This window comes from Pseudomonas poae (assembly GCA_028869255.1).
GTDB classification, from domain to species: domain Bacteria; phylum Pseudomonadota; class Gammaproteobacteria; order Pseudomonadales; family Pseudomonadaceae; genus Aquipseudomonas; species Aquipseudomonas poae_C.
The window spans coordinates 1,845,451-2,076,136 of record CP110972.1 but is presented as its reverse complement, the minus strand read 5'-3'; the positions used below and the strand labels follow the sequence as shown (position 1 = coordinate 2,076,136).

The following is a 230,686-nucleotide window of genomic DNA, read 5'->3' as shown; positions in this document are numbered from 1 at the left end:
AAACCCTGACGCCGGACTACACCATCGGCTGCAAGCGTGTGCTGATTTCCAATGACTACTACCCGGCGCTGTCGCGCAGCAATGTCGCGGTGGTAACCCACCCTGTGGCGCGCATCGAAGCAGACGGGGTGATCACTGCCGACGGCCTCAAGCACCCGGCCGACTGCCTGATCTTCGGCACCGGGTTTCAGGCCAGCGATCCGCTGCCCCGCAACTGCATCATCGGCTGCAACGGCGTGGACCTGATGGACACCTGGCACGACGGCGCCCATGCCTACAAGGGCACGACGGTGCCGGGCTATCCCAATCTGTTCCTGATCATCGGGCCCAACACCGGCCTGGGGCATAACTCGATGATCCTGATGATCGAGGCCCAGGTCACCTACATCCTCGACGCGCTGCGGCAAATGCAGCGGCATCGCATCGCCAGCGTCGACGTCAAACCGGCGGTGGAAAGCGCCTACAACCAACAGCTGCAAGACAAACTCAAACGCACCATCTGGAACACCGGTGGCTGCCAAAGCTGGTACCTCGACCCCCGCACCGGCAAGAACACTACCCTGTGGCCCGGTTCGACCTGGCGTTTCAAGCAAGTGACCCGTCAGTTCGCGCTAAAGGATTACGTGGCCAGCCTGGTGCCGCTTGATGCGCCAGCCCGGCCGGCCCTGGCGCCCCATTCCACTGTAGAAGGGAGCCTGTCATGAAGTCATTCAACGGCCGCGTGGCGGCCATCACCGGCGCGGCGTCCGGCATGGGCCGCGCCTTGGCCCTGGCCTTGGCGCGAGAAGGTTGCCACCTGGCGCTGGCGGACAAGAACAGCCAAGGGCTGGAGCAGACCCAGGCGCTGATCACCGCTTCAACCCTGTCGCCCATCATGATCACCACTCAAGTACTGGATGTGTCCGACCGCCAGGCCATGATCGATTGGGCCGCACGCTGCGTGGCCGAGCACGGCCAAGTCAACCTGGTGTTCAACAATGCCGGGGTCGCCCTGTCGAGTACCGTGGAAGGCGTGGACTACGCCGACCTGGAATGGATTGTCGGAATCAATTTCTGGGGTGTGGTCCACGGCACCAAAGCGTTCCTGCCGTACCTCAAGGCCAGCGGCGAGGGGCATGTAATCAACACCTCCAGCGTGTTCGGCCTGTTTGCCCAGCCCGGCATGAGCGGCTACAACGCCACCAAGTTTGCCGTGCGCGGCTTTACCGAAGCCTTACGCCAGGAACTCGACCTGCAACGCTGCGGGGTCTCGGCCACGTGCGTGCATCCGGGCGGCATTCGCACCGACATCTGCCGCAGCAGCCGGATTGACGCGAACATGACCGGTTTTCTGATCCACAGCGAACAGCAGGCCCGCGCCGACTTCGAAAAACTGTTCATCACCGATGCCGACCAAGCCGCCAAGGTGATCCTGCACGGCGTACGCAACAACAAGCGCCGCGTGCTGATCGGTCGCGACGCGTATTTCCTCGACCTGCTCGCCCGTTGCCTGCCGGCGGCCTATCAGGCCCTGGTGGTGTTTGCCAGCAAACGCATGGCGCCCAAGCCGCGCCCGCCGCTGTTTGAAACCAACGACGAGCCCCGCCTCTGAACAGGAGCACGCAGCATGTTGCCGATCCGCCGCGATATTCATTTCGACCTGCCCGCCGAGCGCATCAAAAACTGGCACGAACAGGGCCCGTTCATCACGCATTTTTTCAATGCGCTGTCGCTGCTATTCCCCCAGGGCGAGCTGTTTTTCATGGACAGCGTGCGCCACTACCGCCAGCGCATCGACGACCCGGAACTGAAAAAACAGGTCCAGGGGTTTATCGGCCAGGAGGCCATGCACAGCCGTGAACACGTGGCCTACAACGACCTGCTGCAAGCCGCCGGGTTGCCGGCGCACACCCTCGATCGCCGGCTGAAATTCATCCTCGACCTGCAAAAAAAACACTTCGCGCCGTCTTTCAACCTGGCCATCACGATTGCCCTTGAGCACTACACGGCGATGCTCGCGGAAATCCTGCTGAGCGACCCCTCGCGCTTCGGCGACTCGCTCAAGGGCTACCAGCAGGTGTGGTACTGGCACGCCCTTGAAGAAACCGAACACAAGGCGGTCGCCTTTGATGTGTGGAACACCGTGATCAAGCCCGGGCCCAAACGCTACCTGCTGCGTACCGGCACCATGCTTACCACCACGGTATTCTTCTGGCTGGTGGTGCTGGACTTTCACCTGCGCCTGCTGATTGCCGACCGCAAGAGCGGTGGGCACTTGAAGGGCTTCTGGCGCATGTTGAAATTTCTGTATGGGCGCAAAGGGGTTTTCCCACGGATGCTGGTGCCCTGGCTGCATTACTTCAAACCCGGCTTCCACCCCTGGGACCACGACAACCGTGCGCGCCTGGCGCAGTTGGACGGCCTGATCGACGACATCGAGCAAACCCGGCGCAGCTATTAAGCCTGCGCCATCGCCGCACGCTCTCGCACAAAGCCTTGCAACTGATCCCCCGGCAGCGCCTTGCTGAAATACCAGCCCTGGATAATCAACTCGGCGCCGGTGTTGAGGAAGGCCAACTGCTCGGCGGTCTCCACCCCCTCCACCACCACGCCCAGGTTCAGCGCCTCGCAAAAGCGCAGGATGCCGGTCATCACCTGAGCGCCTTTGGGGTCGTGCTGGGCCACCACAAAACTGCGGTCGATCTTGATAAAGTCCACCGGAAACTGGTGCAGGTAACTCAAGGCCGAAAACCCGGTGCCAAAATCATCGATATACACCTTGGCGCCGATGGCCTGCAGCTTCTCGATGATCCGGCGCGTGGTCAAGCTGTCGCTCACCAGCGCGTCTTCGGTGATTTCCACCGACACCTGCCCATGGGCCTGCGCCAGAATCTCCACCAGGCGCTCGCCATAGGCGGCGTCGGTGAGGGTGGCGCTGGAAATATTGATCGTCATCGGCAAGGCGAAGCCGAGTTTCTGCCACTTCTGGTATTGGCGCACCGCCTGGGACGCCACCCACACATCCACATCCGGCATCAACCGCGCCTGGGCCAGCCATTGCAAAAACTCCCATGGCGAATGCACCGTGCCCTGGCTATCACGGGCGCGCATCAACGCTTCGCAACCGGTGCACAAGCCGGTACGGGTCGAGACCTGCGGCTGGAATTCGAGGTAAAACTCATAGTCGCTGATCTGCTGGATGCGGCTCAATTCGGTGGCCTGGCGCGCCAGGGTCGTGTGTGACGCCAGCACCGGGTCCAGCTCGCGCAGCCGGCCTTTTTCTTCGAGGCCACGGAACGTCATGTCCAGGGACTTGAGGTAAACCGTGCCGCCTTCGGTGGCCTGGCGATGGATCGCCCGCACATAAGGCGCATACACCAGGGTACCCAGGCCCAGTAACGCCACTTGCAGCGCGACGGCGGCAAGATCGCCGTGGGTACTCAGGTAGGCATTGAGCAACACCGGCGCGGTAAACGGAACGCTGGCCACCGCCGGCGACACCCAACCCATCTGCACCACCGTCAGCGCGAGCATGGCGTTAATCGCCGGCACCAGCAAAAACGGAATGAACAGGCGCGGATTAAGGATGATCGGCAGGCCGAACAGCAGCACTTCGCTGACGTTGAACAGCGACAGCGGCAAACTCGCTATCGCCAGCAGGCGCATGGATTGGCTCCTGGAAAACAACAGGATCGCCAGCAACAGGCACAACGCGCCACCCGAACCGCCAATAAACGCAAAGCTGCCCAACAAGCCGCTGTTCAACATGTATTTGATCGGCTCGCCCGCCGCCAGCGCGGCGCTGTTGAGCACCACCGCCTGGTCCAGCACATCGAACAGCGGCTGCATGGCATATACGCCGTGAATCCCGAAGAACCACAACAGCGAATTCATCAGGGTTACAAACAAGCCACTGCCGTAGGGTGACTCCAGCGCGTCCAGCACCTGCGGCCCCTGTAACTGCGCCACATAGGGCACCTGCAACAGCAACGACAACACCGCCACCAGCGCCAGTGCGGTGATGATGCCGGGCAGCACCATATTGATCGTGCCCCTGAGGTTGTGTCCCACCAGGTCCTCGTTGACCAGCCGGCTCCACCGGTAGCGGTGCAGCCAGGCAATCGCCGGCACATTGAGCAACGGCGAGGCGATGGCGATAAACAGTACGAACGTCGCCGAAGCACGCGGGTATTCACGCAGGATAAACGTCGCCACCACCACATGGGCCAGGCACAGGAACGCCACCGGCAATTGCGGCAGGCGATGCTGGATCGCCAACATATAACCGATGGATGCGGCCACCAGCAGCGGGATCACCGAGCTGATCTGGTTGTGCAACCCTGCCAGGAAGGCCACCACCTGAGGGTCGAAGCCCAGCACCCGGGCAGACTCGGACAAGATCAGAAACCCCGCCGACACCAGCAGGCACGGCAGAATCCACAGCAACCCTTCACGAATGGCGCGCAGCGATTCGGTGCTGGCCAGAGCGGCCAGACGTTGGGTAAAGAAAAGTTTGAACAGCGTTTGCGCCATGACCGTCCCTCTGCCCATCGCACTCTGCCCATGGTCGGCAGGCCCGGAAACCCTGGGTAACGCTACACGTCCTGATACCGGGAGCGAAAGGCTTTTGCCGCAACACCTGCAAGATTGCGTGCTAATTACGACCTTTGAAGCTTGTCGGCTACGGTGAGTTCGACCATCCTTTGCAGGACCCGTCTCGAACGAACTCAAGCCCGAGCCTTGCTCCGTGTGTGTTACACGGCATCAAGGGGCCTGCCCCCAGGAGTAAACCTTTGTCACCACCCGGCGATAACCACCAGCGCGCTCTGGACAGATTCTTGATCGAACACCCCGAGGTCGCCACCGAACTGGACACCCTCAACCCGCTCGCCGCCCAGGCCAAGGGCGAAACCCTGGCGCAGTACCGCGCCGAACGGCTGCATGAAGCCTTCGAAGCCGAGGCCGAACGCCAGGGCCTGTTTGCCTGGGAACTGACGCTCAAGCTGACCGCCGATTCCCCTGAAGCCTTTGAAGCCCAGCGCCTTGAAGTGCACAAGGAAGTGGCGCAGATGGCGGGGTTGAGTTGGGCTGAGTATTGCCAGCTGCATGGCTTGGACTAGGGCAGCCAGCGTCGTCGCTGACTGGCCAAGGCTTCGCGCAGCTCGGCAACGCTCACGCTTCGGCGCTCCGGGTCTGCGGCCAATGCTGAACGCAATGCCGGCCAGCAGTGCCTGGGGAGTCGATTGGGCCGATGCAGTGGCTGGTTAAGCTGACGCTCACCGGGTCTCAGCCCCTGGGCCAGCTCATAAAGTACGCACGCCGCGCCATACAGGTCGGCACTGGCCGACAGCGCCCCTCCCGCTATCAGCTCCGGCGCCGCATACGCCGGTGTCCAGGCGATCAATCGGCTGCGGCTCAAGCCTGGCAGCCCGGCAGCCGTCTGCGCCTCGGCGTGACCCAGGCCGAAATCGAACAAGCGCATCCCCTCGTCACCCAGCATGATATTCGCGGGTTTCACATCGCCATGCAGCACGCCTTGGCCGTGGATGTACGCCACCGCGTCCAACAGCTGCAACGCCAGCGGCTGCAACGCCTGCCAAGGCAACCCCTGCGGGCACTCCATGAGCAGGCGATCCAGGGTCATGCCCTGCATCAACTCCATGGTAAAGAACGCCAGCTGGTGGTCGATGTCGACCTCAAAGGAAAACACCCGCACCACATGGCGGTGGTGCAGGCTGCGGGTCAGGGCAAATTCGCTGTACAGCAACACATGGGCATCGGGGGAGTCTGAGAACGTTTCGCCCAACAGCTTCAATGCCACCTCCGAGTTGGGCTCGCCGAACGCTTCATGCAGCAGGTCCCGTGCGCGATAAACCACGCCCATTCCGCCGGTGCCGAGTATTCGCTCCAGTTGATAGCGCCCTGCGAGTACGTTCGGCGGGCTTGCCGCCGCGTTCATATCGGTGGCCTCATTGCTGAATCACGACAGCCGTCAGGTCGTCCCGCGCCGGCCCTCGCAACACATTGGTAAACAACTGTTCCAGCACCTGGCGTGGCGTTCCCCGGCCCATGGCGCTGCCCAGTTCACCGTGGCTGAGCCCTTGGTACAGGCCATCGCTGCACAGCAAAAATACATCGCCTGGAAGGGTGCTCAGTTCCAGCACCTCCAGGCTCAGCGGCTGCGGCGCACCTATCGCACGGGTCAACGCCCTGGCGCCCGGGTAAGCCTGGGCCTGCTCCAGACTCAACTGCTGCTGATCCATCAGTTGCTGTTGCAGGGAATGGTCACGCGACAGCTGATAGAGGCGCTGTCGGCGCCACAGGTAACAGCGGCTATCCCCCGCCCAAATACAGGCTGCCCGGCGACCCTCAAGCAACAACGCAACCACGGTACTGCCCATGGTGCAACGTTGCGCCAACGCCTGGCCCAGCTGAGTGTCGAGCCCGCGCAAACAGCGCCGAACGGTCTCGATTCGTTGCTCAAAACTGCCAAAGCCCGATAACGCAGCCAAGCTGCTGATCACCCATCGGCTGGCGACATCTCCGGCCTGGTGGCCGCCCATCCCATCCGCAACCGCCCAACAGCCGCGCTGCGGGCAATCCAGGAATGCATCCTCGTTGCGTGAGCGCTGCTTGCCCTGGACCGTACGCCCGGCACTGCGCCAAGTGTGTACCGGGCTCACAGTTGCTCCGGCAAGCGGAAGGTGCGCCACGTCGCCATCTGGAATGGGCTGGGGTTGCGTTGGCTGGTGAGCAGGTAGTTGGCGCGCAAGCCGGCGAGCTCAGCCTTGATCAGGTATGCATCCCGGCCGCTTGCCGACTCGCTCTGCAGCAAGTCGAAGAAGCGGAATAACGACCAGTCACCGCTGTTTTTCTCGATGCCCAGCGGCCGCTGCTCGGCGCCGCGCTCGAGCACCAGGCTGCTGCGACTATTGTTCGTCTCGCTGGGCCAGTTAAACGCCATAGGTACGATCGGACCATGCCGGTATTCCAACTGTTGATCGCCCACTTGCAGGATTGCGCGGCTGACTGCCTGATCCAGGCTGTAGGGCGCCAGCGTGAATCGAACGGCCCACTCGCCCTGCTCTTCGCTGAAAAAACCCTGGCGAATCATCTGCGCCCTGGTCAGTTGCTCCAGCAGCGAACGCGACATCGGCAAGCTGCGACCGTCCATACCTCGCAATCGATACCGGTTGCCCTCAACGCTGACAAATGGCCGCAGGTAGCCCTCATAGAAGCGGGCCATGGCGCCCCGAGGCTTGAAAAACTCCTGGAAATCACCCAAGGCGACATCACTGCCAGCATGGGCATCGAAGGGATAGCGACGCTGGATTGCCTTGGCATAAAAACCATACACCTCGCTTTGATAACGCTGATTCACGTGCCCGTACGCGTCATCGAGCAGTTGGCGCCAAGTGGTGTCGGCAACCCCTTCGAACCAGCCCTTGAGCGGCATCGGCAAACGGGCGGCAGCATTACGCACATTGCTCAATAAAGGCTGCTGCCCCTCCATGCGTTGCTTGACCAGTGTGAACGCTGCTTGCTCAGGCGGACTCTCGCGGTTCAGCGCCAGCAATTGCAGGTGCAGTTCATCCAACAGGCGTAATGCCTGCGTCAACTCGGCGCCAGGGTTTTGCGCCTCATCGAGCAGTTGATGCAACGGTTCGAAGCGACGCTGTAACGCACGTCGCGCCGCGTCCGGCACCGCCTGGCCCGGCAGCAGCGCACTGGCGGCGGCAATCAGTTCGCCGGCTTGCTGGCCCGCTACCTCGATCCGCTCATGGGTCGGCACCAAGCGGGTATTTTCACGCACCTGCTGCAACAGTTGCACCAACGCTGACTGGGCTGACGTCAGGCCGGCAAGCTGGTCAACGCCTTGGCGCAGGCTGTCACTTTCCTGCAAGCGCAGGCGACCGAGGGCGTCACTCCAGACATCGGCATACTCGCTGAAATAACGCTGCTCCAGCTCTAGCATCAACCTGCGTAAATCCATCGCACTGAGGTCGCTGGCTTCGCCCAGCACCCAGTTATCCTGGGCAATCGCATTGACCAGCCGAGGGCCCTGTTTTTCGAAATACTGCAGGTACCTTTTGGTGTAGAAACCGGGGATGGGCGGCTCATTCCTGGCGAACACCTGGCCCTCGGCCAGGCGGTAGGGCTCCAGGCTACGGGCTTGTTCGCGCAGTGTCCGATAGACCACATCCGCCAGCGACTCCCCACGTAATGCCTGGCGAGCCTGGGCCACCAGCCCATCGTTCAAGGGGGCTGCGAACGGCGCCTCAAGCAATCGCGCAACGTGTTTATTCAGCCGCTCCTGCGCCGACGTATCCCCGGCCAAGCGTGCGGACCAAAGGCCCGCCAGATGCTCCGCCAGCCAGGCCGTATCACGACGCTCGCGCAGATTGAGCATCAGGTAGGCACGCAGGGTGTCCAAAAGCCGCTCGCGATCGCCAAGGCTGGAGCGCACCTGTTCTTCGAGCAAGGTCGTTACCTGCGGCAGCAGTTGCTGGCGCAGCGCCGCTTCATAGGCATCGACCAACAGCGGGCGAGTCTTCTCGCCCTGATACACGCCCGCCCGATCCACCCAGCGCACCTCTGCCTGCGGTGCAAATACCTGCGTGGCCGCCAGGCGGCTGTCCAGCAGCGTCAGCCTGGCCAGAACCTCGTCCGAACCTGGCTGGGCGGGTGGTTGCGGTTTTGTCAGCGCCTGCAGTTCTACCAGGCGCTGATGATTGAACGAATAACTGTTGGCCCACAGCGCAGCCGCTGCACCGATGACCAGCGATGCGGCCAGCGCCAATAGACCTTGGCGCCGACGCAGGCGTTGGCGCTCGGGGGTATGCAAGCCGGCGAGATCGGCCTCGGCAAAGATCACCCGACTGAACAGACCTTGTACGAAGTGCGAGCGTGTATCACCCGCCTTCGCGCACGTCAGGTAGAACCCTCGTAAAGCATGGATGCGCTGATAGCGATGGGCGGAAAACGCAGACTCGACAAACAGGCACAAGCGGTCTGCGAGGCGTGCGGCTTGCTGCGGAAAATCCAGCATGCGGCCACGGCGTTCAACGTTTCGCTCCTGGTGCAAGCGTGGGATCAGTTCTGCCCCCAGGCGTTGCAGCAGTGCTTCGAAGGCTTCACGCACATGGGCAATCTCGGTTTCACCCTGACCTGTCGCCAGGCACCCGCCGAGTATGTCTTCGGTGCCGTCGCCCTGCGGCGAATCAAAGAACTCGGCAAACCCGGCCAGGCGGTCAGCCTGGGTCAACACCAGATAAACCGGCACATCCACATGCAGCGTCTGCTGGATGTCCTGCAAACGGCTATGTACATGACGGGCGTGAAGCTCCAGGTCGTGCTCATTGCTCGCCAACAGCGTATCCACCGACAACGTCACCACCACGCCATTGAGCGGGCGCGTCCTGCGCCGCAACCTGAGTAGGCCGAGCAACGTCGACCATCCCGCAGCGTCCACCGAACGGTCTGGCTGGGTCAGGTAGCGCCCTGCGGTCTCGACCAGTACGGCCTGGTCGGCAAAATACCAATCACAGTGGGACGTGCCGCCCGAGGGCCCCGCCTCGACTCGATCGAGCGGAAATTGCAGCCCGGTGGCCGCCAGGAGCCGGGTCTTGCCGCTGCCCGGTTGCCCGATCAACAGGTACCAGGGCAACTCGCTGCGCCAACGCTGGCTGCGCTCACCGTAGCGCCGTGTGGTTCTCAGCGTCTGCAGCGCCTCCTTGAACCGCCCCCGCACCTGCTTTTGTTCGTCGCCGACCAGCCCCTCACGCTGATGGCGAGTCTGATGTTCAGGCTGGCTGAGCCGTGCAGTGCGGCCCGCGCCCACCACGACCATCGCCAACCCCCACAACAGGAACAAGCCACACACGGTCAGCAAGCGCGCTGTCGCGCTGTGCCAGAACCGATAGTCATCCACCGCCAGCAACGGCCCGAAAAACCACACCAACAGTGCGCCGGACAGCACCAATAACAGGCTCCAGACCCAACTTTTGCGCAGGATCGTGCCCGCGCCCTTGAAGAATGCGTTCATTGATTGCTCCCAGCGTTACAAGGGCGTCTGAGCCTGGTCCGACGCCGAAGGTTGAAAAAGTTGCATGACCGTCATGCGCTCTTGGCCCAGCACCCATGCACACCCTGAGTACATCGCCAGCACGCAGGCCAGCCCACCGATCACCACCCATGTCGCGGAAAGACTGCGCAATCGTGCGTGACGCTTCCTGGCAGCGCCTGGCGCGGCAGTCATCGAGAGCCGGTCCCCGCGCACATGCCTGATCTGTCGGTACAAGGCATCGCGTATCCCTTCAAGCTGAGCCCCGCCCCGCGCCATGACGCGGTATTTACCTTCGAACCCCAGCGCCAGGCACAGGTACAACAACTCCAGGATGGCCACATGCTTGACGGGGTCGCGGGACAGCCGCTCCAGCAGCTGGAACACCTTTTCACCACCAAAGGTTTCGTTGTGAAAACGACTCAACAGGCTGCTCGTGGACCAGTCACTGCGACTGCCCCACGCCGTGGTCACCACGGCCTCGTCAATCACGCTGCACAGCACATAACGCGCAGACATCACCTGCCCAACCTCGCCGCCCAGGTGCAGGGCGCGGGCCTCAAACGTGGTGATGCCGGAAGACAATCGGTCGTTGAGCGTCTGCAGGTTTTCCCGGCCCGTACTGGTCTTGATCTGCACAACCTGCGACAAGAGTTCCCAGGCCGCGGTCACCAGGCTATTGGGGCCCATATTGAAGCTCTGTGCGCCCTGCAGTCGGGCGCTGTAGATCATGCGGTCCTCCAGTTGCTCGAACCTTGGCGGCGATGGGAAATCGGTCACCGCCCCCTGCGCCGGGCTGAGCCCCTCGCGGTCAAGCAATACGGTCTTCTCGTCCTGCGCGTGTTCACTGTCCATCGTCATGGCGTTCAGTTCCTGATAGCCCAGAAGTTGAGTTCCAGCTCGGCAAACCCACCACTGGCGTGAAAGGCAAACCCACCCGATTGCTCCAGTTGCGTGATGTCCTGAGCACCGAGCTCGAGCATGAAATAGGTCTTGCCGGCATGGAATGGAATCTGCCTCGGCGCCACCGGCAGCGGTTTGATGCTGATACCTGCAAGATGCAGGTTGACCAGTTCGCGGATACGCTCCACGGTGCCGATCTTCAGATGCGCCGGCAGTCGATGGCGCAGCTCTTCCGAATCGCACTGGGCGGTGGCCGCCAGAATGAACGTGGCCGTACCCAACAATTTGAGATCACTCACCGGGCAAACCAGTACGCCGTACTGGCGATGCTGCAGCGTCAACTCGAGGGCATGCTGTTCGAGCACCAACGACAGCACCGTGCGGATGCTGCCCATCAACCCGCGAAAGCTGGCGCCCTGGTCGCCATGCCAGTAATGCACGTCCAAGTGCGCACGCTTGTTGTCGGTGGCGAACGTCGACAGCTCACCGAGTATCGACAGCAACTCCCGATACATGGCCTCCGGGCGAACCTGGGCCTGGCTCAAATAATGACGCAACAGCAATTCGGCGCGGTTGATCAATTGCAGCATCAGCAGGTCGCCGACCTGCGCGCCCGCCGATGTGCCGTTGCCCTGGATGCGCACGGCAATCGCATCACCACGGGTGGCCAACAGGCTGACTACTTCCTTGATGCAAGACGACACGTACCCGGAGGCCTGCAGATAGATAAACGTCGGTACAAAATCCGTATCCAGCCTCACGCCGCCTTCACGGGTCGAATCCAGCACCTGGGCGACCTGGAGTTTCACGTAGAACGGGTCACTGGGCTGCTCCCCAGGATCAGGCGCAGGTCCGGGCGTGCACAGTTGACCTGGCAACGGGACTCGGCGCCGGCGTTCGAATCAGCAATTTCCGTTTCGCAGGCGACATAGCGCGCCAGAACATCGCTTTGCTCGGGCCGGCGCGCTTCAATCTGATTGCCGGTCGCCAGCGGCAACGCCAGGTAGACGGCCTGCGGGCCGCAATTGGCGGGCACCTGTAATATCAGAGGCTGCATCGTACCGCTCAGCTCGAACAGACTGCCGTCCGGCAATACCCCGCTGGCCTGGTTGACCACCAGCTTGCCGAGATTGAGGTACTGCACATCGACCTCAAGGGACAGGAACCCCCAGGCATCGCGGCCCAGCAGGCGAGTACGGTTGAGTTGCTGATGGTAGTAGCGGTCGTTGTGCTGCAAGTGTTGAGGCCGCAGCAGCATGCCTTCCTGCCAGATGACGTTATGGACCTGCATCTCAATCTTCCGCCTTGCGGGTATCAGGGGCATCGATGCGGATACCTGTATGGTCCAGCACCAGATCAGCGCGCGTCAGTTGTGCAGGGGCGACCGGCAGCACCAACCGCCATTGCACGTGGGGCAAATCGCGATACGCCACCAGTACGCCGACATAACGGCTTTGCGGCTCGAGACTGAGTTTGAGCGCCTGCCGCTCACCGGGCCGCATCTCGAGTTCTTCGCTACTGACCCAATCTTTGGGGAGTGTCTGTTCCGCCCGCGCATAGAGGCTGAAAAAATCCGCATTCTCAAAGGCCACGGGGTGGCGCAGTTCAATCAAGCGCAGCACCACTGGAGAGGGACGGCCATGCAGGTCCGGGTTGACCGCATCGCCGGCCGTCAATGTAAGGTCCAGTTTGGTCAATGTCGAAAAAGGTGAAATGCTGCTGCAGCCAGCCAACAGGCCCAGCGCTATCAGCATTGCTGCGACGGTGGTTCGATACATGAACATCATCCTGGATAAGCGGCGTGCAGGGTCGAGACGAGGCGCACCTGTTCCTCATAGGCTTGGGTAAAGTCACTGCGCAATAGCTGCTCGCCCAAGGCACCCTCCTCCCTCTGCCGTCGGTAATGGCGCTGGTACGCCCGCCAATGGGCAGCGTCCGAGAAGAACCGGCGCGGCTTGCCCTCGCGCTCGAAGCACGACAGCAGATGATCGGGTGCAAACGCTGCCAGCGCGCCGCGTACTGCGGCCCGGCAAGCCACGACCAAGGCCAGTTGATGAACTTGCAGGTCCCGACACACCTGGGCGACCGCTTGCTCGGTAGAAGGCTGGCCCAACTCGCCGGCACTCAACAGCGACGTCACGGCCGCATGGGCGTCGACGCAATCTCTCAAGGGGTTCTGGCTCTTGAGCACGGGCGTGCTCCAGCCCAGATTCATCTCACGGTTCAACTCGTCGCGGGTTCGAAGGTTTTGCTGCAACCCTTCGACGGTTTGCCTGAACAAGCCCGCCACCTTGATCGCCAGCGCCTCGCGACCCGGCGTATCGAGCGTATCCAAACCCATACCCAATGCTTCGCCAAACTGCGACCAGAACCCCTCCGGGGCCACAACTGCCGGGGGGACCGCGAGTGAAGCCGCCACTTCCCCGGCAGGCTCAGCCCACCGAGGCACAACCAGATGATCGCGGTCCACAGCCCCCTCACAAAACGATTGCGCAGGCGATTGTGTTGGCGTGTTCAACGCGTCCAACTCTTGCGACAGTTCTGCGCGCCGCTGTTCGCACTCCAATGCGTGAACAGGGTCAAGTCCCAGAAAGGCATCGTCGGGGATCGTGTCAGTGCGGGCCGATCCAGGCCGGTCCACGCCCAACAATCGGGCGCGAATTTCCATTGATCCCAAGCGGTATACATCACCTTCACTGATCAGCCGCGCCTGCCCTTTGCGCAAGCTTTCCAGACTGCCCGACACAGCAATCCCGTTACTGCTGATATCCGTCAGGAAGTAGCGCCCATCCCGGTAACTGACCAAGCCATGGTGGCTGGAAATCAAGCGCGTGGTGTCGGGAATGATCCAGTCACACCCCGCACCACGGCCGATCACGCCGCCGACCCCGTCAAATACCTTGCGGGCCGGCGGTTCCCCGCTCACGGCGTCACACACTTCAAACATTAATTGCATCGCAGGGCTCCCCTGTTCAATGGCCGCGACGGGCCGCCTGGGGATCACCCAACGGTCGGTAGTCAGCGTCGTCAAAGACATAATTGGCGTTACAGCCACCCAGCAAACACAGCACAAGCATCACGGCTTGCCACGGACGAAAAGACATCAGGTATCTCCCAGAGAAAAAGGTGTGCGCACGTACGCCATTCAGCCGCCCTCGCGAACATTGGCCACGGGAATCTTCAAGTGCGCCAGGCGGTAGAGCAGCGTGCGGCGTGCGACGCCCAGCTCGCGAGCGGTTCGGGTTCGATTGCCACGATTTTTGTGCAGGCAGTCGATCAGGAATACCCGCTCCACTCGCTCCAGGCGTTGGCGCAAGGTTGCATCGACCGCTTCATTGACAGGTGCCGCCGACAGGGAAAGGTGCGCAGGCAGGATCACAGCGTCGTCACACAACAGCACCGCGCGCTCTACCAGGCACTTGAGCTCTCGTACGTTGCCGGGAAAACCATGACTCGACAGTTGATCCAATGCCGCGCTTGACCACCCCACCGCGGTACGGCCCAGCGCCGCGCAGGCTTTTTGCGCAAAATGCCGCGCCAACAGCAACACATCACCGTCGCGCTCACGCAGGGCCGGAAGCTCAATCGGGAACTGCGCCAGCCGGTAATACAGGTCTTCGCGAAAACTGCCCTGGGCCACCATCGCGGCGAGGTCACGGTGAGTCGCGGCGATAATGCGCACATCGACCTTGTGCGCCGCACTGGCACCCAGTGGGCGAATTTCACCTTCCTGTAAAACCCGCAACAGCTTGGCCTGCAGCGACAGCGGCATATCGCCGATTTCGTCCAGGAGCAACGTGCCGCCATGCGCTGCATCGAATAACCCTGCATGGTTACGCTCGGCACCCGTGAAGGCGCCTTTGCGATAGCCGAACAGTTCACTTTCCAGCAGCCCCTCGGGAAACGCCGCACAGTTTTGCACCACGAACGCTTTGTCACGGCGCGGCCCGGCGCAATGGATAGCCCGCGCCACCACTTCCTTGCCGGTACCGGTCTCACCGCGCAGCAGCACGGTGTAGGGTGCATTCAGCACCTTGCCGATCAGACGGTACGTCTCATCCATGGCCGTGCTATGGCCGATCAAACCAAATGCCGCCCGTGTGACCTGGGCTGCGCACTTGGGCGGGATAACACTTTGCGCAGGCCGCAAACGCCGCAGCAATGCCACCTGCATCAAGGCAAAGCTACCCAGCTGGCCCAATGAGACAGCGTAGTCCTGTAAGGAGATCGGGCGCTGGCTGGCATACAGCAACACACCGGTAAGGGTTTGGTGGCGACTGAACAACGGCACACACGACAACGCGCACCAAGGCTTCGCCATGGCAGGCAAAAAGCCGCTTTCGTACACACTGTTTGCCAGGTCTTGCAGGCTAAGGGCGCAGCGATGACTGAGCACATAGTGCAGCACCTGCTCATGCTGAAAATCCGCGCCGGAAACCAGGTTGCCGGGAGGCGGCACTCCAGGCAAATGCTGGGCGATCAGGTCAAGCCGACCTGTCGCCTCGTCGCGCCAATACAGTTGGCTGAGTTCACACTGACTCAATTGGGCAGCCGCCGCGACACACAGGTCCGGCAAGCTGGTCTCGTCGTCATCAGTGCCCAGGCGGGTGAACCAGCCCAGTAATGCATCAGCGTAGGCCAGTGGATGGGGCAACTGGGCAAACCGGTTATCCATCATTGGCTGAACTCACAGGTTGGGTTGCCGTTACCATCCAGGCCGGCATGCACCTGCGACAGGCGCTCACCCCTGGCCATCGCCTCCAGCAGACGGTCCACCACCTGGGGCAGCAAGTGCATCTCAACCCATTGGTCGATGTACCGGGCGCCGCTGTCACCGTGAGCACAACGCTGGGCCATGTGGGCCACCAATTCAGGCGCGTAGCTGAAGGCAAGCTTGCGCAGATGCAACCTTTGCCCGAGGCGTTCCAGCTTGAGCCTTGCCATGTCATGCAGGATCTCACCGGTGATCGGGTAATACGGCACCACCCGCATTCGGGCCAGCAGCGCAGGCTTGAAGTGGTCGCGCAGCAGCGGGCGGATCGCCTCTTGCAACACCTGAACATCCGGGCGTCGGCCGCCGGCGCATAATTCACCGATGCATTCGCTGCCCAGGTTGGAGGTCATCAGGATCAGCGTATTGCGAAAGTCGATTTCCCGGCCTTCCCCATCATTGGCCAGGCCTTTGTCGAAAATCTGATAGAACAGGTTCAACACTTCCGGGTCGGCCTTCTCAACCTCGTCGAGCAGCACCACCGAATAGGGGCGTTGGCGGACGGCCTCCGTCAGCACCCCGCCCTCGCCATAACCGATATACCCAGGTGGCGCGCCGATCAGCCGGGACACCGCGTGTTTTTCCTGGAACTCCGACATGTTCAAGAGGGTGACAAAGCGCTCACCGCCGTACAGCAGGTCACCCAGGGCCATGGCCGTTTCGGTCTTGCCTACGCCACTTGGGCCCACCAGCAGGAATACGCCGACCGGGGCATCGGCCTTGTTCAGCCCGGAAGCCACGGCGCGCAGGTTACGATCCAGGGCCTGGACCGCTTGCTCCTGGCCGAGGATGCGCGAGCGCAGGGCCTGGGCAAAACCCAGGGCCTTTTCACTGCTCTCCAGCGTCAGTTGCTCAACAGGAATACCGGTCCAGGCGCTAATGACCTGGGCCACCAGGCGCGGGCACACCTGAGGATCCACTATGCGCTGCTCGAGCCAGCGCGCCTCCAGAAGCTCACGCTCGCATTCCACCGCCTCCATCCGCAGGTTCAATGCCTGCAAGGCCGGTTCATCCACTGGCAGCCCTGCCTCCCGGTCCCGGGTCAACGCCTGCGCCTGGCGCGCACCCTCTGCCTGCTCGGCGTACAGTCGCTGCAATGCCTCGGGCGCCGAGTCACGACTGGTGCGTACACGGGCGCAGGCGGTATCCAGCACATCCACCGCCTTGTCGGGCAACTGGCGCCCGGCCAGATAGCGTGCACTCATCTGCGCCGCCGCGACGACGGCGTCGTCACGCACATACACACCGTGGCTACGCTCGTACACCGGCACCAGCCCACGCAGGATCGACACCGCCTGCTCGACGCTGGGTTCGTTGACCAGCACCGGCTGAAAACGCCGCGCCAATGCCGGGTCTTTTTCGAAATATTTCTTGTACTCCGACCACGTGGTGGCGGCGATGGTACGCAGTTCACCCCGGGCCAAGGCCGGCTTGAGCAGGTTGGCAGCATCGGACGCGCCCGCCTGGGCGCCCGCCCCTACCAACGTATGGGCTTCGTCGATAAACAGGATCACCGGCTTTGCCGAAGCGTTGACCTCGTCGATCACACCTTTGAGGCGTCGTTCGAACTCACCCTTGATGCTGGCCCCAGCCTGTAGCAAGCCCATATCCAAGGTCAGCACCCGCACGTCCTTGAGCGGTTCCGGTACCTGCGAGCTGGCGACACGCAAGGCAAGGCCCTCGACAACCGCGGTTTTACCCACACCGGCTTCTCCAACCAGAATCGGGTTGTTTTTGCGTCGGCGCACGAGGATGTCGATCAGTTGGCGGATCTCCGCATCGCGACACAGCACCGGGTCGATGCGCCCTTCATGGGCCTGGCGGGTCAGGTCATGGGTAAAACGCTCAAGCAAGGAATCCCGATTGGGTGCAGGGGCGTTTTCAGGCGCCTGGCTCAACAGGAATTCGTGCACGCGCTGTGGGTCCAACCGGCTCAATAACCGCTGATAAGCACTGCCGGCGTGATCTAACGGGTGGCGCAACAGCGCCAGCAACAGGGCGCCGTGATCCACCTGCGTCTGATGCAGCTCCAGATGAGCAACCATCAAGGCTTGTTGCAGCCACTGCACGAGGGCCTGGGAAAATACCGGATTGCGCGACGCACTCGTCTCCCCCTTGGGTTGCAATATTGCTTGCAGCCCTCCGGGCTCGACACCCGCATCCGCCAACGCCCGCACCAGAAGGCCGTCGCGATGCTCAAGCAGGGTCAGCAGCAGGTCTTCCACCAATACTTCTCGACCGCCGCGTGTCACACAGCGCTCGGCCGAGCGTTCAAGGTCTCGACGGGCCCGGGCAGTCAAGGTCTGGATAAGTTGTTGCAGGTCCACATTCATCATAATGATTCATCCCTCATGAGCATTGCTGGCCACTACGACCACACCGTCCGCGCACTCATGCGCCAGCCAACTGGTCCAGCCGAGGCGACAGACGTTGCGCTCGCCAATGTGCAACGGCCTGATTTCCTCCCTGGCCAGAACCAGGCGCAGGTCGTACTCCAAAGGGTCGCGTGCCGTCAGCCGCACCAGTGAACACAGCCGCGGGTAGTCCGCGCCGGTGGGTAAAAACCCATGAAATTTCTGCCAGTCGAGGCCCTGGACATGCACCCTGAATTTGCCGCTGCGGTCGGCGACACGGGTTCCCAGTACCTGGTCCTGGCCGAGCACGCTGTTCGCAACACCCAGCCGATTGCGCTGGGGGTCGGTAATGGCCACCGTGCGCTCGACCCACTGCTCGATAAACAGGTGGTTGTGCTTGAAGTAGTAACGCAGCACCGTCTCGATCAAGGCTGCCGAATGCGCACGCAGGCTAAGCAACCCCAGATACGGCAACAGCCGCTTGCAGTTCAATTGCGCAGCAGTGCGGATCTGTCGGCCTTTCAATCCGATCAACGCAAACATCTGTTCGGAGAAGGCATCCCGCGCCCCGGCCTGGAAACACGCCCGATAACGGTATTTGCGCCAGATCGGCAACATCAGCCGCTGCAATCGGTGGTGAAACAGGTCCAGGAAGTCACGCGTGGTATTACCGCCCACCCCATCGACAAAAGCCTGTTCGCCATAAAACGCAGGCAGCGGTGATCCCGCACCACACAGGCCCAAAACGTTAAGGCGCAGACGCGCGCGCAATTGGCCGCGCTCAACAAAAAACTCCACCCGGTCAATATCGTGACCAGGAAAACCAGGGTTGGCGTGAAACTCCAACTGGTCATACAACGCGTCGTCATCCAGTGTCGGGTGGGCGTCGCGCAGACGCTTGATCACCTGCAAAACCGCCTGGAACAGCGAATACTCGCGGATGACACGGGACAGATGCGTCAAAGCAGGGGCTGCTGGCCCATCCTGGGTGGCCATAGGTACACGTCTCCTTGTGTGCTGGTGACTCGTAGTTCGTGGTAGGCATTGAGGCTGGCGTAGAGCGCGAAGAATTCGTTGAGCACCGAGGCGAACACGAAGACTCCGCCCTGCCCGAGGAAGCCTTCGGGATCAACCGTCAGGTCGATGCGTAAACCCCGAAACGGCAGGCCGCGGTGCAATCGGTCTACGGCCGTATGCCGCACAGAACGCACTGCACCCAGGCGCCTCTCGCTGACCTTCTGCGCCTGGCGGTCGTGGTAGCGTGGCAAGTCATAGGTTTCGAGGATCATTCTCAAAGCATTGATGTCGCTCAATGACAGGTAGTTGAGCGACATGTTGCTGATCAGCCGCCAGAGAAAGTCATGGTCCAGCGGCGGTAAAAAACTCGCGGTCGGGGCGCAGATATTGCGAAACGACAACCCTTGCGGTGTCTGCTCGCAAGGCTGGTTGATCGCCCCGATCGGCAGCTGCCGAGGCAGGTTGTGGTTGGTGCACGTCAGCTCGATCGACAATGTTTGCAGATCGGCTTCCAGGCCGTTGTTAAATCCCAGCCAGGTATCAAGCCCGCCTTGCTGCGCCGACGAACGTTGACGAATGCTGTAGCTGGGGATGCCTGTGGACACATCGGTATCGCCTTCATGCTCGAAGGACTCAAACGGTACGTACGCCTGATATCCCCTACCGCCCGGATGCCAACCCACGACGCTGTCCACGGAAAATACACAGGCGTTTTCCCGCGAATACTCGCCAGGTATCAGCAGGTATTCATCCTGTTTGCCGTCCAGGCGAATCGGTACCGCATCATGTTTGAACAGGTTGACGATCGGCGTGCAGTAGAGCTTCACGTTATCCAGGGTGGGTCGCTGGGTTTCACGCAACGGGTTACGCAGTTCGAAACGCAGCACCATCGCGCACACCTGCTTGAGCTGCTCATGGGGCAAGCGGTGCAGCACATCCAGCCCACACACATCGACAAACAGGTATTTTTCCGCAAAGGCGAAGTACTCCTGCAGGTGGCGATAACCGCGAAAGGTGTTCATCGGATAGGGAATCAAGGCCTGCTCCTCGCTAAACCCCACCGGGCGCACCTGATCGGCGCCAAGTCGCAGCGAAAGCGCATGCCCATCAGTGCCCTCGATCGGCACGCCATCGTGGCCGAAGGGCAGCAACTCAATGCCTTCCAGGTGGCGCAACAGGCTCAGGTACAACCCTTGGCCGATGTCCTCATCACCCGCCAGGTGCAGGCGCAGTTGATCGAACGTCAGCTCACTGAAATTGCCGTCTGCACTCATGTCCAGGCGCAGGCTTAACACGGCCCGCTCGCCCTGCACGCTGTATTCCAGGGTGCTCAGTCGCAGTGGCAAGACCTGCGTGGCATAACAGGTACGAAAGCGGCAACGCTCACCCTTGATAGCGGAACTTTCGACCGGCGTATCCCGCGGTACCTGCACGCCGGGGCCCGCGTGCTTCAACGGATCAAACTGCAGGATGCTGAACGCGGGCATCGGCCGCATGTAGTTGGGCCACAGCAAATGCATCAAGGAATGAGTCAGCTCAGGCAGCTCATCATCGAGTTTCTGGCGCAGGCGGCCGGTGAGAAAGGCAAAGCCCTCCAGCAACCTCTCCACATCCGGATCCTGGCCGGGCTCTCCCAGAAAAGGTGCGAGCGCCGGGTTACGTTCCGAGAAACGCCGCCCAAGCTGGCGCAACGCACCAAGCTCGCTTTGGTAATAACGATTAAAGGACATCCGGCACGACCTCGACCTGCCCGCCACCACACAGGCGCGCAGTGAACATCACAGGCTGCTTGACACCTTCCACCATCAGCGTGGCCTCGATGACGAACGCCAGCGCCAATGGGTCATGATCCCGAGGCAGCGCCCGAACCCGCACGTGCTTCAAGCGCGGCTCGTAGGCGCGGATAAATCGCTCGATCAGCAACCGCGACTGGCTCAGTGATTCATGCAGGCTGCGATTCATATCATTGAGGTCGGGCAAGCCGTAATCCGGCAATGTCTGAACGCTGCCCGCACGGATGCTGAGCATCTTCCCCAGGTGGGTGGCGACGGACCTCACACCAGATGCGGGGACAGTTGCCGGGCATTCAAGGCGCTCGAACAGGCTTTGGTGGTGGGGCATGCCCTGACCTTTGCTCATTCTTTATCGAGCTTGCCAACGAGGGACAGGGTGAAATCCGCCCCCATGTACTTGAAGTGCGGGCGCACGCTCAGGTTGACGCGGTACCAGCCAGGCTCGCCTTCGACGTCACTGACAACAATGCGCGCCGCCCGCAACGGACGCCGCCCACGCACTTCGGCACTGGGGTTTTCCTGATCGGCGACGTACTGGCGAATCCACTTGTTAAGCTCCAACTCCAGGTCGGTACGTTCCTTCCACGACCCCAGTTGCTCACGCTGCAATACCTTGAGGTAATGCGCCAGCCGGTTGACCACCATCATGTAGGGCAACTGGGTGCCCAGGCGATAATTCAACTCGGCTTCCTTGCCCTCTGCGCTGATGCCGAACTGTTTGGGTTTTTGCACCGAGCTGGCGGAAAAGAATGCGGCATTGTCACTGCCCTTGCGCATCGTCAAGGCAATGAAGCCCTCTTGTGCCAGCTCATATTCACGACGGTCGGAAACCAGTACTTCGGTTGGAATCTTGGTTTCGATTTCGCCCATGCTGTGAAAATGGTGCAACGGCAAATCTTCCACCGCCCCTCCGCTTTGCGGGCCGATGATATTCGGGCACCAGCGAAACCGTGCAAAGCTGTCGGTCAGGCGCGTGGCAAATGCATAGGCGGTATTACCCCACAGGTAGTGCTCATGGCTGTTCACCACGTTTTCCTGGTAAGCAAAGGTCTTGACCGGGCATTCAAGGGGGTCGTAGGGCGTGCGCAGCAGGAAACGCGGCACCGTCAGCCCGATATAGCGGGCGTCCTCGCTCTGGCGAAAGCTTTGCCATTTGGCAAACTGCGGGCCTTCGAAATGGTCCTTGAGGTCTTTGAGATCCGGCAGGCCGGTGAAGCTCTCCAGCCCGAAAAACCCCGGCCCGGCGGCGGCGATAAACGGCGCGTGCGCCATGCAGGCCACACTGGAAGCGTATTGCATCAGCTTCACATCCGGCGCGCTCGGGGAAAGAAAGTAGTTTGCGATGATCGCGCCCACGGGCTGGCCACCAAACTGACCGTATTCTGCACTGTAGATATGTTTGTACAGCCCCGACTGGGTCACTTCCGGCGAATCTTCGAAGTCATCCAGCAGGTCTTGCCGGGAAACATTCAGCAGCTCGATCTTGATGTTTTCCCGGAAATTGGTGCGATCGACCAACAACTGCAGGCCTTTCCAGGCGGCTTCCAGGGCCTGGAAATCCGGGTGGTGCAAAATCTCATCCATTTGCCGGCTGAGCTTGGTGTCGATCTCGGCAATCATCCGGTCAACCAGCCGCTTCTTCACCGGTTCTCCGCTGTTCTGCGGTTTGATCAGCTCCTCGATAAATGCCGAGACGCCACGTTTGGCAATGCCGTACGCCTCGTCGTCGGCGCTCAGTAACGTCTGGGCGATGATGTTGTCGAGAATGCTGTATTCAGCCGCAATTTGCGCGGGCATCGAGTTCTGTTGGGTGGTCATGGTACCAGTGTCCTTTTACTGAAAATGTCAGGCGGCGGGGCCGCTCAGTCCTAACTCCGCCAGCACCCGCGCACGGGAGTCGTCATCGGCCAGGGCCTGCTCGATGGCTTTGCGAAAACTTGGCGTGTTGCCCAACGGCCCCTTGAGCGCCATGAGCGCCTCGCGAAGCGCCATCAGCTTGTGCAGCTCGGGAATCTGCTCCACCAGGTTCGCGGGGTTGAAATCCTTCATGGCGTTGATGCGCACCCGAATGGCCAGCTCTTCAACGTCGGCGTCGTCCTGCAGGCGGTTGGGAACGCTCAGCGTCAGGCTTAACGCCTGCTTGGCCAGCACGTCATCAAGGGTGTTCTTGTCGAGCGCGATAGGCTTGCGATCCTCAAGCTTGCGCACGTCCTCACGCTGGGTGAAATCGCCCAGCACCAATAGTTTCAACGGCAGCTCGACTTCTTCCTGCGCCCCACCGATAGCGGGTTTGAAGGTGATGTTGATGCGTTCCTTGGGTGCTACCGAACCTTCTTTGGCCATGGTTTTTCTCCTTTTTTCAGTGGCTCGAAAGCCTATTCAAGTACCGCTTCAAGATCGAAGAGGCACAGCCTGCGATGGGACTCTTCCTTGCGCTCGCGCACGGCGTGATTTTGTGGCAACAGGTCGCAGCAACGGTGCAGGAGCTGGGTCACTTGAAGGGCCAGCTCCGGCTCCCAGCGCTCCAGCCCCGTGCGTTGCAGCTCGTGGTCCAGGTGTTCGAGCTGGATCTTCGCCAACTCATGTTTGCCCGCCTGCACACACAATCGCGCCTGTGCGAGACGCCAATGAAAACGCGCACGGTCGCCGCGGGCGGCGTGCATGCCTTGCGTTAGGCTCTGCACCGCAGCCTTGAGCCCGTCCTTTCGCAGACGCGCCACTGCATCCTGCAAGGCAACCCCCCAAGGCTCGGCGTCCGCATCCAGCACCACTGCCAGTGATTCAGGCCTGTGCAGGTGACGGGCGACCTGCAACGCGATCCAGTCCCGAGTGTTCACGTCGGCAAATGGAGTGCCGTCATGAAAGCGAAACTCCGGCAGGTCTGGCAGGCGCTGCAGCAACAAGGCGAGGCTCACCTCAAGCTCGGTCATGGCCAGGTCGGCCTGCAGGGCTTCGAGGCATTGCCAGACTCTGTGCAGCCCGTCGAACCAGAACAACGCCCCCGCGAGACTGGCCTCAAGCTCAAGTAACAAGTCGGCGTATTGGCCCTGGGCAAAGCGCTCCTGGTAACGCTTGAGCTTGTCGGGTGCAGGCCCGCGCAAAGTGGTGACGCGCTCGTTGTCGGCGTCCGGGTAGCTGATGAGGGCCAGCCATGCCAGCGTGCGGTTCAGACGCAGTGCACGCAGGTCGGTTGCGTTCTGACGCAGCCACCATGCACACAGGGGGCGAGCCTGCTCCTGCAATGCGCGTAGCAATTTGTGGGCATCTTTTTCGCTGTCCACTACCGCCTCAGGTTTCAGCAGCTGGGTGGTCGCCTGCTTGACCTGAGCGATGACGCCGCTCACCACCGAGAGCGCGGGATCGCCTTGCGCGGCACGCTCCAGTCGCCCCGCCAATTGCCTGCGAATCGGCAGCAGCATTGGCGCCTCATCCATCAGGTGCTCAGCCCACAGCTCATCGAGACACACCAGGTGTTCAAGCACGGATTGAAACAGGGGTTGCTGGCTCTGCAGCGATAGGTTTTGGGTAAACAGCGGTTCAAGGCGCAATACCAGCCAACTGAACGCTGCGCCACGGGTGCGTGTTTTTTCCGGGTAGAGCGCAGGCCAATGCTGCTCGCAGAGACTGCGCAGCAAACCCAGGCCGGCCAGCAGACCGGGGAAGGACTCACGCTGATGCAACGCCCAGGTCAACCAGACCGCCACCCGCAAATCCTTGGACTGCTGGCGCAACACCGACTCACTGATCTGCAGCACCTTGTACCAATCGGGCTGGCCGGTACCATGCATCGATTGCGCCTTGCCGATCTCTGACTCCAGGACTTCATATTCGCCCGAAAAGCGCATATCGCTGCCCGCAAAACTGCTTTGCGAGCAGGGCAACCGTGCAAGTTCAAGATAATAATCATACAGTTTGTCCGAATAAGACATCTGGCACCGCGCACAACTAACCTAGGCAAGAAAAGGCTAACTAAGCGCAGTTGATCTGCACATTCGAACGCCCTCTGAACTTCGCTCTACTTTCCACGAAGTTCGCAAACCTTAGCCACACATAAAACATTCAGCAAGCAATGGAAGGAAACTTAGGAATTATCCTACAACCCCTGAAAATAAAGGTGTGCGCAGCAACCTGCGCACTTAAATACGGGTAATAAACCAAATCCTGCCGCGACTCCCTGCGCAATGCACAAAACCTCATGAGCAACTAAATGCGCACTTATGCGCAAACAATTTCGCTTGAACGCAACCCACTCACACTTATTCGCTTGGTAAAACACCCTACTACACCTTCAGCCCATTGATTTTATTGACCCGGCCATTTTCAGGCACGCTTCTTGTTATAGGCATTCAACCAACCGGTATCTGTGCTGGTTGGAACTACCTCATCATTCAGGCAAGGAAACCACTTATGCCAACACCCGCCTATCTTTCCATCACCGGCGTCAAACAGGGTTTGATTACGGCAGGCACATTTACCCAGGACTCGGTAGGTAACATTTACCAGGAGGGCCATGAAGACCAGATTCTGGTTCAGGCGTTTTCCCATCAGGTGATCATCCCCCGTGACCCGCAGTCCGGTCAGCCGACGGGCCAAAGGGTCCATAAGCCCCTGATGATCAGCAAGGTCTTCGATAAGTCTTCGCCCTTGCTGTTCAGTGCGCTGACCAGCGGCGAAGAGGTCAAGTGCCGGCTGGAATGGTTCCGCACCTCCTCGGCAGGCACCCAGGAACACTACTTCACCATTGAACTGGAGGGCGCGACCATCGTGGATATCCAGTCACGCATGCCCAATTGCCAGGACCCGGACAATGCCCATTTCACGCACCTGGAGGATGTGCACTTCACCTATCGCAAGATCGTGTGGACCCACGAGGTATCCGGCACTTCCGGCTCGGACGACTGGCGGAGCCCGGTAGCGGGCTAATTCGCGCGCGGGCGGGACGGCGGCCAGAGACGGTCGCCGTTTGCGCCACCGCGCTACACCATCGACAACGGGTGCTTGCGCTTGGGTGCGCCAAACACGCGGTCGACGGCGTCCAGGTCGTGTTCATCCAGCGTCAGCCTGGCAGCGCCGGCATTGAGCCGCACATGCTCGGGGTTTACCGCTTTGGGGATGGCGATCACACCGTCCTGGCGCAACACCCAGGCCAGGGCAACCTGGGCGGGCGTGACGTCGTGGCGGCGGGCGATCTGCTTGAGGGTCTGGCTGGACAACAACTCGCCACCCTGGGCAATCGGGCAGTACGCCATCAACGGCAAATGGTGCTGTTGCCACCAGGGCAGCAGGTCGAATTCGATGCCGCGCTCTTCGATGTTGTAGAGCACTTGATTGGTCGCACAGGCCGGGGACGCGAGTTCCTGCAGGTCGGCCACGTCGAAATTGGAGACGCCCCAACGCCCGATCTTGCCTGCCTCACGCAAGCGCTCGAAGGCTTCGACGGTTTCTTCCAGGGGGTATTGGCCGCGCCAGTGCAACAGGTACAGGTCGATGTAGTCGGTACCCAGGCGCTGGAGGCTGGCTTCGCAGGCACGCGGCACACCTTTGTGGCTGGCGTTGTGCGGGTAGACCTTGCTGACCAGAAACACCCGGTCGCGCCTGCCGCGAATGGCTTCGCCGACCACCGTTTCGGCGCCGCCATCGCCATACATTTCGGCGGTATCGATCAGGGTCATGCCCTCGTCGATCCCCAGTTGCAACGCCGCGACTTCGGCGCGGTGCTGGTCCGGGTTTTCGCCCATGCGCCAGGTTCCCTGGCCGATAACTGGGACGGGCACGCCGGCCAGATCAATAGTTCGCATGACAACCTCCTGGTGAGTTCGCGGATTAACAGTGTGGCATTGACCGGACAAAAGGGTTCAATCGAAGTATGGTTGGCCTCTGCCAAGTCGCCAGGAAGGACCTGCAATGCTGTTTGTCGTGATGCTCGGGGGCGCGCACCCCAGGGCCAAAATTGAAGTGCATGATGTGGTGTTCGCGGCGGCGGATACGCTGCAAGACACCTACCCGCAATTGCGCGACGGTTGGTTCGGCAGCCCCAAGGGCGTGCATATCGACTCGTGGATGGCGGTGGATGGCGTCGATGGCTGGAAAGTCGAACTCAGCCACCTCGCGCCACAGGCCGGCGCGCAGCACTTGTACTTCCTCAACCTGGGCGGTTATGAAGCCAACAGTTTTGGTGAGGCCCATCATTACCTGCTGGTGGTGGCCCGCACTAAACAGGAGGCGATGAGCAAGGGCAAACAGCAGATGCTGAGCCACTGGTCTCAGGCCCATACCGATGGCGTGCTGGATATCGACGACTGCCTGCCCATTGACCTGGTGGACGGTCGCTACCTGCACCTGGTCCAGGCCCCCCACCAGCCAATCCGGCAACGTAACGACTATATCGTGCTGCCGTGAGCCCACCCGATCAAATACCGGGAACTTTGCCAGGAAATAACCGCCTGAATCCGGTACGCTCACCCTTTTTACTCAAGGAGTTACTCCCCATGGCCAAAGCCACCGCCCGTCACATCCTCGTTGCCACCGAAGACAAGTGCAACGAACTCAAGGCCCAAATCGAAGGCGGCGCCGATTTCGCAGAAATCGCCAAAACCAACTCCACCTGCCCTTCCAGCCGTAGCGGCGGCGACCTGGGTTCGTTCGGTCCAGGCCAGATGGTTAAAGAATTCGACACCGTCGTATTCAGCGCCCCGGTCAACACCGTGCAAGGTCCGGTAAAAACCCAGTTCGGCTACCACCTGCTGGAAGTGACCAGCCGCCAGGACTGATCCAGTCTGTGCTGATGCTATAAACAACGGCCCGCCTTTTGGTGGGCCGTTGTGCATGTGATGACTGGCGACGCGGATGCCGTTAGCGTACAAATCCTTATTCTTCTTTACCCGGCGTTCAAGGCTGACAATGCGATTGGCTTTTACCTACCTATTTAGCTCCACATTGGCCGTGCTGCTGGCCAGCACTGCCGTGATCGCGGCGCCTCAACCGTCACTGACGGTGTACGGCGAACCGGCCAAGTACCCCGCCGGTTTTACTCATTTCGACTACGCCAACCCCAACGCCCCCAAGGGCGGTAGCCTACGACGCTCAGCGCTGGAAATTGGGCGTTTTGACCATGTGCTGCCATATATCGACAAAGGCATCGGCGTGTCCCAGGTCGACGGCTGGTTGTATGCGCCCCTGGCCCAGCGTTCGCTGGACGAGCCCTACACGGTCTATGGCCTGGTGGCCGAGAAGATGGAGCGCGCCGACGACGGCCTGTCCCTGCGCTTCTACCTCAACCCCAAAGCGCGCTTCGCCGATGGCAAACCGATCACGGCCGAAGACGTGCGCTACAGCTTCGATCTGCTGATGACCCAGGGCAGCCTGCGCTTTCGTACCTTGTTCGCCGACGTCAAGCACGTCGAAGTCGAAGGCCCGCGTCAGGTGCGCTTCGATTTTTCCAGCAATGAAAACCGTACCCTGCCCCTGGATATCGCCACCCTGCCGGTGTTCCCCGAGCACTGGTGGAAAACCCGCGACTTCGCCAACGGCGGCGGCTACGAAGCCCCACTCGGCAGCGGCCCGTACAAAGTCAGCAAGATCGACTCCGGCAGCACCATCACCTTTACCCGTGACCCGGACTGGTGGGGCAAGGACTTACCCGTCAGCCGTGGCCTGTACAACTTCAACCATTTGAGCCTGGAATATTTCGGCGATACCGAAGTGGCACGCCAGGTCCTGCGCGGCGGTGCCTACGACTTCAATCGCGAGTTTTCCGCCACCGGTTACTCCATCGGCTACAACGGCCCGGCGCTGGACGACGGTCGCCTGCAACGTGCGCACCTGGCCAAGGAAATGCCGCAGCCGGCCCAGGGTTATGTGTTCAACGTGCAAAAGCCGATGTTCAAGGACCGCCGCGTGCGCCAGGCGCTGGCGATGCTGTGGGATTTCGAATGGGCCAACCGGCAGATGATGCGCAATATGTACATCCGCCAGCAGAGTTTCTTCTCCAATAGCCCGCTGGCGGCCACTCAACTGCCGACCAAGGAGGAACTGGCGATCCTCGAACCCTTGCGCGGCCAGATACCCGACGAGGTGTTCACCCAGGTGTTCAAGGCGCCGGTCACCGATGGCAGCGGGATGATTCGCGACAAGCAATTGCAAGCCTTGGCCCTGCTGGAGCAAGCGGGCTGGAAACCCGAGGGCGACAAGCTGGTGAATGCCGACGGCGAGCCGCTGGAGTTCACCTTCCTGAATGCGCAGAACGGCCTTGAACGTCTGTTATTGCCGTACAAACGCAACCTGGCGCAGATCGGCATTACCCTGAATATTCGCCGTATCGACTCTTCCCAGTATGTGAACCGCTTGATGGCCCGCGACTACGACATGATCGTGACGGGTTTCCCGGTGACCACCTCCCCCGGGATGGAGCTGTATAACTACTTCGGTTCCGCCGCCGCGTTCGATGCAGGTGCCAACAACTACATGGTGCTCAAGGACCCGGCCGTCGACAGCCTGATCAAGGGCCTGGTCAAGGCCGACACCCAGGCCCAGATGCTCACCTACGCCCACGCCCTGGACCGGGTGCTGCAATGGAATTACCTGTGGATCCCCAATTACTACCCGCCCGGCACGTCTGCCGCGTGGTGGAACCGCTTCGGCCGCCCGGCCATCGAGGCCAAGAACGACGAAGCACTGGAAACCTGGTGGGAAATCAGCCCCACGCCACTGACGAATGAACAAATGACCGCCGAGTTGAAAAAACGCGCAGGTACCCACTGATGTTTGCCTATATCGTGCGGCGCCTGCTGCTGATCATCCCGACGCTGGTGATCATCCTGTTGGTCAATTTCGTGATCGTCCAGGCCGCGCCCGGTGGGCCGGTGGAACAGGCCATCGCACACCTGCAAGGCATCGGTGGGGGCGCGGTCGGCGGCTCGTCCGGCGAAGGCATCAGCAGCGGTTCCCGCGCCAGCCGAGGGCTGGACCCGAAGCTGATCAAGGACATCGAAAAACAGTACGGCTTCGACAAACCCGCGCCGGAACGCCTGTGGCTGATGCTCAAAAGCTACGCCCAGCTGGATTTCGGCAACAGCTTCTTTCGCGGCGCCACGGTGATCGACCTGATCCTGGAAAAAATGCCGGTGACCATTTCCCTCGGCTTGTGGGCCACGTTAATCACCTACCTGGTCTCGATCCCCCTGGGGATTCGCAAGGCGGTGCGCCATGGCAGCAGCTTTGATGTGTGGAGCAGCACCGCCATCGTGATCGGCTATGCGATGCCGGCGTTTCTGTTTGCGATGTTCCTGATCGTGGTCTTCGCCGGCGGCACCTCGTTGAACTGGTTCCCGGTGCGCGGCCTGGTCTCGGAAAACTTCGAAGAGCTGAGCACCGTCGGCAAGATCGCCGACTATTTCTGGCACCTGGTGTTGCCGGTCACGGCCTTGGTGATCGGCGGGTTTGCCACGCTGACCATCCTCACCAAGAACTCGTTCCTGAATGAAATCACCCGCCAATACGTGGTGACGGCGCGGGCCAAGGGCTTGAGCGAACGCCGCGTGCTGTACGGCCACGTGTTCCGCAATGCGATGCTGCTGGTGATCTCGGGGATTCCCCAGGCGTTTATCAGTGTGTTCTTCGCCGGTTCGCTGCTGATCGAGGTGATTTTCTCCCTCGATGGCCTGGGGCGCATGAGCTACGAAGCCGCGGTATCCCGAGACTACCCGGTGGTGTTTGGTTCGCTGTTTATCTTCACCTTGTTCGGCCTGCTGATAAAACTCATCGGCGACCTTTGCTACACCCTGGTGGACCCGCGTATCGACTTCGCCGCGAGGAACGCCTGATGCTTAATCTGTCTCCCGTGGCCCGTCGGCGCTTTGAGCGCTTCAAGAAAAACCGTCGTGGCTGGTGGTCGCTGTGGCTGTTTATCGGCCTGTTTATCCTGACCCTGGGCGGCGAGCTGATCGCCAACGACAAGCCCTTGGTGCTCAGCTACAAAAACGAGCTGTATTTCCCGGTGTTCAAGCGCTACACCGAGCAACAGTTCGGCGGCCAACTACCTTTCCAGGCCGACTACCGCAGTGACTACGTGCAAAAGCTGATCAAGCAGGACGGCGGCTGGATGCTGTTCCCGCCGATCCCGTTCAGCGACGACACGCCCAATTACGAACTGACCCGCCCTGCCCCCAGCCCGCCCTCGGCGGTGAACTGGCTGGGCACCGACGATCAGTCGCGGGATGTGTTGGCGCGAGTGATTTTTGGTGCCCGCGTGTCGATATTGTTCGCCCTGGCGCTCACCGCGATCAGTGCCGCCATCGGCATCGCGGCCGGTGCCTTGCAGGGCTATTACGGTGGCTGGGTGGATTTGCTCGGCCAGCGCATTCTGGAAGTGTGGTCCGGGCTGCCGGTGCTGTACTTGCTGATTATCCTGTCGGGGTTTGTCGAACCGAATTTCTGGTGGCTGCTGGGGATCATGGCGTTGTTTTCCTGGCTGGCCCTGGTGGATGTGGTGCGCGCCGAGTTCCTGCGCGGGCGCAACCTGGAGTACGTCAAGGCCGCACGGGCCCTGGGGTTGGGCGACGCGAAGATTATTCGTCGGCATATCCTGCCCAATGCGATGACCGCCACGTTGAGCTACCTGCCGTTTATTTTGACCGGGGCGATTTCCACCTTGAGCGCCCTGGACTTCCTCGGCTTCGGCATGCCGGCCGGCAGCGCGTCGCTGGGTGAACTGATCGCCCAGGGCAAGCAGAACCTGCAGGCGCCATGGCTGGGCCTGACCGCGTTTTTCACCTTGGCGCTGATTCTGTCACTGCTGGTATTTATCGGCGAGGCGTTGCGTGACGCCTTCGACCCACGCTCATGAGTAATTGCGTATGAACCTGATCGAGATCCGCGACCTCAGTGTCGCCTTCAGCGGCCAGACCGTGGTGAGCAAGCTGTGCCTGGATGTGCGCCCCGGCGAGTGCCTGGCGCTGGTGGGCGAATCCGGCTCGGGCAAGTCGGTGACCGCCCATTCGATTCTGCAATTGCTGCCCGAAGCCGGCACGCAAACCACCGGTTCGGTGAAGTATCGCGGCCAGGAGCTGATCGGCGCGTCGACGGCCACCCTGCAAACGTTGCGCGGTAACCGCATCGCCATGATCTTCCAGGAGCCGATGACCTCCCTTAACCCGCTGCACAGCATTGAAAAACAGATCGGCGAAACCCTGCTGCTGCACAAGGGCCTGGGCGGCAAGGCGGCGCAGGCGCGCATCCTCGAATTGCTCGACCTGGTGGGCATCCAGAACCCGCGGGAGCGGCTCAAGGCCTATCCGCACCAATTGTCCGGCGGCCAGCGCCAACGGGTGATGATCGCCATGGCCCTGGCCTGCGAGCCGGAACTGCTGATCGCCGACGAGCCCACCACCGCCCTCGACGTGACGGTGCAGCGCAAGATCCTGCTGCTGCTCAAGTCGCTGCAACAACGTTTGGGCATGTCGCTGCTGCTGATCAGCCATGACCTTAATCTGGTGCGCAGCATCGCCCAGCGGGTGTGTGTGATGCGGGCCGGGGAGATTGTCGAGCAGGCCGACTGCCAGACCTTGTTCACTGCACCGCAGCACCCCTACAGCCGGTTGCTGCTGGACGCTGAGCCGGCTGGCGATGCACTGTGCAGCGATGAGCGCGAGACCGTGTTGCAGGTCGATGACCTGAGCGTGCAATTCCCCCTCGGCGGCGGGCTGCTACGGCGCAAGACCTACCTGCGTGCAGTGGACGGCATCAGCCTGAGCGTGCAGCGCGGCAAGACCTTGGGGATTGTCGGCGAGTCCGGCTCGGGCAAATCCACCCTGGGCCAGGCGATCCTGCGCCTGCTGGATTCCACCGGCAGCATCCGCTTCCAGGGTGAGGCGCTCGACCCACTCAACCACAAGCAGATGCGCCCGTGGCGCAAGCAGATGCAGGTGGTGTTCCAGGACCCTTATGGCAGCCTCAGCCCGCGCATGTCGGTAGAGCAGATCATCAGCGAAGGGCTGGAAGTGCATGCGCCGTGCAGCCTCGCCGACCGCGGTGCGCAGGTGATCCAGGTGCTCAAGGACGTGGGCCTCGACCCCGCCGCCCGCCATCGTTACCCCCATGAGTTTTCCGGTGGCCAGCGCCAGCGCATCGCCATCGCCCGCGCTCTGGTGCTCAAACCGGCGTTGATGTTGCTGGACGAACCCACCTCCGCCCTCGACCGCACCGTGCAGAAGCAAGTGGTGGCGCTGCTGCGCGAACTGCAGGAGAAATACGGCCTGACCTACCTGTTCATCAGCCATGACCTGGCCGTGGTGCGCGCCATGGCCCATGACATGATCGTGATCAAGGACGGCAAGGTGGTGGAGCGCGGCGCGAGCCATGATGTATTCGAGTCGCCGCAGCATCCGTACACCAAGGAGCTGCTGGCGGCGGCGCACATCCCCTTGTAAACGCCGCCCCCTGTGGGAGCGGGCTTGCTCGCGAAGGCGGCGTGTCAGACAGTATATCCGGCACTGATACACCCCTTTCGCGAGCAAGCCCGCTCCCACAGGATCGCGCGCCCACCCTCAATGTGTGTTGACGACATAAATATGAACATCACCGATAACCTCAAGGATTACCAGCAGGTTCGCGGCCTGGCCATTCAGTCGCTGTTCGAGATTATCGAGCAGTCCAGTGAAGGCACGGTGATTGTCGACCGCGATGCGAATATCGTCTGGATGAACGAGCGCTACGCCAAGCGTTTCGGCCTCAAAAGCGCCGACGAAGCCATCGGCCAGCCCTGCGAGCAAGTGATCTCCAACAGCCTGTTGCGCCAAGTGGTGCGCAATGATCAGCCGATTTTGCTGGATATCCAGGACACGCCCAAAGGCCCGTTGGTGGTGATGCGCCTGCCGATCCACAATGACGCCGGTGCGGTGATCGGGGCGATTGGTTTTGCGCTGTTTGATGAGCTGCGCAACCTGTCGCCATTGATCGAACGCTACCTGAGCATGCAGCAGGAGCTGGCCTCCACCCGTTCGCTGCTGCGCAAACGCCAGAGCAAGTACAACTTTGCGCACTTTATCGGCACCAGCGGCGCCAGCCTGGAAGTAAAACGCCGTGCGCGGCGCAGTGCTAGCGCCGAATCGCCGGTGTTGCTGTTGGGTGAAACCGGCACCGGCAAGGAGCTGCTGGCCCAGGCCATTCATGGCGCATCACCGCGAGCGCACAACGCCTTTGTCAGCATCAACAGCGCCGCCATTCCGCATGATTTGCTGGAGGCCGAGTTTTTCGGCACCGCGCCCGGCGCGTTTACCGGTGCTGATCGCAAAGGCCGCCCCGGCAAATTCCAGATCGCCCAGGGCGGCACACTCTTTCTGGATGAAATCGGCGACATGCCGTTGCCGCTGCAAAGCAAGCTGCTACGTGTGCTGCAGGAAAAGGAATTCGAACCCGTAGGCTCCAACGAGATGCTGCACAGCGACGTGCGGGTCATTGCCGCCACCTCCACGGACCTGGAAGCGGCGATCAAGCGTGGCGAGTTCCGGGCGGATTTGTATTACCGGCTGAATGTGCTGCCGATCCAGGTGCCGCCGTTGCGTGAGCGGCTGGAGGATATCCCGGCGCTGAGCGAGGCGATTCTTGAAGAGCTGCGCAGTCAGCATGAACTGGATCGCGAAGCCCTCGCACTGTTGGCGCAGCATGCGTGGCCGGGAAATATCCGTGAGCTGCGCAATGTGCTGGAGCGTGCGGCCTTGCTCAGTGATGACCTGGTATTGAACGCCGCGCAGATTCGCGCCGCAATCGGTACGTTCAGCCCAGTGGCACAGGGCACGCTGGAAACGGTTGAGGGCGAGACATTCACGGCGGCGCGGGAGCGCTTTGATCGGCAGGTGATTGCTGCGGCGCTCAAGGCGTGTGAGGGCAATGTGGTGGAGGCAGCCAGGCGGTTGGGGCTTGGGCGGTCGACGCTGTACAAGAAGATGGTGGCGTTGGGCATCGCCTAATCTCTATAAAGAGACAAAATTCTCCATTAAAAGACAATCCAATGTGGGAGCGGGCTTGCTCGCGAATGCGGTGTTTCAGCAAAGAATGTTTGAGCTGACACACCGCATTCGCGAGCAAGCCCGCTCCACAGGGGGGTTGTACGTCTCGAAATAGAGATAATTTTTTAATTTCCTCTCGAGAATCATAAATTATTCATATTTTTCAACAAGTTATTATGTTGGCACACATCTCGCTATAGCCCCCTCCTACAGCAACACCCCACAAAAATAACAATCCGATGGAGACACACCATGAGTGTGATCATTGCCCTGGCAGCCCTCGCGCTGCTGATGCTGGCTGCTTACCGTGGCTATAGCGTTATCCTGTTTGCCCCCATCGCCGCCCTCGGCGCTGTCCTGCTCACCGACCCGTCCGCCGTGGCCCCTGCGTTTACCGGGGTGTTCATGGAAAAAATGGTCGGCTTTATCAAACTGTATTTCCCGGTGTTTCTGCTCGGCGCGGTGTTTGGCAAGCTGATCGAGCTGTCGGGCTTCTCGCGCTCGATTGTGGCCGCCGCAATCCGCTTGCTCGGCACCCGCCAGGCGATGTTGGTGATCGTGCTGGTCTGCGCCCTGCTCACTTACGGCGGCGTGTCGCTGTTTGTGGTGGTGTTCGCGGTGTACCCGTTCGCGGCCGAGATGTTCCGCCAAAGCAATATCCCCAAGCGCCTGATCCCGGCGACCATCGCCCTCGGCGCGTTCTCGTTCACCATGGACGCCCTGCCAGGCACGCCGCAGATCCAGAACATCATCCCCAGCACCTTCTTCAACACCACCGCCTGGGCTGCGCCGTGGCTGGGGTTGATCGGCACGATTTTCGTGTTCTGCACCGGCATGCTGTACCTGGCGCGCCAGCGCAACAAAGCCCAGCGCGCCGGTGAAGGCTATGGCACCGAGCTGCGCAACGAGCCGGAAACTGCGGAAAACATCGCCCTGCCCAACCCGTGGATCGCGCTGTCGCCGCTGATCCTGGTGGGCGTGATGAACCTGCTGTTCACCCACTGGATTCCGCAGTGGTACGGCAAGACCCACAGCCTCAGCCTGCCGGGCATGAGCGCGCCGGTGACCACCGAAATCGCCAAGCTCACCGCGATCTGGGCGGTGCAGGCTGCGTTGCTGGTGGGCATTCTCATGGTTCTGGCATTCGGTTGGTCGGCGATCAAAAGCAAGCTGGCCGAAGGCAGTAAAAGTGCGGTCAGCGGTGCACTGTTGGCGGCGATGAACACCGCCTCGGAATACGGCTTTGGTGCGGTGATCGCGTCCTTGCCGGGCTTTCTGGTACTGGCGGACTGGCTCAAGGGCATCCCCAACCCATTGGTCAACGAAGCGATCACCGTGACCCTGTTGGCCGGTATCACCGGTTCGGCGTCCGGCGGCATGAGCATCGCCCTGGCGGCCATGTCCGAGAGCTTTATTTCGGCGGCCCATGCGGCCAATATCCCCCTTGAAGTGCTGCACCGGGTCGCAGCCATGGCCAGCGGCGGCATTGACACCCTGCCCCACAACGGCGCGGTGATCACGCTGCTGGCGGTTACCGGGCTGACCCACCGCGAAGCCTACAAGGACATTTTCGGCATCACGATCATCAAGACCCTCGCGGTGTTCGTGGTGATCGGTACTTTCTACGCCACCGGCATTGTGTGAGGTTTTCATGACGACTTTGAACGGCAAGACCGCCCTGGTTACCGGCTCCACCAGCGGCATCGGTTTGGGGATTGCGCTGAGCCTGGCCAAGGCCGGCGCCAACCTGATCCTCAACGGCTTCGGCGACGCCAGCGCGGTGATCGCCCAGGTGCAGGCGTTCGGCGGCAAGGTCGGCCATCACCCGGCCGACGTCAGCGACCCGGCGCAGATCGCCGACATGATCGCCTACGCCGAGCGCGAATTCGGCGGCGTGGATATTCTCGTGAACAACGCCGGCATCCAGCATGTGGCGGCGGTCGAGGACTTCCCGGCCGAGCGCTGGGACTCGATCATCGCGATCAACCTGTCCTCGGTGTTCCACAGCACGCGCTTGAGCCTGCCGGGGATGCAGGCCAAGGGCTGGGGGCGTATCGTCAATATCGCCTCGGTGCATGGCCTGGTCGGTTCGGTGGGCAAGGCCGCGTATGTGGCGGCCAAGCACGGGGTGATCGGCCTGACCAAAGTGGTGGGCCTGGAGACCGCCACCAGCAATGTGACCTGCAACGCCATCTGCCCGGGCTGGGTGCTGACGCCGCTGGTGCAGAAGCAGATTGATGATCGCGCCGCCAACGGGGTTGACCCGCAGCAGGCGCAGCATGATTTGCTGGCGGAGAAACAGCCGTCGCTGGCGTTCGTGACACCGCCGCAGCTCGGGGAGCTGGTGTTGTTCTTGTGCAGCGAGGCCGGCGCCCAGGTGCGCGGCGCCGCGTGGAATATCGACGGTGGCTGGCTGGCCCAGTAACCTCAGCCCGCCTCGATCAAACTGGAGGAGCCGGCTGGCCGGCGATGGCGTACTCATTCTTGGCGCATGCCTCGAGACTGCCATCGCCGGCAAGCCGCGCTCCTACAGGTGATATGCACAAAAACAAGAGACTTTGCTGATGTCCGACATCCTCTGGCAACCCTCCCCCGAACGCATCGCCCACACGCGGATGGACCAGTTCCGGCGCTTCATCAACCAACGCTACAGCGTGCAGCTTGGCGACTACGCTGCCCTGCACCAGTGGAGCATCGACCAGCGGCCCGATTTCTGGCAGTCCATCGTCGCGTTTTTCGACGTGCAGTTTCGCAGCCCACCCACCGCGACGCTGATCGAAGACAGCGAAATGCCCAGCGCCCAGTGGTTTCCCGGCGCCACGCTGAACTTTGCCGAGCACCTGCTGCGCCGTCGCGACGAGCACCCGGCAGTAGTCGCCGTCGGCGAGGACGGCCAGCGCGAACAACTGAGCCACGCCGAATTGGCCGCACACGTTGCCGGCCTGCAAAAGAGCCTGCGGGCTGCAGGTGTCGGCGTGGGTGATCGGGTGGCCGCGTGCATGCCCAATACCTGGCAAACCCTGGTGGGCATGCTGGCGACCACCAGCCTGGGCGCGATCTGGTCGTGCTCCTCGCCGGACTTCGGCACCCAGGGCGTGATCGACCGTTTCGGCCAGATCGAGCCCAAGGTGCTGATCACCTGCGCGGGCTATTGCTACGCCGGCAAAACCATCGACCAAAGCGCCAAGCTGAATGAGATCCTCGAACGCCTGCCGTCCCTGGAACAGTTGATTATCGTGCCCTACGCACGCCCTCAAGCACGCGTCGAGGACTACCAGACCCAGGCTCAAGTCGCCCTCTGGAACGACTTCTACCAGCCTGGCGGCGAGCCTGAATTTGTCGCGGTGCCGTTCGATCACCCGCTGTACATCCTCTACTCCAGCGGCACCACCGGCGTGCCAAAATGCATCATCCACGGCACCGGCGGCGTGCTGCTCACCCACCTCAAAGAGCACGGCCTGCATGCCGACCTGTCCAGGGAGGACTGCCTGTTCTACTACACCACCTGCGGCTGGATGATGTGGAACTGGCTGGTATCGGTGCTGGCCCTGGGCGCCACGGCGGTGCTGTATGACGGCTCGCCCTTTCACCCCGGCCCCGAACGCTTGATCGACCTGATCGATGCGGAAAAAATCAGCGTGTTCGGCACCAGCCCCAAGTTCCTCGCCACCCTGGAAAAGGCCGGGCTGCAACCCCGCCTGAGCCATGATTTGGGCAGCCTCAAAGGGCTGATCTCCACCGGCTCACCGCTGTCACCCCAGAGCTACGACTACGTGTACCGCGAGATCAAGCGCGAGCTGTGCCTGTCGTCGATGTCGGGCGGCACCGATATCGTCTCGTGCTTTGTGATCGGCAACCCGGTATTGCCGGTGCGCCGTGGTGAGATGCAGTGCAAGAGCCTGGCGATGGCGATTGAGGTGTGGGACGACCAGGGGCGGCCGCTGATCGGTGAAAAAGGCGAACTGGTGTGCACCCGGCATTTTCCGGCCATGCCCATCGGGCTGTGGAATGACCCGGACCAGCGCAAACTGCGCGCCTCGTATTTCAGTCAGTTTCCCGGCGTGTGGGCCCAGGGCGACTACGCCGAACAGCGCCCGAATGGCAGCCTGCTGATTCACGGGCGCTCCGACGCCGTGCTCAACCCCGGCGGCGTGCGCATTGGCACGGCGGAGATTTATCGCCAAGTGGAAAAGGTCCCGCAAGTCCTCGAAAGCCTGGCCATCGGCCAGCGCTGGCAGGACGATGTGCGCGTGGTGCTGTTTGTGCGACTCAACGACGGCATCGCGCTGGATGAAGCCCTGGAGCAGCAGATTCGCCAGGTGATCCGCGCCAACACCACGCCACGGCATGTGCCGGCGAAGATCGTGGCGGTCACTGATATCCCGCGCACCATCAGCGGCAAGATCGTCGAACTGGCAGTGCGCAATGTGGTGCATGGCGAGCCGGTGAAAAACACCGACGCACTGGCAAACCCGGAGGCCCTGGCGCAGTTTCGCGACCGCCCTGAACTGGCGTAAAGATGAAAGGTTTCAGCCCTGCTGCACTCATTTGAAGACAAAAACCCAATGCATGCTATTTTTCGAGGGGTAGTCAGCCGTTCCCAACTCACGGGATAATCGGCTTTTGTCATTTTCAAAGCGTGATGCTCAGGGCTTTTTCATGAATGGAACATCCACCGGTAGCGAAGCTGCTGCATTGATTGCACAGCTGGACTGGGCGCAAAGCCCCCTCGGTGAGGCCAATGACTGGCCGCAAAGCCTGCGCACGGCCGTGGATATCGTCGTCAACTCGCCGATGCCGATGCTGCTGCTGTGGGGCAGCCAACTGACCCAGCTCTACAACGATGGCTTCGCACGCCTGGCGGGCAACAAGCACCCCGGCGCCCTGGGCCAGCCGGCGCATGAGACCTGGCCGGAGCTGGCAAGCTTTACCGCACCGGTCTACGACGCGGTGCTGGCCGGCGAGGTGCGCACTTTCAGCGAGCAGCGCTTCGTACTGCAACGCAATCACCGCGACACCGAAATCTGGCTGGACCTGACCTACAGCCCGATCCGCGATGAAAGCGCCACCGTGGCCGGGATCCTGGTCACCGCCATCGAAACCAACGAGCGCCGCAGCAAAACCCTCGAACTGCAACAACGCTCCGAAGACAGCCTCAAGGCCCAGCACAATACCGAACAACGCCTGCAACTGGCCCTGGCCGCCACGGACGCGGTGGGCACCTGGGACTGGGATATCGGCGAAGACCGCTTTATCGCCGACGCGCATTTCGCCTACCTGCACGGCGTCGACCCAAATGACGCCGGGCTGCTGCCGATCAGCGACTACCTGCAAGGCGTGCACCCCGAAGACCGCGGCATGGTGGCGCGCAGCATCAAGCATTGCATTACGTTCGGCACCGAATACGCCGAGGAGTACCGCCTGCAGCAAGCCGACGGCGAGGTACGCTGGGTGTTTGCGCGTGGCCGCTGCTACAAGGATCATCAGGGTCGCCCGGCACGTTTCCTCGGCGCCGCGCTGGACCTGACCGAGCGCAAGCACACCGAGCAAGCCCTGCGCCAGAGCCAGACCGAGCTGCAACTGATCATCAACGCGATGCCGGTGCTGATTGGCTATGTCGACCACGAGCAACGCTTTCGTCTGAACAACAGCGCCTACCTGGACTGGTACGGCATGACGCCCCAGGAACTGTACGGCAAGAGCATCCGCGAAGTGCTCGGCGACGAGGTGTATGCCGGACGCGAAGACAAGATCGCCGCCGCGCTCAAGGGCAAGGCGTGCAGCTTCATGACCATCACGCCGCACCATGACGGCCGCCCGCGCCATGCGCTGATGAAGTACTTGCCGCGCTTCAGCAATGACGGTTCGGTGAACGGTTTTTACATCTTTGTGATCGACGAGACCGAACGCAAACTCACCGAAGAAGCCCTGCGCCACCTCAACGAAAACCTTGAAGAACGCGTGGCCCAGCGCACCCAGGCGCTGGCCGAAGCCAATCAGCGTTTGCAGAACGAGATGTTCGAACGCGAGCGCGCCGAAGATGCGCTGCGCCATGCGCAAAAAATGGAAGCGGTGGGCCAGCTCACCGGCGGCATCGCGCATGATTTCAATAATATGCTTACCGGCATCATCGGCAGCCTGGACTTGATGCAGCGCTATATCGCCGCCGGGCGCAGCGAGGAGATCGGCCGATTTACCGATGCGGCGGTGTCCTCCGCCCATCGCGCCGCCGCTCTCACCCACCGGCTACTGGCGTTTTCGCGGCGCCAGTCGCTGGACCGTCGCCCGCTCGACCCCAACCAACTGGTGGCGTCCCTGGAAGATCTGTTCCGGCGCACCAAGGGCGCGCATATCGCGCTCAAGGTGCAACTGGGCCAGGACATCTGGCCGGTCAACACCGACGCCAGCCAACTGGAAAACGCCCTGCTCAACCTGGTGATCAACGCCCGCGACGCCATGCCCGACGGCGGTGAACTGCTGATCGAAACCGCCAACAGCTACCTGGACGGCACCGACATCACCACCCTTGAACCGGTTCGGGCCGGCGATTACGTGATGCTCGGCGTGTGCGACAACGGCACTGGTATGGCGCCGAAGATTCTGGCCAAGGCGTTCGACCCGTTCTTCACCACCAAACCCATCGGCCAGGGCACCGGCCTTGGGCTGTCGATGATCTATGGGTTTGCCCAGCAGTCCGGTGGCCATCGTGACGATTCAAAGCGAACCCGGCCAGGGCACCTGCGTGCGCCTGTACCTGCCGCGCCTGCACGGCACCGCGTTGGAAAGCAGCCTGCCGGCGCACTCGACTGAAGCGCCGCTGGCGCTGGCCGGTGAGGCGGTAGTGGTGGTCGAGGACGACCCGGCGGTGCGCATGCTGGTGGTCAACGTGCTGGATGAGTTGGGCTACACCGCCCACCAGGCCGCCGATTCACGCACTGCGTTGCCGCTGCTGGAGTCGGACCTGCGTGTGGACCTGCTGGTGACCGACGTCGGCCTGCCCGGCATGAACGGCCGGCAACTGGCGGAAATCGCCCGTCAGCATCGGCCGGGCCTCAAGGTGTTGTTCATGACCGGGTACGCCGAAAAAGCCGCCGAGCGCCAGGGGTTTCTGGAGGACGGCATGGACATGGTCGCCAAGCCATTTTCCATCGATCTGCTGGCGACGAAAATCCGCAGCATGATCAGCGTCGATGAATGAGTTCAGGCATAATCGCGCGCCCTTACGTTTGACCGTTGCCAGGTAACAACATGAAAGCCCAAGCCCGTCACATCCTGGTGAAAACCAGCGAAGAAGCCGAACAGCTCAAGCAGCGCATTGCCAAGGGCGAAGCGTTTGATGTGCTGGCCAAGAAGTACTCCACCTGCCCGTCCGGCAAGCGCGGCGGTGATCTGGGTGAAGTGCGGCCGGGGCAGATGGTGGGGGCAATTGACACGGTGATCTTCAAGAAGCCGGTGAAGGTGGTTCACGGGCCGATCAAGAGCAAGTTCGGGTATCACCTGGTGCAGGTGTTTTACCGCGACTAAGTGTTTGGCTTGAGACCGCTATCGCAGGCAAGCCAGCTCCCACATTGGCGTTGTGAACATATTCCAATGTGGGCCGCAGGCGGCCATCCACGGCCTATCTTGGAATCAACGCCCCAGGCACCTGAATCACCCGACTCGCCAACCGATGCCCGGCCAAGCCCGCCTCTTGCGGCGAATCACCCTTGAGCCGAGCGGCCAAATACGCCGCACTGAACGAATCCCCCGCCGCCGTCGTATCCACCACCTTCACCACCTTTAACGCCGGCACGGCAAAACGCTGGCCGTCACAGCGGATCAAACACGCATCCGCACCACGCTTGAGTACCACTTCTTCAATCGCCGTGTATGCCGCAAACACCTGCTCGCTGTCGGTGTAACCGAACAGCGCACATTCGTCGTCTTCGGTCAGCAAGGCGATATCCACTTCGGCCAGTACCTTGCGATACGCCTCGCGGGCCGCCTCCACATTGGCCCACAGGCGCGGCCGGTAGTTGTTGTCGAACACCACCCGGCCACCGCGACGGCGGGTTTCGATCAGGGCTTGCAGCAAGCGCTCACGCCCGATTTCGCCCAGCACCGCCAGGGTGATGCCGCTGAAATACACCACGTCGTAGTCCGGCAACGCCGCCAGAATCGGCTCGGCCGTCGGCGTGGTGAAGCAGTCGCGGGCGGCCGCTTCATTGCGCCAATAGAGGAATTTGCGTTCGCCATTGGCATCCGTCTGGATGCAATACAGCCCAGGTAAACGTCCGGGCAGGCGCTGGACCATGGCCAGGCCAAGCCTCTCTTGCGCCCATTGCGCGCACATGGCATCGCTGAAACTGTCATCGCCCAGGGCGGTGACGTAGTCGACCGTGCCGATATCGCCCAGCTCGCGACGCAGGTACACCGCGGCGTTCAGGGTATCGCCGCCGAAGCTCTGTTGCAGGCTGCCATCGGCGCGGTGTTGCAGTTCGATCATGCATTCGCCGATCAGGGCGATGCGCGGTTGTGTGTTCATGCCTTGTAATCTCTGGGGTGGCTGATGGCCTCATCGCAGGCAAGCCAGCTCCCACATTTGGATTTGTGAACACCTTCCAATGTGGGAGCTGGCTTGCCTGCGATGGCGCGACTCGGTCTAGAAGCAGGTCTGCAGAGACTCGACCACCTGCAACTGCTCATCCACCAGGCAGCCGACCTGCCACTTGTCGAACGTCAGGCAAGGGTGCGAAGTGCCGAACGAGAGGATGTCGCCGATGCGCAGCTCAACCCCGGGCGCGATGCTCATGAACGCATGCTGGTCCATCACGGCGGTGACCTTGCACGCGCTCACGTCATCGCCTTCGGCGGGCAGAATCCCGGCCTTGTAGCGCTTGAGCGGCACCGGCAAACCCGCGTCGTACGCCACGTCCCGTTTGCCCAGGGCAATCACCGCAAAGCCAGGCTCTGGCAGCGACTGCACATGGGCCCAGACTTCCAGCGCCGGGCGCAGGCCCTCATTGAGGTCGCTGCGGCGGTCGAGCACGCAGCACTGCGCCTCTTTGTAGATCCCATGGTCATGGGCCACGTAGCTGCCGGGGCGCAGCACGCTGAGGAAGCGGCCGGCGGCGTTCTGCTGCTCAAACGACTCGGCGATCAGGTCATACCAGGCCGAACCCGAGGCGGTAACGATGGGCTTGGGCAAATCGAAAGAGCCGTTGTTTTGCAGGTCGACGGCCAGGCGCACCAGGCTGGCGGCGAAGTCGCGGATGCCGCTGATGGCATGCTCGCCGTGGATCACGCCTTCATAACCTTCGATGCCGGTCAGGGCCAGGGCAGGCTGGGCCTTGATCGCCTTGGCCAGATCACGCACCTCCTGCTCGCTGCGGCAACCGCAACGGCCGCCGACCACGCCGTACTCGATCATCACGTTCAGGCGCAGTCCACGGGCGGCGAAGAACAGGCCCAGGTCGGCGACGTTATCCGGGTGGTCGACCATGCAATGGAAGTCGAAATCCTGGTCCGCCAGCAGGTCGGCGATCAGCGCCATGTTCGGCGCGCCCACCAATTGGTTGGCCATCAACACACGACGCACACCACCGGCGTAGGCCGCGCGGGTCTGCACGGCATTGGCCAGGGTGATGCCCCAGGCGCCTTGGGCGATCTGGCGCTGGAACAGCGCTGGCATCATGCTGGTTTTGCCATGGGGCGCGAGTTCGGCGCCGCTCTGGCTGACAAAGTCCTGCATCCAGCGAATATTGTGCTCCAGGGCGTCGCGGTGCAGCACCAGGGCCGGCAGGCTGACGTCGCGGACCAGATGGGCACCGACGGCGGCGGCACCCTTTTCAACGGCATTGAGGGCAGACATAAAAACTCCTATTCGTTGATGCGACGGGCCAGGTTGTTGGCGCTGTCGATCAACACCCGGCGATAGTCGTTGTAATTTTTGATCGCGTCGGCCCGTGGGGCGACGATGCACAGAGTCGCAATGCTGATGCCCTGCGCATCCCGCACCGGAGCGGCAAAGCAATGGGTAAAGGTGTCGGCCACACTGTCGAAGGAAAAGAACCCATCGAGGGTGGCCTGACGGATTTGCGCCAGGAAGGTCTCCAGCGCCAAGCGCTGGCCGTCCGGCAGGATGAAGTCGTCGTGGTCGATCAGGTCGATGATCTGCTGGTCGCTCAAGTGCCCCAGCAGCAGGCGCCCGGAGGCGGTCCACGGGATCGGCGCGTTTTCGCCGATGTCCGAGGAAATCCGGAAATGCCGCTCGCCCTCACGCATCAGCGCCACCGTGTATTTGCGCCCGTTGAGCAGGCACATCTGCGCGGTTTCGTGGGTTTGGCTGACGATTTCCTGCAAGGCGTGGTCGGCCTCGCGGGTCAGATCGAAGTGACGCAAGTGTGCCTGGCCGAGAAAGTACAGCTGGCGGCCGAGGTAGACGTGGCCGTCCTTGCCGACTGTTTCGAGGATGCGTCGCTCCAGCAGCGAAGCGACCAATTCGTAGACCGTGGATTTGGGGCTGCCGATGCCGCTGGCAATATCATTCGGGCGCAGGGGCTGGCCGATTTCCTTGAGAAAATCGAGGATATCGAATGCACGGTCCAATCCTTTGGCGCGGCGTTTGATGGTGTCTTCGGTCATGGCAGTGTCGGTCCGGTCAAAGGTGTGTGCTGCACAGTAATCCCCCGTGGGAGCGGGCTTGCTCGCGAATGCGGTGGGTCAGTTACAGGTGCGTTTAATGACACACCGCATTCGCGAGCAAGCCCGCTCCCACATTGGATTTTCAGTGGTCTCAAGAGTGGGGCATTTAGCCTTTTTTCTTGTACGCCACGCAATCGATCTCCACCTTGCAATCGACCATCATATTGGCCTGCACACAGGCCCGCGCCGGGGCGTGTTCCGGGGTGAAGTATTCGCCGAAGACTTTGTTGAAACTCCAGAAGTCCCGCGGGTCTTCCAGCCATACGCCAACGCGCACTACGTCTTTGAGCTCGTAGCCGGCTTCTTCGAGGATCGCCACCACATTGCGCATAGTCTGCCGGGTTTGCTCGATGATCCCGCCGGTGATGATTTCGCCGTCCACCGCCGGCACTTGGCCTGAAACGTACAGCCAACCGTCCGCTTCCACGGCGCGGGCAAAGGGACGGGGCTGGCCACCGCCGGCGGTGCTGCCGGTGCCGTAACGAGTAATGCTCATAAAAATGCTCCTGATTAAAAACGAATGTTCTTCAAAAATTCCGCCAGGCGCGGCGATTGCGGGCGTTCGAAAATGTCCTTCGAGGTGCCCTGCTCTTCAATCCGCCCCTGGTTCATGAAGACGATCTTGTCCGAGACTTCATAGGCAAAGCGCATTTCGTGGGTGACCAGCAACATGGTCATGCCCTCTTCCGCCAAGCCCTTGATCACGCTGAGCACCTCACCCACCAGCTCGGGGTCGAGGGCCGAGGTCACTTCGTCGAACAGCATCAGGCTGGGGTTCATCGCAATGGCGCGGGCAATCGCCACGCGCTGCTGCTGGCCGCCGGATAACTGGCCGGGAAAGTGATTGCGCCGCTCCAGCAGGCCGACGCGCTCCAGCCATTTTTCGGCCAGGGCCACGGCTTCGTCCTTGCCCATCTTCTTGACCTTGAGCAAGCCAAGGGTGACGTTTTGCAAAGCGGTGAGGTGCGGGAACAGGTTGAATTGCTGGAATGCCATACCGGTCATTGCGCGATGCTGGGCGATCACCCGCTCGGGGTGGCGCACGCGCTTGCCGGCGATCTCGCTGTAGCCGATGGACTCGCCGTCCAGGGTGATCTGCCCGCCCTGGAACTCTTCCAGCAGGTTGACGCAGCGCAACAGCGTGGTCTTGCCCGAGCCGCTTGAGCCGATCAACGTCACCACGTTGCCGCGCTGCATGGACAGGTCGACGCCCTTGAGCACTTCGACCTGGCCGTATTGTTTACGCAGGCCGCGAATGTTCAGCAGCGGTTGGTTGGTTTGAGGTTGGTTCATGGCAAGGCCACCCGCTTTTCAATGTAGCGCCCGAATAACTCGATGGCGTAGTTGATGACAAAGAACAGAAACCCGGCGAACAGGTAGAACTCCAGGGTCATGAAGGTACGTGCGATGACTTGCTGGGTGCTCAGCAGCAACTCGGCCACGCCGATCACCGAGAGCAAAGTCGAGGCCTTGACGATTTCCGTGGAGGAGTTGACCCAGGTCGGCAGAATCTGGCGCAGCGCCTGCGGCAACAGCACGTAGCCCAGGGACTGGTAGAACGTCAGGCCAATCGCCTTGCCCGCTTCCAGTTGCCCACGGGGGATGGCTTGCAGCGCGCCGCGCACGATTTCCGACACGTGGGAGCCGCAGAACAACGTGAGCCCGACCGCACCGGCCTGGAACGCGGTGATCTGCCAACCCAGCGCCGGCAGCATGTAGAAACACGCCAGTACCAGCACAAACACCGGGGTGCCACGGATCAGGTCGACGTACAACCGGAACGGCGCACGCATCCAGAACTTGCCGTACGTCAGGATCAACCCGGCGACGATACCGATCAGCGTGCCAAAGATAATCGCCAGGGCCGACACATAGACACTGGCCTGAAACCCCGCCCAGAGGGTGTCCCGGGCGATCCACAACTCATGCAGCCAGCTGGGGGATTCGTACATGGAAACCTTCCTTAACGACGGATCGCCAAACGCTGTTCCAGGTAACGGAGCAGCATGGCAATGAGGTAACAGGCAGCCACATAGAGCGCAGTCGTGACCAACCAGGTTTCAATCACCCGGTAGCTTTCGACGTTGATCTTGCGGGCGTAATAGGTCAGCTCCGGCACGGCAATCGCCGCCGCCAACGAGGTGTCCTTGAACAGCGAAATAAAATTGTTCGACAGCGCAGGCAACACGTTACGCAGCATCACCGGCACGGTGATGTAGGCGCGGATACGCCACTCGCCAAGGCCGATGGCCAACCCGGCTTCGCGCAAACCCTTGGGAATATTCAGCAGCCCCGCGCGGAACACTTCGGTCAGGTAGGCACCGGCGTACAGCGACAAGGTGATGATGAACGAGGGGATCTTGTCCAGGCGGATGCCCAGGCTGGGCAACGCAAAGTAGATCAACAGGATCAGCACCAGGATCGGCGTATTGCGCACAACCGTCACATATACCGACGCCAGAATGCGCAACGCACGGTGCCTGGACAGCATGGCAAAGGCCATCAGCAGGCCGATCACGCAGCCGATGGCGATCGACAGCAGCGCCAGCTCAAGGCCCAGGCCGAGCCCCGCCAGCAAACTGGGGAAGTCGCGCCAGACGGCGGCAAAGTTCAACTGATAGTTCATGGTCAGCAGTACCTAAATGGGGCGCCTTGGCGGCGCCCCCGGTTTTTCCGAATCACTTGAATTCAACAGGGAAACCAATCGCAGGCTCTGGCAGATCCACACCGAACCACTGTTTGAACGAGGCCTTGTAGGTCGGGAACTCCACACCGGTCATGGCTTCATGCAGCGCGGTGTTGACGAAGTTCAGCCAGTCCTGGTCGCCACGCTTGACGGCGCAGGCATAGGTTTGCGGGCTCCAGGCGTAGGCCGGGCTGCGGTAGCGGCCTGGGTTCTGCACCATCAGGTACTTGACCGAGGACTGGTCGGTGGCGGCGGCATCGGCACGCCCTGAGTTCACGGCCTGGTACATCAGGTCGACGCTGTCGTACTGGTCGACCTTGGCCTTGGGCAGCGCCTGGTGCACCAGCTCTTCGGCGTAGACGTTTTGCAGCACGGCCACGGTGACGCCGTCGCCGGCGGCTTGCAGGTCTTCAATCTCTTTGTACTTGCTGTTGTTCGGCAACAGCAGGCCCACGCCTTCGCGGTAGTACGGCAGGGTAAAGGCGACTTGCTGTGCGCGGCTGGCGGTGACGGTGATGAACTGGCAACTCATGTCGACCTTGTCGGTCAGCAGGTTGGGAATACGTGCGTCGGACGACTGCACCACAAACTCGACCTTGCTGGGGTCGTTGAACAAGCCCTTGGCCACAATGCGGCCGATGTCGATATCAAAACCCTGCAACTTGCCATCCGCTCCCTGGAAGTGCCACGGCGCATTGGTACTGCCTGTACCCACGATCAGGTGCCCACGCTTGAGCACATCATCGAGCTTGCTGTCCGCCGCCTGCACGATGCTGGCGAGGGAAGCCGATGCGGCGAAGAGAAAAACACACGCTTTAAACACGGAAGGTCGGTGATGCATGACAAGCACTCCAGGAGTTGTGTATTCCGCTATACCGGAACTTAGTATGTAACAACGGAATAGACAGCAGAAAGTGTGCCACACGCAGTAACAGAACACTACGACAGGGATAAAGCTGTTTTAAATCAGATAGATAAAATCTTAATGGGATAAGGCGCTGTGCCAGCAGCTGAAATCACTTTGCTACTTAGCGCCTCATACGCCGTTACCGCGCACTACCGGAGTGCGTGGGTACACCCTCCCCGTGGCGAGCGGGCTTGCCCGCGTTGGACTGCGTAGCAGGCCCATTTTTGGGGCGCTACGCGACCCAACGCGGGCAAGCCCGCTCGCCACATAAGCGTTGGGGTGTGTGGATTGGCTTTGGCAGAATGTCGAGGGTGGACTAGCCTTGGCAGATCCCTGCAGACAAGGACCTTGCCCTGATGAAATTCAGTCTTACCCTTATGTTGCTCGGCCTACTGGCGGCCGGCAGTGCCTCGGCCAGTAATGATCGCCGCGAATGCAAAGAGGAACTGCAAAAGCTCAAGGAAGCCTTCAGCACCAACTACACGAGCGAAAATCACCATGGCTATCGCCGGGCCAAGGCGGCCCGGGACAATGAGGAATACAAGAAATGCGCGAGTCAGGCGCGCAAGGCCCGCGAACGTGTGGAGCGAAAGGACGACGTGTAAGCCTGACTACCTGTGAAGGTTGACAGTAGACGGTGAGGATCTCGCCATTTAGCGTACCCAGCAGAACCCATTGGCCTAATGTTCAAGGAGATCATCATGGGCGCTGCAAACACCGTTATTCATGACGTGACCGAATATCAACGGATCCTGAACGAGTATCCGCTGGTCATCGCGTTGTTTACTTCCCCTTACTGTGAGGCGTGCCTGAGGGCCGGCCCACGCTTTAATCGCATTGCCGAAAAGTATGCCGGTCGCGTGAAAACCCTGCTTGTGGATACCACCCAAACCCCCAAGATCCAAGGGGTAGACGGAACGCCTACACTGGTGGTGTACAAAAATGCCCTGGAGGTTGAAAACCTCAAGGGCATTGGTTCACCGCAAGAACAGGAAGAGCTCCTGGAGGATGTATTCAGCGAGTATGCGCTGACGGCTCCAACACCACCTGCGTCACCCGCCGCTCCTCCACTACCGCCACGCTAAGGCGCCAGCCTTCATGCTCAAGGCTGTCGCCGACCACCGGCAAGCGATCCAACAGGCTCATCACCAGGCCCGCCAGGGTCTGGTAGTCCTCGGTCGCGGCAGCCTTGAAGCCGGTACGCTGGCGAACCAGGTTCAGGTTCAGCGCACCATTGGCGCGAAAGCCCCGGCCCTGCTCGACAATATCCGGCCCTTCGATCTCGCTGGCATCCGGCAATTCACCGGCGATGGATTCGAGGATATCGGTCATGCTCAACACGCCCATGAAATCGCCAAACTCGTTGATCACGAACGCGATATGGGTCGACTCCTGGCGCATTTGCTCCAGGGCGTTGAGGATCGAAAAACTCTCCAGCAGGTTGATCGCTCGGCGCGCCAGGTGTTCCAGGTTCGGCTCGTTGCCGGACAGGTACTCCTTGAGCAGCTCTTTCTTGTGCACAAAGCCTAATGGCTCATCCACAGCACCGTTGCGGATCAACGGCAGCCGTGAGTAGGACGAATGCATCAACTTCAGGCGGATAGTGTCGGGATCGTCCGCCAGATCAATGCAGTCCACCTTGGCCCGCGGGGTCATCAAGCTGCGAATCGGCCGCTCGGCCAATTGCAGCACACCACTGATCATCACGCGTTCGCGCCGGTCGAACAGCGGGCCTTGCGCGGCATCCGGCTCACCCAGCAGGTCCGCCACCTCCTCATCCACTTCTTCCACCGCCAGGCTGCGACCGCCGAGCAAACGCATCACCGCATGGGCAGTACGCTCACGCACCGGCAACACGCCTTGCGCGGATTTCTTGCGACGGGAGCGGGCAATCTGGTTAAACACTTCGATCAGGATCGAGAAACCAATCGCCGCATACAGGTAACCCTTCGGAATATGGAAACCCAGGCCTTCGGCGGTCAGGGCAAAACCGATCATCATCAAAAAGCCCAGGCACAGCATGATCACCGTCGGGTGCGCATTGACGAAGCGGGTCAGCGGCTTGCTCGCCACGATCATCAGGCCGATGGACACGATCACCGCGATCATCATCACAGCCAACTCATCCACCATGCCCACGGCGGTAATCACCGCGTCGAGGGAAAACACCGCGTCGAGCACCACGATTTGCGCCACGATTGGCCAGAACATCGCATACGCCACATTGCCGGTGCGCTGAGCCACATGCCCCTCAAGGCGCTCATGCAATTCCATGGTGGCCTTGAACAGCAGGAACACACCACCAAACAGCATGATCAGATCACGGCCGGAGAAGCTCTTGTCGAACACCTCGAACAGCGGCTGCGTGAGCGTTACGAGCCATGAAATACTCGCCAGCAAGCCAAGGCGCATCAGCAGCGCCAGGGACAAACCGATCAACCGCGCCCGGTCGCGCTGCTCCGGCGGCAGCTTGTCCGCCAGGATCGCGATAAACACCAGGTTATCGATGCCCAGCACCAGTTCCAGCACAATCAAGGTCAACAGGCCGAGCCAGGCCGTTGGATCCGCTAACCATTCCATTTAAAAAGTCTCTTTATAGATTTCAGAATGCCGGACACGGCACAGCGCGATCAGTGGACCGGGTCAAGGTTAGCAGTCGGAATACGGGGTGCTTAAGCGGGAACAGCGGCAGCGGATGTCTTGGGGAAAGACGACTGGGAGGCTCCGAGAGGGCGTTCATGCAAGTCCTGCACTTAGAAAAGGACTTGAATCGTACAATCGAAACCTAAATTTCCTACAACGCAAAACTATTACAAGATCTGTCCCCGGACCAACACAACACTCATTTGAAAAAGGCAACGCCTGTAGGGGACGCCAACCCCCCTACAAGAATCACCTCCCTTCTGCAGACCGGCTTACCAAAACCGCTGCTGGGTCAACCGGCTCCACCAAGTCAGCAACACTCGGTCCACCGAACCGCTGGCCGCCAGGCCCACGCGCTCTTGCAGGCTTTTACGCTCGGCATAGTGCAGGTGGAACACCTCGGCAGTCTTGGCCTTGGTGGCGAGGTATTCGTCGCTGGTTTGCAGCTCGTCGACCAGTTGCTTGTCGAGCGCGGCAACACCCAGCCACACTTCCCCGGTCGCCACATCATCGATTGCCAGTTGTGGGCGATAGCGCGACACAAAGTTCTTGAACAGCTGATGGGTGATATCCAGGTCCTCCTGGAACTTCTCGCGGCCCTTCTCGGTGTTTTCGCCAAACACCGTGAGGGTGCGTTTGTATTCACCGGCGGTCAGCACTTCAAAGTCGATATCGTGCTTTTTCAGCAGACGGTTGACGTTGGGCAACTGCGCCACCACGCCAATCGAACCCAGGATGGCAAACGGTGCGCTGATAATTTTCTCGCCGATGCACGCCATCATGTAGCCGCCGCTGGCCGCCACCTTGTCGATGCATACGGTCAACGGCACGCCCGCCTGACGGATACGCGCCAGTTGCGACGAGGCCAGGCCATAGCTGTGCACCATGCCGCCGCCGCTTTCCAGGCGCAGCACCACTTCATCCTTGGGTGTGGCCAGGCTCAGCAAGGCGGTGATTTCATGACGCAGGCTCTCGGTGGCCGAGGCTTTGATGTCGCCATCGAAGTCCAGCACAAACACCCGCGGCTTGGCCTCCGGCTTCTTTTTTGCCGTTCTTTTTCTCGGTCTTGCTTTCGGATTTGCGCAGGGCCTTGAGCTGGTCCTTGTCGAGCAAACTCGACTCGAGGCGCTCACGCAGCCCCTTGTAGAAATCATTGAGCTTGCTGACCTGCAACTGCCCGGCGGATTTGCGACGGCCTTTGCTGCGCAATGCGGCGAAACTGATCAACACCACCAGGATGGCGACCACCAGGGTCACGGTCTTCGCCAAAAAGCTTGCGTATTCAGCCAGAAAATCCATGTTGCTCCTTACAAGTGCAGTGCGCCACGCGCGGATTGCCCCAGCATACCGGCGGCACTGCGTTCGGGCCAGTGATCAAACCGCCAGCAGCGCGTCTCCAACGCGCTTTTAAAACAAGCGTATGTTTTTTCATTGACAGCTCTTCGGCATCCTCATAACCTCGCCAGACCTTCAACGTACCGGGAAACGGACGTGGGCAGCATTTATCTGATTCGACATGGCCAGGCCTCCTTCGGTGCAGACGACTATGACGTCCTGTCGCCCATCGGTGTGGAACAGGCGCAAGTGCTCGGCCGCCACCTGGCGGACATGGGCCTCTCGTTCGACCGCTGTGTCTCGGGCGATTTGCGTCGCCAGCAGCACACCGCCACGACCACGTTCGATCAGTACAGCGCCCTCGGGCTAGCAGTTCCGCCATTGGAAATCGACACAGCGTTCAACGAATTCGACGCCGAAGCGATCATCCGCGCCCTGCTCCCCGACCTGCTCACCACCGAGCCGCATGCCCTGGATATCCTGCGCAACGCCGCGCAAAACCGCAGCGAGTTCCAGCGCATCTTCGCGTTGATCATCGAACGCTGGCTGGCGGGCACTTATGACCCGCCGGGGCTGGAAAGCTGGCTGGGGTTCGTGGAACGGGTCCAGGGCGGCCTGCAACGTATTCTTGAAGCGGCGGACAACGCGCAGAAAATCGCCGTATTCACCTCCGGCGGCACCATCACCGCCCTGCTCCACCTGATTACCCGGATGCCTGCCGCGCAGGCTTTCGAACTGAACTGGCAAATTGTTAACACCTCGCTCAACCAGCTGAAATTCCGCGGTCGCGAGGTGGCACTGGCTTCCTTCAACAGCCATACCCACTTGCAACTGTTGAAGGCGCCGCAGCTCATCACGTTCCGATGAGCTGCGGCCAACCGTGACCCAAAGGTCACTGGACTCAACCCTAAAGGATCGAAACCATGACTGAAGTAGCCAAAGCTGTAGAAGCAATGAAAGCCAAATTCAACCCAGCCGCTGCCGACGGTCTGGACCTGGTATTCGGTTTCCGTATCGACGACACCCAGAATTTCTCGCTGGTGGTCAAGAACAACACCTGCGAACTGCTGGAAGGCGAAAACCCGGACGCCCAAGTGACCCTGGTCACCGACGGCGAAACCATGGAAGGCATCGTCAGCGGCGAGACCGACGGCATGCAGGCTTTCATGAGCGGCAAGCTGCGCACCGAAGGCGACATGATGCTGGCCATGAAGCTGAGCGAGCTGTTCCCTTCCTGATTCACGGGTAACCCTGAATTCCGATCCCGCCTTTTCAGGCGGGATTTTTTTGCCGACAATTTCGAAATCAACGCAGCATCAATGTGGGAGCTGGCTTGCCTGCGATGACGTCGGCCCTGCCTGCATCAAAGTTGGCTGATCGACCCCTATCGCCGGCAAGCAAGCGCCCACATCAGGTGATTGTGCTTAGGTTTTGGGCTGCAGCAGCAACGCCACCAACGCACTCCACCCCGTCTGGTGCGAAGCCCCCAGCCCTCGCCCGGTCTCGCCATGGAAATACTCATGGAACAACACTAAATCGCGGCTGGCCGGGTCGGCCTCCAACTGCGCATACCCCGCCATCGAAGGCCGCACTCCATTTTCATCACGCAGGAACAAACCGGTCAGGCGCTGGCTCAGGCTGTCGGCCACTTCCTGCAGGGATGACAGGTATCCACTGCCAGTCGGGTACTCCACCGAGAAGTTGTCCGCGTAGTAGCGGTGAAATTCGCGCAGGGACTCGATCAGCATGTAGTTCACCGGCATCCACAATGGCCCGCGCCAATTGGAGTTGCCGCCGTACAAGCGCGAGTCGGATTCGCCGGGCTGGTAGCGTGCGCACAAGGTGTCGCCGTTCATCTTCAGCGCCAGTGGCTCCTCGGCGAAGGCTTTGGACAAGGAGCGCACGCCAAACGCCGAGAGAAACTCGCTGTCATCGAGCATGCGCCGCAGCAAGTCCTTGGTGCGCTCACCGCGCAGCAACGCCAGCAGCAGGCGGTTGCCCTGCCCGGGTTCGTTCCAGCGCGACACCAACTTGGCCAGGTCCGGCCGGTGGTGCATGAACCCCAGCAGGCGCTCACGCAACCCCTCCAGGCCCTCATGCTCGCGCTGTTCCAGCACCAGCACCGCAAACAGCGGCATCAGCCCGACGATGGAGCGCAGGCGCACCGGTTCGTTCTGGCCGTCGGGACGGTGCAGTACATCGTAGAAAAACAGGTCCTGCTCATCCCACAAGCCTTCGGCACTCTCATCGACACGGTTGATTGCGCCGGCGATATACAGGAAGTGCTCGAAAAATTTCACGGCAATATCAACGTAGACCGCATTACGTTTGGCCAACTCCAGCCCGATACGCATCAGGTCCAGCGCATACGCCGCGACCCACGCGGTGCCGTCGGCCTGATCCAGTTGATAACCCGGCGGCAGGGTGGCCGAGCGGTCGAACAAGGCAATATTGTCCAGGCCCAGGAAGCCGCCCTGGAACAGGTTGCGCCCTTCGGCATCCTTGCGGTTGACCCACCAGGAAAAATTCAGCAGCAGCTTATGGAAGATTCTCTCAAGAAAATCCATATCGCCTACACCGGTCAGTGCCTTGTCCTGCTGATACACCCGCCAGCTGGCCCAGGCATGCACCGGTGGGTTGGCGTCGTCGAAACGCCACTCATAGGCCGGCAACTGGCCGTTGGGGTGCATGAATCGGTCCTTCACCAGCAGCAACAACTGTTGCTTGGCATACCCGGGGTCGATCAACGCGAAGGCCACGGCCTGAAAGCCCTGGTCCCAAGAGGCGTACCACGGGTATTCCCAGGTGTCGGGCATGGAGAGGATGTCGAAGTTGGACAAATGCCGCCAATGGGTATTGCGGATGTGCAGGCGTTCAGGCGGCGGCGCGGGTTGGGCCGGGTCGCCGTCGAGCCACTGGTTCACGTCAAAATAGTAGAGCTGCTTGGACCACAGCAACCCGGCCAACGCCTGACGCTGCACATTGCGCGCATCCTCGTCTTTCAAGCCATGTTGCAGGGCGGCGTAAAAGTCATCCGCCTCCTGGCGACGTTGCTCGAACACCTTGCGCGCATTGACTTCGGGCGCCGTCACGGGCGCAAAACGCACATACACGGTTTGGCTTTCGAGGCCCGCCAGGTCGAGGATGAAACGCGCAGCGACCTTGGTGCCGGCGTCGCGGCGAATCGCAGTATCCGCGCCTTGCACCAGGTAATCGTTGATCCCATCCTTGAACGGCCCCGGCGCCGGGTTGCCGTCCAGCAACGGAAAGTTGCTTTCGTTCTCGCAGAACAGCCATTCCACGCCATCTTGGCCCCAGGCGCTGAGATGCCGATCGTCCAGCTCATGATGCCGCGCCAGCACCCGCCCGCCCTCCAGCGTCAACTGCGGCTTGGGCGCGTCATGGGTCCAGCTCCAGTCATTGCGCGCCCACAGCTGCGGCAACAGCTGCAGACGCGTCGGCTGATCCGAGCGATTGTGCACGGTCACGCGCATAAAGATCTCGTCGGGCTGGTGCTTGGCATATTCGACAGTGACATCGCAATAGCGGTTGTCTTCAAACACACCGGTGTCGAGGATTTCATACTCGGCATCGCCCAGCCCGCGTCGCGCATTTTCGGCGATCAGGTCGGTGTAGGGAAAAGCCGCGTGCGGGTATTTGTAGAGCATGCGCATGTAGGCATGGCTCGGTACGCCGTCGACGAAAAAGTACAGTTCCTTGACGTCCTCACCGTGGTTGCCCTCGGCGTTGTTCAGGCCGAACAGGCGTTCCTTGATGATTGCATCGCGCTCGTTCCACAGGGCCAGGCCCAGGCACCAGCGTTGCGCCTTGTCGCTGAAACCGGCCAGACCGTCTTCGCCCCAGCGGTAGGCGCGGCTGCGCGCATGTTCATGCGGGAAGTAAGCCCAGGCATCGCCATCGGCGCTGTAGTCTTCGCGCACCGTGCCCCATTGGCGTTCACTTAAATAGGGGCCCCACTCGCGCCAGCGCTCGGCACCTTGGGTCGCCAGGCGCTGGCCTTCGATTGTTTCAAGAATTCGGTTGTCGGGCGTGGCCGTCATTGGGTCCTCCATCGCCTGTCAGGTGACGAGCAGTGTAGAACCCAATGGCGCCCCGTTGCACATGAAGACTTAGAAGATGGCGTACGTGTAGTTGAAGATCAGGCGGGTTTGATCCTGATCGGCAGTGCCGGTGTTTTTGCCGTGGTAGGTACCGGTACGCAAGGTGGTACCGAAGCCCTTCAGAGGGCCGGCCTGTACTACATAGTCCAGACGGAAGTCGGTTTCGTTTTCTTTCTGGTCAGGGCCGCCGGCCACCTTCGACTTGATGTCCGAACCATCCAGGTACGCCACGGATGCCTTCAGGCCAGGGACGTAGGCCTTGAAGTCATACGAATACTGGCCAAAATTGACCTGCTCGCCCGCGCGGGAGAACTGGCCGACCACGGCGTCGGTGAACAGGTAGAAGTCGCTGCCGCCGGCGCCTTGTGCATGCGGGTCGGCCAGGCTGCCCTGATTCACCCATACAAAGCCGCCGTCGTCACCCACGCCGATGTGGCCGAGCATCAGGCTACTGCCACCCAACTGATAGGTGAAGGCCGCACTGTAGGTCTTGTTGTCCACTTCGTTGGCGTGCTTGGCGTAGCCGCCGTTGTTGTTGAACTGGTAGCCGCTCTCACCGTTCTTGCCGTCGCTGGAGCTGTCGAAGTAGCGCAGATCAGTCTTGAACGACTGGTCATTACCCAGCGGCAGCACGTGGACCAGGCCGAAGTAGTTCTGTTTGTAGAAGTCTTGCAGTTGGGCGTAGTAGTACTGCAACGTCAGGTTTTTCGCGATCACGTTGTCGGAAGAACCAAACGGTTTGTAGTCCACACCACCAAACTTGAAGCTGTCACTGTCACGCAGGCCACCGGCCACGCTCAACCCTGTGGAGTTGCTGGAGGCACGGCCTTCGGCGCGGTTCAGCTCACCCCCGGTGAAGGTGACGTTGGGAATGTCGTTCGAGGTGAGGATACCACCGTCAAAGGTCTGCGGCGCCACGCGGCTGTCGTTGGACACCAGGATCGGCAACACCGGCGCCAAGCCACCGCCCACGTGCAACTCGGTCTGGGAAATACGGAATTTCACGTTGCCCGCTGCACGCCCGAAGGAGTCGGCAGGTTCGGTGCCGTTGTTCTTGGTCGGAAAGAAGCTGTTGCCGTTGCCCGACAGGCCAGGGCCCGCGGCGTGGCCATCGCCACCGTCCAGGCGCAGGGCGCCGAAGGCCATGACATCGAAACCGACGCCCAGAGTGCCCTGGGTGTAGCCGGACTTGTAGTCAAAACGCAGCGCTGTGGCGGCTTCGCGCAGATCGTTGTTGGTCCCCGAGCGGTTATCCGCGCTGTAGTACATGGTCCGCGAGCTGATAGCCGCATGGCTGTCTTCAAGGAAACCGCTGTGACCATTGCCCGTGCCCAGAGCGCCGAGCCCAAAATCATCCGCGTAAACCTGTTGTGCAAGAACGGCGGCGGTGATTGACAACGCCAGTGTAGAAATTTTCATTAACGACGGCCCCTAAACATATTTTTATGTGTGCGATCTGCGAAACGACGTTTTCATCCTTGCGAACGTGACGATTCTTTCATGCCGACCGGGGCTTGCTCCGTGAAGAATTAGTTAGGAAAAACCCCGAAAAATGAAATTTCCAGATGGCTGATTTTTGTCATATTCAGGTCATCTCATTCATTTGCAGAATGAAGTCCAGAGGAATCTTCGTTTGCAAGCTGGCCTGGCGCTCAACAAAATCCGCAAAGAGGCCACCATCACCGCCCCAGCCATCAGGAATTTTTCTATGCACACCACCGCACATGTCAGCCCCGATGAGATCCGCAAGGGCTTTTCCAAGGCCATGTCCGACATGTACCGAGATGAAGTTCCGTTGTATGGCGCGCTGATGGAGTTGGTGGCCGAGACCAACACCCGCGTACTCGAGGCTGAACCTGCCCTGGCGCGACAGCTGCAGCGCACCGGCGAAATCCAGCGCCTGGACATGGAACGCCATGGCGCCATCCGCCTGGGCACGGCTGCAGAACTGTCGACCATCAGCCGCCTGTTTGCGGTGATGGGCATGCAACCAGTGGGCTACTACGACCTGACCCCGGCCGGTGTGCCGGTGCATTCCACCGCCTTTCGCGCCGTGCATGAGCGCTCGCTGCAAACCAGCCCGTTTCGCGTGTTCACCTCATTGCTGCGTCTGGAACTGATCGAAAACCCGGAGCTACGCGCCTTCGCCGAAACCGCCTTGGCCAAGCGCTCGATCTTCACCCCGGGCGCGCTTGCACTGATCGAAAAAGCGGAAAAGGACCACGGCCTTGACGCCCAGGATGCCGAGGAATTTATCCGCCAGGCCCTGGAAACCTTTCGCTGGCATCACACCGCCACCGTCACCGGCGCGCAGTACCAGCAGCTCAGCGACCAGCACCGCCTGATCGCCGACGTGGTGGCCTTCAAGGGCCCGCATATCAACCACCTGACGCCACGCACCCTGGACATCGACCAGGTGCAGGCCGCCATGCCCGGCAAAGGCATCACCCCCAAGGCCGTAATCGAGGGGCCACCCCGCCGCCATTGCCCGATCCTGCTGCGCCAGACCAGCTTCAAGGCCCTCGACGAGCCCATCGCCTTCACCGACGCCCAGGGCAGCCACAGTGCGCGCTTCGGCGAAATCGAACAACGCGGCGTCGCCCTCACCCCCAAGGGCCGCGCCCTCTACGACCAACTGCTGAACGCCGCTCGCGATGCACTGGGCGCCTTCCCCAATGAAGGCAACGCCACGCGCTATATGCAATTGATGGAGCATCACTTCCAGGCCTTCCCGGATAACCACACGCAGATGCGCGAACAGGGCCTGGCCTACTTCCGCTACTTCACCACGCAAAAGGGCCTGGCGGCACGCGGCCAGACCGATCAGCCACGCACACTGCAGGCACTGATCGCAGCCGGCCACGTGGACGTGGAACCCTTGGTGTATGAAGATTTTCTGCCGGTAAGCGCAGCGGGGATTTTTCAGTCGAACCTGGGGGATGCGGCGCAGAGTCACTACGCGGCCAATTCGAACCAGGCCGAATTCGAGCAAGCGCTGGGGCGCCAGACGATTGATGAGCTGAAGCTGTATGACGAGACGCAGCAGCGCTCAATGGATGAGTGCATCAAAACGCTGCTGGTGTAAAAACCTGGCCTAAAAACCGAGTGCCCGCCCCGGCTCACCGGCGCAATCCTTGCGCCAGAGACAAAGCGGGTGATGGCTTCTTTCAACTTCCAAAAACAAGCTGCGGCGTGATCAGTTACCCCACTGAATAAACCAACAGAAATGGACTACGTGGTTTTCAGAAACCAATGGTTTGAAATAAATCCAATTCGACACGAAGCTGATGCACATCCGACGCGCAACGACATTGTTGTCGAACTGGAGGTGCTATGACAGTAATAAAGAGTGCCGTGATTATTGGTGCAGGCCCAATGGGCAGTGCTATTGCCATGGGACTAAAAGCATCCAGCCCAACGATAGCGTTACAGATGGTGGATCCGGACATTACTCGCCGGAATGTATTAATCAATGCAGGCATATCAACGACAGAACACCTACCCAACCCATTAACCTCAGAAGCCATAATAATAGCAATCCCACCCCAAGCTTTTGGGCGATTTTCAAAAGACAACCCGCAGCTTGAATATTACACGGGGATAATTATCTCTGTCATGGCAGGAATAAACCTGTCAGAACTGATAAGCCGACTGAAGGTATCACAAGTATGCCGAGCAATGCCGAACCTGCCCTGCGCCGTTAGCCAAGGCGTGACCGTTTTGATCTTCGCACCTGAGGCCACCCAGAAAAACAACATTCTAGTTCGAGACTTGTTTTCGAGACTCGGCCTGTTTATCAGCATAGAAAATGAGCGACTTATTGATGATGCCACCGCGCTGATTGGCGGAGGTCCTGCTTATATTTCATATTTTGCGGCCGCCCTCATAGAGTACGCTCTACTTTCCGGCTTTGATAAAACAGACGCCACGTTAATGGTCACTCAACTATTGCGAGGGACGGCTGCCCTGTTAGATAAAAACCGTGAGCCCCCCATGAGACTTTGCGAACACGTGATGACGGCTAAAGGAACCACGGAGCAGGCAATTAATTTCTTTAATCGCAAACAGGTGCGGGCCACTATTGTGATCGGTCTCAAACACGCTCGCCTACGTGCGGAAGAATTGGGAAGGAGGTCTTAGACATGCGCGGATTACTCGACCACGGAATGGCTGGAAAACATCATCTAACGAATGAATACGCGAACAGCGCGGACGACACCTACAAAGTCTACTTTGGGCTAGGCCATAGCCTGAAACTGATCAACATACCCAATGTATTCAAAGTCAGTCTTGCAGGCCTTAGGCTTGGCAATTATCTGGTGCAATCAGCCACCCGTGAAACTTTAAATAAAAGTTTTTTGGATATTGGAACGGGCAGCGGTGTCCATGCGTTGTTAATGCGTAGGCTTGGCAATAGTGACGTGAATGCCAGCGACATCTCCCAAGAGTCTATTGCACAGGCAAAAATCCACGAACGTATAAATTTCGAACAAGGCACCATTAATTTTTCTGTCAGCGACTTGTTCGAAAGTTTCACTGATAGACAATTTCAAACAATCACCTTCAACCCACCTGGTTGGCGGACCCCCTCAAGCGCGCTTATTCAAAAGTTGGAAATGCCCTCTCAGTCTGGGCAAATGCCTATTTCTTCGATGTTCTATGGCGAGGAGGTAGTTAGTCGCTTTCTGGAAGACCTTCCAAAATATCTCGCGCCCAGAGGACGGGCAATCGTAGGACTCAACTCCCTGATAGGAATACATGACCTATTGAACAGATACAATCAAAAACACAAAAACACCCCACCATTAATATATAAACTAGTGGAGCGCCATACCTTTCCACTTCTTTACTATACACACGATTGGCACCGGCTAAGCAACTCCTTAAAAAACGAGTTCGAAAATCTAGCAAAGCAAGATCTAGCTGATTACGCCACCGATCAATGCGGAAATATTTATTGGTCATATGAAATCATTGAATTTTCCCATAGCACACTGTGGCACCGCACATGAGATCGCTGCAAAACAGTTTTCTCCCCGACTATTTTTCAATCATCCTGTCCGGATTGGCAAACGTTCTTCTGGGGATTTCATCGCTTTATTGGCGTACACTGGGTGAAATCTCATCCACAACACTGGTCGCTTATCGAGTTGTACTTTCCGCGCTTATACTGACCTTTTTTATTCTCATTTTTCGACGTGCAAACCAGATAAAGCATTACACAATAAAGCTCATCTGCCTGCACTCCATTGCGTCCATCCTCATCGCTATCAACTGGGGAGCCTTTATCTGGGCGTCAATTAACGGATACCTATTGGAGAGTGGGCTTGGATACCTGCTAGCGCCGTTCATCTCGGTCGTACTTGGCGCGGTGGTTTACCGCGAGCCCATGGTCGCAAGAAAAACAGTATCGACCGCCGTTGCCTTTGGCGCCATTGCCGTATTGATAATATCTACAAAACACCTGAACCACCTGACCTATCTACTCATTGCCTCGACGTGGGGCGCCTACACTTATATAAAAAAATCAACCTCTTTAGATGCGATAAACGGCTTACTTATAGAAACACTATTTCTGACCGCGTGCCTGGCATTGGCGATGACCCTATTTGAACTCCCTGTTGCCTGGCCTTCCGAACTGCCTACCCAATCAAGTTATTTGATTTGGCTCGCGGGCGGGGTGTCCATCGTCCCTTTACTGATGTTTTCATACGCCACCGGAAAAATACCGCTTTCTTTAACCGGCTTTATACAGTTCATGCTGCCCCTCACACTATTTACTTTGGCGCTATTGCTACGCACACAAGAAATATCCAATACTTCATTAACTTTAATTATTTCAACAGCCGGCCTATTGATTACCCTTATTATTTACGACCTCATAAATCCACAACGGCCAACAAGAAAAAAATACAATGAAAAACATCTATGACATTGTTGTGATTGGGCTTGGAATTATGGGCTCAGCAGCCTTATGGAGAGCCGCCCCCCTCTGTTCTCGCGTTTTGGGCATTGATGCCTCAGGCCCCTCTCATAGCTATGGGTCCTCACAGGGAAACTCAAGAATCTTTCGACGTGCATATTGGGAAGGCGAAAAATATCTCCCGTTGCTCAACCACGCAGACCGATTATGGAATGAATTAGAACACGTGACGCACGAACAGCTGCTAATGCGCACGGGAGGGATTTTCATCGGGCCGGAGTCAAGCCGCATGGTCGCAGGAAGCATTGAAACCGCCAGGACAGGCAACATTGAACACAAGGTATGGACTTCATCAACCCTCCGGAAAACGTTCCCGGTGTTCAACGTGCCAGATGGAATGCAAGCCGTATACGAGCCTGGTGCCTATGCGTTATCGGCTCGAGACGCAAGATTGAGCATGCTGAATGAGGCCGTTCGATCTGGAGCCATTACGGAGTTTGGCGACACGGTCGTCAGCCTCGAAAACCATACAGAGGGAGTGTGCGTGACCACACAAAGCGGGCGTATTCATTTTGCGAGATCGGTGATAGTTACAGCAGGCCCCTGGATAACCACCCGCCTCATGCCAGAGCTTTCAGACTATCTGGAGCCACGACGGGTGCCCGTATACTGGTTCACGCCAAAAATCGCTTCAGGAGTTTTATTCTCAATGGAGCGCTTTCCCGTATTTCTGTACGAGTGCGAAGGCGGGGGCCTCCTTTATGGCGTTCCCTCAATTGTCAGCAATGAACCCGGCGTCAAAATAGGTTTTCATAATCGCCAGCAAACACCCACTGCTCCTGACTGGGACAGCGTTCCCGTCGAAAAAAGGTATTTGAGCGAAATAGTCGCGACGGTTGGGTCACTATTTCCGGAGCTTGAGCATTCACCTACTCAAGCTAAGAACTGTCTCTATACCATGAGCAAGGACGAGTCATTCCTGATCGGAAAATCCAACAACCTGCACTCAGTTTATTTCGCATCGGCATGCTCAGGCCACGGTTTCAAATTCGCGCCAGCTATAGGTGATGCTTTAGCCAGGCTTGCAACTGGACAGCGCCCAAACGTTCCGCTTTCAGCGTTTTCAGTCGGGCGCTTTAATCATGCTCGGCCCACTTGAGTAGCGAGAGCGCCCGCCCCGGCTCACCGGCGCAATCCTTGCGCCGCAACAGTCCCCAGAGCCGGGTGGGCGGGTCGCATCATAAGCATTGAAGTAAATGCTGTCCCTCAGGCAATTCTGAATAAATATTACCGCGGCCAGGCTACTGGCCGCCCTACCCCAGCCGCGCCACAATCTCGTCTTTGACCAACAAGCGCTTCTTCTTCAGCTTCTCCACATCCTCATCGCTGGCTTTGGCCGACTCCGCCTCCAGCACCTCCCCATCGGCAGCGTCGTATCGGGTGAGCAGCGAGTCCAGACGTTTGTCGCTCGCCCTGCGTTCGTGAACGACTTCCTTGCTCAACCCCAAATCCTGATACAGGTCGTGTTTCACCGGCATGACGTACCTCCGCAAGTTGATCAATGGCTACACCCCTGAAGCTAGCCCATTCCAAGGGGTCTTGTCATGTTTGAGGTCAAACCATCCCCGTTCGTCGCACGGCAGGGGATGGGATCAAACCTTTGCCGCCCCCTGCCCTCCACTGTAGATCGCACCCTGAGGGAGACCGGTTTCATGACTCACGCGGCCACTGCTGTCGACACCCAATGCATCAACACCATTCGCACCCTGGCCATGGACGCCGTGCAGAAGGCCAATTCCGGCCACCCAGGTACGCCCATGGGCCTGGCGCCGGTGGGGTATACGCTGTGGAGCCGCTTTTTGCGCTACCACCCGGAGCACCCAGACTGGCCCAACCGTGACCGCTTTGTGTTGTCGGTGGGGCATGCGTCGATGCTGCTGTATTCGCTGTTGCACCTGGCGGGTGTGATCGAGATCGATGCCCACGGCAAACGCTCCGGGCAGCCGGCGATCAGCCTGGACGATATCAAGCAGTTCCGGCAGATGGGCTCCAAGACGCCGGGCCATCCCGAGTACCGCATGACCACCGGCGTGGAAACCACCACCGGCCCGCTGGGCCAGGGCTGCGCCAACAGTGTGGGCATGGCCATGGCTGAGCGCTGGCTGGGCAAGCGCTTCAACCGTGAGGGCAAGGTGCTGTTCGACTACAACGTCTATACCCTGTGCGGCGATGGCGACATGATGGAAGGCATCAGCAGCGAAGCGGCGTCGATGGCCGGGCACTTGAAGCTGGATAACCTGTGCTGGATCTACGACAACAACACCATCAGCATCGAGGGCCACACCGAGCTGGCGTTCAGTGAGGACGTGATCAAGCGCTTTGAGGCGTATGGCTGGCATACCTTGCACGTCACCGATGCAAATGACTTGCAAGCCCTGAGCGCAGCGCTGGAAACCTTCAAGACCAACACCGGCGCGCCGACCCTGATCGTGGTCGACAGCGTGATCGGCTACGGTTCGCCGCACAAGCACAACACTGCCTCCGCCCATGGCGAGCCGTTGGGCGATGAAGAAATTCGCCTGACCAAAGCCGCGTACGGCTGGCCGGAAGATTCCAGTTTCCTGGTGCCCGATGAGGCGCGCACGGTACTGCGGGACGCGCTGCTGGAACGCAGCCGACCGTTGTATGAGGCATGGAACCAACACCTGTCGCAGCTGGAACAATACGAGCCGGAACTGGCCGACGAGTTGCAGCGCATGCGCGCCGGGGAAATGCCGGAGCATTGGCAGGATGACCTGCCCAGCTTCAACACCGATGCCAAGGGCGTCGCCAGCCGTGCTGCCGGGGGGAAGTACTGAACGCGTTTGCCCAGCAAATCCCCTGGCTGCTCGGCGGCTCGGCGGACTTGTCGCCCTCGACCAAAACCAACCTCACCTTTGACGGCGCCGGGCGTTTCAGCGCCGACGACTACAGTGGGCGCAATCTGCATTTCGGCATTCGTGAACACGCCATGGGCGCGATTGCCAATGGCATGGCACTGTCCTACCTGCGGCCCTACACCTCGACATTCCTGGTGTTCAGCGACTATATGAAACCGCCGATCCGCCTGGCGGCCATCATGGAGTTGCCGGTGATATTCGTGTTTACCCACGATTCAATCGGCGTAGGTGAAGATGGCCCGACACACCAGCCCATCGAGCATCTAACCCAACTGCGCGCCACACCGGGGCTGCTGACCCTGCGCCCAGGCGATGCCAATGAGACGCTGGAGCTGTGGAAAGTCGCCCTGGCACAAACCCATCGGCCAAGTTGCGTGGTGTTGTCGCGCCAGCCGTTGCCGACACTGGATCGTACGCAGTATGCAGCGGCGTCCGGTGCGGCCAAGGGTGCGTACGTGTTGGCCAGTGCTGACGCACCCAAGGTGTTGCTGTTGGCAACCGGCAGTGAAGTCAGCCTCGCCGTTGCCGCCTATGAACAATTGAAAGCCGAGGGGATTGCCGCGCAGGTCGTGTCCATGCCCAGCTGGGAATTGTTTGAAGACCAGGACCCGGCTTACCGCGACAGCGTATTGCCGTCGGCCGTGAAGGCCCGGGTGGTGGTGGAACAGGCATGCCCCCTGGGCTGGGACCGCTATGTCGGCCAGACCGGCGCCAAAGTGGTGATGAGCAGTTTTGGCGCATCGGCACCGCTGGCCAAGCTGCAGGCGCAATTCGGGTTTACGCTGGAGAATGTGGTGAAGCAAGCCAAGGCGCAAATCGACCTGAATAAACACGGATAAAACGGTAGGCGCTGGCTTGCCTGCGATGGCGGACTGTCAGTCAAAACTACGTTGACTGATGTACCGCCATCGCAGGCAAGCCAGCTCCCACAGTTGATGGGTGTTGGTCGTCAGGTCAGCTCTCGGGCAAGGAACGGCGCCGTGCGGCTTGCCTTGCTCTTGGCCACCTTTTGCGGCGTTCCGCTGGCCACCACTTTCCCACCCAGGTCCCCCGCGCCCGGCCCGATATCGATCACCCAGTCACTCTGGGCCACTACGCGCATTTCATGCTCCACCACAACCACCGTATGCCCCGCGTCCACCAAGTGATTGAGCTGGCTGAGCAAGCGGTCGACATCCCGTGGGTGCAGCCCGGTCGTCGGCTCGTCCAGCACGTACAGGGTGGCGCCTCGGGCATTGCGTTGCAGCTCGGTGGCGAGTTTGATGCGCTGCGCCTCGCCGCCGGACAGTTCGGTCGCCGGCTGGCCCAGCCGCAGGTAACCCAGGCCGATATCGCGCAGCACCTGCAACGAACGCAACACGCCCGGCTGCTCGGCGAACACCGCTACCGCTTGCTCCACGGTAAGCCCCAGCACCTGCGCGATACTCAGGCCCTGCCATTTGATCGCCAGGGTCTCGGGGTTGTAACGCGCGCCGTGGCAGGTCGGGCATGGCGCGTACACGCTAGGCATAAACAGCAATTCCACGCTGACAAAGCCCTCGCCTTCGCAGTTCGGACAGCGGCCCTTGGCGACATTGAAGGAGAACTGCCCGGCATCGTAATGATGTTTCTTCGCTGCCGGCGTGGCCGCGAACAGTTTGCGCACGTTGTCGAACAGGCCGGTGTAAGTCGCGAGATTGGAACGCGGGGTGCGGCCGATGGGTTTCTGGTCCACCTGCACCAGGCGACGGATGTGTTCCAGCCCGCCGCTGATCCGCCCGCCACTGGTTTGCGGGGCGTCGTCTTCCAGGCTGGGTTCTTCGTCACTGTCTACCCGGCTGCCGAGGCCGCCGGCCACCAGCTCCAGCAGCGCCTGGCTGACCAGGCTGGATTTGCCCGAACCGGAAATACCGGTCACCGCCGTAAAGCAACCCAGCGGGAAATCCACATTCAAGCCCTTGAGGTTATTGCGCGTCACACCTTCCAGTGTCAGCCAGGCGCTGGGCTGGCGTTGCGCCGGGTTCGCCGGGCGCCGCTCGGCAAACAGGTATTCGCGTGTCTGCGACGCCTCGACCTTGGCCAGACCCGCCGGCGGCCCGCTGTACAGCACTTGCCCGCCATGCTCGCCAGCGGCCGGCCCCACGTCGATCAGCCAGTCGGCGCGGCGCATGGTTTCCAGGTCGTGCTCCACCACAAACAACGAATTGCCTGCCGCCTTCAAGCGCCCGAGCGCGGTGAACAATGCTTCGCCGTCTGCCGGGTGCAGGCCCGCCGATGGTTCATCCAGCACATAGATCACCCCGAACAACTGCGAGCCCAACTGCGTGGCCAGGCGCAGGCGCTGTAACTCACCGGACGATAACGTCGGCGTGCTGCGCTCCAGGGACAGATAACCCAGGCCCAACTCGGTCAAGGTACTGACCCGTTCAAGCAAATCCTGGGCGATGCGTTGCGCGGCCAGGCGCTTTTCCACGGACAGCTTCATCCGGTCCTCCCCCGCCGCCACCGGCCGCAACACCTCGGCCAGTTGGGTCAGCGACAGCTGCGACAACTCACCGATATCCAGCCCGGCGAATTTTACCGACAACGCCGCCCGGGTCAGGCGCTTGCCCTCGCATAACGGGCAGGCGCTGCCTTGCATAAACTGCGAAACACGCTTTTTCATCAGCGCGCTTTGAGTGTGGGTGAAGGTGTGCAGGATATAGCGCCGTGCGCCGCTGAACGTGCCCTGGTAGCTCGGCTCCAGCTTGCGTTTCAGGGCATCACGGGTCTGCGCCGGGGTGAAGCCTGCGTACACCGGCACGGTGGGGGTTTCTTCGGTGAACAGAATCCAGTCGCGTTGCTTTTTCGGCAGGTCGCGCCAAGGTATGTCCACGTCATAGCCCAGGGTCACCAGGATGTCGCGCAGGTTCTGCCCTTGCCAGGCCAGGGGCCAGGACGCCACGGCGCGCTGGCGGATGGTCAGCGAAGGGTCCGGCACCATCAGGGCCTCGGTCACTTCATACACACGGCCCAGGCCATGGCAGTGCGGGCACGCGCCTTGAGGCAGGTTCGGTGAAAAATCCTCGGCATACAGCATCGCCTGCCCACGCGGATAGCTGCCGGCACGCGAATACAGCATGCGAATCAGGCTCGACAAGGTGGTCACGCTGCCCACCGAGGAGCGTGCACTCGGCGTCCCGCGCTGCTGTTGCAAGGCCACGGCGGGCGGCAGACCTTCGATGGAGTCCACGTCCGGCACGCCCACCTGGTCGATCAGCCGCCGTGCATAGGGCGCCACAGACTCGAAATAGCGCCGCTGGGCCTCGGCATACACCGTGGAAAACGCCAGCGACGATTTACCCGAACCGGACACGCCGGTGAACACCACCAGGGCATCCCGGGGAATGTCCACATCGACGTTACGCAGGTTATGTTCGCGAGCGCCGCGCACTTGGACAAAACCTGGGCGCTGCGCAGTGATCGGGGGGATGTTGCGCTGTGAAGTCATGGGCAACCTTGTTGGGCGATAAGCACGCTGCGCACCCGTTGCGTAAGGGCTTCGGGGCTGTAGGGCTTGCTCAGCAGATGAATGTCGGGGCTCAGCAGGTGATTGCTGGAAAGGATGTCGCGGGTGTGGCCGGAGGTGAACAGTACTGCCACCGGCGGCACCTGCGCGCGGGCCCAGTTGGCCAGGTCGGTGCTTTTGACGCGCCCGGGCATCACCACGTCGGTGAAAATCAGGTCCGGCTGCACACCGCTCTGCAAGGTTTGCATGGCGCGGTCGCCGTCTTCGGCGGTCAGTACGGTGTAGCCGGACTGTTCAAGCAAATCCACCACCGTCACGCGCACGTCTTCGTTGTCCTCAACCACCAGGATCGTCTCGCGGCCACCCGTTTCAAGCACGGCGGCGTCGTGGGTTTCCGGGTGCTCCTCACCGAGGCTGCGCGGGAAATACATTTGCACCACCGTGCCCTTGCCCTCCTCGCTCCACAGCTCAACGTGCCCGCCGCTTTGCCGAACAAAACCGAACACCATGCTCAAGCCCAGGCCGGTGCCATGCCCCTCGCGCTTGGTGGTGAAAAACGGCTCGAATACCCGCGACAGGACGGCCGCTGGCATACCCACGCCGATATCCGTGACAGCCAGGCGCACGTACTCGCCAGGCTTGATACTTTTGCCCGCGCATTCCTTGGGGTTGAGGATGATATTTTCACCGGTTATGCGAATTACGCCTTCGCCCTTCATGGCGTCACGGGCGTTGATCGCCAGGTTGAGCAGCGCGTTTTCCAGCTGGTTGCGGTCGACGTTGATGCACCAGGAGTCCTGGGGTAGTTGCACGTCGATATGAATGGTTTCCCCCAGCGCACGCTGCAGCAGCTCGCCAAGGCCGGCGTAGATGCGTTGCGGGTTATAGACAGCCGGAGACAACGGTTGGCGGCGCGCGAAAGCCAACAGTTGCGAGGACAATTTGGCGCCGCGATCCACTGCGGCGATGGCCGCCGTGATACGCCGCTGAACCTGAGGGTTGTCGGGCTCATGCCGGGCCAGCAGGTACAGGTTGCCGGCGATCACTTGCAGCAGATTATTGAAGTCGTGGGCTACGCCGCCGGTCAGGCCACCAATGGCTTCAAGCTTCTGTGATTGGCGCAATTGCTCTTCGGCGGCGGAGCGCGCCTGCACCTCAGCGGCCACGCGTTGCTCCAGGTTGTGGGTCAGCTCCTGGCGCAGGCGCTCGGACTTTACATGCTCGGTGGTCTCGGTGACGATCACCAAAACCCCGGCCGGTTGCTGGTGATCATCCGCCACAGGGCTGTAGGTAAGATCCATCCAGACTTCCTCCGGCTGACCATGACGCAGCAATTCCAGCGGAAAGTTGCGATAGGACAAGGTGCCACCGGCCAGGCACGTGTCCAGCACATGCCGATTGAAATCGGCCACTTCCGGCCAGCCCAGCTCTACAGGCGTGCCCAGCAGGTAAGGGTGCCGGCCACCGGCAAACACCGAATAGCTGTCGTTGTAAATCATGCGCCCCAGCGGCCCCCAGAGCATCACCATGGGCATGGGCGAAGCCAGCAGCATCTGCACGGTACTGCTGAGGCTGCAAGGCCACTTGTCGATCGGGCCCAGTTCGGTCGATGACCAGTCGAAGGCGCGAATCCGCTGGGCCATTTCACCGCCCCAGCCTTCGCAACCGTGGGTATTGGATAAAAATTGCATGGTCGGCTCTTGGCGAACAGTAGCGTGGGTGGACGGCGCTATAGCACTGATAAAACGTTGGAGCCCGGCGCGCATGAAACGTTTCATTGCATATTGCTTATCCGCAGCCCCTTGGGCAACTCCCCCTCAGTGAAAATCCCGGCTGCGCACGTTGATCCCATCCAACAGCGCCGTCAGGTCGGTCAAACGCCCGGCGATCAAGTGCCGCACCTCGCCCACCGCCTCCCAGCGCCCATCCACTTTGAGCAGTCGCGAACCCACCAGCGCCTGGCGTTGGCGCTCGGCCAGGTCACGCCAGACCACCACATTGAGGTTGCCGAATTCATCCTCCAGGGTGACGAAGGTCACCCCGCTGGCGGTGCCTGGGCGCTGGCGGCCGGTGACCAGCCCCGCAACGCTGACGTTGCGCCCATGCTCCACCACCTGCAGTTCTTCAGAGCTGCGGCAGCGTCGCCTGCGCAACTCGGCGCGTAACAACGCCAGCGGATGCGGCCCCAGCGTGGTGCCGAGCATGGCGTAATCGGCCTGCAAATCCTCGCCGACCGTGGGCGACGGCAGCGCCACCACGGCTTCATCAGGGCTGGGCAAGCCGGCAAATAAGCCCAACTGTTTATGCACCCCCGCCACCTCCCAGCGTGCGGCGTGCCGGTTGCCGGCCAGGGCGCGCAAGGCCCCGGCATCCGCCAGCTGCGCTTGGGCGCGGGCATCCAGCCCGGCGCGCTGGTCGAGGTCGGCGATGTCGCTGAATGTGCGGCAGTGGCGCGCCGCTTCGATGCGGCGCCCATCCTCTTCGCGAAACCCCGAGATCATGCGCAAACCCAGGCGGATCGCCGGTTGCTGCCCGTCGATGGGTTCCAGGCTGCAATCCCAGTCACTGGCCAGCACATCCACCGGGCGGATCTGCAAGCGATGGCGCCGCGCATCCTGCAGGATCTGGTCCGGGCTGTAGAAACCCATGGGCCAGCTGTTGATCAGCGCACAGGCGAAGGCTGCCGGCTCATGGCATTTGAGCCAGCAACTGGCGTAGGTCAGCAAGGCAAAACTGGCGGCGTGAGACTCGGGGAAGCCATAGCTGCCAAAGCCTTTGATCTGCTCGAAGATCTGCGCGGCAAATTCTTGCGTATAGCCGTTTTTGAGCATGCCGGTACGCAAGCGTTCTTGATGCGGTTCAAGGCCGCCATGGCGTTTCCAGGCGGCCATGGACCGGCGCAACTGGTCCGCTTCGCCGGGGCCGTAGTCGGCGGCGACCATGGCGATCTGCATCACTTGCTCCTGGAACAGCGGCACACCCAAGGTGCGCTTGAGCACCGCCTCAAGCTCCGGCGACGGATAGGTGGTGGGCTCTTCCTTGTTACGCCGCCGCAAGTACGGATGCACCATGCCGCCCTGGATCGGTCCGGGGCGCACAATCGCCACCTCAATCACCAGGTCATAAAATGTTTGCGGCTTGAGCCTGGGCAACATCGACATCTGCGCCCGCGACTCGATCTGGAACACACCGATGGTGTCGGCCTTGCTGATCATCGCGTAGGTGGCCGGGTCTTCCTTGGGGATCGTCGCCAGGGCCAGGTCCAGGTTGCGATGGCGGCGCAGCAAATCGAAGCAGCGGCGGATCGCGCTGAGCATGCCCAACGCCAGAATATCCACTTTGAGCAGGCCAACCGCGTCGAGGTCGTCCTTGTCCCACTGGATGATGGTGCGCTCGGCCATGGCGGCGTTCTCAACCGGCACCAGGGTGTCCAGCGGGTATTCGGAAATCACAAAGCCGCCGGGGTGCTGGGACAGGTGCCGAGGGAAGCCGATCAGTTGCTGGGTCAGCGCCAGCACACGGCGCAGGATCGGGCTTTGCGGGTCGAAGCCACCTTCGCGCAGGCGCTCCAGCGGCGGCGCGTCATCACTCCAGCGCCCGCAACACTCAGCCAGGGCGTTGATCTGGTCCGGCGGCAAGCCGAGGGCCTTGGCCACATCGCGCACCGCGCCGGCCGCGTGGTAAGTGCTGACCACTGCCGTCAATGCCGCACGGGTGCGGCCATAGCGCTGGAACACGTACTGCAGCACTTCTTCGCGGCGCTCGTGTTCAAAATCCACATCGATGTCCGGCGGCTCATTGCGCTCCCTGGACAGGAAGCGTTCGAACAGCATGTTCATCAGGCTCGGGTTGATCTCGGTAATCCCCAGGGCAAAACACACCGCCGAGTTGGCCGCCGAGCCCCGGCCCTGGCACAGGATCGAACGGCTGCGGGCAAAGCGCACGATGTCGTGCACGGTGAGGAAATAGCTTTCGTATCCGAGGTCGCTGATCAGCGCCAGCTCATGGTTGATCTGCTGCAAGGTCTTGGCGTCGACCCCCTGCGGCCAGCGCTGGGCGATGCCTTCTTCGGTCACGGCGCGCAGCCAGGATTTGGCATTATGGCCTTCGGGCACCAGCTCGCGTGGGTAGTGGTAGCGCAACTGGCTCAAGTCAAATGTGCAGCGTCGGGCGATGCTCAGGGTTTCATCGAGCAAGCCTGGCGGGTACAGCGCGGCCAATGCCTCAAGGCTGCGTAAATGCCGCTCGCCATTGGGGTGCAGCCGCGTGCCGGCTTCGGCCACCGGCACGTGATGGCGGATGGCGGTCATGGTGTCTTGCAAGGCACGGCGCCCGCGAATATGCATATGCACATCGCCACAGGCCACCGCCGGGATCTGCAGGCTGGCGGCCAATTGCAGGCGCTGCTCCAGATGACGCGCATCGTCCTGGCCACAGTGCAGGTGCACCGCCAGCCACAGGCGTTCGGCGAAGGTGCGGCGCAGCCACTGGACCTCGGCTTGGGTGTCGCGGTCTTCGGCGACCCAGAGCGCCAGCAGGCCGGGCAGCGGTTGTTCGAAGTCCTCGTGCAACAGGCGATAGCTGCCCTTCTCGGCACGTCGCCGGGCCAGGGTGATCAGGCGACACAGGTGCTGATAGCCGCTGAGGTCCTGCACCAGCAACACCAGTTTCGGGCCGTTTTCGATGCGCATTTCGCTGCCGATAATCAGCGGTAAATCCACCGCCTTCGCCGCCTGCCAGGCCCGCACGATACCCGACAGCGTGCATTCATCGGTGATCGCCAAAGCGCTGTAACCCTGGCGCTTGGCCCGTTCGAACAACTCCAGTGCACTCGAGGCGCCGCGCTGGAAGCTGAAGTTGGACAGGCAATGCAGCTCGGCATAGCTCATGCAAACCAGCCTTGCAGCCATAGCCCGTCGTTTTGCCCCACGCTGCGGTAAGCCCAGCCTTGCTGGCCGGCGCGGGTCTGGATCAGGTAGTAGTCGCGGCGAATATCGGCGCCATCCCACCAGCCGGATTCGATGCGCTCCGGGCCCATCAAAATTTGCACGCCCTGCTCGGCCAGCAAGGCCGGCTCGTCAAGCAACCAGCCGGGGCGTTGCACCTTGTTCAAGGTCGGGCATGCGCGGCTGTCGGTCACAGCTTGCCAGGCACATTCGGGGCGGTGGTCGGCGTGAAAACGCAGGCCCTGCACCGCCTCATCACCCAGCCGGGCGCGCAGGCGCTCGCGCAGTTGCTCCCAAGGCAAGGTCTGTTGCGGGCGGTCGTCGAACAGGTCCTGGCGTTGCGGCACGAACACCGGCAGGTCCTGGGCCACCAGACGAAAGCCGCGTACCGGTGCGCTGACTTGCACCTGCTCCAGGCGCCCCCGGGCCAGCTCGAACAGCATCGCCGGTTCGCGTTCGGCGCTGAGCAGGCCGACTTTGATCACACTGTCGGGCGCCTGGGCGTGTTCCAGATGCAGGTCGAAGCGCTGCACGCCACTGTCGCGGCCACAAAGGAAGGCAGACAAATCGCCGGTCAAGCGGCGCAAGGGGAACAGCAGCGCCTGGTGGGATTGCACATCGAAATTCAACTCGATGCGCACATCGAACTGATCCGGCGGCAGATAGAACGCCAGGGCCAATGGCCGCTGCCCGCTCAGGGCATCCAGGTGCTTGAGCAAGCTCGCATCAAACCGCCGCGCCAGCGTGTGCCGGGGCAACGCCTGCACCTGAGCCAGGGTGCGCAGGCCCATGCGCGATAACGCGGTGGCGGCCTGCGGCTCAAGGCCGGCGCGGTCGATGGGCAGCGGCGCCAGGGCCTGCGTCAAGGCGTCATCGCCGATCGCCAGGCCATCGTAGATATTCGCCAGCACTCGCGCCGCCGCCGGGTTCGGCGCGGCGACGATACGGTGGCGAAACCCCAGCTCAGTCAGCTCCTTGCGCAACCGCGCCTCGAACTGCGGCCACGGCCCGAACAGCCCCAGGCTGGATTCGATCTCGAACAGCAAGGCACGCGGGTAATGCACACTGACCTGCGAGCTGAAACGGTAGGCCCAGGCCGCGAGAAACTGCTGCCAGCGTTCGATTTCCACGGGGTCGTATTCGGCGCTGGCAAATGTCTTGGCCAGCGCATGCGCGGCCGTCAGGGACTGACCGGGGCGCAGGCCCACTGCGCGGGCAGCGTCATTGACCGTTTGCAGCACACGTCGCTGCGGCGTGCCGGCCAGCAACGCCAACGGTTGATCCGGCTCGGGATGCACACGCTGCACCCCGTCCAGCGCCAATTGCGGGAACACAATACACACCCAGCGCATGGCAACCTCAGTGCCCCGCCAGTGCAATCGGCGCCGGATGGGCCAGCCCACCCCGGCACTTGAGCACCCGCACCTGGGCAGGCCGGGCCTCAACGGCCAGGCGCAAGGCGGCGGGCGATGCGTTGATCGCTTCGCTCAAGGCGCGCCAGGCAAACGCCAGGGTCTGCCCGGTTTCAGCCGCTACCTGCAAGCGACGCAAGGCGCGGTCATCGGCCTTGCGCGGCCAGCACAGCACCGCGCCGCAACTGCCGGAGCGCAAGCATTGCTCCACGGCCCACAGTGCATCGCGTTCTTCGGCCTGGATCACCGAGAGCTGGCGCAGATCCACCCCGGCGTTCTGCCAGGCATGGGGGTACGGCGTGTAAGGCGGCGCCACCAGCACAATGCGCTCCCCGCCGCCGACAATCGCGCCAACGTCGGCAGCACCAATTGCAACTCGCCCACGCCTTCCTTCGCCATCAGAATTTCGCTCAACGCCGACTCCGGCCAGCCGCCGGCAGGCAACACCGCATCCAGCGCCGCGAGCCCCGTGGGGTGCACACTGGCCGGGGGCGCGGCAGGCCGGCCCTTCCAGACGCGGCCGCCATTGAACAGTGTATCCAGCGCAACCACGGCACCCATCAGCCTTGCCTCACCAGGCCGCAGAACACCCCTTCGATGGCCAGGTCCTGGTCGGGGCCCACCACGATGGGTTGATACGCGGGGTTGCGCGGCAGCAGGCGCACATGCTCGCCGTGCCGCTCAAAACGCTTGATGGTGACTTCGCCGTCCAGGCGCGCCACTACAATTTGCCCATTCAAGGCTTCGGCACTGCGGCGAACGCCCACCAGGTCGCCGTCGAGGATGCCGTCTTCGATCATTGAATCGCCCTGCACGCGCAGCAGATAGTCCGGGGTTTTGGCGAAGGTGGCGGGGTCGAGTTGCAAACGGCTGTGGACCTCGGCGTCGGCGCCGATGGGTAAACCGGCAGCCACGCGGCCGAGCACGGGGATGTCCAGCCATTCGGGGCGTGCCGGCTGGTTGAGCAGGCGAATGCCTCGGGCCTGGTTGGGGTTGACCTCGATGAAGCCGGCTTCGGTGAGCGCCACCACGTGCTTGCGGGCGACGCTGCGGGACGCGAAGCCGAACGCCTCGGCGATTTCGGCGAGGCTTGGGGGTTGGCCTTGTTGCGCGATGCGGTCGCGGATGAAGGTCAGGATTTGGGTACGGCGGGGGGTTAGGGTTGTCATGGAGTACATTTGTACTCTTGTGGGATATTTCTGACAATAGCCGGTAGTCGGGGGGGTATGGAGTACATATCCGTTGGTGCGGTAACGGCGGCCTAGGGTTCCGCCCTTACGGCGGGTCACTTTGGAAAAGAGCCCCAAAGTAACCAAAGGGCTCTTGCCCCACCACTCGGCACCTCGCCTCCGGCTCGGTGTGCCCGCACGCAGACTTGAATCCGTGGGCCGCCGCGATGGGCCATCCTTGGCCCAACGCGGCTAACCCGGCGTCCTGCCGGGTTACCCACGGATTCAAGCCCGCGTGCGGCCAGCGTGGTTAATGGGGCGCCTAGATCAAGATCAAAAGCAGAGCACGGCGGCCTAGTAGCCGACCTGAGTGGTGTAGATCAAGAGCGGGCCCACAGTGGATTGGCTTTTCTGTGGGAGCTGGCTTGTCGGGTCGCCGCATCGCTGCGATGCAGGCACCTCGGGATATCAGGCAAACCCAGTTGATGCCATCGCAGGCAAGCCAGCTCCCACATTTGAACCGAGGAAGGCTTTAATGATTAGGTCGGCTGTCAGGCCGCCTCGCTTTGTTTTTGATCTGGCCCTTACATCCTTACCGCTGACGAAGTCAGCGATCTTTTGATCTGCGCTTTTGATCTGAGGCGCCCCGTCAATCACGATGGCCGAACGCAGGCTTGAATCCGTGGGCAACCCGGCAGGACGCCGGGTTAGCCGCGCTGGGCCAAGGATGGCCCATCGCGGCGGCCCACGGATTCAAGCCGGAGTGAGGGCACACCGAGCCAGAGCGAGGTGCCGAGTGATGGGGCACAGACCTTTTGGTTACTTTTGGGGCGTTTGCCAAAAGTGACCCGCTGTAAGAGCGGAACCCTAGGTGGCCGTTACCGCAGAAATGGATATGCACGCAATCAAACACCCCCCGCCATATGCTCCGAAATCCTGGCCCTCAACCACCGCTCCGCCGGATCATTGTCATGCACCCCACTCCACACCATCGACAACTCCGCAGCATCAATCCCAAACGGCGGATCCTCAGCCCGTAACGCCGTCCCCTCAGTCAACGCACACGCCGCATAATCCGGCACCGTCGCAATAATCTGCGTCCCCGCCAACAACGCCCGCAACCCACTGAACTGCGGCACCGCCAGCACCACCCGCCGCGCTCGGCCAATCCGCGCCAGGTCCAGATCGATGTTGCCACTCAAATCCCCCGAAAACGACACCATCGCATGCGGCCTATCGCAATAGTCATCCAACGTCAGCGGCTCAACCCCATCATCCCCACGCAAAACCTTGCACGGAATATCCCGCAGTTTCTTGCGCTTGGCATTCGCCGGCAATTCAGTGGTATAGCTCACCCCAACGGTGATCTCACCACTGGCCAGCAACGACGACATCAGCAAGTAATTGGCCCGCCGCACCACCACGATAATCCCCGGAGCCTCCTCGCGCAGTCGGCTGAGTAACGGAGGAAACAGCCCGAACTCGGCGTCGTCCGATAGCCCGATACGAAACACCGCACAACTGGTGGAAGGGTCAAAATCCTTGGCACGGCTGACCGCACCGGAAATGGTGTCCATCGCCGGTTGCAACTCCTTGAGTATCGCCACGGCGCGTGGCGTGGGCTCCATGCCCCGCCCGTTGCGCAGCAGCAACGGGTCGTCGAACAGATCACGCAAGCGCCCCAGTGCCGCGCTTACCGCCGGTTGGCCCATAAAGAGCTTTTCGGCAACCCGAGTCAGGTTCTTCTCGAACATCAATGCCTCGAAAATCACCAGCAGGTTCATGTCGACGCGACGCAGGTCGTTGCGGTTCATGGCGCTATCCAAACGGTTGGCAAGCCGACAGATAACCATAAAAAAGGCAATTCGGGTTGCACACCTGTGCTGTCTTTTCCAACGATATCAACCGCCATACCTGGCAAAATTAACAACGATTAACTCGTCAGCCAGACGGTCCGACGCCAAGAATGGAGCGGTCTACACTGCATCCATTCACCGGGAACGCTCCCATCGACTGCGGATACCTGTCATGGCCCGACTTGAGTTCTGTACCCCCCGTGTGTCCGCTACCGGCGGTCTATGCCCCCGGCGCGAGCGTATCGCCAAGCAACTGATCCTCGCCAACCTCGGCGAAAGCCTGGCCATTGCCGACCTGGCCCAGGCATGCGCGCTGTCGCGCAGCCATTTTTCCCGTGCATTCAAGTGCACCACCGGGCTGTCCCCCAGGAATGGATACGCCAGCAGCGCATCCAGCGGGCCAAGGAGCTGATCACCGGTTCGTCCTTGAGCCTGACGCAAATCAGCCTGGAATGCGGCTTCTGCGACCAGGCGCATTTTTGCCACATGTTCACCCGCAGCGAAGGGGTCAACCCGATGACCTGGCGAAATCACCAATTGCGTCACAAGCCGCAAGTGATTGCGGCCTAGTGGTACCTGCGCACCTGGCCTATGCTGGCCGCTTCCTTATCCCCGAGCATGGGCACCCATGAGCGAGCTCAGCGACCAGGCCGTGCATTTCGGCCCCTACCGCATCCACCCGCGCCAACGCGTGGTGCTGGAGGCCGGCCGCCCGTTGCGCCTGGGGCGGCGCGCCGTGGATATCCTGCTGATTCTGCTGGAGCAGGCCGGCAATGTGGTGAGCAAGCAGGAATTGATCGCCCGGGTCTGGCCGAAAAGCGTAGTGGAAGACGGCAACCTGCGGGTGCATATGGCCGCGTTGCGCAAGGCCTTGGGCGATGGCCAGGCCGGGCAGCGGTACATCGTGACCGTGGCCCAGCGCGGCTACAGTTTTGTTGCGCCACTGAGCATCGAACCGATGACGCCACCCAACGAAGGTGCCCCACAGCGCCCGGGCCACAACCTGCCCCTGCGCCGTACCCGGATGATCGGCCGCCAGGCGCTGATCGACAGCCTGGTGCAACTGCTGCCCGAGCAACGCTTTATCACCCTGACCGGCGCCGGGGGCATCGGCAAGACCACCGTCGCGCTGCGCGTGGCGGAATTACTGATCGGGCATTACCGCGACGGCATTCACCTGCTCGACCTGGCGCCCCTCAGCGCGCCGTCGCTGATCCTGCCCAACCTCGCAGCCTTGCTCGACCTGACCCACGCCGAGCATGAGCCGCTGGCGACGTTTGCACGCCGCGTGCAGGAGCGCCAATTACTGCTAGTGATCGACAACTGCGAGCACCTGCTGGACGACATTGCCCTGATCAGCGAAACCCTGCTGCGTCACGCGCCAAGGCTGCACATCCTGGCCACCAGCCGCGAAGCCTTGCGCGCCGAGGGCGAGTCCGTGCAGCGCCTGGAGCCGCTGGCCTGCCCGCCCACCACCGGCAACCGCGCCCAGGCCATGGGCTATCCGGCCCTGCAGCTGCTGATCGAACGGGCCATGTCGCATCAAGACAGCTTCGAACTGAGCGAAGCCGAACTGCCGCTGGCGATTGATATTTGCCAACGCGTGGACGGCATTCCCCTGGCGATCGAGCTGGTGGCGGCGCAGATCGAACGTTTCGGCCTGCCTGGGCTGCTGGTGCAAATGGAAGACAACTTCCGCCTGCTCACCCGCGGCCAGCGTAGCGCCCTGCCCCGCCATCAAACCTTGCGCGCCACGCTGGATTGGAGTTTCGAGCTGCTGACCGAGTGCGAGCGCATCTGCCTGCGCCGCCTGGCGGTGTTTCGTGGCGGCTTCAGCTTGGCCAGCGCGGCGGCGGTGATTGCCGGGGAGCGGATCGCGCCCGCCGAGGTGCTGGGTTCGATCACCCAACTGGTGGCCAAATCCTTGCTCAATGTGGAGCCCGGCGACGATGAGGTGGTCTATCGCCTGCTGGACATCACTCGCACCTACGCCCTGGAAAAACTCAGCCTCGCCCAAGAGCTGGACGCCACCCGCGAGCGCCATGCGGCATGCTGCCTGGCGCTGATGGAACAGGCGCAGGAGGACTGGGAGTTGATCGCCACCCAACCCTGGCTTGACCGCTACGCACCGTTGCGCGAGGACGTGCGTGCCGCGCTGGATTGGGGGCTCGCCGACGGCGGTGAACACGGGCTGGCGATCCGCCTGACAGTCAGTGCGATGCCGCTGTGGCAAGAGTTATCGCTGCTCAGGGAACACGCCCTGTATGTGCACAAGGCCCTGGCCCTGATGGGCAAGGCCAGCGCGCCCTGCAGCCAGTTGACGATGCAACTGCAATTGGCCCTGGGCAGCCTGTCCTATCACACCTTGGGCGGTGCGCCGCGAACCATCGCCGCGTTCGTCAGTGCCAGGCGTCTGGCCGAGGAGCGCCAGGACCTGGCTGGTCAATTGCGGGCGGTCTCCGGGCATATGGCGGTGAATCTGTGCGCCGGCCTGTATCGCCAGGCGCTGGAATTGAGTGTGCAATTCGACCACCTCGACCCGCGCAGCGACCCGCTGCTGGAACTGAGTACCCAGCGCCTGCGCGTGCTGGCGCAGCATTACACCGGCAACCAGGCACTCGCCCGGCACAATGCCGAGCAGGTGATCCAACGCATGGCGCACAGCGCCTCCCTGAACCGCTTCGCGCACCGGGTTGGCGTGCAATATGACCAGGGCGTGGCCTCACTGACGGTACTGGCGCGAATCCTGTGGCTGCAAGGCTTTCCCGAACGCGCGTGGGGCACTGCCAGCCAGGCGTTGGAACTGGCGCTGCAAATCAATCATGGCACCTCGATCTGCTACACCCTGGCCCTGGCGGGCGTGGTGATCGCCCGCTACAACGGTGACGCGCAGGCCGCGCAAAGCCTGCAGGCGTTGCTGCTGGAACAGTCCCACAAGCATTCGGTGCAGCTGTTCCAGACCTGGGCCGGGCACTACGCTGGCATCCCGGAGCGCAAGGACGTGCAAGGTCTGGGGCTGATCACGGACATCTTGATTACCCTGGGCGCCGAGACCGTCGATGACCAGGCGTTCGAACGGGCGCAAACCGGCGCGGCCGGCTGGTGCAGCCCGGAAATTCTAAGGGTGCGCGCTGAGGGCCTGCCCGACGCCCAGGCCGCCGAAGCACTGTTGCTCGAAGCCCTCGGTCTGGCGCACCAGCAAGGTGCCCTGGCCTGGGAGCTGCGCTGCGCGACGTCACTGGCGAAGCTGTGGCACCAACAAGGCCGCGTGCAGGCCGCCTATGATCTGCTGAACTCAGTCTACGGGCGCTTTACCGAAGGCTTCGGCACCCAAGACCTAATCCGCGTACGCTGCCTGCTCGACGAGTTGCAAGACAAACGTCCGGCCTGAAAACGGCCCCAGGTAATGCCCATAACCCTGCTGCAAACGCGCCACCTGCACCGGGTCGCGCAGTTGCGCGAGGGCGTAGCTGCGTGTGCTATTGAGCAAACGATAGCGTTCAGGGCCAAGGCCAGGCTCGACTGTCAGCAATGACGTGCCCACCAGCCGCGACAGCAGGTAGGACAGATCGGCGTGTTCCAGCTCAGTGCCGGCGACCAGCGCGCTCAAGGTCGGCAAGGTCACTGCCATTTTGAACAACCCCAGTTGCAGGAACAGCCAGCGCTCCGGCAGGCTCAGGCGCTCGTAGGTCCAATCGAGGGCGGCCGGCAGCGATTGATGCCGCTCCACCGCCGTGCGACGGCCGCGGGTCAGCACGTGCACGCCGCTGCGCAATTGCGCCTGCACACCGCGCACACCCAGGGCGTCCACCTGCGCGGCCGCCAGTTCAAGGGCCAGGGGGATTCCGTCGAGGCGCCGGCAGATATCCCGCAGCGGCGCCAGGTCCTGCTGGCGCAACACAAACCCCTGCTGACTGGCGCGTACCCGTGCGACAAACAATTGCACCGCCGGATAAACCATTGCCTGCTCAACGCTGCCGAGTGCCAACGGCGCAGGCACTGCCAGGCGTGGCACGCGCAGCACCCATTCGCCGGGGGCCTGCAAGGCTTCACGGCTGCTGACCAGCACACTGACCTGGGGCGCCAGTTCGCGCAGCGCACGCAGCAGATGCCGACAGGCGCCGAGCAGCCGGTCGGCGCCATCAAGTACCAGCAACAACCGGCGGGTGGCCAGTTGGCGGCACAGCTGCGGGGTGCTGGTGCAGGGTTCGAGGTGCAGCGTCGTGGTCAACTGGCGCAGCATCAGCATCGGCTCCTGCACCGTGGCCAGGTCCACCCACCACACACCGTCGGGGTAGCGCGGCAACACCCGCTCGGCCAGCGCCAGAGCCAGGGTGCTCTTGCCCACCCCGGCGCAACCGGTGAGCGTCATCAGGTGCTGCCCGGACAAACGCCGCACAAGTACGCCCAGCAACTCATCGCGACCGGTCAGCGGGCTGAGCCGCGTAGCCAGGTTGTGCCGCGGCATCACCGGCGGTGCTGCGCCGTGCACCTTGGCGCTGAAGCAGTAGCCGCGCTGGGGGTCGTTAAGAATGCAGCGTTGTCCTTCAAGCGCACGGCGCAGTGCGGCGATGTGCACCCGCAGGTTGTTCTCTTCCACCACGCTGCACGGCCAGACCCGTTCGATCAAGGTAGCCTTGCTGATGAATTGCCCTGGGGCCTCAAGCAGCACGGCAAGGATATCCAGCGCCCGACCGCCCAACGGCACCGGCCAACCGGCCTTGCTGACCAACCGCTGCTGCCGGTGAAAAGCATAGGCGCCGAAACGCACCGTGCACTGGGCATCAATCGCTTGAGGGTTGTTCATGTCTGTCACCACGCTGAAACGCCCGGTCTTGGGCGTTTGCGCATCCTTTTCCATGGGCCTGAAGCTATCTTGCCAGCTGGCAATGACAGGACAATGCTGGCACAGGGAGTGACACGGACATTTGGGTGCCAGAGACGGACATTCTGTCGTTAACTGAACTGTTGTCGGTATTGGGTCGGGTTGAGGCCGAGCTTTTCACTGAACAGAAAGCGCATATGCCGCACGCTGCCGAAGCCTGCATGGAAGGCCACGGTCTTGAGCGGCAGGTCGGTGGTTTCCAGCAACTGACGGGCGCGGTCGATGCGCGCTCCCTGCAGGAATGCCATGGGCGTCATCTGCACGTCACGGGCGAACAGGCGAGCAAAGTGGCGAGCGCTCATACCGGCCAATTCGGCCATCGACTCGATAGTGAAAGGCTGTTCCAGGTGCGCCAGCACGTGGGTCTGCACGCGCGTAATCGCTGTTTCCTGGGGCGCCACTGGCGGCGGTCATCGGGCTGAACTGGGCCTGACCACCCTGGCGCTTCATCACCACCAACAGCACCTTGGCCACTTCCACCGCGACTTGCTTGCCATGGTCCTGGGCCACAATCGACAGCGCCAGGTCGATACCGGCGGTGACCCCGCCCGAGGTAATCAACCGCCCATCTTGCAGGTAGATACGATCGGTCTCGACGATGGCCTTGGGGAACGCCTTGATCAAGCGCTCGGTGTAGTGCCAGTGGGTGGTGACACGGTGGTGGTCGAGCAGGCCGGCGTGCCCCAGCACAAACGCACCGGTGCAGATCGAACCGAAACGCCCGGCACGCGGTGCCGCCTCCTTTAACCAGGGCAACAACGCAGGGTGGCATTCGTTATAGGCACCCGGGCCGCCGGGCACCAGTAGCAGGTCATACGCGTCATGCGCCTGGGCCAGCAGCAGGTCAGCCTCCACCATCACCCCATTGGAGGCACGCAACGGGCCGGGCTCGGTGCCGATCGTGAGTATCCGGTAGTGGGCCGCCGCCGGCAGGTAGCGGTTGGCAATCGAAAACACCTCGAGCGGCCCGGCCATGTCGAGCAGGAGGAAGTCCGGAAACAACGCCATGGCCACAGTTTTCATAAAGCAGGAGATCCGTTAGATAAGGAATATGGCGGGTATTATGGCATGCCCGCAACTGTCAACTTGAGCGTGACAGTTATTCAAATTTCACCTCCTTAATGAATATCCCGGTAACCAGTAACCTTCTTCTCAACGCAAGCGCCCTGCATCTCGCAGCCCGCGCTCACTTGAGGACACCACCATGCTGACCCTTCGCAAAGCTTCCGAACGCGGCGCCGCCAATCACGGTTGGTTGAAGTCGTTCCACACCTTCTCGTTCGCCAACTACTGGAACCCCGACGAACAGGGCTTTTCCGACCTGCTGGTGATCAACGATGACCGCGTCGCCGCCGGTAAAGGCTTCGGCCAGCACCCGCACCGCGACATGGAGATTTTCTCCTATGTGCTTGAAGGCGCCCTGGAACACAAGGACACCCTGGGCACCGGCTCGGTGATTCGCCCGGGCGACGTGCAACTGATGAGCGCCGGCAGTGGCGTGGCCCACAGCGAGTTCAACCACAGCCAACGCCTGGGCGTGCACTTCCTGCAAATCTGGATCGTGCCCGCCGTGGCCGGTGCCGAACCGCGCTACCAGCAAGAGCACTTCAGCGAAGCGCAGAAACGTGGGCGCCTGCAGTTGATCATCTCGCCGGACGGCACCGACGGTTCCCTGAGCGTGCGCCAGGATGCGCGAGTGTATGCCGGGCTGTTCAACGGGGACGAGGCCGCGAGCCTGGACCTGCCGCCGGACCGCCATGTGTACATCCACGTGGCCAGGGGCAGCGTTGAAATCAACGGCCAGCGCTTGCAGGAAGGTGACGGCGCCCGGGTGCGGGATGAGCGCCAGATTCGCCTGAGCCAGGGCGAGGATGCCGAGGTGCTGGTGTTTGACCTGCGCCCTCAGGAACGGCCGCAGATGCCATGACCGACTCGGCGATGGTCCGTCAGAACGAGCCATCGCCGGCGTCGATAGTCACCATCAGCGCAATGAAGTTCTCTAAAAAAATGCAACGCGTAACATCCAACCCATACCAGGCAACACCCAACTAAAACACTCGGAGCACACCCTCATGAAACGCCAAATCTTGCTTAGCCTTGCTTTCTCGGTACTCGCTGCAAACGCATTTGCTCACCCTGTAGTTGCTGAAGGCGGTTCGGATCGCCTGATCGAAAGCCGTGTTGCTGAAGGCGGTTCGGACCGCCTGCAAGGCAACCGTTTCGCTGAAGGCGGTGCTGATCGCTTGCAGGAACGTGGTCTGGCCGAAGGCGGTGCTGACCGTCTGCAGGAACGCGGTCTGGCCGAAGGCGGTGCTGAACGTCTGCAGGAACGTGGTCTGGCCGAAGGTGGTGCTGACCGTCTGCAGGAACGCGGTCTGGCCGAAGGCGGTGCTGACCGTCTGCAGGAACGCGGTCTGGCCGAAGGTGGTGCTGACCGTCTGCAAGGTAATAACGCTTAACCCCATGTTGTTTGCGGGGCACCCCAAACCGGCCTGATCAGCCGGTTTTTTTTCGCCCGCGATTAATGCGGGTCGCGGCCCACCTACAGCATCGCTTGCCGATCTGCTGCCGCGCCTGAATACGGCGCTGAATCAATCCGAAAGCCCCCCAACCGGAAAGCCGAGGCGCGATGGGAACCGCTCTCATCCCCTGATTGCTGCGCCCCAAGGGCCTTTGCTGGTTAAGATGGCCCGGGATATCACCCTGCACAATCAAAAAATCGTTTGGGCTAAAATACTTATCGAGCACTAAAAATTTGCACTAGCCTATGTGTAAGTTCGTACAAACGCCCTCGCAACATCCGCCTATTACCCCTTCCTGCTCGTAAAAACAAAGTGGCGAATGTTAAAATTTGTCACGTTTTAGCGTAATCAATTCGATTAGTATCTAAACGCTAGCGGCGATTGAACTGACGGCCTTGCATGCCGGAAAAGGGAGTAGGGTTATGCATTTTTCCAACGTCCTCGCTATTGCGCGGACCCCTTCCAAATCGGAGGACTTTCGGGCGCTTCTAGTTCGCACTGTAGCGAATAATTTAAAAGTCGACACACGTTGCTACGGGCAACTAACCGACACCCAGGAAAGCCACGGATATTACCGTGCCATCATTATAGAAATCGATACACCCTCGGCCAGCCAGCAAACGCTGGACATAATAAGAAAAACCCGAGACGAGCACCCCGGCTCTACGATATTTGTTGTCGTCACCTTCGCTTCCACCCTGAGCAAAACCAAATACTACTTGGCCGGTGCGGATTACTGCGTCAAGGTGGTAGAAACTTCCCCCGAAAAAAAATTAAGCCTGTTCGATGACTTTCTCAGCGAGAACGCACAGCCCCATTGTGGCCTGATACTGGATCAAGACCGCATGTGCATTTATGGCGATGGCAAAAAGCTGGAAATATCCTTTGTCGAAATGAAAGTGCTGGAAGCCCTCATCCAGAACCGACTGCTCAGTCATAATGAGATCGCGGGTGTGATGGGGCTTAATACCAAGTACTACGACTCCCGCGCATTGGAAAAGTCCATCAGCCGCTTGCGCAGCAAGATAAAGGCGCACTACGGCGAAAATATCATCCAGAACATTCGCGGCTACGGTTACAAACTAAGCCGGGGCCTTATAAGTGCCAGCCATTTGCAACCCACCAGGGAGAGGTCGAACGGTGAATAGCGAAAAAATATCCTGTGCAGATACGCCGGACTTAAAGATTGCCCGGCAGGCGATTGTTGATCGCAGCCATCTCTTGTGGGGCAGTGAATTCAGGGTCGTGGGCGAGGAACTGGAAAGTGCCTATAAAGAGGCACTGAAGCATATCCACCCACGGCGCAAACTACCCAAAAGCCTCGGCCATGCGGTCAATCACAAATTTTTGCGCATTGGTCAGTCTGCCGTGATGAACGACGACGTATTCACGGCAATTATTCAGACCGCCCAGTCATTGGAAAAACATAACCAGCCGCTGACCCTCAGTATCGACAACCCCCTGGAGACCCTGCCCGGCCCGGTCGAACGCCGCGCCATGGTGCGCCAGTTGTATAAGTTGAAAGACCAGCGAGGTATCACGCTGGCCTACAACAACTACACACTCGATACAAAGCCGGTAGACCTGCTGATCGATCTGAAGCTCTACGACTACATAAAGATGCCCTTTCCGGATTCCGCCCTCCGGCTGAGCCTCAATACGCGCTCAGGTTTGTTTGATCGCCTCTACGACCGCATGCTGGAGCTGATCAATGCGACAGGGGTGCGCTTCATCGCCGACTCTGTCGAATTCGCCGACAGCGCAATGCTGGCTAAAAACTTGCCGTTCGAATACTTTCAGGGCGGTTATTACTCCCCTGCTGACTGCCTATAACAACTGCACCTTCCTGATATCGGTGGACACTATGAGCTCCCTCAAGAAACACGCCTTCACTGCGACACTTCCGGCGATAGCACTGCAGGACTTCACCCCCAATGCAGAGTTATTCCAGTACGACCTAACTACCTCGGCGGTGCTTCCCTACCTGCAGCCGAGCCGCCCACGTTTAAACACCTACGTCATTACCCACAGCATCAGTCTGCTCTCAAAACCGTCTAGCTCTGCGCGGCAAGAAATGCCCAACGAACAAGACAGCACGCCCAATAACCATACTCGCACTGCGGAAATAAACGCCGACAGAACCGCGCTATATCCTCAGGATTTCTGGCTGCTGACGCAACATGACCGAACACTGGTCAAGGGCGGCTTGCGCATTTCACTGACCACCATTGAGTCGGCCCTTATTAAAAAGATGTTGCACCATGAAGAGCGTGTGGTCAGCAAGGAAGAGTTGATTCGCAATATAGGTCGCGAGCCAGAACTATACCGAGGGCTGGAAATGTGCTTGAGTCGACTGCAGGAAAAATTCAAGCGCGTGAATGATGGCGAACGACTGTTCCGAGCGGTCAGAAACCGCGGCTATTGTTTAACGCAGAAAATCAAAAAGCCGTTAGAGCTGACACAACCACGTCGTTAAAATAAAAACAGCTTGGAACTTTCCGCTCACCCTGCCTATTACCACCCTCTTCTACCTGCCTTTTTATAACACCCTCTTATAATAATATGCCGCTGACCTTGTTATAACTCGTCAGCCATTGCCCCCGTCTGTTCATTACTATCCATGGGTACGCGCTTGCGCGTGCCTGTCGTTTTAGTGCGGCATTGCCGCTTGATGCTTAAACCCTGCCACCACGTGCGTGGTCACCACCGGGAGCAGAACTATGCTGAATAACACTAGAATGCATCGCAACCTGACCCCCAAGGGTTTAACGTTCTGGGGCCAGTGGATGCTCGCATCCAGCCTGGTCGTTGCACTGTTGTTTATGTTGGTCGTGTTAAAAACCGGACAACTTGAATATAACTACCGCGTGTTGGCCGCCTTTACCATATTGGCCTCACTGCCGGCGTATAGCCTGTGTGATGTTTATAGCAAAAAAGATGACTATGCGGTGGGCCTCGGGCGACTGTTCATGGGCTGGTTGCTGACGATGGGTATATTGTTTGCGGTGGGCATTGCGTGTAATGCCGACGCGTTATTCCCCGCGGAAATCCTATTACTGTGGGCCGCTATTAGTTATCCGTTATTGGCACTGTTTTATATACCGTTGCACAGCCTGTCCCGGTATTACCATCGCCAACTTCACGAGCGGCATAAGTCGCTGATCGTGGGCACTGGCAAGCTTGCCGTGGACCTGGCCAAAACCCTTTCCCGGCAAAAACGCTCGCCCCTGGTCGGCCTCGTCGGTAGCCACACCGACGCTGCCCAGAGCGCGCCCTCCCCGGTACTCGGCGAGCTGCCGCAATTGCCGCAATTGATCAGGCAACACGGTATTCGCCGGCTCTACATCACCCATTCACTGCAGGACGCCACGCACATCGAGGCGCTCTACCTCAACCTGCTGGATATCAGCGTGGACGTGATCTGGGTGCCCGACCTCAATAACATGCTGCTGCTCAACCATTGCGTGGCCGAAGTCGACGGGCTGCCGGCGATTTTCCTCAACGAAAGCCCGCTGACCAGCCGCCCCACCGCCGCCCTGAGCAAATCGCTGCTGGACAAGAGCATCGCCCTGCTGGCGATCATCCTACTGAGCCCGGTGTTGCTGCTGTTCGCCCTGCTGATCAAGCTCACCTCCCCCGGCCCGGTGATCTTCAAGCAGGACCGCCACGGCTGGAATGGCCAGGTGATCAAGGTCTGGAAGTTTCGCTCGATGCGTGTGCATGACGACCACGAAGTGCGCCAGGCCAGCCGTAACGATTCGCGTATTACCCCGGTGGGCCGGTTTATCCGCCGTACGTCCATCGATGAATTGCCGCAGTTGTTCAACGTGCTGCAAGGCACGATGGCTTTGGTGGGGCCACGCCCCCATGCGATTGCGCACAACGATTACTACCTGGGTAAAATCCACGCGTACATGGCGCGCCATCGCATCAAGCCCGGCATTACCGGCCTGGCGCAGATCAGTGGCTGCCGAGGCGAAACCGAGACGCTGGAGAAGATGCAGCGGCGTGTCGATATCGACCTGCGCTATATCAACACCTGGTCGCTGTGGCTGGATATCAAGATCCTGATCAAGACGCCGTTTACGCTGCTGTCCAAAGATATCTACTGACCACAAAAGGGGGGCTGCATGCCCCCTTCCCGCCTTACTCGGTGATCTTGTCGAGGTTCTTGTAGAACAGATCACTGTCGCGTCCATCGGTCATCGAATGCAGTGAATAGGCACGGTTCAAGCGCGCCCCGCCATCGCGGGTCAGTGGCGCCCACACCAGGTTGGCGCGGCGCATGGTCGACAGGCTCATCAACTCATCAAAGGGAATGGACAGGTACAGGCCCTTGTCGAAGCTGCCTTCGCCAAAGTCTTCCTTGGACACGTTGGTACGGGTGATCCATGCGCCGATACGCACGCCATTGTTGAACTCCCGCGACAGGTCCAGGGTGGCCCCCAGTCCCTGGCCAGGTAGCGGCCGACGCTCAACGCGCCCTGGATATTGAACGGCAGATCGGTATAGCCGGTGATGTGTCCGGTGACGGTGCGGTAATCGCGCAGACTGAAATCCTGCTCGAACCCGCGTTGGCGCACGTAGTTGAGGTCCGCCCCCAACGCCCAGCGCTGGCCCATGGGGCGGTACAACACTTCACTGCCGACACCGGCGTACATCGACTCCAACAGCCCGCCATAGACCATGCCGTACAGGTCCTGGTCCAGCCGCGCCGCATGGTTGAGCTGGAAGGTGGGCAAGGTCACCTCGGAACTGGTCATGTACTTGCGCAGGTCGGTGCGGACCCGGGGCAGGCCGCTGGGCGCATCGTAGGTGAAGCCGTCGTAGTTGTTCAGCAGGTTGACGCTGAGCAGGCCACTCCACCAGGTGTTGCGGGTAAAACGGTACTCGGCGTCGAGGTCGGCGGAAACCTGATAAAGCAAGCCATCCGGCCCACCGACGTTTTGCTTGTAGCCAAGGCCCAGGCCATAGCTGAAGGGTTTGGGGGGCTGGGTATAAAGCACAGTCTGGGTGTTGCTGCTGGCGCGGTTGACCTCTATCTGCCGGTGCAGGTCCTGCAGGTTTTCGCGGTTGTTGACCACCTCGCGAAAGGTCTGGCGCGGCACGCTGGTTTCCTCGATCGGCATTGCATAGCGCTCGCTCACCAGGGTGAACCAGTCGATCTGGTCATTGACGCTGTTATCCAGGATCCGGCTGGCGCGGCCCACGGCCTTGGCGCTGTAAAAATAGCGCTGCTGTTCGCCATACACCAACAGCTCCGGCCCGCGCTGGGCGATGCGCTGCACGTTATAGCCGGCATTGTCATGCAGGCGCTGGGACACGGCAGCCCAGTCCACTTGGTCCATCGGCGTGGTCGGCACCACCACCGGCAGCTTGGGCGCGGGTGGGTCATAGGTTTTGACCGGCGCCTTGCGGCTGACGAAGTTGGTGTGCAGGGTAATCCCGAACATCGCGGTGTTGCCCCGCTCCCAGGCTGCGCTCACGTCGATGGAGTCGGCGACTTTGTAGACCAGCCCCAGGTTGACCGGCGAGTCCTGGCGAAAGCTGTTATCGCGGGGCTCGTTCTTGTAGTCGTTGCCTTCCACTTCGAGCTTGAGGCTCAGCGGCGCCCAGGGTGTCTGGTAGGCGACACCGCCGAACAACGCAGGTCGCCCACGAAAGTAGCCGTTGGAGAAACTGCCGGAGCCTTCGGCGGTGGGGCGCTCCTTGAAGCGATCATCCAGCGCGCCCAACGGGTTGGCGAAATCACCGCGACTGCCGAGGTAGCCCCAGGCGATGCCGGCACTGAAATCCAGATCACCGTAGCGTTTGTTGGCCACCAGGTACTCGCTGGAAAACAGCCCCGTACCGCCCAAGTCCATAAACCCCAGCGCCACCTCGGGCAGCCAGTGGCTTTCCTGATACAGGCGCACTTTGGCGTCGACGGCCTTGTCCTTGTAGCTCTGGCCACCGCTGAACGACTCGGCGCCGTATGGCCGGTTGGTGATTGCGGTGTAGCGAAAGGTGCCTTCCAGCCAGTCCAGCGGCTGCGCCGAAAAACTGTAGCGGCTGTAGGGCTCGGTGCGGTTGGCATTCACGCTGAGTTCGCCGGTTGGCGCCATACGTGCGGTGGGGGTCTGCAGCAGCCCTACGCCGCCAAAATCACTCTGGGTGTAACGGGGATCGCCATGCACGACGCCGCAAGGCACCAGTAGCACGGCCGCAATACATAATTTCAAGGCGTGACCTCAGCCAGGGGTTGGGTGGCAAGAAACTCGGCCAGTTGTTGATTCAGTTCAGGGGTGGGCGGGTTCAGGTCGTCGCTGCGAATCGGCACCAGCAGCGTGCTGCCGGGCGCGGGTGGCGCGCCCTCTTCGCGGTTCCACGCGGCGATGCCCAGGCGCGTGACACGCCCGTCGGGCTGGATCAGCCACAGGTAGTCGGCATCCGCCTGCGCCATCGGCGGGCAGGCGCGCAGGTAGTCGCGGGCCTTGTGCATCGGTTGGAACGCCAAGGTGCAGGCTGCCGCGACGGCGCCCAGCACGCGTACGCTGTCGGGGCGCGGCGGGTAGATCAGGCGGTCGCCGTCGCTGACCGGGAGGTTGGGCGCAAAGCCGACCTCCACCGCCACCGGGTCCAACACGACCATCTGCCGACCGGTCACCGGCAATGCCTGCACCTGTTGATAGAGCTGCGCCGCCGCCTGCGCCCGGCGCTCGCGCCCGGCGGCCAGGGCGGCCTGGCGCAGGGTGTCCAGGTCAAACAACACGCCGGCCTTGAGCCGCGTCTGGCGCTCCAGCAACGGCGTGTGCAGCCAGGCTGCCGCCAGCCAATAGCCCTGGGCATCCGGTTGTGCTGCGCTGATCGCATCCAGCAAGCGGGCCCCGGCCTGTAACGGCACCGGACCCGCATGCGCCACCTGGCCACTGACGGTCAGGCTGGCGGCCACGCACACTGGGGCGCAGCTGCACAGCAGCGCCAGCGCCGCGAGTTTTCGAACATTCATGGGGCATCCTTGCGAGTGGGCTGCAGTTGGGTGATGGTCAAGGTCAGGCTGGGCGTGAGGTGCTGCTCGCTCTGCACGATAAAACCGTTGGCGGGGTCAACCCAGTAGCGGTTGCGCGCCGTAAAGCCCAGGGCGTCGACCGCGACGTCTTCGTCGACCCGCAGCAAGGCGTAGGGTTTGCCGAGAATCTGCAGCGTCTCCATGCCTTTGCGGCTCATGCGACTGGTCACGCCGATACCCAGCCGATAGCCGCCTACCAGGTCGATCTGCCGGGTGCTGCGATAGCCCTCCGGCACCCGGTGCAGCCCCAGCTGAAACGGCGACTGGCCCTGCCAGCGCGTGCCATCGAGGTCGGCGCCCAGGCCCACGGTGCGCACCACCAGGCCGTCGCGCAGCAACAGTACTTGTTTGCCGGAAGCGACCCAGAACTGCAGGTCTTCACGCCGACGAATCAGCGCCATCACCCCTTCGCTGGACACCGTGGTGACCTTGATCTGGGGAAACGGCACCGCATCCACCTGGGCCTGGGTCAATGCCAGCGGCGCCGGCCCGCCAACGGCCGCCTTGAACGTATCGAGGGAGGCCGTCATCAGCGGATTGCAGCCACTCAACAGCCACGCCAACCCCGCATAAGTAGCGATTTTCAGACTGTTCACAGCGGTTCCACCTTATCGGCTGCTGGCTTCGCTCAGGTTGTTCTGGGTCGATGCGCCAATGCCGATGATCGAAGCGGACGGCACCAATTGGCTGATAAAGCGGTTCCAGCGCGTGATATTCGCCGGGCCGACAAACACCACGTCCTGGGGCTGCACGTCAAAGCGCGTCGCCAGGGCCATGGCCGAGGGCGATTGGGCTTGCAGCTGGAACACCTTGGCCGGTTCCACATCGATGTTCTGTGCACCGCGAATCACGTAGATGGCGTCGGCGTTGGAGGTGTTCTGGTTGACCCCGCCCACCGAGCCCAGCACGTCGGAGAGGTTCATGCTACGGGTCTTGAAACTCAGGGCACGGGGCTGCATGACCTCGCCCATCACATAGATGCGCTTGCGGTCGTTGTAGGCCAGGTACAGCTGGTCGCCGTCCTTGAGGTAAACGTCATTCAAGCGCGACGACGCCAGGTTCAGCGTGTCGAGGTCGAGGGTGTAGCGCTTGCCGCCACGGGTGAGCGTGAGGTTCGATAAATCGGCATTCAGCGGGTCGATGCCGGCGGCACCCAGCGCTTCCGAGACATTCATCGCAATGGTGGTGATCGGCACGGGGCCGGCCTTGATCACCGCGCCGCTGATCACCACTTTCTGGCTGGCAAACCGCAACACGCTGATGTCCACCTGAGGGCTGTCGATGTATTGGCGCAGCTTGTCGGTGATTTCGCTGCGCAACGCTTCAATCGAGCGGCCCTTGGCCACGACCTCGCCCACATAGGGATAAAACAGGTTGCCCTCGGGGCTCACCAGCCGCCCGTTGGCGTCGATCTGTTGCTGCGGGCCCGAAGGCGCGGTGAGTTCCGGGTGATCCCATACGGTGATATACAGCGCATCATTTGCGCCAATCAAGTACGGGCCCGGTTTATAACTCAATAGTTCCGGTGCAATTGAATAAGGTACTTGCGTGGCTGCCTCCATCGCCAATAACTTTGGCGTAATCGGTATTAAATCCACGCGACTACTTTCAGGCCCACCCTCGTCGGTCAGGGTCGCTGTATCCATATATTGACCCGGCGCAAACATGCAACCTTGCAACAATGCAGCGGCCACGGCCGCGACAGAAAAAATACGCATCATAGTGCTAGGACACTCGCGATAATCGACAAGAAAAAAAGACCACTTGGGTGGGGATTCCAAGCGGCCTGAAAAGCGGAAGGTTTACAACTTAGTTGCCGGTACCTGTGGTGCCGGTCGTGCCGGTAGTGCCGGTGGTAGTGCCGCCGTTGGAACTGCCGCCGCTATTGGAGGCAGCGGCCACGCCGGCGATGATCGCGCTGCCGACCAGCAGGGTTTCCCCGACTGTCACAGACCCGACCACGGCGGTGTCGAGCCCCAACGGGTCCTCGGCAGCCAGCACGCACGTACTCAAGAGACTGAGCACCATAATAGCCAGTGGCTTTCTCATAACAGACTCCTTATCGTCAGTGAGTAGTCAGGCCGATAGTGCCATTCAACTAAACAGCGCACCAGACTGAGAACTTTTTGCTGAATAATTGAAAATAACGTTTTTCCGGTGAAGCGCCCGGCCCTCACTACATTGCGACGCGGCCCGTTATTTAAAATGTTATTAATTGTCGGAAAACTTCAGGCCCTGCCGTACTTATCTTCAAAGCGCACAATATCGTCCTCGCCCAAATAAGAGCCCGACTGCACCTCGATCAACTCCAGCGCGATCACCCCGGGATTTTCCAGGGCGTGCACCTGGCCGATGGGGATATAGGTCGACTGGTTTTCCGAGACCAGGTAGGTCTGGTCGCCATTGGTGACCCGCGCCGTGCCGCTGACCACGATCCAATGCTCGGCGCGGTGGTGATGCATCTGCACCGACAACTTGGCCCCCGGTTTCACGGTGATGCGCTTGACCTGGTAGCGCTGGCCGTTGTCAACCGAGTCATACATGCCCCACGGCCGATACACCTCGCGATGGTTGAGGTGTTCCGGGCGCCCGGTCTGCTTGAGCTGGTCGACGATAGTTTTGACCTGCTGCACCTGGTCCTTGTGGGCGACCAGCACCGCGTCCTTGGTCTCGACGATGATCAGGTCCTGCACGCCCACGGTGGCCACCAATCGGCTGTCGGCGTGTACGTAGGTGTTGCGCGTGTCCAGCGCCAACCCGTCACCGCGTATCACGTTACCGCTGGGGTCTTTTGCACTGGCCTCCCACAGCGCCGACCACGAGCCGATATCGCTCCAGCCGGCCTGCAACGGCACCATCACCGCATCGGCGGTTTTCTCCATCACGGCGTAGTCGATGGAATCGTCCGGGCAGGCCGCAAAGGTGGCGGCGTGCACCCGGGTAAACGGCAGGTCCTGGCTGCCGCCCTCCAGCGCCACGCGGCAGGCTTCGAGGATCGCCGGCTGAAAGCGCGCAAGCTCTTGCAGGTAACGGCTGGCGCGGAACATGAACATGCCGCTGTTCCAGTAATACGCACCGCCAGCCACATACGCCGCAGCCGTGGCGGCATCCGGTTTTTCGACAAAGCGCTTGACCCGGTAACCGCCCTCTCCCACTGCCGCGCCCTGCTCGATATAGCCGTAGCCGGTGTGGGCACTGGTGGGGTGGATGCCGAACGTCACCAGCTTGCCGTCACGGGCCAGCGGCAACGCCACTTCAAGGCTGGCATGAAACGCCGGGACATTTTCGATCAGGTGGTCCGCCGCCAGCACCAATAGGATCGGGTCCTGGGCCTCGGCCACCGCCTTGCACGCCGCCAGGGCGATGGCCGGTGCGGTGTTGCGGCCGACCGGCTCCAGCAGGATGCTCGCCTGCTCCATGCCCAACTGGCGCAACTGTTCGGCCACCAAGAAGCGGTGCTGTTCGTTGCAGATCAATTGCGGCAGGGCGACGTTGGCGCCCTCCAGCCGCGTGATGGTCTGCTGCAGCATCGACAGGTTCGCATCGGTCAGACGCAGGAACTGCTTGGGGTTCAACTGCCGCGAAAGCGGCCACAGGCGCGACCCGGAACCGCCCGCCATGATCACCGGTAATAACATCAGAGCATCCTCGGGAGAGAGTCAGAAATAGGCGCGGGTGTGTTCATGCACCCGCGTGCTGAAACGCAGTTCATCCTGGGGCCACCAGCGGTACTGCTGGTGTTGCTCCGTGGGTGGCTGCAAGGGCTGATCGTCAACCAGCTCCAGGCAATAGCTGAGCACCACATAGTGGGTGTCCGGCCCGCACCCGGCGTTGGCGAACACGCTGTCATCGTAAAAGTGCTCGAACACCCCCAGCAGCCGGGCGTTGGCGCGTTCGAAGGGCCGCCCCAGTTCTTCACGGGTGATGCGCCGAAAGGCGTTGTCCAGGCTTTCGTTCTTCTGGATACGCCCACCGGGCACAAACCAGAAACCATAGGCCGGGCGGTTGACCCGCAGCCCCAACAGGGCATCGCCACGGCTATTGCGCACCACCAGGTCGATCGCCACCAGCGGCGTCGACGCCACGACCGTTTGGAAGGTCGGTAAATCAAGCCACATACCGGTCAAACCTGTGCCAGAAAACGTTGCAGAATGCGTTCCTTGTCGAGGAACTCCTTGGCGTAACTCAACGCCACCTCATTGCGCGCGGGCAATGCCAGCACCCGCTCGATGCCGGCATTCAGTGCCGCCACTGACTCCGGTTCGATCAGCACCGCAATGCCCGGGTGCGTCTCGCACAGCCGGCCGAGGGTGGTGTCGGGGTCGGCCGTGATAATCGCGTTGCCGCCTACCGCCAGAATATTGGTGAGCTTGGAGGGCAACACCGCGTCGGCCACCCCGCGTTTCTGGATCACCAGGTGCGCGTCGGCCGAGGCCAACAGTGCCGGCAAGTCTTCATACGCCTGCAAGGGCGCAAACAGCACGTTGCGCAGGCCGTCGCGCTGCACGCGATCGAGCAAGCGCGCCTTGCCCGTGCCCTGGCCGACAATCAGAAACACCAACTCGGCATTCTCGGCATGGACCTGAGCGGCATCGAGGATCAGTTCCAGGCCCTGCTTCTCGCCGATGTTGCCCGAGTACAACAACACTCGCGCACCGGCCGGCACCCCCAAACGCTGCAGCAGCGCACGGTTGCGGGCCACCTTGCGAAAGCGTGCGGTCTCCGACCAGTTGGGAAAGAACAACAGCCGCTTGCTGTGCACCCCTTTGCCACGGGCCTTGTCGAGCATGCCGCTGGAAATCGTCGACACCCGGTCGAACCGCCGCAACAGCCAGCGCTCGATCCCCAGCGCCACACGCCGCATCAGCGAGCCGCCGCCGATGCCCAGGCCGAACATCGCATCCACTTCATAATCCTGGATATGCAGCACCGAGCGCGCGCCGCTGAGCTTGGCCAGCAACAGCGCCTGGGGCGCACAAAACAGGGTGGGCACCACCAGGATCACCAGGTCGGGTTTCCAGCGCAGTTGGCCCAGCACCGCCAGCGACGAGCTGGCGGAAAAGCTCATCAGGTGCAGCAGCCGGGTCAATGCGCCGGGTTGACGCGGCACATACAGCGGGCAGCGAATCACCGTCACGCCCTCATCCTGTTCGCTGCGATAACGCCACGGCGAATAGCCCTCGCCCACCTGCCACTGCGGGTAATACGGCGGCGCCGTCACCACCCGCACCGAGTGCCCCCTGACCTGCCAGCCAGCGTGCCTGCTCCCCGCTGTATTTGCCGATGCCGGTAAGCTCCGGGCTGTAATTGATGCCGTACAGAAGGATCTTCATCACTGGCCCCGAGGCTGTTCGAGGGCCGCGAGATAGGCGTTGTAGGCATCGCGCAGGCCCTCCTCCAGCGGCACGTAGGCTTCCCAGCCCAGGGCGTTGATGCGGCTCACATCCAGCAACTTGCGCGGCGCGCCGTCGGGCTTGTTCGCATCAAAGCGCAAGCGCCCCTTGAAGCCCGTGACGCGCACCAGCGCCTGGGCCAGCTCGGCAATGGTGCAATCCACGCCAGTGCCGACGTTCAGGTGCGAGCACATCGGCTGGGTCTGCTCGCGATAGCGCTCGGGGCTCAGTTCCATCACATGCACGCTGGCCGCGGCCATGTCGTCCACATGCAGAAACTCGCGCCGAGGCCGGCCGCTGCCCCAGATCAGCACCTCTTCATCACCACGCTGCGTGGCTTCATGGAAGCGCCGTAGCAAGGCCGCGATCACGTGGCTGTTTTCGGGATGGTAATTGTCGCCAGGCCCGTACAGGTTAGTGGGCATCACGCTGCGGTAATCACGACCATGCTGACGGTTGTAGCTCTCGCACAACTTGATCCCGGCGATCTTGGCCACGGCGTAGGGTTCGTTGGTGGGCTCCAGCGCACCGTCCAGCAACACCGCCTCGATCATCGGCTGCGGCGCACTCACCGGGTAGATGCAGGATGAGCCGAGGAACAACAGTTTTTCCACGCCATGGCGGTGAGCCGCGTGGATCACATTGGCCTGGATCATCAGGTTCTGGTAGATGAAGTCGGCCGGGTAAGTGGCATTCGCGTGAATCCCACCGACCTTGGCCGCCGCCAGGTACACCTGGGTCACGCGCTGTGCGGTGAAGTACGCGTGCACCGCCGCCGGGTCGAGCAGGTCCAGTTCATCGCGGCCGGCCATGAGGATCTGCGTGTAGCCCAGGGCCCACAGGCGCCGCACGATGGCCGAACCGACCATGCCGCGATGGCCGGCGACAAAGATCCGCGCATCAAGATCACGTGCCATGCTCAGTTCTCCACGGCAATCGGCGCGTCGTGGCCGTGCATGCGCAACAAGGCGTGGCGCTGGGCGATTTTCAGGTCTTCACGGACCATCTCCGCGCACATTTCCTGGGCGCTGATTTCCGGGGTCCAGCCAAGCTTCTGTTTGGCCTTGGACGGGTCACCCAGCAGCGTCTCGACTTCCGCCGGGCGGAAGTAACGCGGGTCCACGCGCACAATCACATCCCCCACCAGAATGCCGGGCGCCAGCTCGCCGTCGATCTGCTCGACCACCGCCACTTCCTCCACGCCCTCGCCGACAAACCGCAGGCGCAGCCCCAGTTCCGCCGCCGACCAGCGAATGAAATCCCGCACCGAATACTGCACGCCGGTGGCGATCACAAAGTCCTCGGGGCTGTCCTGCTGCAGCATCATCCACTGCATGCGCACGTAGTCCTTGGCGTGGCCCCAGTCACGCAGCGCGTCCATGTTGCCCATGTACAGGCACTGCTCCAGGCCCAGGGCGATGTTGGTCAGGGCGCGGGTGATCTTGCGCGTCACGAAGGTTTCACCACGACGTGGCGACTCGTGGTTGAACAGAATGCCGTTGCACGCATACAGCCCGTACGCTTCGCGAAAGTTCACAGTGATCCAGTACGCGTACAGCTTGGCCACCGCGTACGGCGAGCGCGGGTAGAACGGCGTGGTTTCCTTCTGCGGGGTTTCCTGCACCAGGCCGTACAGCTCGGAGGTCGAGGCCTGGTAGAACCGGGTTTTCTTTTCCAGGCCCAGCAGACGGATCGCTTCGAGGATGCGCAAGGTGCCCAGGGCGTCCACATCGGCGGTGTATTCCGGCGAATCAAAGCTCACGGCGACATGGGACTGGGCGCCCAGGTTGTAGATTTCGTCGGGCTGGATCTGCTGGATGATGCGCGTCAGGTTCGACGAATCCGCCAGGTCGCCGTAGTGCAGGATCAGGTTTTTATGCAGGGCTTGCGGGTCCTGGTAAATGTGATCGATGCGCTGGGTGTTGAACGACGATGAACGGCGCTTGAGGCCGTGCACGGTGTAGCCTTTTTCCAGCAGCAGCTCCGCCAGGTACGAGCCGTCCTGACCGGTAATCCCGGTGATAAGCGCAACTTTGTTCATGTCTGTCTCCCAATTGATAGGCGAGCGAGGGCCGACACCCAAACTTGGGTGTTTGTTAAAAACGCTCGGTTACTTCGGTGTGGGCAGGTTCAAGTTATGCCCGGTCAACTTCGAGAGTTCCCGGACAATGGCTTCCTTGTCGTTTAAGTGAGCAATCGCGGTTTCCAGTTCGAGCACTTTGGCGCCCACCAGAAACCGGTACCAATACCCCTGGAGCAGGTGATAGACCAGGCCGCTGCGGCCATCGAGAAACCCCAGCTGGATGATGTAGCGCCACAGGAAATACGCAGTGGAACTCAGGGTGAACGGCACCCGGTTGTACAGGCGGTTCTTGACCAGGCGCTTGGTTCTGGCCTGGAACGAACTCTGCCCGCTGTGCAGTTCGTCGCGGATCGAAAACAGCCCCAGCCGTGCGTTGAGCACTTCAATCGCTTCGCGGGTGGCGTACTGGTTGTGCTTGTGGGTGAAGAAGGTCAGGTCATGCAGGTTATGGTCGGCAAACCCGCCGTCCAGGGTGATGGTGCGGCCCTCGGCGACCGAGATGTGCTCGTCCATCCAGCGGTCTTCCATGCGCCCCAGGCCGGTGCGCCACAATCGCAGCATCTTCAGCGGGTAACGCCCGCCATGGCGCACCCAGCGGCCCATGAAAATATGTTTGCGCTTGAAGTTGATACCGGTGATATCGCGGGCCAATGTCGGCAGCCGGGTATTGATCGCGGCGGCGAGGTCGGCCTCGATGATTTCATCGGCGTCCAGGCGCATCGTCCAATTGCCGGTAATCGGCAGATGGTCCATGGCCCACTGGAACTGCTTGGCCTGGTTGACGAACGCGTGCTGCACCACCAGCGCACCGTGGCGCCGGGCGATGTCGCAGGTGTCGTCGGTGGAAAACGAATCCACCACCAGCACTTCATCACTGAAGGCCCGCACCGAGTCGATCGCCCGGGCGATATGCAGGCTTTCGTTATAGGTCAGGATGATCACACTCACGGTTTCACGCGTCATCTCAGCCACCGTGCAGTTGCAGGACTTCGGTGGTGAGCCTGCGCGGCGAACGCGCGGCCCGGAAATGGCTTTCCAGCGGCAGCCCCACGGCGATCATCATGATCAGCCGCTCGCTGGCCGGGATGGCGCCGAGGGTGCGGATCTTCTTTTCCACCGAATTGAGGATCGCCAGGTTCAGCGGGCACGCCCCCAGGCCATTGGCGTGGCACGCCAGCAGCAGGCCCATGGAAAACAGTGCGCCGTCCACATACAGTTGGTTACGCTGGCCGGCGCCGCCCCAGGCGGTGACTTCGGAGGTGACCACAAACAGGTTGTCCACCGACTGCGCAAAGCCACGCGAGCCGCCTTGCAGGTTGAGCAGCTGCGCGATCACCCTGCGGTCCTGGTACACATGCACCCGCGACGACTGGCGGTTGCACTGCGAGGGTGACGACTGCGCCAGCTCCACCAGTGACGTCAGCAGGCGGCTGTCGATCTTGCCGGCCTGGAACATCCGGCAACTGGAGCGCGACTGCAGGAACGCCTTGGCATCCAGCCCGCCATTGCCCAGCCACGGCGCGGCGCGCTTGATGCCGCCCGTGCCGAGGGTGCCGTCGCGCTTGAGGTGCTCCACATAGGCATCCAGGTAAAACAGGAAATCGTCACTGATGCCGAGGGTGCGATGCAGGTCGAGGTAACCCTGGAAGGCGCCGAGGGCCATCTCCAGCGGCAAGGCCGAATACGTGCGGTCGTACTCGTTGAGCATGTGGATGATGCCGTTGATCTTGTCCTTGCCGAACAACGGCTTGGGCTCCTTGAGGGACAGGCCCTTCTCCACGGTGTGGGTTTCGATCAGGATCTTGTAGAACAGCTTCTTGTTGCGGCTCTCCAGCGGCGAGTAACCGTTGTGGCGAATAAACGTGAGCATGTCGCGAAAGAACTCGCTGACGAAAAACATCAACTTCCATGCCTTATCCATCATGCGTTTCACCTGTTTCATAGTGCGATGTCTCTCGGTTTGAGGGGGCGGCATGGCGCACCGACGCAAATCATCCAGGCCGGCAGGCTGGCGGTGACCACCGACCGCGCGCCCACCACGCAGCCCTCCTCCAGCACGCAGCCGGGGTGGATAAAGGCCTCGGCGGCAACCCATACGTGGTCCTTGATCAGGATCTCGCGGGTTACCAAGGGCCGTAGCAGGCTGCGGGTGTCGTGGGTGCCGGTGCACAGGAAGCTGCGTTGGCTGATGGCGACCTTGGAGCCCAGGGTGATCCTGGCCATGGCGTACACATCCACGCCGTCGGCGATGGCGGTGTAGTCGCCGATTTCCAGGTTCCATGGCGCCCAGATACTGCACGTGGGCGCGATCCGGCAGCCGACGCCGACCTTGGCGCCAAAGCGGCGCAGCAACCAACTGCGCCAGCCGTGCAGCATCCAGCGTGGCGTGGGCCGGAACAGCAGCTGATAGACGATGCCCCACACCAGGCGCCGGGCCTTGTCGCTGCGGGGCAAGGTGTCGACATACTTGAGCTGCGCAAAATCGCTCATGGCTGGACTGCCGCCAGCTGTTCCAACAGGTAGCGCTCGCCCACCTGCTGCAGCGCCTGGCGCCGGGCGCGCACGCCCACCCAGTCGATAGGGGCCGCGATCAGCGCCTGCACCTGGCCCGCGTCGTCGGCCGGCAGAAAGCGCTGGGACAGTTCCAGCTTCTGCAGCAGGTTGCGCACCCGGGCATTCAGCGACGCCTTGGTGCCCGGCAAGCCCACAGCGATAAACGGCTTCTCAAAGATGATTGCGAACACCGTGGCATGGAAAGAATTGGTCACCACGTAGGCGCTCTCCTTGAGCAACTTGAGCCAGTCCTGCGGGCCCACCTGCACGGTCTGCCCGATCTGCCGCCAGCGCCGGTGCGCGTTGTACGGTGAAACAATCGGCCCCGCCACATGCCGCGAGAGTGCCTGCGCCACTTCACGCACGCCCACGCCGGTACGCAGCGCGTAGCAGAACACGTGGCCGGTGCGGGTCTGGGTGGAGGTAGCGAGCAGTGCCGAATAGTCGCGGTGCAACAGCGTCGGGTCGGGCACGCACTGCGCGGCCAGCCCCGACACCTGCTGCACGATGCTCACCCCGCTCTCCTCGCGCACGCTGATCGCCGACAACTGCTTGAGCAGGCCCTCGGCTTCAGCGTGGTACTCAGGCTCCAGGTGTTCCTTGCCGAAACTGGCGGCGTAGGAGATCCGCCGGGTCGCTTTGTCGCAGTCGAACGCCAGGAAATACGCAGGGTCCAGGCCGGTCTGCCCCGAGGGGTTCCAGATCTGGTCACTGCCGGCCACCAACAACTGTTGGCCGGCGACGGCCTGATGCAGTTGGTCGGCGCGGGCATAACGCGGTTCCTGGATATTCAGGAAGCGCGCCTTGAACGCCTGGAACTGCCGCGACTGGGCATTGGGCCCCAGCACCTGGGTTTTCAACGCCAGGGCCTTGAGGTACAGCGCCTTGAGGTTGGCCTTGAGCTGGCGCGGGTCGAACAGTTGCCGAATCTCGCTGCCATCCTCGACATAGGCCGGATGGTAGTTGATCAGGCATACCTGCAAGCCCTGTTGCTGCAACCAGCGCTGCAAGGCATAGGCTTGCAGCACGGCGCCGAAGTTCTCGCTGAAATGGTAGGTCAGTATCCCGGCCCTGATGGGGTGTGCCGCTGCGCTCATGATCCAGCCTGTCTTAACAAAGAGTGTGAGGGAGGTGCCGTCTGGCGTGCAGGCACGGGTTTATTGAGCAGGCCGATAAACATCGACCACACCAGCAAATAACTGCCATCGAAGGTGGTGAAGAACTGGTAGCTGGTCTTGAACGAGAAAATCAGCAGGATCGCGATCACCGCCAGCGAGACCGGGTTGCGCGGCAAGCTGCTGAACAGCAGGCCGAACAGCGCCACCCCGACCACTCCCAGCTTGGCGATCACGCCCCAGTAGCCATTCTCGATATCGAACTTGGAGTTCTCGAACCAGCGCTCGTCATTGGTCGGCACACCGGGGGTCAGCTGCTTGGCCAGGCCATTGCCGAGAAACACCGTGGCCGGGTTCTCCAGAAACGATTCCTTGGCATGCGCGATCTCGAAGGCACGGGTCACGTCCTCGCCCTTTTCCTCGAACAGGTACGTGGCAAAGCGCGACACCGCCAAGGGGCTGGCATAGAACGTCAGGGTGCTCAGCGCGCCCATGGCCACCACCAATACCGCGAGGGATTTGAGCTTGCGCTGGGTGATGGCCGACAACAGGATCATCACGGCCATCGCCGCGAGGATGGTCTTGGACCCCGCCGCCAGCAGCGTGACCGCGAGGATCAGCATCAAGCCGATCTTGCGCTGGCAACACGCGTAGAAAAACAACAGCACCACCGAGCTGGTGGGGAACAACATGATCCGCCCGACCTCGTCGCTGGACTTGGACGCGGCGTTGGTCAGGTCGATCCCCACCCCGTACAGGCTGACTTGCAGCAACTGGCCGAGGGCGAAAATATAGATGACCCGATCGAGGATGCGGCGATAGTTGGGGCTGTGGGCACGAGCGATCTTTTCCACATTCGCCAGCATATAGCTGTAGCCGGCCAGCAGCAGCACAAAATAGAAAAACGGAATGCCGGAACGCAGAAACTGGTACAGCGAGATTTTCGCGCCGCTGGACACCAGCACCTGCAGCACACTCGACGCCACCACCAACGCCAGCAACGGCACCGCCCGGGTAAAACCGCGTGCCGCATACACCACAAACGGCAGCAACAGCAGCAACGCCAAGGGCTGCGACAGGTTGTTGCTGAGCGCCAGGGGCAAGGCGAAAAACGTCAGCGGCAAATAGAGCGTCAGGCGCGCCTGGGACAGCATCATGGGCCCACCTCCCCGGTACGGATCAGCCGCAAATACACCAGCATCACCAGCTCCGGCAGCGCCAACAGCAGCGACGCGCCGAGCAGCGGGTCGATCAGCGTCTTGCACGCCAGCCACAGCAACAACGCCGCCAGGCTGCTCAAGGCGTAGATCAGCGACGCGCCGGTGTGGCGGTTGGTCGAAATCAGCATCGCCGCGAGGATGAACCACGCCACATTCAACACCGTATGTGCACCGATCAACGCCAACGACACACGGTCGACCTGCACCAAGGCATGGCTCCACAGCAGAATGATCTGCGGCCCGGCCCAGATACCGGCGGCATACACCAGCACACACAGGCCCAGCACCAGGGTGCTGGCACGCTGGGTAAAGCGCCGCGCCTGCTCGAACTCGCCGCGCCCGGCCAGCCGCGAAATCTCCGGCGTCAGCGCGTTGCTGCAGGTGATGCCCAACTGGATGATCAGGCGCATCAAGGTGCGCGCCATGGTGTAGCCCACCACCACCGCCGGGCCGGCGATCTGGTTGAGCACCTGCAGGCCGCCTTGCAAGGTAATCGCCTGGGCCAGCGGGATCGCTGCGCTGCCCACCGCCGGTTTCCAGATGGCGCGAAACTCGGCCCACGACGCCGACGCCAGCCCCAGCAACGGCCAAGGCGAAATGCGCCGCACAAACAGAGTCACCAGCACCAAAAACAGCACTTGGCTGAAGAACATGCCCTGGGCCAATTGCAGTTCAGAGCCGCCCAGCAGCAACACGCCGATGGACAGCAGAATATCCAGGGTCCTGCGGTTGGCCATGATAAAGACCCCGCCCACGGTCCTGTCGATGGTGCGAAACCAGGCCTCGATCGGCCCGCCCAGCAACCGGGTGCACAGGTAGCCGGACATGAACACCACCACCAGCCCGGCCTGCTCGTGCGTCAGGGTCTTGAGCCCGAGCAGCCCCACCCAGTCGAGCCACTGGCCCAGGATCAGGGCGAACAGCAGCACCAGCGCGACCACCGCCAGGGTGAACGCCAGCGCGGTCTGCACACTGCGCCGTGCACCGGGCACATCGCCCTGGCTGGCGCGCAAGGTGGCACTGGTGGCCGAGGCCTGCGCCACGCCCAGGTCCAGCAGGCTGAGCATCGACGGGATCCCGGTGAGCACCAGCCAATCGGCATAGCGCCCCGTGCCCCAGGCGTGCAAAAAGAACGGCACCAGCACCAGTTGCGCCGCCAGCGTCACCAGTTGCGTGTAGCCGTAGCTCAGCACGTTGAGGCGAAAACGACGTGCCAACGAACGAGGCATTTCAAGCACCTTGTCCATAGCTCGTCAGGCCTTGTCGGACTGGTAGGCGTAGCTGTAGTAGCCGTAGTCGCCATAGCCGTAGCTGGCGGAACGGCGTTTTTCCACGCCATTGAAGATCGCACCCTTGAGCTCGATGCCGTTTTGATGAAAGCGCCGCAGGGTCAGCTCGATTTCCTTCGCCGAGTTCACGCCAAACCGTGTCACCAAGAGGCTGGTGCCCGCCTGGCGCCCGACAATGGCGGCATCGGTCACGGCCAGCAACGGCGGCGTATCAATGATTACCAGGTCATAACGCCCGCTGACTTCGGCCAGCAATGCCGCAAAATTGGGGTGCATCAGCAGCTCGGACGGGTTGGGCGGGATCTGCCCACGGCCGATAAAATCAAAGCGCTCCACCGCCGTTGGATGAACCGCTTCCTGCAAGTCACAGCGCTTGGCCAGCAGGTCGGAGAGCCCGGCTTCCACCGCCTTGCCCAGCATCTTGTGCAGGTAGCCCTTGCGCATATCGGCATCGATCAGCAGCACGCGCTGGCCCGACTGCGCGACAATTGCCGCCAGGTTGGCCGAGACAAATGTCTTGCCCACCTCGGGGCTCGGGCCGCTGATCATCAACCGATTGTTCTTGGCTTCAAGCATGGCGAAATGCAGGCTGGTGCGCAGGCTGCGCATGGCCTCCATCACCAGGTCATGGGGGTGGTTGATCGCCAACAGCGTCGGCGCGCTGGAGCGCTGCTTGACGGCGGTGATTTCCTCGGCCTTTTGCAACAGGCTGAAGGGAATCGAGGCGTACACCGGCAGGCCCAGTTTCTCGATCTCATCCGGGCTTTCCAGGCCACGGTTCATCAAGTTGCGCACCAGCACCAGGCCCACCGAAAGCATGCCGCCCAGCAACATCGCCAGCAGCACCACAATCAGCTTGCGCGGCGCTACCGGTTTGCTCAGGTTGACGTCGGCGTTGTCGATCAGGCGCACGTTGCCCACCGTGCCGGCGCGCATCACGTCCAGCTCCTGGGAGCGGTTGAGCAACTGGGTGTAGATCTCGGTGCCCACTTGTACGTCGCGGGTCAGGCTGAGCAATTCCTGCTGGGTGCTGGGCAAGCCTTCGACGCGCTTGGTCATCTGCGCCTGCTTGGCGTTGAGCTCGGCGAGCTTGGCGATCAAGGCGCGGTAGGCTGGGTGCTGGGGTGTGAACTTGCGGTCCATCTCGGCTTGCTGCAGCTTGAGTTCGGAAATGCCGGTGTCCAGGGCCACCACTTGGTCAAGCACAGCCTTGGCTTCCAGGCTGATGTCGATGGATTTGCTGCGGGTCTGGAAGCGGTTCAAGGCGTTTTCGGCCTTCTCCAGATCACGCCGTACCTGGGGCAATTGATCATTGAGGAACGACAGGCTTTGCGCCGCCTCGGCCGACGTACGATCGACGTTCTGCTTCACATACAGCTTGGAGATTTCGTTGAGCGTACGCACTGCCAAGGCCGGGCGCGTGCTCTCCAGGGACAGGCTGATGATCCCCGATTCCTTGCCGCGTTCGATCACGGTCAGCAAGTCCTGGTAGTCCGCCACGGTGTCCAGGCGCGGCTTGCGCACGATCTTGAAATGCGCGCCAGGGTTGGCCCGCAGCTCCTTGATCAGCACCTCGACGCCCGCGGCGGCAAACGGCTCACCGACGCGGCCCGCAGCGATCTGCTGGCCGTCTTCATCAAACAACGTATAGGCCTGGCCCTCGCCGGCCACCAGTACCAGCGTGGTGCCGAGCAACGCGGTGGGCAGGTTCAGCGTGGTCAGCGCCAGGCGCTCGCCACCCGCCGAATAACGGCTGAAACCCAACAACGCAGGCGCAATATCGCCCGCCTGTTCGGGCACATAACGCCGCGCCAGAAAGCCGCCGATCAACGGAAAATGCTGGGGCGTGATGGTGATATCCAACGCCAGGGTATCGACGGTCTTGCCGATGATGGTGCGCGACTTGATCAGCTCGATCTCCGTCACCGCCGGCGATTCCTTGCCCAGCAGGCTGCTGACGTCGGAGAAGCCGAGCATGTCGTTCTTTTTCGGCTCCACCTGGATCAACGCATTCGCCTGGTACACCGGCGCCGCCAGGATGGCATAGGCCGCACCGACCAGCATGCACGTGCCGGTAATGCCTGCAATCAGCCATTTGTGATCGATCAAGGTGCCGAGCATGCCGAGCACGTCGATCTCGTCGCGGTGGGGGCTATCCGGGGAAGCGTTCTGGGGTGAATACATAAATCGCGTCTTCGTCCTTGCAATCATTTAAAGAGGGAGCATCAGCGCGCCAGGCGCTGGGCCCAGGCCTGTGCGGCCTGTTCGATCAATGCATAGGCCTGCACAAAGGCAGGCTTGCCCTGGCGATAGGGGTCGGTGATCTCGCGGTCGTGCTGCCACTTGCCCAGCAGGAACACCTTGCCCCGGGCTTCGGGCGCGAGGCTGAGCACACTGTCGATGTGCCGCTGCTCCATCACCAGGATCAGGTCGGCCTCGCTCACGGCCCCAGCATCGAGCTGGCGCGCCTTGTGTGCCGGGGGCACATGCCCGTGTTCCTGCAGCACCTGGCCGGCCGTCGGTTCCAGCGGATGATCACGCAAGGCGGCCAGGCCAGCCGAACTCACCTGGATCCCGGACGGCGCCAGCGCGACACCCAGCAAATGCTCTGCCGTGGGGCTGCGGCAGATGTTGCCGATGCACACAATCAATATCTTTTTGAACAAGGCAACCTCCCATGCACCGCACACTTATTCTTCGGCAAAAGGGACGACCTTATTTAAAAGCCAGCAACTAACTACGGCGCAATTATGAACACAGCGGATAAACATCGACTATCTATCGCGCAAGACAAAAAATAACAATCCGCCACTAACCGACTAAAAATAACATTCGCGCACTTTTTCACTTTCGCATAATAAAGTGCCGACTGAATGCAATAGCGAAGGGACGGCCATGAACACTTCAAAGTTATTGGTAGAGCGTATTGGCCTATTTCCTTCTTCGGGAAATATTCATGTCGAAGTGAATAACTCGACCCGCGTCGTCGAGCGCATGCAGGTGCTGTATGCCGACAACTCGCTGGACAGCGACGAATCCGGCGCCGGCCTGTCCATGGTCTTCGCCGATTGGCGCTTCAAGTTGCAGGTGAGCGATGCACTGTCGGTGTGCCTGTGCGTGGAGAGCCGGGGTGACAGCCAGTTCATGCAGGTCAAGACCGCTGAGTTGCTGGCGAACATCTCCGGCACCGAGGAGCGGCCATGAGCCTGCTGGGGGATTTGCGGCGCGGGCATGCGCTGAGAAAACTCACGGGGCTGTTCGAAGGGTTCGGTGAACCGGCCTCGCCCGCGCAGTACACGCGCAATACGCAGGTGATTGGCCATTGGCTGGACCGCTTGCAAGGCAGCTCGCCGCAGCAAATCACTGACACGCTGTTCAAGCAGATGAGGGGCGCGTGCCGGCGCAATGATGTGCGGCGTTTCAACGCGCAGACGGTGTTGCTGGGGCTGATGGTGGAGAGCCACCTGGCGCTGGACCTGGTGACTTACTCGGCGGGCCTGTGCGCCGCGCCCAGTCGCCAGGAAGGCTCTTGATAAGCCTGCTCGGCACCGGAGAGGCTCACTGCGACGCGGTTAAGCAGCAATTCGGCGTTGTATTTGGGCACCAGCGCGCAGGCCAGCAACACCACCAGGCCGGCACCGATAAACCTGGGCGCCAGCTTGACCTCGGTGGCGTCTATTCGCCATAGAAACGCAATGGCCGCAGCCGCTCCCAACACAGCACCCGCCAACGCCTCGTTACGCGGGTGAATATACGGTGCGACGCAATAGGCACTGAACCAGCCGCCGAGCAATAAACCCGAGAATGCCGCCGGCCAGCGCAAGGCCGGGTTGAACTGGCGCGCCACCAGACTTAGTCCCGCCGTCAGCATTAAACAGGTGTTCATGGCATGGCCACTTAGTACCGCAATGTCCACGTGTTGAAACGATAAGCCCCAGCCTTTGAACAGCAACTTACTGAACGCAACAATCGAATAAGTAATACCGACCGTTATTACCCAGGCCCGCAACGCCGAGGGGTTGGAATATCTTAACCACACGGCAATGATCAGTGCGGCCGGAATCATGACGGTAATGCCGCCATAGTGTGCAAGTTCTGCCCGCATAATTCCCCAGCCGTTGACGTGCCCGTTTCGGCGCCCATCAGACCTCAGCCCCGGGAAAATTACAACGTTATCGATGGTCAGTCTTCAGCCGTGGGCAACGCGCCGCAAATTGACCTCGGCCGGCCGTACCGCCTGCGCTTCAACGTCCACCCCCAGCAGGCTCAACAGGCGTGCACGGATCGCCTGAAAACCTGCCTGGCCGGTGTCCCGCGCACGTGGCAAATCGATGCGCAGTTGCTCGGCGATCTTGCCATCGGCCAGCACAATCACGCGGTCGGCCAGCAGGATCGCTTCATCCACATCATGGGTCACCAGCAGCACCGCCGGGGTGTGCCTGCGCCACAGTTCGATGATCAGGCGGTGCATTTTGATGCGGGTCAGGGCATCGAGGGCGGCGAAGGGTTCATCCAACAACAGCAGCTTGGGTTCACGCACCAGGCCACGGGCCAGGGCCACGCGTTGCGCTTCGCCACCGGAGAGCGTCGCGGGGTAGGCGTCCAGGCGATGCGCCAGGCCGACTTCGGTCAAGGCTTGCACCGCACGCGCCTTGGCGTCGGGAATGCGCAGGCCGAGGATGACGTTTTTCCAGGCACGCTTCCACGGCATCAGGCGCGGCTCCTGAAACACCGCCGCCCGCGCCTTGGGCACGCGCAACTGGCCGCTGTCGATACTGTCCAGCCCGGCCAGGCTGCGCAGCAAGGTAGTTTTGCCCGAACCGCTGGCGCCGAGCAAGGCCACAAACTCGCCGGGGGCGATGTCCAGGTCCAGGCCATCGATGACCCGCTGCTGGCCGAACTGGCGCACCACGTTACGCAGTTGCACCGGCGCTTCTATCGTCGACATGTCAGTTCCTCACAAAGGTTGGGCGCCAGGCCAGGGCAAAGCGTTCGAGGGTGCGGATCAGGCCGTCGATCAACAGGCCGAGCACGCTGTAGATCAGCAGGCAAATCACGATCACGTCGGTGCGCATGAAATCGCGGGCGTCACTGGCCAGGAAGCCGATGCCCGCAGTGGTGTTGATCTGCTCGACAAACACCAGGGCCAGCCACGAGATGCCCAGGGCATAGCGCAGGCCAACAAAAAACGACGGCAACGACCCCGGTAAAATCACATGCCAGATCAGCTCGCGACGGTTGAGGCCCAGGGTGTTGGCGGCCTCGATCAGCTTGGGGTCGATATTGCGGATGCCGGCGAAGAGGTTGAGGTACACCGGGAAGGTGGTGCCGGTGACGATCAGCGCAATTTTGGTGAACTCACCGATGCCGAACCACAGGATAAACAGTGGCACCAGCGCCAGGGACGGGATAGTGCGCAGCATCTGCATCGGCGAATCGAGGATCACCTCGCCGCGCCGCGACAGGCCGGTGATCAACGCCGCCACCACACCGATGCTGACGCCGATGCTCAAGCCGAACAAGGCGCGCTGCAGGGACACCAGCAAATGCTTGCCCAACTCCCCGGAGGCAATCATCGCCCACAACGTGCCGCCGATCTGCGAAGGCGCCGCGATGATGCGCGACGGCAGCCAGCCCAGTTGCGAGGCCAACTCCCACAGCAGCAACAACACGATTGGGCTGATCAGCCGCAGCAAGGCGTCGGGGGTGTGCCATTTACGCGCCGCCTTGGTTTGACCCTCGACTTTATTGAGGATGATCGTCTCGCTCATCAGGCTTCCTTTTCAAAAGACACGGCCGGGAACGCCGCTGCAGATTTATGCTAATCGCATAAAAAACCGCCGTGAAAGTCTTTCTGGGAATAACCTAATGCACTCAACATGCAAATTACTGATACATCAAACAATTTATGATTCTGCTTTTTAATAATTAGGTTAGAACCAATCGGCATTTTACAGGCCCTGCCCCTGCCCCTACTTTGGACGCGAATAACCGACCCCCTGCCCGGTGGAGGTGTTAATCCCGCACTCGACAAGGACAGACCATGAGCATTGAATTCATCGGCTATATTGGCGGCCATCACGCTTCCGAGATCCACCCGCGCAGCGGCCCTACCCTGCAACCGGACTACGTGGAAACGGTGGCCCGCGCCCACGAAGAGGCGGGGTTCGACCGCGCCCTGGTGGCGTTCCACTCCAATAGCCCGGACAGCACGCTGATCGCCTCCCATGCCGCCAGCGTCACCAAAAAGCTGCAATTCCTGATTGCCCACCGCCCAGGCTTTTCCCAGCCCACCCTGGCTGCACGCCAGTTCACCACTTTGGATGTATTCAACGGCGGGCGCACGGCCGTGCATATCATCACCGGCGGCGACGACCGCGAGCTGCGCGCCGATGGCAGCCATATCGGCAAAGACGAACGCTATGCCCGCACCGACGAGTACCTGAGCGTGGTGCGCCAGGAATGGACCAGCGAACAGCCGTTCGACTTTACCGGCACCTACTACCAGGTCGAAGGCGCGCACTCCACGGTGAAGTCGCCGCAGCAGCCGCATATCCCGCTGTATTTTGGCGGCTCCTCCCAGGCGGCAATCGAAGTGGCGGGCAAACATGCCGACGTGTACGCGCTGTGGGGTGAAACCTATGAGCAGGTGCGCGAGATCGTGACCCAGGTGCGCGCCGAAGCGGCCAAGCATGGGCGTACGATTCGCTTCAGTTTGTCGCTGCGCCCTATCCTCGCCGAGACCGAAGAACTGGCATGGGCGCGTGCCGAGAACATCCTGCAGCAGGCCACAGCGCTGGCCGAGAAGAATGGCTTTGTACGGCGTGAACCGCCGAATGAGGGCTCGCGGCGGTTGCTGGCGGCAGCGGCGCAAGGGTCGCGGCTGGATAAGCGCTTGTGGACCGCGATTGCCGGGTTGCTGGGGGCGCAGGGTAACTCGACCTCGCTGGTGGGCACGGCTGAGCAAGTGGCTGAGGCGCTGGTGGATTACTACGACCTGGGGATTACCACGTTCCTGATCCGTGGGTTTGATCCGCTCAATGATGCGATTGATTACGGCAAGCGCTTGATCCCCCTCACCCGCCAGCTGATCGCAGAGCGCGAGCAGGCCAAACAGGTCGCTTGAACGCACCGCCGATACAAATGTGGGAGCGGGCTTGCTCGCGAAAGCGGTGAATCAGTCAATGTACCCGGTGACTGATACTCCGCCTTCGCGAGCAAGCCCGCTCCACAGGGACCCCTATTTCAAATCAGTTTTTGTAGTCGGTATCGCTACGCTCCAACTGCCGAATCAACGCATTCCAATGCCGCGCCACCCCCGGGCCTTCGCCGCTGCTGTGCGCCTTGGCCTGTTCTTCGACTTTCGCCACCACTTGCGCGGGCGGGAAGATCAATTCCGCATTCCCTGCCGCCTGCGCCGCGACCTGGATATTGCAGGCACGCTCCAACTGCTGCAGTTGCTGAAAGGCGTGCTCAACGCTCACTCCCGCCGTCAGCAAGCCATGGTTGCGCAGGATCATCACGCTCTTGTCGCCCAAATCCGCCACCAACCGCTCACGCTCGTCCAGGTCGAGCGCGATGCCTTCATAGCCGTGGTACGCCACGCGCCCGGAAAAACCAATGGCGTGCTGGGAGATCGGCAGCAGGCCGTCTTTCTGCGCCGACACCGCAATGCCGTCGCGGGTGTGCGTGTGCAGCACCGCTTGCAAGTCGTGGCGCGCACCGTGGATGGCGCTGTGGATCACGTAGCCGGCGTAGTTGATGCCAAGGCCGGTGGGGTCATCGACGAGGGTGCCGTCGAGGTCGACCTTGACCAGGTTGGACGCGCTGATTTCATCGAACAACAACCCGAAGGCGTTGATCAGGAAATGCTCCTCCGGCCCCGGCACGCGGGCGGAGAAATGGGTGTAGATATGGTCGGTCCACTTGTACAAGGCCGCCAGGCGATAGGCGGCGGCCAGTTTCACGCGCACTTCCCATTCTTCTGGAGTGACGCGCTGGCGAACATTGCTGGAGACACTGGAGATCGAGGTGACGCTGCTCATGGCAAAACTTCCTGGATGGCCTTAAGGACTTCCAGGCAAGCCTAGGGGATGCAAAAAAATAATAAAAAGCACATTTTAATCTAAGCTAATTATTATATTTTTTATGATCCTCAGGCCGCGTTGCGGATCTTGTGCAGCGACGCCGCCACCAGCTTGCCGAAGGCATCCACCGGCCCCTGCAGGTTGCCGAGGAAGTGTGGGTAGATCAGCCACAGGTCCATCACCGGTTTGAAGTCCTTGAGCGGCATCACCGCCAGTTGTTCACGGTGGGCGCTGCGCTCCAGCAATGGCCGTGGCACCAGGCCCAGACCCAGCCCGTCAGCCACCAGGCCCAACTGCAGCTCGGTACCGAAGGTTTCCAGATTCACCCGCAGCGCCAGGCCCTGGTCGGACAAGGTGCGCTGCAGACCCGCACGGAAACCGCAGCCGTCCGGGTTCAGAATCCAACCGTTCTGGTACACGTCCGCCAGCTTGCAAGGCTTTTTCGGCAACTGGGCCTTGGCGCAGACCACCACCAATTCCATCTTGCCAATGGACTCGCCGACCACGTTATCCGGGAAGATCTTGCCCGCAGGGAACAGCGCCGCCGCCGCATCCAGCTCGCCGCGCTCGATCTTGCCCACCAGCTGGCTGCCCCAGCCGGTGGCGACCTGGGCGCGCAAGTCAGGGTATTCGGTGCGCAGGTGCTTGAGCGCATCCAGCAACACCACATCGCCAATGGTCTGCGGCACGCCCAGGCGCAACAGGCCGGTCGGCGGTGCATCGGTGGCCACCAGTTCGCGCAGGGCGTCCATCTCGCGCAGGATCAGCCGGCATTGCTCATAAACGCGGGTGCCGATCAGCGTAGGTTTGAGGGGCTTGGTGTTACGGTCGAACAACTCCACCCCCAGCGCCTGCTCGAAGTTCTGCACGCGGCGGGTAATCGCCGGCTGGGTCAGTTGCAACGACTCGGCGGCATGGCTGATGGACTGGCAACGAATCACTTCGACAAAGGCATCGATATCGTCAATTTTCATTTGGGCCGCACATAGAGAACAGTCATTAAGATGTGTGCGAAGCATAGTTGCAGGAACGCTGCCTGGATAGCCCGCGCTGCAATCGATAACGTCTAACGCTATGCAGGTCGGTTCTAAATTACCTTCGGCTATAAGCTAATCATTAAAAAATAGCATATTAACTATAAACATTATGCTTAGATAAACCCATCACCACCGAACATTGGAAGTGCCATGACCCAGGCCCGACACCCCGAGAGACTCAGAGCCTTTATAGGCGCCCTGGCGGAATTGATCGACGGCAATCCACGCGAAGGCGACCTGTTGCACCGTGGCGGCAAGCTGCTGGCGCAACTGGTCAGCCATGATGACTGGCTCCCCGACGAATTTGCCCAACCCGACCCCGAGCGCTACCAGCAGTTCCTGTTGCATGCCGATTCGCGCCAGCGCTTCAGCATCGTCAGCTTTGTGTGGGGCCCGGGGCAAAGCACACCGATTCACGACCACCGGGTGTGGGGTTTGATCGGCATGTTGCGCGGGGCGGAATTTTCCCAGGGTTTCGAGCGCGCCCCCGACGGCAGTCTGGTTGCCGAGGGCAAGCCGATTCAATTGGTGCCGGGCCAGGTTGAGGCGGTGTCGCCCAAGGTCGGCGATATCCACCAGGTGAGCAATGCCCACAGCGACCAGGTGTCCATCAGTATTCATGTGTACGGCGCCAATATCGGTGCGGTGCGCCGTGCGGTGTACCAGCCCGACGGCAGCGAGAAACTGTTTATCTCCGGTTATTCCAACGCCTACCTCCCGAATATCTGGGATTTGTCCAAAGAAAAGAGCCCTGCCCTATGAGCACCGTATCGACTACCCGCTTCGCCCTGATTCGCCAGGCCCTGTTGGACTCTGCAGAAGTCGCCCTGGTCGACGTGCGCGAAGAAGCGCCGTTTGCCGAGTCCCACCCGCTGTTCGCGGCAAATATCCCGCTGTCCAAGCTGGAACTGGAGGTGTATTCGCGCATTCCACGGCGCGATACCCAGGTCGTCGTCTACGACAACGGTGAGGGCCTGGCCGCCCGCGCCGCGCACACCCTGATCGCACTGGGCTACACCCAGGTCAGCCTGCTTGAAGGTGGGCTGGAGGGTTGGCGCAAGGCCGGTGGCGAGCTGTTTATCGACGTCAACGTGCCGAGCAAAGCCTTCGGCGAACTGGTGGAAAGCGAGCGCCACACCCCATCGCTGGCGGCTGAAGAAGTGCAAGCGCTGCTCGACAGCCAGGCCGATGTGGTGGTGCTCGACGCCCGCCGTTTCGACGAATACCAGACCATGAGCATCCCCACCGGCATCAGCGTACCCGGTGCCGAACTGGTGTTACGCGCCCGTGAACTGGCGCCGGACCCGGCCACCCGCATCATCGTCAACTGCGCAGGGCGCACCCGCAGCATTATCGGCACCCAATCGCTGATCAATGCCGGCGTGGCCAACCCGGTCTCGGCGCTGCGCAATGGCACCATCGGCTGGACCCTGGCCGGGCAGAAACTCGCCCACGGCCAGTCGCGCCGCTTTGCACCGACCTCGGAGGAACATCGCCAGATCGCCGCCGTCGATGCGCGCCGCGTCGCCGACAAGGCCCGTGTTGGCCGCGCCAGCCTGGCCGACCTGCACGCCTGGCAGCAGCAAACCACGCGCACCACCTACCTGTTCGATGTGCGTACCCCGGAAGAATTCGAAGCCGGCCACCTGCCCGGCGCACGCTCCACGCCGGGCGGTCAACTGGTGCAGGAAACCGACCATGTCGCCAGCGTACGCGGTGCGCGGCTGGTGCTGGCGGATGACGATGGCGTGCGCGCCAATATGTCCGCCTCCTGGCTGGCCCAACTGGGCTGGGAAGTGCATGTACTGGATGATTTGCAAGCGGCTCATTTCAGCGAAAAAGGTGCCTGGGTTGCCCCGGTGCCCACCCCGCCCCAGGCCGAGCTGATCAGCCCGCACACCCTCGCCGACTGGCTGGGCCATGGCGACACCGTGGTGCTGGATTTCACCGCCAGCGCCAACTATGTAAAACGCCATATCCCCGGTGCCTGGTGGGCGCTGCGTGCGCAACTGCCCGCTGCCTTGGCCAAAGTGCCTGCCGCGCAGCGTCATGTGCTGACCTGCGGCAGCAGCCAACTGGCGCGTCTGGCGGTGGCCGAGGTCGAGGCCATCACCGGCAAGCAAGTGTTCCTGCTGCAGGACGGCACGGCCGGCTGGATCAACGCGCAGTTACCGCTGGAAGAAGGTGAAACCCACCTGGCTTCGCCGCGTATCGACCGCTACCGCCGCCCGTACGAAGGCACCGACAACCCCAAGGAAGCCATGCAGGCGTACCTGGATTGGGAATTCGGCCTGGTCGACCAACTGGCCCGCGACGGCACCCATGGTTTCTACGTGATCTGATCCACCCAACCCCGCCTGCATCCACCACGGGTGCAGGCCCTACATCCGACCCCTCTCCAGGCGGAGGCTGAACCCACACACGAGAGGACACCCGCATGACCCTGCATATCACCCGCCTGGAACCCACCATCGGCGCCGAAATCGCCGGTATCGACCTGCGCCGGCCGCTGACCTCGGCCCTGCGCGACGAACTGCGCCAACTGTTGCTCACGCACAAGGTGCTGTTCTTTCGCGACCAGGCCATCAGCACCGAACAGCAGATCGCCTTCGCCAAGGAATTCGGCGAGCTGTACGTGCACCCCACCACCCAGCAAAACGACCCGGCGCGCCCCCAGGCGCACCTGATCGAAGCCCAGGACGAGCGCAAGCTCTATGGCCCGCGCACCAGCGGGCGTTGGCACACCGACACCAGCTGGCTGCTGCAACCCACCCTCGGCGCGGTACTGCGTGCGGTGGATCTGCCGGAAGTCGGCGGCGACACCCTGTGGGCCGACACCGGCGCCGTCTACCGGGCGCTGCCGGATGAACTGCGCGACGAAATCGACAACCTCTACGTGGTGCACGACTTCAAGAAGGCCCTGGACAAGGTCGGCTACGACTACCCGATCCTCGCCCACCCGCTGGTGCGCACCCACCCGGAAACCGGTGAGGACGGCCTGTTCATCAACTTCTCGCAGAACCCCTCGGTGATCGGTTGGACACCCCAGCAAAGCAAGCAACTGATCGACCGCCTGCTGCAAGAATTCAACAAACCGGAACACCAGGTACGCTTCAAATGGCGCCCCGGCTCGGTGGCGTTCTGGGACAACCGCTCCACCCTGCACTACCCGGTCTACAACTACGGCGACTACCCGCGCCGTATGGAACGGGTGCTGATTGCCTATGACGATATTCCGCATCGGGTAAGGGCTGCCAACGCGGCCTGATCATTTTTTCAAAGCCCAACACAGATCCAATGTGGGAGCGGGCTTGCTCGCGAAAGCGGTGGTTCAGCCTGCCCATGTGTAGCTGACACACCGTATTCGCGAGCAAGCCCGCTCCCACAGGGGGTCGGCGGCGTTCTATCGTCTTCAGGAATCTGCTCCATGCCCCCAATTCGCTTTCAATACTGCGCAGCCGCGTTGAGCTTGCTTGCCGTCAGCCTGCCGGCCCACGCCGAAGCCCCCGACAAAACCCTCGGCACCGTGGTCGTTACCGGCAACCGTGGCAACCAGGCCCGCACCATCGCCGACAGCCCCTCGCCGATCGATGTGATCAGTGCCGAACAACTGCAGGCCAGCGGCAAGGTCGGCCTCAAGGAACTGCTGGCGCGTCTGCTGCCGTCGTTCAACCTGCCGGCAATCAACGGCGGCGGCACCTCGTGGTCGGTGCGCGGGGTGACCATGCGCGGGCTATCCGGGGACCAGGTGCTGGTGCTGGTCAACGGCAAACGCCGCCACAACACCGCGCTGATCAACAACCTGGCGCGCATCGGCACGGCGGCGGTGCCGGTCAACCTGGACCTGATCCCGGTGTCGGCCATCGATCATATCGAAGTGCTGCGCGACGGCGCCTCCGCGCAATACGGTTCGGATGCGATTGCCGGGGTGATCAATATCATCCTCAAGGAAAACGACAGCGGCGGCAGCGCCGAAACCTCGTTCGGTCGCTACGGCGCGGGCGACGGCGACACCGTGCACCAAACCGTCAACTACGGCCTGGCCCTGCCCAACGACGGCTTCGCCAACCTGGCGCTGGACAGCAAGGAGCAGGAGCCTTTCAACCGCACCGGCAGCGCCACCGGCCGCCTCTACGGCACCGCCGCCGCGCCCGACAGCCGTGACCAGAGCGTCAGCCGCCACGGCTGGAACCCCAGCTACGGCCTGGGCCGCGAAAAGGTCACCAACGCCAGCTACAACCTCGAATTGCCGCTGCAGGACGACCTCAAGTTCTACTCGTTCTCCACCGCCAGCTATATGGAAACCACCAAGGTCACCGGCAACTACCGCCCCAACGAAATCACCTCGCTGGCCGGCGACCCGAACACGCCCTACCCCGACGGCATCCACGCCCAGCGGCGCAACCGCACCAAGGATTTCCAGGTGGCCGGCGGCTTCAAGGGACTTGTCGGCGGCTGGGATTACGACATCAGCTCCACCTGGGGCGAAGACGATTCCACCCTCAATGCCAACAACACCCTCAACCCGTCGCTGGGGCCGACAAGCCCCACATCCTTTAACCTGGCCTCGCAGATCTTCGACCAGTGGACCAACAACCTGGACCTCAGCCGCACCTTCGATATAGGCCTGAGCCACCCGCTGCAAACCGCGTTCGGCTTTGAGTATCGCTGGGAGAAATACCAGATCGAGGCCGGTGACTATGCGTCGTATACCCCCGGCAATTACGTGCTGCCCAGCGGACCGTTCGCCGGGCAGACGCCCCTGCCGGGCCTGGCGTCGTACAACGGTACCAGCACCGCGGATGCCGGCGAAATCAGCCGCAGCAACGTCGCCAGCTACCTCGACCTGGGGCTGGACGTCACCGACCGCTGGTACATCGGAGCCGCCGCCCGCTACGAGCGCTACACCCAGGACATCGGCAGTACCTGGAGTGGCAAGCTGTCGACACGCTTCAAGCTCACGCCTGAATTTGCCCTGCGCGGCACGATCAACAATGGCTTTCGTGCGCCGTCGTTGGCCCAGACCATTTACGCCTCGTCCACCTTCACCTCCGGCGGCGTGGTCAACGGCCAGCAGGTCTCGGTGCCGGTCAAGGTGCTGCCGGTGGACACCGCCGAAGCCCAGGCCCTGGGTGCGGAAAAACTCAAACCCGAGAAGTCGCTGAACTACAGCCTCGGTTTCACCTACGAGCCGACCCCGAATTACCGCCTGACCACCGACCTGTACCAGATCGGCATTCGTGACCGCATCGTCTCCACCAGCCTGCTCGGCGGCCATGCGGTGTCGCAGATCCTGGTCGCCAACGGCCTGTCGCCGGGCCTGTATGCGCAGTACTACACCAACGCCGTCGACACCCGCACCCGTGGCATCGACATCATCAACGAATACCGCCAGCAACTGGACCAGTACGGCCAGGTGCGCTGGAGCCTGGCCTATAACTGGAACCAGACCAGGATCGAAAAACTCCAGGACACCCCGCCCGCACTTGCCAGCCTGGGCTCCAATTACCAGATCTTCGACCGGCGCCTGCAAAAGGACCTGACCGTCGCCACCCCGCAATCCAAACTGATCCTGGCCGCCAACTGGAAGGTCACCGCCTACACCCTCAACCTGGCCCTGACCCGCTTCGGCAGCTACACCGAGGGCGACAACAACCCCATCAACGATCGCAAGTTCAGCGCCAAATGGATCAGCGATGTCGACGCCGCCTACGACATCAGCAAGCACTTCACCGTGGCCCTGGGCGCCAACAACCTGTTCAACGTGTACCCGGACAAAAAAGGTATCAAGGACTGGGGCGGCGCCTATGAATACGGGCAGTTCTCGCCGTTCGGCTTCGGCGGCGCGTATTACTACACACGCCTGGCGTACAACTTCTGAGGGCTGGGTGATGACTGAATTGAGCTGTGATGTATTGATCGTCGGCGGTGGCCTGGCGGGCACCTGGGCCGCCATCGGCGCCGCCTGCGAAGGCGTCAAGGTGATCCTGGTGGACAAGGGCTACTGCGGCACCAGCGGCGTCACCGCTACCGCCGGCCCCGGCCACTGGTGGGTGGCGCCAGACGCCCGCGAAGCCGCGATCGACAAACGCCTGGCCACCGCCTTCGGCCTGGCCGATGCGCGCTGGATGGCCCGCGCCATCGACACCACCTGGACCAGCCTGCCGGGCCTGCGCGACTACTACGACTTCCCGCAGAACGAACAGGGCGAGACCCAGTACCGTGGCCTGCGCGGCCCGGAATACCTGCGCGGCCTGCGCCGTCGGGTGCTCGACAACGGCGTGACCATTCTCGATCACCACCCCGCCCTGGAACTGCTGCGTGACGACCACGGCGCAGTCGTCGGCGCACGCGGTTGGCGGCGCCAGGCCGGGGGCGACTGGTTGATCCGCGCCGGCGCGGTGGTGCTGGCCACCGGCGGTTGTGCGTTCCTCTCGCGCCTGCTGGGCAGCCATACCAACACCGGCGACGGCTACCTGATGGCGGCCGAAGCCGGCGCCGAGCTGTCGGGCATGGAGTTTTCCAACTACTACTGCATTGCGGCCGCGGGCAGCAGCATGACCCGCTCGATGGTCTACAGCTTCGGCGAATACTTCGATGCAGCGGACCGCCCGCTGGGGATCGCCACCGGCCCAGGCTTCACCGAGGACCTGGCCAAGGCCCTGCTGAATGGCCCGGTGTATTGCCGCCTGAACCAGGTACCGCCGCACATCCGCGCCCAACTGCCGAGCATCCAACCCAACCTGATGTTGCCGTTTGACCGACGCGGGGTTGACCCGTATCGCGAGCGATTTGCCGTGACCCTGCACCCCGAGGGCACCATCCGCGGTGTCGGCGGTTTACGGCTGATCGACGACGATTGCCAGACCACAGTGCCCGGCGTATTCGCCGCCGGTGATGCCGCCAGCCGCGAGCCGATTGCCGGCGCCACCTCCGGCGGCGGCGCACAGAACTCGGCGTGGGCCTTGTCCACCGGGCAATGGGCCGGGCGTGGCGCGGCGCAACTGGCTCGCCTCAGGCTGGCGTATCACGGCGCACTGCGCGGCTTCGACGGCGCTGCGGGTGGCGATGCTGAACTGCTTCGACGCATCCAGGCCGAAGTCCACCCGCTGGACAAAAACCTGTTTCGCTCAGGCGGTCAATTGCAACGCTCACTGCGTGAACTGGACAACATCTGGGACCAGGTCAGCGCAGGCGCTTCCCCCACCGTTAACCCCCTGCGCGCCCGCGAAACCGCCGCCATGGCCGCCACCGCCCGCTGGTGCTACACCGCCGCCGCCCTGCGCAAGGAGAGTCGCGGCATGCATCAACGCAGCGACACTCCTGTGCAGAGCGCCCTGTATGACGCGCATCTGCGGCTGTCCGGCGTGGCGCACGTCCAAGCGCGCTTCGATCCACTTTTATCCAGCCAATGAATGCCCCCTGTGGCGAGGACTCCAACCATGCTCGAACTGATCTACTCCGACCTGTGCAACGGCTGCGGCCAGTGCGTCGCGGTGTGCCCCACCAATGTGCTGGCGCTGAACGCCCAGGGCACGCTGCGCATCGCCGAGCAGCAGGCGTGCCAGACCTGTTTCATGTGCGAGTTGTATTGCAGCAGCGACGCGCTGTACGTCGACCCGGACGTTGAGCAACTGCGCCATCCCGACCCGGTGGCGGTGCGTGAAGCGGGCCTGCTCGGCCAGTACCGACGGGATTCCGGCTGGGATGAATGGGCGGATGACCCACGCCATCGCAATGAACATTGGCGCATGGACGGGATTTTCGCAGTGGCACGCGGCATACCACCAAATGCATTTAGAGAATAATCAGACAATACATAATCAATTATTTTAATAATTAACTTATAACCAAAAAGAACTTCACAGCGAGTTTTTATGGGAATAACGTTAACCCCTCACCGACCCCTTCTCCAGGCGGAGGTAACCAAAGCCCTTTTTAGATCTGCCTGGAGCCTGCATCCCATGGTCTTTAGCACCCCATTCAAACGCCTGCTCCTGGGTACCGCCCTGGCCCTTGGCCTGGCGTCTGCCGCCCACGCTGCCGACCTGCAACCGCTGCGGGTGGCCAATCAGAAATCCACGATCAAGGCGCTGCTGGAGGTCTCCGGCGAAAGCAAAAATGTGCCCTATGAAATCCAGTGGTCGGAATTCCCGTCCGCCTCGCCTCTGGGCGAAGCCCTGAATGCCGGCGCTGTGGATATCGGCGCCTTGGGCGATGCGCCTTACGTGTTCGCCCTCGGCGCCGGCGCGTCGCTCAAGGTGGTCAGCATCATCCACGCCGAAGGGCGTAACACCACCGCCGTGCTGGTGCCCAAGGATTCGCCGATCAAGACGGTGGCCGACCTCAAGGGCAAGAAGATCGTCACCGGGCGTGGGTCCATCGGGCACTACCTGGCAATCAAGGCCCTGGCCAGCGCCGGGCTGACCACCCAGGATGTGCAGTTCATTTTCCTGCTGCCCAGCGAGTCGCGCCTGGTGCTGGATAACGGCACCGCCGACGCCTGGGCCACTTGGGACCCGTACACCACCGTGGTCACCTCGCAAAGCCAGGCGCGCGTGCTGATCAGCGGCAACCAGCTGTTGAGCAATCACCTGTACCTCGCCGCCACCAGCCAGGCCATCGCCGACAAGCGCCCGCAGCTGGACGATTTTGTTGCGCGGCTGGACCGCGCCTACGCCTGGGCCAACACCCATCCCAATGAATACGCCGCCGCCCAGGCCAAGATCACCGGCCTGCCGCTGGCGGTGCATGTGGAAGTGGCCAAGGACACTCGCCTGACCCCGGTGGCCATCGACGATTCAGTTATCCGCGGTTTGCAAGCGACCGCCGACACCTACCAACAAGAAGGCCTGCTGACCAAGCACATCGACGTGTCCCAGGGCTTCGACAAGAGCTTTAACGCCAAGCGTGTCCCACTTTCCCAAGCATCGCGCTGATACAGGAGCAGAACATGAGCAAGCCACGCCATCTGAAATTGGGTGCAATGGTCCACGGAGTCGGCCACGGCTGGGGCGAATGGCGCCACCCGAACGCCCAACCGAATGCCAGCACCAGCTTCGGTTTCTACAAGCAGCAGACTGAACTGGCCGAAGCCGCCAAATTCGACTTCGTGTTTATCGCCGACAGCCTGCATATCCACGCCAAATCCAGCCCGCACTACCTGAACCGCTTCGAGCCGCTGACCATTCTCTCGGCCCTCGCCGCGTTGACCACGAATATCGGCCTGGTGGCCACCGTGACCGTCAGCTACACCGAGCCCTACCAGGTGGCGCGTCAGTTCTCGTCCCTGGACCATATCAGCGGCGGCCGCGCCGGCTGGAACGTGGTCACCTCCTGGCTGAGCGGCACCGCCGACAACTTCGGCAAAGCCGAGCACCCGCCGCACGCCGTGCGCTACCGCATCGCCAAGGAGCACTTGAACGTGGTCAAGGGCCTGTGGGACTCCTGGGAAGACGACGCCTTTGCCTATAACAAGCAAAGCGGCGAGTTTTTTACCCCGAGCAAGCTGCATGCGCTGAATCACAAGGGCGAGTTTTTCTCGGTCAAGGGCCCGCTGAATATCGCGCGTTCGCGCCAGGGCCAACCGGTGATTTTCCAGGCGGGCACTTCGGAAGACGGGCGCAATTTCGCGGCGCAGAACTCCGACGCAATCTTTGTGCATGTGGAAAGCATTGAGGAAGGCCTGGCCTACACCCAGGACCTGAAACGCCGCGCCAAAGGCTTTGGCCGTGACCCCGACAGCCTGTCGATCCTGCCGGGTATCCGCCCGATTGTGGGGCGCGATGAGGCCGAGGTGGAAAGCCGCTATCAGCAGGCGGTGGAGCTGGTCACCGTGGAAGACGCGATCGTTGCGCTCGGCCGTCCATTCAATGACCATGATTTCAGCAAATACCCGCTGGACGAACCCTTCCCGGAGCTCGGCGACCTGGGTTCCAACAGCCAGAAAGGCGGCTCCGACCGCATCAAGCAACTGGCCAGGGACGAGGGCCTGACCCTGCGCGAAGTGGCGCTGCGTTTCTCACGCCCCAAACGTGATTTTGTCGGCACCCCGGAGCAGGTCGCCGATGCGATCCAGACTTGGTTCGAGCGCGGCGCCAGCGATGGGTTCATCATCAATTCGGTGCTGCCGGACGGCTTGCAATACTTCACCGAACTGGTGGTGCCGGTGCTGCAACAGCGCGGTCTGTTCCGCACCGAGTACACCGGCCACACCCTGCGCGACAACCTCGGCCTGGAGGTGCCAGCCAACCGCAACAGCGTCGCCGCCGAGGTTGAAGAAGCACAGGAGGCGCTGGCATGAGCGAATCCCTCAACCGCCAATTGGCCGACCTGCATGCCGAGCGCGTAGCCACCTGGGCACCGGCGGCGTTGCAGATCAATATCGACCAGCGCCAGCGCCTGGTCGATGAAGCACGGCCTGAGGACTACGTGCAGGTCGGCGATGAACTGGACCCGTTCACGTTGCTTAACGTGGAAGGCGGCGAGCTCAGCCGTGACCTGTTGCTGGCCGACGGCCCGGCGGTGCTGATTTTTTTCCGCTTTGCCGGGTGCCCGGCGTGCAACATCGCCCTGCCCTATTACGCGCGCCAACTCTATCCGCGCCTGCGTGAGCTGGGAGTGCCGCTGGTGGCAGTGAGCCCGCAAGTGCCTGAACGCCTGGTGGAGATCAAGACCCGCCACACCTTGCCATTGCTGGTGGCCAGTGACCCCGACAACAACCTCGGGCGCCGCCTGGGCATCCTCTACAGCTTCGACGAGGCTTCACGCAATGCTGCGTTGGCCAAGGGCAACCACATTGGTGAAACCACCGGCACCGGCACCTGGGAGTTGCCGCAACCGACCGTGGTGGTGATCGCCGGGGACGGCACCGTGGCGTACGTGGAAGTGAGCCCGGACTGGTTGGTGCGCACAGAGGCCGAGCCGGTGTTGCAGGTGGTGGAGCGCTTGTTGGGCCAGCAGCCTGTGCGCATCGCTATCTGAGACCACAATCCCCTGTGGGAGCGGGCTTGCTCGCGAATGCGGTATGTCAGAAAACATATTTATTAACTGAACCACCGCATTCGCGAGCAAGCCCGCTCCCACATTTTTACCGAGTACATTCTTATGACCCAACCGTCTCTACGCTCCGTAGAAGTCGCCAACTTCGAAGCCCTGCTCGAACGCCTCAGCGCCGAGCTGGCGAGCACCGCGCACCTGTATGACGAGAGCGGCGCCTTCCCCCACGCCAACTTCAAGCTGCTGCAGGAGCACGGCCTGGTGGCCCTCACCGTGCCCAAGGCCCTGGGCGGCGGTGGTGCCAGCCTGCCCCAGGCGCGCAAGGCGATCAGTGCGATTGCCAAGGGTGAGCCGTCCACCGCGCTGATTCTGGTGATGCAGTACCTGCAGCACACCCGTCTGCAAGACAGCAAAACCTGGCCTCAGCACCTGCGTGTACAGGTCGCCGAGGACGCGGTACGCCATGGCGCTTTGATCAACGCACTGCGCGTCGAACCCGACCTCGGCACTCCGGCGCGAGGCGGGTTGCCGGCGACCACCGCCGTGCGTACGGCCGAAGGCTGGCGCATCAGCGGGCGCAAGATCTACTCCACTGGCAGCCATGGCCTGAGCTGGTTCAGCGTATGGGCGCGCAGCGATGACGCCGACCCGCTGGTGGGCGCCTGGCTGGTGCCCAAGGACAGCCCGGGGGTGAGCATCATCGACACCTGGGACCACTTGGGCATGCGCGCCACCTGCAGCCATGAAGTGGTGCTCGACAATGTGCTGGTACCTCTCGACCACGCCGTCAGCGTGAGCCCCTGGAGCGCGCCGCAGCCGGAGCTGGATGGCGACGGGTTCCTGTGGATGTCGGTATTGCTGTCGTCGGTGTATGACGCAGTGGCCCAGGCTGCACGGGACTGGCTGGTGAATTGGCTGGAGGCGCGCAAGCCGTCCAACCTCGGCGCCGCGCTGTCGACGTTGCCGCGTTTTCAGGAAACCGTCGGCCATATCGACACCCTGCTGTTTGCCAACCGCAGCCTGCTCGACGCCGCCGCCGAAGGCCACACCCCGGCGGCCAACGCCGCGCAGTTGAAGTACCTGGTGACCAACAATGCTATCCGTGCGGTCGAGCTGGCCATCGAGGCCTCCGGCAACCCCGGCCTGTCGCGCCATAGCCCGCTGCAACGGCATTACCGCGACGTGTTGTGCAGCCGCGTGCATACCCCACAGAACGACGCCGTGCTGCAAGGCGTCGGCAAAAGCGTGTTCGCCCAACGCCAGAAGGAACGCACATGAGTCAGGTGATTATTGCCAGCCAGTTGGACGAAGATTACAACGACGTACTTCGCGAGCGCCTAGCCGCGATCCGGCCCGACGCCCAGGTGATCGGCGTACCCGCAGGCGTGCCGAGCGACCTGCCGCCGCAGGCCAATATCCTGTTGCTGCGCCCGATCAACGTGCGCGGCTACACCGCCCCGGACACCCCGCCACCGGGCTGGCCATACGGCGCGCAATGGGTGCATCTGGTCTCGTCGGGCATCGACTTTTACCCGCACTGGCTGTTCAACGGCCCACCGGTGACCACCTCTCGCGGCAGCGCGGCCGATAACCTGGCCGAATTCGCCCTGGCGGCGATCTTTGCCGCGTCCAAGCACTTGCCGGATATCTGGGTGAAGGACGCGCAGTGGAATTTCACCCCCCTGCGCCCGCTCAAGGGCACCACCCTGGGCATCCTCGGGTTTGGCGCGATTGGCGCAAGCCTGGCGCACAAGGCCCTGGCACTCGGGATCAAGGTCGTGGCTTTGCGGCAAAGCCAGGCGCCATTTGGCGTCGAAGGCGTAGAAGCCGCCACGGATATCCACGACCTGTTCGCCCGCGCCGACCACCTGGTGGTGGCCGCCCCGCTGACCGAAGCCACCCGGCATATCATCAACCGTGACGTGCTGGGCAGCGCCAAGCCGGGGTTGCACTTGATCAACATCGCACGGGGCGGCCTGCTGGATCAGGCGGCGCTGTTGGAAGCGCTGGATAACGGGCAGATCGGGCTCGCGTCGCTGGACGTGACCGAGCCGGAGCCACTGCCGGATGGGCATCCGTTGTACACCCACCCAAGGGTGAGGCTGTCGCCGCATACGTCGGCGATTTCGACCAATAGCCGCAACGAGATTGCGGATACCTTTCTGGCGAATCTGGAGCGGTATATCGACGGCCGGACGCTGGCGAACCTGGCGAATTCATAACGCCTGATAAAGGTCAAAATGTGGGAGCGGGCTTGCTCGTGAAAGCGGTGTGTCAGTATCAGATCTGCTGACTGACACCCCGCTTTCGCGAGCAAGCCCGCTCCCACATTGGCTCGTGGGTGAGGCATCACTTGATGCGGTAGTGGAAGGTATTGCGCACCGCCGGCACGGCCACGGGCTTGCCGTCAACGATTCTTGGCTGGTAGCGGAAGGTGTTCGCCGCCGCCAGTGACGGTCGGATAAACAGCGGGTGGCAGCCGTCCAGCACCTTGGGGTTTTCCACGCGGCCTTGTGGGTTCACGGTGTACTCCACCGAGCAGTCGCCTTCGATGTTCTTGTCCAGGGCGCGCTCGGGGTAGTCCGGGGCCTCCTTGCTCAAGGGTTGGTACTGGCGGGTGTCGAAGGCCGGTGTCGGGGCGGGCACGGGTGTGGCGGCGCGGGCTTTTTCCGCTGCCAGGCGTTGTTCGGCCAGGCGCTGTTGCGCAAGCTCACGGTTGCGTTGTTCGGTGGCCAGGCGCTGCTGCTGTTGCTCGACTTGCCTTTCCTCGACCCGCTTGCGCGCCAGGGCGGCCTTCTCGAGTTTTTGCGCCTGGATCTGTGGGTCGACGCTGGGCTTCACCGGAACCGGTATCGCGACCGGTTCCGGCGGTGGCGGCGCAACGGCCACCGGCTCTGGCGCCGGGGCAGGCGCCGGGGGCATCATCACCAGTTGGGTGTGCATCACCCGTGGCGCCTCCACTGCCGGTTCCTGCGGTGCCCAGCCCAGCATCAGCACTGCCAGCACGCCCACGTGCAGGGCCACCGCCAGGCTTGCAGCAACGCTGTTTCTCCAGAACCCGGCGTTGTCCCGGGGCGCCATCGCAAGCGTTGGGCTGTGCATGATCATCGCCGTCATTGCGGGGCCTCGGTCACCAGCCCCAGGTTGCTTACACCGCCTTTTTGCAGCACCGCCATGGCGGCCACCACGCGGCCATAACCGGCGTTATCGTCGGCGCGGATGTACACCTGGGTGTCGCTGCGGGCCGCCACCACTTGCATGACCTTGGCACCCATTTCATCCAGGGTCACGGCGCTGTCGGTCTGGTGCCGGGTGTCGAGTTCAGCGCCCAGGTTCCAGTAGTAACCGCCATCGGCCTTTACCGACAGCGTCAGAATCTGCTGACGGGTGTCGGTGGCCAGTGCCTCGGCGGCGACCTTGGGCAGGTCGATTTTCACCCCCTGGGTCAGCATCGGCGCAGTAACCATAAAGATCACCAGCAGCACCAGCATCACGTCGATATACGGCACCACGTTCATCTCGGCCTTGGGCCCGTGCTTGCGTTGCGGCCTTACTAGCATGGGAGCGCTCCTGTTCAGGCGGCCGCGGCCAGGTTGATCGGCGTACCGCGCAGGGTGCGGTGCAAACGCACTTGCAGCTCGTTGCCGAAGGCGTAGTAGCGGGTCAGCAAGGTCTGGCTGCGCGCCGCAAAACGGTTATAGGCGATCACCGCAGGGATGGCGGCAAACAGGCCGATGGCCGTGGCGATCAGCGCTTCGGCAATGCCCGGCGCGACGGTGGACAAGGTCGCCTGCTGCACCTGGGACAGCCCCAGGAACGAATTCATGATGCCCCACACCGTGCCGAACAGGCCGATGTAGGGGCTGACCGACCCCACCGTCGCAAGAAATTGCAGGCCCTTTTCCAACTCGACTTCCTGCTCGGTGATCGCCACCTGCAAGGCGCGCTCCACGCCTTCCAGCACCGCCGGGTCATGGTTATGCAGGTGCTGGTATTCCTGCACGCCGGCGAGAAAAATCGGCGCGACGCCAGCCTCGCCCGCTTGCACGGTTTCGCGGTACAGCACCTGCAAGTCGGGCGCTGCACGAAAGCGCTGGGTAAAGGCGTTCATCTGGCGCTCCAGGCGGCGCAATACGCCGCCGCGCTGGATGATCAGGTACCAGCTGAGCAATGACGCCAGCAGCAAGGTGACCATCACGGCCTTGACCAACAGGCTGGCGTCGCTGATAAGGCCCCAGATCGTCATATGTTCCATCGTCGCGTGCATGGTGGATCTCCTATTCGAATGAAAACTGATGACCGAGTGATGACGGCTCAGGGCAATTTCAGGCCGCGGGTCACATCGGCCCAAGGCACAAACTTGAAGTTCTGGGTTTGCTCGGGCATGCGCTTGCGGCCGTCCTGCACCACCAGCATGCCCTGGTTCCATGGCCCGCCAAGGTTGATGGCGGTCACTTCCAGGCCGTCGGTTTCCGAGGCACCATCGATGCCGGCGGCGGCGTTCAGGCCAACGCGGAAAGCGCCGTGCGCGGCAAACGGTGGTTCGGCATCCACCACCAGGTAGCTGTCATTGCCTTGGCTGGAGATCACCAGGTAATCGCGTTTGTCGCTCTGATACAGCGCCAGCCCCTCGACGTCCGCATGCAATTGCGCGCCAACCTTGATCACGCTGGTCAGGGTTGCCGGCTGGTCGGCGCGGGCATCCACGGCCCATACGCCCACGTCTTCCTCGCCGATAAACAGGCGCTGGCGCTGGTCGTCGGCCACACAGCCTTCGGGCTGGCTGTCGACCTTGAACTGGCGCACCAGCTCGCCCTGCACACGGCCGTCCGGCGCGCTCAGGCGGTATTGCAAAAAGGTGCCGTCCTTGCCGTTGGCAATCGCGTAGATCTCACCGCTGGTCGGCTGGAACAGGCAGATGCCGTAAATTTCCTTGAGCGGCGTGGAGACTTCACCCGCTTCGCGCAGCTCGCCGCTCTGACGGTCAATGCTGAACAGGCTCAGGCTGTTGTGATCGCGATTGCTCGCCACGGCCAGGTCGACCGTTTGCTGGCCGAGCTTGAAGTTGGGACGTACATCAACGTTGTTGAGCCGGCCCACCGCCAGTTCCTGCAACAGCTTACCATCGAGGTCATAGGTCAGCAGGCCCTGCTTCTTGTTGGTGCCGAGCACGCGGCTATGTGCCGGTTGCGCGGGGTTTATCCAGATCGCCGGGTCATCTGCCGCATCCCCCTGACGGCCGACCGGGTCGCTCTGGCGCAGCGCCGCGACTTCCGGCAGCACCGGCGCCGCCGCGACCGGCTTGGCCTGCCAGCCAAGCGTGGCCTGGTACAGCTTGCCGCTGTCGTCGTCACGCACCAGCAACTGCCGGCCGTTGACCGCCAGTTGTTCTGGCTCTTTCAGGCCGGGCAGGCTCAGGCTCGCTTGCTCCACCCAGCGCTCGCCGGTTTGCTGGAACAGGTGCAGTTGCGCGGTCTTCGGGTCCAGCGTGACCACACCGCCCGGCACCAGCGCCATGGCGCCGGCCTCACGCTTGGGGTTGTCGAACAGGGCCACCGGGGTGCGTTTGACATCGGCTTCCGGGTGCGCCGGGTAGGCCCACCAGCCGACATTCTCTTCATTCACCACCAGTTGATTCGACGCGTCATCCACCTGGCAAAACTGCGCCGACGGCGGCAATGGCACACCGCGTACGCGCTGGGGTTCGGTCAGCAGTGTCGAGCCATTGCCTACCAGCCATTGCTCGCCCTTGCCCTCCTCACCCACCAGAAACACAAACAGGTTGGCCGCCGAGTCGCGGTACAGGCACAGGCCGTTCACCGGGTAATCGCGGGTGGGCAGGTACAGGGGCTTGCCGAAGTTTTTGGTGGCGGTATCCAGGTAGATCAGCAGGGCTTGCTGGCGATCATTGTCGAGGCTGGCCACCAGCACCTGGGCACCGACGGCACGGGTGTCGAGGCTGCTGAAATTGCCGTTGAAACGCGCCAGTTCGGCGCCCTTGTTGTCGAGCAGTTGCAGGCCGTCACGGGTGCCGGCGGCCAGGCGTTCGCTGCCGTTGGGCAGGAAGGCCACCGCCTCGGCATTCAGGCTGGGGGCCCAGGGGCTCAGGGCCAAATCAGCGGCCATGGCGTGGCCACAGGTGGCCAGGGCGATCAGCAGGTACAGCTTGGAAATTCTCATGAACAAACAAGTCCTTCGAAAACAATGGAGATCTAATGTGGGAGCTGGCCTGCCAGCTCCCACATGCTCAGAAATGGGTGAAGGTCAGGCCGAGCTTGTAGGTGGGGCCGTACTCTTCGTATTGGCCGTTGTAGCTGCGGTGGCCGGTGTAGACGAAGTACGACTCGTCGGTGAGGTTCTGGGCCTCGAAGCTGACTTGCAGGTTCTTGGTCAGCGAGTAGCGTGCGCTGAAATCGACGAAGGTCTGCGCGTCGACGTGCAGGTCGTGGGCCTTGTCATTGATCGAGGCCAGCTCGTACAGGTAGGCCGACTTGTAGTTGGCCGACAGGCGCAGGCTCAGCTTGTCGTCTTCCCAGCCGAGCATCAGGTTGCCGACGGTGTCCGACTGGTTGGGCAGGCTGATGTTGCGTTTACGGTTGGTGCCGCTGGCAGCGTCGAAGCCTTCGATATCCGCGCTGGAGCGGCTGAAGGTGCTGTTGGCGCCGATCAGCAGGCCGTTCCAGGGCGCCGGCAGCCAGTCGAATTTCTGCGAGTAAGCCAGTTCCAGGCCATAGAGCTTGGCGCTGTCGCCGTTGGCGTAGGTGTGAGCCTCGGCGAAGTTGGTCCAGGCGCCGGTCCCGGCGAGGTCGGTGTTGTAGACGAAGTTTTTGATGTCTTTGTAGAACACGAACGCCGACACGGTACCGGCGCGACCCATAAAGTGTTCGATGCCCAGGTCCAGGTTGCTCGACTCCAGGGGCTTGAGGTCCGGGTTGCCGAAGGTCGCCTCGTCATCGTCGATCACAAACCCCGGGGCCAGCTGGCCGAAGGTCGGGCGCACCACGGATTTGGTCCAGGCCGCGCGCAACTGGGTGTTCTTGTTGATCTGGTAACGCGCATGCAGGCCCGGCAGCCAGTGGTGATATCGGCGCTTGGTCGCGGTATCAGTGAACACGCCATCGGTGGCGCCGGTGCCCTTGGCTTCGAACTCGGTGCCCTCGTAACGCAGGCCGGCAATAAAGCGCCAGTCGTCGATATCGAGGGTGTTCATCAGGTAGCCGGCGTTGATGTCTTCGCGGATGGTGTAGTCGTTGACCCGCGATTCGGTGGCGTCATAAAAGTCCGCCGGGTTGAGGCTGCCGATCAGCTGCTTGATGGCGCTGGGGCTGATGCCGGGGCCGTAATTGCCGAGGCGATAGTCGACGCTGCCCTTCTGGAACCGCGTGAGGTTGAGTTGGTCGTCGGTAAAGCCCTGGGTGTCGAAGTCTTCGTATACCCAGGCCTCCAGGTCGTTGTCCTTGTGACGGCGGCTGACCTTGCCGCCGAATTTGACCTGGGACGCATAGCCGCTCAGGTCATAGTCACGGGCCAGGTCCAGACGCAGGTTTTTCTCGGTGTCCTTGGTGTTCTGTTTTTCCCAATCGACTTTGTCGAGGGTGAAGTTGCTGGCATCGTAGAAGCCGGCACCGATGATCGGGCGCGGTTTGTCCTGGTCATAAAAGCCGCTGTTGGCGAAATCCCCGCCGTCGAAGGTGGCACCGGCGATATGGGCCGGGCTGTCTTCGCTGGATTGGCTGTAGCCGGCCTGGCCGCTTAAGGTCCACAGGCCGAGCATGCGCTCGCCGCCGAACACGTAGGACTGGATCTTCTGGGTTTCCTCGCGGTTCTTCAGCTTGCGCTTGCCCTCGGCATCGCCCAGCTCGCCGGGGGCTTGGGGGTCGGCAAACTCGATGCTGGTGGAGTTGCGGGTTTCAGTGTCTGTGTAGCGGCTGTAGAGGGTGCGCAGGTAGTAGCTGCTGAGGTCATCGGGCTTGTAGTCGAAGTTCAGGCCACCGCCGGCGCGTTCGCGGCTGATGTCGTAGTCGCGTTGTTCGAACTCGTTGAGTTTGGCGCCGTCGGTGAAGTCCCAGGCGCCGCCGGTTTCGACGTTGTCGGAGCCGAAGTCGCGCTTCTGCCAACTGAGCGCCGCGGCCACGCCGAAGTTATCGATGCCGTCGCCGAGGCTGAAGCGGTTGCTGGCGGCACCGGAGAATTTCGGGCTGGTCTGGTGGGTGTTCTTGTCGTAGCTGGCTTCGGTGCTGCCGGTGTAGAACAGACCCTTGTGATCGAAGGCCGACAGGCTTTGCACATCGACGGTGCCGCCGAGGGAATTGGCGTCCATGTCCGGGGTGAGGGTCTTGATCACCGACAGCGACTGCACCAGCTCCGAGGGCAATACATCAAGGGCCACGGCACGCCGTGCGCTTTCCGGCGCGGGCACCAGGGTGCCGTTGATGGTCACGCTGTTGAGGTCGGGGCCCAGGCCGCGCACGCTGACAAAACGCCCTTCGCCCTGGTCGCGTTCCACGCTGATACCCGGCAGGCGCTGCACCGCTTCGGCGACGTTTTCATCCGGCAACTGGGCCACGCCGTCGGCATGCACCACACTCTTGATGCTGTCGGAGCTGCGCTGTTCTTTGAGCGCCTGGTCGATGGCGGCGGCCTGGCCGACCACTTCGACATGCTCGGTGGCGGCCGCCTCGGCTGCATTGAGCCGCTCGCTGGCCATCGCCAGGGCCAAGGCGGTAAGCGTGAAGCTTAAGAGCCCGGTGCGCTTGTACATGCAATCCTCCCCAAGAATCCGTTGGCGCCAGGCAAGAGGCCCGGCAACTGGGAGGGCAAGCTAGGGGTGGGGGATGACGGTTCTGTGACAGGGGGTGGCGGGAAGCACTGTAAACCGGGGCTTAGAGGGGCTTGAAGCGAACAAATGAGCTGAATTGACTCCAATCCAATGTGGGAGCTGGCTTGCCTGCGATAGCGGTGGATCAGCTAATCCAGCTCTAGCAGACAGAGCGCTTTCGCAGGCAAGCCAGCTCCCACATTGGATCTGTGTTTGTCTGAAAAATGTATTTATGCCATGAGCTGATTCGACCCACCCCCAGCGTCACGCAACCGTCACATGCATCTGCTGTGCTGGCGCCCATCGCTTATTTACCCAAGGACTCGCGGCCATGTTTTGCGTGCTCAAACCTCACCGCTGGAAACTCATCCTGCTGCTGGTCGCCGCCAATCTCGGCCTGATCCTGCACCTGGCCTGCGGCGAGCTGAAAACCGTCAGCGAATGGGTATGGCTGGATATCTTCGGCGAAGGCGGCTCCGCCCTGCTCGCCCTGGTCTGGCTGGGGCTGGTGCTGAAAAGCCGCCCCGCCGGGCGCGTCACCAATTACCTGGCGCTGGGCCTGTCGTGCATCTTTTTCTCGTGGTGGATCGACAGCCTCGACGAATTTATCCGCCTGCCCGACAGCATCACCTGGGACCACTGGCTGGAGTCCGGGCCGATGCCGGTGGGCATGATCCTGCTGACCATCGGCATCTACCACTGGCACCGCGAACAGCTGGCGATCAGCGCGCAAATGGAGAAGCGCGAGCGGCTGTTCCGCGAGCACCGGTTGTTCGACAAACTCACGCCCCTGGCCGGCGCCGATTACCTCAAGCGCCAGCTGGCCGACAGCCTGCAAGACAGCCGCGAGCAGCAGCAACCACTGTCGCTGCTGGCCCTGGACCTGGACAATTTCGCCGCCATCAACCAGGCCTACGGGCATGCCGAGGGCGACGCGGTGTTACAGGCGCTCAGCCATTTGCTGTTGCTCAACCTGCGCCGCCAGGACCTGCTGTGTCGTCTGGCCGGCGACCGTTTTGTGGTGCTGCTGCCCAATACCGGCGAGCGCCAGGCCCAAGGGCTCGCGCTGGAGTTGCAGCAAGCGGTACGCGGCCTGGCCCACAAAACCCGGCTGCACGGTGAGCGCCTGCAATTGGCGGCGACCACCACCGTGGTGATGGCCCTGGATGAACCGCCCCACGACTTGCTCAAGCGCCTGAACCTGGCGCTCGCCAGGGCCAAGCAACCACTGGCGAAAAGTGCCTGAGATGGCCGTGAAAACCAGTTGGTACGAGAGCGACAGCCGCTTTATCCCGGGGCATTACCAACCCGCCACGCTGATCGACCTGGCCTTGTCCCGTGACATCGACAGTCATCGCCTGCTGCGCGGCACCGGGCTGTTCCACGAGGACATCCTGGCCGGCCAGGCGCGCTTGAGCCCGCAGCAATTTTTTGGGTTGATCGGCAACAGCCGTAAATTACTCGACGCCGACGACAGCAGTTTTCTGTTTGGCCAGCGCCTGCTACCCGGCTATTACGGTGCGGCCAGCCATGCCCTGGGCCATGCACAGAACCTGCATCAGGCGCTGGACATCCTGATCCAGCAACAGGTGCTGCTCAGCCCCTTGGTCACCCTGCAGCTGGAGCTGGATGAGCACCATGCCTACCTGTATTGGCTGGACAGTTGCGGTGCCGGCGAGCACTGGCGCTTCCTGCTGGAGGCCAGCATGACCTCGCTGGTTGCCATGAGCCAATGGCTCAGCGGCGAGCGCCTGCCCTGGGCGTGCAGTTTCAGCCATGCCGAACCGCGTTATGTCGAGCAGTACTGGGTGCATCTGGGGGAAGGCACACGCTTCGAACGCCCGCTGGACATGCTGTGCATCCCCCGCGAATACCTTACCCATGCCTGGCCCGGCGCATCGGCCACCGCCGGCCAGGTCGCCCGCCGGCAAGCCTGCGAGCAGATCGAACAGTTGGGCTTTGCCGGCAGTTTTCTCGACTGCCTCTACGACTACTTGCGCGATCAGGTTCGCCAGCCGCCCAGCCTGGAGCAGGCCGCCCAAGCCTTCGCCATGAGCCCGGCGACCCTCAAGCGCAAGCTGCACAAGCACGACACCGGCTATCAGCAACAGGTGGACCGCGTGCGCAAGCAGGTGGCGTTGCACCTGTATCAGGTCAAGGGCTACAGCAATGAGGAAGTGGCCGCATACCTGAACTTCAACGATGCGGCCAACTTCCGACGCTCATTCAAGCGCTGGACCGGCAGCACGCCGAACCTGATCCGTCAGCTGTTCAACAGCCACTAGACAGGCGCTCGCGCAGGAACTCCACCAGTGCCTGCACCGGCCGTGAGCTTTGCCGGTGCTGGGGATACACCGCCGACAGGGTCAGGGCCTCGGGGGCGAAGTCATCCAGTACGGTGACCAGGCGCCCGTCTTTCAAGGCATCGCCGACGATAAACGTCGGCAAATACGTGACCCCTAGACCCGCGATGGCGGTATCGCGCAGCAGATCGCCGTTATTCACCCGCATGCGCCCGCTGACATTCAGTGCCTGCAACTTGCCTTTGAAGCGCCATTGCACCTGGCGGCCATGGCCGTAGGGCAGGCAGTCATGCTCGGCGAGGTCATCGGGTTTTTGCGGGGTGCCACGCAACGCCAGGTACTCCGGGCTCGCGCAATACACCCGTGGAATACTCGCGATACGGCGGGCAATCAAGGTGGAGTCTTCCAGGGTGCCGATGCGCAGCACCAGGTCATAGCCTTCGCCGATCAGGTCCACGGGGCGGTCGCTGAGATCGACTTCCACCGACACCTGCGGGTGGCGCTGCAAAAACAGCGGTAACAGACAGCCCAGGTGCGCCATGGCAAACGACAGCGGCGCACTGAGGCGCAGGGTGCCACGCGGCTCGCTGTTCTGCCCGGCGATGCCCTGCTCCACTTGCTCGACTTCACCGAGCAGGCGCAAGGCCGATTCGTAGTAACTCTGCCCCAGGGGCGTGACATCCAGGCGGCGCGTGGAGCGGTTGAGCAGGCGCACGCCGAGGCGATCCTCCAGCTGGATCAGGCGGCGGCTGACAAATTGCTTGGACAGGCCGAGCTGTTCGGCGGCGGCGGTAAAGCTGCCGGACTCCATGACCTGGCAGAACAGGCGCATGTCTTCGAAGGGGTTCATTGTCGCTTCTCGGTGGACGATCGGCTGATTTATAGCCTGTCAGTGGCCACACCACAAAATAAAATGTGGGAGCGGGCTTGCTCGCGAATGCGCTGGATCAGTCAATTGATCTATCGACTGACACTGCGTATTCGCGAGCAAGCCCGCTCCCACACTTGAGCAGCGGTGTCATGCAGAACCGGTTACTTGGCAGTGAATGCCGAGTAGCTGTTCATCAGGTTGCGGTAGTTGGGGATGCGCTGGGACAGCAGGTTGGCCAGGCCTTCCATGTCGTTGCGCCAGTCGATCTGCAGCTCGCAGGCCACGGAGAACCAGTTCACCAAGTGCGCGCCCGCTGCGCTCATGCGGGCCCAGGAAGCCCGCTGCACCGCTTCGTTGAAGGTACCGGAAGCATCCGTGACCACGAACACTTCGAAGCCTTCGGCCAGGGCGCACAAGGTTGGGAACGCCACGCAAACGTCGGTGACCACACCCGCGATGATCAATTGCTTACGGCCGGTAGCCTTGACTGCCTTGACGAAGTCTTCGTTGTCCCAGGCGTTGATCTGGCCAGGGCGCGGGATGTACGGCGCGTCGGGGAACATCTCTTTCAACTCGGGCACCAGCGGGCCATTCGGGCCGGATTCAAAGCTGGTGGTCAGAATGGTCGGCAGCTTGAAGAACTTCGCCAAGTCGGCCAGGGCCAGTACGTTGTTCTTGAATTCGTTGGGGGAGAAATCCTGCACCAGCGAGATCAAGCCGGTCTGGTGATCCACCAACAGCACCACTGCATCATCTTTGTTCAAGCGCGAGTAAGTCATGGGTTAACTCCTTTGGGGTTTTCAGAAAGCAAAACACGAACAGCCAAACGCGCCCCAGAAACCCTGGAAGTCGCTGACAGGTACGCTGGAAAGCCGGGCCTTTTCATGGCTGTGGGAATGCACGCCGCAAGGGCCGCTGCATTGGTGAACCTGGGCTTGCAAAGGTGAAGTCGGACGCCAGTGCCCCGGCACCTTGACCACCGGCGACCAGTCCGGCAGCACCGGCACACGCGGCGGTGCGTAATCCTCGAAGTCGCCGGCGCCATACACCACCTTGCCGCCGACCACTGTCAGCACCGATTCGATCCACTTGATGGCTTCTTCATCGACACTGAAAAAATCCGCCGAGAGCGCGGCGACGTCCGCCAGTTGCCCGACCTTGATCTGGCCTTTCTTGCCCTGCTCGGACGAGAACCAGGCGCTGCCATGGGTAAACAGTTCCAGCGCAGTCAGGCGCGGCAAGCCTTCGGCGTGCAGCTCCAGGCCACCCACCGTGCGGCCGCTGACCATCCAGTACAGCGAGGTCCACGGGTTGTAGCTCGACACCCGCGTGGCATCGGTGCCCGCCCCCACCGGTACGCCTTCGGCGAGCATGCGCTTGATCGGCGGCGTGGCTTCGGCGGCCTTGGCGCCGTAACGCTCCACAAAGTATTCGCCCTGGAACGCCATGCGGTCCTGGATCGCAATACCACCGCCGAGGGCGCGCACCCGCTCGATGTTTTGCGGGGTGATGGTTTCGGCATGGTCGAAGAACCACGGCAGGCCGTTGAACGGAATGTCGCGGTTGACCTTCTCGAACACGTCGAGCATGCGCGAGATCGATTCGTCATAGGTGGCGTGCAGACGGAACGGCCAGCGCTGCTCCACCAGATGCCGCACCACCGGCTCCAGTTCCTGCTCCATGGTCAGCGGCAGATCGGGGCGCGGCTCCAGGAAGTCCTCGAAGTCGGCGGCCGAAAACACCAGCATTTCGCCGGCGCCGTTGTGGCGCAGGTAGTCATCGCCCTGGTGCAGGGTGACGCTGCCGGTCCAGTTCTTGAAGTCGCTGAGTTCTTCCTTGGGCTTCTGGGTGAACAGGTTGTAGGCGATGCGCACCGTCAGCTGTTCGTCCTTGGCCAGTTGCTCGATCACCGCGTAGTCATCGGGGTAGTTCTGGAAACCACCGCCGGCATCGATGGCGCTGGTAAGGCCGAGGCGGTTGAGCTCGCGCATAAACTGGCGGGTCGAGTTGACCTGATATTCGAGCGGCAGTTTCGGGCCCTTGGCCAGGGTCGAATACAGAATCATTGCGTTGGGCCGCGCCACCAGCATGCCGGTGGGGTTGCCGTTGCTGTCACGCACAATCTCGCCGCCCGGCGGGTTCGGCGTGTCTTTGGTGTAACCGGCCACGCGCAGGGCAGCGCGGTTGAGCAAGGCGCGATCGTACAGATGCAGCACGAACACCGGAGTGTCCGGCGCGGCCTGGTTGAGTTCTTCCAGGGTGGGCATGCGTTTTTCGGCGAACTGGAATTCGTTCCAGCCGCCGACCACGCGCACCCATTGCGGCGTGGGGGTGCGGTCAGCCTGGTCCTTGAGCATGCGCAGGGCATCGGCCAGGGACGGCACGCCTTCCCAGCGCAGTTCGAGGTTGTAGTTCAACCCGCCACGGATCAGGTGCAGGTGCGAGTCGTTAAGGCCGGGAATCACCGTGCGCCCCTTAAGGTCGATCACCTGGGTGGCGCTGCCACGCAGGGCCATGGCCTCACCGTCGGTGCCGACGGCCACGAAGCGCCCTTGGTGGATGGCGACGGCGGTCGCGCGGGGGTTCTCACGGTCCACAGTGTGGAACTGGCCATTGAACAGGATCAGATCGGCGTTCATAGGGTTTCCTTTACAGAGGCTTCGAGCCAGGGAGCGAACAGACGGGTGGCCGCCGGCATCAGCAGGTAGACCACCAGCACCACGATGGTCACCGTCACCAGGAAGGTGGCGACGACGTAGTTGGACAGGAATGGGTGCAGGCGCAGGATCGGGCCCCACACAATCGGTACGAGCAAGGTCAGCGGCAGGATCACGCACAGGGTGACCACGGCCTGCTTCCAGCGCGGCGGCTTGGCGGCGTTTTCGCTCTCGGGGTTGAACCAGAATTCGTTGAGGCCACCGATTTCGGTCTTGTCGCCGTCGGCTAGCATGGGCGTGGCTTCGGTGATCAGGGTTTTGCGCTCGGGCGAGTCGAGCCAGGTTTCCAGGTCATCGGTGGAGCGGTAGCGCAATACGCAGGTGAACAGGGCCAGGCCGTTCTGTTTGCTGCGTACTACATCCACGCCGAGGTGACCTGGGCGGTCGCCGGCGATGCGCACGATACGGCGCAGCCAGGCTTCGTAGTCGGCTTCGCGGCCTTGTTTGATCAGGTGTTTGACGACCAGGGTGACGACTTCGTCGGGCCCGGTTTTGAGTGCTGGGTCCATGGTTTGCCCCTCTGCCTTGAAATTTCAGCGATGAGGGAGTTTGCGGGGGATGGGGTGGGGAAAAATTGGATGTACGTGCTGTTTGGGGGGTGGGTACCTATCCGTTATTTGGGTGATGGCCACTATGGGTTCCGCTCTTACAGCGGGTTACTTTTGGGTCTTTCTGAAAGTAAAAGCGCTCGTGCCCCACCACTCGACACCTCGCTTAGGCTCGGTGTGCCAGCACTCCGACTTGAATCCGTGGGCCGCCGCCATGAGGTGCTTTTCTGTGGGCGCTGGCTTGCCTGCGATGCTGGCAACTCGGTACGTCAGGCAAACCGAGTTGATGCTTTCGCAGGCCAGCTCCCACATTTGAACCGAGTACGGCTTCAAGCATCAGGTCGCCTCGCTTTGCTTTGCCTACATCCTTACCGAGGCTTTTGATCGTGATAATGACCCGCTGTAAGAGCGGAACCCTAGGAGGCCGTTACCGCAGGCACGGATAGACACCCAACCCCGTCACCACCCCTCCCTCAACATCCTCAACTCCAAATGCTGCAACAACATAATGGTCTTCCCATCCACAATCTCCCCACTGCGCACCATCCCCAACGCCTGCTCAAACCCCAACTCAAGCACCTCGATATCCTCCCCCTCCTCCTCCAGCCCCCGCCAGCGCCAACCCGATCCCCCGGCTGATACTCACCCATAAAAAAGTGAACCCGCTCAGTCACCGACCCCGGGCTCATGAACGCCGCATAGATCTTCTCCACATGCCCTACGCGATACCCGGTCTCTTCCTCAGCCTCCAGGCGAATACGCTCTTCAGGGCTCGCATTGTCCAACAACCCCGCCGCCGCTTCGATCAGGTAACCGGGGTAATCATTGACAAACGTAGGCAGACGAAACTGGCGAATCAGCAGCACCGTGCGCTGCTCACGGTTGTACAGCAGCAAAGTCGCGCCATTGCCCCGGTCATACACCTCGCGGGTCTGGGTTTGCCAACTGCCATCGCGGCGGCGCAGGTCAAAGGTGTACTTCTTCAACACATACCAGTTGTCAGAAAGGGTCTGTTCGGCAGTAATACGAACGGGGTTGTTATCCATGGCGGGGGCTTTGCTCAAAGAGGTCATAGGGTTCACGCTTGTTTGATGTGGTGCCACGCAGCGGCAACGGCTTCAGCAGTGCCGGCCCTGACCCGTGCCAGGTCTCGCGGGTAATCCACCCCAGGGTTTTCAGTGAAACGCGTGGCAGTGAATTGCCCATTGCTGGCACGCAGGATGTAGCCCGTGTCCAGGCACTGCGCGGAAGCAAGAAACACCACCCCCGGCGTCACCCACTCCGGCTTGAGCTCATCCGGCGCTTCGGTGACGCCCCACATGCGCGTCTTGGCCACCGGCGAAATCGCATTGACCTTGATGCCGGCCTCGGTGCCCTCATGGCTCAGCGCATTCATGATGCCCAACTGCGCCATCTTGCCGGCACTGTAGGCCACCAGGCCGGTCTGCTCATACTGCGCATACATGGCCCGGTCGGAGGTGGTGAGAATGATGCGCGGCGCAGATGAACGCAGCAGGTGCGGCCAGGCGTGTTTGCACAGCCACAGCGGCGCGTACAGGTTGATGTCCATGGCGCGTTGCAGGAACGCGGCATCCAGGTCTTGAATGTTCTGGTAACCGACCCAGCCGGCGTTATGAATCAGGATATCGAGCTGCCCGTGTGCCTCGATGGCAGAGGCGATCAGTTGCCGGCAGCCCTCATCCGTGGACACGTCGCCGCCGTGCCCGATCACCGCCAGCCCTTCGGCTTGCAGCGCCTGGGCCGCCGCCTGCACCACCGAAGCGTCGCTGCCTGCGCCCACGCTGTCGGCGCCGATGTCGCTGATCACCACTCGGGCACCCGCCTGGGCCAGCGCCCGTGCATAGCTGAGCCCCAACCCGCGTGCGCCGCCGGTGACAATCGCAGTTTTGCCTGTGAAATCCATGTGCTTGCTCTCCTGTTCGGCCGCCCACCCTAACAACCCGGGCGTGGGTTGTTCAATGCTGTAACACTTTGCAAGCAATCCCGGTGGGCGACCGTCGAATTAATTCCTGCCCGCCCAGGCCATCTGGTAAAAACCCTGCTTCACCTTTGCCCATGGAACCTTCATGCACTCTCGTTTTCTGTCTCGCCTGAGCCTGCGCTGGCTGCCCCTGCTGTGCATGGCGTTGCTGATCGTCGGCCTGCCGGTGGGGTGCGCCGCGCTGCAACACAAGGAGCGCGAGCTGGTGTTTCGTATAGAACCCGGCACCGCCAGTTGGTACAGCGGCTTGCCCAAGGCCGTGCAGGAGTTCGAACTCAAGCCCGCCAGTTTCAAATCGGGGCAGAACATTCATGGCTGGTGGTACCCGGCGGCCAAGCCGGACGCGCCGGCGATTCTGTACCTGCATGGCGTGCGCTGGAACCTTACCGGGCAGTTGTTTCGCATCGAGCAATTGCATGCATTGGGTTACTCGGTGCTGGCCATCGACTATCGCGGTTTCGGCCAGAGCCACGGTGATTTGCCGTCGGAAACCAGCGTCTACGAAGACGCGCGCATCGCCTGGGAACGCTTCCAGGTGCTGCAACCCGACCCGGGCAAACGCCTGATCTACGGCCACTCCCTGGGTGGCGCGGTGGCCATCGACCTGGCCGCCGAGCTGGGCAAGCAAACGCCGCTACCGGTGCGCGGGCTGGTAATCGAATCAACCTTCACCTCCCTGGCGGATGTAGCCACGGCGGTAGCCAACACCTCATTGCCGGTGCGCTGGTTGCTGTCGCAGAAGTTCGATTCCATCGACAAAATTGCCGACGTGCATATGCCGCTGCTGGTGGTGCACGGCCTTGCCGATCAGTACGTGCCGCCGCGTTTCAGCCAGCAATTGTTTGAAGCCGCCCAGGAACCCAAACGGTTACTGCTGGTACCCGGCGCCACACATAACAACAGCATGAGCCTGGCCGGTCGCAATTATGCTCAGGCATTGGAAAAGCTGATGCGAGAGAAAATGCCGGCGCAGGTGGTGACGCACTCCACAGGCCACAACGGCGACTCATAAAAACCACTTTTCGGCACTGGGTTCGCGCTTGCCTGTCAAGCGCAAACCCTGCCCATACTGGCCCTCGTCAGAATTTGATCAAATATTAACCGAAGGTTAAATCGCCAACCCTGCCGGGCCTTCGCAAAGTTATCCACAGAGATACCCACGGTTTTCGTGGACAACTCTTTTTAATTTTTTACGATTTTTTTGCTCAAAAACCGTTTTCGGGAAAGGTGCCGGGCAACAAAATCTCCCGATTCACATCGCGTATATCGTTATAGCCACACAGCGCCATCGATACATCGAGCTCGCGGGCGATGATCTCAAGCGCCTTGGTCACCCCTGCCTCACCCATCGCGCCCAAACCATACAAATGCGGCCGCCCGATCATGGTGCCTTTGGCGCCCAACGCCATCGCCTTGAGTACGTCCTGGCCGGAACGAATGCCGCCGTCCAGCCACACTTCGATGCGCTCGCCCACCGCCTCTACAATCGCCGGCAGTTGGCTGATGCTCGACGGTGCGCCATCCAGCTGGCGGCCACCGTGGTTGCTCACCACCAATGCATCGGCGCCGGAGTTCGCCGCCAGGCGTGCGTCCTCTACATCGAGGATGCCCTTGATGATCAGCTTGCCGCCCCAGCACTTCTTGATCCACTCCACATCGTCCCAGCTCAGCCGTGGGTCGAATTGCTGGGCGGTCCATGACGACAGCGAGCTCATGTCCGCCACGCCTTTGACATGCCCGACGATATTGCCGAACCCGTGGCGTTTGGTGCCGAGCATGCCCATCACCCAGCGCGGCTTGGTCATCATGTTGAGGATATTCGGCACGGTCAGCCTGGGTGGCGCCGACAGTCCGTTGATCAGGTCCTTGTGGCGTTGCCCGAGAATCTGCAGGTCCAGGGTCAGCACCAGTGCATCCACACCGGCCGCCTTGGCGCGCTCGATCAATTGCTCGATAAAGGCGCGGTCGCGCATCACATACAGCTGGAACCAGAACGGCTGGCCAACGTGCTCGGCAATGTCTTCCAGCGAACAGATACTCATGGTCGACAAGGTATAGCGCAGGCCAAACGCGGCGGCGGCGCGGGCCGTGAGAATCTCGCCATCGGCATGCTGCATGCCGGCCAGGCCCGTGGGAGCGAGGGCGACCGGCATGGCCATGTCCTGGCCGATCATGCTGGCGCGGATCGAGCGCTCGTCGATATTGCGCGCCACCCGCTGGCGAAACTTGATGCGGGCAAAATCGCTCTCGTTCGCCCGGTAGGTGCTCTCAGTCCAGGAGCCGGAATCGGCGTAGTCGTAAAACATCCGTGGGACACGTTTTTGCGCCAGCTTGCGTAAGTCTTCGATGGTTGTGATCAACGACATCTAGGTCACCTCTCCCTGAACTGAACACTGAGAGTAACCGCCCATCGGCTGCGCAACCAGCCATTGCGTTTATATCGGCCGGCGACTAACCTCGCACAAACCCGCAAAAAAGCGCAAAACCATGCACAGCACTCATCAAGCCATCGACCTGCCTTCACTGCGCAAACAAAAAATCCTGCTGCTACTGGAACGCGACGGCAAAGTCACCGCCGCAGAACTGGTGGAGCATTTTGCCGTGTCCCAGGACACCATCCGCCGCGACCTCGGTGAACTGGCCGCGGCCGGCCTGTTGCAGCGCGTGCACGGCGGCGCCCTGCCCCGGCCCAAAGACACCGGCAAAGACTTCTTCACCCGTGTCGGCGAGACCAACGAGGCCAAGCGCCGCCTGGCACAACTGGCGGCTGAACGCGTTGAAGATGGGCAAATTGTGCTGTTCGATTCCGGCTCCACCACGTTGCAGATCGCCCAGTCATTGCCGCGTTCGATCCGCCTTACCGTGGTTACGCCGTCCCCGATGATTGCCATCGCCCTGGCGGACCATCCCGAGGTAAAAGTAATCCTCGCCGGTGGCCAGCTCAACCCGGCCACCTTGTCCACCAGCGGCCAGGAAGCCGTGCGCCTGATCCAGAGCATCAAGGCCGACCTGCTGTTTACCGGCGTGTGCGCACTGCATCCGCAAGTGGGCATCAGCTCGCTGCATTTTGATGAGGTGGCGGTCAAACAAGCCTTGCTCGACAGTGCCTCGCATGTGATAGCGGTGACCCTGGCGGACAAACTGGGGGCGGTAGAACCCTTTGTGGTCGCGCCCTGCAATCGCATCCACACACTGATCACCGAGTGGCATGTGCCGAGTGTGGAGGCGTATGAGCAGTTAGGCTTGGAAGTACTGCGGGTGGAGGTCGAGTAAGGACGGCGCAGCCTTCAAAACAACACCTTCGCCGCATCGCGCATGAAAATCTCGATGGTCTTGGGCCCCACGCCGTCGAATTCCCCCAGGCGTTTTTCGAACGCCTGGCGGTCTTCGCTGGCGCTGCGGATGTGGGTGATCTTGCCGGCGTACTCGGCGTTGAGCTTGGCGCTCAGGTCCAACAGGCGCTGAGCGGTGGACTCGTCGTAACGCACGTAATGCGCACGCCCCAGCATCGAGACCAGCTCACGCGACGTGCAGTGCTGCAGCTTGCGCGGCGTATCGCGCCCCTGTTCCTCGACAATCACTCTGTACGCCTGCGCCGCAATGGGCGCCTGGATGCGCTTGCCCATCAGGAAGCTGGCGACAAACCACTTGAACAGGCCGGCGTCATCCTCGGGCTTGAGCTCGATGCCCAGTTCAGACGCCGAAATAGCCTTGGCCATGCTCAGTGGCCCAACTTACGCTCGACCTTGGCGGCCTGCTCGTTGATGGCGTCGGTCTGGCGCTCGGTTTGTTTTATCGACGTAGGGGTGAGCACCTTATCGACCGTTTCGGTCTTGGGGTTCGGGTGCTCCAGGGTCTCGCCCTTGGCGGCTTTGTCCGTGCCTTTTTGCGCCTGTTCGGAGCTGATGGGGTCTGGGGTTTTATCGGCAGTCTGGTGATCGGTCACGTTGAATTCTCCTGGTTGTTCAAGCCCTGCAAAAAGCCGCAGGCACCTATGCAGCAGAGGCCTTCAGATGTTGATAGTTCAAGGAAATTGCCGTGACTGACCATTGGAGAAATAAGCGCAAATTAATTTAAACCTTTGCCGCTCGAACTCGATCCACTCCCCATATCGTTTCTGCAATCCACCCATCGGGAGACACTCAATCATGAGTTCGACACTCAACGGCAAGCACATCCTGATCATCACCTCCAACACCGGCATCGAACGCGACGAGCTGCTCAAGCCTCTGGAAGCATTGCGCGGCTACGGCGCGACGGTAACCCACGGTTCCAGCAAAGGCGGCACCACCCAGACCTTTGTCGGCGACACCGAAAAGGACCAAACCGTGGAGTCCGACGTGCAACTGTCGGACGTGGCCAGCAGCGACTTTGACGCGCTGGTGATCCCCGGCGGCACCGTCAACGCCGACACCCTGCGCCAGGACGCTGCCGCGCTGCGGCTGATCAACGACTTCGTCAAGGCCGGCAAAACCGTGGCCGCAATCTGTCACGGGCCGTGGGCGCTGATCGATGCGGGCGTGATCAAGGGCAAGACCCTGACCTCCTACAAAAGCGTGCGCATCGACCTGGAAAACGCCGGTGCCGCCGGTTGGGTAGATGCCGAGGTCAAGCAGTGCAAGGCCAATGGCTGGACGCTGATCACCTCGCGCACGCCGGATGATCTGCCGGCCTTCAGTGAGGCGATTGCCAACGCCGTCGCGGGCTGATTTGCCGCCCACAAAAAAACAGGCGCCCATCGGCGCCTGTTTTTTTTGCGAATACCGCTTAAGTTTTACGCTGGTCCGGCATCTCCCGTTTAGGCCCGAACATGGCCCACGCGATCAGCCCGAACAACGGCACGAAAATCAGGATCACCAGCCACAACCCCTTGGTCTCCCAGCCGCCGGTGCTGCGCAATACGATATTGATCGCCCACAATTCCAACAGCAGCAGAATCACCGCCAATGCGATCCAGATATATTCTATTTGCATGGTTCACCTCCTGAGGTCTATGCATTAGGTCAAGCATCTGGCGCGAGGGTTCCATCCAATTTGCAGCACATCCCGGGCAACGTTCTAGACTCAACCCCAAGTCACCCTCTTGCATTACCTACTGGAGGTTCAGGATGACCGAGCACGTTATCCACTTTCATTGCCAGATCGACCAGGGCACCACCGAACGCTTTCGCGACTGCTGCCTGGATGCGATTGAAGAAGGTGCCAGCTCCCTGCTGCTGAACCTGTCGACCACCGGCGGCAGCACCAATTTCGGCTTCACCCTCTACACCTTCCTCAAGGCCCTGCCGGTGCCGTTGTGCGCGATCAACGCGGGCAATATCGAATCCATGGGCATCATTCTGTTCCTGGCCGCCAACCGCCGCATCACCACGCCGCATTCGCGGTTTTTGATCCACCCGATGAACTGGTATTTCAGCCAGAGTTCGGTGGACCACCAGCGCCTGCGCGAGTACCTGTCCAGCCTGGATAATGACCTGGCGCGCTACGTGAAAATCTATGAGTTGGAGACCGTTCAGGCCGAGACCCAGCTGGATATTTTCAAGTGCCTGTCGGCCGAAGAAAAAGTCATCGCCGCCCATGAATCACTGGCCTACGGGATTGCCCATGAGGTCAAGCAAGTGGTGTTCGCCGAAGACATCAAGCATTGGAAAGTCAGCGGCGGCTAGCGTCGGTGTAATGCAACCTGCAGATTGCCCGACCATGCAAGCTGCACGACGAGCGCCACCGAGGCTGCGAGCCAATCCATTGATTTTTAAGCTATTTATAAAATAATTCAAGTTGGTACAACTGATGCAACACCTACCGGACGAGGCGTGCACTTCGACGCGCCCGCTTGCTATCCGTGAGGTTTCACCATGAATGCCATCGACCTTCTCAAAGCTGACCATGAACGCGTCAAAGCGCTGTTGACCCAACTGAGCGAGTCCACCGAACGCGGCGTGAAAAAACGCACCGAACTGCTGGCCAAACTCGAAATGGAAATCAGCCTGCACACCCAGCTTGAAGAAGAGATTCTTTACCCGGCCTTCCGTAAAGCCGGCGGCAAAGAGCAAGACATCATGTACCACGAAGCCAAGGAAGAGCACCGCACCGTCGACTCCCTAGTACTGCCCGATCTGAAGCAGACCGAGCCGTCCACTACTGAGTTTTCCGGGCGGGTCAAAGTGGTCAAGGAGCTGCTGGAGCACCATATCGAAGAAGAGGAAACCGAGATGTTTCCACAGGCCAGGAAGCTGTTAGGCAAGGCCGTGCTGGAAGAACTTGGCGCAGAAATGGAAGCCATGAAAGCGGCCCACAAAAAAGCCATGGGAGGCAAGCCGCTGGCGGCGTAACGCCCATTCGTCGCATGACCACGAAGTTTTTCAAACTTTGCTTTCGATTGTGCATTCCCAATTAGGCGACACCATTGATTCACTCACTCATTGATGAGGGATTTGAAAATGGCTACCAGCGGAAAAACCACCACAGGCGCAGGCGGAAAAGCCAAGCCTGACATGCCGAAAAAAAGCGGCGGTCAAGGCTCCGGCGGCAACTTTGCCAACGACCGCGAAAAGGCATCTGAAGCCGGTAAAAAAGGCGGGGCGCACAGCTCCGGCGGCGGCAAGAAGTCTTGATTGAAGCACACTGGGGCCCGGATTTTCCGGGCTTCAGCTTTGTTCACTGCAAGGGGATTGCGTCATGAAGACCAGAATTTCCCAAAGGATGTTGCTTATCGTCGGCCTGTCAGCCTTGTTGGCCACGCCTGCCTTCGCCGCCTTCGGCGATGACACCGCGCCGCCACCGAGTTCGCTGAGCGACAGCGGCGCAGCCGGCTCCGCGTTGCCGCCCGGCACCTATCCCAGCAGCCCAGCGGACAGCAACAAAAAAGCCGAACCAGCGCCGAAAGACAAACCCCCGGCCAAGCGCCCCAGCCCCAAGACTGAAAAAAACAAAGCCCCGCGTACCGGCAGCTAGGGCTTCACAGGTGCTAAGGCACCGGCAGCCAGCCGCTGAACTCTCCCCGAACGCTCAACGCGCTCCAGGCGAAATCCCATTCAGGCACGGGCAATACCTGATGTTCGGCGGCCGCTATCGGGGTGCCCTTCCAATCGAACACCGTCGAACCTCGCCAGGCCAGCACTACACCCGGCGCCTGGCTCTGGTCCGTGCCGATCCAACGCGCCGCTGCTGCGGCCATCAGGCTTTCGATGGGTTCCTGGTCGATCTGCAGGCGATACGCCGAGCCCAGCAGCCAGCGGCACACGTTCAGGTGGTAGGTCCAATCCTGCGCCGGCTGGTTGCGGTAGGCCCAGGTCATGAAGCTGCGAAACAGGTTGAGGCCCTCGGGCGGGTCGAGCTTGAGCAGCGCCGGGCAGATATCGAACAAGGTGTGCCAATACGGCAACAGGCGCGCATCCAGGTGCACGAAGCAGCGGCAATTGCTCGGGTACTCAGGCGGCGGGGGCTCGGCGCGCAGGCGACGGGATGCCCTGGCCAGGCGGCTGGCGCCTGCAGGCAACAGGTGATTCATAAAACGCTCTCACAGTCGTGACGATAGAACGCCCCCTGGTCACAGGAGGCCCAAGGCACACGTCAGAAAGCGGGGGAAGCGCGGGGGTTGGCCGACGGCCAGGAATAACGCGGCGGCGCCTTGTTGCGCCGCTCGTGGGCCGGACGCGGGGGTTGCCCAAGGCCCAACAGCCAGGCAAGGCCGATCAGGAACACCAGCGCAACGCTGAGGGCATTGCACACCGGGCAGGCAAAGTAGTTCGAGATGTTGCTGGAAGCTGGGCTGCCCAACCCTTTGTCGGAAAGTGGCGCCTGGCTGCCGTCCACCGAACAGAACTCGCCGCCGATGCCATTGAGCTGCTGGCCCGTCATCTGCCCATGCCCCAAACCGCAGACGAACAGGTTCATCAGCACGCAGAAGTACAGGGCCCAGGCGATCAGCGAACGGTCGGGGTGGCTCAATTTCATGGCGGCGACTCTACCACCAGAGCGGCAGAAGAATGAAGCGTCGCGCCACCTGTGGCAGAACGTCGCAGATTACGCGCACTGGCCAGGGTTGGTAGACTGGGCGCCCTCCTCGTTTCTTCTTTTCAATGCCTGCTTTTCAAAGCCTGATATGTAGATTCAAAGCAATGCAGGCGTTTCACAGGATGCACAGTTGATGAGTACGTTATTCACCCGCCGCAAGGTTCTGACCGGCATGAGCCTGCTGGGTCTGGGCCTGCTGGCCGGTTGTGACAACAGCCCAAAACTGAACTTCAAGTACGGTAAAGACTTGAGTGACAAGATCATGGGCCGCACCTTCAAGCTCAAGAACACCGAGGGTGACACCGTCACCTTGAGTTCATACCGTGGCCTGATGCCGGTGGTGTTCTTCGGCTTCACCCAGTGCCCGGCCGTGTGCCCGACTACCCTCGCCCGCGCCGCCCAGGCCAAGAAACTGATGGGCCGTGACGGCGAAATCATGCAGGTGATCTTTATCACCCTGGACCCGGAGCGTGACACGCCGGAGATTCTCGACAAGTATGTCAAAGCCTTCGACCCCAGCTTCGAAGCACTGTACGGCACCCCGGAAGAAATCGCCGTGGCCGCCAAGGAATTCGGGATCTTTTATGAAAAGATCCCCGCCGGCGACACTTACACCCTGTCGCACACGGCCACCAGCTTCGTGTTCGACACACGCGGCAACCTGCGCCTGGGCCTACAGGCATCCCTTACCGCTAAAGAGTGCGCAGAAGACCTGCTCACCGTCATGGAGGTCTGCTAATGACTGCCGTTCAACACCTCAAGCACACCCTGATCGGCCTCTCCCTGTTGGGCCTCGCCGCGCACGCCAGTGCCCAGGTGCTGGTCACCGATGCATGGGTGCGTGCCTCCGTGCCGGGCCAGCCGTCCAGCGGCGCGTTCATGACCGTGACCGCCGACAGCGACAGCAAGCTGCTGAGCGTGGCCTCGCCGGTCGCTAAAGATGTGCAGATCCATGAAATGAGCATGAAAGACGATGTGATGCGCATGGGCCCCGTGGACTCGGTGGCATTGCCCGCAGGCAAAGCGGTCAAGCTCGACCCGGACGGTTATCACGTGATGCTGATGGGCCTGACCGGCCAGATCAAGGAAGGCGACCAAGTACCGCTGACCCTCACGGTGGAAAACGCCAAGGGCGAGAAGCAAAAAGTTGAAGTGAAAGCCGCAGCCCGTGGCCTGGATGGCATGGACCACAGCAAGATGCACTGACCTGCTACCACTGAACTGCCTATGTGGCGAGCGGGCTTCCCCGCGTTGGGCTGCGTAGCAGCCCCACTAAAGCCACCGAGATTTTTCTGAAAGAACTCAGCGCCAGGTTTTGGGGCTGCTGCGCAACCCAACGCGGGCAAGCCCGCTCGCCACAACAGCCCATTTGCTGTGAGCACAACGACAGCCCGGCGTTTGCCACGTTGCTGGAAGAGTCCGCGAAGGATGGGCCTGAAGCTCCCAACGTGGCGAGCGGGCTTGCCCGCGTTGGGCTGCGTAGCAGCCCCACTAAAGCCACCGAGATTTTTCTGAAAGAACTCAGCGTCAGGTTTTGGGGCTGCTGCGCAACCCAACGCGGGCAAGCCCGCTCGCCACAACAGCCCATTTGCTGTGAGCACAACGACAGCCCGGCGTTTGCCACGTTGCTGGAAGAGTCCGCGAAGGATGGGCCTGAAGCTCCCAACGTGGCGAGCGGGCTTGCCCGCGTTGGGCTGCGTAGCAGCCCCACTAAAGCCACCGAGATTTTTCTGAAAGAACTCAGCGTCAGGTTTTGGGGCTGCTGCGCAGCCCAACGCGGGCAAGCCCGCTCGCCACAACAGCCTCATACTTTAGAGCCCTGCAATCTGCACTTTCTCTTGTTTTCTATCTGAAAACAGACCCGGCAGCCTGGTTGTGCGGCCCTTACCTCCTGCCAATGAATGGGGTGGGGGCGTATCGCAAGCAATCGCTCAATCCACAATAAACAGTTTTGCACCCACCCGCGTCGATGACCGATGCCCTTCCATGTCATTGCCCACCTGGTAACTCATCCCGGCCTCCAGGATGAACTGGCGGCCATCCTCGAGCTCGGTGTGCAGCTCGCCTTCGAGGCACAGCAACACATGCCCACGCCAGCACCAGTGATCAGCCAGGTAGCCCGGCGTGTATTCGACCATGCGCACGCGGGTGGTGCCGAAATGGCAGGTGCGCCACAGGGCGTTTCCGGTAATGCCGGGGTGAACCACGGGGGCGACGGTGGACCAGTCGGTGGTGCAAAAGGGGACAGCTATCAGATCCATGGTCGGCTCGGCAAAGGGTTGATGGGCCTTGAGGCTAACCACCTGGAGCTACCGGCGATAGACACAGATCAAGCGCTTTTGTGGAATACAGGTATTCTGCCCGCACGGCTCTCATGGACACGCCTATGCAAATAGACCCTGCTTACATGCTTCACGAAACCGAACACTGGCGGCTCAACCATCACCTGACGTCAGCATTGCCCGGTTATCTGATGCTGGGGGCGAAGGCGCCGATCCATTCCCTGGCGGATATGCCGCAAGCAGCGCTGGCCGAGCTGGGTGGGTTGCTGGCGAAGACCCAGCGGGTGATGGAGGCGCAGCTCGAGCCGAAATGGCTGTACATCAGCCGCTATGGACACATGCCGAGATTCCCGCTGCACTTTCATTTCATCCCCGTGTACGACTGGGTGGAGGCAGCATTCTGGCGCGATGACCGATACCGGCTGCTGCAGGGTTTTGGCGCACAGACCTCGGCGCACACGTTGACCGATGGCGCCGAGTTAACCCTGTTTGTATGGCGTGAGTTTGGAGAGAGCCTGACACCACCGGACATCCAGGGAGAGGCTCGACAGCACGTCATTGAGCGATTGCGCACAGCTTTCGCCCGTCAGTAACGTGTAGTGTCAAAACACCCAGGGTCTTCGTCCAGGTACTTTTTCATGCGCCGCCACAAGGTGGTGGTGCTGATCTGTAAGTGCCTGGCGGCCTCTTCGCGGTTGCCGCGCACACGGGTGAGCACTTCGTGCAGCAACGCCAGTTCGCTCTTGATCGGCGCGCCCTCTTCAACCGGCACGCTGCTTGAAAGATCCTCCAGCACATCCTCCAACCACGGCTGGGCAAACGGCCGGCCCTGGCTCATCACCGCCAGGCGCTCGACGATATTGCCCAACTGCCGGATATTGCCTGGCCAGGCATAGCTGCTCAGCCGTAGCAGAAGCACTTCATCCGGCTCGGGCGTAGGCATGGCCAGGCTGCGCAATAGGTGGCGCACCAGCTCGGGGATGTCGGTGCGGCGTTCGCGCAGGGCCGGCAAGTGCAGTTTGAGCACGCAGATACGGTAGTAGAAATCCTCGCGAAACAGCCCCTGGGCCACCCTTTGTTCCAGGCTTTTGTTGCTGGCGGTGATGATGCGGATATCGACGGGCGTGACCTTGTCATCGCCGATGCGCACCACCTTGCGCTCCTGCAGCGTGCGCAGCAGTTTTACCTGAATATCGGTAGAAGTTTCGTTGATTTCATCGAGGAAGATAGTGCCGGTGTGCGCCAGTTCGAACACCCCGGCCTTGCCCTCGTTAAGCGCTCCGGTGAAGGCGCCTTTCACGTAGCCGAACAACTCGCTCTCCAGCACGCCAGGGGCGAAGGCCGCGCAGTTGATCGCCACGAATGGACCGTGCTTGCGGCGCGATGCGTTATGGATGCTCTGGGCGAACAGCTCCTTGCCGGTGCCGGTTTCACCTTCGATCATCACGGTGCTGTCCACCGCTGCATAGGTCAGGGCCAGGCGCTTGGCCTTGGCCAGCGCGGGGCTGCTGCCGATGATGTGGTCGAAGGTGTTTTCCGCCAAGTGCTGGCGTGCTAACTGGCGGCGCATCTTGCGTTCAATCGCGGTGATTTCGGTCTGGTTTTGCAGGGTGGCGACGGCACCGATGACCTGGCTGTCCAGGGTGATGGGGGCGATGCTCAAGGTCAGGGACAAACGCCCCAGGCTGATCAGCGCACCGCGCACCGGGCGGCCGCTGCCGAGCACTTGGCTGAAATAGTCCTGGGCCAGCAGGCCGTCGATGCTGTCGCCGCACACCAGGCCGCCCAGGTAGGCGGTGGCCACGCTGTTCATATTGGTGATACAGCGCTGGCTGTCGACACTGAAGATGCCTTCGGACACGCAGTTGAGGATCGACTGGATCATCTCGTAGCGGCTTTGCAGCTCTACGCGCTTGAGCCGCCGCTCTTCCTCCACCTGCAGCAAGTGCAGGGCCTCGTCGATGGCATCGAACGCGGCATCCGGGTCGGCCTCGGACATGATGTAGCGCATGCCCCGCGCCATCACCGCCTCACGCGACGACAGGCCGCCAATCGCCACTTCAATGCCCTCGGCCTGCAAGCGATCCAACTGCGCTTCGGTGGCCTGGTGGCTGCCCAGCGGGTCGATCAGGCAGATCGACACGTGCGGCATAAAAGGCCGGGCTTTCTCGAGGATGGTTGCGTAGCCCTCGGAGGTGGCGAGGAACGCCACCTTGCCCGAGTCCTGCTGCGCCTTGCGATACGCATTGATGCAGTCAAAAAACGTGTGTTTGACCTCGACGATCGGCACGCGCAAGTGCTCACGCAACACGCTGGCGGTGCGGCCCCGGCTGATGATTACACTGACGCCAGTGTCGATCAGCTGCCGCGCTTTGAGCACGGCGTCGTGCTGCGCGGCTTCAATCACCACCAGGGCTAACCCGCGTTGCTCAAGGATGCCGTGCATCACCGAAGTCAGGGTGCTGGACGGCGAAATCACGGCAATGGTGCCTTGCATGGCGAGGTCTCGAAAGCACGGGCAGGGAATGCAGACTATTGCATGCTGAAATGATTTGAAAGGTATCGCTGCTCCAGCATTTCACCTCATTAAGACTATCCGATTGTTTTAAAAGGCTAATTTTATCTGGCACAGCCCTTGCTCTTCCTTCATCAATAACAAAGACAATGAAGGAAACACTGGATGGATATCGTCTTCATCGGGTTTGGCGAAGCCGCCTACCACCTCACCCAGGGCCTGCGCACCACCGGCGATTTGCGGATCGGCGCCTTCGACGCCCACCTGAGCCCGGTGGTCCGGCAACGCGCCGAGCAGTTGCACGTCACCCTCTTCGACTCGCTGAAAAACGCCTGCCACGGCGCGCGCTTTGTGGTGTGCCTGACCAGCGCCAGCAGCGCCTTGGGTATCGCGCAGCAGGCGCTGCCATGGCTGGTGGCGGGGCAAACCTATGTCGACATGAACTCCGCCGCACCCAGCGTCAAACAGGCCATCGACCAATTGCCGCGTGCCGCCGGCGTGGGCTTTTGCGACGCTGCCGTGATGGGCACCGTGCCCGGCAATAACCACCGCGTGCCGATGCTGCTGGCCGGCAGCGGCGCCAGCGCATTTGCCGAAACTTTTACGCCACGCGGCATGCGCTTGAGCGTACTCGACGCCGACGCCGGCGCCGCGTCCGCGATCAAAATGCTCAAGAGTGTAGTGATGAAGGGCCTGCCGCAGTTGCTGCTGGAAGCCTTCCAGGCCGGTGAAAAATTTGGCGTGCTCGACACCCTGGTCGCGTCCCTGGGTGATTCGTTGAACGGCAAGACTGTCGAGCAACTGGCCAATACCTTCACCGCACGCACGCTGATCCATGCCAAGCGCCGCAGCGCGGAAATGGATGATGCAGTCGCCACCCTGGAAGCCGCCGGTGTCGACGCCAGCATGACCCGCGCCACCCAGGGCCAACTCGACAAACTCGCCGCCACCGACTGGGCCAGCCGGCTCGGCCCCGACGGCAGCGACATGGACTTTCGCAGCGCCATCGCGCACCTGACCGCCCACTCGTGAGACCCCGCCATGAACACTGAACATTACTTCCCCCTGCCCGACCTGATCCCCGATGACCTGCTGGCGCGCTTTCGCCAGCTCAGCCCGGCACAACTGTGCGACGGTATGCAAAGCCTGGGCATCCCGCGCAACGGCTGCATGGACGCCGACCTGATGCCACTGGATGAAAGCAAGGTGATGCTCGGCACTGCCTACACCGTCGACACCGAAGACGGCGACAATTTCCCGATCCACGTCGCGGTGTATCAGGGCCAGCCCGGCTACGTGCTGGTAGTGGCCGGCAAGGCTTATCCCGGCCGCGCCTACATCGGCGACCTGATGGCCGGCGCCGCCCAGGCCGTGGGCTTGAGCGGCATGGTCATCGACGGCTGCGTGCGCGACAAAGTGCCGTTGGCGCAACTGGACATCCCGATCTACGCCAAGGGCTTCATGCAACGCAGCCCCGGCAAGCAAGGCCCGGGCAAAATCAACGCCAGCGTGACGTGCGCCGGTGTCGAGGTGGCACCGGGCGACCTGGTGTTCGGCGATTACGACGGCGTAACCGTGGTGCCCCGCGCCCGCCTGCTGGAAGTGCTGGAGGCATCCGAGAAAAAAAGTGCCTATGAAAACCAGCGCCGCGAGGTAATCGACGCATACACTCGCTGCCGCGACAGCGGCCAGCCCTTGCCCGCACTGGCCCCGGCCTGGGTCACCGAACTGCTCGAAGGCCAATAACGCTCACGGCTCTACCCGGGGCGCCCGGCGCCCCACCCTGCTGCGCTCACTATAAAAATAAAATTGTGGAGACGTTCAGATGCTGACAGTTCTGGGCTATGTGTTGATCACCTCGTTTCTGTTGCTGGTCATCAAGCAAAAACTTTCGCCATTCACCGGTTTGATTGTGGTGTCGCTGGCCGTGGGAGTGCTGGTGTGCCTGGTCAACGGCGTGCCGATGGGCACCATCATGACCTGGGTGCGTGAAGGCCTGTTTTACTCGCAGAACGAGGCCGGCAAGGTCTCCCTCGGCACGGTCAACCCCACGGTAATGATCCTGTTCGCCGTGCTGTATTTCAGCCTGATGATGAACGTGGGGCTGTTCGATCCGCTGTGCACCTTCCTGATCCGCAAGGCCAATGGCGACCCGCTGAAAATCATCCTGGTCACCGCCTTCACTTCCGCCGTAGTGACCCTGGACGGCGACGGCACCACCACCATCCTGATCATCACCACCGCGTTCCTGCCGCTGTACAAACAGATGGGCATGAAGCTGTCGAACCTGGCGATGCTGATCATCCTGCCCTGCGGCCTGGGCAACTGCCTGCCGTGGGGTGGGCCATTGGCGCGGGCGGCAGCGGTATTGAACGTGGAGGTGAACACGCTGTTTGTGGCGATCCTGCCAATCCTCGGTGTGTCGTTCCTGTATGTGTTCTTCATGGCGTACTTGATGGGCATCAAGGAGCGCAAACGCCTGGGGTTTGTGCAGGGTGCAAACGGCATCGTGACGCCCGCGCAAATCCTGCAGATGGTCAACGTGATCAAGGATCACGACAAGGAACTCAAACGCCCGCGCCTGTTCCTGTTCAACCTGGCCCTGACCCTGGGCATGCTGGTGATCCTGATCGCCGGCTGGGCCAGCGGCGCGGTGGTGTTCATGCTCGGCACCGCGATCGCGTTGACGGTCAACTACAGCGCCGTTGAACAACGCGAACGGATCACCGCCAACGGTGGCGACGCCGTGGCCGTGGCCTCGATCATCCTCGCCGCCGGCTGCTTCCTGGGCATCTTCAACGGCAGCGGCATGGCCGGCGCCGTGGCTGAACACATGGCCAGCCTGATCCCGGATTCCATGGGCAGCCACACCGCACTGATCTTCGCTTTCCTCGGCGCCCTCGCCTGCTACGCCCTGCCGGTGGACGCCTACTACTTCGGCATCCTGCCGGTGGTGGCGCCCATCGCCTACAAGTTCGGCATCAGCCCTACCGAAATCGGCGTCGCCTCCTTCATGGGCCAGGCACTGCGCTACGCCAGCCCGACGGTGGCGTGGTTGTTCCTGCTGATGAACCGTACGGAGATGACATTCGGGGAGTACCAGAAGGAGTTCTTCAAGTGGTCGATCCCGATGTTTTTCATCTTTTGGTGACGGCGATTGTGACGGGGGAGTTGCCGGTGGGATAAACAGCAGTGGCCACGGGCAAACACGAAATCGATGATAAAACACATTGGTGGCGAGCGGGCTTGCCCGCGTTGGGTCGCGCAGCGGCCCCAGAAAGGTTGACGCAGTATGTCAGCAAGACCCGGGCGTCAGGTTTTGGGGCTGCTTCGCAGCCCAACGCGGGCAAGCCCGCTCGCCACAACTAGCCTGCTAGCCACAACAAGCTAGCTAGCCATAATAAGCCTGCTAGCCACATAGCCACCGCTTGCGCTGCCACGGGTCCAGAGTGGCATTTGCTCAGCGCTGTAGGCACCGATGCATTGGCTGCGAATGGCTTCGCGGCGGATCTCAAAAGCGCTGTGGGCGTCGTGCGGCGTGGCTCGTTTGATCTCGAGCATTGAGTTCTCCTTTCATGCGTTTTCATTACCCTCGCGGGTAAATGAATAACGGTCGGTGGCCTCGCGGGAGTCGGCGTCACGCAGGGAGATGCCGGGGGTGTTTTGCATCAGTTCAAGTACGGCGTCGTAGTCGGCAGGGGTCATCACCCTCCCCCCTAGTTGAAGCCATGCCCGAGCTGAATCCAACTGCATACGCTAGGACAGACACATGACTGTAGCGATAACAAAAACCGACACTCTGGTGGTGGGAGGCCGGACAGGCTGGTGTGGAGCAGTTGGCCGGGCATGAACGGATGCTTCAGCGGATGTTGGCGTCGATAGGTAGCTGAGCCCATTCGAGGCAGTGGAACTCATTTTGTATGCGGAGCCACGTAGCTTTCGGCTCGCAGAGCTGAACGAAAGAGCCAGCTATCGAGTAGTCCTCTGACCATCTCACCTCATCAAAGGTAATTCGCATGCGCATTGACCCCCCGCTGTCTTCATAAGTTTAAGCACAGCAGCAGCAATCCAGGCTGGAGAAAATCCGTTCAACACAGGCAATCTGGAGGAAATGCGCAAAGAGGACATCGCACCTTACACAAACCAGCATTTTTCATTAAATCATAACGTACCGAATCTCGAGGTGGCCCGGCACGCCTCAAATGAACTGCATGGCGGATGGAAAATCAATAACAACGTTGCAAATACACGCTACCCATTTATCACCCTGAAGCGCTCTGCGGCCAGGCAAGAAGAAAAGTCGGTTGGCGACAAGTTTCATATCAGCGTCAATCAAAAGGATGTTCCGAAAGCCTTCGAGGTCATAGGCAAGCTTATTAACTCGCAGGAAAGCCCGATCAATAGTTGGAAAGTCACCGATATAGAGCGTATTGATCCAAGAGACACGCGGCTATCACAAGGTGCCCAGTTCACGCTCTATCCCAAGCCGGACCGCCCCGATGGAAGCTATAGCCCTGAACACATCGGAAAAATAAATGCGTTGGTCAGGACCCTCGAGCAGTCGCTTGCGGCGCAAGGTATTGAAAAGAGCGAGCACAAGCCGGCCTCCGATGTGTCGGCGCCGCAGTGGGAATACGCGTCTTATCGCAACGAATTCAGAAGCGACCGCCAGGGTTCATCCAGCCAGAGCGCAGCATTGAAGGAAGAACCCTTTTTCAAACTGGTCTCTTACGCTCAGTGAGTTTCACAGCTCACCTGTTGAGCCAAACTGATCTTTATCCAATGATCAGGAACCAAACCTGTTGATTTCAACATTTATTGCCGCAGCCACTTCGAGGGCGAAAGCACCCTTCAATTTAGTTGTGAGTAAACCTGCTTTGGCGGGTTTTCTGGTTTTTGGGGATGGCGCGCGGAGCCTGTTTTTTGTGGTGAGCGGGCTTGTCCCGCTTACCACAGCAAGCTCTCAAGCCAAAGCTAAAATAGGCCTGCCCACCACAATCGGTGTCAGTCTGTTGATGTTTCTCTATGATGTGGCCTTTCGCTCAACGCCCCAGGAAATACCCATGCCCGCCCTCACCTTCCGCAACGCCCTCCCCGCCGATGCCGCCCGTTGCTTTGAAATCGAGATCAGCGCCTACGAAGGCGATGAAGCCGCGACCCTGGAGAAGATCGCCACGCGTATTGCGCAGTACCCGGAGGGCTTTTTGATTCTGGAGGCGGATGCCGAAGTGGTGGGTTTTATCAATTGCGGCTGCGCCCATCAGGTGGTGATGTCGGATGAGGCGTTCAAGGAGTTGGTGGGGCATTCGGCCGAGGCGCCGAATGTGGTGATAATGTCGGTGGTGGTCGACCCGGCGCATCAGGGCAAGGGCCATTCCAGGCTGTTGATGACTGAGTTTGTGCAGCGCATGCGGGCGATGGGCAAGCAGACGATTCATTTGATGTGCAAGGAGCACCATGTGCCGCTGTACACGCGTATGGGCTACAGCTATGTGCAGCCTTCGCCTTCGGATCACGGTGGGATGGCGTGGCATGAAATGGTGATGGATATTGCGTGATGACAGCGCATCGGATTGAGGTAGGCGACCAGCCGGATGCCGAGGCGGAGCGCCTGCTCGGCAGTAGCCTTGCCGCCTTTAACGAACACATCACCGGGTCCAATGATCGGCGCCCGCTGACGGTGCTGATCAAGGCCGCCGACACCGGTGAAACACTGGGTGGCATCACTGGCAAGACCAGCCTGGGCATGGCCTTTCTCGACCTGTTTCACCTGCCCGACTCACTGCGCGGCACGGGCCTTGGCAGCCAGTTGCTGCGAGCCTTTGAAGACGAAGCCCGACGCCGAGGTTGCGCGAATGCGGTGTTGTACACCCTCAGTTTTCAGGCGCCGGGGTTTTACGAGAAACACGGGTGGGTAAGGTTTGGCGAGATTGCGTGTGAGCCGGCAGGCAGCAGTCGGGTGTTTCTGTCTAAGACGCTTTGATGGCTTGCCAGTCCAGGCCGACGAAGCTGTGCGTGAACTCAAGCAGCTCTCGGTCGATGTCTGCGACCTGCCCATACACCCCACTGTCCGCCAGGCCATAAGCGTCATCGAAATACCCACAGGCCCCCAACGTGCCGGGCAAGTAGCAGCCACCCCTGACCCATAAGCGGTAGATGCCGACGGCAAGGCACCGCGCAAAACCGGGCTCACGCAGGAGTCGGTGATGCGCGGTCGCGAGTGCGTAAGGAAGCATCTCTGCTTCCACCATCGCGGGCGTGCCGACTTGCAGCAGTTGCCACGCCACCTCTTCGCGGTTTGAGCGGGTCATCAGCGCAAGTTCTATCAGCGCATACGGCGGTTGTTCGAGCATGGCCAATGTCGCATCCGCCCATTGAATAACGGCCGCCACATCAATAGCACCGATGTCCAAAGCAACCCTGAGGTAGGCCACCGGCACACCAAAATCAGTGTTACTCATGCTCTGTCTCCGCGCTCAACGCTTTACCAAACAACCGATTTCCATCGGCTTCGCCCTGAAAGGTAGGTGTAAGAAGGTGCCTCTGGGCGATGTGTCATCCATTTACAAGAACGCTCTGAGTGCTTTGTATTCACGCTTGATAAGGCCGTGAAGCTCAGCCCTGTCGGCGGAAGGCTTCGCCATTCGATGGTCTTTGTTCTCACTGATTTTCAGCAAGGCTTCAGCACAACCATGCTCAGTAAAATAATCCTCGGTACTGACCCGTGGCAACGGAATAAGGCTACCGCGGCGACTGTCAAAAATGACGCCTTTCACTTCATACGCGTTCAATAGCTGTTTCAGGCCACCGTCAAAACTGATGAACATCGGCACAAAAAAATCGCCCTCGCCTTGAGACATCATCAGTGTCTCCATAAAGCGCGGTGCCGCCATGTCCCACGCAATGTTGTCCAGCCGCTTCAATACCCTCTTCTGCTTTTTCTGGCCGGCGGTTTTCTTTATTTTTTCCAACATGCTGATCGAGCGCGGCTCAACAAAATATTTATGCGCAACAACCGCTTCGCGGTCCAGATAAATACCCACCACGTCATTAACATAATCCACAAATTCGATAAACTTGTTCTTCGCCGACTTATTGGATGACAGCTGAATTCTTACCATCCCAATAACATACAACACGATAACACGCTGCATCAGCGCAAAGTTCAGGACGTGCGGCCGGCCCTCTTCAGAGGCATAAAAACTATTCGTATAGTTGACTGCCCTGCGTACAGCCTCTCGATGAGTGAAGCGTGGTTTTGGATTGGAGGTCCTTTTGTACTCCGCGCAATCTATACTTCTGAACAGTTGCAGGCTCACCAGATTTTGCCTGAAGCGCTTGTTAAGTGTCTGCCAGAACATCAGCGGCGATAGCCTGATAGGGTCGTGAATATTGCGTACCTCTTTGACGTTCTCCACCATGTAATAAAAGAAATCAAAGTTCAGATCATCATTCAAGACATCATCAACAAAGGCAATAACTTTTTGCTGCATGCTTTTTAGGGGGCGCCCTCTGACCAAGGCATCCACATAAGTAGCCATATTGGTATCAAACATCAAGCTGTAGTCGATCCTGAAGTCGGCCCGACCTTTCTCATAATACGCCCTCAACACCTCATCGGTTATAAAGTACACTTCCCCACCGGTAAAGTAGTGGGTCAATACTGCATCTTCGCCTTTGGTGTACTTTCGAATAGAGGCCGGAATATTCGACCGTTTGTAATCTTCCAAAGCAATAATCGCCGTCACATCCGCTTTCGGCCCCGTAGACATCCATAGCTGATTCACGGCCGAAGCGCTCTTTGCCTTTGACAAAAAATAGGCAAGTGTTTGTATTTGCGACGAATCAATCACACAGCGACTCCATTAATAATAAATCCTTGATTAAACTACTCAGCCGCTTAAGGCAGGGGGGGCCAACACGCTGCGCTGGCGGCTTTACCAACTCCCCGACGCCCCACCGCCGCCACTGGAGCCGCCGCCCCCCGATGAGCTGCTGCTGGAACTGGAGCTGCTGGAGCTGCTGGAACTCGAAGAACCACCGCCCGAACTTGAGCCCGACCCGCCAGACGTCTTGCCAAAGATGAACAACGCCACAAACGAGGTAATCGGAAACGCCAGCAACCAGCCGTCACGGCCCGCGTCGGCAATAAAGCCTGCCGCCAGGTACACCCCCGCCGCCGCGAACAGGCGCACGATAAAACCGGTCTGGCTGCGTTTCCAGGCATCTTTCATGACCACCCACAGTGCCAGGTACGCGCCCAGCACGGCCAGTGCCCCGAGTGGCATTGCCAACCAATGGATAAAGCTAACGTCGATGTATCGGTCGGCCAGCAGCAGGCCGGCGATGTAGGCCAGCAACCCGATCACGCAGTAAAACACCGTGCGCGCCAGCCACAATGCGCCGAAGGTGGCGCCGCCGATCAGCAGGGTCAGAGGCAATATCAGCAGGTACATCGGCCAGTCCGGGCCACCGGCATAGATCGCCAGCAGTGCCGTGGCCGCCACGGCAGCCAGCAGGGCGCGGCGCCAGGGCAGCTTGCCGGCGGCCATCAGCACACCGCCTGCGCCGCCCACGATAAACGCCAGTAACAGCGCAATGATTTGGGGGTTAACCCCGGGGCCTGCGACCTTGGGCAGGTCGCCGCCGTCCACCAGCAGCACCAGGTCGTTTACGCCCTGGGCCACACCGCCTGCATAGTCGCCCTGGCGAAACGCCGGGGTGATGTGTTCTTCGATGATGCGATGGGCCAACAGGTCGGTCACGGTGCCTTCCAGCCCGTAGCCGACTTCGATGCGCACCTTGCGGTCGTCCTTGGCCACCAGCAGCAGGATACCGTCGTTGACGTCCTTGCGCCCCAGTTGCCAGGCGCGAAACAGCTGGTTGGCGTAGTCCTCGATGCTGGCGCCGGCGGTGGTGGGCACCAGCAGTACGGCCACCTGTGAGCCTTTGCGCTGCTCGAGGGCGGCGAGTTGCTCTTTCAGACGGGAGGTGGTGCTGGCGTCGAGGGTGTTGGTGAGGTCGATCACCCTTTGGTCGAGGGCCACGCCGATAGGCGAAGTGGCGGCCTGGGCGGTGCTGGAGAGGCTGGCGAGCATCAGCACCAGCAGGCTCAAGACGGATTGCTGCAACCACCGCATCATGTTTGTTACCTGAAGTTTCTTCCTGAAGGCGCCGACTTTACCTTATCCGCGCTATTACGCGTGACCCCAGGCGTTTGACTATCTAAACTGCACCCATTCGAACATAGCAAAACGCCACACTTGGGAAGCCCATGAACCTCCGCCACCGCAACCACGTCAATGTCATGGGCCACGGCACCGCGACCCTGGTGTTCTCGCATGGTTTTGGCTGTAACCAAGCCATGTGGAACGACCTGGCGCCGCAGTTCCTGGAGCGTTTTCGGGTAGTGATGTACGACCTGGTGGGCGCGGGCCTCTCCGACCTCAGTGCCTACGACAAGGCCAAGTACAGCAGCCTGGACGGCTATGCCCAGGACTTGAACGAGATCATCGACGCCTTTGCCGAGGGGCCGGTGATTCTCGTGGGCCATTCGGTCAGCGCGATGATCGGCGCCCTCGCCGACCGCCAGGCCCCCGGGCGTATCGCCGCCCACGTGATGATCGGCCCGTCGCCGCGATATATCGACACCGACGGTTATGTGGGTGGTTTCAAGCGCGCGGATATCGAAGACCTGCTCGACACCCTCGACAGCAACTACCTGGGCTGGTCCCGCGCCATGGCCCCGGTGATCATGGGCACGCCTGGGCAACCGGCGCTGGGCGAAACCCTCACCGACAGTTTTTGCCGCACAGAACCGGACATCGCCAAGCAATTTGCGCGGGTCACCTTTATGGCGGACAACCGTCAGGACGTGATCGGCCTGGCCACGAAGGTGTTGATCCTGCAATCGAGTGACGACCTGATCGCCCCCGTGGCCGTGGGTGAATACCTGCACAGCGTGATGCCCAACAGCACCTATTGCCTGGTGGACAACGTCGGCCATTGCCCGCACATGAGCGCGCCACAGGCCTGCGCGGCGGCCATGCATGGCTTCCTGGCGCCATGGGCGGCCGCGCATGCCAGCTGAACTGTTCAACAGTGCCGCCTGCGCCCTGGCCGTCACCGGGGAAGACGGCACGATCCTGCAGGCCAACGCACGCTTCGGCGACTGGCTCGGGCTGCGCAGCGACGAGCTGTGCGGCCGGCGCTTCCAGGACTTGCTGACCATGGGCGGGCGGATCTTCCACCAGACCCACCTGGCGCCGATGTTGCGTATGCATGGCAGTGTCACCGAAGTGAAGCTGGACATGCTGCACCGCGACGGCCACAAGGTGACCGTGCTGCTCAACGGCAACAAGCGTGAGCACGCCAGCGCCGTGGTGTACGACCTGGCGCTGTTCGGCACCACCGACCGTGACAAGTACGAGCGCGAACTGCTCACCGCACGCAACCTGGCCGAAGCGCTGCTGCAGGAAAAAACCACCACCGAATTGGCGCTGCAACAGGCCCAGGCCGAGCTGAATGAGGCGTATGTCATCTCACAGCGCCGCGCATTGTTCGCCGAGCAGATGGTGGCGATTGTCAGCCATGACCTGAAAAACCCGCTCACCGCCATCCGCATGGCCTCGGACATTCTCGGTCGCGGCGAACGCACCGCCAAGGAGCGCCAGTTGCTGGGCCATATCGGCCAGTCATCGGAGCGTGCCGTGCGCATGATCGCCGACCTGCTGGACTTCACCCAGGCCCGCGTTGGCCACGGCATTACCATCAAGCCGACCCGCCTGGACCTGCACAGCGTGATTCATCAGGCAGTAGAAGAACTACGCGTGGCCTTCCCCGCTGCAACGCTGGCGCATCACGCCCAAGGCACTGGCGAGGCGTGCCTGGACGCCGACCGTGTGCAGCAGATCATCGGTAACCTGGTCGCCAACAGCGTGGCCTATGGCGACCTGCAGCGGCCGATCACCGTCACCTCGAGCCTGGGCGCCGGCGCTTGCCAGGTGTCGGTACACAACCACGGCCCGGTGATACCCGAAGCCCTGTTGGAGGGGCTGTTCGAGCCCATGACCCGTGGCACCGCGCAGGGCAGCGATGTGCGCAGCGTCGGCCTGGGCCTGTACATCGTGCGCGAGTTGGCCAGGGTGCACGGTGGCGATGTGGCGGTGAGTTCCTGCGACACCGGCGGCACCACCTTTACCGTGACCTTTCAGGGCAGGTAGACGCTGCCCTGCATCACCGGCTCCACACTCCCGGTCAACACTACCCCGCCCCCGCCCGCCCAATGCACGGTCACCGTGCCGCCGTCGCACTGCACCTGCACCGTGGCGTCCAGCAAGCCGCGCCGAATGCCATTGACCACCGCCGCGCAACAGCACGAACCGGAGCCCAACGGCACGCCGCCGCCGCGCTCCCAGATGCGCAGGCGGATATGCCCGCGGTCCAGCACCTGCACGAAATGCACATTGGTCCTGGCCGGGAACAGCGGGTGAATTTCCAACGCCTGGCCCACGGCCGCCACGTCGACCGTGTCGATATCCTCGACAAAAAACGTGCAATGCGGGTTACCCATGCTGCACGCCGCCGGGCTGCCTTCGATGGGTAAGGTGCGGGTGTCCATCGCGGCGGCCAGCGGCACCGCGGCCCAGTCCAAAGATGGCTCGCCCATGTTCACCGACACCCGCCGCCCCGCCTCGCGCACGCAAGTCAGTAAGCCGCGATCGGTGCGCAGCACAATCGAATCGGCGCCGGTTTCATGCATCAGCCGCTCGGCCACACCCCGGGTGGCGCTGCCGCAGGTGGCCAGAGGCGTGCCGTTGGGGTTCCAGAATTTGATCCGCGCAGCAGCGTCGGCGCAATCGAGGATTACAGCCAGTTGGTTGAAGCCGATCCCGGTGTGGCGGTTGCCCAGGTGGCGAGCGATATCCGGGGTGATGATGTCGCCCAGGCCCCGGCGGTCGATGATGATGAAGTCGTCGCCATGGGCGTGCATTTTTACGAACTGCAAGGGCATGGGCTGTCCTGCGGGAGAGGTGGAGGATACCCTGAGCTTATCAATCTTAACGAGCGCGACCCATGCTTATTGTCTTCAGCGGATTGCCCGGCACCGGCAAGACTACGCTTGCCCAAGACCTGGCACGCCGGACCGGCGCGGCTTACCTGCGTATCGATGTGATCGAACAGGCGCTGCGCGAGGCCGGTGTTGCGGTGGGCGCCAGCGGCTACGGCGTGGCAAACGAACTGGCACTGAGTAATTTACGCTTGGGCCATACGGTGATTGCCGACTGCGTGAACCCGGTCGAGGAAAGCCGTGCAGCCTGGCAGGCAACGGCCGAAACGGCGGGCGTGACGCTGCTCAATATCCAGGTGGTGTGCTCGGATGAGCAGGAGCACCAACGCCGCGTCGAAGCGCGCACGGGGGATATTCCCGGGCTGGTACCCCCGACCTGGCAGTCGGTATTGGCCCACGAATACGAGCCTTGGGAGGACGCCCCACTGACCGTCGATACCGCCCAAATTACCGCTGCGCAGGCCGTCGAAACCATCACCCGACACCTGTGGCGAGCGGGCTTGCCCGCGTTGGGCTGCGCAGCAGCCCCGGTAAAGCCACTGTAGTTTTCCTGAAAGACCTTAGCGCCCGGATTTGGGGCCGCTGCGCAGCCCAGCGCGGGCAAGCCCGCTCGCCACAACAGCCCTGCACACTGGCATCGGTATGAGCTGCGATCGCACACAAAACCACGCAGTTGTTGATAACCATTATCAACTATAGCTAAACTCCGCGCCCTCCCACTTCCCACACTGTGCCCGACGGCACAGTCGCGCGCAGGCAGCTGAATACCTTGGCGGATGAAAAACTCCAGCTTTACCTGACCCACCGGGCCGCGCTGCTGGACTATGCCGCGCCCATCGTGGGCTGCCGCGCCCGTGCCGAAGACGTGGTGCAGGAAGCCTGGCTGCGCTTCAGTGGCCAGGATGAGCAGGCCGATATCCGCCACCCGGCCAGCTACCTGTACCGCATCGTGCGCAATCTTGCCCTGGACCTCACCCGCCGCACCGCCACCGAGCGTGTGCAGCCGGGCGGCGCTGAGTTGCTCAACGAGTTGCCCTCCAGCAGCGCCTCGCCCGAGCGTGAAGTCAGCAGCCAAAACGAGCTGCAGGTCATCTCCCGCGCCCTGGCCCAGTTGCCCGAGCGCACGCGGCGAGCCTTTGAAATGCATCGCCTGGGCGGCTTCACGTTGCAGCAGGTGGCCGCTGAGCTTGGGGTGTCGACGGCACTCGTGCATCAGCTGGTGCACGACGCGTTGCGCCATTGCATGGATTGCCTGGAGCCTGACGATGACTGATCAGGGCTGTTTTCTGAAAAAAACCAACGCTAGTGCGTCTTTTGCAGTGAAGGGCGATTCCGTGGGATCCTGCCCGCCGATTTTTGCCAGCGGAGATGCCCCCTACATGCCCACCGTGGATTGCGCCAACGCCCGCCGCGACGAAGCCCTGGACTGGCTGATGCGCGTGCAACAGGCTCCGCTGGACGCGGACCTGCGTGCGCAGTTGGCCCACTGGTGCGCCAGCGACGAGGCGAATGCCAAGGCGTATCGCAAGGCCGAACGCGTGTGGCACTTGACCGGGCAAGTGACGCCGACCACCACCGCACAATGCCCTCAACCGGTCCGCCCGGTTGCGCGGCCACGGCGTGTTCGGCGCTGGGTCGCGGCGGCCATCGCAGCCTGCCTGGTTGTGGCCCTGGCGCCGAGCCTGCTGCTGCGCTGGCAAGCCGACTACCGCACCGGCGCCGGAGAAACCCGCGACATCACCCTCAGCGACGGCAGCGTGGTGCAACTCGACAGCCACTCGGCCATCGCCGTGGACATCGCCGGTAACCATCGGGATGTGCGGCTGCTGGTCGGCCAGGCGTTTTTCAAGGTGATGCCGGATAAAAGCAAACCCTTTCACGTGTACACCCAGACCTTGCAGGTCACCGTCACCGGCACCGCGTTCAATGTGGACGCCGCGCCCAACCCGAGCGTCGCCGTGCAACAGGGCTCGGTCAATGTCGATGACCTGCAGGACGGCCGCCCCCTCGCCAGCCTGGTGCCCGGCCAACGCCTGAGCTATCGGGCCGGCCGCGCCCAGCTGGGCACTTTTACCCCCAGCCAGGCCGCCGCCTGGCGCCAGGGCCAGTTGATTGCCGATGACCTGCCGATCAGCGAGGTGCTGGAGCAACTGCGCCGCTATACCCCCGGCCTGATCGTACTGCGCGACGCCACGCTCGGCGCGCAGCGGGTCACCGGCGTATACGACCTGCGCAAACCCCAGGCGGCGCTGCAAGCCGTGCTGCAACCTTATGGCGCCAAAGTCCGCGCTTACAGCCCGTGGCTGTTGGTGCTGAGCCGGTAAACAGCCTGCCATTTAAAAATAGTTGATGTTTTTTCTGAAAATCCCCCGCGCTGTCCCGTCTTCTGTCCCGCGCGCAGCAATTGAGATTTATTCGTATTCATTGACTGGCCGGTTTTAGCCGGCGCGGGGATCTTGCATGACTCACACCCTTCACCGCTTGCCTGGGCAGCGCGGGCCCTGGCCGCTGCGCCTGAAAAAAACCGCCGGCGCCGGTTTGCTTGGTTTGTGCTGCGCGTTCAGCTCAGTGCCGCAGGCCCTGGCGCAGGCTCAAACCGCCGATAACGCGGCGCATGGTTTCAGCATCCCGGCACAGCCGCTGGCCGGTGCACTGATCGCCTTCGGCCAACAGAGCGGCCAGCAGGTGAGCGTCGACCCGCAGCTGCTCAAAGGCGTGAATTCGCCGGGTGTGAACGGTGACATGAGCAACGACGCCGCCCTCGCGTACCTGCTGCAAGGCACCGGTATCGGTTGGGGTTATCAGGACGGCGCGCGGGTGTTCCATCGCCTGCAAAGCGCCGACGCCGGGCCGGTGATGCTGGACAACACCGTGGTGCTGGGCTTTACCGAAGAGAACTCGTTCCAGGGCGCCACCGTGATCGATCAACGCGCTATCCAGGCGTTCCCCGGGGCCAACGGCGACATCACCACCCTGCTGCAAATGCACCCTGCCGTGCAGTTCAGCAGCGCCGAAAAAGCTCGAACACCCCGGGTGAAATCGACCCGGCGGACATCAGCATCAACGGCGCCAAGTTCTACCAGAACAACTTCATGATCGACGGCATGTCGATCAACAACGACATCGACCCCAGCGCCCACGGCTACAGTGAAACCCGCCAGTTCGACGCGGCGCCGAGCCGCTCCCACGGCATCGCCCTGGACGCCGACCTGCTGCAGGAAGTGAAGGTCTACGACAGCAACGTGCCCGCCGAATACGGCGGCTTCAACGGCGGCGTGGTCGACGCGATCACCCGTCGTCCCAGCCAGGACCTGCACGGCAAGTTCTCCTATTCCATGACCCGTTCGGCCTGGACCAAATACCACATCACTGCCCAGGACCAGGAAGCGTTCGACAACGCGTCCAACGAGCAATACCAGCCCGACTTCAAGAAAACCACGCTGCGCGGCATGCTCGAAGGCCACCTGACCGAAGACTTCGGCGCCATCCTAAGCTTCTCGCAAAAACGCTCGGTGATCCCGCTGAACCGCTATGCCGACGGTTACACCAGCCCCAATGGCGACAACGAAAAAGACCAGACTCGCCAGCTCGACAACTTCATGCTCAAGACCTACTGGAACGTCAACGACCGCCTCAGCCTCGATGCCTCATTCATCAAGGCGCCGCAGGAAAATACCTATTTTCGCGAGAACTACGTGAACTCCGGCTTCACCAATATCAACGGCGGCTGGCAGGGTTCGCTCAAGGCGGTCTGGGAAGGTGATTCGGCGCGGTGGAGCCATACCCTGGCGTTGACCGATCTCAACAGTTCGCGCGAGTCGGAATCCACCGACATGATCGGCTGGTACTACTCCAGCGTTAAGAACTGGGGCATCCCGCTATCCAATACATCGCGCAGTGGCGAAGGTGCGTATGGCGACCTGGACCAGACCCAGCGCGGCATTGACTACAAACTCAAGGCCGACTGGCAGGCGTTCAACTGGGGCGGTGCCGAGCACCAGTTCACTGGCGGCATGGAGCTGACCCGCAACCAGGCCACCTGGGAGCGCAACACCGCAGCCACCAGCGCACTGGTCGGCCGGCGCGACAACGGCACCACCTGCATCAACAATGACAACCTCTGCTCCATCGGCCTGCTGCTCAACGGCAACACGCGCCAATGGGCCAACACCATCAACGTGTACGACGCCGGCAAGCTGGACCTGACCGAAACCAAATACGCGTTCCACCTGCAAGACGCGATTCAAATCGGCAAGCTCGGCCTGCGCCCCGGCGTGCGCTTTGAAGGCGACGATTACATGGAGGACAAAAACCTCGCACCGCGCTTTGCCGGTGACTATGACTTCTTCGGTGACCGCAGCACCGTGCTGGTCTTCGGCGCCAACCGCTACTACGGCCGCAACCTGTTCAAGTACCGCCTCGCCGATGGCCGCCAGGCCCTCAACACGCGCTACACCCGCACCACCCAGGGCGGCGCCTGGACCACCGTGCAGGGCAAGAACCAGAACAAATTCTCCGACCTCAACGTGCCCTATAACGATGAGTGGACCCTGGGCCTGGATCAGGTGTGGCTCGACACCGATTTTCGCTTGAAGTATGTGCACCGCGAAGGCAAGGACCAGATCGTGCGCGCCTCCAACCGCGTGCTGGGCACGGGCGCCGCCGCCGGTTACGACACCCTCTATTACACCTACACCAATGCGGGCGCCAGCGAGAGCGACAACCTCAGCCTGACCATCACGCCCAAGCACGAATTCAACTGGCAAGGCACCCGCACCAGTGTGCAAGCGGCGTTTGACTGGTCAAAGACCAAGGACGGCTACGGCACCTATGAATCGATCGTCGATGCCGGTGAGTTCGCCGACGACGACGTGATCTACGACGGCAAGCGCATGGCCTACAGCGAACTGCCCGCCGGCGACTTCAACCGCCCCTGGACGGCGCGCCTGACCACTATCACCGAGATCCCGCAATGGAACCTCACAGTCAGCAACTTCCTGCGTTATCGCGGCGCCTACGAACAGATCATCGAAACCGACGCCACCGCAGTGATCGGTGACGAGACCCTGGCGGTGTACGACTCGGCCAAAGTCAAAGCCGCGCCCACCTGGGACATGCGCGTGAGTTGGGAGATCCCCACCGGCAAGGACCAGGCGCTGTTTGCCGCCGTGGATATCACCAACGTCACCGACCATGTCAACGAGATCGTCGGCAAAACCAGCTCGACGGTCACCTATGAAGTCGGCCGCCAATACTGGCTGGAAGTCGGTTACCGCTTCTGACCTGCCCCTGATTAGCCTGGATACCTGAATGAACAAGATACTTGCCGGCCTGCTCGGCCCGCTGCTGCTGTGCGCCTGCGCATCGCCCCCACCCCAGGCACCGTTGCCGTGGGCGCCCCACGTGGTGCGCGGCCAATTGGCCAATGGTCTGGAATACCGCCTGGTGCGCGACAGCACCCAAGCCGGGCGCCTGGACCTGCGCCTGACCGTGCGCGCCGGCTCCGTGGATGAAGACGACGACCAGGTCGGCGTCGCGCATATGCTCGAACACCTGACCTTCCGCAGCCGCGCCGGCCAAGCCAGCGATCTGCGCGCACAGATGACCGCGCTGGGCTGGGTGCAGGGCCGCCACTACAACGCGGTGACCAGCTACGACCGCACCCAGTATTTGCTCAGCCCCACGGCCGGTAGCAAGCAAGCGCCGGTGGCGCTGCAGAAGCTCGCGCAGTTGGTGTTTGCCGGCGACTACAGTGGCGCCGACCTGGAACGCGAGCGCCCTATCGTCATCGAAGAATGGCGCAGCGGCCTTGGTGTGGCGCAACGCATGAATGACCAGCGTGCGGCGTCGCAGCGGGTCGGCTCGCGTTACCCGCAGCACCGCACCATCGGCAACGAAGCGGCGATTCGTGGCGCTTCGCTCGGCGCCTTGCGGCGCTTTCAGCAACGCTGGTACGTGCCCAATAACATGCTGCTGTCGGTGGTCGGTGACTTCGACCCGCAGCAACTGGCACAGCAAATCGAAGTGGCCTTCGGTGCCACCCTCGCCCGTGCGCTGCCCGAGCGCGAGCATCGTGAATTGCCCCTCGACGGCCAGTTGAAAATCTTCCGCCTGCAAGACCCGCAAACCGGAAGCAACCAGGTGTCGCTGCTGTTCCGTCTGCACGAGCCAGGCAGCCGGGGCGCCACCGCCGAGGCCACCCGCGAGCGCTTGATCGACCGTATCAGCCTGTCGGCGCTGCTCGGCCAACTGCGCCGCCAACCCCTGCAACCGGGGGTACGCAGCCTGACCGCGCAAAAGACCCTGATCGGCGAATATTCCAGCGTGCTGGGCGTCGCCGCCGGTGTCGAGGGCGCCCATCACGACGCCGCCCTGCAACACTTGCTGACCGAGCTTGAGCGCTTGCGCCAGCACGGCCTCACCGCGCAAGACCTGAGCGTTGAACAGGCGAAGATTCGGCAACTGGCCAACGGCATGCTGGCCAAGGACGAGTCACGCACCTTTGAACAATGGGTCACCAGCCTCAACGATGCCGCCGTGCAAAACCGCACAGTGATAGCGCCGCACCAGATCGCCCGGCTGACCCTGCAAGCGCTCGACACCATCGACCTCGCCGCCGTGAATGCACGGTTGCTGCGCTGGCTGGACAGCCCCGATCAGGTGCTGCAACTGACCGCGCCGGGCAACAGTGTGGTGCGTTTGCCCACGGTAGACGAGGTACGAAAACTGCGTGCAAGCCTCGCCCAGACCTCCTTGACCGCACCCCAGGCGACCGCGCCCGTGGCGCCGCCGAGCGTCACGTTCACACCAGCGGCTGCAGGGCAACCTGGCAGCGTGACGGGCAAACGTTCGTTTGCCGCCGAACAGGTCGAACACTGGCAACTGAGCAACGGCGATCGTCTGGTCTGGCTGCGACGTAATGCCGAAAACGGCCAGTGGCGCCTGCAAGCCGAGTCGGCCGCCGGTTTCAACCACAGCGACGTACCCGCCTGGCGCCTGCAAATGGCCGCGCAACTGGGCAACCAGAGTGGCGAGCCCGGGCTGCAAGCGTGGCGCAAACAACACCAGGCCACGTTGAGCCTGGAACACAGCGCCACCCGCCTGCAGTTGAGCGCGAGCAGCACGCCGTCGCCCCAGGCCTTGACCACGTTGCTGCAAAGCTACCGCCAGGGGCAGGTCGATGCGGTGATCGATGAGGCGCTGTTCAGTGCCGCTCGGGAAGATCTGCTGTCTCGCGTCAGCACCCGGCCGGATGCCATCGCGCTAGCCCGCCGCGAACTGCGCTACGGCGCCGACACCTGGCAAAGCCCCGATCAAGCGGCGCTGGAACCGTTGCAATCAACGACCCTGACCGAAGACTGGCACCAGTTGGTACAGGCGCCGGTCACCTTCTACCTGATGGCTGACATCGACCCGGCGCAGCTGGAAACCGCCGTGCGCGAACAGTTGGCGAATATCCCACGCGGCGTCGCCCCGGCCACGCGCCCTGCCCTGCAAGTACCCGGTCAACGCCGTACCGACCTGGCGGTGGCGCTGGAGCCACGGGTGGTGCTGGAAGCCAGCAGTTTCAGCGCGCACCCATGGTCGCCCGAGGCCGCCGCCCGGGTCGCCGCCCTGCGCGAACTGGCCAACCAACAGCTCAAGCAGCGCCTGCGGGGCGAGGCCTCCGGCGTGTATCGCCTGCGTTTCGACAGCGAATTGAACCCCGACACGCAGCGCATCGAAAGCCAGTTGAGCTTTACCTGCGACCCCGCACGCGCCGAGGAACTGTGGGCGCTGGCCCAGCAAACCCTGGCACAGCTGGGCCGTGCGGTGGATGCGCAATGGGTGGCCGGCGAACGTGCCGAGCTGCGCCGCCAGGAGCAAAAGCGCCGCGCCGACCCCGCCACCCAATGGCGCCGCCTGCTGCTCAGTGAACGCCAATGGCAGGACCCGCGCTACCTGAGCCGCCAGGCAACGCTGGCGGATGGCATCCGCATCGAGCCGCTCAAATCCTTGGCAAGTCAGCTGTTCCCGGTGAATAACCAAGTGCTGCTGCGCGTACTGCCCAAGGCGGATGCGCTGTGAAGAGCCTGCGTACGTTCTATCGTCTGGCCGCGCCGTTCTGGCGTCGGCGCGCCCAGTGGCTGGGCTGGCTGATGCTGGCCGGGATCATCGGCATGGGCCTGTTGATTGTGCAGATCAACGTGTTGATCAATGCCTGGAGCAAGACCTTCTACGACACCCTGGGCGCATTCGACACGCCGGCCTTGTACGCGCTGATGGGCCGCTACGTGCTGTACCTGGGCGCCTATGTGCTGATCGTGGTGGCGCTGGACTGGGTGCGCAAAGCCCTGGTGCTGCGTTGGCGCCAGGCCATGACCGAGCAGTTCACCCACGCCTGGCTGGCGGACCAGGCGTTCTACCGCCTGGGGCTCGGCGGCGAGCCGGACAACCCCGACCAGCGCATCAGCGAGGACGTGGACATCGTCGCCGACCTGAGCGTGGAGTTGGTGGCGTCGTTCATTATCAATATGGCCCAGGTCGGCGCGTTCATGAGCATTCTGTGGCAGTTGTCCGGGGTGCAGACATTCAGCGTGGGCGAGTACAGCATCACCCTGCCGGGCTACCTGGTGTGGATCGTGCTGATCTATACCCTGGCCGGCAGTTTGATCACCCATTGGGTCGGCCGCCCGCTGCACCGTCTGAACGTGGATCGCCAGCACTACGAGGCGGACTTTCGCGCCAGCCTGTTGCGCAAGCGCGAGCATGCCGAGCAGATCGCCCTGTACCGTGGCGAGGCCGTGGAGCGCCAGCACCTGGCCGAACGCTTCGGCGCGATTGCGCACAATTGGCGCCAACTGATGGGCCGCGAGCGCAACCTCAGCTTGTTTACCGTCAGCTATGAGCGGGTGAGCCTGATTATTCCGGTATTCGCCGCCCTGCCCGCCTTCCTGGCCAAGACCATCACCCTGGGCGGGCTGATGCAGATCCGCAGTGCCTTTGGCGCGGTGCAGGGTTCGTTGAGCTGGTTTATCAAGCTGTACCCGAAGCTGATGCGCTGGAGTTCGGCGGTGGAACGGCTGGGGCAGTTTGAACAGGCGATCGCCGCGAGCCGCTGCCAGGCCAAGGCGCCCGTGGTCGGCGAGTGCCTGTGCGTGGACGGCTTGGATGTGTTGCGCCCGGACGCCGGCGTGCTGCTGGCCGGTGTATCGGTGCAGGTGGCGCAAGGCGAGTGGCTGTTGATGGCCGGGCGCAGCGGCATCGGCAAATCGACCTTGCTGCGCACCTTGCAGGGCATCTGGCCGTATTGCCGTGGCGGCTGGCAATTGCCGCCGGGGCGCAGCCTGTTGCTGCCGCAAAAGCCCTATCTGCCAAGCATGCCGTTGCGCAATTTGCTGGCTTACCCGGCGCTGGAAGTACCGGACGCGGCGCGGCTGATCGCGGTCTTGCAGCAGGTGGGGCTGCCGGCGCTGGCACGGCGCCTGGATGAGCAAACCGAATGGTCACGGCAACTGTCGGGCGGCGAGCAACAGCGCATCGGCCTGGCGCGGGCACTGCTGTATGCACCCGACACCTTGTACCTGGATGAAGCCACCAACCAGTTGGACGAGGCCAGCGCCCATGCCCTGCTGGTGCTGCTGCGCGAGCAACTGCCGGAGTGTACGGTGATCGGCATCAGCCACCAGGCGGGGTTGGCAGTGCTGTTCGACCGGGTCTGGTCCCCACAGCTACCTCATACCCCTGTGGTGAGTACTTCGGCTACAGCACGCTGCCCATAGCCTTCATCAACACCAGATCACGCGCATAGATATCCGGCGCATACACCAGGTCACCCTGGCCATCGACCTGTACCGTCCAGTAGCCCAGCAGCACCGGTACCGGGGTGGCCAGCCGGAACTCATGGGTCACGCCGGTGGCCAGCAGTTCATCGGTACGGGTGCGCTCGGCCGGGCTTACCAGCAAATCGCGTAGCAGCAGCGGCTGCTCAACCCGCACGCACCCTGAACTGAACGCCCGTGGCCCCTTGGTAAACAGCGGCTGGCTGGGCGTGTCGTGCAGGTACACCGAGTAGGGGTTGGGAAAGCGCATCACGATTTTGCCCAGCGGGTTGCGCGGGCCGGCTTCCTGGCGCAGCAAGATATTGCCGGGGCGCGCCCAGTCGATCTGCTCGGGCGCCAGCGGGTGGCCTTCGGCATCCAGCACTTGCAGGTTTTGCTGGCGCAGGTATTCGGGGTTGAGGCGGATGGCCGGCAGTTTGTCCTCGCGCATGATGGTGGGCGGGATGGTCCAGGTGGGGTTGAGGGTCAGCCGGGTAATGCGTGATTTGAGCAGCGGCGTCTGGCGTTCGGCACGGCCGACCTGCAGGCGGGTTTGCCACACCGGAATGCCGCTCTGGTAGACACTCAGTTGCGCGGCGGCGACGTTGACCAGCACGCCTTCGGGCTCCAGGTCCTGGGCCAGCCAGCGGAAACGTTCGAGGTTGATGCGCAGTTGCTCGCGGCGAATCGCCGGGCTGATATTGAGTTCAGTCACCGTGCCGGTGCCGATCACCCCGTCGGATTGCAGCGAGTGGCTGAGCTGGAAGGCTTTGACCGCCTTGACCAACTCGTCACGGTACTGCCGGGTGTTGCCGGTTGGCGCGTTGGCCAGGTAGCCGCCGCGATACAGGCGCTGCGCCAGCTCCGGCACACGCGGGTCTTCCATGCCGGGGCGCAGCAGCGGGCCGGTGGCGACCGGGTCCCAATGCGGCAACGGTTGCTGGCGCACGGCGGCATAGGCATTGCGCAAACTGCGGTAGAGATCGGCGTTGGGGCGCGCCTGGTCGAACGCCTGGGCCATGTCTTGCAGGCCCACGGCGGCAAAGGCCAGCACCTCGGTGTCGGGGTCGTGGGCCGGCGGCTGGGAATGCCACAGCGGCTCGAAACGCGATTGCTGCAGGCGCCCGTAGTGCAGATCCTGCAAGGCTCGCAGGTACGCCTGGCTGCTGGCGATATCGCTGCACAGCACGTTGGCCGTGGCGGGCGCCGCAGACAGGCTATAGTGGGTGGGGTCCAGGCCGTCGTCGGCGAGCAGCAGCAACTGCGCCTGCAACGCTTGCCGGCGCTCGTCGCCCGACCATAGCGGCGCATCGCCTTGCTGCTGGTAGAAGGCTTGCAGGCGAGACTGGGCGGCGGCGTCTATCTGCGGCGCGAGGCTGGGGCAAACACTCGGCAGTTGCGCCAGGGCCTGCTGCACCGGGGCCGTGTTGACCAGAATCGGCGGCGCCACGGGCAGCGCGGCATCGGGCAGCGCTTCGGCTGTCGCGACCAGTGGTGCAACGAGCAGGCAAATGCTCAAGTAACATGCGTGTTTTTTGAACAATACCTTGGCTCCAATCCACAGTGGGGGGATGTACTGTAGATGCTGACTATTATGTGCCGCTTCACGATGCTCACCCTGGGCCTGGCGGTGTTGAGCAATTCTGCGCTCGCCGCCAACGGCAACCCTCCTTCCTTGTATAGCAGCCTGGCGCGCTCGGCTCCAGAACTCAATCCAACTGTACTCAAAAGCGCCCTGAGCGCGGTGCAGTGTGCGGTCAATAATGGCGAGGAACGCTCCGAGCGCCTGGCCGTCATTGACTATTCCCAGCCTTCGACCGCTCGTCGGCTGTGGATCTTCGACTTGCGCAAAAAGACCCTGGTGCTGCGTGACCTGGTGGCCCACGGCGCCAACTCCGGGGAGAACTTCGCCACCCAGTTCTCCAACCTGGAAGGCAGCCACCAATCCAGCCTGGGGCTGTTCCGAACCCAGGAAAGCTACTTGGGCACCCACGGTTACTCGCTGCGCATGGACGGCCTGGAGCCGGGCTTCAACGACCAGGCCCGCGACCGTGCGCTGGTGATTCACGCCGCCGACTACGTCAGCCCCTTGTGGAGCAAACGCGAAGGCCGGATCGGCCGCAGCCAGGGTTGCCCGGCCGTACGCCCACAGGTCGCGCGCCAGGTGGTGGATAAGCTCAAGGATGGGCAGTTCATGTTTTCGTGGTACCCCGACCAGCGCTGGTTGAAGTCCTCGACGTACCTCAATTGCAAACCCCAACAGGTGGCGAGTAGTCGTACAATCCGTGGTGGTTAGCCTGCCCCATAGATAAAAGAGAGCGTCGAATGCTTCTACATAAATCAACCTGGATCGAGATCGGGCAATTCCTGGAGCGCAGTCGCACGGTGGTGATCCCCATCGGCTCCAACGAACAGCACGGCCCCACCGGCCTGCTGGGCACCGACTGGATGTGCCCGGAAATCATCGCCCACGAGGCGCAAAAAAACGCCGACATCCTGATCGGCCCTACTTTCAATATCGGCATGGCCCAGCATCACCTGGGTTTTCCCGGCACCATTTCCCTGCGCCCTTCCACCTTTATTGCCGCGATCGGCGACTGGGTGCGCTCGCTGGCCGGGCATGGTTTCGAGAAGATCCTGTTTTTGAATGGCCACGGCGGCAATATCGCCACGATTGAAGCGGCGTTTTCCGAGCTGTATGCCGAGGCCAGCTTCGGCCGTCGCCCCGCAGGGTTTGCGCTGAAATTAGTCAACTGGTGGGAGCTGGAAGGCGTCAACGAGCTGGCGCATCGCCAATTCCCGGTGGGCCATGGCAGCCATGCCACGCCGTCGGAGATTGCGGTGACGCAATGGGCGTACCCGGATTCGATCAAGTCCGCCGATTACTCGCCGCAGATCGCCAACACCGGGCCGATCCGCGAAGCGCTGGATTTTCGCGCACGCTTCCCCGACGGGCGCATGGGCTCTGACCCGGCACTGGCAACCGTGGAAAAAGGCGCTGAGTTGGTGGCGTTGGCGGCGCAGGGGCTGATAAAGACCGTCGACACGTTCAGCAGCGAAGCCAAACCTTAAGCCGTTCGCGGGTTAAACATGTGGGAGCGGGCTTGCCCGCTCCCACCCTGGGCAATGCGTTATCGGCACTCCTGCGCCGCCAGCTCCAGCCGCGACGGCGTAAGCGCCGACGCCAGCGGCTTGCGCTCATACAAGAACACCTTGCCGCCGTCCTGGGACTTGTAAGCTTCCAGCACGTCATCGGCGGCAATCTTGCTGGTCAACACCACTTTGGCATGACGCGAGTTCTGGGTCACGGTCGAGGTGATCCCGTGCTTCTCAAGCTTGGGCAACACGCATTGCACGTAGGCTTCGGGGCCCTTGCTGGTTTGCAAGGTCAGGGTCGGCGCGTTGGGCGCCGAGACACAACCGGCCAGTAACATTGCCGCGACCGGTACGAAAAAAGAGCGCATGAAAAATTCCTGAATATAAAAATTAAAGTTCACATTAACTGGCGCGAATCAGCGCTTTAAGCGACGCATCAAACTGTTTCAAGGCATCCAGCTGCACATCCCGCTGCTGCTCGATCTGCGCGGCGATCTCCGGCGCGGCCTTGTCACGCACCCACACCGACGGCACCTGCTTGTGCACCGAGCCTTCGGCCTTGGCGATATATTGCAGGTTCGCATCATAGAACCGCGCAATAAAACGCGCCTCGACCTGATCGTTACGCTGGGTCAACAGTTGGTTATGGATGTCGAGCATCACCACCACGTCGGGGTGCGCCTGCACCAGGGCATCCAGGTTGTCGTAGACAGTCACCGACAGGAAGGTGCCTTGCAGCGAACTCATCAACCAATCAATCGCCAGCTCCGGGTCGGAGCTGTTGACGAACGCCTGGCGGATACGCCCATCGAGGGCATCCTTGGCGCCATTCAAGGCCATGTCGTGGTAGCGTTCAAGGTAGCTGAGGTTGTCGCGGGTGTTGTCGCTCAGCAACACACCCACCGACTGCGCATGCTGGAGGGAGTCTACGCTACCGGTGATAGGTAGCAAATGGCCTGCATGCAGTTCATCGGCGATTGCCGCGTTGTTCACGACCACCGTGCCCAGCATCAAAGCCATCAAAGCCAGTTGAATAAACGTCCTCATCGCGCATTTCCTTGAACAGCGTCTCGATGGGGCGATTTTGCGCTTTTGCGCTAAAAACAGAACTTGCGTTACGTGATGGTGACTATTATCTGAACCAATAGTGTCGACATAAAACTTATAAGGACCGCCATGAAGCCCCACCAGAAAACCTTCGACCGCATCCGCGAAGCCGTCCTTCCAGAGTTTCGCGAGCGGGTCGCCGATTACCTGACCGACTATGAACAGGTGCTGCAGAACGACACGGCCGATGCCGAACAGGTGTACGCCAGCGCCCAGCAATTGCGCGGTTACCTGCGCGGGTTGAACACCACGCGAGTGCTGGGCATGGCCGACTGGGAAGACCTCGACCGGCGCGTGGAACAGGCGTGGCTACGGGCGGTGGAAGCCGAATAAGCGGCTGGGCGTGTCGATCAGCAATGCCTGCTCAACCTGCGCCGAACAGCCCAGCGCCTGGCGCTGTTGCACCACATCGGCATAGCCGATGCACGCTTCATGCTGAGTATGCGGCCAGTCACTGCCCCACACCAGGCGGCGCAGGCCGAAGCTCTGCTGCAGCAAGGGCATGGCTTGGCGGGCAAATGCCAGGTTCTGCGCCGGGCTGCCGGCCAAGCGGTAGATGCCCGAGACTTTCAGCCACAGGTGGCCGCTGAGCCCCAACTCCAGCAACTCGGCAAAGCCGGGCTGGTCAACCCCCAGGCGTGCATCGGGGCGCCCGAAGTGATCGATCACCAGTTTGACCCCGAACGGTATCAGCTGGCGCACCAGCTGCGGCAAGTCATCCACCTCGCGATGCAGCTCCACATGCCAGCCCAGCTCGGCGATCTGTGCAAAGAACGCCTTCCAGTCGTGCTCGGCAAAATCCGGCAGCGCCCGGCCCACCAGGTTCAGGCGTACGCCCGCCACACCCGAGCGGGCCATGGCCTGCAGGGTATCGCGAGGAGTATCACGCTCAACCACCACCACACCGCGCAACTGCCCGGGCGCCTGCTGCAAAGCGGCCAGCAAGTAGCGGTTATCGGTGCCCAGGAAGCTGGGCTGCACCAGCACGCCGTGGCTCAGGCCATTGGCGTGCAGGTGCTTGAGGTAGTCCGCCAGCGTGGCGTCGTAACCGGGGGTGTAGCGGCGTTCACCGGCCAGGGTCAGCGCCTGGCTGAACACATGCGCGTGGGCGTCGATGCCGGTGATGGGGGTGGAGCAGTTATCGAGCATGGAAGTCGTCTTTCATCAGTAAAGGGGTATCAAGCCTGTGCGCGGCGGCCGGCCGGGAGGCTGTCGGCGGGCGTCGCTTCGAGCACGCGGCCACGGGTTTCCGGCAGGCACAACGCGGCCAGCACAGCGACGCCGTAGGCAATCCCGGCATCAATGCCGATGGCCGAGCCCAGGGACATCGAGTCGCTCATATGCCCCACCAAAAATGGGAACACCGCCGACAGCACGCGCCCGAAGTTGTAGCAAAAGCCCACACCGGCGCCGCGCACATCCGCCGGGTACAGCTCATTGAACAGCGCCCCCCAGGCTGGCCGGGATACCGGCGGCAAAGAAGCCCAGCGGGAAGCCGAGGAACAGCATCTGCGTATTGCTCAGCGGCAGGAACACATACGCTTGCACGGTGATCACACAGCACAGTGCAAACACCACAATATTCTTGCGCCGGCCGATCCGGTCGATCAGCAGACCACTGACGATGCAGCCGCACCAGAAGGCAAAAATGATCACCGCCAGATAGCCGCCGGAGTTGAGCACCGACAGGTTACGCTCGGTTTTGAGGAAGGTCGGCAACCAGGTCATCACCGCGTGGTAACCCCCGTGAGCCCCCAGGCCGAGCAAGCCGCCGAACAGCGTGACGCGAATCAGCTCGGGGCGAAAAATACCGGCCAGTGATTTGAAAAAACTCTGCGGGATCGCCTGTTCCTTTTGCAGGCGCTGGAAGCTGTCGGGCTCTTCCACATTGCGCCGTACCCAAATGATCAGGAATGACGGCAGCAGCCCCACCACGAACATCACGCGCCAGGCCATGTCCTGCGGTACAAACGAGTAGATCAGCGCAAACACCCCGACTGCCACACCCCAGCCCACCGCCCAGGCACTTTGCACAGTGCCCATGACTTTGCCGCGGTACTTGGGGTTGATGGTCTCGGCCATCAACACCGCGCCCGCCGCCCATTCACCGCCGATGCCGAAGCCTTGCAACGCCTTGACGATCAACAACGGGTGGAAGCCGGTGACGAAGGCCGACAAAAAGGTGAAGAACGAAAACCACAGGATCATCCACTGCAAGGTGCGCACCCGGCCGTAGCGGTCGGACAAGGTGCCGCCGACCCAACCACCGATGGCCGAAGTCACCAGCGTGACACCGCTGATCAACCCGGCGTCGCCCTTGGTCAAGGCGAAAGCGGCGATCAGTGCCGGAATCGCCAGGCCGAACATCTGCACTTCCAGTGCGTCGAGGGACCACCCACCGAAGCAGGCCCAAAACGTTTTGCGCTCCCGAGGAGTGACTTGGCGATACCAGCTGAACATGATTCTTATCCTTATAGGTCAAACGCAAGGCAGCCGAGAGCGAACTGCGCCGCTGCAGGGCCAGTGTTGGCAAACTGGTGCTGGTGCTGCGAACAGGGCTTAGCGAATATCCACGCGGTAGCGGAAGTGCTCGGCATGCCCACGCGAGCGTCGCCACTCCAAGGGTTGCCCGGCGTAATCGCGCGCCAGGCGTTCGATCACCACCACCGGGCTATGGACCGGCACCTGCAACAGGCGCGCATACACCTCGTTGACAGATTCGGCGGTGAGGGTTTCCTCGGCCGAGGCCACGACCTGGCCGCAGACCCGCTCATACACCGGGTAGAGCAACGGGCCTTGCGCCGACAAATCGATGTCGAGCAACGCCTGAAAGCGCGTGCGGGGCAGCCAGATTTCTTCAGCCAGTAGCGGCTGCACGTCCAGCAGACGCGTTCGTACGAGGCGAATCACCTGAGCCTCGGGCGCAAGCCCCAATGCTTCGCTGACCGCCGAGGGCGCCGCCACGGACTCGACCGTGAGGATGCGGCTCTCGGGCACCAAGCGCTCGCCCGAAGGGCCTCGAAAGCGGAAAAATCGAAACAGCGAGGACTGGAATTGCGGGCGGCGCACGAACGTGCCACGCCCCTGCTGGCGCTCCAGAATGCCTTCGCTCACCAGCGCGTCCACGGCCTTGCGCACTGTGCCGGTGGACAGCTCGTATTCGGCGGACAACACCGCTTCGGTGGGAATGGCTTCGCCGGGACGCCAGCGATTGTTGGCGATCTGTTCGACCAAATGGTCGCGCAGGCGTTGATAAAGCGGCAGGCGGGCATCACTGGAGAGCGTATTCATGGGCCACATTCACTTTGTTATTTAGTCATATATATGAATATGGCGAGAGTATTTGCCCGCAAAGTGGCGCCTGTCAAGCGCGCCACCCAATGCGGATGATGAGCGGTGGGCTTACAGCGCTGGGCGTTGCAGGTTGACCCACGCCTGAACGGACGGCCGGGCCCACTGGCGCTGCGCGTATTCCACCAGCTCGGCGGGTACGGGGTCGCCATTGAGGATCAGGCGATTGAGCATCAGCGCCAGGTCCACATCGGCAATCGACCACGCGCCGAACAGGTGCTCAGGGTTACCTGCCAGCAGCGCCTGCGCCGCACTGATCAACTTGCCCGCCGCCGCCTCGGCCGCAGGCGATAACGCCGGCATTTTCTGCGCGTAGAACACCACCAGCGTCGAACGCTCCTGGCGGATCGGCAGCAGGTCACTGCGCAACCACGCCTGCACTTGCCGCGCCCTCGCCCGCAGCTTCGGGTCGGCCGGGTACACCGGCGTCTCGGGGTAGACCTGCTCCAGGTACTCGGTGATCGCCGAGGATTCGGACAGCGCAAAGTCGCCGTCGAGCAAGGTGGGAACACGCTGGGTCAGCGACAGTTGGGCGAAACCCGCCGCATGCTGTTGCGCGGCCTCCAGGTCAGGGTGAGCGTGTCGAAGGCCAGGCCCTTTTCCAGCAGGGTGACAAACACCGACATCGCGTACGGGCTGGTGTAAACCGAATCAACATAGAGGCGCAACGGGGGCTGGTGCATGGCAAGGCTCCTGGGGTGAAAGCCCACGCTACGAGATGTGCGGCCGGAATGACAATGCGCTGTTTTTATGGGGGCATTCCTGGCGGGAATAGTGCCGCGCAATTGTGAGAGGAAAGCTGGCCAAGGTAGACTCGCCAGCCCTGCGCGCACCTGCGTAGCGTTGAAAAGGATCTTCGTCTTGCGCTTGCCCTTCGCCGTATTTCTGTGGTGCTTCAGTGTTCCCTACATGGCACTTGCCAGCGACCTCCCTGCCCTGCCCGGTGAGGCGCAGTATCAGCAAGCCGCCACGCTCTTGAAGCAAAGCGACGCCGAATATGCAGACCTGATGCGCTCGCTGCTGGCCAAGAAACCCCCGGCCGATATGGAGGCGAAGAAAGCCAACCTGGCGCTCATCCAACATTTTTTGGACGAATCGGCGCAGGCCGGGCACCCCGTGGCCGAGTATCGCCTGATGCTGCTGTATCAGGTTTATCTGGTTCCCGGCCAAGAACAGGCGATGTGCCAATTGGCAGTCTCTAGCCTGGAGCATGGCTTTGCGCCTGCCGCGCTGTATGTGGACAACGCCTGCCTCGACTACGTGCTGAGCCCCAAGTACATACCGGCGCTGCAAAACGCCCTGAGCAAAATGAACGACTTTGCGCGTTACTACCCACAGCCCGCCGTGTGGTTGACCTGCGGCGCGCCGCCCAGCGGGGTCGAGTTGCAATCAGGCAGTGAAAACGATTACCGCGCCGAACTCTATAAAGTGCTCGCCACCCGTACCAATCGCCGAACCGCCCTGGCGTTACGCACTGAATACTTCAAGAAAGCGCTGGCAACCAACGGCTGCCCGTACGCAAGCAAACGCCTGGAACCCGACCGAAGCGCTCAGTAACGGGGGGCCAACTGCCCCCCCTCAGAAGTCCACCGTCGCCGACAGCTTGACCGTGCGCGGCTCGCCCTGGGTGAGGTAGTTGTTGGCGGTCGAGGCCGAGGCCCAGTACGCCTTGTTCGCCACGTTCTCGACATTGGCGCGCAGGGTGATGTACTTATCATCGGCTTTGAAGCCATAACGGGCGCCGAGGTCGACGCGGGTCCAGGCCGGGATGCTCAGGCTGTTGCCCGCATCCACGTACTCGCCACCGGTGCGCAGCAGCCGTGCATTGACGGCGGCGCCCTGAATGCCCGGGATATCCCAATCAGCACCCAGGTTGTACTGAAAGCGCGGCACACCGGCAGCGCGGTTGCCGTCGGTGAGGCCATTGGAGGTGCTCTGCAACTCGGTGTGCATCCAGGTGGCACCGGCCAGCACGCGCAGGCCGTCGAGCGGTTCGCCGAAGACGTTCAGCTCCACGCCCTTGTTGATTTGCTCGCCGTCGACACTGAAGGTGTTGGTACTATCCGCGTTACGGTTGGTGGCGCTGTTGGGCTGCTCGATTCGGTACACACCGAGCGTGGCGCCGAAGCTGTCCCAATCAAGCTTGACCCCAGCTTCCGTCTGTTTGCTGCGGTTGGGCGCAAAGGTGACGTTGGGGTTGGTGACCCCGGTCGAGGGCGACGTCGGCCCCTGGGCCAGCCCTTCAATCCGGTTGGCGTAGAACGACACGTGCTCCCACGGCTTGACTACCAGCCCGTAAACCGGGGTGGTGATCGACTCGTCATAGTTGGCATTGCGCACCCCGGTGGTGGTATTCCACGCATCCACTTCAATGGTCTGGCGGCGCACGCCCACGGTCAGTAATACACGATCATCGATAAAGCCCAGGGTGTCGGACACCGCCGCACTCTTGATGCGGTTTTTGCCGACGATGCGCGGGTCATGAATATCGCTGCCGAAGTAGGTCACGCTCGGGCGCGCTATCTGCGTGGGGTTGTACAGGTTGCCCGGCTGGCGGTTGGCCCGCAGGATCGCCTCGAACGCCGAACGCTGCTCGCCCCAGATCCCCGACACGCCGACGTTCATCTGATGGGTCACCGGGCCCGTGCTGAAATGCCCGTTCAAGCCGCCCATCGCGCTTTTGTTGTCCTCATCATGGGGCGAGTACAAAAAGCCGACCTGCCCGGCGCCGTTATTGCCCACATACAGCGACGAATACTGGCCATTCTCCCGCGTGTGCTTGGCGCCGCCGCCCACATAGGCCGTCCAGTTTTCATTCAGGTCGTACTCGGCATTGAACATGCCGTAGGTGTCTTCCAGCTCCGACCAGCTCCAGTCCTGGGCATAGTTGTCCTTGGCCGATGGCGCCTTCGGCACCTTGGTGCCGGTGGGATAGACCACGGAACGGCCGTTGTTGATGCGCTCTTTCTGGTAGCCGAAGTCGGTGGACACCCGCAGCCGGTCGCCGCGGTAGTCGAGGGCCACGGCCACCAGTTGCGAGCTTTTGAATTCATCTTCGACGGCCGTGTCGCCGCCATGCCGGGCCAGGTTGACCCGTGCGCCGAAGCGGTTGTCTTCGCCAAAGCGCTGACCCAGGTCGATATGCCCGCCGGCCTGGCCATCGGTGGTGGTGTCGAGGGTCACGCTGCGGGTGGCGAGGTCTTCGGCACGCTTGGGCACCAGGTTGACGCTGCCGCCAATCCCGCTGCCGGCCGGCGAAACGCCGTTGACGAAGGCGTTGGGCCCTTTGAACAGCTCGACCCGCTCCAGCGCCTCAGTGGTGATGATCTGCCGGGGCAGCACGCCGTACAGGCCGTTGAAGGCAATATCATCGGTGTTCAGCGGCAGGCCGCGAATGGTGAACACCTGGGAAAAATTGCCGAACCCCGAGGACTGGCGCACCGACGCGTCGTTCAGCAGCACATCCCCCACGGTCCGCGCCTGCTGGTCGGCGATGGTCTTGGCGGTATAGCTGACCACGCTGAACGGCACGTCATTGATCGAGCGGTTACCCAGCACCCCGAGCCGCGCCGAGCGTGCCACCTGGCCGCCGCCGTAGGTGTCCGCCTGCGCCCCGCCCTCGCCGCTGATGGTGGTGGCGCCCAGTTCAACCGCATCGCCATTGGCCTGTGGCACTACGGTGTAGCCGTTCGCACCGGTGCTCTGCAGGGTATAACCGCTGCCTTGCAGCAGTTGCATAAACCCCGATTGCGCGGTGTAGCTGCCCTGCAGGCCGGCACTGTGCTGATCATTGAGTAGTTTGGAATCAAACGACAACGGCACGCCGGAGACTGCCGCAAACTGCGCCAGCACATTGCCCAATGGCCCGGGCGCGATGGCGTAGCTGCGCGCTGCACTGCTCGGCGCTTCGGCAGCCACGGCGCTATGCAGCGGTGCGATGGCCGCCAGCGCGACAGCCAGGCTCAATGCCTTCAAAGGGCGGATGGGGTGCGAGGTGAAGGTCATGGGCATTCCTGTCGGCGCGGTGCAAAGTTGAGGGTTCTCCCCTACACCGGGCGACAACGAAAAAGGTATCAGCGAAGGTCAACAATAATTTCAGCGCGGCTCAACGGTGACCCAATAGCCGGTCAGGCTGCTGACTTTCACCGGGAGAGTGTCCTGCAACAGGCGCAGGCTGGCATCGGTGTCGCGCAACGGGAACGCGCCGGACACGCTCAACCCGGCCACACTGGCGTGGCAGCGCAACACGCCCCGCCGGTAGCGGCCCAGTTCATCGAGCAAATCCGCCAGGCGCATCTGCTGGGCCAGCAACATGCCGTTTTCCCAGGTCAGCGCGCTTTGCTCCAGCGGTTCCACCGCCGCCACGCTGTCGCTGCCAAACGCGCTCTGCTCGCCGGCCTTGAGGATCACGCCGTGGGCGGCATGCGCCGGCAGCATTTGCACCGCGCCGTCGATCACCGCCACGCGGCTGCTCTGCTCGCCTACCCGCACACTGAAATGCGTGCCCAGCGCACGGGCGGTGCCGTGGCGGGTCTGCACGATAAACGGGCGATGGCTGGGCGCGGGGTCTTTGGCGGTGGTGATCATCACCTCGCCTTGCAGCAGTTCGATGCGCCGCACCTGGGCGTCGAAGGCGATATTCAACGTGCTGGCCGTGTTGATCAGCAGGCGCGTGCCGTCGGGCAAGGTCAGGTTGCGCTGCTCACCGATGGCGGTGTGTTGGTCGGCGGTCCAGGCTTGCCAGGGTTTGTGCTGCCACGCCAGCCAGCTTGCCGGCCCCGCCAGCAGCAATAACCCGAGGGCCTGGCGGCGGCCGAGGGATTGTTTACGGCCGATGCGCTTGAGCGTGTCGCCGGCGATTGCCCCCGGCACGCTGCTGAAATCACCGAGAATCGCCTCCGCTCGCTGCCAGGCCTGCGCGTGCTGGGCGCTGCGGCTTTGCCACTGGGCGATGGCGCGGCGGTCTTCGTCGGTGGCGCTGCCCGATTGCAACTGCACCATCCAGTCGGCGGCTTCGCCCAGGATCAGCGGGTCAATCGAGGGGTTCATGCCACGCTCAGGCAGGCGAGGAACGCATCGCGCATATAACGTTTGACCGACACCAGCGACACCTTCAGTTCATCGGCGATCTGCGGGTAGGTCAGCCCATCGATCTGCGACATCAGGAACGCCTGGCGGGTTTTCTCCGGCAGATCGCGCAGCATGGCTTCGATGCGGTACAGCGATTCAAGGATCAGCCAGCGGGTTTCCGGCGACGGCACTTCCTGCTCGGGCAGGTGGGCGATGGTGTCCAGGTAGGCGCGCTCGACTTCCTGACGGCGCCAGCTGTCGATCATCAAACCCTTGGCGATATGCGTCAGCAAGGCGCGTGGCTCGCTGCCAAAACCGGCACCGGGCTGGCGGGTGAGCAGGCGCATAAAGGTGTCGTGGGCCAGGTCGGCCGCGTCGCTGGCATTGCCCAGCTTGCGGTCGAGCCAACGGTACAACCATCCGTGGTGCTCGCAGTACAGGTGCTGGATAGGCAGATGGAGTGGGGACGACATGCAGATCACCGGCGCCGGGGCCAAGGAGTAATTAAGAATTGATCGCATTCTAATCGGCACAACGAATCGCGGCAACGCGTTAATTAATGTTATAGGATAACGCCCCTTTTCCGCCCTGCCCTGGGACCTTTACCCATGACCGACGCTGTTCCCCTGCGCCAACGCCTGCTTTGCATCGACGCCCTGCGCGGCCTGGTGATCCTGTTCATGCTGCTCGACCACGTGCGCGAAACCTTCCTGCTGCACCGCCAGGTCAGCGACCCGATGAGCATCGACAGCACCGAACCCGCGCTGTTTGTGAGCCGCACCCTGGCCCACCTGTGTGCGCCGGTATTTGTGTTGCTGACCGGATTGTCCGCGTTTTTGTACGGCCAAAAATACTCGGGCCGCGCTGACGTGTCGGCGTTCCTGTTCAAGCGCGGGCTGTTTCTGGTGGTGCTGGAGTTCACCCTGGTCAACTTCGCCTGGACCTTCCAACTGCCGCCCAGCGTGATCTACCTGCAAGTGATCTGGGCGATTGGTGTGAGCATGCTCGCCCTCGCCGCCCTGGTGTGGCTGCCGCGACAGCTGCTGGTGGTGCTGGCGCTGGCGATCATCGGCGGCCACAACCTGCTGGATGCTGTGCACTTTGCGCCCGGTTCGGCGCTGCAAAACCTGTGGGCGATCCTGCATGAACGCAGCTGGATCGAGTTAAGTGACACCCTGCGCCTGCGCACCACCTACCCGGTGCTGCCGTGGATCGGCGTGATTGCCTTGGGCTACAGCCTCGGCCCGTGGTTTGCCAGCGCCACGCTGCCGGCCGTACGCCAGCGGTATCTGTTGCTGGCAGGTGTCGGGGCATTGGTGGGGTTCGTGGGGTTGCGGCTGGTCAATGGCTATGGCGAGAAGCCGTGGCAGCTGTATGACAGCTCGGTGCCAACGCTGATGAGCATCTTCAACGTCACCAAGTACCCGCCTTCGCTGCTGTTTCTGGCGTTGACCCTGGGCATCGGCTTGCTGTTGCTGCTGGCGTTTGAACGCGCCGGGCATAAACGCTGGATCGGCGTGCTGGCCGTGTTTGGCGCCGCGCCGATGTTCTTTTATCTGCTGCACCTGTATGTGCTCAAAGTGCTGTATGTCGCGTGTGTCGCGCTGTTTGGCCTGAACCACGGCAACTACTTCGGCTTCGACAGTATTGGCGCGGTGTGGCTGGTTGCGCTGGTACTGCCCCTGGCCCTGTACCCGCCGGTGCGGTGGTTCGCCGGGCTCAAGGCCCGGCGCCGCGACCTGGCCTGGCTCAAATACCTGTAGCCACTCGGTTGCTTTGCTGTGGGAGCTGACTTGCCTGCGATGCGGGCACCTCGGTGTTTCAGTGATACCGGGGTGATGCAATCGCCGGCAAGCCAGCTCCCACACTTTTACCGCGTTTAAGCCAACTCGGTCCGCAGTTGACGCGCTGCTGTCACCATATGAATCAGCGCCGCTTCGGTTTCCGGCCAGCCACGGGTTTTCAAACCGCAGTCCGGGTTCACCCACAGACGCTCAGCCGGGATCCGCTTGGCCGCCTTGCGCAGCAGGTTGGCCATCTCCGACGCATCCGGTACGCGTGGCGAGTGGATGTCGTAGACGCCCGGGCCGATCTCGTTCGGGTAAGCGAAGGCTTCGAATGCGTCCAGCAGCTCCATGTCCGAACGCGACGTCTCGATGGTGATCACGTCGGCATCCATCGCCGCGATGGACTCGATCACATCGTTGAACTCGCTGTAGCACATGTGGGTGTGGATCTGGGTTTCGTCACGCACGCCGGAGGCGCACAGGCGGAACACTTCGGTCGCCCAGTCCAGGTAGTGCTGCCACTGCGCCTGGCGCAACGGCAAGCCTTCGCGGAAGGCGGCTTCATCGATCTGTACGATCTTGATGCCGGCGGTTTCCAGGTCCACCACTTCATCGCGAATCGCCAGCGCCAGTTGACGCGCCTGCACTTCGCGGCTCACGTCTTCGCGGGGGAAGGACCACATCAGCATGGTCACCGGGCCGGTCAGCATGCCCTTCATCACCTTGCTGGTGAGACCTTGGGCATAGCGGATCCACTCCACCGTCATAGCGTTGGGGCGGCTCAGGTCGCCGAAGATCACTGCCGGTTTCACGCAGCGCGAACCATAGCTCTGTACCCAGCCGAAGCGCGTGAACACATAGCCGTCCAGTTGCTCGGCGAAGTATTCGACCATGTCGTTACGCTCGGCTTCACCGTGTACCAACACGTCCAGGCCGAGGTTTTCCTGCACCTCGACGGCGTGTTTGATCTCGCTGTGCATCGCTTCGACGTATTCGGCTTCACTCAGCTTGCCGGCTTTGTACGACTGGCGCGCCAAGCGGATCGACGCGGTTTGCGGGAACGAGCCGATGGTGGTGGTCGGGAACAAGGGCAGGTTCAGGCCGGCGCGCTGCTTTTCGATACGCTGGGCAAACAGTGACTGACGCTGGCTGTCCTTGGCCGTGATAGCCGCCACACGCGCTTGCACCGCCGGCTTGTGAATACGCGGCGAAGCAGCGCGGGCAGCTTGTACGGCGCGGCTTTCAGCCAGGGCAGCGAGCACGTTGGGCGCTTGCGGCGCGTTGACGGCCTGGGCCAGCACAGAGACTTCCGAGCATTTTTGCACGGCAAACGCCAGCCAGCTTTTCAGCTCGGCATCCAGCGTGTCTTCGCGGCCGAGGTCAACCGGGCTGTGCAGCAGCGAGCAGGACGGCGCCACCCACAGGCGATCTCCGAGTTTTTCATGGGCGTGTTGCAAGGTCGCCAGGGCTTTCTCCAGGTCGCAACGCCAGACGTTACGGCCGTTGACCACGCCCAGGGACAGCACCTTGTAGGCCGGCAGGCGGTCGAGGATCGTCGGGTACTGGTCCGGTGCACGCACCAGGTCAATGTGCAGGCCGTCCACCGGCAGGTTCGCCGCCAGGCCGAGGTTCTCTTCCAGGCCGCCGAAGTAGGTAGCCACCAGCTTTTTCAGCGGGTCACGCTGGATCAGGTTGTAGGCTCGTTCAAAGGCGTTTTTCCATGCCTGCGGCAGGTCGAGCACCAGGATCGGTTCGTCGATCTGCACCCATTCAACGCCCAGCTCAGCCAGGCGCTGGAAGATCTGGCCGTACAGCGGCAGCAGGCGGTCAAGCAGGTCGAGCTTGTCGAAGTCGCCGCCCTTGGCCTTGCCCAGCCACAAGTAGGTCAGCGGGCCGATCACCACCGGCTTGACGGTGTGGCCCAGGTCGCGGGCCTCCTTCACTTCTTCGAACAGTTGGTCCCACCCCAGGTGGAACTGCTGGTCGGCGCTGAATTCAGGCACCAGGTAGTGGTAGTTGGTGTCGAACCACTTGGTCATTTCTTGGGCGTGGGCACCGCCGCAGCAGCTGTCGCTGACGCCACGCGCCATGCCGAACAGGGTTTGCAGGGTGGCTTTGCCATCGGCTGGGCGGAAACGCTCCGGGATCACGCCGAACATCAGCGAGTGGGTCAGCACCTGGTCGTACCAGGCGAAATCACCCGCGGGCAACAACTCGATGCCGGCCTGTTTCTGCAGGTCCCAGTGGGTCTTGCGCAAGTCACGGCCAACGGCGCGCAGGCCGGCTTCGTCGAGCTCACCCTTCCAGAACGCTTCCTGCGCTTTTTTCAGTTCACGATCGCGTCCAATGCGCGGAAATCCAAGGGAATGAGCGACTGCCATGACTTACAACTCCAATGTCGGTATTTATGGCAGCCATTGTCGACAGACGCTCATCGTGAGACAAACTCATTTTACTCTAGATGATCACAAGATCCACTCATGTTGAGATCAGGTGCACATAGAACGCGTGAAACATGAAATACGCGCAACCCGCCAGCGCCAGGCCCATGCAGCGGTTGAACCAGGTAAACGCCGCCGCCCCGCTGATCCGTCGCCCCAGCAACGCGCCGAGCAAGGCGTAGACCCATGGCGCACCCACGGCGCCCAGCCCCAGCAACGCCGAAACCCCAAAGATCGAGGCCCCGGTAATATGCGCCGCCGGCAACATCACACTGGTGATCGGCAACACCGCCACGATGCCTTTAGGGTTAAGCAACTGGATCACCAGGCCGTTCCAGAACGTGAGGGTTTTGGACGCTGTGCCCGACGCTTCAACCTCGGTGCGGGCGCTGAACACCTGGTACGCGAGGTACAGCGTGTACACGCCGCCGATCAGCGAGATATACGGCAACGCCGCCTGGGAGATGATGGCTTCACCGGTGTAGCCAAACACCACGAACATCAGCAACATCGCGCACCCCACGCCGATATAGAACCCACTGGAACGGCGGAATTTGCCGGTGAGCCCGGCGTTCAAGCCCATCAAGTTGACGGGCCCCGGGCTGTACATGACGCTGAAGGCGTAGAGGAAGATGTCCATGGGAACCTGCAGTAGTGAAAGTAATGCGAGTCTACTGAGGCAATTGCCGGGGAATCTTGAACGTTTGTGGTTGATCGCCCCAGATCCATTACGCGTACTATGCTCAAAACCAAACATTCAAATGAGTCCTCATGATCAAAGCCAGCCTGCGCAGTCACCTGACCCTTTGGTTTGCCGGTTTGTCCTTGCTCACACTGTTGAGCGTGGGCTTCTATGTGGGCCATATCGCCACTGAGCAGATGAAGCAGGCCAGCGGCAACACGCTGTTGAGCACCGCCCGCTCCACGGCGGCGCTGTTGGCCGTGCAACTGCGCGAACGACAGTTGGAAGTGTCGTTGCTGAGCAAGGCGCCGTTGTTTCGCCAGGGCAACCTGGACGCTCCGGATATCCTGACCTTGATGGAGTTGCGCACCCAATCGCGCGCCGAGTACGCGTGGATGGGGGTAGCCGACGCCAATGGCCAAGTGCGTCAGGCGGTCAACGGGCTGCTGGTCAATCAGTCGGTGCAGCAGCGGCCATGGTTTCAGGCGGGCATGCGCGGCGAGTACACCGGTGATCCCCATGAAGCCGTGCTGCTGGCCAAGCTCCTGCTGGGGGCGGCCAATGGCGAGCCGTTGCGCTTTATCGATTTCGCCGCGCCGATTCGTAACGCCCAAGGTGAAACCATCGGCGTACTGGGGGCCCATGCGCATTGGCGTTGGGTGACGCAGATCGTCGATTCTGCGGTAATGCAAAAGGATGCCCTGCCGGAGCTGGAGGCCCTGATCGTCGACTTCGACGGCAAAGTGCTCTACCCGCAGGTGCTGGCGGGTGAGCAGATGCCGCCGGCCAACCTGGGCAAGCTCGCGGGGTGGTCCGCCGGCAACGGCTACGTGACCGCATCGGTAGCAGTGCCCAGCCCCTCGAATGCCAAGGTTTCCTGGTACATCATGGTGCGCCAACCCTTGGAGGTGGCGCTGCAACCGGCACGCGTGCTGCTGTACAAGCTGTTGCTGCTGGGAGTGATCGCTGCGGTCGTGTTCGGCCTCGTCGCCTACTACCTGGCCTCCACCCTCAGCCGGCCCATCGAACGTTTGGCCAAATCCGCCAAGCAGGTGCAGGACCATCAACCTGGCGCGGTTTTCCCCCAGGAGCACCGCGTGCTGGAGATTGCCCAACTGGGGCGCTCACTCACCGGGATGACTCAGTCATTGCTCTCCAAGGAACGCGAGCTGCAGGAAGCCAACGCCTCTCTGGAGGCCACCGTCGCCCAACGCACCGCCGACCTCACCCGAGCCAACGCCGACCTGCTGAAACTGGCCACCCATGACGCCCTGACCGGCGTCTACAACCGCCGGCGTTTCGATGAAAAACTCGCCGAAAACAGCCTGTTGTTCCAACGCACCGGCCGCACCTTTGCCCTGCTGCTGATCGACGCGGACAACTTCAAACGGGTCAACGACACCTACGGCCACGCCATCGGCGATGACGTGCTGTGCCAACTGGCAGCATTGATTGAAAGCACCACCCGCGCCACCGACTTTGTCGCACGCTACGGCGGCGAAGAGTTCGCGGTGCTGCTGCCCGAAGTCGAAGAACCGGACAGCCCAGACGTGGTCGCCGAAAAAATCCGTGCAGCCGTGGAGGCTGCACAGTTTCAGGCGGTGGGCCGGGTAACGGTAAGTATCGGCGTAAGCGTGGCCGAGCCTTCGGATCGGGACTCACTGGCGCTGCTCAAGCGAGCGGATATGCGCTTGTACGAAGCCAAGGGCGCAGGCCGAAACCGAGTGGCCTGAGCACTGGCGCGCAATCGTGGCAAGCGCGCTTGTTGTGGCGAGCGAGCTTGCTCGCGTTGGAGTGCGCAGCGCTCCCGCTTTTCTGGGCCTGCTGCGCAGCCCAACGGGAGCAAGCTCCCTCGCCACAAGGGGTGTTACATCAACGGAATCGAGTAACTCACAAACACCCGGTTCTGATCCTGGTCCCGCGCCACTTCACTGCGCGACATGCCGTTACGCCAGCCAAACCCGACGTTCTTGAACGTGCCGCTCTGCACCACGTAATCCAGGGAAATATCCCGCTCCCACTCACTCGCATCGTTGCCGCTGGCAGTGAGGATATGCTCACCCTTCAAGTACATCACCGACGCCTTCAGGCCCGGTACGCCGAGTGACGCGAAGTCATAGGCGTATTGAGCAAAGGCCGTACGTTCGCCCGCCTGGATAAAGGTCTGCACGGTGCGGTCGGTGTAGAGGTACAGGCTGGAGCCGCCCTCCCCTTTGTTCACCAGGCCACCCTGGTTGAGTTGCGCGAAGTTACTGTCGTCCGATACTTGCTGGTAACCCGCGGTAATCGCGTGCGGGCCCAGGGAGTAGATGAACGCGGCGCTCCAGGTATTGTTGTCGATTTCACCGTTGCCGTTCTTGGTATAGCCGCCCAACTTGTAGCCTTCGGCGCGGCCGGCGACAGTGCTGTTTTTGCCGTCGGAGGTGGTCTTGAAGTAGCGCAGGTCGGTCTTCAATGAGCCATAGTCGCCCAACGGCAATACATGAATCAGGCCGGCAAAGTGTTGCTGGTAATAGTCTTCGAGGTTGGCGTAGTAGTACTGGACCAGCAGGTCCTTGGTCACTTGGTAATCGGCACCGGCGTAGTTGAATTTATTGCTTTCCTGGGTGCCGCCCGCTGCCGCCAGGCCACTGCGGTCGCTGGAGCCACGGCCGGTGGTGTGCTGGAGTTGGCCGCCGATCAGGGTGAGGTTGTCGATGTCCTTGCTGGTGACTTGCCCACCTTCGAAAGACTGCGGCAACAGGCGCCCGTCGTTACTCACCAGAATCGGCAGGTTCGGCCGCAGGTAGCCGTAGCGCAGCTCAGTCTTGGCAAACCGCGCCTTGGCCGTCGCACCGCCACGGGCCCAGTTGTCGGCGGCCTTGCCGTCGTCGTTGGGGATCATCGAGCTGCCCACGTGGCGGCCGCCACCGCTGTCCAGGGTCACGCCAAGCATGCCGACGGCGTCCAGGCCGAAGCCCACGGTACCGTCGGTAAAACCCGATTGATAATTGAGGATAAACGCCTGGCCCCACTCTTCAGTCTTCGACGGAGCGGCGGTGCCGTCACGGTTGTCGTTGTTGAAGTAGAAGTTGCGCATGCTCAAGTTGGCTTTGCTGTCGGCAAGGAAATCAGCCGAGGCCAAGGGGCTCAGGGCAATACCCAGGCCGCCGGTCAATACGCTTAATACATTCAAAGTGGCTTTCATCAGGACGAACTCCGGCACGGAATCCAAGTTCCGGGCGCAAAAAATGGACAGTAGGATGCACGCGGCCAAACGTGAGTTGACCGCTGCGTTAACTAACGACTAGTTGCTTAGTTGACCTCCGTGAAACTTCAGTCAATCAATCCTTGAGCGTCATAAAACGGATACGGCCCCGGGTAGTCCCCGAATACGCCGTTGTGGCTGATCAAGCCGTGTTGCGCATCCCAGCGATGCAACAGATAACCCGCCGGCTCCAGGTTGAAATGCGCGGGCGCGGCGTCTTGCAGGTCGAGCACAATCTGATGCGAGGTGCCGGGGCAAACACAGCTGAGGCTGCCACCGAACCGCCGCTGCATCGGGCGGTGCAGGTGGCCGCACAGCAGGCGCTCCACTTGCGGGTGGCGAGCCACCACCTGCTCCAGCGCAGCGGCGTTGACGAAGGGTTCGCGGTCCATATGGCCGATGCCGCTGATAAACGGCGGGTGATGCAAGATCAGCAGCGTGGGCACTTCGGGGCGTAGCGCCAGTTGCTCATCGAGCCACTGCAACTGGCTGTCCAGCAACTGCCCGCCATGGCCACCGGGGATGGTCGAGTCCAGGCCGATCAGGCGCAGCGGGTGCTCGTCCACCACCCAGTCCAACGGGCCATCGGCCGACAGCGGCAGATACGCGTGATCGCGGAACGCATCCAGCATCGGCCCGCGTGTGTCGTGGTTGCCGGGCACCAGGTAGCACGGCATGTTCAGGCGCGCCAGCTCAGGCTGCAGCACGGCGTATTCGTCGGCGCGGCCGAAGTCCACCAGGTCACCGCTGACCACCACGATATCGGGCCGTGGGTGGCTGGCGTTCAGATGGTCGACGGCACGGCGCAACGCGCCCAGGGTATCCACCACCCCATACGTCAGGCGCTGTCCGGCTTTAAGGTGCAGATCGCTGATCTGCGCAACAACAAACGGACGGTTCAAAAGTCGACTCTCAAGCATTCAAGGTGAACAACATGTGCGGCGCGATGGCCAGGGCCATCGGTGTGCCGACGGCGTACAGCTGGTTGTCGCTGCTGTCTACCAACAGCGGCTGCGGGCCGCCCACATCCACCAGCAGACGGCTTTGCGCGCCCTGGAAAAACTGCGCCAGCAGATGGCCGTGCAAGTGCCCCTCGCCCTCCATCACCCGCAGGTGCTCGGGGCGGCAATACACGGTGCCGGGCAGGTTGGCCTCATGCCACGGCAATTCGCCGCCGCAGACTTTCAGGCCATACGCCGAGGGCTCGATCACCGTGAATGCATTGAGGTTGCCGACAAAACCTGCGACGAAGGCATTGGCCGGTTTCTGGTAGATCTCACGCGGGCTGGCCAGCTGCGCAACGCGGCCGTGTTCCATCACCAGGATGCGATCGCCCAGGGCCATGGCTTCGCCCTGGTCATGGGTGACAAACACCGAGGTGATCCCCAGGCCGCGCAGCAGTTGGTCCAGCTCGCTACGCAAACGCTCACGCAGTTGCGCATCCAGGGCTGCCAGCGGTTCGTCCAGCAACAGCACTTTCGGGCGCGGCGCCAGGGCCCGGGCCAATGCCACGCGCTGGCGCTGACCACCGGACAATTCGTGGATGCTGCGTTTGCCGTGTTGCTGCAAGCCCACCAGCTCCAGCAACTCGTCGCAGCGCTTGGTGCGATCCGATGCAGGCACGCCGCGAATCTTCAGGCCGTAGACGATATTGCCGGCCACATCCAGATTGGGGAACAGCGCGTAGTTCTGGAACACCATGCCCACATCGCGGCGTTCGATGGGCAGGCGGGTCACGTCCTGATCACCGAAAAACACCTGGCCCACATCCGGGCGTTCCAACCCTGCGATCAAGCGCAAGGTGGTGGTTTTGCCACAACCGGACGGGCCGAGAATCGCCAGGGTTTCGCCGCCTTCGACGGTCAGGTTCAAGTCATGCACGGCCACAGTGCCGTCGGCGAACGCCTTGCGACAGCCTTGCAGGCGGATAGTGATAGCGGTCATCGACGCTCTCCACGGGACAAACCAGCGCTGATGGCCTGCAACGCAATCAGCAGCGGCACGATCATCAGCAAAAAGATAAGGGTGTAGGCGCTGGCGATTTCCAGGCGCGCCGAGGCGTAGCTGTCGGCCAGGCCCACCGGCAAGGTTTTGGTCATCGGCGTGTGCAGCATCCAGGTCAGGTTGAACTCACCCAGGCTCAGTGTGACCACCATCAACACACCCGCGAGAATCCCTGCCCGGCAGTTGGGCACCACCACGCTGAAAAAGCGCTTGATCGGCCCGGCGCCCAAGCTCGCCGCCGCCTCTTCCAGCACCGGCAAATGCTGGCGTTGCATCACCGCCATCACCGGCCGCACCAGGAATGGCAAGGTGAACAACACATGGCCGACCAGGATAAACAGCCAACTGCTGCGGAACGTGCCGAACTGGCCGTAGGTCAGCAGCAACGCCAGGGCGCTGGCCAAGCCGGGCATCGCCACCGGCAACACCATCAATTCTTCGAAGGCGCGGCTGAAGCGGTTGTTCATACGCACCAAGGCATAGGCCGCCGGCACACCGATCACGCAGACGCATACCGCGCACGCCACGGCCAGTTGCAACGACAACCACACGGTCGGCGAATAGGCTTGCCACACCTGGATCAACCAGTCGAAGGTCAAACCGCTGGACAGCCCCACAAAGAAATTACGCGTGAGCCCAGCAAGCAATGACATCAGCACCGGCACCAACATAAAGGCGCACACCAGCAGGGTGAACAGCAGTTGAACCACAAACAGCGATGAGCGCTTCACAGGACCGTCCCCGCGTTTTTCACCAGACGCCGCGTGAGCAGCAATACCGCCCACGTCACTGCGCCCAGCACCACCGACAACGCGGCGGCGACGGCAAAGTTGGCGTAGTTGGTGAACACGTTGTAGATCGCCACCGGCGTCACGTTCAGGCGTGTGCCCAAGGTGAACGCGGTGCCGAAAGCACCCATCGACGTGGCGAAGCAGATCGCGCCACAGGACGCCAATGCGGGCGCCAGGCCCGGCACTATCACGTCGCACACCACGCGCCAGTGCCCTGCCCCCAGTGAATGCGCGGCTTCTTCCAGGCTGCGGTCGAGGCTCTCGCACGCCGCCATCACCGTGAGAATGACCCGCGGGATCGAGAAGTACAGGTAGCCCACAAACAACCCGGCCAGCGAGTAGGCAAAGATCCAGCGCTCACCCGCCAGTTGCAGCCCCAGGGAGGCCAGCAGGCCCTGGCGCCCCGCCAACAGGATCACCAAAAAGCCCACCACCACCCCGGGAAACGCCAGGGGAAAAGTCAGCAATGCCACCAAGGCCGAGCGCCCGAAGAACTGCTGGCGGGCGAGAAACACGCCGCTGATGCCGCCGATCAACAGCGCCACCAGCGTCACGAAAATCGCCAGCACGCAGGTTTGCGCCAGGCTGCCCAGGTACTGCGCGCTGCTGAGCACCTGCCAATAACCGCTGCCATTGCTGTCGCGGCTCTCGGCGCCGAGCACCATCAGGTGCGCCAGCGGCAGCAGCCAGAACGCGAGCAGCACGGCAAACGCGGGGGCCAGGGCCCACGCGGCCTGTCGGGATGACGCTGCCACTTACTTGACCTCGTTCAGGTAACGGGCGGCGAAGGCTTCCTGCACAGCGGCCATTTTTTCGTAGTCCACCACGCCGGCACGCGCATAGTCGCTGTCGGGCAGGAACTGCGCGGCGACCTCGGCCGGCATTTTCATCGGGCGTACCGGGCGCAAGTAAGCTTTGGCCCACAGCGCCTGGCCTGCATCGGAAAGCACGAAGTCGAGGACTTGTTCGGCATTGGCGCGGTGCGGCGCGTTGGCCACCAGGCTCATCACATACGGCACGCTGATGCTGCCTTCTTTCGGAATCACGAACGCCACATTCGCGTTGTCTTTGTAGCGTGCGCGGTAGGCGTTGAAGTCGTAGTCCACCAGGATCGGCAACTCACCCGACAGCACCCGCGCATACGCGGTTTGCTTGGGCACGATCGGCGCGTTTTTCGCGAGTTTCTGGAAGTAGTCGATGGCCGGGGCGAAGTTGTCCAGGTCGCCGCCCATGGCGCGGTTGATCGCCACCGCCGACACGTAGCCGACGAACGCGCTGGACGGGTCCAGGTAGCCGACCATGCCTTTGTACTCAGGCTTGAGCAGGTCGGCCCAGCTTTGCGGCACGGGCAAGCCGCCAAGGGCGTCGACGTTGACCATGATGCCCAAGGTGCCGGAGTGGATCGCGAACCAGTGGCCGTCAGGGTCTTTCAAGCCTGCGGGAATCTGGTCCCAGCCCTTGGGTTTGTAGCCCTCGACCACACCGGCCTTTTGCGCCTGCAGCCCGAACGTCACGCCGTAGTACACCACGTCCGCCACCGGGGCGGCCTTTTCGGCCACCAGCTGCGCCAGGGACTGGCCGGAGTTTTTGTTGTCCAGCGGCACCTGCACCCCGGTGCTGGTGGCGATAGCCTTGAGCTGGGTGCCCCAGTCGGCCCAATCCGGCGGGCAGTTGTAGCAAATCGCGGTGTCGGCGGCCTGGGCCAGGCTGGCCATACCGCACAGCAGCACAGCTGCCAGGGTTTTACTGAATGCGCGCATCAGGGGTCTCCTCAAGGGGTTGAGTGCTTTCGCCCGGCCGGATATGGCAAGGCAGGCAATGGGAAATCGGGGCGTTGCCGGCGATCTGCGCCAGCAGTTGGTCAATCACCGTGTTGGCCAGCAGCGTGATAGGTTGCACCACGCTGCACAGGGTCGGGTGCATCTGCGTGCCGAGGGCGATGCCGTCAAAGCCCATCACCGACAGCTGCTGCGGCACGTTCCAGGTATTGCGGCGCAGCTCGGCGATCAAACTGATCGCCAGGAAGTCGTTGGAGCACACCAGCGCAGTGGGCGCCTCGGGGCCCTGCAGGAAGGGTTCGATGGCGTTGAATTCGGCCTGGGTGTGCGCCGGCATTTCGATCACCGGGCGGCTTTTGAGGCCGTATTCCTTCATTGCATCGCAATAACCGGCGTAGCGCAGGCGCGCACGGTCGGACTGCAACGCGGGGCCGGCGACCATACTGATGCGCCGGTGCCCCGCTTCCAGCAGATACCGCGTGGCCAACGCCATGCCCGCACGGTTGTCGACCGACACGGCGCTGTAATTGGGATTGCTCGGTTGGTGATACGCCAGCACAAAGGGGGTTTGTTCGGTGTTCAGGCTGCTGAGCACGCTGTTGCTTTCGGCATCGGTGACCGTCAGCACCAGGCCATCGACGCGCTGGCGCAGCAGTTCTTCCACCACAATGCATTCGCGCTCGCTGCTGTAGTCGGTGGTCGCCAGCAACAGGCTGTAGCCACGCAGCCGCGCCGCACGCTCCATGGCCTGGAACTGTTCGGCGAACACCGGGTTGAGCAGGTTGGGCACTACCACACCGATCAACTGGGTGGTTTGCAGGCGCAGTTGGCGGCCGAGCAAGTTGGGGCGAAAGCCCAACTCACGGGCGGCGGCGAACACCTGTTCACGGGTAGCCTGGCGCACCTGGTCGGGGGAGGCAAAGGTCCGGGCGGCGGTGGCGCGGGACACCCCGGCCAGCCGCGCAACGTCTTTCAAATCAGTCATTGTTACTCGCTTGAGATCGATCTCATTGGCGAGGACAGTAACGGTGGAATGTGGCAGTACAGTGGTGGGCAGATGACGGTTTGATGGCAAAAACCTGATGTATACACATTCAAATGTGGGAGCGGGCTTGCTCGCGAATGCAGTGTGTCAGTCAAATATGTATTCACTGAAATACCGCTTTCGCGAGCAAGCCCGCTCCCACAGGGGCCGGTGTCATGCCTATAGATAGTCACACTCCGGAGCTATCCTTGAAACCAAGCGCGCAAAATCCGCCCGCTAACCTTTCGATCTGTTCCAAGTGCGGGCACAATGCGTGTCCTTTTTTGGCAGGCACCGCCGCAGGCTCTCAAAAATGATCAAAACGCCGTACTACCTCATCGATAAACAGAAGCTTCTGGTCAACATGCAGAAGATTGCTTACGTGCGCGAACAGTCCGGCGCCAAGGCCCTGCTGGCGCTCAAGTGCTTCGCCACGTGGTCGGTGTTCGACCTGATGCAGCAATACATGGACGGCACCACGTCGTCGTCGCTGTATGAGTTGAAGCTCGGCCGCCAGAAGTTCGAAGGCGAGGCGCACGCCTACAGCGTGGCCTGGGCTGACGATGAAATCGAAGAGATGCTGGATAACTGCGACAAGATCATCTTCAACTCCATCAGCCAGTTGCAGCGTTTTGCCGAACGCAGCGAAGGCAAGACCCGCGGCCTGCGCGTGAACCCGCAGGTGAGCAGCTCCGACTACCTGCTGGCCGACCCGGCGCGCCCGTTCAGCCGCTTGGGCGAGTGGGACCCGGTGAAGATCGAAGGCGTGATCGAGCAGATTTCCGGCTTCATGTTCCACAACAACTGCGAGAACGGCGATTTCAGCCTGTTCGACAAAATGCTCGGCACCATCGAAGAACGCTTCGGCGCGCTGCTGCACAAGGTCGAGTGGGTCAGCCTCGGCGGCGGCATCCACTTCACCGGTGAAGACTATGCCGTGGACGCGTTCTGCGCCCGCCTGAAGGCGTTCTCCGAGAAGTACGGCGTGCAGGTGTACCTGGAACCCGGCGAAGCTGCGATCACCAACAGCGCCTCGCTGGAAGTGACCGTGCTCGATACCCTCTACAACGGCAAAAACCTCGCCGTGGTAGACAGCTCCATCGAAGCCCACCTGCTGGACCTGCTGATCTACCGCCTCAACGCCAAGCTGGCGCCGAGCGGCGGTGAACACACCGTCATGGTGTGCGGCAAATCCTGCCTGGCCGGGGACATCTTCGGCGAGTATCAATTTGATCGTCCGCTGGCCATCGGCGATCGGCTGTCGTTCATCGACACCGCAGGCTACACCATGGTCAAGAAAAACTGGTTCAACGGCCTGAAAATGCCGTCCATCGTAGTGAAACAACTCGACGGTACAGTCGAAGTGGTTCGTGAATTTGGTTACGACGACTACCTGTCCAGCCTTTCGTAAGCTGGCGGATAAAGGAGAGATAAAGCAATTGAAAAAGAACGTTCTTATCATTGGTGCAGGAGGTGTCGCCAAGGTGGTGGCCCACAAGTGCGCGCAGCACAACGACGAACTCGGTCGTATTGCTATCGCGTCGCGCAACATCTCCAAATGCCAGGCCATCATCGACAGCGTCAAGGCCAAGGGTAGCCTCAAGGTTCCCGCCGACATCCAGGCCTTTGCGCTGAACGCCCTGGACGTGGAAGCGACCAAGGCCCTGATCCGCGAGACCGAATCGCAGATCGTCATCAACGTGGGTTCCGCGTTCCTCAACATGTCGGTACTGCGTGCGTGCATCGACACCGGCGTTGCGTACCTCGACACCGCCATCCACGAAGAGCCGGGCAAGGTCTGCGAGACCCCGCCGTGGTACGGCAACTACGAATGGAACCACCTGCAAGAGTGCAAAGAGAAGAACATCACCGCCATCCTTGGCGTGGGCTTCGACCCGGGTGTCGTCAACGCGTATGCCGCGCTGGCGCAGCAACAGCATTTCGACCGCATTGATTCGATCGACATTCTCGACGTCAATGCCGGCAGCCACGGCAAATACTTTGCCACCAACTTCGACCCGGAAATCAACTTCCGCGAGTTCACCGGGCAGGTGTGGAGCTGGCAGAACAGCCAGTGGACCAGCAACACCATGTTCGAAGTCAAACGCACCGACGACCTGCCGGTCGTCGGTTCGCAGAACCTCTACCTGACCGGCCACGATGAAGTGCACTCGCTGTCGAAAAACCTCGACGTGCCCAACGTGCGTTTCTGGATGAGCTTCGGCGAACACTACATCAACGTGTTTACCGTGCTGAAAAACCTCGGCCTGCTCTCCGAAAAACCGGTCACCACCGCCGAAGGTCTGGAAGTGGTGCCGTTGAAAGTGGTCAAGGCCGTACTGCCTGACCCGTCGTCGCTGGCACCGGGCTACACCGGCAAGACCTGCATCGGTGACCTGGTCAAAGGCACCAAAGGCGGCCAACCACGTGAGATGTTCATCTACAACGTGGCGTGCCATGAAGAAGCCTTTGCCGAGACCGACAGCCAGGGCATCTCCTACACCGCAGGCGTGCCACCCGTGGCCGCTGCGCTGCTGGTAGCGCGTGGCGAGTGGGATGTGAAGCACATGGCCAACGTCGAGGAACTGCCGGCTGAGCCGTTCCTCAAGGCGCTGGACGTGATGGGCTTGCCGACGCGGATCAAGGATGAGCACGGCGACCGTGCGTGGGATGCAATTGCCTGAATAGGCGGTAGCTGACCGAACAAAAAAATGCGCCCTCAGGGGCGCATTTTTTGTTTGGGCGTACACAGTTTCCAAACCGGATGAAGATCTAAATGTGGGAGCGGGCTTGCTCGCGAAGGCGGTATGTCAGTCAACCCATTCGGTCCTGACCCACCGCTTTCGCGAGCAAGCCCGCTCCCACAGGGATAGCACTTCGCCCAAGACTCTCGGAGTTTTCCCACGACTGTTTCAGGTTGTGGCTCGGAACGCGGCTGACTAACCTCTGTGCCGTCGCTGCCAATTCAGCGACCGGATTTGACCGTCCGACTCCCAAGTACATCTGTGCCATATCGAATCAGGCGTTTTTTTTACGTCTGCTGTATCGTGTCGCGGCAGCTGTACGCGGGATACCTTCGGGTATGCCGGGCTCCTTGGGACCGGTCGGTCAACCCGCGTATAGCTGCCACCCTAATTCGTTTGACCGCGAACAGTGGCAGCTCCATTTCCCTTGGAGTTTCGCCATGATCAAAGACACCCCCAATCCCCCCGAAACACTCTTCACCGTGCGCCCCGATCTCGGCACGGAAACCCTGCTGGTCAACGCCTCCCAAGACCTGGCCTCCATCAGCGAGATCGCCAGCCACCTGGCGTTTGAAATCGACGGCCCTCAACGCAATGTCGCGCTGGGCATCTGCCGAATGCTCGAAAGTGTGCAACTGCTGGTAGACAAGGCCCTGAACGTGGCACATCCGGCCGCCTGAGATGGACGAGATAAAGCGCCTCCGGGGCCTTGCTCCTGATGCTAGATCTGTTCGTAAAGCCGCGTAACGCCTGATCAGCAAGGGGGTTCAGGCGTCTACGCCAACCCCCTCGCCGTCAAAACACCGACCACCCAATCCGCTCACTCAACAACTCCAACGCCTTCATCCCCGCCAGCGAATTCCCCGCCGCGTTCAACTCCGGCGACCACACGCACACCGTGAACTGCCCCGGCACCACCGCAACAATCCCACCGCCTACCCCACTTTTACCCGGCAACCCCACGCGATAGGCAAAATTGCCCGCCTCGTCATACAGCCCGCTGGTGGCCATGATCGAGTTGACTTGCTTGGTCTGGCGCGCGCTCAACACCTGTTCGCCGCTGTGGGCACTCACGCCCTCGTTGGCCAGGAAGCTGAAGGCGCGGGCCAGGTCCAGGCAGCTCATTTGCAGCGCGCAGTAGTTGAAGTAGCTGTGCAGCACCGCGTCCACGTCGTTGTGGAAGTTGCCGAAGGATTTCATCAGGTAGGCCATGGCCGCATTTCGCGCACCGTGTTGCGCCTCGGAGTCGGCGACCACGCTGTTGACCAGGATCTGCGAGTTGCCCGAAAGGCGCCGCACAAAGTCGCGCATCGACAGGATCGGCACGGCAAAGCGCGACTGGTTGATGTCGCAGATCACCAGCGCGCCGGCGTTGATAAACGGGTTGCGCGGGCGGCCGCGTTCGAACTCCAGCTGCACCATGGAATTGAACGGCTGCCCGGAAGGCTCGTGGCCCAGGCGTTCCCAGATGGTTTCGCCGCCGTGGTCGATGGCCTGCACCAGGCTGAAGACCTTGGAGATGCTCTGCACCGAGAACAGGGTCTCGGCGTCCCCGGCGCAATAGGCCGAGCCGTCGTTGCCGTACACCGCGATGCCGAGTTGGTTGGCGGGTACATCGGCCAGTGCGGGAATATAGTCGGCGACTTTGCCTTGGCCGATCAGTGGGCGAACTTCGTCGAGGATCGACTCGAGAAGCGCCTGCATGTCTTGTCCTGTCATCTGTGTTTGAATCGGTAGGAAGCGGGCCGCGGAGGATACTTCAATGCGCCCGAAACCCCCACACTATCTCCACCACGCGCTCGGCAATCACCAGATAAACCAGGATCAACAACAGCTGCAATGCCAGGTGATAGCGCAACTTGGCCAGCCGGCGAATGCCATCGCTGATATTCAACAGCATCAACACCGCCGACAGGATAATCAGGCCCCAGCCCGCGACGTTCGAGGCGAACACGCCGACGAACAGCTCACGTTGCCCCAGCACCGTATTAGTCCCCGCCGCAAACAGCAGCGCGCACACCAGCAGGTTCTTCACGTTGTCGAAGATCTGCGTGCTCAGGTCGTTTTCCAGCAAGGCCATATAGCGTTTCCATAACGTGTGCATGGGTCAGTACCGGGTAGGGATCGCTCGTCAATCAAAGTAGTCCAATAGCCCGTACACTGCACCGCTGCGCTTACTCCATAAGGGATTTCTGCATGAAATTGATAATCGGCCTGGCCGCTTTGCTGTTGGTATCGGCTTGCACCACCACCCCGCCTGCCCAGGACTCCACCGCATCCACTTGCCTGGCGGGCGGCGGCACCATGAAACAAGTGGGCAAGTTACAGCGCTGGAAATGCATCACGCCCTACAAGGATGCGGGCAAGGCGTGCACCGATTCGAGCCAGTGTGAAGGCGAGTGCCAGACCAGTGTCACCACCCAGTCCGGCAACGGCCCCGTGACCGGCGCGTGCCAGGTGGATAACGCGCACTTCGGCTGCTCGGCGCGGGTGGAGAAAGGCCAGTTGGGCCGGGCGATTTGTGTGGACTGAATACATGTGAGAGAAGCATTGCTCCGATTGCCATAGGTATCGACACAACGTTAAAAGCAGACACCTACCCCCTGTGGCGAGCGGGCTTGCCCGCGTTGGGCTGCGCAGCGGCCCCAAAACCCAACACTGAGTTCTTTCAGGAAAACTTGAGTGCCTTTACTGGGGCCGCTTCGCGCCCCAACGCGGGCAAGCCCGCTCGCCACAACGGCTCATCCGCCGCCGGGCACCATTGAGCTTAAAGAGGCAAGCCGGCCTTGAACACCGGCGGCACGAACGCCGTCACGTCCGGCAGCGGCTGATCCCACTTCACCACCTCCACCGTCGCGGTCTGCGCCGAGCAGCCTTGGGACAGGCTGGAGGCGCCGATATCGGCGGTGATCATATTCGGGTTGCCGTGCTTGTCGAGGCTGTTGCGTTGCCCCGGCGTCTGCGGGTCAAACCAGGCACCGGTGGCGATTTGCACCACGCCCGGGCGAATGTCGGCAGACACCCTCACCCCCGCCAGGAACGCGCCGCGGTCGTTGAACACCTTGACCACATCCCCATCGACAATGCCGCGTGCGCGGGCGTCGTGCTCGCTGATGGTCATGGGTTCGCGCTGCTGGATTTTCGAGGCGCGGCTATAGCTGCCATGGTCGTACTGGCTGTGCAGGCGCGTCTTGGGTTGGTTCGACAGCAGGTGCAGCGGGTAGTCGGGCACGGGTTTGTCCAGCCACACCGGGTGGCCGGGGCAGTCGGCATAACCGAAGCCGGCGATGCGCTCGGAGAAGATCTCGATGCGCCCCGAAGGCGTCGGCAAGGGGTGGGCCAGCGGGTCATCGCGAAAGGCCTTGAGCAGCACCGTATCGGTGTCGGGATAGGCCACTTCGAACACCCCGTCACGCCAAAAATCCTCAAAGCCCGGCAGCTCAATGCCGTGTTCCTCGGCGCGCCCACGCGACTCATCGTAGATAAACCGCAGCCATTGCTCGGCATCGCGGCCTTCGGTGAAGGTGTCGGCGAAGCCCAGCCGCTCGGCGATATCGGCAAAGATCGAGTAGTCGTCCCGTGCCTGCCCCACCGGGTCGATGGCTTGCTGCATCGCCAGCATGAAACGGTCCGAGGCGGAGCTGCCGATGTCGTTGCGTTCCAGGGCGGTGGTGGCCGGCAGCACAATGTCCGAGTACTTGGCTTGGGCGGTCCAGTACTGTTCGTGCACGATCAGGGTTCGCGGCTTTTTCCAGGCTTCGAGCAGGCGATTCAAGTCTTGGTGATGGTGAAAAATATTGCCGCCCGCCCAGTACACCAGGTGGATGTCCGGGTACGCCTGGCGCTTGCCGTTGTAGTCGAACGCCGCGCCGGGGTTGAGCAGCATATCGGTGACGCGTGCCACCGGGATAAAGCTCTTCACCGGGTTGAGCCCCTGGGCAAAACGCGGCCCGGAAAACCCCTTGCGACCGCTGCCGGTGTTGTTCATGCAACCGTAGCCCAGGCCAAAACCGCCGCCGGGCAAGCCGATCTGCCCGAGCAGCGCGGCCAGGGTCACGGTCATCCAGAACGGCTGTTCGCCGTGCACGGCGCGTTGCAGCGAATAGGCGATGTTGATCATCGTGCGCTGGCGGCCCATCTGCCGGGCCAGGTCAGCGATCTGCTGCGCAGGAATGTCAGTGAGTGCCTCAGCCCATATCGGGTCTTTCGGCTGGCCATCGAGCGTGCCCAGCACGTACTCGCGAAAGCGTTCAAAGCCGACGGTGTAGCGCTGGATAAACGCCTCGTTGTGCAGCCCCTCGTTCACCAGCACATAGGCCAGCGCCAGCATCAACGCGGTGTCGCTGCCAGGGCGAATCGGCAGCCATTGGTTAAGCGCCGGGCCGCTGAGGTCGTCGCGCAACGGGCTGATATTGACGAACTGCACACCGGCAGCCGACATCGCCGCCAACGCCTCGCTCAACAGGTGGTCGCTGGCGCCACCGGGGCTGGTCTGGGCGTTTTTGGCCGGCAGGCCGCCAAAGGCCACGAACAGTTCGCAATGCTCGGCCAGGTTCTTCCACGAGGTGTGCGCCGCCAGCAGCCAATCCATATTGCCGACAATATGCGGCATCAATACCCGCCCGGCGCCGAGGCTGTAGCTGTCGGTGCTGGCGACATAGCCGCCATAGAGGTTGAGGAAGCGATGCAACTGGCTTTGCGCATGGTGAAAGCGCCCCGCGCTGCCCCAGCCGTAGCTGCCGCCATAGATCGCCTGGTTGCCGTGCTCGGCCTTGACCCGTTTCAGCTCAGCCGCCACCAGATCCAGGGCGACCTCCCAGGACACTTCGACAAATGGCTCCTGGCCGCGCAACTCCGGGTGCGCGCCCGGCTCGGCCAGGTAGCTGCGTCGTACGGCGGGGCGCAGGATACGCGTCGGCGAGGTAATCGCCTCGGGGATCGACGCGCCGATGGGCGACGGGTCTTTATCCCACTCGGCCGGGGCCATCGACACCAGCTTGCCGTCGACCACCTGCGGGCGGTACGCGCCCCAATGCAATGATGTGAACGTCATGACTACCAGCTTTCTCCCAGCCCCAGCAGCCCGAGTATCTGCCGCCGCAGGTCCACCAGATAAGGATCGTCGCGGTGTCGAGGATACGGCCTATCGATGCTCAATTGCGCCTGGATTTTTGCCGGTCGGTCGCTGAACACAATCACCCGGTTGGCCAGCAACAAGGCTTCTTCCACATCGTGGGTCACCAGCAACGCCGTGTAGCCCTGGCGTTGCCACAAATCGATCAGCTCTTTTTGCATGGTGATGCGCGTCAGCGAGTCGAGTTTGCCCAGGGGTTCATCGAGGATCAGCAAGCGCGGCTGGTTGACCAACGCCCGGGCCAGCGCAACCCGTTGCGCCATACCGCCGGAGAGTTGCCGAGGGTAAGCGCGGGCGAAGTGGCTGAGGCCGACTTTTTCCAGGGCCTCATCGACCTTGGCCGCATGGGTCTTGAGCAGGCCCTGGGCTTGGAGGCCAATGGCGACGTTGTCCCACACACGTCGCCACGGATACAGGGTCGGGTCCTGGAACACCACCACGCGGCTCGGGTCCGGACCGAGAATGGGCTCGCCGTCGGCCAGCAACCGGCCGGAGTCAGCCGGCTCCAAACCGGCCACCAAGCGCAGCAAGGTGGACTTGCCGCACCCCGAAGGCCCGAGCAACGCCACAAACTCGCCGGGCGCAACCTCCAGCGATACCTGTTCCAGCACCGGCAGGTGCTGGCCGTCCAGGGCAAAACCATGGCTGAGGTTTTCAATGCGCAGTGCCAATCCCGTTGAAGCCTCTACTGCCTGTGCCAGGGCTACCATTTCATCGTTCCTTTCTGCCAGGCCAACAACCGGTCACGCACCAGAAACAACCCGGTGATCAACCCCGAACACGCCAGCGCCATAATCAGCAAAGCGGCGTACATATTCGCGTAGGCCGCCCAACCCTGGGCCCATTGCAGGTACCAGCCAATGCCGGATTTAACGCCCATCATCTCCGCCACCACCAGCGTGGAAAACGACGCGCCAAGGCCCATGAACAGGCCGACGAACACATGGGGCAACGCGGCGGGAATCGCCACGTTGAAAATCAGAAAACCTTGCTTGGCACCCAGGGTGCGCGCCACGTCGTAATAAGCTTTATCGACGCTGGCCACACCGGACCAGGTCAGCACCGTGACCGGAAACCAGGTGGCCAGGGCGATCAAAAATACGCTGGCACTCCAACTGCTGGGAAACAGGAAAAAGCACAGCGGCAACAATGCCGTCGACGGCACCGGGCCGAGGATGCGCAGCACCGGGTGCAGCCAATAGCCGATGCGCGTGGACCAACCGATGGCCACGCCCGCGACAAACCCGGTGGCCGCCCCCAACGCCACGCCCGACCCCAGCAGCAAGGCCGAATGCAACAGGCTGTCGGCCAGGCGTGCATAGTCTTCGACATACACCGCCAGCAGCGCCTGGGGCGGTGCAAAAAACGGCACCGGCAACAACGCCAGTTTGGCAGTGAGCAACTCCCAGATCGCCAGCAACCCCGGCAAGGCGATCAGCCAGGGCGCGGCATTGTGCAGGCGCCGTCCCAGCGTCGACACCTGGCGGCCCACCAGGCTCAGCACCATGAACAACGCCGCCACACCCACGCACAGGTTGGCCAGACCCTGGGTCATCGGCCAATTGCGCACCGCGTTGGGCCAATAGCTGATCAACAGCGCCACGGCCACCCAGGCCGCGACCACCGCTGCGCCCTGCCAGCCAACCTTGAGCGCCACGGGCGGGTTGAGGGTTGTTGCGTCAGCTGAAGACATCGGCGGTGATCTCCTTGGCAAACTCCAGCGGGTCGGTGCCCTTGCTGATCACTTCCACGGTTTTCAGGTCGGTGACGTAGGTGGTGATTTCCTGGGTCAGCGCCGCGCCGACGGCATGGTGGCCGTGGGTGTGGTCGTGGAGAATCGCCTGCACTTCTTCAGTAGAGGTGTTCAGCGAATACGCCTGGAAGCCCTTGGCAACGGCCTCCGGGTGCTGCACGGAATAGTCGTGGGCTTCCAGAATCGCCTGGGTCAACGCAGCAACTACGCGTTTGTCTTCACGCACCAATTTGCCAGTGACGCCGACCACGCAGCAGCTGAGGTTGGCGTATTCCTCCACCAGGTTGGTGGACAATTCCCGCGCCACACCGGACTTGATCAGGCGGTACATGAACGGGTCGCTGCCGCTCACCGCCTGTACTTCGCCACGCTCCAGCGCAGTGCCCAGCAGGTCGGCCGGGTACAGGCGCCACTCCACGTCGCGCACCGGGTCCACGCCATGCTTTTTCAGCAGGATCGAGAAGAAATTGCGGTCGGGGCTGGCCATGTCGGTCACGCCGATGGCCTTGCCTTTGAGGTCTTCGAGTTTGGTCACGCCACCCTTCACTGCACTGAGCAAACGCAGGCAGCCGCCATGGGTGCCGGCGGTGAGTTTTACGTCAAAACCCTGCTCCAGCGCCTTGAGCCAGCGCAGCGCCATGCCCACGCCGGCATCGGCCTTGCCGGTAGCGATGGCTTCCAGCAGCACCTCGGTGGAGTTGCCGAAGTTGACCAGTTCCACGTCCAGATTGTGCTGGGTGAAGAAGCCCTGCCCGTGGGCGATCACGACCGGGGCCAGGCACACGGCGTTAAGGTTGACCGCCAGTTTCAGTTTGCGCGGCGCGTCGAGGGCGGATGAACTCGCCGGTGCCGGCGGGCTCCTGCGGCATGTTGTGGCCGGCGTGCTCGTCGGCGGCGAAGGCAAAGCGTGGCAGCGACAGGCTGGCCAGGGAGATACCGGCCAGGCCAAGCAGGCGGCGGCGGGTTAAATGATCAAATGTGGCCATGCAAAATATCCTTTTTAATTGAAGTATTGTGGCGTGTGTCGAGCCGCTCTTTTGTGGCGAGCGGGCTTGCCCGCGTTGGGGCGCGAAGCGGCCCTAAAACCTGGTGGGGCTGCTTCGCAGCCCAACGCGGGCAAGCCCGCTCGCCACAGGAAGCCCGCTCGCCACAGCAAGCCCGCTCGCCACAAAAGCCTTAGTTGAGGTCGGCCAGGCCCAAATGCTCGCGCAGGGTCGTGCCTTCGTACGCCTTGCGGAACAAGCCTTTGCGCTGCAGGTGCGGGATCACGCTCTCGACAAATTCGGTGAACGACCCCGGCAAGTACCCCGGAGAAATCACAAACCCGTCGCACCCGCCCTGCTCGAACAGCTCGGCCAGTTGGTCGGCGATCTGTGCCCCGGTGCCCACCAGTTGCGGCACGCGCACGCTGCTGGCGAAGATGCGGCCCAGCTCTTCCAGGGTGGTTTCGGGGCCTTGCATCAGCAGCTTTTCGGCGGCCGCCGGGTGGATCAGCGGCGACTGCACGACCTCAGCCAGGGTCGCGCTCAGCGCGAAGGGCGACAGGTCCACATTCAGCTGTGAGGCCAGCGTCACCAGCCCCAGCTCGGGCCGTGCCAGCGCGTTATGCTGGTCGCGTTTGGCGCGGGCTTGGGCTTCACTGCCGCCAATAAACGGCATCACCGCTGTCAGCACCTTGCAGCTGTCGGCCTCGCGACCTTGCTGCACCACCTGGGCGCGCACGTCATCGCGGAAGGCGCGCATGGCTGCCAGGTGCGGGTGAATGGTGAAAATCGCCTCGGCCCAGCGCGCACCAAAGCGCCGCCCACGCCCGGACGAACCGGCCTGGATCAACACTGGTCGGCCCTGCGGTGTGCGCGGGATATTCAGCGGCCCTTCGACCTTGAACCACTCGCCCTGGTGCTGCACCGAACGGATCAGCTGCGGGTCGGCGAGCACGCCGTTTGCGCGATCCAGCTTGAGCGCGCCCTCGCCCCAGCTGTTCCAGAGCTTGAGTGCGACTTCGACGAACTCATCGGCGCGGTCGTAGCGCAGGTCGTGCTCCAGGTGCTTGTCCTTGCCGAACAGGCGCCCTTCGCTGTCGTTCATTGAGGTCACGATATTCCACGCCGCACGGCCCTTGGACAGATGGTCAAGGGTGGCGAACTCGCGGGCGATATGCGCCGGTTCGTAATAGGTGGTGGACCGGGTGGCGCCCAGGCCCAGCTTGCTGGTCTGGCCCACCAGGTAGGAGAGGATCGGCAGCGGGTCCAGGCGCGTCGCATCCTGGGCGCCGTAGCGCAAGGCGAACTCGCGGGAGCCGCCCATCTGGTCGCCGACGGCCAGGCGGTCGGCGAAGAACAGGAAGTCGAACAGCCCCTCCTCCACCACCTTGGCCACCCGTGAATAGTAGTGCGGGTCCAGGTAATTGCCGACGGTTTCGGGGTGGCGCCACACCGCATGGCTATGCACCACGGGCCCGCTCAACAGGAAGGCCGAGAGATGAATTTGACGGCTCATGGTGCTGGCGTCCACACGGTGATTTCAGACACTTTCAACGGCTTGGGGATCAACTTGGCGGCGTAGTAGAAGTCGGCGATGCGTTGCTGTTCGGCGAGGTGCTCGACCTTGACCGGGATGATGTCGTAGCTGCGTCGGCTATTGGCGCGCTCCACCGTGGCGGGGGCGATATTGCCCCACAGCGGGCCGAGGATTTCAGCCGCTTCCTTGGGGTGGGCTTTGACCCATTGGCCGGTCTCGCGCAGGGTGTCGAAGGTCACTTGCAGCACGTCCGGGTGGGCCTGGGCGAACTTGGTGGTGACCAGGTAGAAGCGGTTGTAGTCGGCCAGGCCGTCGCTGCCGTCGGCGATCACGCGTACGTGGTGATCGAGTTGCTGGGTGGCGTAGAACGGGTCCCAGATCACCCAGGCGTCCACGCTGCCATTGGCGAATGCTGCGCCGCCGTCCGGGGCTTCCAGGTAACGCGGGATGATATCGGCCAGGGTCAGCCCGGCTTTTTTCAGCGCCGAGATCAACAGGAAATTGCTGCCCGAGCCCTTGGACACGGCGACGGTCTTGCCCTTGAGGTCGGCAATGCTGTGGATCGGCGACGTGTCCTGCACGATGATCGCCTGGGCGCCCGGCGAGGCGTTTTCCTGGGCGTAGTAGGTCAGCGGCGCATCGGCGGCCTGAGTGAACAGCGCGAAGGCGTCGGCCACATCCGCGTGCAAATCCACACTGCCGGCATTCAGCGAGCTGAGCAGGCCGGTGCTGAATTCATGCCAATTGACCGTAAACCCCAAGGGCTTGAGACGCTGCTCCAGCTGGCCATTTTGCTTGAGCAGAATCCACAGGGTGGACGAGCGCTGGTAGCTGATATCCAGGGTTTGCTCGGCATGCGCAGCTGCGGCGGCAAACAGCAGGCTGGCGGCGACGATGAGTTTTTTAAGCGTCATGAAAGGCCTTGGCGTGGAAGATGAAAGAAACACGAGCAAGGCATAAGCGCCTGGCATAAAAGCGCTTTTTATTATATTAATGAAGTCTGATTATGAAAGGACCTTATGATTCTATGGTTATGCCCGATTCGTCGGAGCACGCAAAAAGCCTCCTAAGCTCAGATCAAAAAAGTATTTATCGAATGGTTTTTAGAACTTTATGCTCAGCGCTATTTCGTTGAAGATCGAGCGCGCCATGTCCATACGTAGTCCCCTCGCCGCTGTACTCGGGTTGCTGGCCTTTTCTGTCGCCGTGAGCGCACACGCCCAGGAAACCGTCCGCATCGGCTACCAGAAATCCTCGACACTGATCACCCTGCTGAAAACCCAGGGCACCCTGGAAAAAGCCCTCAAGGCCGACAACATCGACGTGTCGTGGCACGAGTTCCCCAGCGGCCTGCCGCTGCTGGAAGCGCTGAACGTGGGCAACGTGGATATCAGCGCCGACGTCGCCGACACGGTGCCGATCTTCGCCCAGGCGGCCCAGGCCAAGCTCACCTACTTCGCCCAGGAAGCGCCCTCGCCTTCGGCCCAGGCGATCGTGGTGCGCAAGGACTCGCCGATCCAGCAACTGGCCGATCTTAAAGGCAAGAAAATCGCGGTGACCAAAGCCGCCGGCACCCACTATTTGCTGATCGCTGCCCTGGCGAAAGCGGGCCTGGCCTTCTCCGATATCGAGCCTGCTTATCTGTCGCCTGCCGATGGTCGTGCGGCGTTCGAGAACAACAAAGTCGACGCGTGGGTCACCTGGGAACCCTTCCTCACCAGCGTGCAGCGTCAACTGCCGACACGCACCCTGGCAGACGGCGCCGGGCTGGCCAGTTACAAGCGCTATTACCTGACCGGCACGCCGTACGCCAAAGCCCATCCAGAGGTGTTGAAGGTGGTGTACGCGCAGTTGGACAAGGCCGGCCAGTGGGTGAAAACCCACCCGCAGGAGGCGGCCAAAGTGCTCGGCCCGTTGTGGGGCAACCTGGATGTAGCCACCGTGGAAGCGGCCAATGCGCACCGCAGTTATCAGGTGCAGCCGGTGACGCCGGACCAGTTGGGTGAGCAGCAGAAGATTGCGGATGCGTTTTTCAAGGCGGGGTTATTGCCAAGAGCGGTGGATGCCAAGGATGTGCAGACCTGGAAGCCCTGAGAACTGCTGTGCTTTAAATGTGGGAGGGGGCTTGCTCCCTCCCACATTTGATCTGCACATGTTTTTAGAGCAGGGTGCGGGCCAACGCCTTTTTCCACTCGGCATAACGCCCCGCCATCGCGGGGTCGTCCTGCGGCTCAAACCGCTCGCGCTGGCGCTCCAACTGGCTCAACGCCTGATCACTCGGCCACACCCCCAACGCCCTACCCGCCAGGTGCGCCGCGCCCAGCGCCGAGACTTCCGGCGACAGGCTGCGCACCACCGGGCGTTGCAGCAGGTTGGCCAGAAACTGCATCAGCCAACGGTTGCGCGTGGCGCCGCCGTCCACCCAAAGTTCCTTGAGCGGGCTGCCGATATCCTGCTGCATGGCCTCGAACACATCGCGAATCTGATAGCCGATGGACTCCAGCGATGCGCGCAGGATATGCGCGCCGGACGTGGCTTCGGTCAGGCCGCAGATCAAACCGCGTGCATCGGCCTGCCAGTGCGGTGCGCCCAGCCCGGACAACGCCGGCACGAAGTACACGCCGCCGTTATCCGGCAGTTGCGCGGCCTGTTCGGTCAGGGCATCCAGGGATTCCCCGGCCACCAGGCGCGATGCCCACTGCACGGCGGCGCCGGTGTGGACGATATTGCCTTCCATGCCGAAGGTCGGCTGGCCGCCGTCGTGCCAGGCCAGCGTGGTCGAAAGCCCATGGGTGGAAGCGATCGGGCCGCTCATCGGGGTCATCAGGGAGGAGCCCGTGCCGAGGGTGGCCTTGACCAGCCCCGGTGCGAAGCCGCCCTGCCCGTACAGCGCGGCGTGGGAGTCGCCGATCATCGACATCACCGGGATGCCGGCGGGCAAGCTGCCCAGCGCGACGGTTGCAGCGAAGAAGCCGGCGCTCGGCTGGATGGGCGCGAGTGCCGCCGCCGGTATCGCGAAAATATCCAATAACTGCGGGTCCCAGGCACAGGTGTGCAGGTTGAACAGTTGGGTGCGGGCGGCGTTGGAATAGTCGGTGGCAAATACCTGGCCGCCGCTGAGTTGCCACAACAGCCAACTGTCGACCGTGCCCAGGCAAATCTCGCCGGCAGCGGCGCGGGCATGGCCGTCGGGCAGGTTATCGAGAATCCAGCGCAATTTGCCCGCCGAAAACATCGGGTCCAGCGCCAGCCCGGTTTTTTCCAGGATCAGCGCTTCATGGCCCTGCTCATGCAATTGAGTGCACAACGCGGTGGAGCGTCGGCACTGCCAACTGATGCATGGCGACAACGGCTCACCCGTGCGCCGGTCCCAGGCCACCACCGACTCGCGCTGGTTGCTGATGGCCAACGCGGTGATCGGGCGATCCACCTGGGCCAGGCACTCTTCAATCGCGGCGAGGGTGTTTTGCCAGATCAGCCGCGGGTCCTGCTCGGAAAACCCAGGCATCGGATGGCTGATGCTCAAGGGCCGCGACCCCCGGGCAATCACCTGCCCCCGCTCGTTGACCAGCACCGCCTTGGCGTTGCTGGTGCCTTCATCTATCGCCAGGATCAGCGGAGTGTTGTTCGTCATCGCATTCACCGCAATCGAGTGGCAGCCGCCACAATCCCAGCCGCGTCGATGTTATGCAAGGCGCGGGTCGGCTCGCGGGCCCCGGCGGCGGCGTATTCCCCATCGCCGATGCCCAGGCGGATCAGCGGGATACCCAACCCGGCTTCGGCCAGCACTTCAGCGACCAGGCTGCCGACGCCGCCATTGATGTTGTGCTCTTCGACGCTGATCACGGCGCGGGTGCCACTCAGGGCACTGAGCAATACCTCACGCTGCAACGGCCGGATCGACGACAGGTTGATCACCTGCGCCTGGATGCCCTGCTCCGCCAGCAACGCGGCGGCCTCCACGGCTTCATGCACCACCGAGCCCAGGGCCACGATGCTCACGTGCGCGCCTTGGCGCAGGATATCCACCTGGCCGGGCACGAACTGATAGTCGGCGCCATGCACGTCGGGCAAGGCTTTACCGTCGAGACGGATATACACCGGGCCTGTGTAGCGCAGCGCGTAGTCCACGATCTGCCGGCATTCAAGCGCATCGGCGGGGGCGAAGATCTGCACATTGCCGAAGCCGCGCATCACCGAAATATCGTCAATGCTGTGGTGAGTGCTGGCCAGCGGGCCGTAGCTGGCACCGGCGTTCAGGCCGAACATCTTCACATTGGCCTGGTTGTAGCAGACGTCGACTTTGATCTGCTCATTGGCCCGCGAGATCAGAAACGGCGCCGCGTTGCAGGTGGCCGCAATCTTGCCGCCCAGCGCCAGGCCAGCTGCGACGCTGACCAGAGACTGTTCGGCAATGCCGACATTGATCAGGCGCTCGGGAAAACGCTGGGCAAACGGGCCGATCTTGGCCGTGGAGGTGGAGTCGCTGACCACCGGCACCACGTCGAGGCCGGCATCGACTGCGGCAATAAAGGCTTCCACCATGACGCTCGCCAGATGTTCACTCGCCATGACTCAACTCCTCCAGTGCCGCGTTGATTTCATCACCCTTGGGCACGCGGTGGTGCCATTCGGGGCGGGCTTCGATAAACGACACGCCCTTGCCTTTGATGGTGTGCGCGATCAGCACCTGCGGCGCGCCGGTTTGGGTGTGCATGCGTTCCAGGGTCTGGATCAACTGGCCCACGTCGTTGCCGTCGCACTCGCTGACGCTGAAGCCGAAGGCGGCCCATTTCACGTCCAGCGGGTCGAGCGGCATGATCTCGGCCGTCAACCCGGCCAGCTGCAGCTTGTTCTTGTCGACAATCACAAACAGGTTATCCAGGCCGTACTTGGCCGCCGCCATCGCCGCTTCCCAGTTGGAGCCTTCGGCCAATTCGCCGTCGCCGGTCAGCACATAGATGCGTTTTTTGCTGCCGGACATCTTCGCCGCCAACGCCAACCCCACCGCCACCGGCAAGCCGTGGCCGAGGGCGCCGGTGTTGAGTTCGATACCGGGGGTCTTCTGGCGCACCGGGTGGCCGGGCAAGTGAGAGTTGAAGTGCTGATAGGTGGGCAGCCAGTCGGTGGGGATGTAGCCCGCCTGCGCCAGGCAGCAATACAAACCGCCAACCCCATGGCCCTTGCTCTGGATATAGATATCGCGCTCGGGGTCTTCGGTGCGTTCCGGACCGGTATTGAGGATGCGAAAGTACAGGGTGGCGAGGATGTCGGTTTCCGACAGATCCGCACCGGTGTGGCCACCGGCCGGTGAGTCGGCATTCAGGCGGATCACATGGCGCCGGATCAGGCGGGCCTGTTCTTTGATCTGGTGGGCGTCGTACTGGAAGGCATTCATGCAGCGGCTCCTGTGGGCTGACCACGTGAGGTAAAAGTGTCCAAAGCTGTCTTTGAATATTTATTCAGCAGTGACAATATATTTCTATTTAGACGCCGATCCACCAGCAGGTCAAGTGAGTGATCCACTGAAAAATGAAATAAAACCTGGAAATAGCCCTCGGACAAACGGCCAAAATCCCACACGCGCTACTCTATCCCGTGGCTTTGCGGCCGACGCAAGCAGCGGTTTAGAGGCATGCATGAAAAATTAAGCGCTTGACTTTGACACGGTGTCACTGGAATCTGAATTAACAGTCAGGCACGCATAAATATTCAAGACGCCTGAAAGCACTCCAAAAAAAATAAATCAGGAGAACACTGTGGACGCCAAAGCTATTGTCCAGCACCCGGCCGAACTCAAGCCGCCACCTCGCCCACGTATTGTGAAACTGCTGCCCAGCAATATCGGCGGCCCGCTGATCGGCCTTGTGCTGCTGGTGCTGGTCTTCTCCTTCAGTTCCGAATTCTTCTTTTCGTTGCGCAATGGCCTGAACATTCTGGATCAGGTCACAGTGCTGGGCATCCTGGCCATCGGCATGACGGCGGTGATCGTGATCGGCGGCATCGACCTGTCGGTCGGCTCGGTACTGGCGTTCTCGATGATGATGCTCGGCTGGCTCTACCAGGACCAGGCGGTGCCGCTGGGCTTCGCGATTCCCATCTCGATTGCCAGCGGCATGCTGGCAGGGCTGGTCTCCGGTGGCTTGATCACCTACGCCAAGCTGCCGCCGTTCATTGCCACGCTGACCATGATGTCGGTAGCCCGTGGCCTGGCGAATATCCTCACCGAAGGCCGGCAGATCGTTGGCTATCCGGACTGGTTCACCAGCCTGGCCACGGTGCGGCATTTCGGTTTCTTGTCCGCGACCGTCGGGCTGTTCCTGGTGATGCTGGTGGTGGCCTGGGTGTTCCTGCGCTTTCGTGCCGGCGGCCGTAATCTATATGCCATGGGCGGCAGCCCGGAAGTGGCGCGCCTGTCGGGCATCAAGGTGCGCGCGATTACCCTGTGGGTGTACGCCATCAGCGGCGCCCTGGCCGGGATCGCCGCCGTGACCCTGGCCGCACGCCTGGACTCATCGCAACCGAGCGCCGGGCTGAGCCTGGAACTGGACGCCATCGCCGCCGTGGTAATCGGCGGCGCCAGCCTCAGCGGCGGCGTCGGCAGCATCGGCGGCACCCTGGTGGGTGTATTGATCATTGGCGTGTTGCGCAATGGCCTCAACCTGCTCGGTGTTTCGCCCTTTATTCAACAAGTGGTGATCGGCGTGGTCATCGCCCTCGCCGTCACCATCGACACCCTGCGACGCCGCTCCAGCACTGCCCGTTAAACCTGTTCGACAGTTGACACCCTCCAACAATAAAACCAGGAGTCACCGACATGTTCAGCCCCAAGAAACTGCTTATCGCCACTGCTCTGGCGGCCGCAACCCTCACCGCCGCCGGCACCACCTGGGCCAAGGACCTGACCATCGGCCTGGCCGTGGCCAACCTGCAGGCCGACTTTTTCAACCAGATCAAGCAATCGGTGGAAGCCGAGGGCAAGGCCAAGGGGATCAAGGTGATCACCGTGGACGCCCAGGGCAACTCCTCCACCCAGGTCAGCCAGATTGAAGACCTGATCACCCGCCAGATCGACGTGCTGATCTACATCCCGGCCGGTGCCACCGCCGCCGGTGTACCGGTCAAAGCCGCCAAGGCTGCCGGCATCCCGGTGATCGCCGTAGACCGCAACGCTCCCGACGCACCAGGTGACACCTTTATCGCCAGCGACAGCGTGGCCGGCGCCAAAACCCTGGCCGAATACGTGGGCAAGATCACCGACGGCAAAGGCCGAGTCGCGGTCCTGCAAGGCCAGCTCGGGACCACACCGGAGAACGATCGCGCCAAAGGTTTTGAAGAAGGTTTGAAAGCCTTCCCCGGCCTGAGCATCGTCGCCCAGCAACCTGCCGAATGGGCTCAGGACAAAGGCTTCGCCGTGGCCCAGGACCTGCTCCAGCGTGACCCGAACATCACCGTGTTCTTCGGCCGTGCGGATGCCATGGCGTTGGGCGCCGCCCAGGCGGTGAAGGTCGGCAACCTCGATCACAAGGTGGTCGTGGTCGGCTTTGACGGCGACGTGGCCGGGCTCAAGGCCGTGGAAAGCGGCGTGCTCAATGCAACCATGACCCAGCAAACGCAAAAAATGGGGCGCCTGGCCGTGGCCTCGGCCATTGACCTGAAAGCCGGCAAGGCCGTGCCTAAGGAGCAACTGCTGCCCACCGTGCTGACCACCAAAGAAAACGTCGCGCCGTTCCTGCAACAGCACCCGTAAGCCTTGGAGGTCGCCATGCAAGCAGCAGCTCTGGACACAGCAGCCAATGCGGTGCTGTGCCTGCGCAATATCAGCAAGGCCTATGGGCCGGTGCAGGTGTTGTCGCAGGTCAACGTGGACATTCGCCCCGGCGAAGTATTGGCCTTGCTCGGTGAGAATGGCGCGGGCAAGTCGACCTTGTCGTCGATCATCGCAGGCCTGGTGCAACCCGAAGCCGGCGGCAGCATGACCTGGCTCGGCGCGCCTTACGCCCCCGCTTCACCGGGGGCGGCGCTGGGTGCCGGGATCGGCCTGATCCACCAGGAAATCCGCCTGCTGCCGCAACTGTCGATCGCCGAGAATATCTTCGTCGGCCGCCTGCCCATGCGTCACGGGCGGGTGGACCGCGAGTACATGGAGGCCCAGGCGCAGATCCAGCTGGAGCGCCTGGGGCTCAACGTGCCGGCGTCGCGCAAGGTCGAAGGCTTGAGCGTGGCGGCCCAGCAACTGGTGGAAATCGCCAAGGCGCTGACGCTCAAGGCCAGCCTGTTGATTCTCGATGAGCCCACCGCCGCCTTGGGCGGCGACGAAACCGAGCTGCTGTTCAAGCAGGTGGAGCGGCTGAAAGCCGAGGGCGTGTCGTTTATCTATATCAGCCATCGCCTGGAAGAAATCGCCCGCATCGCCGACCGGGTGCTGGTACTGCGCGACGGTCGCCAGATCGCCCTGCATGCCACGGCACAGGTGCCGGTGCGTGAGTTGGTGGAGCAGATGGTCGGGCGCAGTCTGGAGCGGATTTTCCCCACGCTGCAGGCGCCCAAAGACCAGGTGATGCTGCAGGTCAAAGACTTGAGCTGCCGTGAGTTTGCCTTGCACGGCATCGACTTCAGCGTGCGCGCCGGTGAGGTATTTGGCATTGCCGGAGTGGTCGGCGCCGGGCGTACCGAACTGGTGCGCACCATTGCCGGCGCGGCCCAGGATATCCGCGGGCATATGGTCTTGGATGGCGAAGTCCGGCAATTGCGCTCGCCGTCCGAGGCGATCCACGCAGGTGTGGTGCTGGTGCCCGAAGACCGCAAGCAGCAAGGCGTGGTGGTGGAACATCGGATCGAGGACAACCTGATTTACGGCAACACCGACCTGCTGGACAAACGCGGCTGGGTGTTCCCTGCCCCGCTGCGCGAGTTCGCCCGCACTGCGGTGGCACGCCTCGGCGTGAAAGGCGCGCCGCAGTCGCGGATTTCGAGTTTGTCCGGCGGTAACCAGCAGAAGGTGATCATCGCCAAATGGCTGGCACGCAACCCCAAGGTGTTCATTCTGGATGAGCCGACGCGGGGTATCGACGTGGGCGCACGGGCGGCGATCTATGAAGTGATCGCGGACCTAGCGGCCAAGGGCATGGCGGTGATTGTGGTGAGTTCGGACCTGGATGAAGTGCTCGGGCTGTCACACCGGGTGATGGTGATGAGCCGGGGGCGGCAGATGGGGATTCTGGAGCGTGGCGAGGCCACCCCGGTGTCGGTGATGGAAATGGCTACGGCCTGACTGCATTGCCCTCACAAACAATCAAGATCAAATGTGGGAGCGGGCTTGCTCGCGAATGCGGTGTATCAGTCACCTGATGTATCTACTGAACCCGCGCATTCGCGAGCAAGCCCGCTCCCACAGTTTAGATTTTCGGTGTATTCAATATTGGGAGTATTCCATGCAACTTTTCAGTCTTCAGGGCCAGGTCGCCTTCGTCACCGGTGCCGGCAGCGGCATCGGGCAAGCCATTGCAGTGGGTTTGGCCGAGGCCGGCGCCGATGTCGCCTGCTTTGACCTGCCCGGCAGCCCCGGCATCAGCAGCACCGTCGAACGCATCCAGGCCCTGGGCCGGCGCGCCCTGGCCTTGAGCGGCACCGTCACCGAACGCGCCGCCCTCGACGCCGCCGTGGCCCGCACCGAAAGCGAACTGGGCGAACTCAGCGTGGCGGTCAACTGCGCCGGTATCGCCAATGCCCAGGCCGCCGAAGACCTGGAACTGCAACGCTGGCAAACCACCCTGGACATCAACCTCACCGGCATCTTCCTCAGTTGCCAGGCCCAGGCCGCCGTGATGTTGCCGCGTGGCAAAGGCGCCATCGTCAATATCGCCTCGATGTCCGGCAGCATCGTCAACCGTGGCCTGTTGCAGGCCCACTACAACACCTCCAAGGCCGGGGTGATCCACCTGAGCAAAAGCCTGGCGATGGAATGGGCCGACAAGGGCCTGCGGGTCAACTGCATCAGCCCCGGCTACACCGCCACGCCGATGAACTCGCGCCCGGAAGTGGCTGACCAGGTGAAGATTTTTGAACAGACCACCCCCATGGGCCGCATGGCCAGCGTGGAAGAAATGGTCGGCCCGGCGATTTTCCTGGTCAGCCAGGCGTCGTCCTTTTGCACTGGCGTCGACCTGTTGGTCGATGGCGGTTTTGTCTGCTGGTAAGGAGTTACGTCATGTCGCAACGTTTCAGCGGTAAAACCGTAGTGATCACCGGCGCCTGCCGTGGCATCGGCGCCGGCATCGCCGAACGCTTCGCCCAGGAAGGCGCCAACCTGGTACTGGCCTCCAATGACCTGGAACGCGTGACCTTCACCGCCGACCAACTGGCCCAGGAATACTCGGTCGATACCTTGGCCATGGGCATCGACGTAACCCGTGAAGACGACATCGAAAAGCTCTACCGCGAAGGCCACGCACGCTTCGGCAGTATCGACGTGTCGGTGCAGAACGCCGGTATCATCACCATCGACCACTACGACAAAATGCCCCGCGCCGACTTCGACAAGGTGCTGCAGGTCAACACCACCGGCGTGTGGCTCGGGTGCCGGGAAGCGGCCAAGTACATGGTCAAGCAAGGCAGCGGGCGGCTGATCAACACCTCGTCCGGCCAGGGTCGCCAGGGTTTCATCTACACCCCGCACTACGCCGCGAGCAAAATGGGCGTGATCGGCATCACCCAGAGCCTGGCGCTGGAACTGGCGCGGCATAACATCACGGTCAACGCGTTTTGCCCCGGCATCATCGAAAGCGAAATGTGGGACTACAACGACCGCGTGTGGGGCGAGATCCTCAGCACCGATGAAAAACGCTACGGCAAAGGCGAGTTGATGGCCGAATGGGTCAAGAACATCCCCCTGCGCCGCGCCGGCAAGCCCTCGGATGTAGCGGGCCTGGTGGCGTTTCTGGCCTCCGACGATGCCGCCTACCTGACCGGCCAGGCGATCAATATCGACGGCGGCCTCATCATGTCGTAAGGGTTTGGTATCCTCACCGCTATTGATTTCATCACTGAGGCTTTCATGAGCCAGATCGAAGAACAGCGCCTGATCACCAAGATCGCGAGCCTCTATTACGAAGAAGGGCTCAAGCAGTCCGAGATTTCCACGCAACTGGACCTGTCCCAATCCTTTATCAGCCGCGCCCTGCGCCGGGCGCTGCAGGAAGGCGTGGTGAAGATCAGCGTGATGCGCCTGCAAGGGCTGCACCTGGAGCTGGAAACCCAGCTGCAGCGCCGCTACGGCGTGCGCCGGGTAATCGTGGTGGAAGCCACCGAGCCCGGCAATGACGAGAGCATCAAGCAGGCCATCGGCTCGGCCGCCGCGCATTACCTGGAGACCAGCCTGTCGCCTCAGGACCATATCGGTATTTCGTCGTGGAGCAGCACCATTCGCGCCATGGTCGGCCATCTGCATGCACAACCGGGCAAACAAGGCGCTCAGGAAGTGGTACAACTGTTGGGTGGCGTCGGCAACAAGGGCGCGTTTGAAGCCACCCTGCTGACCCAGCGCCTGGCCACCCTGCTCAACTGCCCGGCCTTTTTGCTGCCCTCGCAAAGCATCGAGCAATCGGTGGAGAGCAAGCAGCGCATCGTGCAGATGGAAGAGGTCAAGGAAGTGCTGCAACGCTTTGACAGCATCACCCTGGCGATCGTCGGCATCGGCGACCTGGAGCCCTCACAACTGCTGCGCAACAGCGGCAACTACTACACCGAAGACATGCTGCGCCTGTTGGCCGAGCGAGGTGCGGTCGGCGATATCTGCCTGCGCTACTTCGACGCCCAGGGCAAGCCGGTGCTGGAGGAAGACGAAGAATTCGTGGTGTCGGTGGCGCTGCCCAAATTGCGCAACATCCAGCGCGTGCTCGGCCTGGCCGGCGGGCTGAACAAGGTCCAGGCGATTCGCGGCGCGCTCAAGGGCGGCTACCTGGACATCCTGATCACCGACCTGGACACCGCACAGGCCCTCAACCGCTAACCCTATTTCTGGAGACTGCCGCTCATGACGTCCAAGCTCGAACAACTCAAGCAATTCACCACCGTGGTCTGCGACACCGGCGACCTGGAAGCCATCAGCCGCCTGCGCCCGGTCGACGCCACCACCAACCCGTCGCTGCTGCTCAAGGCCGCCGCCATCCCGGAATACGCCGAGCTGCTGCGCAATGCCGTGGACCTCTCCAAGGGCGACGTGGGCCTGGCCTGCGACCACTTTGCGGTGGCGGTGGGTGCGGGCATTCTCAAGGTGATTCCGGGGCGCATCTCCACGGAAGTGGATGCGCGCTTGTCCTTCGACGAAGACGCGCTGTGGGCCAAGGCCAACCAGTTGATCGCCCTGTACGACCAGGCCGGTATCGGCCGCGACCGCGTGCTGATCAAGCTCGCCTCCACCTGGGAAGGCATCCGCACTGCCGAACGCCTGGAAAAAGCCGGTATCCAGACCAACCTCACGCTGCTGTTTTCCTTCGCCCAGGCCGTGGCCTGCGCCGACGCCGGGGTGTTCCTGATCTCACCGTTCGTGGGCCGCATCTACGACTGGTACCGCAAAAGCACCGGCCTGGACTACACCGGTGCCGATGACCCGGGCGTGCAGTCGGTGACGCGCATCTACAACTACTACAAGGCCAACGGGATCAACACCGTGGTCATGGGCGCGAGCTTCCGCACCCTGAGCCAGATCGAGCAGTTGGCGGGTTGTGATCGCTTGACCATCAGCCCGGAGTTGCTGCAAAAACTCGATGAAGACCAGGGCACCCTGGCGCGTAAATTGGTGCCAGGTGCCGAGGGCGAAGCGCGTCAGCGCCTGACCCAGGCGCAGTTCCGCTGGGCGTCGAATGAGGATGCGATGGCCACCGAGAAGCTGGCGGAAGGGATACGGCAGTTTGCGCGGGATCAGGAGAAGTTGGAGGCGGTGTTGGCTGCGCTATAACACAGTCCCTGTAGGGGCGCGCTGGCTCGCGAAGAAC

General features: G+C 61.8%; 197 protein-coding genes and 16 pseudogenes (1 of these 213 cut by a window edge). 94 read left to right on the top strand and 119 right to left on the bottom strand.

Annotation, left to right across the window (positions count from 1 at the left end):
• The 3 genes in view from LRS56_09650 to LRS56_09640 are tightly spaced (at most 15 nt apart) and all read left to right on the top strand, a layout consistent with a single transcriptional unit that may run on beyond the window.
• A protein-coding gene (locus LRS56_09650; protein ID WDU64700.1) for an NAD(P)/FAD-dependent oxidoreductase crosses the window boundary here: on the top strand, positions 1-704 show its 3' end. Its footprint begins 835 nt before the window's first position; the window shows 704 of its 1,539 coding nt (coding positions 836-1,539); its start codon lies off the left edge, out of view; its stop codon occupies positions 702-704.
• On the top strand, positions 701-1,591 hold the full coding sequence (locus LRS56_09645) for an SDR family NAD(P)-dependent oxidoreductase (protein WDU64699.1): 891 nt from the start codon (positions 701-703) through the stop codon (positions 1,589-1,591). The genes LRS56_09650 and LRS56_09645 overlap by 4 nt, the downstream gene beginning before the upstream one ends.
• A 15-nt stretch (positions 1,592-1,606) precedes the next feature.
• Positions 1,607-2,440: a metal-dependent hydrolase gene (locus LRS56_09640; GenBank protein ID WDU64698.1), complete on the top strand. Its 834-nt coding sequence runs from the start codon at positions 1,607-1,609 to the stop codon at positions 2,438-2,440.
• Here the strand turns inward: LRS56_09640 and LRS56_09635 are convergent.
• A complete protein-coding gene (locus tag LRS56_09635) occupies positions 2,437-4,512 on the bottom strand; it encodes an EAL domain-containing protein (protein WDU64697.1) in 2,076 nt (691 codons plus the stop codon). The genes LRS56_09640 and LRS56_09635 overlap by 4 nt on opposite strands.
• 260 nt (positions 4,513-4,772) lie before the next feature.
• On the opposite strand from LRS56_09635, the gene LRS56_09630 reads away from it, so the two are divergent.
• Positions 4,773-5,099, top strand: coding sequence for a DUF6388 family protein (locus LRS56_09630; protein ID WDU64696.1), 327 nt, complete (start codon positions 4,773-4,775; stop codon positions 5,097-5,099).
• Here LRS56_09630 and LRS56_09625 read toward each other — a convergent pair.
• From LRS56_09625 to tssA, 16 genes and pseudogenes are all read right to left on the bottom strand, one after another.
• Positions 5,096-5,938: a serine/threonine-protein kinase gene (locus LRS56_09625; protein WDU64695.1), complete on the bottom strand. Its 843-nt coding sequence runs from the start codon at positions 5,936-5,938 to the stop codon at positions 5,096-5,098. The two genes, LRS56_09630 and LRS56_09625, sit on opposite strands and share 4 nt — an antisense overlap.
• A gap of 10 nt (positions 5,939-5,948) precedes the next feature.
• Positions 5,949-6,662, bottom strand: coding sequence for a serine/threonine-protein phosphatase (locus LRS56_09620; GenBank protein ID WDU64694.1), 714 nt, complete (start codon positions 6,660-6,662; stop codon positions 5,949-5,951).
• Positions 6,659-10,024: a type VI secretion system membrane subunit TssM gene (gene tssM / locus LRS56_09615; GenBank protein ID WDU64693.1), complete on the bottom strand. Its 3,366-nt coding sequence runs from the start codon at positions 10,022-10,024 to the stop codon at positions 6,659-6,661. Before tssM ends, LRS56_09620 begins: the two co-directional genes overlap by 4 nt.
• A 15-nt stretch (positions 10,025-10,039) precedes the next feature.
• Complete coding sequence (gene icmH / locus LRS56_09610; GenBank protein WDU64692.1) at positions 10,040-10,903, bottom strand: type IVB secretion system protein IcmH/DotU; 864 nt, start codon at positions 10,901-10,903, stop codon at positions 10,040-10,042.
• 5 nt (positions 10,904-10,908) lie between these two features.
• A pseudogene (tssK, locus tag LRS56_09605) lies at positions 10,909-12,236 on the bottom strand (type VI secretion system baseplate subunit TssK).
• A 1-nt stretch (position 12,237) separates the two neighbouring features.
• On the bottom strand, positions 12,238-12,723 hold the full coding sequence (gene tssJ, locus LRS56_09600) for a type VI secretion system lipoprotein TssJ (protein ID WDU64691.1): 486 nt from the start codon (positions 12,721-12,723) through the stop codon (positions 12,238-12,240).
• Between the two features lie 5 nt (positions 12,724-12,728).
• Positions 12,729-13,901 carry a type VI secretion system-associated FHA domain protein TagH gene (gene tagH / locus LRS56_09595; GenBank protein ID WDU64690.1) on the bottom strand — a complete coding sequence of 391 codons (1,173 nt, stop codon included), beginning with the start codon at positions 13,899-13,901 and terminating at the stop codon, positions 12,729-12,731.
• Positions 13,902-13,917: 16 nt separating this feature from the next.
• On the bottom strand, positions 13,918-14,049 hold the full coding sequence (locus LRS56_09590; protein ID WDU64689.1) for a type VI secretion protein: 132 nt from the start codon (positions 14,047-14,049) through the stop codon (positions 13,918-13,920).
• Positions 14,050-14,090: 41 nt separating this feature from the next.
• Positions 14,091-15,623, bottom strand: coding sequence for a sigma 54-interacting transcriptional regulator (locus LRS56_09585; protein WDU64688.1), 1,533 nt, complete (start codon positions 15,621-15,623; stop codon positions 14,091-14,093).
• Entirely contained in the window at positions 15,620-18,052 is a 2,433-nt protein-coding gene (locus LRS56_09580) for an AAA family ATPase (protein WDU64687.1), read from the bottom strand. The genes LRS56_09585 and LRS56_09580 overlap by 4 nt, the downstream gene beginning before the upstream one ends.
• A 6-nt stretch (positions 18,053-18,058) precedes the next feature.
• Positions 18,059-19,066, bottom strand: a complete 1,008-nt coding sequence (gene tssG, locus LRS56_09575; protein ID WDU64686.1) for a type VI secretion system baseplate subunit TssG — start codon at positions 19,064-19,066, stop codon at positions 18,059-18,061.
• Entirely contained in the window at positions 19,030-20,817 is a 1,788-nt protein-coding gene (gene tssF, locus LRS56_09570) for a type VI secretion system baseplate subunit TssF (GenBank protein ID WDU64685.1), read from the bottom strand. Before tssF ends, tssG begins: the two co-directional genes overlap by 37 nt.
• The gene (gene tssE / locus LRS56_09565) at positions 20,807-21,208 is read right to left on the bottom strand and encodes a type VI secretion system baseplate subunit TssE (protein WDU64684.1); all 402 of its coding nucleotides are present in this window, start codon (positions 21,206-21,208) and stop codon (positions 20,807-20,809) included. The genes tssF and tssE overlap by 11 nt, the downstream gene beginning before the upstream one ends.
• Before the next feature lie 14 nt (positions 21,209-21,222).
• Positions 21,223-22,698, bottom strand: a complete 1,476-nt coding sequence (gene tssC, locus LRS56_09560) for a type VI secretion system contractile sheath large subunit (GenBank protein WDU64683.1) — start codon at positions 22,696-22,698, stop codon at positions 21,223-21,225.
• 27 nt (positions 22,699-22,725) lie between these two features.
• Positions 22,726-23,223, bottom strand: a complete 498-nt coding sequence (gene tssB, locus LRS56_09555; protein WDU64682.1) for a type VI secretion system contractile sheath small subunit — start codon at positions 23,221-23,223, stop codon at positions 22,726-22,728.
• 32 nt (positions 23,224-23,255) lie between these two features.
• A complete protein-coding gene (tssA, locus tag LRS56_09550) occupies positions 23,256-24,809 on the bottom strand; it encodes a type VI secretion system protein TssA (GenBank protein ID WDU64681.1) in 1,554 nt (517 codons plus the stop codon).
• A 478-nt stretch (positions 24,810-25,287) separates the two neighbouring features.
• Here tssA and LRS56_09545 point away from each other — a divergent pair, with 478 nt between their 5' ends.
• Positions 25,288-25,803, top strand: coding sequence for an Hcp family type VI secretion system effector (locus LRS56_09545; GenBank protein WDU64680.1), 516 nt, complete (start codon positions 25,288-25,290; stop codon positions 25,801-25,803).
• A 53-nt stretch (positions 25,804-25,856) separates the two neighbouring features.
• On the opposite strand, the gene LRS56_09540 is transcribed toward LRS56_09545, so the two are convergent.
• Positions 25,857-26,678, bottom strand: coding sequence for an aldo/keto reductase (locus tag LRS56_09540; protein WDU64679.1), 822 nt, complete (start codon positions 26,676-26,678; stop codon positions 25,857-25,859).
• Between the two features lie 106 nt (positions 26,679-26,784).
• On the opposite strand from LRS56_09540, the gene LRS56_09535 reads away from it, so the two are divergent.
• The 12 genes and pseudogenes from LRS56_09535 (at position 26,785) to LRS56_09480 (ending at position 42,407) form a co-directional block, all read left to right on the top strand.
• Positions 26,785-27,279: a DUF1543 domain-containing protein gene (locus tag LRS56_09535; protein WDU64678.1), complete on the top strand. Its 495-nt coding sequence runs from the start codon at positions 26,785-26,787 to the stop codon at positions 27,277-27,279.
• Positions 27,280-27,368: 89 nt separating this feature from the next.
• Positions 27,369-27,650 carry a peptidylprolyl isomerase gene (locus tag LRS56_09530; protein WDU64677.1) on the top strand — a complete coding sequence of 94 codons (282 nt, stop codon included), beginning with the start codon at positions 27,369-27,371 and terminating at the stop codon, positions 27,648-27,650.
• Positions 27,651-27,780: 130 nt separating this feature from the next.
• On the top strand, positions 27,781-29,640 hold the full coding sequence (locus tag LRS56_09525) for an extracellular solute-binding protein (GenBank protein ID WDU64676.1): 1,860 nt from the start codon (positions 27,781-27,783) through the stop codon (positions 29,638-29,640).
• Positions 29,640-30,701 carry a microcin C ABC transporter permease YejB gene (locus LRS56_09520; GenBank protein WDU64675.1) on the top strand — a complete coding sequence of 354 codons (1,062 nt, stop codon included), beginning with the start codon at positions 29,640-29,642 and terminating at the stop codon, positions 30,699-30,701. Before LRS56_09525 ends, LRS56_09520 begins: the two co-directional genes overlap by 1 nt.
• On the top strand, positions 30,701-31,723 hold the full coding sequence (locus LRS56_09515) for an ABC transporter permease (protein ID WDU64674.1): 1,023 nt from the start codon (positions 30,701-30,703) through the stop codon (positions 31,721-31,723). Before LRS56_09520 ends, LRS56_09515 begins: the two co-directional genes overlap by 1 nt.
• 10 nt (positions 31,724-31,733) lie before the next feature.
• Entirely contained in the window at positions 31,734-33,305 is a 1,572-nt protein-coding gene (locus tag LRS56_09510; protein ID WDU64673.1) for an ABC transporter ATP-binding protein, read from the top strand.
• Between the two features lie 141 nt (positions 33,306-33,446).
• Positions 33,447-34,844, top strand: coding sequence for a sigma 54-interacting transcriptional regulator (locus LRS56_09505; GenBank protein ID WDU64672.1), 1,398 nt, complete (start codon positions 33,447-33,449; stop codon positions 34,842-34,844).
• 291 nt (positions 34,845-35,135) lie between these two features.
• Entirely contained in the window at positions 35,136-36,527 is a 1,392-nt protein-coding gene (locus LRS56_09500) for a GntP family permease (protein ID WDU64671.1), read from the top strand.
• A 7-nt stretch (positions 36,528-36,534) separates the two neighbouring features.
• On the top strand, positions 36,535-37,308 hold the full coding sequence (gene hbdH, locus LRS56_09495; GenBank protein ID WDU64670.1) for a 3-hydroxybutyrate dehydrogenase: 774 nt from the start codon (positions 36,535-36,537) through the stop codon (positions 37,306-37,308).
• Positions 37,309-37,447: 139 nt separating this feature from the next.
• Positions 37,448-39,400 carry an acetoacetate--CoA ligase gene (locus LRS56_09490; protein ID WDU64669.1) on the top strand — a complete coding sequence of 651 codons (1,953 nt, stop codon included), beginning with the start codon at positions 37,448-37,450 and terminating at the stop codon, positions 39,398-39,400.
• A gap of 142 nt (positions 39,401-39,542) precedes the next feature.
• Positions 39,543-42,081: pseudogene (locus LRS56_09485) on the top strand (PAS domain-containing protein).
• 50 nt (positions 42,082-42,131) lie between these two features.
• Positions 42,132-42,407 (top strand): peptidylprolyl isomerase, encoded by a 276-nt coding sequence (locus LRS56_09480; protein WDU64668.1) that lies wholly within the window; start codon positions 42,132-42,134, stop codon positions 42,405-42,407.
• 94 nt (positions 42,408-42,501) lie between these two features.
• On the opposite strand, the gene LRS56_09475 is transcribed toward LRS56_09480, so the two are convergent.
• The 8 genes from LRS56_09475 to LRS56_09440 all read right to left on the bottom strand — a co-directional run bounded on the left by LRS56_09475 (position 42,502) and on the right by LRS56_09440 (position 49,093).
• Positions 42,502-43,407: a sugar kinase gene (locus tag LRS56_09475; GenBank protein ID WDU64667.1), complete on the bottom strand. Its 906-nt coding sequence runs from the start codon at positions 43,405-43,407 to the stop codon at positions 42,502-42,504.
• 117 nt (positions 43,408-43,524) lie between these two features.
• Positions 43,525-44,733, bottom strand: coding sequence for an amino acid deaminase (locus tag LRS56_09470; GenBank protein ID WDU64666.1), 1,209 nt, complete (start codon positions 44,731-44,733; stop codon positions 43,525-43,527).
• Positions 44,734-44,741: 8 nt separating this feature from the next.
• Positions 44,742-45,506, bottom strand: a complete 765-nt coding sequence (locus LRS56_09465) for an IclR family transcriptional regulator (protein ID WDU64665.1) — start codon at positions 45,504-45,506, stop codon at positions 44,742-44,744.
• 166 nt (positions 45,507-45,672) lie between these two features.
• The gene (locus LRS56_09460; GenBank protein ID WDU64664.1) at positions 45,673-46,062 is read right to left on the bottom strand and encodes a RidA family protein; all 390 of its coding nucleotides are present in this window, start codon (positions 46,060-46,062) and stop codon (positions 45,673-45,675) included.
• Between the two features lie 14 nt (positions 46,063-46,076).
• Entirely contained in the window at positions 46,077-46,859 is a 783-nt protein-coding gene (locus tag LRS56_09455; protein WDU64663.1) for an amino acid ABC transporter ATP-binding protein, read from the bottom strand.
• Positions 46,856-47,518, bottom strand: a complete 663-nt coding sequence (locus LRS56_09450; GenBank protein WDU64662.1) for an amino acid ABC transporter permease — start codon at positions 47,516-47,518, stop codon at positions 46,856-46,858. The genes LRS56_09455 and LRS56_09450 overlap by 4 nt, the downstream gene beginning before the upstream one ends.
• 11 nt (positions 47,519-47,529) lie before the next feature.
• Positions 47,530-48,192: an amino acid ABC transporter permease gene (locus LRS56_09445; GenBank protein ID WDU64661.1), complete on the bottom strand. Its 663-nt coding sequence runs from the start codon at positions 48,190-48,192 to the stop codon at positions 47,530-47,532.
• 52 nt (positions 48,193-48,244) lie between these two features.
• On the bottom strand, positions 48,245-49,093 hold the full coding sequence (locus tag LRS56_09440) for a transporter substrate-binding domain-containing protein (GenBank protein WDU64660.1): 849 nt from the start codon (positions 49,091-49,093) through the stop codon (positions 48,245-48,247).
• Between the two features lie 422 nt (positions 49,094-49,515).
• Between LRS56_09440 and LRS56_09435 the strand changes: the two genes are divergently transcribed.
• Together LRS56_09435 and LRS56_09430 are read left to right on the top strand one after the other, a co-directional pair.
• Positions 49,516-49,764 carry a hypothetical protein gene (locus tag LRS56_09435; GenBank protein ID WDU64659.1) on the top strand — a complete coding sequence of 83 codons (249 nt, stop codon included), beginning with the start codon at positions 49,516-49,518 and terminating at the stop codon, positions 49,762-49,764.
• A gap of 96 nt (positions 49,765-49,860) precedes the next feature.
• Positions 49,861-50,244, top strand: coding sequence for a thioredoxin family protein (locus tag LRS56_09430; protein ID WDU64658.1), 384 nt, complete (start codon positions 49,861-49,863; stop codon positions 50,242-50,244).
• On the opposite strand, the gene LRS56_09425 is transcribed toward LRS56_09430, so the two are convergent.
• The gene (locus tag LRS56_09425; GenBank protein WDU64657.1) at positions 50,174-51,739 is read right to left on the bottom strand and encodes a TerC family protein; all 1,566 of its coding nucleotides are present in this window, start codon (positions 51,737-51,739) and stop codon (positions 50,174-50,176) included. The two genes, LRS56_09430 and LRS56_09425, sit on opposite strands and share 71 nt — an antisense overlap.
• A 335-nt stretch (positions 51,740-52,074) precedes the next feature.
• A pseudogene (gene sohB, locus LRS56_09420) lies at positions 52,075-53,101 on the bottom strand (protease SohB).
• 192 nt (positions 53,102-53,293) lie between these two features.
• Between sohB and LRS56_09415 the strand changes: the two are divergent.
• Both LRS56_09415 and LRS56_09410 read left to right on the top strand, forming a co-directional pair.
• Complete coding sequence (locus LRS56_09415; protein ID WDU64656.1) at positions 53,294-54,004, top strand: histidine phosphatase family protein; 711 nt, start codon at positions 53,294-53,296, stop codon at positions 54,002-54,004.
• A gap of 56 nt (positions 54,005-54,060) precedes the next feature.
• Positions 54,061-54,375, top strand: coding sequence for an SCP2 sterol-binding domain-containing protein (locus LRS56_09410; GenBank protein ID WDU64655.1), 315 nt, complete (start codon positions 54,061-54,063; stop codon positions 54,373-54,375).
• A gap of 186 nt (positions 54,376-54,561) precedes the next feature.
• Here the strand turns inward: LRS56_09410 and LRS56_09405 are convergent, their stop codons facing one another.
• The 3 genes from LRS56_09405 to LRS56_09395 form a co-directional block, all read right to left on the bottom strand.
• Complete coding sequence (locus LRS56_09405) at positions 54,562-57,198, bottom strand: glucosidase (GenBank protein ID WDU64654.1); 2,637 nt, start codon at positions 57,196-57,198, stop codon at positions 54,562-54,564.
• A gap of 69 nt (positions 57,199-57,267) precedes the next feature.
• The gene (locus LRS56_09400; GenBank protein ID WDU64653.1) at positions 57,268-58,677 is read right to left on the bottom strand and encodes an OprD family outer membrane porin; all 1,410 of its coding nucleotides are present in this window, start codon (positions 58,675-58,677) and stop codon (positions 57,268-57,270) included.
• A 166-nt stretch (positions 58,678-58,843) separates the two neighbouring features.
• A complete protein-coding gene (locus LRS56_09395; GenBank protein ID WDU64652.1) occupies positions 58,844-58,972 on the bottom strand; it encodes a hypothetical protein in 129 nt (42 codons plus the stop codon).
• Between LRS56_09395 and LRS56_09390 the strand changes: the two genes are divergently transcribed.
• The 5 genes from LRS56_09390 to solA all read left to right on the top strand — a co-directional run bounded on the left by LRS56_09390 (position 58,967) and on the right by solA (position 64,340).
• Complete coding sequence (locus LRS56_09390; GenBank protein ID WDU64651.1) at positions 58,967-60,343, top strand: VOC family protein; 1,377 nt, start codon at positions 58,967-58,969, stop codon at positions 60,341-60,343. The two genes, LRS56_09395 and LRS56_09390, sit on opposite strands and share 6 nt — an antisense overlap.
• Before the next feature lie 248 nt (positions 60,344-60,591).
• Positions 60,592-61,398, top strand: a complete 807-nt coding sequence (locus tag LRS56_09385) for a hypothetical protein (protein ID WDU64650.1) — start codon at positions 60,592-60,594, stop codon at positions 61,396-61,398.
• A 2-nt stretch (positions 61,399-61,400) separates the two neighbouring features.
• A complete protein-coding gene (locus tag LRS56_09380; GenBank protein ID WDU64649.1) occupies positions 61,401-62,270 on the top strand; it encodes a methyltransferase in 870 nt (289 codons plus the stop codon).
• Entirely contained in the window at positions 62,267-63,190 is a 924-nt protein-coding gene (locus tag LRS56_09375) for a hypothetical protein (protein ID WDU64648.1), read from the top strand. Before LRS56_09380 ends, LRS56_09375 begins: the two co-directional genes overlap by 4 nt.
• Positions 63,174-64,340 (top strand): N-methyl-L-tryptophan oxidase, encoded by a 1,167-nt coding sequence (solA, locus tag LRS56_09370; GenBank protein WDU64647.1) that lies wholly within the window; start codon positions 63,174-63,176, stop codon positions 64,338-64,340. Before LRS56_09375 ends, solA begins: the two co-directional genes overlap by 17 nt.
• A gap of 154 nt (positions 64,341-64,494) precedes the next feature.
• Here the strand turns inward: solA and LRS56_09365 are convergent, their stop codons facing one another.
• Entirely contained in the window at positions 64,495-64,719 is a 225-nt protein-coding gene (locus LRS56_09365) for a DUF465 domain-containing protein (GenBank protein WDU64646.1), read from the bottom strand.
• A 174-nt stretch (positions 64,720-64,893) separates the two neighbouring features.
• Here LRS56_09365 and tkt point away from each other — a divergent pair.
• Positions 64,894-66,959: pseudogene (gene tkt / locus LRS56_09360) on the top strand (transketolase).
• Positions 66,960-67,069: 110 nt separating this feature from the next.
• Here the strand turns inward: tkt and uvrA are convergent.
• The 7 genes and pseudogenes from uvrA to LRS56_09325 form a co-directional block, all read right to left on the bottom strand.
• The gene (uvrA, locus tag LRS56_09355) at positions 67,070-69,589 is read right to left on the bottom strand and encodes an excinuclease ABC subunit UvrA (GenBank protein WDU64645.1); all 2,520 of its coding nucleotides are present in this window, start codon (positions 69,587-69,589) and stop codon (positions 67,070-67,072) included.
• Positions 69,586-71,298, bottom strand: coding sequence for an ATP-binding protein (locus LRS56_09350; GenBank protein ID WDU64644.1), 1,713 nt, complete (start codon positions 71,296-71,298; stop codon positions 69,586-69,588). The genes uvrA and LRS56_09350 overlap by 4 nt, the downstream gene beginning before the upstream one ends.
• 126 nt (positions 71,299-71,424) lie before the next feature.
• A complete protein-coding gene (locus LRS56_09345) occupies positions 71,425-74,517 on the bottom strand; it encodes an error-prone DNA polymerase (protein WDU64643.1) in 3,093 nt (1,030 codons plus the stop codon).
• Positions 74,493-75,905: a DNA polymerase Y family protein gene (locus LRS56_09340; protein ID WDU64642.1), complete on the bottom strand. Its 1,413-nt coding sequence runs from the start codon at positions 75,903-75,905 to the stop codon at positions 74,493-74,495. The genes LRS56_09345 and LRS56_09340 overlap by 25 nt, the downstream gene beginning before the upstream one ends.
• Before the next feature lie 7 nt (positions 75,906-75,912).
• Positions 75,913-76,526, bottom strand: a pseudogene (gene imuA, locus LRS56_09335) (translesion DNA synthesis-associated protein ImuA).
• The gene (gene lexA, locus LRS56_09330; protein WDU64641.1) at positions 76,526-77,143 is read right to left on the bottom strand and encodes a transcriptional repressor LexA; all 618 of its coding nucleotides are present in this window, start codon (positions 77,141-77,143) and stop codon (positions 76,526-76,528) included. The pseudogene imuA and the gene lexA overlap by 1 nt, the downstream one beginning before the upstream one ends.
• A gap of 896 nt (positions 77,144-78,039) precedes the next feature.
• Positions 78,040-78,948, bottom strand: coding sequence for a LysR substrate-binding domain-containing protein (locus tag LRS56_09325; protein ID WDU64640.1), 909 nt, complete (start codon positions 78,946-78,948; stop codon positions 78,040-78,042).
• A 214-nt stretch (positions 78,949-79,162) separates the two neighbouring features.
• On the opposite strand from LRS56_09325, the pseudogene LRS56_09320 reads away from it, so the two are divergent.
• Positions 79,163-79,560: pseudogene (locus tag LRS56_09320) on the top strand (AraC family transcriptional regulator).
• Positions 79,561-79,618: 58 nt separating this feature from the next.
• On the top strand, positions 79,619-82,381 hold the full coding sequence (locus LRS56_09315; protein ID WDU64639.1) for a winged helix-turn-helix domain-containing protein: 2,763 nt from the start codon (positions 79,619-79,621) through the stop codon (positions 82,379-82,381).
• Here LRS56_09315 and LRS56_09310 read toward each other — a convergent pair.
• Positions 82,328-83,851 carry a winged helix-turn-helix domain-containing protein gene (locus LRS56_09310; GenBank protein WDU64638.1) on the bottom strand — a complete coding sequence of 508 codons (1,524 nt, stop codon included), beginning with the start codon at positions 83,849-83,851 and terminating at the stop codon, positions 82,328-82,330. The genes LRS56_09315 and LRS56_09310 overlap by 54 nt on opposite strands.
• Positions 83,852-83,946: 95 nt before the next feature.
• Positions 83,947-84,898 (bottom strand): annotated as a pseudogene (locus LRS56_09305) (GlxA family transcriptional regulator).
• A gap of 181 nt (positions 84,899-85,079) precedes the next feature.
• On the opposite strand from LRS56_09305, the gene LRS56_09300 reads away from it, so the two are divergent.
• The 6 genes from LRS56_09300 to LRS56_09275 all read left to right on the top strand — a co-directional run bounded on the left by LRS56_09300 (position 85,080) and on the right by LRS56_09275 (position 90,509).
• Positions 85,080-85,802 (top strand): pirin family protein, encoded by a 723-nt coding sequence (locus tag LRS56_09300; GenBank protein WDU64637.1) that lies wholly within the window; start codon positions 85,080-85,082, stop codon positions 85,800-85,802.
• Between the two features lie 145 nt (positions 85,803-85,947).
• Entirely contained in the window at positions 85,948-86,334 is a 387-nt protein-coding gene (locus LRS56_09295; protein WDU64636.1) for a hypothetical protein, read from the top strand.
• Positions 86,335-86,819: 485 nt separating this feature from the next.
• Positions 86,820-87,545: a winged helix-turn-helix domain-containing protein gene (locus LRS56_09290; protein ID WDU64635.1), complete on the top strand. Its 726-nt coding sequence runs from the start codon at positions 86,820-86,822 to the stop codon at positions 87,543-87,545.
• Positions 87,538-88,230 (top strand): hypothetical protein, encoded by a 693-nt coding sequence (locus LRS56_09285; protein WDU64634.1) that lies wholly within the window; start codon positions 87,538-87,540, stop codon positions 88,228-88,230. Before LRS56_09290 ends, LRS56_09285 begins: the two co-directional genes overlap by 8 nt.
• Before the next feature lie 31 nt (positions 88,231-88,261).
• A complete protein-coding gene (locus LRS56_09280; GenBank protein ID WDU64633.1) occupies positions 88,262-88,873 on the top strand; it encodes a winged helix-turn-helix domain-containing protein in 612 nt (203 codons plus the stop codon).
• Positions 88,874-89,117: 244 nt separating this feature from the next.
• A complete protein-coding gene (locus tag LRS56_09275; protein WDU64632.1) occupies positions 89,118-90,509 on the top strand; it encodes an undecaprenyl-phosphate glucose phosphotransferase in 1,392 nt (463 codons plus the stop codon).
• A gap of 34 nt (positions 90,510-90,543) precedes the next feature.
• Here LRS56_09275 and LRS56_09270 read toward each other — a convergent pair.
• The 18 genes and pseudogenes from LRS56_09270 to LRS56_09185 form a co-directional block, all read right to left on the bottom strand.
• Positions 90,544-92,618 (bottom strand): annotated as a pseudogene (locus tag LRS56_09270) (YjbH domain-containing protein).
• Positions 92,615-93,385 (bottom strand): capsule biosynthesis GfcC family protein, encoded by a 771-nt coding sequence (locus LRS56_09265; GenBank protein WDU64631.1) that lies wholly within the window; start codon positions 93,383-93,385, stop codon positions 92,615-92,617. Before LRS56_09265 ends, LRS56_09270 begins: the two are co-directional and overlap by 4 nt.
• The gene (locus LRS56_09260; GenBank protein WDU65715.1) at positions 93,382-93,975 is read right to left on the bottom strand and encodes a YjbF family lipoprotein; all 594 of its coding nucleotides are present in this window, start codon (positions 93,973-93,975) and stop codon (positions 93,382-93,384) included. Before LRS56_09260 ends, LRS56_09265 begins: the two co-directional genes overlap by 4 nt.
• A 78-nt stretch (positions 93,976-94,053) precedes the next feature.
• Positions 94,054-95,166, bottom strand: a complete 1,113-nt coding sequence (locus tag LRS56_09255) for a polysaccharide biosynthesis/export family protein (GenBank protein ID WDU64630.1) — start codon at positions 95,164-95,166, stop codon at positions 94,054-94,056.
• An 88-nt stretch (positions 95,167-95,254) separates the two neighbouring features.
• The gene (locus LRS56_09250) at positions 95,255-95,494 is read right to left on the bottom strand and encodes a hypothetical protein (protein WDU64629.1); all 240 of its coding nucleotides are present in this window, start codon (positions 95,492-95,494) and stop codon (positions 95,255-95,257) included.
• Positions 95,495-95,673: 179 nt separating this feature from the next.
• Positions 95,674-97,083 carry a mannose-1-phosphate guanylyltransferase/mannose-6-phosphate isomerase gene (locus tag LRS56_09245; protein ID WDU64628.1) on the bottom strand — a complete coding sequence of 470 codons (1,410 nt, stop codon included), beginning with the start codon at positions 97,081-97,083 and terminating at the stop codon, positions 95,674-95,676.
• 21 nt (positions 97,084-97,104) lie between these two features.
• Positions 97,105-97,563: a GDP-mannose mannosyl hydrolase gene (locus LRS56_09240; protein ID WDU64627.1), complete on the bottom strand. Its 459-nt coding sequence runs from the start codon at positions 97,561-97,563 to the stop codon at positions 97,105-97,107.
• A gap of 5 nt (positions 97,564-97,568) precedes the next feature.
• Positions 97,569-98,778: pseudogene (locus tag LRS56_09235) on the bottom strand (glycosyltransferase WbuB).
• Positions 98,778-99,755, bottom strand: a complete 978-nt coding sequence (locus LRS56_09230; GenBank protein ID WDU64626.1) for a GDP-L-fucose synthase — start codon at positions 99,753-99,755, stop codon at positions 98,778-98,780. Before LRS56_09230 ends, LRS56_09235 begins: the two are co-directional and overlap by 1 nt.
• A 2-nt stretch (positions 99,756-99,757) precedes the next feature.
• Complete coding sequence (gene gmd, locus LRS56_09225; protein WDU64625.1) at positions 99,758-100,879, bottom strand: GDP-mannose 4,6-dehydratase; 1,122 nt, start codon at positions 100,877-100,879, stop codon at positions 99,758-99,760.
• Between the two features lie 69 nt (positions 100,880-100,948).
• The gene (locus LRS56_09220) at positions 100,949-101,884 is read right to left on the bottom strand and encodes a glycosyltransferase family 2 protein (protein ID WDU64624.1); all 936 of its coding nucleotides are present in this window, start codon (positions 101,882-101,884) and stop codon (positions 100,949-100,951) included.
• Position 101,885: 1 nt separating this feature from the next.
• Positions 101,886-102,845 carry a nitroreductase family protein gene (locus tag LRS56_09215; protein ID WDU64623.1) on the bottom strand — a complete coding sequence of 320 codons (960 nt, stop codon included), beginning with the start codon at positions 102,843-102,845 and terminating at the stop codon, positions 101,886-101,888.
• Positions 102,846-102,859: 14 nt separating this feature from the next.
• Positions 102,860-103,411 carry a putative colanic acid biosynthesis acetyltransferase gene (locus tag LRS56_09210; GenBank protein WDU64622.1) on the bottom strand — a complete coding sequence of 184 codons (552 nt, stop codon included), beginning with the start codon at positions 103,409-103,411 and terminating at the stop codon, positions 102,860-102,862.
• Positions 103,408-104,571: a polysaccharide pyruvyl transferase family protein gene (locus LRS56_09205; GenBank protein ID WDU64621.1), complete on the bottom strand. Its 1,164-nt coding sequence runs from the start codon at positions 104,569-104,571 to the stop codon at positions 103,408-103,410. The genes LRS56_09210 and LRS56_09205 overlap by 4 nt, the downstream gene beginning before the upstream one ends.
• Positions 104,568-105,746, bottom strand: coding sequence for a hypothetical protein (locus tag LRS56_09200; GenBank protein WDU64620.1), 1,179 nt, complete (start codon positions 105,744-105,746; stop codon positions 104,568-104,570). The genes LRS56_09205 and LRS56_09200 overlap by 4 nt, the downstream gene beginning before the upstream one ends.
• Positions 105,743-107,038 (bottom strand): hypothetical protein, encoded by a 1,296-nt coding sequence (locus tag LRS56_09195; protein ID WDU64619.1) that lies wholly within the window; start codon positions 107,036-107,038, stop codon positions 105,743-105,745. The genes LRS56_09200 and LRS56_09195 overlap by 4 nt, the downstream gene beginning before the upstream one ends.
• Before the next feature lie 24 nt (positions 107,039-107,062).
• Positions 107,063-109,282, bottom strand: a complete 2,220-nt coding sequence (locus LRS56_09190; GenBank protein ID WDU64618.1) for a polysaccharide biosynthesis tyrosine autokinase — start codon at positions 109,280-109,282, stop codon at positions 107,063-107,065.
• A gap of 41 nt (positions 109,283-109,323) precedes the next feature.
• Positions 109,324-109,764 (bottom strand): low molecular weight phosphotyrosine protein phosphatase, encoded by a 441-nt coding sequence (locus tag LRS56_09185; protein WDU64617.1) that lies wholly within the window; start codon positions 109,762-109,764, stop codon positions 109,324-109,326.
• 229 nt (positions 109,765-109,993) lie between these two features.
• Here LRS56_09185 and LRS56_09180 point away from each other — a divergent pair, with 229 nt between their 5' ends.
• Together LRS56_09180 and LRS56_09175 are read left to right on the top strand one after the other, a co-directional pair.
• Positions 109,994-110,302, top strand: a complete 309-nt coding sequence (locus tag LRS56_09180) for a phosphomannomutase (GenBank protein ID WDU64616.1) — start codon at positions 109,994-109,996, stop codon at positions 110,300-110,302.
• Positions 110,299-110,631, top strand: coding sequence for a hypothetical protein (locus tag LRS56_09175; GenBank protein WDU64615.1), 333 nt, complete (start codon positions 110,299-110,301; stop codon positions 110,629-110,631). The genes LRS56_09180 and LRS56_09175 overlap by 4 nt, the downstream gene beginning before the upstream one ends.
• Here the strand turns inward: LRS56_09175 and LRS56_09170 are convergent.
• From LRS56_09170 to LRS56_09160, 3 genes are all read right to left on the bottom strand, one after another.
• Positions 110,583-111,206: a hypothetical protein gene (locus tag LRS56_09170; GenBank protein ID WDU65714.1), complete on the bottom strand. Its 624-nt coding sequence runs from the start codon at positions 111,204-111,206 to the stop codon at positions 110,583-110,585. The genes LRS56_09175 and LRS56_09170 overlap by 49 nt on opposite strands.
• 81 nt (positions 111,207-111,287) lie before the next feature.
• The gene (locus LRS56_09165) at positions 111,288-112,046 is read right to left on the bottom strand and encodes an ABC transporter ATP-binding protein (GenBank protein ID WDU64614.1); all 759 of its coding nucleotides are present in this window, start codon (positions 112,044-112,046) and stop codon (positions 111,288-111,290) included.
• Between the two features lies 1 nt (position 112,047).
• Complete coding sequence (locus LRS56_09160; protein ID WDU64613.1) at positions 112,048-112,869, bottom strand: ABC transporter permease subunit; 822 nt, start codon at positions 112,867-112,869, stop codon at positions 112,048-112,050.
• 272 nt (positions 112,870-113,141) lie between these two features.
• Here LRS56_09160 and LRS56_09155 point away from each other — a divergent pair, with 272 nt between their 5' ends.
• Entirely contained in the window at positions 113,142-114,224 is a 1,083-nt protein-coding gene (locus tag LRS56_09155; protein WDU64612.1) for an LLM class flavin-dependent oxidoreductase, read from the top strand.
• A 124-nt stretch (positions 114,225-114,348) separates the two neighbouring features.
• On the opposite strand, the gene LRS56_09150 is transcribed toward LRS56_09155, so the two are convergent.
• Positions 114,349-115,143 carry a class II aldolase/adducin family protein gene (locus LRS56_09150; protein ID WDU64611.1) on the bottom strand — a complete coding sequence of 265 codons (795 nt, stop codon included), beginning with the start codon at positions 115,141-115,143 and terminating at the stop codon, positions 114,349-114,351.
• Between the two features lie 110 nt (positions 115,144-115,253).
• The gene (locus tag LRS56_09145) at positions 115,254-116,159 is read right to left on the bottom strand and encodes a LysR family transcriptional regulator (protein ID WDU64610.1); all 906 of its coding nucleotides are present in this window, start codon (positions 116,157-116,159) and stop codon (positions 115,254-115,256) included.
• Between the two features lie 213 nt (positions 116,160-116,372).
• Here LRS56_09145 and LRS56_09140 point away from each other — a divergent pair, with 213 nt between their 5' ends.
• The 11 genes from LRS56_09140 to LRS56_09090 all read left to right on the top strand — a co-directional run bounded on the left by LRS56_09140 (position 116,373) and on the right by LRS56_09090 (position 129,442).
• Positions 116,373-116,984 carry a cysteine dioxygenase gene (locus LRS56_09140; GenBank protein WDU64609.1) on the top strand — a complete coding sequence of 204 codons (612 nt, stop codon included), beginning with the start codon at positions 116,373-116,375 and terminating at the stop codon, positions 116,982-116,984.
• Entirely contained in the window at positions 116,981-118,564 is a 1,584-nt protein-coding gene (locus LRS56_09135; GenBank protein WDU64608.1) for a rhodanese homology domain-containing protein, read from the top strand. The genes LRS56_09140 and LRS56_09135 overlap by 4 nt, the downstream gene beginning before the upstream one ends.
• A gap of 95 nt (positions 118,565-118,659) precedes the next feature.
• On the top strand, positions 118,660-119,490 hold the full coding sequence (locus tag LRS56_09130; protein ID WDU64607.1) for a TauD/TfdA family dioxygenase: 831 nt from the start codon (positions 118,660-118,662) through the stop codon (positions 119,488-119,490).
• A 159-nt stretch (positions 119,491-119,649) separates the two neighbouring features.
• Positions 119,650-122,103, top strand: a complete 2,454-nt coding sequence (locus LRS56_09125) for a TonB-dependent receptor (GenBank protein ID WDU64606.1) — start codon at positions 119,650-119,652, stop codon at positions 122,101-122,103.
• A 10-nt stretch (positions 122,104-122,113) separates the two neighbouring features.
• The gene (locus LRS56_09120; GenBank protein ID WDU64605.1) at positions 122,114-123,637 is read left to right on the top strand and encodes an FAD-binding protein; all 1,524 of its coding nucleotides are present in this window, start codon (positions 122,114-122,116) and stop codon (positions 123,635-123,637) included.
• 27 nt (positions 123,638-123,664) lie between these two features.
• A complete protein-coding gene (locus tag LRS56_09115) occupies positions 123,665-124,030 on the top strand; it encodes a 4Fe-4S binding protein (GenBank protein WDU64604.1) in 366 nt (121 codons plus the stop codon).
• 156 nt (positions 124,031-124,186) lie between these two features.
• Positions 124,187-125,161, top strand: coding sequence for an ABC transporter substrate-binding protein (locus LRS56_09110; GenBank protein WDU64603.1), 975 nt, complete (start codon positions 124,187-124,189; stop codon positions 125,159-125,161).
• A 14-nt stretch (positions 125,162-125,175) separates the two neighbouring features.
• Positions 125,176-126,525, top strand: coding sequence for an LLM class flavin-dependent oxidoreductase (locus tag LRS56_09105; protein WDU64602.1), 1,350 nt, complete (start codon positions 125,176-125,178; stop codon positions 126,523-126,525).
• Positions 126,522-127,205: a peroxiredoxin-like family protein gene (locus tag LRS56_09100; protein ID WDU64601.1), complete on the top strand. Its 684-nt coding sequence runs from the start codon at positions 126,522-126,524 to the stop codon at positions 127,203-127,205. Before LRS56_09105 ends, LRS56_09100 begins: the two co-directional genes overlap by 4 nt.
• A gap of 123 nt (positions 127,206-127,328) precedes the next feature.
• On the top strand, positions 127,329-128,498 hold the full coding sequence (locus tag LRS56_09095) for an acyl-CoA/acyl-ACP dehydrogenase (GenBank protein ID WDU64600.1): 1,170 nt from the start codon (positions 127,329-127,331) through the stop codon (positions 128,496-128,498).
• On the top strand, positions 128,495-129,442 hold the full coding sequence (locus LRS56_09090) for a D-isomer specific 2-hydroxyacid dehydrogenase family protein (protein WDU64599.1): 948 nt from the start codon (positions 128,495-128,497) through the stop codon (positions 129,440-129,442). Before LRS56_09095 ends, LRS56_09090 begins: the two co-directional genes overlap by 4 nt.
• Positions 129,443-129,569: 127 nt before the next feature.
• On the opposite strand, the gene LRS56_09085 is transcribed toward LRS56_09090, so the two are convergent.
• The 5 genes from LRS56_09085 to LRS56_09065 all read right to left on the bottom strand — a co-directional run bounded on the left by LRS56_09085 (position 129,570) and on the right by LRS56_09065 (position 135,981).
• Positions 129,570-130,337, bottom strand: coding sequence for an energy transducer TonB (locus LRS56_09085; GenBank protein ID WDU64598.1), 768 nt, complete (start codon positions 130,335-130,337; stop codon positions 129,570-129,572).
• Positions 130,334-130,780 carry a protein TolR gene (gene tolR, locus LRS56_09080; GenBank protein WDU64597.1) on the bottom strand — a complete coding sequence of 149 codons (447 nt, stop codon included), beginning with the start codon at positions 130,778-130,780 and terminating at the stop codon, positions 130,334-130,336. The genes LRS56_09085 and tolR overlap by 4 nt, the downstream gene beginning before the upstream one ends.
• Before the next feature lie 14 nt (positions 130,781-130,794).
• On the bottom strand, positions 130,795-131,487 hold the full coding sequence (gene tolQ, locus LRS56_09075) for a protein TolQ (protein WDU64596.1): 693 nt from the start codon (positions 131,485-131,487) through the stop codon (positions 130,795-130,797).
• A gap of 47 nt (positions 131,488-131,534) precedes the next feature.
• Entirely contained in the window at positions 131,535-133,400 is a 1,866-nt protein-coding gene (locus tag LRS56_09070; protein WDU64595.1) for a phytase, read from the bottom strand.
• Positions 133,401-133,467: 67 nt separating this feature from the next.
• The gene (locus LRS56_09065; GenBank protein ID WDU64594.1) at positions 133,468-135,981 is read right to left on the bottom strand and encodes a TonB-dependent receptor; all 2,514 of its coding nucleotides are present in this window, start codon (positions 135,979-135,981) and stop codon (positions 133,468-133,470) included.
• Positions 135,982-136,369: 388 nt separating this feature from the next.
• Between LRS56_09065 and LRS56_09060 the strand changes: the two genes are divergently transcribed.
• Both LRS56_09060 and LRS56_09055 read left to right on the top strand, forming a co-directional pair.
• Positions 136,370-137,284: a GGDEF domain-containing protein gene (locus LRS56_09060; GenBank protein ID WDU64593.1), complete on the top strand. Its 915-nt coding sequence runs from the start codon at positions 136,370-136,372 to the stop codon at positions 137,282-137,284.
• 1 nt (position 137,285) lies between these two features.
• On the top strand, positions 137,286-138,323 hold the full coding sequence (locus tag LRS56_09055; GenBank protein WDU64592.1) for an AraC family transcriptional regulator ligand-binding domain-containing protein: 1,038 nt from the start codon (positions 137,286-137,288) through the stop codon (positions 138,321-138,323).
• Here the strand turns inward: LRS56_09055 and LRS56_09050 are convergent.
• From LRS56_09050 to LRS56_09025, 6 genes and pseudogenes are all read right to left on the bottom strand, one after another.
• Positions 138,310-139,191 (bottom strand): LysR family transcriptional regulator, encoded by an 882-nt coding sequence (locus LRS56_09050; protein WDU64591.1) that lies wholly within the window; start codon positions 139,189-139,191, stop codon positions 138,310-138,312. The genes LRS56_09055 and LRS56_09050 overlap by 14 nt on opposite strands.
• Before the next feature lie 182 nt (positions 139,192-139,373).
• Positions 139,374-139,991, bottom strand: coding sequence for a hydrolase (locus LRS56_09045; protein ID WDU64590.1), 618 nt, complete (start codon positions 139,989-139,991; stop codon positions 139,374-139,376).
• A 21-nt stretch (positions 139,992-140,012) separates the two neighbouring features.
• Positions 140,013-141,851, bottom strand: a complete 1,839-nt coding sequence (locus tag LRS56_09040; protein ID WDU64589.1) for an amidohydrolase — start codon at positions 141,849-141,851, stop codon at positions 140,013-140,015.
• Positions 141,848-142,438, bottom strand: coding sequence for an antibiotic biosynthesis monooxygenase (locus LRS56_09035; protein WDU64588.1), 591 nt, complete (start codon positions 142,436-142,438; stop codon positions 141,848-141,850). Before LRS56_09035 ends, LRS56_09040 begins: the two co-directional genes overlap by 4 nt.
• Positions 142,439-142,936: 498 nt before the next feature.
• Positions 142,937-143,523, bottom strand: a pseudogene (locus LRS56_09030) (NUDIX domain-containing protein).
• A 32-nt stretch (positions 143,524-143,555) separates the two neighbouring features.
• Complete coding sequence (locus LRS56_09025) at positions 143,556-144,401, bottom strand: SDR family NAD(P)-dependent oxidoreductase (protein ID WDU64587.1); 846 nt, start codon at positions 144,399-144,401, stop codon at positions 143,556-143,558.
• Between the two features lie 163 nt (positions 144,402-144,564).
• Here LRS56_09025 and LRS56_09020 point away from each other — a divergent pair, with 163 nt between their 5' ends.
• A complete protein-coding gene (locus LRS56_09020; protein ID WDU64586.1) occupies positions 144,565-145,491 on the top strand; it encodes an alpha/beta hydrolase in 927 nt (308 codons plus the stop codon).
• Positions 145,492-145,684: 193 nt separating this feature from the next.
• On the opposite strand, the gene LRS56_09015 is transcribed toward LRS56_09020, so the two are convergent.
• Positions 145,685-146,845: an alpha-hydroxy acid oxidase gene (locus LRS56_09015; GenBank protein ID WDU64585.1), complete on the bottom strand. Its 1,161-nt coding sequence runs from the start codon at positions 146,843-146,845 to the stop codon at positions 145,685-145,687.
• A 121-nt stretch (positions 146,846-146,966) separates the two neighbouring features.
• Between LRS56_09015 and LRS56_09010 the strand changes: the two genes are divergently transcribed.
• On the top strand, positions 146,967-147,752 hold the full coding sequence (locus LRS56_09010; protein WDU64584.1) for a DeoR/GlpR family DNA-binding transcription regulator: 786 nt from the start codon (positions 146,967-146,969) through the stop codon (positions 147,750-147,752).
• Between the two features lie 14 nt (positions 147,753-147,766).
• Here LRS56_09010 and LRS56_09005 read toward each other — a convergent pair whose 3' ends face one another.
• Both LRS56_09005 and LRS56_09000 read right to left on the bottom strand, forming a co-directional pair.
• Entirely contained in the window at positions 147,767-148,198 is a 432-nt protein-coding gene (locus LRS56_09005; GenBank protein WDU64583.1) for a DNA methylase, read from the bottom strand.
• A gap of 2 nt (positions 148,199-148,200) precedes the next feature.
• On the bottom strand, positions 148,201-148,425 hold the full coding sequence (locus tag LRS56_09000; GenBank protein ID WDU64582.1) for a hypothetical protein: 225 nt from the start codon (positions 148,423-148,425) through the stop codon (positions 148,201-148,203).
• A gap of 202 nt (positions 148,426-148,627) precedes the next feature.
• Here LRS56_09000 and LRS56_08995 point away from each other — a divergent pair, with 202 nt between their 5' ends.
• Positions 148,628-149,188, top strand: a complete 561-nt coding sequence (locus LRS56_08995) for a type 1 glutamine amidotransferase (protein ID WDU64581.1) — start codon at positions 148,628-148,630, stop codon at positions 149,186-149,188.
• A 58-nt stretch (positions 149,189-149,246) separates the two neighbouring features.
• On the opposite strand, the gene LRS56_08990 is transcribed toward LRS56_08995, so the two are convergent.
• On the bottom strand, positions 149,247-149,453 hold the full coding sequence (locus LRS56_08990; protein WDU64580.1) for a hypothetical protein: 207 nt from the start codon (positions 149,451-149,453) through the stop codon (positions 149,247-149,249).
• A gap of 134 nt (positions 149,454-149,587) precedes the next feature.
• On the opposite strand from LRS56_08990, the gene LRS56_08985 reads away from it, so the two are divergent.
• From LRS56_08985 to LRS56_08970, 4 genes and pseudogenes are all read left to right on the top strand, one after another.
• A complete protein-coding gene (locus tag LRS56_08985) occupies positions 149,588-150,145 on the top strand; it encodes an ATP-dependent Clp protease proteolytic subunit (GenBank protein WDU64579.1) in 558 nt (185 codons plus the stop codon).
• A gap of 189 nt (positions 150,146-150,334) precedes the next feature.
• Positions 150,335-150,811 carry a hemerythrin domain-containing protein gene (locus tag LRS56_08980; GenBank protein ID WDU64578.1) on the top strand — a complete coding sequence of 159 codons (477 nt, stop codon included), beginning with the start codon at positions 150,335-150,337 and terminating at the stop codon, positions 150,809-150,811.
• Positions 150,812-150,982: 171 nt separating this feature from the next.
• A pseudogene (locus LRS56_08975) lies at positions 150,983-151,093 on the top strand (general stress protein).
• A 64-nt stretch (positions 151,094-151,157) separates the two neighbouring features.
• A complete protein-coding gene (locus tag LRS56_08970; GenBank protein WDU64577.1) occupies positions 151,158-151,433 on the top strand; it encodes a hypothetical protein in 276 nt (91 codons plus the stop codon).
• A 13-nt stretch (positions 151,434-151,446) separates the two neighbouring features.
• Here LRS56_08970 and LRS56_08965 read toward each other — a convergent pair whose 3' ends face one another.
• Both LRS56_08965 and LRS56_08960 read right to left on the bottom strand, forming a co-directional pair.
• Positions 151,447-151,989: a putative natural product biosynthesis protein gene (locus LRS56_08965; protein ID WDU64576.1), complete on the bottom strand. Its 543-nt coding sequence runs from the start codon at positions 151,987-151,989 to the stop codon at positions 151,447-151,449.
• Between the two features lie 62 nt (positions 151,990-152,051).
• Positions 152,052-152,435 (bottom strand): DUF2946 domain-containing protein, encoded by a 384-nt coding sequence (locus tag LRS56_08960; protein ID WDU64575.1) that lies wholly within the window; start codon positions 152,433-152,435, stop codon positions 152,052-152,054.
• Positions 152,436-152,628: 193 nt separating this feature from the next.
• On the opposite strand from LRS56_08960, the gene LRS56_08955 reads away from it, so the two are divergent.
• Positions 152,629-153,234 carry an SCO family protein gene (locus LRS56_08955; GenBank protein WDU64574.1) on the top strand — a complete coding sequence of 202 codons (606 nt, stop codon included), beginning with the start codon at positions 152,629-152,631 and terminating at the stop codon, positions 153,232-153,234.
• The gene (locus LRS56_08950; protein WDU64573.1) at positions 153,234-153,701 is read left to right on the top strand and encodes a copper chaperone PCu(A)C; all 468 of its coding nucleotides are present in this window, start codon (positions 153,234-153,236) and stop codon (positions 153,699-153,701) included. The genes LRS56_08955 and LRS56_08950 overlap by 1 nt, the downstream gene beginning before the upstream one ends.
• A 725-nt stretch (positions 153,702-154,426) precedes the next feature.
• Here the strand turns inward: LRS56_08950 and LRS56_08945 are convergent.
• A complete protein-coding gene (locus LRS56_08945) occupies positions 154,427-154,756 on the bottom strand; it encodes a DHCW motif cupin fold protein (GenBank protein WDU64572.1) in 330 nt (109 codons plus the stop codon).
• Positions 154,757-154,881: 125 nt separating this feature from the next.
• Here LRS56_08945 and LRS56_08940 point away from each other — a divergent pair, with 125 nt between their 5' ends.
• Complete coding sequence (locus LRS56_08940; GenBank protein WDU65713.1) at positions 154,882-155,370, top strand: HIT family protein; 489 nt, start codon at positions 154,882-154,884, stop codon at positions 155,368-155,370.
• Here the strand turns inward: LRS56_08940 and LRS56_08935 are convergent.
• Entirely contained in the window at positions 155,364-157,274 is a 1,911-nt protein-coding gene (locus LRS56_08935; protein ID WDU64571.1) for a sigma 54-interacting transcriptional regulator, read from the bottom strand. The genes LRS56_08940 and LRS56_08935 overlap by 7 nt on opposite strands.
• A 183-nt stretch (positions 157,275-157,457) precedes the next feature.
• Here LRS56_08935 and LRS56_08930 point away from each other — a divergent pair, with 183 nt between their 5' ends.
• The 3 genes from LRS56_08930 (at position 157,458) to LRS56_08920 (ending at position 160,443) form a co-directional block, all read left to right on the top strand.
• Complete coding sequence (locus LRS56_08930; protein ID WDU64570.1) at positions 157,458-158,324, top strand: DUF1932 domain-containing protein; 867 nt, start codon at positions 157,458-157,460, stop codon at positions 158,322-158,324.
• Between the two features lie 9 nt (positions 158,325-158,333).
• Positions 158,334-159,038, top strand: coding sequence for a hypothetical protein (locus LRS56_08925; GenBank protein WDU64569.1), 705 nt, complete (start codon positions 158,334-158,336; stop codon positions 159,036-159,038).
• A 79-nt stretch (positions 159,039-159,117) separates the two neighbouring features.
• Entirely contained in the window at positions 159,118-160,443 is a 1,326-nt protein-coding gene (locus LRS56_08920) for a citrate:proton symporter (GenBank protein WDU64568.1), read from the top strand.
• A gap of 266 nt (positions 160,444-160,709) precedes the next feature.
• Here LRS56_08920 and LRS56_08915 read toward each other — a convergent pair.
• Positions 160,710-160,853, bottom strand: a pseudogene (locus tag LRS56_08915) (GNAT family N-acetyltransferase).
• A 45-nt stretch (positions 160,854-160,898) separates the two neighbouring features.
• Positions 160,899-160,997: pseudogene (locus LRS56_08910) on the bottom strand (GNAT family N-acetyltransferase).
• A gap of 406 nt (positions 160,998-161,403) precedes the next feature.
• Between LRS56_08910 and LRS56_08905 the strand changes: the two are divergent.
• From LRS56_08905 to LRS56_08895, 3 genes are all read left to right on the top strand, one after another.
• Positions 161,404-162,033 carry a type III effector gene (locus LRS56_08905; protein ID WDU64567.1) on the top strand — a complete coding sequence of 210 codons (630 nt, stop codon included), beginning with the start codon at positions 161,404-161,406 and terminating at the stop codon, positions 162,031-162,033.
• Between the two features lie 322 nt (positions 162,034-162,355).
• Entirely contained in the window at positions 162,356-162,850 is a 495-nt protein-coding gene (locus LRS56_08900) for a GNAT family N-acetyltransferase (protein WDU64566.1), read from the top strand.
• Positions 162,850-163,275, top strand: a complete 426-nt coding sequence (locus LRS56_08895) for a GNAT family N-acetyltransferase (protein WDU64565.1) — start codon at positions 162,850-162,852, stop codon at positions 163,273-163,275. The genes LRS56_08900 and LRS56_08895 overlap by 1 nt, the downstream gene beginning before the upstream one ends.
• Here the strand turns inward: LRS56_08895 and LRS56_08890 are convergent.
• From LRS56_08890 to LRS56_08880, 3 genes are all read right to left on the bottom strand, one after another.
• Entirely contained in the window at positions 163,262-163,753 is a 492-nt protein-coding gene (locus tag LRS56_08890; GenBank protein WDU64564.1) for a hypothetical protein, read from the bottom strand. The two genes, LRS56_08895 and LRS56_08890, sit on opposite strands and share 14 nt — an antisense overlap.
• A gap of 102 nt (positions 163,754-163,855) precedes the next feature.
• Positions 163,856-165,145, bottom strand: coding sequence for a hypothetical protein (locus LRS56_08885; protein WDU64563.1), 1,290 nt, complete (start codon positions 165,143-165,145; stop codon positions 163,856-163,858).
• 84 nt (positions 165,146-165,229) lie between these two features.
• Positions 165,230-166,435 (bottom strand): YgcG family protein, encoded by a 1,206-nt coding sequence (locus tag LRS56_08880; protein ID WDU64562.1) that lies wholly within the window; start codon positions 166,433-166,435, stop codon positions 165,230-165,232.
• 131 nt (positions 166,436-166,566) lie between these two features.
• On the opposite strand from LRS56_08880, the gene LRS56_08875 reads away from it, so the two are divergent.
• Both LRS56_08875 and LRS56_08870 read left to right on the top strand, forming a co-directional pair.
• Positions 166,567-167,382, top strand: coding sequence for an alpha/beta hydrolase (locus LRS56_08875; GenBank protein ID WDU64561.1), 816 nt, complete (start codon positions 166,567-166,569; stop codon positions 167,380-167,382).
• On the top strand, positions 167,372-168,514 hold the full coding sequence (locus tag LRS56_08870; protein ID WDU64560.1) for a PAS domain-containing sensor histidine kinase: 1,143 nt from the start codon (positions 167,372-167,374) through the stop codon (positions 168,512-168,514). The genes LRS56_08875 and LRS56_08870 overlap by 11 nt, the downstream gene beginning before the upstream one ends.
• Here the strand turns inward: LRS56_08870 and dapF are convergent.
• Positions 168,502-169,305, bottom strand: a complete 804-nt coding sequence (gene dapF / locus LRS56_08865; protein ID WDU64559.1) for a diaminopimelate epimerase — start codon at positions 169,303-169,305, stop codon at positions 168,502-168,504. The two genes, LRS56_08870 and dapF, sit on opposite strands and share 13 nt — an antisense overlap.
• 62 nt (positions 169,306-169,367) lie before the next feature.
• Here dapF and LRS56_08860 point away from each other — a divergent pair, with 62 nt between their 5' ends.
• The 7 genes from LRS56_08860 to LRS56_08830 all read left to right on the top strand — a co-directional run bounded on the left by LRS56_08860 (position 169,368) and on the right by LRS56_08830 (position 179,123).
• The gene (locus LRS56_08860) at positions 169,368-169,907 is read left to right on the top strand and encodes an AAA family ATPase (GenBank protein ID WDU64558.1); all 540 of its coding nucleotides are present in this window, start codon (positions 169,368-169,370) and stop codon (positions 169,905-169,907) included.
• A 224-nt stretch (positions 169,908-170,131) separates the two neighbouring features.
• Entirely contained in the window at positions 170,132-170,635 is a 504-nt protein-coding gene (locus tag LRS56_08855; GenBank protein ID WDU64557.1) for a sigma-70 family RNA polymerase sigma factor, read from the top strand.
• Between the two features lie 106 nt (positions 170,636-170,741).
• On the top strand, positions 170,742-171,686 hold the full coding sequence (locus tag LRS56_08850; protein WDU64556.1) for a FecR family protein: 945 nt from the start codon (positions 170,742-170,744) through the stop codon (positions 171,684-171,686).
• A gap of 136 nt (positions 171,687-171,822) precedes the next feature.
• Positions 171,823-172,458: an STN domain-containing protein gene (locus LRS56_08845; protein WDU64555.1), complete on the top strand. Its 636-nt coding sequence runs from the start codon at positions 171,823-171,825 to the stop codon at positions 172,456-172,458.
• Entirely contained in the window at positions 172,455-174,644 is a 2,190-nt protein-coding gene (locus tag LRS56_08840; GenBank protein WDU64554.1) for a TonB-dependent receptor, read from the top strand. The genes LRS56_08845 and LRS56_08840 overlap by 4 nt, the downstream gene beginning before the upstream one ends.
• A 28-nt stretch (positions 174,645-174,672) precedes the next feature.
• A complete protein-coding gene (locus LRS56_08835) occupies positions 174,673-177,429 on the top strand; it encodes a pitrilysin family protein (protein WDU64553.1) in 2,757 nt (918 codons plus the stop codon).
• Positions 177,426-179,123: an ABC transporter ATP-binding protein/permease gene (locus LRS56_08830; protein ID WDU64552.1), complete on the top strand. Its 1,698-nt coding sequence runs from the start codon at positions 177,426-177,428 to the stop codon at positions 179,121-179,123. Before LRS56_08835 ends, LRS56_08830 begins: the two co-directional genes overlap by 4 nt.
• Here the strand turns inward: LRS56_08830 and LRS56_08825 are convergent.
• The gene (locus LRS56_08825) at positions 179,104-180,705 is read right to left on the bottom strand and encodes a L,D-transpeptidase family protein (GenBank protein WDU64551.1); all 1,602 of its coding nucleotides are present in this window, start codon (positions 180,703-180,705) and stop codon (positions 179,104-179,106) included. The two genes, LRS56_08830 and LRS56_08825, sit on opposite strands and share 20 nt — an antisense overlap.
• 39 nt (positions 180,706-180,744) lie before the next feature.
• Between LRS56_08825 and LRS56_08820 the strand changes: the two genes are divergently transcribed.
• Both LRS56_08820 and LRS56_08815 read left to right on the top strand, forming a co-directional pair.
• Entirely contained in the window at positions 180,745-181,458 is a 714-nt protein-coding gene (locus tag LRS56_08820) for a murein L,D-transpeptidase catalytic domain family protein (GenBank protein WDU64550.1), read from the top strand.
• 29 nt (positions 181,459-181,487) lie between these two features.
• On the top strand, positions 181,488-182,234 hold the full coding sequence (locus LRS56_08815) for a creatininase family protein (protein ID WDU64549.1): 747 nt from the start codon (positions 181,488-181,490) through the stop codon (positions 182,232-182,234).
• Between the two features lie 59 nt (positions 182,235-182,293).
• Here LRS56_08815 and LRS56_08810 read toward each other — a convergent pair whose 3' ends face one another.
• Together LRS56_08810 and LRS56_08805 are read right to left on the bottom strand one after the other, a co-directional pair.
• Positions 182,294-182,626 (bottom strand): hypothetical protein, encoded by a 333-nt coding sequence (locus tag LRS56_08810; GenBank protein ID WDU64548.1) that lies wholly within the window; start codon positions 182,624-182,626, stop codon positions 182,294-182,296.
• A gap of 34 nt (positions 182,627-182,660) precedes the next feature.
• Positions 182,661-183,305, bottom strand: a complete 645-nt coding sequence (locus tag LRS56_08805; protein ID WDU64547.1) for an ATPase — start codon at positions 183,303-183,305, stop codon at positions 182,661-182,663.
• 129 nt (positions 183,306-183,434) lie between these two features.
• Between LRS56_08805 and LRS56_08800 the strand changes: the two genes are divergently transcribed.
• Positions 183,435-183,698 carry a hypothetical protein gene (locus LRS56_08800; GenBank protein ID WDU64546.1) on the top strand — a complete coding sequence of 88 codons (264 nt, stop codon included), beginning with the start codon at positions 183,435-183,437 and terminating at the stop codon, positions 183,696-183,698.
• Here the strand turns inward: LRS56_08800 and LRS56_08795 are convergent.
• The 4 genes and pseudogenes from LRS56_08795 to yfcF all read right to left on the bottom strand — a co-directional run bounded on the left by LRS56_08795 (position 183,675) and on the right by yfcF (position 187,399).
• Positions 183,675-184,514: an amidohydrolase family protein gene (locus LRS56_08795; protein WDU64545.1), complete on the bottom strand. Its 840-nt coding sequence runs from the start codon at positions 184,512-184,514 to the stop codon at positions 183,675-183,677. The genes LRS56_08800 and LRS56_08795 overlap by 24 nt on opposite strands.
• A 29-nt stretch (positions 184,515-184,543) precedes the next feature.
• Positions 184,544-185,825: pseudogene (locus LRS56_08790) on the bottom strand (MFS transporter).
• A gap of 99 nt (positions 185,826-185,924) precedes the next feature.
• Positions 185,925-186,656, bottom strand: a complete 732-nt coding sequence (locus LRS56_08785) for a GntR family transcriptional regulator (protein ID WDU64544.1) — start codon at positions 186,654-186,656, stop codon at positions 185,925-185,927.
• Positions 186,657-186,767: 111 nt separating this feature from the next.
• Positions 186,768-187,399 (bottom strand): annotated as a pseudogene (gene yfcF / locus LRS56_08780) (glutathione transferase).
• A 67-nt stretch (positions 187,400-187,466) separates the two neighbouring features.
• Here yfcF and LRS56_08775 point away from each other — a divergent pair.
• Entirely contained in the window at positions 187,467-188,273 is an 807-nt protein-coding gene (locus tag LRS56_08775) for a hypothetical protein (protein ID WDU64543.1), read from the top strand.
• Between the two features lie 21 nt (positions 188,274-188,294).
• On the opposite strand, the gene LRS56_08770 is transcribed toward LRS56_08775, so the two are convergent.
• The 3 genes from LRS56_08770 to LRS56_08760 all read right to left on the bottom strand — a co-directional run bounded on the left by LRS56_08770 (position 188,295) and on the right by LRS56_08760 (position 192,259).
• Entirely contained in the window at positions 188,295-190,721 is a 2,427-nt protein-coding gene (locus LRS56_08770) for a TonB-dependent receptor (protein ID WDU64542.1), read from the bottom strand.
• Positions 190,722-190,811: 90 nt separating this feature from the next.
• A complete protein-coding gene (locus LRS56_08765) occupies positions 190,812-191,765 on the bottom strand; it encodes a FecR domain-containing protein (protein WDU64541.1) in 954 nt (317 codons plus the stop codon).
• Complete coding sequence (locus LRS56_08760) at positions 191,762-192,259, bottom strand: sigma-70 family RNA polymerase sigma factor (protein ID WDU64540.1); 498 nt, start codon at positions 192,257-192,259, stop codon at positions 191,762-191,764. The genes LRS56_08765 and LRS56_08760 overlap by 4 nt, the downstream gene beginning before the upstream one ends.
• A gap of 135 nt (positions 192,260-192,394) precedes the next feature.
• Here LRS56_08760 and LRS56_08755 point away from each other — a divergent pair, with 135 nt between their 5' ends.
• A complete protein-coding gene (locus LRS56_08755; GenBank protein ID WDU64539.1) occupies positions 192,395-193,549 on the top strand; it encodes a DUF1624 domain-containing protein in 1,155 nt (384 codons plus the stop codon).
• Between the two features lie 116 nt (positions 193,550-193,665).
• On the opposite strand, the gene metE is transcribed toward LRS56_08755, so the two are convergent.
• Both metE and LRS56_08745 read right to left on the bottom strand, forming a co-directional pair.
• Positions 193,666-195,954 carry a 5-methyltetrahydropteroyltriglutamate--homocysteine S-methyltransferase gene (gene metE / locus LRS56_08750; GenBank protein WDU64538.1) on the bottom strand — a complete coding sequence of 763 codons (2,289 nt, stop codon included), beginning with the start codon at positions 195,952-195,954 and terminating at the stop codon, positions 193,666-193,668.
• Positions 195,955-196,051: 97 nt separating this feature from the next.
• A complete protein-coding gene (locus tag LRS56_08745; protein ID WDU64537.1) occupies positions 196,052-196,654 on the bottom strand; it encodes a LysE family translocator in 603 nt (200 codons plus the stop codon).
• A gap of 131 nt (positions 196,655-196,785) precedes the next feature.
• Here LRS56_08745 and LRS56_08740 point away from each other — a divergent pair, with 131 nt between their 5' ends.
• The gene (locus tag LRS56_08740) at positions 196,786-198,429 is read left to right on the top strand and encodes a diguanylate cyclase (GenBank protein WDU64536.1); all 1,644 of its coding nucleotides are present in this window, start codon (positions 196,786-196,788) and stop codon (positions 198,427-198,429) included.
• 134 nt (positions 198,430-198,563) lie between these two features.
• Here the strand turns inward: LRS56_08740 and LRS56_08735 are convergent, their stop codons facing one another.
• From LRS56_08735 to LRS56_08705, 7 genes are all read right to left on the bottom strand, one after another.
• Positions 198,564-199,883: an OprD family porin gene (locus tag LRS56_08735; GenBank protein ID WDU64535.1), complete on the bottom strand. Its 1,320-nt coding sequence runs from the start codon at positions 199,881-199,883 to the stop codon at positions 198,564-198,566.
• 128 nt (positions 199,884-200,011) lie between these two features.
• Complete coding sequence (locus LRS56_08730) at positions 200,012-200,845, bottom strand: phosphodiesterase (protein ID WDU64534.1); 834 nt, start codon at positions 200,843-200,845, stop codon at positions 200,012-200,014.
• Positions 200,846-200,855: 10 nt separating this feature from the next.
• On the bottom strand, positions 200,856-201,887 hold the full coding sequence (locus tag LRS56_08725; protein ID WDU64533.1) for an ABC transporter ATP-binding protein: 1,032 nt from the start codon (positions 201,885-201,887) through the stop codon (positions 200,856-200,858).
• Positions 201,884-202,678 (bottom strand): ABC transporter permease subunit, encoded by a 795-nt coding sequence (locus LRS56_08720; protein WDU64532.1) that lies wholly within the window; start codon positions 202,676-202,678, stop codon positions 201,884-201,886. The genes LRS56_08725 and LRS56_08720 overlap by 4 nt, the downstream gene beginning before the upstream one ends.
• Positions 202,675-203,493 carry an ABC transporter permease gene (locus LRS56_08715; protein WDU64531.1) on the bottom strand — a complete coding sequence of 273 codons (819 nt, stop codon included), beginning with the start codon at positions 203,491-203,493 and terminating at the stop codon, positions 202,675-202,677. Before LRS56_08715 ends, LRS56_08720 begins: the two co-directional genes overlap by 4 nt.
• A complete protein-coding gene (locus LRS56_08710) occupies positions 203,494-204,498 on the bottom strand; it encodes an ABC transporter substrate-binding protein (protein ID WDU64530.1) in 1,005 nt (334 codons plus the stop codon).
• On the bottom strand, positions 204,482-205,501 hold the full coding sequence (locus LRS56_08705) for a LacI family DNA-binding transcriptional regulator (GenBank protein WDU64529.1): 1,020 nt from the start codon (positions 205,499-205,501) through the stop codon (positions 204,482-204,484). The genes LRS56_08710 and LRS56_08705 overlap by 17 nt, the downstream gene beginning before the upstream one ends.
• 352 nt (positions 205,502-205,853) lie before the next feature.
• Between LRS56_08705 and LRS56_08700 the strand changes: the two genes are divergently transcribed.
• The 3 genes from LRS56_08700 (at position 205,854) to LRS56_08690 (ending at position 208,964) form a co-directional block, all read left to right on the top strand.
• Entirely contained in the window at positions 205,854-206,951 is a 1,098-nt protein-coding gene (locus tag LRS56_08700) for a carboxynorspermidine decarboxylase (GenBank protein WDU64528.1), read from the top strand.
• A 28-nt stretch (positions 206,952-206,979) separates the two neighbouring features.
• Positions 206,980-208,224 (top strand): saccharopine dehydrogenase family protein, encoded by a 1,245-nt coding sequence (locus LRS56_08695; GenBank protein WDU64527.1) that lies wholly within the window; start codon positions 206,980-206,982, stop codon positions 208,222-208,224.
• A gap of 500 nt (positions 208,225-208,724) precedes the next feature.
• Complete coding sequence (locus LRS56_08690; protein ID WDU64526.1) at positions 208,725-208,964, top strand: DUF6124 family protein; 240 nt, start codon at positions 208,725-208,727, stop codon at positions 208,962-208,964.
• A 115-nt stretch (positions 208,965-209,079) separates the two neighbouring features.
• On the opposite strand, the gene glsB is transcribed toward LRS56_08690, so the two are convergent.
• Together glsB and LRS56_08680 are read right to left on the bottom strand one after the other, a co-directional pair.
• On the bottom strand, positions 209,080-209,988 hold the full coding sequence (glsB, locus tag LRS56_08685) for a glutaminase B (protein ID WDU64525.1): 909 nt from the start codon (positions 209,986-209,988) through the stop codon (positions 209,080-209,082).
• Positions 209,989-210,043: 55 nt separating this feature from the next.
• Positions 210,044-210,388 carry a hypothetical protein gene (locus LRS56_08680; protein ID WDU64524.1) on the bottom strand — a complete coding sequence of 115 codons (345 nt, stop codon included), beginning with the start codon at positions 210,386-210,388 and terminating at the stop codon, positions 210,044-210,046.
• 92 nt (positions 210,389-210,480) lie between these two features.
• Here LRS56_08680 and LRS56_08675 point away from each other — a divergent pair, with 92 nt between their 5' ends.
• The gene (locus LRS56_08675; GenBank protein WDU64523.1) at positions 210,481-210,816 is read left to right on the top strand and encodes a hypothetical protein; all 336 of its coding nucleotides are present in this window, start codon (positions 210,481-210,483) and stop codon (positions 210,814-210,816) included.
• Positions 210,817-211,051: 235 nt separating this feature from the next.
• Here LRS56_08675 and LRS56_08670 read toward each other — a convergent pair whose 3' ends face one another.
• From LRS56_08670 to LRS56_08645, 6 genes and pseudogenes are all read right to left on the bottom strand, one after another.
• Positions 211,052-213,337, bottom strand: coding sequence for a molybdopterin guanine dinucleotide-containing S/N-oxide reductase (locus LRS56_08670; GenBank protein WDU64522.1), 2,286 nt, complete (start codon positions 213,335-213,337; stop codon positions 211,052-211,054).
• A gap of 2 nt (positions 213,338-213,339) precedes the next feature.
• Complete coding sequence (locus LRS56_08665; GenBank protein ID WDU64521.1) at positions 213,340-214,128, bottom strand: ABC transporter ATP-binding protein; 789 nt, start codon at positions 214,126-214,128, stop codon at positions 213,340-213,342.
• On the bottom strand, positions 214,122-215,111 hold the full coding sequence (locus LRS56_08660) for an ABC transporter permease subunit (protein WDU64520.1): 990 nt from the start codon (positions 215,109-215,111) through the stop codon (positions 214,122-214,124). The genes LRS56_08665 and LRS56_08660 overlap by 7 nt, the downstream gene beginning before the upstream one ends.
• Positions 215,098-216,157 (bottom strand): annotated as a pseudogene (locus tag LRS56_08655) (ABC transporter substrate-binding protein). Before LRS56_08655 ends, LRS56_08660 begins: the two are co-directional and overlap by 14 nt.
• A gap of 190 nt (positions 216,158-216,347) precedes the next feature.
• Entirely contained in the window at positions 216,348-217,670 is a 1,323-nt protein-coding gene (locus LRS56_08650) for an LLM class flavin-dependent oxidoreductase (GenBank protein ID WDU64519.1), read from the bottom strand.
• Positions 217,667-218,605 (bottom strand): aliphatic sulfonate ABC transporter substrate-binding protein, encoded by a 939-nt coding sequence (locus LRS56_08645; protein ID WDU64518.1) that lies wholly within the window; start codon positions 218,603-218,605, stop codon positions 217,667-217,669. The genes LRS56_08650 and LRS56_08645 overlap by 4 nt, the downstream gene beginning before the upstream one ends.
• Positions 218,606-218,840: 235 nt before the next feature.
• On the opposite strand from LRS56_08645, the gene LRS56_08640 reads away from it, so the two are divergent.
• Positions 218,841-219,785, top strand: coding sequence for an aliphatic sulfonate ABC transporter substrate-binding protein (locus LRS56_08640; protein WDU64517.1), 945 nt, complete (start codon positions 218,841-218,843; stop codon positions 219,783-219,785).
• Between the two features lie 64 nt (positions 219,786-219,849).
• On the opposite strand, the gene LRS56_08635 is transcribed toward LRS56_08640, so the two are convergent.
• The 3 genes from LRS56_08635 to LRS56_08625 are packed head-to-tail and all read right to left on the bottom strand — an operon-like array spanning position 219,850 to position 223,089.
• Positions 219,850-221,325, bottom strand: coding sequence for an FGGY-family carbohydrate kinase (locus LRS56_08635; GenBank protein ID WDU64516.1), 1,476 nt, complete (start codon positions 221,323-221,325; stop codon positions 219,850-219,852).
• 5 nt (positions 221,326-221,330) lie between these two features.
• Entirely contained in the window at positions 221,331-222,263 is a 933-nt protein-coding gene (locus LRS56_08630; GenBank protein WDU64515.1) for a transketolase family protein, read from the bottom strand.
• Positions 222,253-223,089 (bottom strand): transketolase, encoded by an 837-nt coding sequence (locus tag LRS56_08625; GenBank protein WDU64514.1) that lies wholly within the window; start codon positions 223,087-223,089, stop codon positions 222,253-222,255. The genes LRS56_08630 and LRS56_08625 overlap by 11 nt, the downstream gene beginning before the upstream one ends.
• Before the next feature lie 361 nt (positions 223,090-223,450).
• Between LRS56_08625 and LRS56_08620 the strand changes: the two genes are divergently transcribed.
• The 7 genes from LRS56_08620 to tal all read left to right on the top strand — a co-directional run bounded on the left by LRS56_08620 (position 223,451) and on the right by tal (position 230,649).
• Positions 223,451-224,458, top strand: coding sequence for an ABC transporter permease (locus tag LRS56_08620; protein ID WDU64513.1), 1,008 nt, complete (start codon positions 223,451-223,453; stop codon positions 224,456-224,458).
• A gap of 50 nt (positions 224,459-224,508) precedes the next feature.
• Positions 224,509-225,441, top strand: a complete 933-nt coding sequence (locus LRS56_08615) for a sugar ABC transporter substrate-binding protein (protein WDU64512.1) — start codon at positions 224,509-224,511, stop codon at positions 225,439-225,441.
• A 15-nt stretch (positions 225,442-225,456) separates the two neighbouring features.
• Complete coding sequence (locus LRS56_08610; protein WDU64511.1) at positions 225,457-226,965, top strand: sugar ABC transporter ATP-binding protein; 1,509 nt, start codon at positions 225,457-225,459, stop codon at positions 226,963-226,965.
• A 160-nt stretch (positions 226,966-227,125) separates the two neighbouring features.
• Complete coding sequence (locus tag LRS56_08605; protein WDU64510.1) at positions 227,126-227,890, top strand: SDR family oxidoreductase; 765 nt, start codon at positions 227,126-227,128, stop codon at positions 227,888-227,890.
• 11 nt (positions 227,891-227,901) lie between these two features.
• Positions 227,902-228,702, top strand: coding sequence for an SDR family oxidoreductase (locus LRS56_08600; protein WDU64509.1), 801 nt, complete (start codon positions 227,902-227,904; stop codon positions 228,700-228,702).
• Between the two features lie 45 nt (positions 228,703-228,747).
• Entirely contained in the window at positions 228,748-229,701 is a 954-nt protein-coding gene (locus LRS56_08595; protein WDU64508.1) for a sugar-binding transcriptional regulator, read from the top strand.
• A gap of 24 nt (positions 229,702-229,725) precedes the next feature.
• Complete coding sequence (gene tal / locus LRS56_08590) at positions 229,726-230,649, top strand: transaldolase (protein ID WDU64507.1); 924 nt, start codon at positions 229,726-229,728, stop codon at positions 230,647-230,649.
• Positions 230,650-230,686 lie beyond the last annotated feature (37 nt).

What these genes read in the sequence shown, in the direction of transcription:
- LRS56_09050 (WDU64591.1), bottom strand. Translation starts at nt 139,191, where the DNA reads ATGAACCCCTTCGAAGACATGCGCCTGTTCTGCCAGGTCATGGAGTCC.
- LRS56_09625 (WDU64695.1), bottom strand. Translation starts at nt 5,938, where the DNA reads ATGAACGCGGCGGCAAGCCCGCCGAACGTACTCGCAGGGCGCTATCAA.
- LRS56_09005 (WDU64583.1), bottom strand. Translation starts at nt 148,198, where the DNA reads ATGGCCAAGGCTATTTCGGCGTCTGAACTGGGCATCGAGCTCAAGCCC.
- LRS56_09645 (WDU64699.1), top strand. Translation starts at nt 701, where the DNA reads ATGAAGTCATTCAACGGCCGCGTGGCGGCCATCACCGGCGCGGCGTCC.
- LRS56_09230 (WDU64626.1), bottom strand. Translation starts at nt 99,755, where the DNA reads ATGGCACGTGATCTTGATGCGCGGATCTTTGTCGCCGGCCATCGCGGC.
- LRS56_08985 (WDU64579.1), top strand. Translation starts at nt 149,588, where the DNA reads ATGACCGAGCACGTTATCCACTTTCATTGCCAGATCGACCAGGGCACC.
- LRS56_09345 (WDU64643.1), bottom strand. Translation starts at nt 74,517, where the DNA reads ATGGCTGCAAGGCTGGTTTGCATGAGCTATGCCGAGCTGCATTGCCTG.
- LRS56_08765 (WDU64541.1), bottom strand. Translation starts at nt 191,765, where the DNA reads ATGAACCCCTCGATTGACCCGCTGATCCTGGGCGAAGCCGCCGACTGG.
- LRS56_08840 (WDU64554.1), top strand. Translation starts at nt 172,455, where the DNA reads ATGATCGACGGCATGTCGATCAACAACGACATCGACCCCAGCGCCCAC.
- LRS56_08960 (WDU64575.1), bottom strand. Translation starts at nt 152,435, where the DNA reads ATGAAATTGAGCCACCCCGACCGTTCGCTGATCGCCTGGGCCCTGTAC.
- LRS56_09310 (WDU64638.1), bottom strand. Translation starts at nt 83,851, where the DNA reads ATGGAAAAGGATGCGCAAACGCCCAAGACCGGGCGTTTCAGCGTGGTG.
- LRS56_09065 (WDU64594.1), bottom strand. Translation starts at nt 135,981, where the DNA reads ATGTACAAGCGCACCGGGCTCTTAAGCTTCACGCTTACCGCCTTGGCC.
- LRS56_09585 (WDU64688.1), bottom strand. Translation starts at nt 15,623, where the DNA reads ATGATGGATAACCGGTTTGCCCAGTTGCCCCATCCACTGGCCTACGCT.
- LRS56_09590 (WDU64689.1), bottom strand. Translation starts at nt 14,049, where the DNA reads ATGTCTTTTCGTCCGTGGCAAGCCGTGATGCTTGTGCTGTGTTTGCTG.
- tssA (WDU64681.1), bottom strand. Translation starts at nt 24,809, where the DNA reads ATGTCTTATTCGGACAAACTGTATGATTATTATCTTGAACTTGCACGG.
- LRS56_09505 (WDU64672.1), top strand. Translation starts at nt 33,447, where the DNA reads ATGAACATCACCGATAACCTCAAGGATTACCAGCAGGTTCGCGGCCTG.
- LRS56_08680 (WDU64524.1), bottom strand. Translation starts at nt 210,388, where the DNA reads ATGCACACGTTATGGAAACGCTATATGGCCTTGCTGGAAAACGACCTG.
- LRS56_09070 (WDU64595.1), bottom strand. Translation starts at nt 133,400, where the DNA reads ATGAGAATTTCCAAGCTGTACCTGCTGATCGCCCTGGCCACCTGTGGC.
- LRS56_09210 (WDU64622.1), bottom strand. Translation starts at nt 103,411, where the DNA reads ATGAGCGATTTTGCGCAGCTCAAGTATGTCGACACCTTGCCCCGCAGC.
- LRS56_09265 (WDU64631.1), bottom strand. Translation starts at nt 93,385, where the DNA reads ATGAATGTTCGAAAACTCGCGGCGCTGGCGCTGCTGTGCAGCTGCGCC.
- LRS56_08810 (WDU64548.1), bottom strand. Translation starts at nt 182,626, where the DNA reads ATGCGCTCTTTTTTCGTACCGGTCGCGGCAATGTTACTGGCCGGTTGT.
- LRS56_08805 (WDU64547.1), bottom strand. Translation starts at nt 183,305, where the DNA reads ATGAGGACGTTTATTCAACTGGCTTTGATGGCTTTGATGCTGGGCACG.
- tolR (WDU64597.1), bottom strand. Translation starts at nt 130,780, where the DNA reads ATGCTAGTAAGGCCGCAACGCAAGCACGGGCCCAAGGCCGAGATGAAC.
- LRS56_09295 (WDU64636.1), top strand. Translation starts at nt 85,948, where the DNA reads ATGAAACGCCAAATCTTGCTTAGCCTTGCTTTCTCGGTACTCGCTGCA.
- LRS56_09145 (WDU64610.1), bottom strand. Translation starts at nt 116,159, where the DNA reads ATGAAAATTGACGATATCGATGCCTTTGTCGAAGTGATTCGTTGCCAG.
- LRS56_09165 (WDU64614.1), bottom strand. Translation starts at nt 112,046, where the DNA reads ATGTCGACGATAGAAGCGCCGGTGCAACTGCGTAACGTGGTGCGCCAG.
- LRS56_08635 (WDU64516.1), bottom strand. Translation starts at nt 221,325, where the DNA reads ATGACGAACAACACTCCGCTGATCCTGGCGATAGATGAAGGCACCAGC.
- LRS56_09260 (WDU65715.1), bottom strand. Translation starts at nt 93,975, where the DNA reads ATGACGGCCTCCCTCGATACGTTCAAGGCGGCCGTTGGCGGGCCGGCG.
- LRS56_08700 (WDU64528.1), top strand. Translation starts at nt 205,854, where the DNA reads ATGATCAAAACGCCGTACTACCTCATCGATAAACAGAAGCTTCTGGTC.
- LRS56_09300 (WDU64637.1), top strand. Translation starts at nt 85,080, where the DNA reads ATGCTGACCCTTCGCAAAGCTTCCGAACGCGGCGCCGCCAATCACGGT.
- LRS56_08640 (WDU64517.1), top strand. Translation starts at nt 218,841, where the DNA reads ATGTCCATACGTAGTCCCCTCGCCGCTGTACTCGGGTTGCTGGCCTTT.
- LRS56_08615 (WDU64512.1), top strand. Translation starts at nt 224,509, where the DNA reads ATGTTCAGCCCCAAGAAACTGCTTATCGCCACTGCTCTGGCGGCCGCA.
- LRS56_09530 (WDU64677.1), top strand. Translation starts at nt 27,369, where the DNA reads ATGGCCAAAGCCACCGCCCGTCACATCCTCGTTGCCACCGAAGACAAG.
- LRS56_09425 (WDU64657.1), bottom strand. Translation starts at nt 51,739, where the DNA reads ATGGAATGGTTAGCGGATCCAACGGCCTGGCTCGGCCTGTTGACCTTG.
- LRS56_08955 (WDU64574.1), top strand. Translation starts at nt 152,629, where the DNA reads ATGAGTACGTTATTCACCCGCCGCAAGGTTCTGACCGGCATGAGCCTG.
- LRS56_09135 (WDU64608.1), top strand. Translation starts at nt 116,981, where the DNA reads ATGAGCACCGTATCGACTACCCGCTTCGCCCTGATTCGCCAGGCCCTG.
- LRS56_09045 (WDU64590.1), bottom strand. Translation starts at nt 139,991, where the DNA reads ATGACTTACTCGCGCTTGAACAAAGATGATGCAGTGGTGCTGTTGGTG.
- LRS56_09325 (WDU64640.1), bottom strand. Translation starts at nt 78,948, where the DNA reads ATGAACCGCAACGACCTGCGTCGCGTCGACATGAACCTGCTGGTGATT.
- LRS56_09365 (WDU64646.1), bottom strand. Translation starts at nt 64,719, where the DNA reads ATGCCGGTGAAACACGACCTGTATCAGGATTTGGGGTTGAGCAAGGAA.
- LRS56_09025 (WDU64587.1), bottom strand. Translation starts at nt 144,401, where the DNA reads ATGGATTTCACAGGCAAAACTGCGATTGTCACCGGCGGCGCACGCGGG.
- LRS56_09180 (WDU64616.1), top strand. Translation starts at nt 109,994, where the DNA reads ATGAACACTTCAAAGTTATTGGTAGAGCGTATTGGCCTATTTCCTTCT.
- LRS56_09635 (WDU64697.1), bottom strand. Translation starts at nt 4,512, where the DNA reads ATGGCGCAAACGCTGTTCAAACTTTTCTTTACCCAACGTCTGGCCGCT.
- LRS56_08930 (WDU64570.1), top strand. Translation starts at nt 157,458, where the DNA reads ATGGATATCGTCTTCATCGGGTTTGGCGAAGCCGCCTACCACCTCACC.
- LRS56_08610 (WDU64511.1), top strand. Translation starts at nt 225,457, where the DNA reads ATGCAAGCAGCAGCTCTGGACACAGCAGCCAATGCGGTGCTGTGCCTG.
- LRS56_08895 (WDU64565.1), top strand. Translation starts at nt 162,850, where the DNA reads ATGACAGCGCATCGGATTGAGGTAGGCGACCAGCCGGATGCCGAGGCG.
- LRS56_08940 (WDU65713.1), top strand. Translation starts at nt 154,882, where the DNA reads ATGCAAATAGACCCTGCTTACATGCTTCACGAAACCGAACACTGGCGG.
- LRS56_09190 (WDU64618.1), bottom strand. Translation starts at nt 109,282, where the DNA reads ATGTATTCACCCCAGAACGCTTCCCCGGATAGCCCCCACCGCGACGAG.
- LRS56_08890 (WDU64564.1), bottom strand. Translation starts at nt 163,753, where the DNA reads ATGAGTAACACTGATTTTGGTGTGCCGGTGGCCTACCTCAGGGTTGCT.
- glsB (WDU64525.1), bottom strand. Translation starts at nt 209,988, where the DNA reads ATGCAGGCGCTTCTCGAGTCGATCCTCGACGAAGTTCGCCCACTGATC.
- LRS56_09140 (WDU64609.1), top strand. Translation starts at nt 116,373, where the DNA reads ATGACCCAGGCCCGACACCCCGAGAGACTCAGAGCCTTTATAGGCGCC.
- LRS56_09060 (WDU64593.1), top strand. Translation starts at nt 136,370, where the DNA reads ATGTTTTGCGTGCTCAAACCTCACCGCTGGAAACTCATCCTGCTGCTG.
- LRS56_09450 (WDU64662.1), bottom strand. Translation starts at nt 47,518, where the DNA reads ATGTACGAATCCCCCAGCTGGCTGCATGAGTTGTGGATCGCCCGGGAC.
- LRS56_09470 (WDU64666.1), bottom strand. Translation starts at nt 44,733, where the DNA reads ATGTCTGCCCTCAATGCCGTTGAAAAGGGTGCCGCCGCCGTCGGTGCC.
- LRS56_08815 (WDU64549.1), top strand. Translation starts at nt 181,488, where the DNA reads ATGCTTCTACATAAATCAACCTGGATCGAGATCGGGCAATTCCTGGAG.
- lexA (WDU64641.1), bottom strand. Translation starts at nt 77,143, where the DNA reads ATGTACTCCATGACAACCCTAACCCCCCGCCGTACCCAAATCCTGACC.
- LRS56_08845 (WDU64555.1), top strand. Translation starts at nt 171,823, where the DNA reads ATGACTCACACCCTTCACCGCTTGCCTGGGCAGCGCGGGCCCTGGCCG.
- LRS56_09015 (WDU64585.1), bottom strand. Translation starts at nt 146,845, where the DNA reads ATGTCGTTGATCACAACCATCGAAGACTTACGCAAGCTGGCGCAAAAA.
- tolQ (WDU64596.1), bottom strand. Translation starts at nt 131,487, where the DNA reads ATGCACGCGACGATGGAACATATGACGATCTGGGGCCTTATCAGCGAC.
- LRS56_09480 (WDU64668.1), top strand. Translation starts at nt 42,132, where the DNA reads ATGAAAGCCCAAGCCCGTCACATCCTGGTGAAAACCAGCGAAGAAGCC.
- LRS56_08875 (WDU64561.1), top strand. Translation starts at nt 166,567, where the DNA reads ATGAACCTCCGCCACCGCAACCACGTCAATGTCATGGGCCACGGCACC.
- LRS56_09500 (WDU64671.1), top strand. Translation starts at nt 35,136, where the DNA reads ATGAGTGTGATCATTGCCCTGGCAGCCCTCGCGCTGCTGATGCTGGCT.
- tssF (WDU64685.1), bottom strand. Translation starts at nt 20,817, where the DNA reads ATGTCCTTTAATCGTTATTACCAAAGCGAGCTTGGTGCGTTGCGCCAG.
- LRS56_08905 (WDU64567.1), top strand. Translation starts at nt 161,404, where the DNA reads ATGCGCAAAGAGGACATCGCACCTTACACAAACCAGCATTTTTCATTA.
- LRS56_09085 (WDU64598.1), bottom strand. Translation starts at nt 130,337, where the DNA reads ATGACGGCGATGATCATGCACAGCCCAACGCTTGCGATGGCGCCCCGG.
- LRS56_09640 (WDU64698.1), top strand. Translation starts at nt 1,607, where the DNA reads ATGTTGCCGATCCGCCGCGATATTCATTTCGACCTGCCCGCCGAGCGC.
- LRS56_09460 (WDU64664.1), bottom strand. Translation starts at nt 46,062, where the DNA reads ATGAGCATTACTCGTTACGGCACCGGCAGCACCGCCGGCGGTGGCCAG.
- LRS56_09440 (WDU64660.1), bottom strand. Translation starts at nt 49,093, where the DNA reads ATGCATCACCGACCTTCCGTGTTTAAAGCGTGTGTTTTTCTCTTCGCC.
- tagH (WDU64690.1), bottom strand. Translation starts at nt 13,901, where the DNA reads ATGCAATTAATGTTTGAAGTGTGTGACGCCGTGAGCGGGGAACCGCCG.
- LRS56_08935 (WDU64571.1), bottom strand. Translation starts at nt 157,274, where the DNA reads ATGCAAGGCACCATTGCCGTGATTTCGCCGTCCAGCACCCTGACTTCG.
- LRS56_08950 (WDU64573.1), top strand. Translation starts at nt 153,234, where the DNA reads ATGACTGCCGTTCAACACCTCAAGCACACCCTGATCGGCCTCTCCCTG.
- LRS56_09280 (WDU64633.1), top strand. Translation starts at nt 88,262, where the DNA reads ATGAGCTCCCTCAAGAAACACGCCTTCACTGCGACACTTCCGGCGATA.
- metE (WDU64538.1), bottom strand. Translation starts at nt 195,954, where the DNA reads ATGGCAGTCGCTCATTCCCTTGGATTTCCGCGCATTGGACGCGATCGT.
- LRS56_09040 (WDU64589.1), bottom strand. Translation starts at nt 141,851, where the DNA reads ATGAACGCCGATCTGATCCTGTTCAATGGCCAGTTCCACACTGTGGAC.
- LRS56_09240 (WDU64627.1), bottom strand. Translation starts at nt 97,563, where the DNA reads ATGTGGCTTGATTTACCGACCTTCCAAACGGTCGTGGCGTCGACGCCG.
- tal (WDU64507.1), top strand. Translation starts at nt 229,726, where the DNA reads ATGACGTCCAAGCTCGAACAACTCAAGCAATTCACCACCGTGGTCTGC.
- LRS56_09110 (WDU64603.1), top strand. Translation starts at nt 124,187, where the DNA reads ATGGTCTTTAGCACCCCATTCAAACGCCTGCTCCTGGGTACCGCCCTG.
- solA (WDU64647.1), top strand. Translation starts at nt 63,174, where the DNA reads ATGAAAAACATCTATGACATTGTTGTGATTGGGCTTGGAATTATGGGC.
- LRS56_09125 (WDU64606.1), top strand. Translation starts at nt 119,650, where the DNA reads ATGCCCCCAATTCGCTTTCAATACTGCGCAGCCGCGTTGAGCTTGCTT.
- LRS56_08920 (WDU64568.1), top strand. Translation starts at nt 159,118, where the DNA reads ATGCTGACAGTTCTGGGCTATGTGTTGATCACCTCGTTTCTGTTGCTG.
- LRS56_08670 (WDU64522.1), bottom strand. Translation starts at nt 213,337, where the DNA reads ATGACGTTCACATCATTGCATTGGGGCGCGTACCGCCCGCAGGTGGTC.
- LRS56_09525 (WDU64676.1), top strand. Translation starts at nt 27,781, where the DNA reads ATGCGATTGGCTTTTACCTACCTATTTAGCTCCACATTGGCCGTGCTG.
- LRS56_09255 (WDU64630.1), bottom strand. Translation starts at nt 95,166, where the DNA reads ATGATGCGTATTTTTTCTGTCGCGGCCGTGGCCGCTGCATTGTTGCAA.
- LRS56_09580 (WDU64687.1), bottom strand. Translation starts at nt 18,052, where the DNA reads ATGATGAATGTGGACCTGCAACAACTTATCCAGACCTTGACTGCCCGG.
- LRS56_08850 (WDU64556.1), top strand. Translation starts at nt 170,742, where the DNA reads ATGCCCACCGTGGATTGCGCCAACGCCCGCCGCGACGAAGCCCTGGAC.
- LRS56_08945 (WDU64572.1), bottom strand. Translation starts at nt 154,756, where the DNA reads ATGGATCTGATAGCTGTCCCCTTTTGCACCACCGACTGGTCCACCGTC.
- hbdH (WDU64670.1), top strand. Translation starts at nt 36,535, where the DNA reads ATGACGACTTTGAACGGCAAGACCGCCCTGGTTACCGGCTCCACCAGC.
- LRS56_09290 (WDU64635.1), top strand. Translation starts at nt 86,820, where the DNA reads ATGCATTTTTCCAACGTCCTCGCTATTGCGCGGACCCCTTCCAAATCG.
- LRS56_09275 (WDU64632.1), top strand. Translation starts at nt 89,118, where the DNA reads ATGCTGAATAACACTAGAATGCATCGCAACCTGACCCCCAAGGGTTTA.
- LRS56_08665 (WDU64521.1), bottom strand. Translation starts at nt 214,128, where the DNA reads ATGGTAGCCCTGGCACAGGCAGTAGAGGCTTCAACGGGATTGGCACTG.
- tssM (WDU64693.1), bottom strand. Translation starts at nt 10,024, where the DNA reads ATGAACGCATTCTTCAAGGGCGCGGGCACGATCCTGCGCAAAAGTTGG.
- tssJ (WDU64691.1), bottom strand. Translation starts at nt 12,723, where the DNA reads ATGTATCGAACCACCGTCGCAGCAATGCTGATAGCGCTGGGCCTGTTG.
- LRS56_09315 (WDU64639.1), top strand. Translation starts at nt 79,619, where the DNA reads ATGAGCGAGCTCAGCGACCAGGCCGTGCATTTCGGCCCCTACCGCATC.
- LRS56_08880 (WDU64562.1), bottom strand. Translation starts at nt 166,435, where the DNA reads ATGATGCGGTGGTTGCAGCAATCCGTCTTGAGCCTGCTGGTGCTGATG.
- LRS56_09035 (WDU64588.1), bottom strand. Translation starts at nt 142,438, where the DNA reads ATGGACCCAGCACTCAAAACCGGGCCCGACGAAGTCGTCACCCTGGTC.
- LRS56_09490 (WDU64669.1), top strand. Translation starts at nt 37,448, where the DNA reads ATGTCCGACATCCTCTGGCAACCCTCCCCCGAACGCATCGCCCACACG.
- LRS56_09220 (WDU64624.1), bottom strand. Translation starts at nt 101,884, where the DNA reads ATGACGCGTGAAACCGTGAGTGTGATCATCCTGACCTATAACGAAAGC.
- tssB (WDU64682.1), bottom strand. Translation starts at nt 23,223, where the DNA reads ATGGCCAAAGAAGGTTCGGTAGCACCCAAGGAACGCATCAACATCACC.
- LRS56_09405 (WDU64654.1), bottom strand. Translation starts at nt 57,198, where the DNA reads ATGACGGCCACGCCCGACAACCGAATTCTTGAAACAATCGAAGGCCAG.
- LRS56_09475 (WDU64667.1), bottom strand. Translation starts at nt 43,407, where the DNA reads ATGAACACACAACCGCGCATCGCCCTGATCGGCGAATGCATGATCGAA.
- LRS56_09150 (WDU64611.1), bottom strand. Translation starts at nt 115,143, where the DNA reads ATGAGCAGCGTCACCTCGATCTCCAGTGTCTCCAGCAATGTTCGCCAG.
- LRS56_08870 (WDU64560.1), top strand. Translation starts at nt 167,372, where the DNA reads ATGCCAGCTGAACTGTTCAACAGTGCCGCCTGCGCCCTGGCCGTCACC.
- LRS56_08795 (WDU64545.1), bottom strand. Translation starts at nt 184,514, where the DNA reads ATGCTCGATAACTGCTCCACCCCCATCACCGGCATCGACGCCCACGCG.
- LRS56_09515 (WDU64674.1), top strand. Translation starts at nt 30,701, where the DNA reads ATGCTTAATCTGTCTCCCGTGGCCCGTCGGCGCTTTGAGCGCTTCAAG.
- uvrA (WDU64645.1), bottom strand. Translation starts at nt 69,589, where the DNA reads ATGACTTCACAGCGCAACATCCCCCCGATCACTGCGCAGCGCCCAGGT.
- LRS56_09545 (WDU64680.1), top strand. Translation starts at nt 25,288, where the DNA reads ATGCCAACACCCGCCTATCTTTCCATCACCGGCGTCAAACAGGGTTTG.
- LRS56_08705 (WDU64529.1), bottom strand. Translation starts at nt 205,501, where the DNA reads ATGACTGATTTGAAAGACGTTGCGCGGCTGGCCGGGGTGTCCCGCGCC.
- LRS56_09510 (WDU64673.1), top strand. Translation starts at nt 31,734, where the DNA reads ATGAACCTGATCGAGATCCGCGACCTCAGTGTCGCCTTCAGCGGCCAG.
- LRS56_09400 (WDU64653.1), bottom strand. Translation starts at nt 58,677, where the DNA reads ATGAAAATTTCTACACTGGCGTTGTCAATCACCGCCGCCGTTCTTGCA.
- LRS56_08980 (WDU64578.1), top strand. Translation starts at nt 150,335, where the DNA reads ATGAATGCCATCGACCTTCTCAAAGCTGACCATGAACGCGTCAAAGCG.
- LRS56_08835 (WDU64553.1), top strand. Translation starts at nt 174,673, where the DNA reads ATGAACAAGATACTTGCCGGCCTGCTCGGCCCGCTGCTGCTGTGCGCC.
- LRS56_09250 (WDU64629.1), bottom strand. Translation starts at nt 95,494, where the DNA reads ATGAGAAAGCCACTGGCTATTATGGTGCTCAGTCTCTTGAGTACGTGC.
- LRS56_08965 (WDU64576.1), bottom strand. Translation starts at nt 151,989, where the DNA reads ATGAATCACCTGTTGCCTGCAGGCGCCAGCCGCCTGGCCAGGGCATCC.
- LRS56_09375 (WDU64648.1), top strand. Translation starts at nt 62,267, where the DNA reads ATGAGATCGCTGCAAAACAGTTTTCTCCCCGACTATTTTTCAATCATC.
- LRS56_09385 (WDU64650.1), top strand. Translation starts at nt 60,592, where the DNA reads ATGACAGTAATAAAGAGTGCCGTGATTATTGGTGCAGGCCCAATGGGC.
- LRS56_08600 (WDU64509.1), top strand. Translation starts at nt 227,902, where the DNA reads ATGTCGCAACGTTTCAGCGGTAAAACCGTAGTGATCACCGGCGCCTGC.
- LRS56_08860 (WDU64558.1), top strand. Translation starts at nt 169,368, where the DNA reads ATGCTTATTGTCTTCAGCGGATTGCCCGGCACCGGCAAGACTACGCTT.
- LRS56_08990 (WDU64580.1), bottom strand. Translation starts at nt 149,453, where the DNA reads ATGCAAATAGAATATATCTGGATCGCATTGGCGGTGATTCTGCTGCTG.
- LRS56_08675 (WDU64523.1), top strand. Translation starts at nt 210,481, where the DNA reads ATGAAATTGATAATCGGCCTGGCCGCTTTGCTGTTGGTATCGGCTTGC.
- LRS56_09455 (WDU64663.1), bottom strand. Translation starts at nt 46,859, where the DNA reads ATGAACCAACCTCAAACCAACCAACCGCTGCTGAACATTCGCGGCCTG.
- LRS56_09380 (WDU64649.1), top strand. Translation starts at nt 61,401, where the DNA reads ATGCGCGGATTACTCGACCACGGAATGGCTGGAAAACATCATCTAACG.
- LRS56_08775 (WDU64543.1), top strand. Translation starts at nt 187,467, where the DNA reads ATGGGGGCATTCCTGGCGGGAATAGTGCCGCGCAATTGTGAGAGGAAA.
- LRS56_08595 (WDU64508.1), top strand. Translation starts at nt 228,748, where the DNA reads ATGAGCCAGATCGAAGAACAGCGCCTGATCACCAAGATCGCGAGCCTC.
- LRS56_08710 (WDU64530.1), bottom strand. Translation starts at nt 204,498, where the DNA reads ATGCGCGCATTCAGTAAAACCCTGGCAGCTGTGCTGCTGTGCGGTATG.
- LRS56_09055 (WDU64592.1), top strand. Translation starts at nt 137,286, where the DNA reads ATGGCCGTGAAAACCAGTTGGTACGAGAGCGACAGCCGCTTTATCCCG.
- LRS56_09095 (WDU64600.1), top strand. Translation starts at nt 127,329, where the DNA reads ATGACCCAACCGTCTCTACGCTCCGTAGAAGTCGCCAACTTCGAAGCC.
- LRS56_09200 (WDU64620.1), bottom strand. Translation starts at nt 105,746, where the DNA reads ATGATGCTGTCCCAGGCGCGCCTGACGCTCTATTTGCCGCTGACGTTT.
- LRS56_09105 (WDU64602.1), top strand. Translation starts at nt 125,176, where the DNA reads ATGAGCAAGCCACGCCATCTGAAATTGGGTGCAATGGTCCACGGAGTC.
- LRS56_08995 (WDU64581.1), top strand. Translation starts at nt 148,628, where the DNA reads ATGAGTTCGACACTCAACGGCAAGCACATCCTGATCATCACCTCCAAC.
- LRS56_08660 (WDU64520.1), bottom strand. Translation starts at nt 215,111, where the DNA reads ATGTCTTCAGCTGACGCAACAACCCTCAACCCGCCCGTGGCGCTCAAG.
- LRS56_09120 (WDU64605.1), top strand. Translation starts at nt 122,114, where the DNA reads ATGACTGAATTGAGCTGTGATGTATTGATCGTCGGCGGTGGCCTGGCG.
- LRS56_08735 (WDU64535.1), bottom strand. Translation starts at nt 199,883, where the DNA reads ATGAAAGCCACTTTGAATGTATTAAGCGTATTGACCGGCGGCCTGGGT.
- LRS56_09100 (WDU64601.1), top strand. Translation starts at nt 126,522, where the DNA reads ATGAGCGAATCCCTCAACCGCCAATTGGCCGACCTGCATGCCGAGCGC.
- LRS56_08645 (WDU64518.1), bottom strand. Translation starts at nt 218,605, where the DNA reads ATGACGCTTAAAAAACTCATCGTCGCCGCCAGCCTGCTGTTTGCCGCC.
- LRS56_08970 (WDU64577.1), top strand. Translation starts at nt 151,158, where the DNA reads ATGAAGACCAGAATTTCCCAAAGGATGTTGCTTATCGTCGGCCTGTCA.
- icmH (WDU64692.1), bottom strand. Translation starts at nt 10,903, where the DNA reads ATGACGATGGACAGTGAACACGCGCAGGACGAGAAGACCGTATTGCTT.
- tssE (WDU64684.1), bottom strand. Translation starts at nt 21,208, where the DNA reads ATGCCCCACCACCAAAGCCTGTTCGAGCGCCTTGAATGCCCGGCAACT.
- LRS56_09215 (WDU64623.1), bottom strand. Translation starts at nt 102,845, where the DNA reads ATGATGGATAAGGCATGGAAGTTGATGTTTTTCGTCAGCGAGTTCTTT.
- LRS56_09390 (WDU64651.1), top strand. Translation starts at nt 58,967, where the DNA reads ATGCACACCACCGCACATGTCAGCCCCGATGAGATCCGCAAGGGCTTT.
- LRS56_09430 (WDU64658.1), top strand. Translation starts at nt 49,861, where the DNA reads ATGGGCGCTGCAAACACCGTTATTCATGACGTGACCGAATATCAACGG.
- LRS56_09155 (WDU64612.1), top strand. Translation starts at nt 113,142, where the DNA reads ATGAGCATTGAATTCATCGGCTATATTGGCGGCCATCACGCTTCCGAG.
- LRS56_08755 (WDU64539.1), top strand. Translation starts at nt 192,395, where the DNA reads ATGACCGACGCTGTTCCCCTGCGCCAACGCCTGCTTTGCATCGACGCC.
- LRS56_09205 (WDU64621.1), bottom strand. Translation starts at nt 104,571, where the DNA reads ATGAGCGCAGCGGCACACCCCATCAGGGCCGGGATACTGACCTACCAT.
- LRS56_09445 (WDU64661.1), bottom strand. Translation starts at nt 48,192, where the DNA reads ATGAACTATCAGTTGAACTTTGCCGCCGTCTGGCGCGACTTCCCCAGT.
- LRS56_08760 (WDU64540.1), bottom strand. Translation starts at nt 192,259, where the DNA reads ATGTCGTCCCCACTCCATCTGCCTATCCAGCACCTGTACTGCGAGCAC.
- LRS56_08740 (WDU64536.1), top strand. Translation starts at nt 196,786, where the DNA reads ATGATCAAAGCCAGCCTGCGCAGTCACCTGACCCTTTGGTTTGCCGGT.
- LRS56_08785 (WDU64544.1), bottom strand. Translation starts at nt 186,656, where the DNA reads ATGAATACGCTCTCCAGTGATGCCCGCCTGCCGCTTTATCAACGCCTG.
- LRS56_09535 (WDU64678.1), top strand. Translation starts at nt 26,785, where the DNA reads ATGCTGTTTGTCGTGATGCTCGGGGGCGCGCACCCCAGGGCCAAAATT.
- LRS56_09540 (WDU64679.1), bottom strand. Translation starts at nt 26,678, where the DNA reads ATGCGAACTATTGATCTGGCCGGCGTGCCCGTCCCAGTTATCGGCCAG.
- LRS56_09115 (WDU64604.1), top strand. Translation starts at nt 123,665, where the DNA reads ATGCTCGAACTGATCTACTCCGACCTGTGCAACGGCTGCGGCCAGTGC.
- LRS56_08605 (WDU64510.1), top strand. Translation starts at nt 227,126, where the DNA reads ATGCAACTTTTCAGTCTTCAGGGCCAGGTCGCCTTCGTCACCGGTGCC.
- LRS56_09160 (WDU64613.1), bottom strand. Translation starts at nt 112,869, where the DNA reads ATGAGCGAGACGATCATCCTCAATAAAGTCGAGGGTCAAACCAAGGCG.
- LRS56_09090 (WDU64599.1), top strand. Translation starts at nt 128,495, where the DNA reads ATGAGTCAGGTGATTATTGCCAGCCAGTTGGACGAAGATTACAACGAC.
- LRS56_09175 (WDU64615.1), top strand. Translation starts at nt 110,299, where the DNA reads ATGAGCCTGCTGGGGGATTTGCGGCGCGGGCATGCGCTGAGAAAACTC.
- LRS56_08745 (WDU64537.1), bottom strand. Translation starts at nt 196,654, where the DNA reads ATGGACATCTTCCTCTACGCCTTCAGCGTCATGTACAGCCCGGGGCCC.
- LRS56_09340 (WDU64642.1), bottom strand. Translation starts at nt 75,905, where the DNA reads ATGCGCTGGGTGTGTATTGTGTTCCCGCAATTGGCGCTGGACGGGGTG.
- LRS56_09130 (WDU64607.1), top strand. Translation starts at nt 118,660, where the DNA reads ATGACCCTGCATATCACCCGCCTGGAACCCACCATCGGCGCCGAAATC.
- LRS56_08820 (WDU64550.1), top strand. Translation starts at nt 180,745, where the DNA reads ATGCTGACTATTATGTGCCGCTTCACGATGCTCACCCTGGGCCTGGCG.
- LRS56_09465 (WDU64665.1), bottom strand. Translation starts at nt 45,506, where the DNA reads ATGACCGAAGACACCATCAAACGCCGCGCCAAAGGATTGGACCGTGCA.
- LRS56_08725 (WDU64533.1), bottom strand. Translation starts at nt 201,887, where the DNA reads ATGACCGCTATCACTATCCGCCTGCAAGGCTGTCGCAAGGCGTTCGCC.
- LRS56_09245 (WDU64628.1), bottom strand. Translation starts at nt 97,083, where the DNA reads ATGTTATTACCGGTGATCATGGCGGGCGGTTCCGGGTCGCGCCTGTGG.
- tssC (WDU64683.1), bottom strand. Translation starts at nt 22,698, where the DNA reads ATGACCACCCAACAGAACTCGATGCCCGCGCAAATTGCGGCTGAATAC.
- LRS56_08800 (WDU64546.1), top strand. Translation starts at nt 183,435, where the DNA reads ATGAAGCCCCACCAGAAAACCTTCGACCGCATCCGCGAAGCCGTCCTT.
- LRS56_09435 (WDU64659.1), top strand. Translation starts at nt 49,516, where the DNA reads ATGAAATTCAGTCTTACCCTTATGTTGCTCGGCCTACTGGCGGCCGGC.
- LRS56_08650 (WDU64519.1), bottom strand. Translation starts at nt 217,670, where the DNA reads ATGAGCCGTCAAATTCATCTCTCGGCCTTCCTGTTGAGCGGGCCCGTG.
- LRS56_08630 (WDU64515.1), bottom strand. Translation starts at nt 222,263, where the DNA reads ATGGCGAGTGAACATCTGGCGAGCGTCATGGTGGAAGCCTTTATTGCC.
- tssG (WDU64686.1), bottom strand. Translation starts at nt 19,066, where the DNA reads ATGGCCACCCAGGATGGGCCAGCAGCCCCTGCTTTGACGCATCTGTCC.
- LRS56_09020 (WDU64586.1), top strand. Translation starts at nt 144,565, where the DNA reads ATGCACTCTCGTTTTCTGTCTCGCCTGAGCCTGCGCTGGCTGCCCCTG.
- LRS56_09410 (WDU64655.1), top strand. Translation starts at nt 54,061, where the DNA reads ATGACTGAAGTAGCCAAAGCTGTAGAAGCAATGAAAGCCAAATTCAAC.
- LRS56_08690 (WDU64526.1), top strand. Translation starts at nt 208,725, where the DNA reads ATGATCAAAGACACCCCCAATCCCCCCGAAACACTCTTCACCGTGCGC.
- gmd (WDU64625.1), bottom strand. Translation starts at nt 100,879, where the DNA reads ATGAACAAAGTTGCGCTTATCACCGGGATTACCGGTCAGGACGGCTCG.
- LRS56_08925 (WDU64569.1), top strand. Translation starts at nt 158,334, where the DNA reads ATGAACACTGAACATTACTTCCCCCTGCCCGACCTGATCCCCGATGAC.
- LRS56_09010 (WDU64584.1), top strand. Translation starts at nt 146,967, where the DNA reads ATGCACAGCACTCATCAAGCCATCGACCTGCCTTCACTGCGCAAACAA.
- LRS56_08900 (WDU64566.1), top strand. Translation starts at nt 162,356, where the DNA reads ATGCCCGCCCTCACCTTCCGCAACGCCCTCCCCGCCGATGCCGCCCGT.
- dapF (WDU64559.1), bottom strand. Translation starts at nt 169,305, where the DNA reads ATGCCCTTGCAGTTCGTAAAAATGCACGCCCATGGCGACGACTTCATC.
- LRS56_08625 (WDU64514.1), bottom strand. Translation starts at nt 223,089, where the DNA reads ATGAATGCCTTCCAGTACGACGCCCACCAGATCAAAGAACAGGCCCGC.
- LRS56_09195 (WDU64619.1), bottom strand. Translation starts at nt 107,038, where the DNA reads ATGCCTCGTTCGTTGGCACGTCGTTTTCGCCTCAACGTGCTGAGCTAC.
- LRS56_08770 (WDU64542.1), bottom strand. Translation starts at nt 190,721, where the DNA reads ATGACCTTCACCTCGCACCCCATCCGCCCTTTGAAGGCATTGAGCCTG.
- LRS56_09520 (WDU64675.1), top strand. Translation starts at nt 29,640, where the DNA reads ATGTTTGCCTATATCGTGCGGCGCCTGCTGCTGATCATCCCGACGCTG.
- LRS56_09350 (WDU64644.1), bottom strand. Translation starts at nt 71,298, where the DNA reads ATGCAATTTTTATCCAATACCCACGGTTGCGAAGGCTGGGGCGGTGAA.